The organism is Nonomuraea sp. NPDC026600, from assembly GCF_040638335.1.
Classification (GTDB): domain Bacteria; phylum Actinomycetota; class Actinomycetes; order Streptosporangiales; family Streptosporangiaceae; genus Nonomuraea.
The window spans coordinates 542,171-718,452 of sequence record NZ_JBEZYD010000002.1; the positions used below are offsets into that span (position 1 = coordinate 542,171).

The window sequence follows — 176,282 nt, forward strand, 5'->3', positions numbered from 1 at the left end:
TGGCGGAGAACTGCCAGGCGACCGCTGCGGCGGAAGCGACCTCGACGATGGAGTCGAGACCGAAGCCGATAAGGGCGGCTGAGGAGGCGATGGTGCCGGCGGTGATGGCCACCGCCGCTTCGATCACGTTGTAGGTGATGGTGGCGGCCACCAGCAGCCGGATCCGGCGCTGCAGTAAGGTCCGCCGGTCCGGGGCGGACAGGTTCAGCGTGGTCACGACACCGCCTCCCCTTCGACATGCCGGCCGGTCAGCCGGCCGAGGTCGTGGTCGAGCTCGGCCGTCAGATCACTGGGAGCGCCTGCGCCCGGATGCCACCCCGAGGTGGAAGCGGTCAGATGTGCGGTCAGGGGTGGGCGGCGTAGAGGAGTTCCTGGTCGATGAGGACGGCGGCCAGCAGGCCGTCGGCTGCGGCGATGACGGCCTGGGACCCGGACAGCGGCATGGCCGGGCGGCGGGCCATGTCGCCGGCGGCCAGCACGCCGGGCACGCTGGTCTGGCCGAGGTCGTCGACCGCGACCGCGCCGTCCTCGAGCATCCGGCAGCCCAGCTGCGCGGGCAGGTCGCTGCGCTGTCGGGTTTCCGGGTGCACGAACAGCGCGCGCCGGGCCAGGGTGGCGCCGCCGGCGAAGACGATGCGCTCCAGCGAGGCTCCCGGTCCTTCCAGTCGCTCGATCGGCTCGGGCCGCACGGCAATGCCCCGTTCGGCCAGCAGTGCCTGCTGCTCGGCCGAGGGTGGCGCGCCGCCGCCGGTGCACAGCACTACGTCGTCGCTGAAGCGGCGCAGGTGCACGGCCAGATGTACCCCCCACCCACTGGTCTCCAGGACGGCGAGTGGCTGGTCGCGGTGTTCGAAGCCGTGGCAGTAGGGGCAGTGCAGTACGCCGCGGCCCCAGCGTTCGGCCAGTCCGTCGATCGGTGGGAGCTCGTCGTGCACGCCGGTGGCCAGCAGTAGCCGCCGTGCCCTGTGCGTCGAGCCGTCGGCCAGTGTCACGGTGAAGTCGTCGCGCTCTCCCTTGGCCTGGACCGCCTGTCCTTCTACGACGCGTACAGAGGGGTAGGCACTGAGCTGGTCGAGCCCGATCTGCCGTAGTTCGCTGGGCGTGATGCCGTCGCGGGACAGGAAGTTGTGCACCGCGTCGCTGGTGGCGTTGCGGCCCGGCCCGGCGTCCAGCAGCACCACCCGGCGCCGTGCTCGTCCGAGGGTGAGCGCGGCGTTGAGCCCGGCGGGTCCGGCACCGGCGATGAGGACGTTGTCCACGAGGATTCTCCTACTACGAGGCAGTAGTACGACTGCATCTTAGTAGATCGGTGCGGATTGCTACTATCGGCCGGTAGGAGATGGCTGGGGAAGGGAAGTCCCGCGGATGGGCGATGAGTTGGAGCGAGCGGTGGCGCTGCTCGGCCCGTTGGAGGGGCGCATCATGCACGCGGTGTGGAGCGGCCGGGTGGGTGAGGTGTTCGTGGTACGCCAGGTGCAGGCGCTGATGCCCGAGCTGGCCTACACCACGGTGATGACCACGCTGCGGCGGCTGGCCGACAAGGGCCTGCTGGCCGCCCAGGCTGAAGCGGGGCGCAAGGCGCACATCTACCGCGCCGCGCTGAGACCCGAGGACCACCTGAGCCGGGCCAGCGCCCGCGAGGCCGCCGACGTCGTGGAGCGTTACGGCGAGGCCGCGCTGGCCGCCTTCGCCGCCCAGCTCGCGCAGCTGACCCCCGAGCAGCGTGCCCGGCTCCGCGAGCTATCTTCATGATCGCCCGTTTGGTGCGGCGGCGCCGCTGGATCGCGTTGACCGTTGTCGGCCTGGCCATCGGCGCCCGCGCGGCGATGGCCGCCGGCCTGATCCCGTGCCCGGCCATGTCCCCGGCCCAGTGCGCAGGGGCGGCGGTGGCCACCGTGGCCGCCGCCAGCATGGCCGCGATCGCGCTGCGCGCCCTTTACCTGGCCTGGCGCACCGCCCGCGCGGTGGCCGCGCTGCCCCGCGTGCCGACGTCGGCCTTGGTACGCCAGGCCGCGCGGCGCCTGGGGGCGGGCGAGGTGGTGTGCGTGCGCGGCCGACAGCCCACCGCGTTCTGCGCCGGTCTGCTGCGGCCGCGCATCTACCTCACCCCCACCTTCGACGGCCCCGAGTTGCAGGCCGTCCTCGCCCACGAGCACGCCCACGCCCGGCGGCGTGACCCGCTGCGCCGCGTGCTGGCCCGTGCGGCTGGCGACGTGCTGTTCTACCTTCCCCTCGCGTCCTGGTGGGCCGATCGCCAGTTGGAGCGCTCAGAGGTTGCAGCCGACCGGGCCGCCATCGGGCGCGTCGGCCGCAAGGCCCTCGCCGCGGCCCTGCTGTCGGCCGCTGCTCCGCCCCTCGGCCAGACGCCCGGCCTTGTCTCAGGCCTGGCCCCCGGGATGAGTGCCTTTGCCGCCAGCGCCGACCGGCATGCCGACCTGCGTTCCGTTGGACACCTGAGCACGCAGGCTCGCCTGGCGAACCTGCTGGGCGAGCCCGCACCCAGGCGCCGGCCCTCCCGGGCCCGCCTGCTGGCCTCGCTGACCGGCACGCTGGCAGCGGTCAGCGTGATGATGTGCCTGGGCCACGCCCTGATCATCGCCCTGCTGTGAACGGGCGCCCCGTCCCTGGGGTCTCAGCGACCCGCTGACCGCCCCGCTTCAGGGCCGACCGGCCAGCGAGGTCAGCAGGGTGTGGCCGACATCGGTGAGCCGGTAGATGACCAGCTTGCCCTCCCGCCGGGAGACGGCCAGCTCGGCCGCCCGCAGGGCACGCAGGTGGTGCGAGACCAGGTTCTGGGCCAGGCCGCACACCCAGGCCAGGTCGCACACGCACATCTCGCCGCCGGCCAGCAGCGCCAGCGCGATGCGCAGCCGGGTCTCATCTGCCATCGCCTTGGCCCGCTCGGCCGCAGTGGTGATGTCGACGAGGGCGGCAGCTGTGCCCGGACGGCTTCGGCGTGCGGCAGGTCCAGGCACAACAGCTCACAAACGCTCCTGCTCACGCATCCGGTCACGGTAACAGCCGGGCCGATCATTCCTGCGGCCGGGCGCCGGCCCGGGCCCTGCGGTCGGCACGCTCGGTGCACACATATCAATACTCATTAGATTGTCCGGCGCTGAGCGAGACGGCCGACCACCTTCGGGGAGGAGAGGGCTAGTGGCAAGAACCCAGGACCAGTCACGGCGCAAGAAGACCGACGCGATGCGCGAACAGGACCTACGGGCGCGGCCGCCGCAAGAACCTGGATGTCTCGCTGACCGTGATCGGTGTGTTCGCCGTCGTGCTGGCCGTGGTGTTCGCCGTCAACCGCTTGTCCGCCGATTCCCCGGCCACGGTGGCGGCCGGGGAATCGCAGTACGTACGCGCCGAGAGCCACAAGCTGCAGGTCGCCCCTGACGGCAAGGTCACGCTGGTGGAGTTCCTCGACTTCGAATGAGAGGCCTGCCGGGCCGCCTTCCCCGTGGTGGAGGACCTGCGTAAGCAGTACGCCGGGAAGGTGACCTTCGTCGCCCGCTACTTCCCGTTGCCTGGCCACTTCAACGGCGAGCGCGCCGCCCGCGCCGTTGAGGCCGCCGCTCAGCAGGGTAAGTTCGAGGCGATGTACCAGCGCATGTATGAGACCCAGACCCAGTGGGGCGAGAAGCAGACGCCCGCCGACGCGGCCTTCCGCAGCTTCGCCCAGGACCTCGGCTTGGACATGGCCGCCTGGGACAAGGCCTACAACGACCCTGCCACCCTGGCCCGGATCAACAAGGACGTCGCCGAGACCTTCCAGGAGATACGGCGCGTGCTGCGGCCGGGCGGTGAGGTGCGCTTCTACGAGCATCAGCGCTCGAACAGGTGGCCGCTCGCGTTGTTGAGCGGCCTGATGACTCCCCTCCGGTCGCGCGCCGCCGGTGGCTGCCATCCCGCTCGCGACATCCTGGCGGAGATGGAGCAGGCAGGGTTCGGAGTCGAGAGTTTGGACCGGTTCGCCGTTCGCGGCTTCGAACATGTCGTAGGAGTCGCCCGGCCCCGCTGACGTCTCGTCAAGACGCATCCATACGTTTTCTTGACGCCCTCACCAGGTCAAACAGCCCTTGACCGTCAGTAGGGTGCAATGCGTATTTATGCGGTCTTGACGGAGGGGTGACCGGGATGGTGCTGGCGAAACGGCCGGCCGAGACGGAAGGGACTGTGCGTTCTTGGCTGCTCCAGGGACTGCAGACCGACCGCAAGCAGATCGAGCATGGTCCCCATGTGAAGCATCCGTGGTGGCGGGTGATGTGCCTCACGGGTGTGGACTACTTCTCCACACTGGGCTACCAGCCAGGCATCGCCGCCCTGGCGGCCGGGCTGCTGTCGCCGATGGCGACCCTCCTACTGGTGGCCCTGACGTTGTTCGGCGCGTTGCCGGTCTATCGGCGGGTGGCCGCCGAGAGCCCGCACGGGCAGGGTTCGATCGCGATGCTGGAGAAGCTGGCGCCGCAGTGGTGGGGCAAGTTCTTCGTGCTGGCGCTGCTCGGGTTCGCGGCCACCGACTTCGTGATCACGATGACGCTGTCGGCGGCCGACGCCACCGCGCATATCCTGGAGAACCCGTTCGTGCCCGATTTCCTCCAGGGCCAGCGGGTGATCGTCACGCTGGTGCTGCTGGCGCTGCTCGGCGGGGTGTTCCTGATGGGGTTCAGCGAGGCGATCGGCATCGCCGTCCTGCTCGTCTTCGCCTACCTGGCACTCAACGCGGTCGTGATCGCGACCGCGCTCGTGCATGTCCTGCAGGCGCCGCAAGTGGTCGTGGACTGGGAGCACGCACTGAGCGTGAACTACAGCAGCCCGCTGGCGATGATCGGACTGTCGCTGCTGGTGATGCCCAAGCTGGCGCTGGGCCTGTCCGGGTTCGAGACCGGTGTCGCGGTGATGCCGGTGGTCAAGGGGGACATCCAGCAGCGGATCAAGGGCACCAAACGGATGCTGACCGTCGCCGCTCTCATCATGAGTGTGTTCCTGATCTTCTCCAGCTTCGTGACCACCGTGCTCATCGCGCCCAAGGAGTTCGAGGAGGGCGGCAAGGCCGGCGGGCGGGCGCTGGCCTACCTGGCCCACCAGTTCCTCGGTGACTGGTTCGGCACCGCCTATGACGTCAGCACGATCGCGATCCTGTGGTTCGCCGGGGCCTCGGCGATGGCGGGCCTGATCAACCTGGTGCCGCGCTACCTGCCCCGGTACGGCATGGCGCCCGAGTGGACGGGCGCGGTCCGGCCGCTGGTGCTGGTCTTCTCGCTCATTGGGTTCGCCATCACGATCATCTTCGACGCCGACGTCGACGCCCAGGGCGGCGCGTACGCCACCGGCGTGCTGGTGCTCATGCTGTCGGCGGCCGTGGCGGTGACGCTGTCGGCACACAAGAAGCGCCAGCACAAGGCGGCGGCCGGGTTCGCCGTGATCACGGCGGTGCTGGCCTACACGCTGGTCGACAACGTGATCGAGCGGCCGGACGGCGTGAAGATCGCCTCCTTCTTCATCGCGGCCATCATCGTCACCTCGCTGATCTCCCGCGCCACCCGCTCGACCGAGCTGCGGGTCACCGAGGTGCACCTGGACCCGCTGGCCGAGGAGTTCGTCAACGGAGCGAGCGGCGACATCCACCTGATCGCGAACGAGCCGCACCAGCGCGACCAGAACGAGTACAACGACAAGCTGCGCGAGCAGTGGATCAACCACCGGCTGCGCAGCGCCGAGCCTGTCCTGTTCGTCGAGGTGAAGGTGCCCGACGCCTCGGAGTTCGAGACCGAGCTGCACGTCAAAGGCGAGGAACGCTACGGCCACAAGATCCTCACCATCGACAGCTCGGCCGTGCCCAACTCGCTGGCCGCGCTCCTGCTCCATGTGCGCGATCGCACCGGTAGGGCCCCGCACATCTACTTCCACTGGGCCGAGGGCAACCCGATCGTGGCGATGCTGCGCTATCTCGTCTTCGGCGGCGGCGACGTACCGCCGCTGACCCGCGAGGTCCTCCGCAAGGCCGAGCCGGACCTCGAACGCAGGCCGCACGTCCACGTCGGCTGACGGACGTCCAGCGGCGCGACCTGCCGCGCTTTCCTGGCGGCGGGTCGCGTACTGATCGCGTCAATAATCGCGCCACGGCCGTATGGATGCCGTCAAGAACGGCGAAACGTGGCTATTTCGGGGTTTTGCTTGGTCATGAACCGCTCATCCTGGGCGGTAGGCATGGTGTTCCAAGTTGAGGAGTTGGGGATGGCAGACGTCATCTTCGTCGCTCTGACGATCGCGATCTTCGTGGTCTTCGGGCTCGTCGTGAAGGCGGTGGAGCGCCTGTGAGCGCGATCAACGCCGCAGGTCTGATCGTGGTCGCCGCTCTGGTCATCTTCATGGTCGCGGCGCTGCTGTTCCCGGAGCGTTTCTGATGAGCACGACCGCCGCAGGGATGATCTTCATCGTCTCCCTGATCGTCGCACTGGGCCTGGTGCACAGGCCATTGGGCGACTACATGTACCGGGTCTACACGACCACCAAGCACAACGTCGTCGAACGGGGCATCTACCGGCTGCTCGGCGTGCGTGCCGATGCCGAGCAGAGCTGGAGCGTCTACGCGCGCAGCCTGCTGGCGTTCTCGGTGATCTCCATCCTGGTCGTGTACGGCATGCAGCGCCTTCAGGACAAGCTCCCGCTGAGCCTGGGCATGAAGCCGGTCACCGACCACATCGCCTGGAACACCGCGATCAGCTTCGTCACCAACACCAACTGGCAGGCGTACTCGGGTGAGTCCACGATGGGCCACCTGGTGCAGATGTCGGCCCTGGCCGTGCAGAACTTCGTGTCCGCGGCAGTGGGCATGGCGGTGGCGATCGCGCTGGTGCGCGGCTTCGCCCGCCGCAAGTCGGAGACGATCGGCAACTTCTGGGTGGACCTGGTGCGCGGCTCGCTCCGCATCCTGCTGCCGATCGCCTTCGTCGGCGCGCTGGTGCTGGTGGCCGGCGGGCTGATCCAGAACTTCTCCGGCCTGCACGAGGTCACCACGCTGACCGGCGGCACCCAAGGGATCACCGGCGGCCCGGTCGCCTCGCAGGAGGTCGTCAAGGAACTGGGCACCAACGGCGGCGGCTTCTACAACGCCAACTCCGCCCACCCCTTCGAGAACACCACCACCTGGACCAACTGGCTGGAGATCTTCCTGCTCCTGGTGATCCCGTTCGCGCTGCCGCGTACCTTCGGCAAGCTCGTCGGCCAGGTCAAGCAGGGCTACGCCATTCTCGCCGTGATGGGCATCATCGCGCTGACCAGCGTGCTGCTCACCAACCTGTTCGAGCTGAGTGGCAACGCCACCGTGCCGCAGGCCGTCGGCGCGGCGATGGAGGGCAAGGAGGTCCGCTTCGGCATCTCCGACTCGGCCACCTTCGCCGCCTCCACCACGCTCACGAGCACCGGTGCCGTGAACTCCTTCCACGACTCGTTCACGCCGTTCGGCGGCATGATGACGATGTTCAACATGATGCTCGGCGAGGTCGCGCCCGGCGGCGTCGGCTCCGGCCTGTACGGCATGCTGATCCTGGCCATCATCACCGTGTTCGTGGCCGGGCTCATGGTCGGCCGGACCCCGGAGTATCTGGGCAAGAAGATCGGCGCCCGGGAGATCAAGCTCGCCTCGCTGTACTTCCTGGTCACTCCGGTCCTCGTGCTGATCGGCACGGCGTTCGCGATGGGCTCGGCGGAGCAGCGCGCGAGCATGCTCAACTCGGGGCCGCACGGCTTGTCCGAGGTCCTGTACGCCTTCACCAGCGCCTCCAACAACAACGGCTCGGCGTTCGCCGGCATCACGGTCAACACACCGTGGTATGACGTGGCGCTCGGCCTGTGCATGGTGTTCGGCCGGTTCCTGCCGATCGTGCTGGCACTGGCGCTGGCCGGGTCGCTGGCTCAGCAGGCACCCGTACCCGCGGGTGCCGGCACGCTGCCGACCCACCGGCCGCAGTTCGTCGGCATGGTCGTCGGCGTGACGATCATCCTGGTCGCCCTCACCTTCCTCCCGGCGCTCGCGCTCGGCCCCATCGCAGAAGGACTGTCCTGATATGTCAACCCCAGTGCGCGAAGCGCCGGGCAAGGCTCCCGTGCCGACGCGGAACGGCCGGGTCGGCGGCGGTCTGCTCGACCCCAAGCAGCTCCTGACCTCGCTGCCGGACGCGGTGAAGAAGCTCAACCCGGCCACGCTGTGGCGCAACCCCGTCATGTTCATCGTCGAGATCGGCGCCGCGTTCACCACCGTCCTGGCGGTGCTCGACCCATCATTCTTCGCCTGGGCCATCGTGGTGTGGCTCTGGCTGACCGTGGTCTTCGCGAACCTGGCCGAGGCCGTGGCCGAAGGGCGCGGCAAGGCCCAGGCCGCCACCTTGCGCGCGGCCAAGCGGGACACCACGGCCCGCCGTCTGAAGAGCCGCACCTCCCCGGAATGGGACGTGGTCGGCGCCCCCGAGCTCAAGCAGGGCGACTTCGTGGTCGTCGAGGCGGGGGAGATCATCCCGGGCGACGGCGACGTGGTCGAGGGCATCGCCTCGGTGGACGAGTCGGCCATCACCGGCGAGTCCGCGCCGGTGATCCGTGAGTCGGGCGGGGACCGCTCTGCGGTGACCGGCGGCACGAAGGTGCTGTCGGACCGGATCGTCGTCGAGATCACCCAGAAGCCCGGCGAGAGCTTCATCGACCGGATGATCGCTCTCGTGGAGGGCGCGAACCGGCAGAAGACGCCGAACGAGATCGCGCTGAACATCCTGCTGGCCGCGCTGACGATCATCTTCCTGGTCGCCACCGCCACCATGCAGCCGCTGGCCATCTACTCCAAGTCGATCAACCCGGGTGTGCCCGACTCGCTCGCGCTGAACGCGAACGGGGTCACCGGCGTGGTGCTGGTGTCGCTGCTGGTGTGCCTGATCCCGACCACGATCGGCGCGCTGCTGTCGGCGATCGGCATCGCCGGGATGGACCGGCTCGTCCAGCGCAACGTGCTGGCGATGTCGGGGCGTGCGGTGGAGGCCGCCGGGGATGTGTCCACGCTGCTGCTGGACAAGACCGGCACCATCACGCTGGGCAACCGGCAGGCGTCGGAGTTCATGCCCGTGCCGGGGATCAGCGAGGAGGAGCTGGCCGAGGCGGCGCAGCTGTCCAGCCTGGCCGATGAGACGCCCGAGGGCCGCTCGATCGTGGTGTTCGCCAAGGAACGCTACGGCTTGCGTGAGCGGGAGATCCACGGCGCGGAATGGGTGCAGTTCACCGCTCAGACCAGGATGAGCGGCGTCAACCTGGGCGACCGCCAGGTGCGCAAGGGCGCGGCGACCGCCGTGATGAAGTGGGTGCGCGACCAGGGCGGGCACCCGACTGACGAGGTCGGCCACATCGTGGACGGCATCTCCGGCTCCGGCGGCACGCCGCTGGTGGTGGCCGAGAAGGGCCGGGTGCTGGGGGTCATCCATCTCAAGGACGTGGTCAAACAGGGCATGCGGGAGCGGTTCGACGAGATGCGCCGGATGGGCATCCGGACCGTGATGATCACCGGGGACAATCCGCTGACCGCCAAGGCCATCGCCGATGAGGCCGGGGTGGACGACTTCCTGGCCGAGGCCACGCCCGAGGACAAGCTGACTCTGATCAGGAAGGAGCAGGAGGGCGGCCGGCTGGTCGCGATGACCGGCGACGGCACCAACGACGCCCCGGCGCTCGCCCAGGCCGACGTCGGCGTGGCGATGAACACCGGCACGTCGGCCGCCAAAGAGGCCGGCAACATGGTCGACCTCGACTCCAACCCGACCAAGCTCATCGAGATCGTCGAGATCGGCAAGCAACTGCTCATCACGCGCGGCGCGCTGACGACGTTCTCGATCGCCAACGACATCGCCAAGTATTTCGCGATCATCCCGGCGATGTTCGCGGCGGTCTACCCGGGCCTGGACGCGCTCAACATCATGCGCCTGGCCAGCCCGCAGTCGGCCATCCTGGCCGCGGTCGTCTTCAACGCCCTGGTGATCATCGCACTGATCCCGCTGTCGCTGCGCGGCGTGCGCTACAAGCCCTCCAGCGCCTCCAAGCTGCTGTCCCGCAACCTCTACCTCTACGGCCTGGGCGGCATCGTCGCGCCCTTCATCGGCATCAAGATCATCGACCTGTTCATCCAGTTCCTTCCGGGGATGTCGTAAATGGAACGTCTACCTAGCTGGCTGCGCCAGCATCTCGCCGCGATCAGGGCGGTCGTCGTGCTGACCGTGCTACTCGGTGTGATCTATCCGCTGGTCACCACCGGCGTCGCCCAGGCCTTGTTCAACGGCAAGGCCAACGGCTCGATCGTTCAGGCCGGCGGCAAGGACGTCGGCAGCGCGATCATCGGTCAGAACTTCACCGACAAAGACGGCAACCCGGTCAAGAAGTACTTCCAGTCCCGCCCGTCCGCCGCCGGTGACGGCTATGACCCGACCTCGACCAGCGCCAGCAACCTGGGCCCCGAGGACATCGTGGACACGCTGCCGGTGCCCGGCGCCAAGGACGAGGGCAAGCAGTCACTGCTCACCCAGGTCTGCGCCCGCTCCAAGGCGATCGGCGAGCTGGAGGGCGTCAGCGGCGCCCGCCCGTACTGCACACCGGACGGCGTCGGCGCGGTGCTGAAGGTCTTCCCCGACCATGCCGTCAGCGTCAACCAGGCGTGCCCGGCAACCCCGGTCGTGGCCACCTACCAGGGGCTGAAGGTGGAATGCGGCAAGCCCGGCGAGGACTACGCCGCAGGCCGGACCGTCCCGGTCAGGGGAGACGCGGGAGCCCCCGCCGTACCCGCCGACGCGGTGACGGCCAGCGGCTCCGGGCTCGACCCGCACATCTCGCCCGCCTACGCCGAGCTCCAGGCGCCACGCGTGGCCAAGGAGCGCGGAATCGCGCTCGACAAGGTCGAGCAGCTCATCGAGGCGAACACCACCGGCCGGACGTTCGGCTTCATGGGGGAGCCCGCGGTGAACGTGCTCGAACTCAACCTGGCCCTGGACAAGGCGTGACATGAGGGGGCGGCTGCGGGTCTACCTCGGGGCGGCCCCCGGGGTGGGCAAGACGTACGCGATGCTCTGCGAAGGCCGCAGAGGGCTGGAGCGCGGCCGGGACGTGGTCGTGGGCTTCGTCGAGACCCACGACCGCGCCCGCACCGCCGCCCTGCTGGACGGCATGGAGGTGATCCCGCGCAAGACCATGACGCACAGGGGCGCGACGTTCACCGAGCTGGACACCGAGGCAGTGATCGCCCGCGCGCCCACAGTGGCGTTGATCGACGAACTGGCGCACACCAACGTGCCGGGCTCGCGCAATGTCAAGCGCTGGCAGGACATCGACGACCTCCTGGACGCCGGGATCGATGTGATCTCCACGGTGAACATCCAGCACCTGGAGTCGGTCAACGACGTGGTCCAGGAGATCACCGGCGTGCCGCAGCGCGAGACCGTGCCGGACGAGGTGGTCCGGCGGGCCGACCAGATCGAGCTGGTCGACATGTCGCCCGAGGCGCTGCGCCGCAGGATGGCGCATGGCAACGTCTACGCGCCGGAGAAGGTCGACGCGGCCCTGTCGAACTACTTCCGCGTCGGCAACCTCACCGCGCTACGCGAGCTGGCCCTGCTGTGGGTCGCGGGAAAAGTCGATGACCAGCTCGATCGCTACCGCGCCGAGCATGGCATCGCCAGCACCTGGGAGGCCCGCGAGCGCGTCGTGGTCGCCCTGACCGGCGGCCCTGAAGGCGACACGCTGGTACGCCGGGCGGCCCGCATCGCCGCCCGCACCAAGGGCGCCGACCTGCTCGCTGTGCACGTGACCAGCGCCGACGGTCTGGCCGGAGCCGATCCGGCCAGCCTGGCCCGCCAAAGGTCGCTGGTCGAGGACATGGGCGGCACCTACCACCAGGTCGTCGGCGACGACATTCCGCGCGCGCTGCTGGACTTCGCCCGTGGCGTCAACGCGACCCAGCTCGTGCTCGGCGCTTCCAGAAGAGGCCGGTTCGCCCAGCTCTTCTCCCGAGGCGTCGGGGTGGAGACCACCGCCCGATCGGGCTCCATCGACGTCCACATGATCACCCACGACGAGGCCAAGATGGGGCGTCGGCGGCCGGTCCGCTCACGCGCGGCGCTCACCCGCACGCGCCGGTCCATCGGCTGGGTGATGGCGGTGGCCGGGATGCCCGTGCTGACGGCCGCGCTGTCGCCGTTCAGGGACGTATTGTCGCTGCCCAGCGAGATCCTGTTCTTCCTCTGCCTGACTGTCGGCGTCGCGCTGGTGGGCGGCATGTGGCCGGCCATCACCGCCGCCGTCGGCGGATCGCTGCTGCTCAACTGGTACTTCACGCCGCCCATCGGTGAGTTCACCATCAGCGATCCGGAGAACCTCTTCGCGCTGGTCGTGTTCGTCCTGGTGGCCGCTGCCGTCAGCACCATCGTGGACATCGCCGCCCGGCGCACCCGGCAGGCCGCCCGCGCCAGCGCGGACGCCGAACTGCTGTCCACCCTGGCCGGGCACGTGCTGCGCGGCCAGGCCGCCGTGCCGTCCCTGCTGGAGCGGATGCGCGAGACGTTCGGCCTGACCTCGGTCACCCTGCTCGAACGACGGCCCGAGGCCGCCCGCACCCCCGACGACCAGTCGGATCCGGACGCGTGGCGGATCGCGGCCACCTTCGGCGGCGCCCCGTCCACCTGCCCCGGCCAATCCGACACCGACGTGGTCATCGACGCCGACATGATCCTGGCCGCCCAGGGCGGGCCGCTGGACGCCGCCGACCGTACCGTGCTGGAGGCGTTCGCCGCCGAGGTCGCCGTCGCGCTCCGCCAGGAACGCCTCCAGCAGGAGGCCGAACAGGCCCGCCCGCTGGCCGAGGCCGACAAGATGCGCACCGCCCTGCTCGCCGCCGTCAGCCACGACCTGCGCACGCCGCTGGCCTCGGCCAAGGCCGCGGTGGAGAGCCTGCACAACACCGACGTCGCCTGGTCGGAACAGGACCGCGCCGAGCTGTTCGCCACCGCCGAGGAGTCACTGGACAAGCTGGACCGGTTGGTGGCGAACCTGCTCGACATGAGCCGGCTGCAGGCCGGGGTGCTCGGTGTGACCCCGCAACCGCTGGCCCTGGAGGAGATCGTGCCACGCGCCATCGACGATCTCGGCCCGCTGCGCGACCGGGTCGAGGGCGACATCTCCATCGACCTGCCCGAGATCCTCGCCGACGCGGCCCTGCTGGAGCGGGTGCTGGTCAACCTCATGTCCAACGCGGTCCGCTACAGCCCGCCGGACAAGACGGTACTGATCACCGCGAGCTGGCATGGCGATCACGTGGAGATCCGCGTGATGGACCGCGGCCCGGGCATCCCGCCCGAGGCGCACGACCACGTCTTCCAGCCGTTCCAGCGGCTCGGCGACCGCGACAACCACTCCGGCGTCGGTCTCGGCCTGGCCCTCTCGCGCGGCCTGACCGAGGCGATGGGCGGCACCCTCGTACCCGAGGAGACACCAGGGGGAGGTCTCACCATGACCCTCACACTGCCCATTTCCAGCAGAGCGGTGCCGGCATGACCCGCATCCTCGTGGTCGATGACGAGCCGCAGATCCTGCGCGCGCTGCGCATCAATCTGGCCGCCCGCCACTACGAGGTGGACATCGCCGCCGACGGCGCCGCGGCCCTGCGCGCGGCCGTCGACAGCGCACCGGACCTGGTCATCCTCGATCTTGGGCTGCCCGACCTGGACGGGATCGACGTCATCCACGGCCTGCGCGGCTGGACCACCATCCCGATCATCGTGCTGTCCGGCAGGGCCGGCAACCAGGACAAGATCGAGGCCCTGGACGCCGGCGCGGACGACTACGTGACCAAGCCGTTCGGCATCGACGAACTGCTGGCCAGAGTGCGGGCCGTCACCCGGCGCAGCGCCACCCAGGAAGCCGAGCTGGCCCGCATCCAGCTCGGCGACCACGTGATCGACCTGACCAACAAGACGATCTCCAGCGATGTGCGCCTCACCCCGACCGAGTGGCACATCCTGGAGATGCTGCTCCGTCACCCCGGCAAGCTGATCAGCCAGCGTCACATTCTCACCGAGGTGTGGGGCGCCCGCTTCGTGAAGGAAACCCACTATCTGCGCCAGTACATGGCCCAGATCCGCCGCAAACTCGAACGCGACCCGGCCAGCCCCGCTCACCTGATCACCGAACCCGGCATGGGCTACCGCTTCAAACCATGACCCCAGCCGGTGCGGTAATTGGCTGCCGTACTTTTCGCGTAGTTATTTGTGCTTTTGACGTCAGGGATGCATATAGACAGGCATGCGCGGTCGCTCGCGGGGCCACCATGAGGATGAAATCCCCCGTTCAGGAGCATTCTTCAATGTCTGGTGTGAAAACTTCCCCTCCGGTCAAGGAGCCCGCTGATACCGGTGATCGGCATCGGCTGTCCGTGATCGGTGGTCTGGCCGCCCTGTCGCTGGACGCGATGGCGTCGGTGGCGTACGGGCCCGAGGCGATCGTGCTGGTGCTGGCCCTCGCGGGTGGCGCTGGGCTCGGCTTCACCATCCCGGTCACGTTCACCATCGCGGCCCTGCTCGCGGTGCTGACGCTCTCCTACCGGCAGGTCATCGCCGCCTTCCCGCAAGGCGGCGGCGCCTATGGGGTGGCCAAGACCTACCTGGGCCGCCGGTACGGACTGATCGCCGGCGCCTCACTGATCGTCGACTACGTGCTCAACGTGGCGGTGTCGGTGGCCGCCGGGGTCGCCGCGCTCACCTCCGCCTTTCCCGAGCTGCTGCCGTACACGGTCTGGATCTGCCTGGTCGTGCTGGCGCTGGTGACCGCGATCAACCTCAAGGGCATCGCGCACAGCGCCCGCGCGTTCATCGCGCCGACCGCGATCTATGTCGGCGCCATCTTGCTGGTCATCGTCGCCGGGCTGGTCAGGAGCGAGCCCGCCGTCGACGTCTCGCACCAGGTGGGCAGCCTGCAGACGGTCGGCGTCCTGCTCCTGCTCAAGGCGTTCGCCAACGGCTGCGCCTCGCTGACCGGCGTGGAGGCGATCGCCAACGCCGTCCCGTCGTTCAAGCAGCCCCGGGTACGGCGGGCGCAGCGTGCCGAGGTCGCCTTGGGCGCGCTGCTGGCGGTCATGTTGCTGGGTATCGCCGCGTTGATCGAGAAGTTCGCCATCGCGCCCGCCGACGGGGTGACCGTGCTCGCGCAGGTCACGCAGGCCGCGCTCGGGGACGGGCCGCTGTTCTATCTGGTGCAGTTCTCCACTGTGGTGCTGCTGGCGCTGGCCGCCAACACCTCCTTCGGCGGGCTGCCGGTGCTGGCCCAGTTGCTGGCCGGCGACAACAACCTGCCGCACTTCTTCGCGCTGCGCGCCGACCGGCAGGTCCACCGCTACGGCATCGCCTTCCTGACCGTCACCAGCGCCCTGCTGCTGGTCGTGGCCGGTGGCGCGATGAACGTGCTGGTGCCGCTGTTCGCGATCGGGGTGTTCGTCGGGTTCACGCTGTCGCAGGCGGGCATGGTCCGGCACTGGGTGATCGACCGGCCCGCCGGGTGGCGGTGGCGGGCCCTGCTCAACGGCTTCGGCGCGCTGCTCACCTTCGTCGCCGCCATCGTGGTGACAGTGTCGAAGTTCGCCGAGGGCGGCTGGCTGATCGTGGTGGCGCTGCCGCTCATGGTGGCGGGCATGGAATGGGTCAACCGCTCCTACCAGCGGATCGGCACGCGGCTCGAACTCGGCAAGACCCCCGCCCCGCCCCGGCCGCGTCGCTCGCTCGTGGTGGTGCCCGTACACGCCGTCACCCGGCTGACCCGCGACGCGCTCGCCGCGGCACTGTCGCTGGGCGATCGGGTGGTGGCCGTCAACATCACCCATCCGGAGGACGAACGGCAGGCGCGGGCGTTCGCCGAGGACTGGGACCGCTGGGATCCGGGCGTGGAGCTGGTACAGCTCTTCGACGCCCACCGGCGCCTGGATCAGCCGTTGCTCGACTACCTCGCCCAGGTGCCCGAGCCGCACGTGTTCGTGCTCATCGCCGAGGTCGAGCCCGAGCACGCCTGGCAGCGGATGCTGCAGAACCAGCGCGGCGCCGTGCTGGCCAGAGCGCTGCGCCGCCGTACCGACGCGGTGGTGTGCCGGATGCGCTTCCGCGTCTCCTGACACCCAGCGGAGAGTGACCACCGCGTTTCTGGCCGATCAAGGTCGTGGCAGGGCGTGTACCCGGTCGATGGTCGCGCCGGCGCCAGCGGCCCTACATCGACGCGGTATCGAGCGCGGCACCCACCTGGTCGGCGAGGGTCACCGCGACCAGGCGCGCCTGCAGAGGCGGGATGGTCCCGGGTGTGGGGTCGAGCATGAAGCGGCCGTAGAAGCGGCCATTGCCGAACGTACGCAGCTCGACCTCCTCATCGGGCAGGCCGAGCCGATCGACGTCCCAGTGTTTGCGGCCCCAGACCACGGTGCCGTCCTGCTCAAGACGCGGTGGGTGACCGATCAGGGTCCCGTACTCGAAGCGGCACCCGCGAAGGTGGAGCAGTTTGGTGAGCTGGACCGTCACGTGATCGACCACCGTGTCAGGCGCGTTCGCCGACTGGGCCAGCTCGGCGGTGTCATGGATCTGGGCCAGGTAGCCGGCATCGGTGATGGTGATCACTTCCAGCCGCCGAGCGCGAGCGGCCAGTTGTGAGACCGCCAGCCCCACGACGAGCAGCAGGATCGCGGTCTGGATGTCTGCGGACTTGGTGATGGCGAAGCGTTCGTAAGGCTGGGTGAAGAAGAAGTCGAACCACACCGCGGCCGAGATCGCCGCCAGCGCCCCGGCGAGACGGTTCCCGTTGGCGGCGACCGCGACGACTGTCACGACCAGAACAAGAGCCACACTCGTGTTCGGCAGGCTGGTACGAAACGGCAGGAGGACCATCGCGATGGCCGGCGGGATCACCAGCGCGGCCACAACCGCGATGCGATCCCTGTTCAGATAGCGAGGCATTACCGCCGCACCTCCCGCCCTCACATCACATCTGTCGAGGTCAACGCCCTACTTCTACCCAGCGGCGCCTTTGACGCGCTCGCCGCGCGTAAACAACGCGTCAGTGGCCGTAGCGAACGCGTAGGAATGTCGTAAGTAACGGCGCTCCCGTACGCCAGGTCGTGTTACATGAAATCGTTCCCGCCGGAAAGGATGGTCGATGCGCGGGCATCCTGTGGAAGTACTGATTCCGGCCGGATTCGTATTCGCCGTCGGCGGCTGTGTGATGGCCGCGATGACCGTCTCCCAGACCACGGAACGCGTCGCCCTGGTGGCGGTGGCCGTCGGCCTGTTCGCGATCTGGGCAAGGCACTACCTCGCCGCGTTCGCGACGGGAGCGATGGCCTGGTGCTTCGCGACAGGCTTTCTGGTGCATGCCGAAGGGGAGTTGGCGTTCGGGCCTGGCGACCTCGTCAGGCTGGCGGCGCTGGCTGTCGCAGCGCTCGCGGGCTGCGCGTACGGGCAAGTGCTTCATGTCCGGCGCTCGCGGCGCCGGGTGCGCCGTCTGATGCGGGCGCGGGCAGACGCACGTCGTGCTCCCGTGCTGCGGGAACGGTTGCATGCGCGAGGCATCCGGTGTCAAGCACGTTAGCGGACTGATGACGGTGCACACCGACGATGGCCAGGGTCAGCGGGCGGCGAAGTCCTGTGTCCAGTAGATCTGTCCCTGCGCGTCCTTGGCCGCGCCCACCCCGATGAGGGTGTACGAGCAGTTCATGATGTTCTGCCGGTGGCCGTCGCTGTTCATCCAGCTCCGGAGCACCTCCGCCGCCGACCGCTGGCCCATGGCGATGTTCTCGGCCCAGGCCGAGCCGGTGAAGCCGGCTGCGCGCATGCGGTCGACCATGTCGCGGCCGTCCTGAGAGTCGTGGTCGAAGTAGTCGTTCTTCGCCATGTCGGCTGAGTGCCCGAACGCGGCCTTGCGCAGCCGCGCGTCGTGCTTGAGCGGGTCGCAGCCGCCCTTGGCCCGCTCGGCGTTGGTCAGCCGGACGACCTCGTTCTCCAGCGCCGTGCCGATGGATGTGGTGGACGCCTTGCTCTCAGGAACCGGCGGCGCCTCCGTCTTCCGTGTCGTGGGGGTGGGGGTGACGCACGTCAGCCGTACGGGATTGGACCTGGCTGTGCCGCCCCGGTAGTCGGTGGCGACCGCGTAGTACGCACCCGGCTCGCAGGGCAGTCGCAGGGCGATGCGGCTCTTCCTGGTGGCGCCGCTCTTGACGACCGGATCGGTGCCGGGGACGGCTCGCTTGACCTGGATGCGCAGCAGTGCCGGGTGCACACAGCCACGGCGGGCGGCCGACGTCCGGATCCTGAGCGCGGAGATGTCCGGCCTGACCACGCTCACGCGGCACTCGTCCGATTCAGGGGTCGCTCGGGGAGCCGGCTCCTTGGTCTGTGCCGACGTGGAGGCCGACGCGGTCACCTCGGGCACCGCTCCCGCCGCTCCGCCCGCCGGCCGGTCGGTGGACGGGGTGCAGGCGGCGAGGCTGGCGACGGCGGCGAGTATCCCCAGGGGTCTACGCATGGGTTCCTCCAGTGGGGGAGAGGCTGGTGGTCCCGCATTCTGTCGTCCTGTTACGGACTTGTCACGCAAAACTGGACATTTCACCCTGTGATTAATGTCAACCAAGCGCCCCGAGAGGCGTCCAGGGCGGCCGCGGACACCGACGGCGGACCGCCGTTTCCGGGATCCGGCCGGTCACCTGGATGACGGGTGCGGGGCCGCACCGGGCCGACCGGCCCGGTCGGGTGTGCGGGCCGCTAGGGGGCGGTCGGCTGACTCGTGGCCGGCTTCGGCTTGCTGATCTGTCCTTCGGCGTCGACCACGATCACCTCGACTCCCTCGGCCGAGAACGGGGCCAGCACGTCTTCCGGGGCGTCGGCGTCGGTCACCAGCGTCCAGGGCCGGGGGAGCTGAACCCAGGCGTGGAACGGACGTCGCCCGAGTTTGGCCGCATGCGCCAGCACGTAGGTCTTGTGGGCCCTGCGTGCCATGAGCTCCTTGAGCCGGGTCTGCTGGAGGTCGGCCTCGCAGATCCCGCGGTCGGCGGTGACTCCGTCAGCCCCGAGAAAGACGCGGTCGAACGACATCCGCTCCAGAGAGGTCTCGGTGATGGGGCCGACGAACCCCTGGCTGAGGTGGCGCAGCCGGCCGCCGAGGCACTCCACATGGAGGCCCTCGACGTCGTCGAGCTCTTTCAGCACCGTCAGGCTTGTCGTGGCGATCAGGAGCTGGGTGCTGGAGCGCAGTTCGTGAGCCAGCGCCGCGACGGTCGAGCCGGCGTCGAGCAACACGGACTCCCCGGCTCCGATCTGCTGGGCCGCCCACCGGGCGATCCCGCGTTTGGCCTCGAAGGCGTCACCGACGCGCTGGCGCAAGGAGTCCTCGGGGTGCGCGACGACGGCCATCGCACCGCCATACGTGCGGGCCAGCAGCCCCTGCGCGGTCAGCCGGGCGAGGTCACGCCGGATGGTCGAGGACGTCACGGCGAACGTCGAGGACAGATCCTCGACGCTGGCCAGGCCACTGGTCGTGGCCAGGCGGACGATCTCGGCGCGCCGACGGTCAGATCTGGACAACGCTCCTCCTTCTCGGCTGTCGTTCAACGCCCCGGGGTCAGACAGCGGGGCTGGAAGACATCTGGGCGGCCTGCCGCAGCGCCTCGATCATGCTACCGACCTCGGCGATGCCCTTCCCGGCGATGTCGAAGGCGGTTCCGTGGTCCACGGACGTGCGGATGACGGGCAGGCCCACGGTGATGTTCACCCCGGCCTCGATGCCGAGGATCTTCACCGGGCCGTGGCCCTGGTCGTGGTACATCGCCACGATGAGGTCGTAGTCTCCGCGCCCCGCGACGAAGAACGCCGTGTCGGCGGGCAGCGGCCCCTGCACGTCGATGCCGTCGGCTTTCAGGGCTTCGACGGCGGGAACGATCTTCTCGGCCTCTTCCCCGTACCCGAACAGGCCGTTCTCCCCGGCGTGCGGGTTGATGCCGCACACGCCGATGCGCGGGTTCTCGATCCCGGCACGCCGCAGCGCCTCGTGGCCGCGGCGAACGGTCCGTTCCACCAGGCCGGGTTCGATCTTCGCGATCGCGTCGATCAGCCCGATGTGCGTGGTGACGTGGATGACCCGGATCTTCGGTGAGGACAACATCATGGACACCTCGTCGGTCCCGGTCAGGTGCGCGAGGAGTTCGGTGTGCCCCGGGAAGATGTGGCCGCCCGCGTGCAGGGCCTCCTTGTTCAGCGGTGCCGTGCAGATCGCCTGCACCTCCCCGGCCATCGCCAGCTCGCTGGCGACGCGTACATAGTGGTAGGCGGCCGCCCCCGCCACGGGGGAGATCTTCCCCCAGGGCAGATCCGCCGGCAGCAGCGCCAGGTCGATGACATTGACGCGTCCCGGCTGGAACACGGCATCGGCCACCGTGTCGACCGCCACGATCTCGGTGTCGATCCCGAGGATGCCGGCCGCTTGGCGCAGCCGTACGGCGTCGCCGATGACGACGGGACGGCAGAGCTCGGCGACGTAGGGGTCCTGGAGGGCGCCGACGATGACTTCCGGGCCTACGCCGGCCCCGTCGCCCATGGTGACGGCGATGATCGGGACGGCCGAGGTGCGCGACTGTGCGCCGACGGGGGCGGTGGTGATGCTCACTAGGGGGCCTTTCGCTTGGTTCCGGAGAGGGAGAGGGGTGGGGTCAAGGGTTCCGAGGGAGTGCGGGGCCAGGGCCCTGACGATCTGAACGAGCGAGTCGGCTCCCCCGAAACTGCCCGGGCGGGTGACCACCGAACGACCGTCGGGCGTCCGGGAGTGGACGGCTCCCGGGTGCACCTGCCCGACCGGTGTCAGTTCCCGCACCTGAAGGGCGTCAAGGACGCGCCGGGCGGTCTCGCCGCCGGTCAGCACGAGGTCCACTGTCGTCGCGGACGCGCGCACGGCGTCCGCGACGAACTCGGCCAGCCGCCGCGCGATGTCACGTGAGGCCGCTGGGAGGACGGCGCCGGCGGAGTCGAGGAAGGTCACGACCGCCTGGTCGCCGATCGGGAGGTGGGGGAGGGGGTCCCGTCCGGCGGGTGTGCCGAGGAGCGCCGTCAGGGGCAGGGCCACGGGTACGGCTCCCGCCTCGACCAGCCGGCGTACTTGTTCGGCCGCGACCGGCTCGGCGCTCCCCACCACGACGAGCGGCGCCGGGCGGGCCACCTCGCCGTGCCGCGCGGCATGCGCGGGGACGGGCTCATGCTCCTCGACGTCCACGCCAAGACTCCGCAGGTGACGGCCGAGCGCGTCGGCGAGCCCGCCGGATCCGACCAGCCGCACCGACGGTACGGCGAGCGCGGCACGCAGCACGGCGTCCAGATCGGCATCCGTCTCGGCGTCGCACAGCGCGATGCGCGAGTCTTCGGCGCAGGAGGCGATCGCGTCGGAAAGGCGATCCGATCGCACGGTCGCGAGGTCCAGCACGCGGGCCGGCAGCGGCGCCAGGGCCGCCTCGACCGAGGTCGGAGCGGAGACGCCGTCCACCGCCCAGGCGTTCGCCTGATGGAGGGCGACACCGGCCAGGTGCAGCACGCCGCCGCGTACCACCCGATCCAGGCCGGGCAGGGCGGGGGCGACGACGATGCCGGCCCCAGGCGCCATGAGCGCGGCCACCTCCGCCGCGACGTTGCCGCGCAGCAGAGAGTCGATCTTCTTGAAGACCAGCCGCGGCCGCCCGGCCGAGGCCAGGGCGAGCGCGGAACGCACCGCCGCGGCGGCCTCGGTGGGCGGCCGGTGCCGCGAGTCGGTATCGACCACCAGGATGTCGGCGGGATCGCACTCGCCCCGCACGGCGTGGTGAGCGAGGACAATCATTGTGCGTGTTCCGCGCATCATTATTCGCGCTGCCGACTCGGCCGCGCCCGAGAGGTCGTCGGCCACGATGAGCACACCGTGCGCGGCCGTGCTTCTCCTGGGCGTCAAAGGAATCCCCCGATGTGATCGATCTATGCACCTCAGGCAGGCTCTCACTGCCCCCGCGAACGTCATACATGATCCGCTCCGGAGCGAGGCGGGCACGTCGGCGCAGCCTTCGTCTTGACTGGATGATGTCACAGCTTGCACAAAATGCGCTAGACCTCTTGCGCGAAGCGCGCATGCATGTAATGGTGCAGCAACGTCGTTGTGACGTGGGAAACATCCGGTCCTGGCAGGCGGCCGCTGCTGAGAAGCGCACCGCTGCGGACGGTCCAGAAAGCGAGAAGCACAATGACTCACCTCGGAAGTGGCCCCCAGTACTCCCGCCGAAGTCTTCTCCGCCTCGGTGCTCTCACGGGCGCGGCCATGACGCTGAGTCCCCTCGCCGCCTGCGCGGGACCGGGGCCTGTCACCGGCGCGGGCTCCGGCGCCGGTTCCACCGCCGGTCCGGGCCTCACGCTGGCGCTCAACCGCTCACTCGTGTCGCTGGACAACAAGCTCAACCAGTTCGATGCCGCCCTTACCGTCCAGCGTGGTGTCCGCCAGGCGCTGACCTTCATCGATCCGAAGCTCACCGTGCAGCCCGTCCTGGCCGAGAGGTTCGAGCTGACGGCTCCCACCGAGTGGACGGTCAAGTTGCGGGCCGGCGTCCACTACTCCGATGGCAGCCCCATCAAGGTCGAAGACGTGGCAACGGCCTTGCAGATGTACCAGAAGGTCCCAGGATCGTTCCTGGCCGGCCTGTTCCCCGAATGGCCGACGGTCACCCCCGTCGACGCGAGCACCTTCAAGCTCGTGACCGAGAACCCGGTGCCGACGCTCGACTACCTGATGGCGAACATCCTGATCACCCCCGCCGCGGCCAACAAGCCGGAGGAACTTCAGGGCGGCATAGGCTCGGGTCCCTACATCGTCACCGCCGCGAACCGGGGCACCGGAGAGTACACACTGCAGGTCAACGACAAATACTGGGGCTCCGCGCCCGCGATCAAGACCGTACAGGTCAGGTTCCTCCCGGAGGAGGCCAACCGCGTCGTCGCCCTGCGCAGCGGCGAGGTCGATGTGATCGACGCGATCTCCCCCGATACGATCAGCCAGCTCTCCGGTCTCGGCGACGTGGAGATACAGCAGGTGCCGAGCACGCGCATCACCCAGCTCTTCTACAACTTCCGCAAACCCTCCGGGCACCCGCTCGCCGACGCGCGCGTGCGCGAGGCGCTCAGCTACGCCATCAACGGCCCCGCCCTGATCAAGGACGTCTTCGCCGATTCGGTGACCCAGGCCCGAGGCGTGGTGGCCGACACCCTGACCGGGGCGGTGCAGACGGGCGAGTACGTCTACAACCCGGCGAAGGCCAAGCAGCTGCTCGAGGCCGCCGGAGTGAAGGATCTCAAGCTCAAGATCATCTGGGAGACCGGGGAGTTCGCCAACGACACGAGCGTCATGGAAGCCGTGGTGGAGATGCTCAAGGCGGTCGGCGTGCAGGCCGAACTCCAGCAGTTCCAGCCGGGCGGCGACATCTCCAAGTGGCGGCAGGGCCGGGGCGGCGACTGGGACATCCTCGGCAACGGCTACCCCGGCCCGACCGGGCTGGCACTGACTCCGCTGCAGGGCATGTTCGCCGGCACGGCGGAGAAGGAGGCCACCCGGGACACCTACCACGGTTACGTGTTCCCCAAGATCACCACCATGCTCCAGAAGGCCTCCCGGGAAACCGACAAGACGGCCCGGGACGCTCTCCTCGCCACCGCGCAGAAGGAGATCTGGAACACCTGGCCCTGCATGTGGGCCTTCGTCCCCAAGACCGTCATCGCCCGGCGCAAGCGCGTGCAGAACGTGCTGCTCAGTCCTACCAACTCCTACGACCTGGCATCTGTCCGGCTGAATGGATGAGTCGTGGTCCGCTATGTCACCCAACGTGTCGGGCAGAGCCTCCTGGCGATCTTCCTGACCGTCTCCACGGTCTTCGTGCTCGTACGGCTGGCGCCAGGCGATCCGGCGGCCGCCTACGCCAGCCCCCTGGCCACCACGGCGGAGCTCGAACGCATCCGCGTCCAGTTCGGCCTGGACAAACCGCTGATAGAGCAGTACGGAATCTTCGTTCGTGACCTGTTCAGCGGCAACCTGGGCACGTCCTTCTCCTTCCAGGCCCCCGCCATGGACGTCGTCCTGAGCCGGCTGCCGTACACCGTCATGCTCGCCGTGTCCTCCATCCTGTTCGCCGCGGTCGTGGCCATCCCGCTCGGCGTCTGGATGGCGCGGCACGCCGACACCGCCCGCGAGCTCGGGGCCAACGTGGCCATGATCGCCGGCCAGTCCATGCCGGAGTTCTGGAGCGGCATCATGCTGCTGACCGTCTTCGCGGTGCTCGTCCCTGTGCTCCCGGCCTCCGGTTTCACCAGTTGGGCCGGCCTGGTACTGCCGACCCTGACGGTCGGCATCCTGCAGATCGCGCTGATCTCCCGCTTGGTGAGCCGGGAGATGGGGACCGGCTTCGCGGCTCCCTATCTGACGATCGCCCGCTCCCGCGGCATCTCCGAACGCGGCCTGACCTGGCGCTACGCCATGGGCAACTCGGCCGTCCCGGTGGTGACCGCGCTCGGCACCCGGTTCGCCGCCATGCTCAACGGCGTGGTGGTGGTCGAGGTCGTCTTCGCCTGGCCGGGTGTCGGATCGCTCGTCGTGCGGGCGCTGGAAACCCGGGACTACCCGCTGATCCAGGCGACCGTCCTGGTCACGGCCATCCTGACGGTGGCCGTCCAACTCCTCATCGATCTCGCCTACCCGCTGCTCGACCCGCGGGTACGACTCGGGAAGGCGGTGGCCTCATGACCGCCACCGAGGCCGGCCCCGCCGACGGCTTCAGGGGCCCGGACACCCCGGAGCCCTCCGCGCGGCCCAGCGCGGTGACCGCCAAGGATCTCGCGCGATCTGCGGCGGTCCGCCGCCGCAAGGGCGCGCGGCTGAAGACCTGGGTCGGCTCGGTGTGCGTGGCCCTCGTCGTCCTGCCCGTCGTCCTGGCCAACGTGCTGCCGATCCCCGGGCCGGACGAGCAGAGCCTCGGCCTGCGCCGCCTGCCCCCGCTGACCGGCGGGCACCTGTTCGGAACCGACCAGCTCGGCCGGGACCTTCTCTCCCGGGTCCTGCACGGCGGCCAGGTCTCGCTCACCGTCGGGGTGCTGGCCATCGTCGTGTCCGGCATCATCGGCCTCATCGCCGGTGCCGCGGCCGGATTCTTCGGCGGCTGGGTCGACACCATAGTCTCCCGCCTGCTGGAGGCGCAGCTCTCGCTCCCTCTGCTGTTGATGCTGCTGCTGGTCGTCGCGCTCTTCGGCCCCTCCATTCCGGTCATCACCTTCGTGATCGCGATCGCGCAGTGGCCGGAGGTGGCCCGCCTGACCCGTTCCCTGGTGCTCGTCGAGCGGGAGAAACCCTATGTGGCCGCGGCCCGGGTGCTCGGCCTGCGCCGCGTCGCCATCCTGCTCCGGCACGTACTGCCCAACGTCGTCAAGCAGGCCACGCTCGTGATCCTGCTGCTGCTGGCCCAGGCCGTGCTGCTGGAGAGCGCATTGAGCTACCTGGGCGCCGGTCCGCAGCGCCCGTTCGCCACCTGGGGCCGCATCATCTCCGACGGCCAGGACTACATCACGACGTCGTGGTGGCTGGTCACGCTGCCCGGACTGTTCATCGTGCTGCTCGTCGTCGGTGTCAACCTGCTCGGCGACGGGCTGAGGGACCGCGTCCGCAGACGGAAAGGAAGGTGAGCCGAGCATGACAGCCGAGTTCGACGAGGCCGATCGTCCCCTGCTGGAGGTCGAGGACCTGCAGATCGAGCTGATCACCGAAGCCGGTATCGTCCGCGCCGTCGACGGCGTCAGCTTCCTCATCCGCCAGGGCGAAACCGTGACGATCATCGGCGAGTCGGGATCCGGCAAGTCCACCACGGCCATGGGCATCCTGCGGCTGCTCCCCCCGGAACTGGCGGTCCTCTCCGGCAAGGCCCGCTTCCAGGGAGTCGACGTCATCGCCGACCCGCGCGCGGCGCGCAAGCTACGCGGGCGTACCGTCTCCCTCATCCCGCAGGATCCGATGACGGCGCTCAGCCCCGTCCACACCATCGGGCAGCAGCTCCGTGAGGCCGTGCGGCTGCGTCACCGCGGCCTGTCCAGGTCGGAAACCGTCGCGCGGTCCGTCGGCCTGCTGGCCCGGATGCACATCCCCGATCCGGAGTCCCAGCTCCACAAGTATCCGCATCAGCTGTCAGGAGGCATGCTGCAGCGCGTGCTCATCGCGCTCGCGCTCGCCGGGTCGCCCGTCCTGCTCGTCGCCGACGAACCGACCTCCGCCCTGGACGTCACCGTCCAGGCGGGCATCCTCGACCTGCTGCTCGAAGTACAGGAGAACACCGGCATCGGCATCCTCATGATCACTCACGACATCGGCGTGGCCCGGCTCGTCTCGGACCGCATCCATGTCATGAAGGACGGGCGATTCGTCGAGTCCGGCGAGGCCGAGCAGATCGTCGGCGCACCCGGCGAGCCCTACACGAGGAAGTTGCTGACGGCGGTCCCCCAGCTCGGCCCGTGGGACGAGGACGGCGAGACCCTGGAAGCGCCCGCCGAGGACGGCGAGTCCCCGGAAGAGCCCGCCGACGACGGGTCGCCGGCCGACCCGGTAGCACTGGGAGAATCTCGATGACCGACGCGTTCCTCGAGGTCGACGGCCTCGTCGTGGACTATCCCGTCGCCCACGGCGTGTTCCGCGCGGTCGACGACGTCAGCTTCACCGTACGGCGGGGCGGCACCCTGGCCATCGTGGGGGAGTCAGGCTGCGGCAAGTCCACGATCGCCCGGTCGATCGTCCGGCTGGTCAAGCCCGTCGCGGGCCGCATCGTGGTGGGCGGCACCGACATCGCCCAGCTGACCGAGAAACAGTTGCGCCCGATGCGCAACCGGGTACAGATGATCTTTCAAGACCCGTACGGGTCGCTCGACCCGCACCTGTCGGCGGAGGAGATCGTCGCGGAACCGCTGCGGGTGCGCGGAATGCGCGACAGACGCGCACGGGCCAAGGAGGCGGCCAGGCTCATCGACCAGGTGGGCCTGCCCGCCACGGCCCTGGAGCGCCGCCCGCCGGAGTTCTCCGGCGGCCAGCGCCAGCGCATCGGCATCGCCAGAGCCCTGGCCTCCCAACCCGATCTGCTGGTCTGCGACGAGGCGACGAGCGCTCTGGACGTGTCCGTCCAGGCGCAGGTCCTCGCCCTGCTCATGAAGATCCAGGCCGAGACCGGCCTCACCTATGTCGTGATCTCCCACAACCTCGGTGTGGTCAGGGAGATCAGCGAGGACATCATCGTCATGAAGAAAGGGCGCCTGGTCGAGTCCGGCCCCACCCGGAAGGTGCTGGCCGCGCCGGCCCATCCCTACACCCGCGCCCTCCGCAGGGCCGCACTGGACCCGGCCGCTATACGCGGGCGCAAGCCGCGCGAACTGGTGCGGGCCCCGTCCACTACGCAGTCCCCCGGAACACCCGTTCAGCGAGGAACCGACCGATGACACCTTCCGTACCGGCGATCTCCGTATCGGCGGCAACACCGTCCGGGGCGCGCATCGGGCTGTCCACGCTGGTGCTGGGCACCATGACGTTCGGCGACACGGCCGACGCGAAAGAGGCCGCGCGCATGCTGGACGCGGCACTCGACGCCGGCATCACCGGCGTGGACACCGCGAACGCCTACGCGGGCGGCGCGACCGAGTCCATCCTGGGACCGCTGCTCGCCACCCGGCGCGACCGGATCGTCCTCGCGACCAAGGCCGGTATGCCCCATCCGGACGCCGGCGATCACGCGCCGCTGTCCGCCAAGGGATTGCGGGCGAGCCTCGAAGGCAGCCTGCGCCGCCTACAGGTCGACCACGTCGACCTGTTCTACCTGCACCAGCCCGACCGCCGCACGCCGCCGGCCGAGACGCTCGGCGCCATCGCCGAGTTCGTCGCCGAGGGCAAGATCGGCGCACTCGGCGTCTCCAACTACGCGGCCTGGCAGATCGCCGAGATCAACCACGCCGCCGACGCCGCCGGCGCGCCGCGGCCGGTCGTCGCCCAGCAGCTCTACAACCTCCTGGCCCGCAGGGTGGAGGAGGAGTACCTGGAGTTCGCGCAGAGCACCGGCCTGACGACCATGGTCTACAACCCGCTCGGCGGGGGCCTGCTCACCGGGCGGCACACCTTCGAGCAGGACCCCGCCGCCGGTCGCTTCGGCGACTCCAAGCTCGCCCCCATGTACCGGCAGCGGTACTGGAACCCGGCGCTGTTCGAGGCCGTCACCACGCTCGGTGGGATCGCCGCGCAGGCGGGCATCCCCCTCGTCGAGCTGTCCCTACGGTGGCTGCTCCATCGCGACGGCGTGGGGGCCCTCCTGCTCGGCGGTTCCAAGGTCGAACACCTCCGCGCGAACATCGCGACCGCCGCGGCGGGACCGCTTCCCGAGGACGTCGTGGCAGCCTGTGACCGGGTGGGCGCGGAGCTGCGCGGCCCCATGCCCGCCTACAACCGATGAGAGCCGACCACCGAGGAGAAGGCCAGCCGTGAGCATCACCGACTTCACCGCCAGGATTCGTGCCCGGGAAACCGCACTGGGCTACTGGGCCGTGCTCGATTCGCCGGTGTCCACCGAGCGCATCGCGCGCCTCGGTTACGACTACGTGTGCCTGGACGCTCAGCACGGTCTGCTGGGCTACTCGGGGATGCTGAGCGGCCTGACCGCGATCGACGCGGGCGGCGTGTCCGCGGGCCTGGTGAGGGTCGAGGCGAACGACCCCAGCCCCATCGGCCGGGCCCTCGACGCGGGCGCCGCAGGTGTCATCGTGCCGCTCATCGACACCGCCGACGATGCCGCGGCGGCCGTCTCCGCGACCCGCTATCCGCCGAAAGGGCGCCGCTCGTACGGGCCGATGCGCTCGGCGCTCCGCATCGGGCCGCGCCCCGGGGACAGCGACGCCACCGTGCTGGTCCTCGCCATGATCGAGACGGCACAGGGGCTGGCGAACGTCGAGGCGATCTGCGCCACCCCCGGCCTGGACGGCGTCTACGTCGGCCCGTCCGATCTGTGCCTGGCCCTGGGCGGCGCCTTCCCCGGCGATCCGGCGATCGCCGCCCAGTTCGAGGACGCGCTGGTCACGGTGCGCGAAGCCGCCAGGTCCGCCGGTATCGCCGCCGGCATCCACACCCCCGACGGCGGGACCGCCGCCAAGCGCCTGGCCGAGGGATACACCTTCGCCACCATCGCCTGCGACCTCGTCCACCTCGAACAGGTCGCGAAGTCCCACTTGACCGACGCCCGAGCCCAGTCTCGCCAAGGAGAGCAGTGAGCCAGTCCCAGACGTCCGTTCCCGATCACCTGCCCATGGACGGTCTGATCCGCGTTCGCGACGACGATCCGGACCGCCGCGACGCGTACCTGGTCGCGCCCGCCGTGCAGAACCACGCGGCCAACATCATGTCGCTGCGCAACGGTGATCTCGGCTGTGTGTGGTTCGGTGGCACGCAGGAGGGTGTCTCGGACATCTCCATCTGGTTCTCCCGGCTGGAGAAGGGCGCGGACACCTGGTCCACGCCCACGCGGCTGTCCGACGACCTGACGCGTTCCGAACAGAACCCGGTCCTGTTTCCCACGCCCGCGGGAGAGCTGTGGTTGTTGTACACCGCCCAGCACGCCGGCAACCAGGACACCGCCGAAGTCCGTCGCCGCATCTCGCGAGACGACGGTCACACGTGGGGACCTGTGCAGACCCTCATCCCCGCCACGAGCCGCGGCGGCGTCTTCGTCCGGCAGCCCGTGCTCGTGCTGCCGTCCGGCCGGTGGCTGCTGCCCGTCTTCAACTGCGTCACCACGCCGGGCAAGCGCTGGGTCGGCGACCGTGACACCAGCTCCCTCATGATCTCCGACGACGAGGGACGAACGTGGCACGAACAGCCCGTCCCCGAGAGCACCGGCTGCGTCCACATGAACATCCATGTGCTGACCGACGGCACGTTGCTCGCGCTGTTCCGCAGCCGCTGGGCGGATTCGGTCTACGAGAGCCGGTCGGCGGACGAGGGCGCGACCTGGAGCGCTCCCACCGCCACCGAACTGCCCAACAACAACTCCTCCATCCAGTACGTCACGCTGCGTGACGGCCGGTTGGCGCTGGTGTTCAACGCCAGCAGCGCGGCCGACGCCACCGAGCGCCGAGTGTCCCTGTACGACGAGATCGACGATGACGGCCTCGCCGAGACCCCGGCGGCGAGTCCGGCCGATGAAGAGGCGGCACCTGCCGGGAGCGATGAGCGGACCGCGTTCTGGGGCGCCCCGCGTGCGCCCATGACCCTCGCGCTGTCCGACGACGGCGGGCGCACGTGGCCGATCCGCCGCGATCTGGAGGTGGGCGACGGCTACTGCCTGACCAACAACTCCCGCGACGGTCTCAACCGGGAGTACTCCTACCCGTCCATCCACGAAAGCGACGACGGCGACCTGCACATCGCCTTCACCTACCACCGCCGCGTCATCAAGTACGTCCGGGTACGACCCGAGTGGGCCGCCCCCGCCGAAGGCCTCTGACGTGCCGATGGACACCACGCCGGAGACGGCGGACGAGCCACGCCACGCGGTGGTGACCGGGGCCAGCTCCGGCATCGGCCGGGCCGTCGCCGCACGTCTGCTCCGTGAGGGCTGGAGAGTCACCGGGATGAGCCGCACCCGCCCTCCGGAGCACCACCAGGACACCCCCGCCTACTCGTGGATCCAGGCCGACCTGACCGACCTCGACCAGTTGGCCGGCGTATCGGCCGAGGTGGGCGCCGTCGACGCCATCGTTCACGCCGCGGGCCTGCAACGCTCCGCGCCGCTCGGACGCCTCTCCGCGCCGGACGGCGCCCTCATGTGGCGGGTCCACGTCGAGGCCGCGACCGTCCTGGTGAACGCCCTCGCCGACGCGATCCGCCCCGGCGGCCGCGTCGTGCTGATCGGCAGCCGCACGATGACCGGCGTGGCGGGCAAGAGCCAGTACGCGGCCACCAAGGCCGCGCTCGTGGGCCTGTCCCGTTCCTGGGCCATGGAGCTGGCCCCGCGTGGCATCACCGTCAACGTGGTCGCCCCCGGGCCGACCGACACCCCCATGCTGCGGGATCCCGGACGTGCCGCCACGCCGCCACGGGTGCCGCCGCTGGGCCGGTTCATCCGGCCCGAGGAGGTCGCGGGACTGACGGCCTTCCTCCTCGGCCCTGAAGGGGGCTCGGTCACCGGCCAGCACCTGGTGATGTGCGGCGGCGCGTCCCTATGAGCCGGCGGCCGACAAATTTTCGCAATCAGCGAGAATCATCGTCCATGAGGCGGCGGGCAACCGCGCCGTCAGCCGGTCACCGTCAGCCTGTACGGTCAGCGGCCGCGGAAGGGCCTCCACCCGGTGCGGGTCGTCCCCGGCGGCGATCACCGAGGCCGACACCGGCCTGACCGCCCCCGGGAGCCGGGCAGTGAGGTCGAGGTCCTGGTCGGGCGACCGGTTGACGGCGAACAGCGCCACCTGGGACCCGTCGACGGTGGCCACCGCCGACAGCGCGGGCGCCTCGCCGTACCGTTCGGTCTCCAGGAGCGGCCCGGACGGCTCCACCCGCAGCACGGTGCCGCGCGCGTGCCGGGCCGTCAGCGCGAACGGGTGGAAGATCGTCTGACGCCAGGCCGGGCCGCCGGGCTCGGTCCTGATCGGCGCGATGATGTTGGCGAGCTGCGCCTGGCAGGCGATGCTCACCCGGTCGGCGTGCCGCAGCAGCGTGATCAGGAAGTCCCCCACCACCACGGCGTCGGCGGCGGTGAAGGTGTCCTCGATCAGCTCCGGCGCCTCCTGGAACGGCGAGCGCTCGCGCCCGGTGAACCGGCTCTGGTACCAGACGTTCCACTCGTCGAAGGACAGGTTGATCTTCTTCTTGCGCCGGAGCTTCGCCCCGATGTGGTCGGCCGTGGCCACGATGGCGGAGATGTAGCGGTCCATGTCCACGGCGCTGCAGAGGAAGCCGGGCAGGTCGCCGTTCTCCTCGTAGTAGTTGTGCAGCGACAGGTAGTCGACCGCGTCGTAGGCGTGTTCGAGCACGGTGGCCTCCCACGCGCCGAACGTCGGCATCCCGCTGTTGGAGCTGCCGCACAGCACCAGCTCGATGCCGGGGTCGACGAGCCGCATGGCCCTGGCGGTCTCGTTCGCGAGCCGTCCGTACTCGTGCGCGGTCTTGTGGCCGATCTGCCAGGGTCCGTCCATCTCGTTGCCGAGACACCAGAGCTTGATCCCGTACGGGTTGGTCACTCCGTGTTTGACCCGCAGGTCCGACCACTGCGTGCCCGAGGGGTGGTTGGCGTATTCGAGCAGGTCACAGGCCTCCTGGATACCCCGGGTGCCGAGGTTGACGGCCATCATCGGCTCCACCCCGGCGGCCCGGGTCCAGGTCATGAACTCGTTGAGCCCGAACGCGTTCGTCTCGATCTGCCGCCAGGCCAGGTCCAGCCGGGAGGGCCGGTCGGGGCCGACGCCGTCCTCCCAGCGGTAGCCGGAGACGAAGTTGCCTCCCGGGTAGCGAACCACGCTCACGCCCATCTCGCGGGTCAGCTCCAGCACGTCGGTGCGGAAGCCGTTCTCGTCCGCCGCCGGGTGACCCGGTTCGAAGATGCCGGTGTAGACGCACCGGCCCATGTGCTCGACGAACGAGCCGAACAGGCGCCGGTCGACGGGGGCGATGCGGAAAGAGGGGTCAAGGGTCAGGTGTGCTTGCGGCACAGGTCAGGCTCCTCGGTAGACGCGTACGTAGTCGAAGTCGGCGTTGACGGCCGGCTGGGCCCCTCCGTGGGCGACCAGGCCGATGCGCACGGCCGTGTCCTTGGGGAAGGTCCACACGCCGCCCCAGGTCCAGGTCCTGCCGTCGCGGCTGGAACCGGCGCGGAACTCGTGCTCCCCGTTGGCTGGGTCCACGTGGTGCGCCAGCCGCAGCCAGGTGGTCCTGGCGGGCGGGCCGACGATGTTGCCGCCGTAGGACAGGCGGCCGGCGAAGGTCAGCTCGCGGCCGTACTCGACCTGGCGGGTGTTCCAGATCGCCACCTGGGACAGGCGGGCGAAGTCGTCGTCGGAGGCGTAGGCGATCAGCCCGGCCTGCTGGTAGTTGCGTATGGCGTCCTCGCCCAGGTCGAGCGTGAGCTTGGTCTCCACGACGTAGTCGCCCTTGGGGGCCTCGCGCAGCAGCAGCGACGCCTTGTTGCCGGTCCCGACCAGGTCGGCGCCCTGGACGGGCCAGCGCAGCACGCCCTCCTCGATCTTGGCCGCGGCGTCCTGCCGCACCCAGGTCCAGCGGGAGTCGAGCGGCCCGGTGAACTCGTCGGCGTCCAGCAGCCGGCCCGTACGCGGCGTCGGCGCCGCCTTGGTGACGGCCTTGAACAGCGGGGCGGCGGAGACGTTGTCGAAGTCGGCGCCCCCGTCGGCGACCAGCCCGATCGGGCCGTTCGCGCTGCCCGTGACGGTGACGCTCGCCTGCGGGTCACGCGGCCGGGCCTCGGTCACCTCGGCGGTGATCGTCCGTCCCTTGACGCTGACGGCCAGGTTGTGCCAGGTCGCGGCCCCTCCGGGCAGCGCCACCGTACGGGACGCGCCGCCCGAGGTAAGCGTCAACCCGTCGCGCGAAACGACCGCGGTCGTGCCGCCGAGGCGAATCCCGGCGGACTTGTCCGTCTTGAGGTCGGTCTCGACACGGACGTCCCCGCCGAGCGACCTGCGGCTGATGAGCGTGCCCTGGCCACGGACGTATCCCTCCTGTACGGCCCAGCCGGCCGTGTTCCGCCAGCCCGACAGATCGCCCGCGAACCGATCGTCCACGACCCCGCGGGTCACCGGCGTCTCCCGCGACTGCTCGGAAGGCCCGGCCCCCGCACGCACGGCCGGCCAGCCGTCGATCCAGTCCAGCCGGTCCAGCAGCATGGGCCGCTCGTTGATCCCGTACGGCTCGTCCAGGAACGGGTCGCTTCGATCGATGGCGTGGTAGAGCATCCAGTCCTGACCGGAAAGGTCGGTGAGCTGGGCGTGGTGGCCGGTGCCGATGAAGCGGTTGCCGTTCTGGTCCAGGACAGGGGTGCCACCGGCGCGCGAGGCCAGCAGCGGCACGCCATCGCGGTCGGCGAACGGCCCGCGCGGGCTGGTCGAGCGCCCGGCCAGCACCGAGTAGCCGGTGGTCGGCCCGGCGCAGCAGTTCGCCGAGGAGCCGAGCAGGTAGTAGTAGCCGTCGTGGCGCACCACGTACGCGCCCTCGAACTTGTTGTCGATCGCGACCTGCTGCGGCTGCCCGGTGGCGCGCAGTCCGTCGGCGGACAGCTCGGTCACCCACAGGCCGCCGAAGAACCCGCCGAAGTACAGGTACTTGCGCCCGTCCACGTCGGTGAACTGCGAGGGGTCGATCGTGTTCCAGTACGAGTTGCCCGAGGGACGCGGGGCGACGACCGGGGCGTCGATGTGCGTCCACGGCCCGGCCGGCGTGGGTGCCGTGGCGGCGCCGATCGAGTAGTCCCAGTTGGCGGGTGTGGCGGCGGTGTCGGTGACGGTGAAGTACATGACGTACCGGCCGTCGAGGTAACGGATGTCCGGTGCCCAGAACAGACTGCCCGGCGCCGCGTATGACGGCAGGTTGTCCGGCCCGAACGCGTCGCCCACGTAGGTCCAGTCGACCAGGTCGGCGGAGCGGGCGATCGGCAGCCTGTGCAGGACCTTCTCGCCCTCGCGCAGCGGGTCCGACGTGCCATAGGAGTACCAGTAGCCGTCCTGCCCGCGGATCACCGACGGGTCGGCGAACGTGTCGGAGAAGGAGTTGGTCACCGGATTGGTGAACAGGGAGAGGATCAGCGTGGCGATGACAGCCAAGTACATAGGTCAGCCTTTCAGGCCGCTACGAGAGATGCCTTCGATGACGTACCGCTGGGTCAGACTGAAGAGGATCAGGACGGGGACGCTGGCCAGCACCGCGCCCGCCATGATCACCGGATAGTGGATCGTGTACGCGCCCTGCAGGATCGACAGGCCCGGCGGCAGCGTGAAGTACTCGGGACTGAAGATCACGTAGATCGGCCAGATGAAGTCGTTCCAGTTGGACAGGAAGCTCAGCACGGCCAGCGTGGCCAGCGCGGGCCGCGACAGCGGCAGCGTGATCCGCCAGAAGATGTGCCAGTGGTTGGCGCCCTCCATCAGCGCGGCCTCGTCCAGCTCACCCGGCAGCCCGAGGAAGAACTGCCGCAGGAAGAACACCCCGAACGCGCCCGCCGCCCCCGGCACGATGAGCGCCGTCAGGCTGTCCAGCCAGCCGAGCCGGTCGACGATCAGGAACTGCGGGATGATGAAGACGAACCCCGGCACCAGCAGCGTGCCGACGATCATCCCGAACATCAGCTTCTTGCCGCGGAACTCCAGCCTGGCCAGCGCGTACGCGGCCAGCGACGCCACCACGAGCACCAGCAGCATGTGCCCGGTGGCGGCGATGAGACTGTTGGCGAACCAGCGCAGCACCGGCGTGTCCGTGGTGCCCTGGAAGACCGTCCCGTACGCGGACGTCGTCGGCTCGGCGGGCAGCAGCGTGGGCGGCACCCGGGTGGCCTCGGTCTGCGTCTTGAACGACACGCCCAAGGCCCACACCAGCGGCCCCACGAACAGCACGGTGAGGGCCAGCAGGCCCGTGTAGCGCTTCATGGCCGGGTCCTGAACAGCCGGAAGTTGGCCACGCTGACCAGGATCAGCAGCAGCGTGAGCAGGTAGCTCATGGCCGAGGCGCTGCCCATCTTGTACTCCCTGAGCCCCTGCTGGAGCATGTACATGATCGCGGTCCGCGTCTCCCCGCCCGGCGCCCCCTGAGTCAGCAGGTACGACTGCCCGAACATGTTCGCCGAGGCCAGGATCGTCGTCGTCACCACGAAGAGCGCGACGGGCCGCAGCCCCGGCAGCGTGACGTGGACGAACTGGCCCCACCGCCCCGCGCCGTCCACCTTCGCCGCGTCGTACAGTTCGCGCGGGATGTCCTGCATCCCGGCCAGGTAGATCACCGCGTTGAACCCGAGCGTCCACCAGACCGTCACCCCGACCAGCGCGATCCAGGCCCACGGCGTCGCGGTGGTCCAGGGGATCGGCGTGCCGAGTATCCAGTCGACCAGGCCGAGGTTCGGGTCGAGCAGCAGCCGCCACATCAGGCACACCACCGCCACGCCCAGCACGAACGGCGCGAAGAACAGCCCCCGGAACAGCGTCCTGCCCCGGAAGGGCCGGTTGAGCAGCAACGCCACCCCGAGCGGCAGCACGACCAGGAACGGCACGCTGAACACGGTGAAGAGCCCGGTCGCCCGCATCGACATCCAGAAGTCGCCGTGGACGGGCGACTGGTCGTCGAACAGCGCCGTGTAGTTGTCCAGGCCGACGAACGGCTTGCCCTCGAGCATGTAGTCCCAGTCGTGCAGGCTCACCCAGATCCCGAACAGGGCCGGGGCCAGCACGAACACGGAGAACAGGATCAGGTACGGCGCCAGGAACAGGTACGGCGTCGCCTTGCCCGATCGGGGAACGCGCACCTCCCGCCCCAACGTCTCTTCCGCTGAGATCGCGACCATCAGGCGCCGTACTTCTTCCGGTTGGCCTCAAGGATCTTGTCGGCCTTGGCGGCGGCCTCCGTGAGCGCGTCCTTGGGGCTCTTCCTGAGCAGGATCGCCGCGTTGATCGCCTGGTCGACGACCGCGGTGGCGTCCCCGATGCCCGCCACCGACGGCGGGAAGTAGAGGTTGTCGATCTGGGTGCCGATCGCGGCCTGTTCCTTCAGCGCCGCGAACTCCGCACCGTCGCGGATCGACTTACGGGCCGGCACCTGGCCGCCCTTGGCCCACTCCAGCGAGTGGCCGCTGATCCAGTTGATGAACACCTTGGCCGCGGTCAGCTTGTTCTGGTCGGGCGTACGCTGCTTGAACACCACGAACTGGTGCGAGCCCGCCCACGCCGCCGGCTTCGCCCCGATCTGCGGGAGCGGCGCGACACCCCACTCCAGGTTCTTGATCTCCTTGAGCGTGTTGATGGACCAGATGCCGTTCCAGTTGAACGCGGCCTTGCCGTTCTGCAGGGCGATGAAGTCGAAGTCCTGGCCGACGTTCTTGGGGCTGTAGCCCTTGTTGACGAGGTCGACGAGCCAGGTCAGGGCCTGCACGCCGGGGTCCTCGGCGAAGCGCGAGACGCCGGCGTCGTCGGCGAAGAGCTGGCCGCCGTTCTGGTAGAGCAGCGTCCCGAACTGCATGCTTCCGGTGAACGGGAACGGCGTGGCCCAGTGCCCCTGGATGCCCGCCTTCTTCAGCGCCTCCAGCGCCGTCATGTACTCCTCGCCGGTCTTGGGCGGCTGCTCCGGGTCGAGCCCGGCCTGCTTCATGACCGTCTTGTTGTAGAACAGGCCGAGCGGGTGCACGTCGAGCGGGATCGAGTAGCGCGCGCCCTTGTAGACGCCGGCCTTCCAGACCGGCGGGGAGAAGTCCGCCTCGGTGAGGCTGAGCGCGTTGGCCACGTCGTCGAGGGGCAGGACCACCTGCCGGGCCGCGTTGGTGGCGACGCTGTCGACGTGCATGATGCCGAGGTCAGGGCCTTGACCCGCGGAGACGGCCGCGGGGACCTTCGCGTAGTAGTCCTCCCACTTGTAGACGTTCATCGACACCTTGATGTTCTGGTGCTCGGTGTTGAACTGGTCCACCAGCTTCTTCATGACCGGGCCGTCGCCGCCGGTGAAGCCGTTCCAGAACTTCAGCGAGACCGAGGGACCGGCGTATTCGGTGGGCGCCGCCGTGGTGGCCGGCGCCTGCGCCTGCTTGGGGCCGCCGCCTCCGCCGCAGCCCGTGGCGCCGATGACCAGCGCACCGAGGCCCAGGCCCAGTGCGCGCCGCCTGGAGAGGTTGTCGAGGGACATGCCAGATCACTCCTGCCCGTGGGGGTTACGGACGTTCTACATCGTTGGTTCCAACGTTGTAAATTGCCTGGCGCCAGTTCGTTACAACGTTGTAAACCAGATAGGGTTCCGATGGAGAAGGGGGCATGGTGCGGCCGAGGCTGAAGGACGTCGCCGAGCTGGCCGGGGTGTCGATCAAGACCGTGTCCAACGTGGTCAACGACTATCCCCATGTCAGTGACGAGACACGCGCCCGGGTGGCGGCGGCGATAGCCGAGCTCTCCTACCGGCCGAACCTGTCGGCGCGCAGCCTGCGCGCGGGCCGCTCCGGCGTGGTCGCGCTGGCGGTGCCCGAGCTGGACAACCCCTACTTCGCCGAACTGGCCACGAACGTCATCGAGGCGGCCGACCGGCGAGGCTGGACCGTGCTCATCGACCAGACCCAGGGCGACCGGGCCAAGGAACGCGTGGTGATCTCCGGGATCCGCGACCACCTCATCGACGGGCTGCTGTTCAGCCCGCTCGCGCTCACGGGCAAGGACCTGGCCGGGCGCGACGAGCGTACGCCGATGGTGCTGCTCGGGGAGCGCATCGGGATGGGCCGCTCGCCGTACGATCACGTCGGCATCGACAACGTGGCCGCCGCGCGGGCGGCCACCCTGCACCTGGCCGAGCGCGGCAGGCGCAGGATCGCCGCCATCGGCGTGCAGCGCACGGCCGTCGCCGCGACGGGCCGCCTGCGGCTGAAGGGCCACCAGCAGGCGCTCGCCGAGGCCGGCATCCCCGCCGACCCGTCACTGATCGCGCCGGTCGCACGCTGGGGGCGCGCCGACGGCGCCGAGGCCATGAGCCGCCTGCTCGACTCCGGCGCGCCGGACGCGGTCTTCTGCTTCAACGACACGCTCGCGCTGGGCGCCCTGCGGACGCTGCTCAAGCGGGGGTACGAGGTGCCGGGCGACGTGATGGTGATGGGGTTCGACGACATCCAGGACGGCCGGTTCGCCACACCCGCCCTGTCGACCGTGGCGCCCGACAAGGCGCTGATCGCGCAGTCGGCGGTGGACCTGCTGGCCGAGCGGCTGAGCGGCGGGATGGACAAGGCACACGAGGTGTGCGTGCCGCACCGACTGGTATTTCGGGAGAGTACGGATTTGCCGGGGAAAGGGCATGCCCGAACACTCGACTAGAACAGCCCTCGATATTGTGCGTCGCGCGTTCAGTCGGTTTCGGCGTGCGCGGCGCATTTTGGTGTTCATAGAGAGGCACTCTTCATGACCATGACGGAACGCGAACTGCCCTCGCCCGCTGCCCTCGTCCGCATCTGATGGCGACCGAGACCGCCGCTTCTGCGTCGCGCACCCGAGGGCCGGTGCTCAACTCCACGCTGATCGTGGTGTGCCAGAGCATGCAGGCGCTCGCGTTCGGCGGCATCGCCCTGTTCCTCCCGCTCATCCGCGAGGACATCGGCATCAGCCCGTCGCAGGCCGGGCTGCTGGCCGCGGCCGGGACGTTCACGTACGCGCTCATGCAGATCCCGTCCGGCTACCTGGCCGACCGGTTCGACCCCAAGCGCCTGTTCGTGGTCGGCCTGCTCGGCACCAACCTGCTCTCGCTCACCTTCGCCCTGCTGGACTCCTTCGGCTGGCTTGTCGCCAACCAGGCCGTCTCCGGGATCTTCCGCTCGCTGGTGTTCGCCCCGGGCCTGCTGCTGATCAGCCGGCAGTTCCGGGCGGACCGCAGGGCCACGGCCATGGGCCTGTATGTCGCCGGTGGCTTCTCCTCCAACATTCTGCTCAACGCGCTCGGCCCGGCGCTGGTCGGCCCGCTGGGCTGGCGCTGGCTGCTGATCCTGTTCGCCGCCAGTGGCATCCTGGTCCTGCTGGCCTTCGCCAGGCTGGGCGACTCGGCCCCGCCCAAGGCCGACGCCAGGCCGCCGACCTGGGCGGACGCCCGCGAGCTCCTGGCGCACCGTGCGGTGTGGCTGGCCGGTTTCATCCAGTTCGTCCGCCTCGCGGTGGTCACCGGGATGGCGTTCTGGCTGCCCAGCCTCATCGTCGAGGACAAGGGTTACCCTCTCGGCGTGGCCGGCGCCGTCGTGGCCGTCGGCGCGGCGGTCACGGCCCCGTCCAACTTCCTCGGCGGCTGGCTGTCCGACCGCCTCGGCCGGCCCTTGGCCGTCATCGGCATCTCTCTGACCATGCTGGCCGTCACGATCTTCCTGATCCCCTTCGTGGACGCTCTCCCGGTGCTGATCGCGGTGATCGCCGTGAACTCGGTCTTCCTCCAGCTCTACTTCGGGCCGCTGTTCGCGGTGCCGCTGCAGTACGTCGGCACCGCGAACACGGGTCTGGTCACGGGATTCAGCAACTTCTGCGCCAACCTCGGGGGAGTGGCCTTCGCGTTCGGGCTGGGCGCGTTCAAGGACGCGACCGGCTCCTTCGATGCCGGCCTGTGGGCACTGGCCGGTTTGTGCACCGCCGCCCTGGCGGTCACCTGGCTGATCTCCCGCCTCCCCACGGAAAAGACACCTCGATGAGTCCCGCGTTCAGCCGGCAGAGATGGACACACGCATCATGGCCCGGCCGGAGCTGGTCCAGGTCCCGCCGGTGAACCTCATCTTGATCGAGGCCGGCTCTCATTCCCATACGCCGGATAGGTCCCATACGCCCATAGTGGCCATCGAACGCCCGTGCTATTCGCTAAGCTCTGCAGCGGCAAGGCTGTAGCGCAGAGGTCGTCGCGCCTTACAGCAGGTTGGAGGACGTCGGTTCGAATCCGACCAGCCTTGCCCCAAATCGTGGACGTCATCGGTGGGGGTGTGGGTGTCGGTCGTCGATCCTGACTTGACCGGGACACCGCCGCCCGGATCAGGAACCCTCCCCGACCAGGCTGAGGTCGAGACCTGCCTGCGAGTGATGGCCCAGGCACGCGCGGCGGATCCGGCTGATCCTCAATGGGCGGCCGTGCACGAGGCCGCGGCGCACTTGTACCGGACGGGGAAGAAGACACGAAAGGCGTCGCGGCACGCCGAGCGCAGGCGACGCGACCACGAGGCCACGGCGGCCACGGCGCGCTATCGAGAGCAGGATCCATCCCCCGCGCTCGTCCCGCCGGCAGCCTCGACGAGCCCCCGGGATCAAGCCGGTTCCGCAGAGCCGGATCCGCCGGGTGACCGGTCCGCGCCGACACGGCGCCCGCTGGTGGGCACGCGACGCTGTTACGTCTGCAAGTCCGCCTACCAGCAGGTGCATCCGGAATACCACCTGCTGTGCCCCGATTGCGCCGAGGAGAACATAGCCCGTCGGTACGCCCGCTGCGACCTGCGTGGCCGCCGGGCGATCGTGACCGGGGGACGGGTGAAGATCGGTTTCCAGCTGGCGCTGAAGCTGCTGCGCGACGGCGCGGATGTCCTGGTCACCACCCGCTTCCCGCGGGATGCCGCCCGTCGGCTCGCGGCCGTGCCCGACGCCGAAGCCTGGCTGGACCGGGTACACGTCCACGGTGTCGACCTGCTCGACCTGGCGGCCGTCGCGGGTCTGCTGGAGTCCGTCGAGCGGCGTTTCAGTTGTCTCGACATCCTCGTCAACAATGCGGCCCAGACGATCCGCCGGCCCACCGTGTACCACCGCGAGGTGCGCGCGGCGGAGAGCACGCCGCTGAGAGGCCTGGCCGCGCAGATCGACGTGGAGGACGTATCGGGGACGGCCGCGCCCGCCGCCGCGCGGCTGGAACCCGCGCCGGCGCTCGCGGTTCCTTCGGACTCCGGGTGTACGCCCACTGGGCAGGCCGTCACGCGGCGGGACGCCCTGGAGGCGCTGTTCCCGGCCGGGCAGACGGACGAGACCGGTCAGCCGCTGGACCTGCGCGACCGCAACAGCTGGAGTCTCCGGCTGCACGAGGTGGACCCGGCCGAGTGGCTGGAGGTCCAATTGGTGAACTCCTTCGCGCCGTTCTTGCTGACGTCCCGGCTGCGCGGTCTGCTCGAGGACTCGCCGTGGCCGGACCGCTACGTCGTACAGGTCTCGGCGATGGAGGGCAGCTTTTCCCGGGAGCAGAAGACCGTCCGCCATCCGCACACCAACATGGCCAAGGCGGCCCTGAACATGCTGACCCGCACCGCCGCCGCGGACTACGCGGCCTCGGGCATCTACATGAACAGCGTCGACACTGGCTGGGTCACCGACGAACGCCCCCATCCGGGCAAGACCGCGCAGCGGGAGGCAGGGTTCCGCCCGCCGCTGGATGTCATCGACGGCGCCGCCCGGGTCTACGACCCGATCGTGCGCGGTGTGGCCGGGAATCGGGTGTCCGGCCTGTTCTTGAAGGACTACCGACCGGTGGATTGGTGATGATGGAGCCGACGCCCGTACGCTGCCCCGCGATCGAGCACCTTGACGTGCCGCCGGCCGATCCGGTGGACCTGGGTCCGCTGGTCTCCCGGCTGGCCGCGCCGACCCCGGTGGCGGCCGACGAGACCTTCCCGCTCGGCACCGTACGGCCCGATGGCCGGGTCGACCTGTGCAAGCAGGGCCTCGGCCCGGCTGGTGCGGCGCGGCTGCTCCCGGCCGCGGTGGCCTCGCCGCACGCCGTCCATCTGCTGCTGGGCACCAACGCCATCGGGAACGATGGAGCCCGGACCATCGCCGACGCGCTCGTTCCCGGCCACGGCCTGGAGACTCTCTACCTCGGCTGCAACCGCATCGACGCGGCGGGCGCCGAGGTGCTCGCCGGTCGACTGGCCACGGACACCACCGTGCGCGCCTTGTGGCTCAAGCGGAACCCGGTGGGCGACGACGGAGTCCTCGCTCTCGCCGCGATGCTGCGCCAGAACACGACGATCCGCACGCTCGACCTGGTCAACACCGGGCTCACGCGGGAGGGGCTGCGGGCGCTGCTGGTCGTGCTCACCAAGCGGCCGAACCCGGTCGAGCGGCTGTTTCTGGGCGGGAACGGGCTGGGCTCGGAGTCCGGCGACGTGCTGGCCGCGCTGATCCGGGACGCCGGGGTACGCGAGCTCTACCTTCCGGCGAACCATCTCGGCGACGCCGGTGCGGCCACGCTCGCCGCGGTGGCCGACCCCGCCCGGCCGGTGCGCCTGGGCCTCGGTGGCAACGGCATCGGGCCGGACGGTGCACGCGCGCTGGCCGAGGCACTCAGCGGTATCGAGGCACTCGACCTGGGACGTCCGCCGTCGGAGTGGAGCCTCGGCGCACCCGCGAACATCACCGGAGACGCGGGCGCCGCCGTGCTGGCCGCGGCTCTGCCCGGCAGCCCACTGCGTCGGCTGGAGCTGCGCCGGACCGGGATCACCGGCCGTGGCGCCAAGGCGCTGCTGGCTGCCGTTCCCGATGACACCCGTCTGGAATACGTCGGGTTCGGCCCCGGCGTGCCCCGCCGGGTGAAGCGTGCGCTGGCGCCACGGCTGCGTCCCGCCGCCCGGACCCATCCGGACCTGCACGCGATCGGGAGCCTCTACCGGTGAGCGCGGCGCCCCCACCGGCTGGTCTGCCACCTCGTACGCCGTCCCGTTCGTATCCGCCGCACGAGGCGTCCCGGCTGCGGCGGATCCGGCGGTACGCGGTGCCCCCATGGATGGTCGATCAGGCGACCGAACGACGGCTCGCCGGCGACTGGCGTGGCGCCTGCGCCGCCGCCAACGTCGATGTCACCTTCGACCTGGCCGACATCGCGAACGCGCACGGCGACGCGGTCGCCACGGCGCTCGAGGACGACCTGTACAACTTCGCCCCGGACCTGCTGCGCTGGCACCTGCCCCGCCTGGACCGCGGGCGTACGACGATCGTGCCCGACCAGGTGATGGTCCTGGGGCGGCCGGGTGAGGCCTCAGACGCCCCGTACCTGTACCTCCGGACGCCTCGTTGGATGGTCCACGGTCCGCAGCGGCTGCGCCTGCACGTCGGGCCGGTTCACCAACCGGACACCTATCTGGAGACCGACTGGGCGTACAGCGCGTTCTGGCGCAACGTCGTCCAGGACTGGAGCTCGTCGCGCCACCTGTGGGATGTGCGCCATGCCGACGACCTGCGTGAACGCTGCGGCGGCGACAAGGCTCGGGCTCCGTTCCTCCACAGCGACGGCACACCGCGCAGGGCGGAAGAGCTTCCCACGGCCGACCCTGGCCGCGCCGACCCGGCGTCGCTCACCGAGTGGGTCACGCTGCTGCACGAACGCGGCGAGGTCGAAGCGGCGTTCGCGGCCGTCGGCATCGATCTGGACGCCGCGCCGCTCGAGGTCGATTCCTATTCCGAGGTGAATCGCGTTGATCCGCTCGATGTTCTCGCGCGGATGCCCCTTGCCCTGACCCGGGTGGAGGCGGAGATCCGCCGCCTTGCGGCCTCAGTGGGAACCGACCGTTTCTGGCTTCCCTACCGACAGTACGCGGCGCTCCTCTTCGAGACCGACGGACCGGATGTGGGGCTGCGCGTCCGAGTCGTCCCATTCGAGATGGGCACGGAGCCCGGGGACACGGTGCTTCCCGAAGTGTGCTGGCGCCGCCTTCCCGACCTTGACCTGCTGCGCGACGGCTATCCGCCGGAGCGGCTCCATCCGCTCGTACGCGAGGCCCTGTTCCCGAGCCGCGCCGTGCACGGCGTTCCGGTGGGGCCGTCCGACCCGGAACTCCCGAAGCCGGTCCGGATCCGCTGCCGCGGTGAGTGGCACGAGGTCTCCTTCCGTGACGGCGTCCTTCACATCCCGCACAGCGCGGAGGAGCAGCAGCGGGAGAGCGCCATGCGGGCGTTCGGGGGCGCGATCGCCGGATGCTTCGCCGCACGGCATGCGTGGACGTCCGGAACCGGACGGCTGCCCAAGGCCCTGCGCGACCAACGAGGGGAGCTACTCTCGCGGGTCCAGCATGGCGACCTCCCGGGAGTCCTACGGCTGCTGGACGCCGGCGTGGATCCACGCGTCCGTGGTAGCCGACGGCGCACCCTGCTCCACATGCTGCACCTGCTCGATACCGGCGTCGATCCGAGGGTGCACGGCCGTCGAAGGAGCGAGCCGGCTCACCGGCTGCGACACCTCGACCATGATGGTCTGCTCGGGCGGCTCCTGGCGGCGGGCCTGGACATCGATGCCAGGGATGAGGACCAGCGCACGCCGCTGTTCTCCGCGATCTGCGGAGACGGTTCGGTGGCGCTCGTCCATGCGCTGCTCACCGCAGGGGCGCGGATCGACCTGACCGGCCAGATCCACGGCGAGCCCGTCTCGCTCCACCGCCTGATCGACTGGCTCGAACGCGATGACCTGGACTTCATCACGGATCGGATCGAACGCGAGCATCCGGAACTCGCCGAGGAAGAGTGAACGCCGTCAGCACGCCAGTCCCCGACCCCACGGCCGGTGCACCCACGGCCGAGGCGGCGCCGCGCCGCACGCCGTCGTCGTACCCACCGGACGAGGCGTCGAGCCGACGGCGGATCCTGCGGTACGCCGTTCCCCGCTGGATGATCGAGCGGGCCACCGAGCGACGTCTCGACGGAGACTGGCGCGGCGCCTGCGCCGCCGCGAACGTCGACGTCGCGTTCGACCTGGCCGACATCGCCCGGGAGCATGGCGGCGCCGTCGCGGCCGCTGTCGAGGACGACCTCCTCCATTTCGCACCGGACCTGCTGCGCTGGCATCTGCCGCGCGTCCTGATGGGGCGTACGACGATCCGCAACGGCCAGACGGTGACATTGGGCCGTTACCCGGGTGCGGCCAAGGCCGCGCAGTATCTGCACGTCACCACACCCGCCATGGTGGACGGGCCGCAGCGGCTACTCCTGTGCTTCGGCCGGATCGACCATGCCGTCAGCTCGGGCGATCACCGGCACGTCCTCCATAACTGGACCATGCTGCGGCACCTGTGGGATGTACGGCACACCGGCGCGCTGCTGGAACGCCATGGTGGCGGAGACCGGCCGCCGTTCTTCAACGCGGACGGGACCCGACGCGCCGCCGGGGACCTGCCCACGGCCGACCCCGGTCCCGCCGACCCGCCGGCCCACGCCGAATGGGTGACCCTGCTGCACGAGCAAGGGAAGGTCGAGGCGGCGTTCGCCGCGGCGGGGATCGCGCTGGATCCGTCACCGCTCGAGCCCCGCTGGGGCGCCCCGATCGATCCGTTGCCTGTCCTGGAGAAACTCCCGCTGGCGCTGACCAGGCTCGAGCCGGAGATCCAGCTGCTCATCCGCGAGGGCTTCGGGCGTCGCTTCCAGATTCCGCATTCCTACGGCAGCGCCCTGCTGCTCGAAGGCGGCAAGCGGGCCGGCGAACTGCGGATCCGGATCATCGACCCCAAGGAGATCTCCGGCACCCCGGTGCTGCCCGAGGCGTGCTGGCGGCGCCTGCCGGACCTCGACGCACTCCGGCATGGCGACGCGGATCCGGACCGGCTGCATCCGCTGGTCCGGGACGCGCTCTTCCCGCTGCGTGCGGACCCCGCCGATCCGGTCGGACCGCCGGATCCGCGGCTCCCGTCCCCGGTTCGGGTGCGATGCCGCAGTGAGTGGCACGAGGTGGGCTTCCAGGACGGCGCGCTGCGGGTGCCGCACAGCGCGGACGAGCAGCGGCGAGAGCAGGCGATGCGGGCGTTCGGCGGCGCGGTCGCCGGCTGCTTCGCCGTGGCGCAGGCGGTGTCCTCCGGCGCGGGCCGGCTGCCGAAGGCCTTGCGGGAGCAGCGGCGGGAGCTGTACAGCCGCGCCCAGCACGGTGACACCCCGGGAGTGCTCAGGCTTCTGGACGCCGGGGTCGACCCGCGCTTCCGTGACGGTCGGCGCCGCACGCTCCTGCACGCGCTGATCCACCTGGACCACGAGGTCCTGCTGCCGCGCCTGCTGGCGGCCGGGGTCGACCTCGAGGCCGTGGACCACAACCGGCGCACAGCGCTGCACGTGGCGGTCGGGGACAACGGCTCCGTCGCGCTGGTACGGGCGCTGCTGGCCGCCGGAGCGAACCCCGACGTCGCCGACGACACGGGCCAGTCGCTCTCCCGGCTCATCCGCTTCCGCGAGCGCACCGACCTGGACTTCCTCCTGGCCCTGCTGGACCGGGACCGCCCCGCTGGATGACGTGGAAGGACGAGGAACAGTGAACGTCACCGACGAGGACTTCGCACCGGATCCGCTGGCCGCGGCCGACGAACTGGTCCGCCGGCTCGGCTCCCAGCGAACGGAGCCGGCCGCGAACCCGCAGCTGGAGGCGCTGTCGCTCGCGGTGTCGGCGAACCTCCCCGTGCTGTTGTGGGGCGAGCCGGGGATCGGCAAGTCCGCCGCCCTCCAGCAGCTGGCCGCCGGGCTCCGCGTCCCGCTGGAGACGGTGATCGCGAGCGTGCACGAGCCCTCCGACTTCGCCGGCCTTCCGATCATCGGTGATGATCCGGCCACCACCGGCGTGCCGATGGCCCCACCGGACTGGGCAGTGCGGCTGGCCGCGGCCGGGCGCGGCGTCGTGTTCTTCGACGAGCTGTCCTCCGCTCCGCCAGCCGTCCAGGCAGCGCTGCTGCGGGTCGTCCTCGAACGCCGGGTCGGCAGCCTGCCGCTGCCGGAGCCGGTCCGTGTGGTCGCCGCCGCCAACCCGCCGTCCAGTGCCGCGGACGGCTGGCACCTCAGCCCGCCACTGGCGAACCGGTTCGTCCACCTGCAGTGGACGCACGACCCGCGGACGGTCGCACGAGGCATGGCCGGAACCTGGCCGGCCGTGCCCCTGCCGCTCGTCGACCCGGCCCGGGTGCCCAGCGCGGTCGCCCGCGCCCGCGGGGTGATCTCCGGGTTCCTCACCGCGCGGCCCGGCCTGGTCCACCACCTGCCCGGCGACGCGGAGAGCCGGGGCCATGCCTGGCCGTCGCCGCGTACCTGGGAGATGGCGCTGCGCCTGCTGGCGGTCGGGTACGCCGCCGGCTCCGACCAGAAGGCGGTCGCGGCCGCGGTGATCGGCGCGGTGGGCGACGGCGCGGGTCTGGAGCTGCTGGCCTACCTCGAACAGCTCGACCTGCCCGACCCGGACCGCGTTCTGGCCAATCCGAACGCCTTCGCGCTACCGGAGAGGGGCGACCGGCAACTCGCCTTTCTGACGGCCGTCGTCTCAGCAGTGCAGAGCGATCTCACGCGGCGGCGCTGGGAGGCCGGCTGGACGGTGCTGGCCAAGGCCGTCGACGCCGGTGTACCCGACGTCGCTGCCAGGGCCGCCGCGGATCTCGCGGTGCTGCGCGACACGGACTGGCCGGTGCCGAGCGGCATCGACGCGTTCCTCGAACTGCTCCAGCTGTCCGGCGCGCTGCCGAGCACCTTCTGACCCATGGCCGAATTCGACCAGGTCAAGTTGCTCGCCGCGCGGTACCGTGCCGCGAGCGAGCGGCCGTACCTCGCCTCCGCGCTCTACTCGCTGACGGTCGTGCCGAGCACCGGCGTGCCGACGATGGCCGTCGACCGGCACTGGCGGTGCTACGTGTCACCGGCGTTCGTCGCGGCCACGTCCGTCCCCGAACTCGCGGGCGTATGGATCCATGAGCTGGCTCACGTGCTGCGCGACCACCACGGACGTGCGGACCGGCTGCCGGCCACCGACCAGCGCGACCGGTTGCGCGTGAACGTCGCCCAGGACTGCGAGATCAACGATGACCTGCTCGCCGACGGGCTGGTACTGCCGGAAGGGCGGATGGAACCCGGCACCTTCGGTCTGACGACCGGACGGCTGTTCGAAGAGTATCTCCCGCACCTGCCGCCGTCCGCCGTCTGCTCCGACTGCGGCTCCGGCGCCCACGGCTCACGGGGTGACTGGGAGATCACCGGTGACGGAGGGCCGGGCGGCGTCAACACGGTCGAGGCCGAGGCTCTGCGCCGGCATACCGCCGAGGCGATGCGCGCCCACCGGCGCAACCGCGGCAGCCTCCCGGCCGGCTGGCAACGCTGGGCGGACCAGATCCTGGAACCGACGGTCGATTGGCGCCGCGTGCTCGCGGGCGCCGTACGGGAGGCGGTCGCCTGGGCCACCGGGGCGGTCGACTACACCTACCACCGCCCGTCCCGCCGCACCGCCGCACTGCGCGGCGTCGTGCTGCCGAGCCTGCGGCGCCCACTGCCGGTCGTCGCGATCGTCATCGACACCTCGGGGTCCATGGGCGAGGACGACCTCGCGGAGGCTCTCGCCGAGGTCACCGGCGTACTGCGGGAGGTCGGCGTCGGCGGTAACCGGGTCGCGGTGCTCGCCTGCGATGCCGACGTGCGGACCGCTGCTCGAGTGACGTCCGCGCAGCAGGTGAATCTCGCCGGTGGGGGCGGCACCGACATGCGGGTCGGCATCAGGGCAGCCCTCGCCCTGCCCGAACGGCCTGGCGTCGTGATCGTGCTGACCGATGGCTTCACTCCGTGGCCCGAGGCACCGTCGTCGTCCCGTCTCATCGCCGCGCTCATCGGCGCGGATCCGCCGCCCCCGCCCGCCTGGGTCGAGGCCATCCGCATTCCTCGAACCGCTGACGCGTGACACGCCTGCGGCCTTCTATCGCGGTCAGTGGGTTGCCGCCCAGGGCGTCTGCGCGAGCAGGTGGATCAGGGAGGAGGCGACCCGGGTTCGGTCGTCGTCGTGCAGCCCTTCGGCCAGCTTCTCCAGCCTGCTGACGATCTCCCCGTGCACCTGTACGGCGAGGACCTCGCCCTCCGATGTCAGTTCGACCCGGCACGCGCGCCGGTCGGCGCCGTCGCGGACGCGGCGGACGAGTCCACGGCGCTCCACCCGGTCCACCAGGCCGGTGAGGCTCGACTTCTCCAGGTGCAGGAGCCTGGTGAGGTCGGTCATCCCGGCCGGGGCGTCGGTCAGCACGCACAGCAGTTGCGCCTGTTGCGGGGTGATGTCCCGCTCGCGGCTGACGTCGGCGAAGACGTGCTGCACCAGGTGCGACATCCGCACCAGCGCCGAGGCGAATCCCAGCCCGGGGCCCGTGGGGGCGTTCGTCGTGCTCCTCATGTGACCTCCCGCGGCCGAGTGTAGTTGCTTATGGTTCGTACTCCCAACTATGTTGTTGGTAGTACGAACTGTTCGTATTGCAAACTATCTGTCTTGGAGGCGGAACCATGTCGGCGTCCCCCAGGCGACTCATCGCGGCGCTCGTCACGACGGTCTTCGGCTACTCCCTGATGCAGACGGTCGTGGTCCCCGCGCTCGGCCTGCTCACCCGCGAACTGCGCACCACCCCGGCCTGGTCGGCCTGGATCCTCAGCGCGTTCCTGCTGTCCAGCGCGGTGCTCACCCCACTGCTCGGGCGCCTCGGCGACCTGTACGGCAAGCGCCGCACGATGGTCGGCGTGCTCGCCGCGTACGCCCTCGGCATGGCCGGCGCCGCCCTCGCCCAGGACATCGCCCAGCTCATCGCCGCCCGCGTCGTGCAAGGGGCGGCGCTGGCGGTGGTGCCGTTGTCGATGGCGATCCTGCGCGAGGCGCTGCCCAGAGAACGGCTGCCGTTCGCGATGGGACTGGTCTCCGGCATCGTCGGCGCGGGAGCCGGGGCCGGGCTGGTGGTCGGCGGGCTGCTCGCCGACCGGCTGTCCTGGCGCTACCTGTTCGTCCTCGGCGCGCTGCTGGCGCTGACCAGCCTGGGCATGGTCGCGCGATGGGTGCCCCGTGGTGAGCGCGCCGCCTCCGGCGGGCTTGACGTGCCGGGCTCGCTGCTGTTCGCCCTCAGCCTGGTCGCGGTGCTGCTCGCCCTCACCCAGGGCCCCTCCTGGGGGTGGGTGTCGGCGCCGGTGCTCGGCCTGTTCGCGCTGGGGGTGCTGCTCGCGGCCGCGCTGCTCGCGCTGGAGCGGCGCAGGGGCGACGCGCTCATCGACGTCGGCGAGCTGACCGACCGGCCGATGCTGGCCACGCACCTGGCCGCGCTGGTGTTCGGCGCGGGGTCGTACTTCTTCTACGTGGCGATACCGCTGTTCGCCCAGCAGCAGCCCGGTCCGGACGGCGCCGGTTTCGGCGCCTCGGTCACGGTGGCCGGTCTGCTGATGCTGCCCGGCATGCTGGCCATCATCCCGGCGGGCATGGCGGTCGGCCGGATCGCGCGGGCCTTCGGCTCTCGCTGGCCGCTGGCCATCGGGTTCCTGGCGATGGCCGCCGGATCGGCGCTGATCGCCCTGGCGCACGGCGATCACTGGCATTACCTGGTGTTCTACGGGGTGGTCGGAGCGGGGTCCGGGCTCGTCATGGGAGCGCTGCCCAAACTGATCGCCGACATCGTGCCGCCGGTCAGGACCGGCACCGCGAACGGCCTCAACAACATCGCCCGCACCGTCGGCGGCGTCGTCGGCAGCCAGCTCGCCGCCGCCGTGATCGCCTCCAGCACCGTCGGCCGCGCTGCGGCCGTGCCCGACTCGGCCTTCACCGCCCTGTTCTGGCTGGGCGCGGGCGTGGCGGTCCTCGGCGCGGCGCTCTCACCGTACGCCGTGCGGATCCTGCGAACGGCGGCGGCATGAGCATCTTCAGCGAACGCGAACTGGCCTACCTGCGCGCTGAGCGGCGGCTGGGACGGCTGGCCACCGTCGGCGCCGACGGCATGCCGCACGTCGCCCCGGTCGGCTGGCAGCTCGTCGAGACGGGCGTCGAGGTGGGCATGGTCATCGAGATCGGCGGGCGTAACCTCGTACGCTCCAAGAAGTTCCGGGACGTCGCGCGGACCGGCCGCGCCGCCTTGGTGATCGACGACGTGCTGCCGCCATGGCGGCCTCGCGGCGTGGAGATCCGCGGTCCCGCCGAGGCGGTACACGGCGACCGACCGCTGATCTTGCTGCGCCCGGTGCGGATCGTCAGCTGGGGCCTGCACCGCGGCGACACAATCGAGGACACCTACCGCGCCCGCAACGCCGGACAACCCGTCGACACCTGACTCACGGCCATGAGTTGACGATGACCGCCTAAACGATCTGCCGCAATAAACGGTCCGTACACAAGCGTAACCACCGAGCAACCAACCAGGATCAACAGCAAGGCTGAAGATCAATGAGGATCGAGAAACCCCAGGCCGAACGCGGTGTTGAAGAGTAGGGCGGGTGGGACTTGAACCCACGACCCACGGATTATGAGTCCGATGCTCTGACCGGCTGAGCTACCGCCCCTTGCAAACATGCATCCTTCCACACCTGAGCCACCATGCCAGCATAGATCGTCCTCGTTCACTCAGCGCGTACGTCAACGGTTGTGATCGGCCGGTAGCGTCGGTGGTATGGCGGTCAGGCTGATCTACGAGACGCATTCCCCCACGGTCGACAACGAGACGGGCATCGCCACCGGTTGGTTGCCGGGGGAGTTGTCCCAGGTCGGACGGGAGTTGGCCGTGGAGTTGGGGGTGCGGCGGCGGGACGTGGACGTGGTGTACGCGTCTGATCTGCGGCGGGCGGCGCAGACCGCGGAGGTCGCGTTCGGAGATGAACAGACGATTCGGCTCGACTCCAGGTTGCGGGAGTGCGACTACGGGATCTACAACGGGCGGCCGGTCAGTGAGGTGGCGATGTTGCGGCGGCGGTTCGTCGATGTGCCGTGGCCAGGGGGGCAGAGCTATCGGCAGGTGGTGGCCGAGACCGCGGCGTTCCTTGAGCACGTGATGGATGAGTGGCAGGGGTGTTCGGTGCTGGTGATCTCGCACTCGGCCAATCGGTGGGCGCTGCAGAATCTGCTCGAGGGGGCGGAGTTGTCGGAGTTGGTGGATGCTCCGTTCGCGTGGCAGCCGGGGTGGGAGTACACCCTGGCATAGCCGCTCGGGACCGGGAAACGGGAGAGGGGAGCCGTTGGATGCGCTCCCCGGCCCTGTCCGTGCGCTAGGGAGTGGTGCCGAATCCGGTGTTCCGCACCAGCCAGTCCTGGTAGACGGGGCTTCGCCGAACCACCTCGGCGTGTGTCTGTTTGGCATGTTCCACGACCCAGGTGGCGTCGGGGGCGGCGGGGTGGTGGCCGAGGAGTTGGCGCCAGCGCAGCGGTGCGCCCGCGAGCGGGACCATGGCCAGGCCGGGAGCGGCCTGGTGGGTGGCCTGGCAGAGCACCACGGCCCGGCCGACCTGTGCGAGGTGCGTGCAGGTCGCCACGTCGGTCTCGTAGATCGTTCCAGGGGTGAAGCCGGCGCGGGCGCAGGCCGTGGCGAAGCAGTCGGCGAAGCAGCCGTCGCCGGGGGTGACGGCCCAGCTTTCGGGGGCTAGTTCGGACAGTTCCAGCTCCTTCTCGCCGGCCAGGGGGTGGGTGTCGGCGACCAGCGTGAAGACCGGGTCGTAGCTGATCGTCTCCCACCGCAGCGAGCCGATGGGCGTGCCGCCGTCGCCGCAGGCGCCGGTCAGCACGTAGTCGAGCCGGCCGAGCTCGGCCATGGTGGTGAGCTCGTCGGCCGACCATGAGGTGTACGTGCTCACCGTCCGTTCCGCGGCGAGCCGGTCGACGAGGCCGCCGAGTATCGGCCCGTTGGTGGCGCCGATGCGGAAGCCGGGGGAGGGGGCGTGGGCGAACCGTACGGCCTCATCCTGCAGTTCCTTGGCCGCCGGGAGGAGCACCCGGGCCCGGGCGAGCACCAGCTCGCCGAGCCGGGTGGGCCGGGCGCCGTGCCTGTCGCGCTCGAACAGGGTGCCGCCCAGCACCCTCTCGATACGTTTGAGCTGTGCGGTGAGGGCCGGTTGCGCCAGCCCGAGCAGGGACGCGGCCTTGCTCACACTTCCCGCGTCCGCGACCGCGCGAACGATCCTGAGGTGCCTGAGCTCGAGGTCCATAACGGGAAGGTAAGGCGGTCATCTCCTCCCGACAATGCCCTTATGTCATGAAATATGACAGATATTGTCGGGTGTCTTCTGGGGTAGGGGGTAGGCCATGACGACGATGGGAATCGATCCAGCGCAACTCGAGGACGACGACCTGCTGCGTGAGCTGCGGCAACTGCACGCGACACGTACCGACGCCCTGCTGCACGGCTCGGCCGCCGCGTTCGCGCGCCACACCTCGCGGACCAACGAACTGGAGACCGAGTACCTGCGCCGCTACCCGGAACGCGATGTCGACCCGGGCAGGCTCAGGGACGGGGCGAGGCGGCGCTGATGGCCCGAGATCACGACGTGCAGGCACTGTCCGACGTGGACATCCACGTGTACGAGGCGCTCGCCTCGCAGGCGGTCGAGTCCGGCGGCGCGGAGCTTCCCGCGCTCGTCCGCGCGACCGGCCTGGAAGAGGCCGCGGTACGGCGGAGCCTGGCGATGCTGGTCGAGCAGGGGTACGCGGTGCCGAAAGGAGGGGGTTTCGGCCTGGGCGCCCATACGTTCGGGCTCGATTACTGAAAGTTTCACGACCGGGACAGGGGCGGCGGGCCGACGGGCCGGCCGCCCCCCGCGTCAGACGCGCTTGACGCGGGCCCAGATCACGAAGGCGCCGCCGAAGACCGCCATGGCCAGCCCGGTCCACAGGTCGACCGCAGATTGCGGGCCCGGTTTCCCGGCGTAATGTCGAAGCGTGGATGTCGCAGACCTGACTCCGGCGCAGGCGCGGGAGCGCTTCCGCGCGGGCGAGCGGGTGCCGACCGCGGGTTGGTGCGGCGGGTGGACGCAGGCCAACCTGATCGCCGTGCCCAAGGAACTGGGGTACGAGCTGCTGCTGTTCGCGCATCGGAACGCGCAGGCGTGCCCGGTGCTGGACGTGGGGGAGCCGGGGGCGTGGTCCACCGCGCTGTTCCCCGGCGATCTGCGTACCGATCTGCCCGGCTACCGCCTCTATCGCGACGGGCAGGCCGTCGCCGACCTCGACGACGTGGTCGCCGAGTGGCGTGACGATCTCGTGGCGTTCCTCATCGGCTGCAGCTTCACCTTCGAGCAGGCGCTGCTGCGGGCCGGGGTGCCGATCAGGCACCTGGAAATGGGGACGAACGTGCCGATGTACCGGACGAGCGTGGAGTGCCAGCCGTCCGGCATGCTGTCCGGCCCGCTCGTGGTGTCGATGCGGCCGGTCCCGGAGGCGCTCGTGGACGTCGCGATCGAGGTCACCCGCCGCTATCCGCAGGTGCACGGGGCGCCCGTGCACGTGGGCGACCCGGCCGCGATCGGGATCGCCGACCTCGGCCGCCCCGACTTCGGCGATCCGGTGGAGGTGCGTCCCGGCGAGGTGCCGCTGTTCTGGGCGTGCGGCGTGACAGCGCAGGCGGTGATCATGGCGAGCGGCGTCGACTTCGCGATCGGCCATCTGCCGGGCCACATGGCGATCATCGACGCGCGTGACGACGATTATCGAGTGCCTTAACACGATATTTCCCCGTATGGCCGTTTATTGGGGTACCGGCCGGGGTCGAGGCGGCAGGCCCGCCGCCGTGAGCTGCGCGCCGACGGGCGGCGCGCCACGCCGGTTGTCGATCTCCAGATACGGTACGGCCGGCGGCTCGGACACCCGGATCGCCGCCAGGTAGGCGTCGAACGCCGCCAGCTTGCCCGCGTCCTTCTCGAACCCCCTGGCCACCAGGCGCTCGCGCAGAGTCGGGCCGTCGGAGCGGACCCAGATCAGCCTGATCGGGGGACCGCCCAGCTCATCGGCCCACCTGTCCCACAGCTCCGCCGAGTGCACCTGCGTGGTGAACGGGCCGTCGAGCAGCACCGGGCAGCCGTGCTCACGGATCTGCCTGGCGGTCCTGGTGAGACCCGCGTACTCGTGCACCTTGATGTGCTCGTCGTACCACGGGCCCTCGCGCTCGCCGTGGTGCCGGCCGTACCCCTGGAGGATCTCGGCGGCGAAGCCGCCGTACAGGGTGTCCTTGTCGAGCAGGGCGGGCGGCGGGTCGAGGCGGGCGAGCAGCTCCGCCGCGACGGTGGACTTGCCCGCGCCCGGCGGCCCGCTGATCACCCATAGCGTGCTCATGCGATCAGTCTCGCGTACGCGGATTTGCGTACACGGGTGCCGCTCCTCGGCGGACGACCTCCGGCGGGGGCGCCGACAGACTCGGCTCATGCTGACCGTGCTGTTCAGGGCGTTCCGGGTGCCGGATCTCCGTAAGAAATTGCTGTTCACGCTGGCCGTCATCGGGCTGTTCCGGCTGGGGCAGATCATGCCGTCGCCGGGGGTGGACGTCGTGGCGGTCCAGCAGTGCCTGGGGACGGCGCGCGGCGGGTTGTTCGACATGGTTCAGCTGCTCAGCGGGGGCGCGATGCTGAAGCTGTCGGTCTTCGCGCTGGGCGTCATGCCCTACATCACCGCCAGCATCGTGATGCAGTTGCTGGCCGTCGTCGTGCCGCGCCTCGAAACGCTCAGGAAGGAGGGGCAGTCGGGGCAGGCGAAGATCATCCAGTACACGCGGTACCTGACCGTGGGGCTGGCGGTGCTCAACGCCACCACGGTCGTCGCGCTGGCGCGCGGCGGGCAGCTGCTGCCGGGGTGCGCACGGCCGCTGCTGCGCGACGAGAGCCTGCTGGGCGTCGCGGTGGTCGTGTTCACCATGGTCGCGGGCACCAGCATGGTGATGTGGCTGGGCGAGCTGGTGACCGACCGGGGGATCGGGAACGGGATGTCGATCCTGATGTTCACGCAGGTCGTGGCTTATTTCCCGTCGTACATGTCGACCATCTTCATGCTCAGCCCGTTCGCCTTCGTCGTGATGCTGGTGACCGGGGTGTTCCTGGTGGCGGCCGTGGTGTTCATGGAACAGGCGCAGCGGCGCATCCCCGTGCAGTACGCCAAGCGGGCGGTGGGGCGGCGCATGTACGGCGGGACCAGCACCTACATCCCGCTGAAGGTCAACCAGGCGGGCATCGCGCCGGTCATCTTCGCCACGTCGCTGCTGTACCTGCCGACGCTGGCCGCTCCGCTGCTGGGTGACGAGGTCGGCGGGTGGCTGTCGCGGAACCTCACCGGTGGGACGCACCCGCTCTACATGATCGGATTTTTCCTGCTGATCGTGGGATTCGCGTACTTCTACGTGTCGATCACCTTCAATCCCGTCGAGGTGGCGGACAACATGAAGCGGTACAGCGGGTTCGTGCCCGGGTTACGCCCTGGCAAGCCGACCTCGCGGTACCTGGCGTACGTGCTGTCGCGGCTGACCGCGCCCGGCGCCGTCTACCTGGGGGTGCTGGCGCTGCTGCCGCTGCTGGCCTTCGCGATCCTGCGGGATCCGGGTACGCAGCAGAACTTCCCGTTCGGGGGGACCAGCATCCTGATCATGGTGGGGGTGGGGCTCGACACGGTGAAACAGATCGAGGCGCAGCTCCAGCAACGCAACTACGAGGGCTTCCTCAGATAGTCACGTTGGTACGGCCGGGTCACGTCGGTACCGCCCGTCAGGTTGGTACGGCCGGTCACGTGGGTACGGCCAGCCCCGCTCGCATGGCGAACACCACCAACTGGGCGCGGTCGCGGGCGCGGAGCTTGACCATGGCCCGGCTGACGTGCGTACGGACGGTGTCGGGGCTGATCACCAGCTCCTTGGCGATCTCCTCGTTGGACCTGCCGGTGGCCACCCAGGCGACGAGTTCGCGTTCGCGTGGCGTGAGGGTCTCAAGGCCCTCGACCGGCTCGGTGCCGTGCCGGCCGAACAGGCCGATGACCTTCCTGGTGATCGCGGGCGACAGCAGCGCCTCGCCCGCGGCCACCACCCGGACCGCGCCGGCCAGTTCGTCGGGGGCACTGTCCTTGAGCAGGAACCCGCTCGCGCCGGCCTGCAGCGCGGCGAAGACGTACTCGTCCACCGCGAACGTGGTCACCACCACGATCCTGGTGCCGCTCAGCTCGCGATCACCGGCGATGGCCCGCAAGGTCGCCAGACCGTCCATGCCGGGCATGCGGATGTCGAGCAGCAGCACGTCCGGCCGGGTACGGCGGATGAGCTGGAGCGCCGCCGCGCCGTCGGCCGCCTCACCGACGCACTCCAGCCCCGGCTCCCGCTCCAGCAGCGCCCTGAGCCCCATCCGCACAACTGCCTGATCGTCGGCGACGGCCACCCGGATCACCGGGCCTACGGCCTGTTCGGCTGGCCGGTCGGGTTGGGCGGGGGGCGGAGGAACGGAGTACGGCCCGGTCACGTCAGGTCCGCCGGGGAGTCGGCGATGCTCAGGCGATCCGACGTGTCCCGGTGATCTACGGTGCTCTGGAGTGTGACGCTTTGGGACGCGGCGCTCTGGAGCGCGATGTTCTGGGACGGGGCGCTCTGAAGTGCGGCGCTCTGGAATGCGGCGCTCGGAGACGCGGTGCTCTGGAATGCGGTGCTCTGGAGCGCGATGTTCTCGGGGAACGTGGCGAGAACCTGGAAGCCGCCGCCGTCCCGCGGGCCCGCGGTGAAGTGGCCGCCCGCCGCGATCACCCTGGCCCGCATCCCGGCCAGCCCCCGGCCCTCGGCCGTCCCTGACCAGCCGCGCCCTTCGGCCGCCCCCGGCCGGCCGGCGCCGCGGTCGGCGATCTCCAGAACGAGCCCGGCCGGGTCGCCGGACAGCCGTACGAGCGCTCTGGTCGGGCCGGCATGGCGCAGCACGTTGGTGAGCGATTCGCGCACCACCCCGTACACGGTCGCGCTGAGATGAGCGGGCACAGTGGGATCGGCGGGTTCCACGTCCACCGGCAGCCCCGCGGCCCGGACCCCGTCGATCAGGCCCGGCAGGTCGTGGGCACTGGCGCCGAGGTCGTGGGTGCTGTCGCGCGGGTCGAGGCGGTCGAGCGCGGCGCGTAGCTGGGTGAGCGCCGTCGTGCTGGTCTCCTTGATCGCCAGCAGCGAGGCACGCGCCTGCTCGGGGTTGTCGTCGAGCGTGATGAGCGCGAGCCCGGCCTGCATGGCGATGGCCGCCAGCCCATGCCCGGCGGCGTCGTGCACCTCCCCGACGATCCGCGCCCGCTCAACGGCAAGCACATCCGCCGGTGGTGCGCCTTGCCCGTGGAACGGCCGACGGACGTCCTCGTCGTGGAGCGGTTGGACGGCTGTGGCGTTGTCATGGAGCGGCCAGACAGCGGTGGCGGCGCCGTCGTCGCAGAGCGCCCACCCGAGCTCGTCTTCCCGGGTCCCATCACCCGGTGCGTCGCCGCGGGAGGCGCGGACCGTGCGGGGCGCCGGAGCGACGCTGTGGGCCGGGATGCCCCACGCCATAGCGGGTGTCGCGCTCGCAAGCGTGCCACCCCGTAAAACGTCGGCGGTTGTGGACGTGCCAGCCCGTACGGCGTCGGAGGACACGACCGGCGGCGGCTCGGCCTCCGCGGCGGCGGCGGCCGCGGCCGCGCGGGCCTGGGCCAGGCCGCTGAACGACCACGGGACGGCCAACCAACCGGCCCAGGCCAGCATGATCACGACCGGGACGTCACCCAGCCGGGCCATCCGGGACAGCGCCCTGAACGGCCTACGACGGCCGTCGCCGCTGTGCGTGTGCTCGGTCACCGTCCCCCCACCTGGCCAGGCTGGCTCAGCCCCTAATCCTAGCCAGTTTCAGGCTTTCCGGTTGGCGGGCGGCCCACCCAGACCCCACGAGATGATCTTGTTGGGGGTGATCCGGATCAGTTCGGCGCTGAAGCCGGGGAACGGCGGCTGCTGGTCGGCGAGCGCCTGCGCCGTCCCCCTGATCTCGACCCCGCGTACCACCCACGGGTCGGTGGAGGCCAGTTCGTCCACGACGAAGGCGACCGTGCTGCCCGCCGCGATGTTCCGATACTTCTTGGACTTGCCGAGATTGTGGCCGCCGATCGTGATCGCGCCTGCTTCGGCATCCACGAAGAAGCCGACGGGGCTGTTCTGGACCTGCCCCTCGGGCGAGATCGTGGCCAGCCGGCCGAGCTGCTGGGTGGCGAGGTAGTCGAGTTCTTCCTGGGTGAACGTCATGAGAGAAGGGTGCTACCTCAAGCGCGGTTCAGGTCAAGCGGATCCGCCGGTGAGCCAGCGCAGCGGGTTGTCGCGGGTGACGAGGCCGATCGTGTCCTCGCCGACCCCCGATTCGCGCAGGCGCGGCAGCAGCGTGTGGAAGAGGTGGGCGTAGCCGGGCCCGCCGTAGCGGTTGACCTGCGCGATCCGGCTGACGCCGGTGCTGAGCAGGAGGCGGTCGGCGTGACCGTCCTCGATGAGGTCGAGCGCGATCCTGGCCGACTGGTCCGGGCCGGGGCCGAGTGAGCCCAGGCTGACGTACGCGCCGGCCTCGGCGATCTTGCGGGCGATGGCCGGGTCGGCGCCCGCGTAGCCGACGCTCACCCGGGCGCCGGGCAGGCCCTGGCCGAGGAGGATCTCCAGCATGGCCAGCCCGTTGTGCCCGTACGTGGCGACGGGCAGGCGGGAGGCCAGCGCGGCGCGGGCGGCGGCGATCAGGCCGCGTTCCTCGGCCGGAGTGGGCTCGGTGCCGCAGCAGCCGACCTGGCCGATCACGCCGGGGAACACGCCGATGCCGTCGAGACCGTCGGAGATCTCGGTCATCAGCCGTTTCGTGAGCGTCTCGACGTCCGCGTCAGGGGAACCGGTGAACGGTCCGGCGAACAGGCCGGTCGAGGCGATCACCGGGACCCGGCTGCCGACCGCGATCCGGGCCAGGGCGGCGGCGTCGCGGCCCATCCCCAGGCAGGTGAGATCGACGACCAGGCCGAGCTGGTCGGATTGGCGCAGCTCGAGGAGCTCGGCGGTGACGGTCTGATCCTCGTCGAGCCAGCGGTAAGGGTCGGAGTCGATGCCGACCGCCCAGCGCATGTCGGTGCGCAGGTGCTCACGGGATAGGACAGGACCGTCGATGGCGGTCGCGGGAACGGGACCGGTGACGGTACGAAGCAGGGCCTCGGGCATAGGAGACGTTAACCGATTTTTGCCCGAAAGCGCCGATAAAAGCACGAAATTTTACGTTTGGGATGGTTTGTGGATTGGGTGGGTCGTGGGCTTGATATGAGAGCCTATAGCGGTTTCTGGGGCCGTATCCTTGGGGGCACATCGACCGTGCGGGGGAGTACGTTGCCGATCCAGGACTCCGAGACCGGAGACGCCGACGCGATCAAGGACGAGTCAGCCGATCGTTCCAGCATGCCCGAGCGCCGTTCGGGCATCCACGGCTGGCTGGACGGCATCCGGTCCACCCGCGCCGGCCGGCTGACGCTGAAGATCGTCATTGGCACCATCGGCGCGATCATGGTGGTGGGCGGGCTGATCATGGTGCCGTTCCCCGGTCCGGGCTGGCTGATCGTGTTCGCGGGACTGGCCGTGCTGGCCACCGAGTTTCACTGGGCGCGCCGGGCGCTGGAGTTCGGCAAGCGAGTGCTGCACGACTGGACCGAATGGTACAAGCGGCAGGGCTGGACGATCCGCGTCATCGTGCTCATCGTGACCGTGACCGTCGCGGCCGTGATCGTCTATTTCGGACTCAGGACACTGGGAATCGATCTCATCGAACTGGCTCAGCGCATTATCTAGATCGGGTCGTTATCGCTGCCGGAAATGGCGCCGTCCGCGGCCTATCCTGCGGGCGTGATCGCCCACATCGCCGTCGCCCTGTCGCTCGCCCTGCTCACTCCGATCGCCGAACTCCCGATCGCCGAGCTCCCGGCCGCTGAGCTCCCCACCGCCCAGGCGGACACACTGCCCCTTCCCGGCGTCAGTGTGAAATATCTGGAAAAAGCGGGTGATCCCGTACGGCTCAGCAGCTACGGCCTGGGCACCAAGAGCACCTACCTCAGGGCCAGGACCGGCAACACCTTCGCCCAGCAGCAGACCCTGTCGGAGGCGGCGGTATCGCCCGACGCCGCCACGGTCGCCGGCGTCCCCAAGTCCTACCAGGCAGGTTACGACTCCCTGCTCCTCACCGACCGCGCCAGCGGCAAGGGCAGGCGGGTGCGCACGGTCAAGAAACCGCTGGCCGCCTCGTACATCTCCTGGTCGCGTGACAGCAAGCGGGTGGCGCTCACCGTCGAGCAGAAGGTCGGCGGGAAGTGGCGCGCCGTCGGCTTCACCGTCGTCGACGTGGTGACGGGCACCGCGCGCACGGTCCGTCCCGCCGGGCTCGACGGGGCCGCGGACTTCTGGTGGAGCCCCGGCGGCGACCTCGTCGCCAGGTTCGGCGACGGCCTGCGGACCTACCGGGCCAGTGACGGCGCGACTCTGCGCACGTTCGCGGGCGTCGGGCTGCCGACCGGCCCGGAGGACGCCTATTCGCCGTCGGGCAGCCGCCTGACCACGTGGTGCCCCTCACGCTTCAAGGAACAGCTCTGCCTGGTGAACCCGGCCACCGGCAAGATCGCGAGCCGGGTGGCCGTCAGCCCGGAGATGCTGTTCGGCTGGTGGGACGAGAGCCATGTCATCGCGGTCATGGCCCATCAGGGCGCCTACCGCCTGTCGGTGGTCGACCTGACGGGCAAGGTGACCCGGGTGCTGGCCGGCATCCCGTCCCAGACGTGGAAGGCAAGCCTCTGGCTGACCTTCCACCGGAACGACAAGAACTAGAGGTAGAGGCCGGTGCCGTGGTCGGTCTCCTGGGTGGCGACGGCGTGCAGGTCGCGCTCGCGCATGACGAGGTAGACCTGCGCGTGCAGCTCCACCTCGAACTGGTCCTCCGGGTTGAGCAGCACCTTGTCGCCCACCTTGACCGCGCGCACGTTCGAGCCGACCCCGCAGACCTCGCCCCAGGCCAGCCGGTTGGCCATCTTGACCGTCGCGGGGATGACGATCCCGGAGCCGCTGCGCCGCTCCTCGGTCTCTTGCTCCAGCCGGATCATCACCCGGTCGTTCAGCATCTGTATCTCGAACTTGGGTGCTACCACGCGCACAGTTTACGGTCAGCCAGGCCCCCGCTGCCCGGCAACTGGGCCGTCAGGGCAGCGTGAGCTCGGCGAAGACCGCCCGGTGGTCGGTGCGCTCCAGCCGCTCGACCGAGAACGCGCGCACCCCCATCCCGGCGGAGGCCAGCACATGGTCGATCACCACCCCGGGAGCCCGCCCGTTCTTGGGCCAATAGGTCGCGGTGAAACCCTTCCCGGTGACGTCCGCCGCGTCGCGGTAGCCGGCGGCCAGCAGGTCGCGCATCGGCACGTGGTCGAGCGTGGCGTTGAAGTCGCCGGCGAGCACCCGCGTGACCCCGCCGCCGCGCGGCAGGGCGACCAGCCCCTGCCGCCAGCAGAGCGTCGGCCCGACGTACTGGGGCGCGCACGGGTGCACGGACACCACCTCGATCCTCGTCCCGCCCGGCTCCGTGAGCACCGCACTGGCCTGCCCGAACGCGCCGAACTGGATGGCCGGCCCCGCCGTCAGCGGATGGCGCGAGTAGACGCCGGAGCCGCCCACACCGGGCAGCGCCCGGACCACGGCCTGCGGCAACACCTTGCGCAGCCCCGCCCGGTCCAGGGCCGCCACGGCCTTCGGCGTGAGCTCCTGCAGCGTGAGCACGTCCGGCCGGAGCCTGGTTACCAGGTCCATCAGCCCCGCCGGGTCACCCGAGCCCACCATCAGGTTGGCCGCCAGCACCCGCAGCGTCCGCCCGCCCGCGACCGACTCGCCGCTGGTGCCGGTGTCGGCGAACCAGCGAGGCAGCACGGCCAGCGCCAGCGCCACGGCGGTGACGAGCGCGACCGCCCCCGCGACCCGCCGCCGCAGCGCTCCGGCCAGGACGAGCGCGAGCACCGATCCCACCGCCGCGTACGGCGTGTACGCCACGATCGGCACCCACGGCCACAACGCGTCGTACGGGCTCCACCGAAGCGCCGCCCACACCGCGAGCGGAGCCACCACCAACCACACCAGAACGCTCACCAAAGTTCGCACCCGCACCTCCTCCCCTGTATTGCCACGAAGCACGGCACAGGTTCACGTCGTGAGATGGTGTGCTCCATGCGCGACGCGGAAGCCAGGGTGCTCCAGGCCATAGACGACACCGAGACCGTGAACCTGCTGGCCGAGACCGTCAGAGTGCCCAGCGTGACCGGCACCGACGCCGAATCCGACCTGCAGCACCGCCTCGCCCGCGTGCTCACCGAGGCGGATCTGGACGTGGACGTCTGGAAGCTGGACCTCGACGCCCTCGGCCGCCGCGCGGGCTTCCCCGGCACCGAGGCCCCCAGGACCGAGGGCTACGGCGTGGTGGCCGTGACCGGCGGCGAAGGCATCCCGGCACTGGCACTGCAGGGTCACGTCGACGTGGTGCCCATCGGCGACCCGGCCCAGTGGGCGGGCAACGACCCGTTCGCCGCCAGGATCACCGGCGACACCCTGCACGGCCGCGGCGCCTGCGACATGAAGGCCGGGCTGGTGGCCAACCTCGCCGTCGTCCGCGCGCTCAAGAAGGCCGGGGTACGGCTGGCCAGGCCGCTCGCCGTCCACTGCGTGATCAGTGAGGAGGACGGCGGCCTCGGCGCGTTCGCCACGCTGGCCAGGGGCCACACGGCGGAGGCGGCGGTCATCACCGAGCCGACCGGCGGCGCCGTCATCACGGCCAACGCGGGGGCGCTGACGTTCCGGATGGAGGTGGCGGGCCGGGCCGCGCACGCGGCCACCCGGTACGAGGGGGTCAACGCGGTCGAGGTGTTCTGGCCGGTGTTCGAGGCGATCCGGCGTCTGGAGGCCGAGCGCAACCGTGACGTACCGGCCCTGTTCGGTGGGAACGCGATGCCGTACCCGATCGAGATCGGCACCGTGCGGGCGGGTGACTGGGCGAGCAGCGTGCCCGACCAGCTCGTCGCGGAGGGCCGGGTGGGCGTCAGGCTCGACGAGGATCCGGCGGCGGCGCGGGCCGCGTTCGAGGCGGCGGTGCTGTCGGTCGCGCACCCGTGGCTGCGCGACCACCCGCCCGTGATCACCTGGCCGGGCGGGCAGTTCGCCAGCGGACGGCTGCCCGAGGCGCACCCGCTGCTGGCGGAGGTGGCCGGGGCCATCGCCGACACGACGGGCACGCGGCCGATCGAGAAGGCCGCGCCGTACGGGAGCGACCTGCGGCTCTACGCCGCGGGCGGGATCCCGGCGCTGCACTACGGCCCTGGCGACGTGCGGTACGCGCACGCCCCCAGGGAGCAGGTCGAGCTGCGGGAGCTGCGGGAGGTCACACGAGCGCTGGCAATGCTCGTGGTGCGCCGTTGCGGAACACTTTGAGCAGCGCCCCGGGACTCATCAGCGACGGCGGCGCGTCCATCAGGTTCGCCACCCGGAGGAAGCGCCTGGCCAGGTCGGCGTCGTGTGCCGCCGCCGTATGGAAGCGCTCCAGGTAGGCGTTGACCATCCGGATCTTCGGCGTGAGCTCCCCTTCCACGCCGGGCAGCCGCAGGTCACCGCCGACCACGATGTCCCAGGGCGCGTCGAGCACCTTGGTGATCCGCTTGAAGAACGGCAGCGGACGCAGGTCGACGTCGAGCAGGGCCTTGGCCTCCAGCGCGGCTACTGACATGCCCTGGCCGTAGAACGGGTTGAACGCGCAGACGGCGTCCCCGACGACCAGCAGGCCCTCCGGGAAGCGGGAGAGCCGCTCGTAGCGGTACCTGACGCTGGCCGGGGTGTGGTACGAGCGCGGCTCCCCGATCGGCTCCGCGACGGTGATCAGCCGGTGCAGGTCGGGGGCGGCCAGCGTCTCGGCGAACGCGGCGAACTGCTGGAGCGGTAGCTCCGGCCCGGCGCCGCCGTATCCGGCCATGGTGATGACCCAGCGGTCGTCCTCCAGCGCCAGCGCCACCCCGCCGCGCGGGATCTCGGCCGTGGGCACCAGCACGAGGACCAGATCGCCGTCGAGCTGGTCCGGCCGGCGGCGGAACTCGCGCGTGCCGTACCTCAGGTCGATCGTCACCCGCTCCTCGGCGGGCCGCTCGTAACCGAGCTCGGACAGCCAGAACGGCGTCCGCGAACCCCGCCCCGAGGCGTCGACGACCAGCTCGGCGGGCATCGGGTCGCCGTTCGCCAGCCGCACGCCGGTGACCCGGCCCTGCTGGGCGAGCAGGCTGGTGACGGCACTGCCATCCAGCACGCGCACGCCGGGCAGGGCGGTGACACGGCGGCGGATCTGGCCTTCGAGCAGCGTTCGGCTGAGCGACAGCCCGAGCAGGCCGCTCTCCCCGCGGGCGAGCGGCTGCCCGCCGTGGATCCAGCGTGCCTGGCTCTGCAGGTCGCCCAAGAGCGCGCCCTGCGCGACGAGCTCGGCGGTGAGCCCCGGCAGCAGCTCGTCCATGACCTCACGGCCTCTGGCGAGCAGGCCGTGCGCATGGCGGCTCTGGCCGACGCCCTTGCGATGGACGTCGACGGTGGGTAACGTGTCGCGGTCGATCACCGTGACCCTGGCGTACCTGCGGTGGAGAGCGGCGGCGGACAGCAGGCCCGCCATGCTCGCGCCGATGACGACGGCGTGGTCCATGGTTGGTTCCCCCCTGAGGAAAGATGTGGCTTCCAGAGGGTCACCCGGGCCGGAGGTCCGCTTCCACGTCCTTTGGCACGCTCCAAGAACGATGTTCTACGAGGATTCCACGGGCAGGCCCGCCCCGACCCAGTCCTCGATCCCCTCGACGTACCTGCGCACGTTCGTGTAGCCGAGCGCGGTCAGGCGGCGGGCGACGGCCTTGCTGTTGTTGCAAGCCGGATTCGAGCAGTACGTGATGATCGGCGCGTTCTTGTCGGGCAACAGCGCGGGTGCCCGCTCGGCGACCTCGCTCTCGACCAGCGCGATGGCGCCGGGCAGATGCTGCTGGGCGTAGTAGGCACCACCGAGCGTGTCGAGCACGGTGACCGTGCCGAGTGCCGAGTGGAGCTCTTCACGGGCTATGGTCATTGTGGCCTCCGGTCGAAATGGACTACAGTCCGGTTTGTGGATGGCTCGAAAGCTAACGGACCGCGGTCCGCTTCGTCAAGGCGGCCGCTGGAAATGTTTCACGGGGGCCCGGTCAACGAACGCGCGGACGCGGCGCGCAACAGGGAGAAGATCCTGTCCGCCGCGGCCAGGCTGTTCGCCGAGAAGGGGGTGGAAGCGGTCTCCATGGACGCGATCGCCACCGAGGCAGGGGTGGGGAAGGGCACATTGTTCCGTAGGTTCGGGGACAAGTCCGGGCTGGCGGTGGCGCTGCTCGACGAGCGCGAACGGGAGCTGCAGGAACGCATCCTGTCAGGCCCGCCGCCGCTGGGTCCCGGCGCGCCCGCCCGCGACCGGCTCACCGCCTTCGTCGACGCCTATCTGAACTACCTGTTCGCCCACCTCGACCTGGTACGCATGTCCGAGACGGCCAGTCCGGGCGCCCGCTACCGGATCGGGGCCTATCGCTTCTGGCACCGCCACACGGCCATCCTGCTGGCGGCATCTCGGCCGGGGTCCGACGCCGACGTGCTGTCGCACGCGCTGCTCGCGGCCACCGCCGCGGAGGTGGCGGGTGTGCTCAGGGAGGAGTACGGCGAGGCTCGCGCGCGTGACGCGATCACCGCGCTGGTCGGGGCCCTGGTGGGATGAGCGGGGAGGTCAGGCGGTGGTCGTCACCCGGCGGCGCGCCTCGGGGATGATGAGCGGGGTGCCCGACTGGGGGTCCTCGATGATCTCGCACCGCAGGTCGAAGACCTGGGCCACCAGGTCGGGCGTGACGATCCCGGCCGGCTCGCCCTCGGCCACGATGCCGCCGTCACGCATGACGATGAGGTGGGTGGCGTAACGGCACGCCTGGTTGAGGTCGTGCAGGACCGCCACCATCGTGCGTCCCGCTTCGTGCAGGTCGGCGCAGAGGTCCAGCACCTCGATCTGGTGGGAGATGTCGAGGAACGTCGTCGGCTCGTCGAGCAGCAGGATCGGCGTCTCCTGCGCCAGCGCCATCGCCAGCCACACCCGCTGCCGCTGGCCACCGGACAGCTCGTCCACAATCCGGTCGGCCAGCTCGGACACGTCGGTGGCGCGCATCGCCTCGCTAACCGCGGCCTCGTCCGCGCGCGACCACTGCCGCATCAGCTTCTGGTGCGGGTAGCGGCCACGGGCCACCAGGTCCGTCACGGTGATCCCGTCGGGCACGATCGAGCTCTGCGGCAGCAGCCCGAGCCGCCTGGCCACCTCCTTCGACGGCAGTGAGGTGATCACGCTGCCGTCGAGGTGGACCGCGCCCTTCCTGGGCTTGAGCATTCTGGCCAGGGCGCGCAGGAGGGTGGACTTGCCACAGGCGTTCGGCCCGATGATCACGGTGAACGACTCGTCGGGGATCGTCACGTCCAGCTCGGCCGCCACGACGCGCTGGTCGTAGGCGAGGGTGAGGTCGCTGCCCGACAGCCGGGCGGACCGGGGGAGTGCCATCAGTGGCGGTCCTTTCGCAGGAGCAGGGCGAGGTAGGCGCCGCCGATCGCGGCGGTGAGCACGCCGACGGGCAGTTGGGTGGGGGCGAGCACGCGCTGGGCGGCCAGATCCGCGCCCGTCAGCAGGACGGCGCCCATGAGTGCCGAGGCGCCCATCGTCACCCCGGGCGAGCGGGTCAGCCGCCTGGCCAGTTGCGGAGCCGACAGGGCGACGAAGATGACCGGCCCGGCGGCGGCCGTGGCGACCGCGCACAGCAGCACGCCCACGGCGATGGCCGTGGCCCGCACGACCTCGACCCTGATGCCCATGGCCTTCGCCGCGTCGTCGCCCATCTCGATCATCCGCATCGGCCGCGACACGAACGCGCAGACCGGCAGCAGCACCGCGAGCGCCACCGCCACCGGGATCGCGTGGTCCCAGCCGCGCCCGCTGAGGCTGCCCGTGAGCCACGCCCCCGCGGTCGCGGCGTCGTTGATGTTGGCCCTGGTCAGCAGGTAGGAGTTGGCGGACAGGAGCAGCGCGTTCGCGCCGATCCCGACGAGTACCAGCCGGTACCCCTGCACGCCCCCGCGATGGGCCAGCGCGTAGACGAGCACGGCGGTGCCCACGCAGCCCGCCAGCGCGCCGCCCGCGATCTGCAGCGCCGTGCCGCCCGCGATCACGCCGAGGATGCCGCCGGTCGAGGCGCCGGCGGTGAAGCCGATGAAGTCGGGGCTGCCGAGCGGGTTCCTGGTCAGGCTCTGGAAGATCGCCCCGCTCACCCCGAACGCCGCGCCCACCAGCAGCCCGGTGACCACCCTGGGCGCGCGCAGCTTGCCCACGATCAGCTCGGCGACGGGCGTGCCGTGGCCGAACAGCGCGGTCAGCACATCGGGTATGGGCACGGTGAACTCGCCGGTCGCGATCGCCGCCACGGCCACGGCGAACGCGACCAGAACGAGGACCAGGCCGACGAGGAGGGCCCGCGGCGCCAGCCGTACGGACCAGGGACCGAAGCGTAGGCTCATAGCGCGGCCAGCCTCCTGCGCCTGGCCATCAGGATGAAGATCGGCGCGCCGACCACGGCGCACATGATGCCCACCTGCACCTCGCCGGGCCGGGCGATGAGCCGCCCCGCCACGTCCGCCGCCAGCAGCAGCACCGGCGCGGCCAGCATCGTGTACGGCAGCACCCACCGCTGATCCTGACCCACCACGGCGCGTACGGCGTGCGGCACGGCCAGCCCGACGAACCACAGCGGCCCGGCCGCGGCCGTGGCCGAGCCGCAGAGCAGCGTGACCGACAGAGCCGTGAGAACCCGGGTGCGGGTGACGGCCACGCCCAGCGCCTTGCCGGCGTCGTCGCCCAGCGCGAGCATGTTCAGCGGCCTGGCCAGCAGCAGCCCGACCACCAGCCCGATGACCATGAAGGGCGCGAGCCGCAGCAGCACGTCGGAGGTCTGCCCGGCCAGGGATCCGGTCAGCCAGAACCGCATCCGGTCGAACGTCTGGGAGTCCATCCGCAGGATGGCCGAGGCCACCGCCGTGAAGACCATGCCGACGGCGATGCCGGCCAGTGCCAGCCGTACCGGACCGGCGCCCGAGCGGCCGGAGGAGCCCAGCGCGTAGACGACGACGGAGGCCAGGGCGGCGCCGCCGAACGCGAACCACACGTAGACGGCCGGGTCCGAGAGCCCGAACAGCCCCAGCGCGAGGGTGACGCCCAGCGCGGCGCCCTCGTTGATGCCGAGCAGGCCGGGGTCGGCCAGCGGGTTGCGGGTCAGGCTCTGCATCAGCGCCCCCGCCAGCCCGAGCGCGGCCCCCACGCCGATGCCCAGCAGGGTCCGCGGGACGCGCAGCTCGCGGATCACCGTGTGGTCGCTGGACCCGTTGGGGGCGGTCAGCGCGTCCAGCACCGTGGACAGCGGCACCGACCGCGCCCCCAGCGCCACGCTCGCCATCGCCACCAGCACCAGCACGCCGAACACGACCACCAGCCCACCGGCCAGCGCAGCCGGACGCCCCCGGGGCGCCGCCGCGGGCTCGTCCGCGACCAGTGCCACGTCGCCCTCGTTCGCGCCCGGCTCAGCCGCGGTGACCTGCTCACCCACAGGCAACCCCACCCCCTTTCGTCACAGCCGAATTTACGCGAGGCTAATGTAAAGCCCCAAAAGCAAGGCAAGCCTAACCTTAGGAGATCGACATGTCGGGACCGGTACTGCCTCGCAGAGGTTTCCTCGCGGCCACGGCAGGTTTCGCGGCGGTCCTGACACTGGCGGCCTGCGGTGACGAGGGCACCCCCACCCAGGCGGCCCCGACCGGAGCGGCGGGCGGGTGGACGTTCACCGACGACCGTGACAAGAAGCTCGACCTGCCCAAGCGCCCCGCCCGGGTGGTCGCCCAGGTGGGCTCGGCGGCGGCACTGTGGGACTTCGGCGTGCGTCCGGTCGGCGTCTTCGGCCCGCACAAGCTCAAGGACGGCGCCAGAGACCCCCAGGTGGGCAACGTCGACATCGCCAAGGTCCAGGGACTGGGCAACGTCTGGGACGAGTTCAACGTCGAGCAGTACATCGCGCTCCAGCCCGACCTGCTGGTCAGCAGCATGTACATCAAGGGCACGCTCTGGTACGTACCGGAGAAGTCGAAGGCCACGATCGAGCAGGTCGCCCCGACGGCCGGGATCATGCTCACCGGGCGCAGCGCCATGCAGGTGATCGGCAAGTACGAGGAGCTGGCCAAGTCGCTGGGCGCGGACCTGAAGGGGGTGCCGGAGGCCAAGGCCCGCCTGGAGGCGGCCGGCAAGGAGCTGGCGGCGTTCAAGGACCTCAAGATCCTCATGATGTCGGCGGGCCCCGACTCCATGTGGGTGGTGAACCCGCCCGAGTACCCGGACATCGTGCATCTCACCCAGAACGGCCTGAGCGTGGTCACGCCCTCCAAGGTCGACGAGGGCGGCTTCTTCCAGACGCTGAGCTGGGAGAACGCCGACACCTACGACGCCGACGTCATCCTCTACGACACCCGTACCCAGTCACTCAAGCCCGCGGAGATGATGAAGAAGCCCACCTTCGCCAAGCTGCCAGCGGTCAAGGCCGGGCAGCTCTATCCGTGGAGCGCCGAGGCCCCCTACAGCTATCAGGGCTACGCCGACTTCGTGGAGGGCCTCGTGGCCAACCTGAAGAAGGCTAATAGGCTCCCGTGACCTCGACGATCTCGGCCAGCGGGAACTCCAGGTAGTCGCCGGCCTCCTCGCACCAGGCGTCGAGGGCGCCGCCCTTGAGCTCGCCGTGGCTGATCGTCGCGGTCAGGCCGTCGGTCAGCGTGATGCCGGCCCGCACGCCCCGGTCGACGACGAAGCCCAGCAGTGACTGCTGCGCGGTCGGCAGCCTGGTCGCCATCCGGCCGATGACGGCCCAGGTGCGCCCGCTGCGGTCGTTCGCCGCGCGATCGGAGGCGATCAGGCGGGCGGCGTGCTCGTGCGGGTCGGGAGTCGGCTCGGCGATGTTGTGCGGCATCGCCTCGAACTCCGCCATCGCCGCGAACTCCGACAGCTCGGCCACCTGGCCGCCGGGCAGCAGGATGAGCTTGCCGTTCTGCGGCTCCTCGACGCGGGTGCGGCGGATCGTGATCTCGCCGCCGCCGTCGACGACGGGGACGGGCGAGTAGCCGGCCTCGCGCAGCGCGCCGAGCGTCCGGTCGGCGCCCGCCGAGCTCACCAGCACGGTGGGGGCGAGCAGCCGCAGGCCGAGCCGGGCCAGCCGCCGGTGACCGGCGATCTCGGCGAGCAGAGCCGGGTCGGAGGCCTGCACCACGCAGCCCACCATGGTCACCGTCACCTCGCCGTGCCTGCGGGCCACGTCGTGTATGAGGTATTCGAGCGGCTGCGGGATGGTGCCGACGCCGGACAGCTCCGCCAGCAGCTCGTCGGCGTCGTAGCCGTGGTCCAGCGCGCGGCGCACGCTCTCGGTGGTGAACCGCCACACCGAGGCCGCGCCCCGCGACTCCCGCTCGGCCACCCGGTCGAGCAGCGCGGCCAGCTCGGCGGACGGCGGTCCCGTCACCACCGCGGTCAGGTCGGGCCCGAACAGCGCGCTCCTGCGGACGCTGGCCAGCGCCCTGGTCGACGCCTCCATGAGCATCGGGTCGTGCTCGACCAACGGCACCGCGTCGTCGCTCTCGTCGCCCGCCTTGGCGGCCAGCCCGGCCAGCGCCCGGCCCAGGTCGGTGAGCGAGTCGTTGGCCAGCAGGCCGAGCAGCCGCGCCTCGTCGAGCACCGCGGACGTGCACTCGGCCAGCAGGGCCTGGTCGAGCAGCGGAGAGTGCCAGTGGACGTTGCGGGCCAGGCCGGCGCGATCGGCGAAGGCCGTGCCGGACGGCAGGTGGGACAGGACCGACAGCACCGCCCGGCGCACGCGCGCCACGGCGGCGCCCGACTGGTCGTCGCCCAGCACGGTGCCGTACTTGCCGTCGACCTTGCGCAGCGACGAGCGTTCCATGCGCCACCAGGCCGACAGCAGCACCCGCAGCCTGGCCGAGCCCTCGTCGAGCCGCCAGCGGTCGAACCGCTCGGTGGGGATCATGCCGCCGGACGACTCGTCCCAGGCCAGCAGCCTGGCCACGGCGCAGACCTCCAGCAGCAGCCGGGTCTCGTCCTCGTCGCAGCCGGTCTCCTTGGCCACCCTGCGTACCTCGCGCACGCCCACGCCGCCGGTCTTCAGCAGCGGCAGCGGCGCCTTGGAGGTGTTGTCGAGCAGCGCCGCGCACCGTTCGACCACGTGCGGGGCGGCCAGCGTCATCAGGTGATCGACCTCTTCCGGGTCGATCGGGATGGTGACCACCTCGGGCGGCTCGGGAGTGAACGGCGGGTGGTAGCCGGGCCCGCGCAGACCGAGCGCCACCTCGCGCGGCATCTCGGCGACGTGCCAGCTCGGCCGGTAGAGGAGCCCGTGGTCGGCGGACCACTTCTCCGGCGTGCCGGGGATGACGAACCGGCCGCCGTCGACGTCGCGTACCGGGCCGTCCCAGGCGAAGCCGTTGAGCAGCTTGACCGTGCCCTCGGGGGCGTGGCGCAGCAACGCGTCGAGTCGCGCGCGGTCGCCGAGCACCTCGCTCGCCCGGCTGATCGTGCGGCGCTTGTTGCCGTGGGGTGGGAGCCCCAGGTTGCGGGCGAGCGAGCGCAGCGTGTCGGCGCTGATCGTCCAGGAGTTGAGGTAGTGGTCGAGCGGCTCGCCCAGGCCGAGCGGCGCGGTCCACCACCGGGACACGCCCTCGGCCAGGCGGATCACGCCTTCACCGTCGGGCCAGGCCAGCGCGTGATCATGGAGGAGGTCGAGCCAGGGGGTCATCTCCTCGGCCGGAACGCCGAGGAAGGCCGCCAGCCGCTCGGGAGTGGCGTGCCGGACGACCAGGCACGCCTGAGCCAGCTCAAGGCAGGGAAGAGGCAGGCCGCGCAGGGCCTCCATCACGGCGAATCCGTTGCCGAGCCGTTGGGCCAGAGTGTCGAGCCGCCGCGGCCAGGGCGCCGCGATGGCGTCGGGCCGGGTCGCCAGGATGCGTCCCAGCCTGTCTTCGTCAAGTGTTCGTAGCCAGCCGAGCAGGTGATCATCCATCTGTCAGCACTCTCATGGGGTCGCACGCAGGGACTCACCGTGAGCCATGAGCATCCACGGTAATGCAGATCACCCCCGGTCAGGAGAGGACTGCCCAGACGATCTTCCCGTGGGGCGCGAGTGCGGACCAGCCCCATCGATGGCTGAGCGATTCGACGATGTGGAGTCCGAGGCCGCCGGTGTCAAGAGGGCCAGGGTATCTCAGCGTGGGCACCGATGAGCCTGGATCGGTGAAGGCGCTGGTAACCAGCGGGCCGCGGCGTACCAGGGACATGTGGACCGGGCGCTGGCTACGGCCCTCGGCCAGGTGTAACCCGTGCCGCAGCGCGTTGGTCGCCAACTCGGAGACCACCAGCTCCATGTTCTCGATCAGCTCGCCCAGCCCCCACGCCGTCAGGGTGCCGTTGGTGTAGCTGCGGACGGAATGGATCGAGGACGGCGTGGGCGGGAGCACGAACGTGGCGCTCATGGCCGGCCCTGGAACCAGCAGGTCACGCGCGGCTTCGGGCCACCACCCGACCGGGGGCCACCAGTCGAACGTGGTCCACTGGCCCTGCGTCGCCGTGGTGGATTGCACATTGATCATTCTGGAGCAAACTCTCGTGCAGGTGCAAGAGCGAATGCACGTGCAGACACCCCGTGCAACCGCTACCTTTGCCTCAAAAGGTCAATCGGTGGGAAAGGGGATCTTGTCCGCGGCATATGATCTTTCGGCCGTGGAGTGACAGACTGTGTGCTAAGGAAACGACCAAGGAGCAGCACGTGTCCCTCGATCCGCCCGGTTCAGGTTCGACCGTTCGGCGCATCATGCTTGGCGCCAGTTTGCGGCGGCTGCGTGAAGCCAGCGAGCTCACCCGCGACCAGGCCGGATTCCACATCCGGGCGTCCGAGTCCAAGATCAGCCGTATGGAACTCGGTCGCGTCGGATTCAAGACACGCGATGTGGAGGACTTGCTCACCCTGTACGGCGTCGTCGACGACGCCGAGCGCCGTGCTCTGCTGGAGATGGTCCGCGAAGCCAACACCCCCGGGTGGTGGCACAAGTATTCAGCCGTTCTGCCCGCGTGGTTCACCACGTACGTGGGGTTGGAGGAAGCAGCCAGCGTGATCCGTACCTATGAGGTGCAGTTCGTGCCTGGCCTGTTGCAGACGGCTGCTTACGCGCGCGCGGTATACCGACTCGGCAACCCCGATGAGACCCCTGGGCAGATCGAGCGCCGCGTGCATCTGCGCATGCAGCGACAAGAGCGCTTCACGCAGAAGGACGGCCCGCGACTGTGGGCGGTCATCGACGAAGCGACCCTCAAGAGGACCATCGGTGGGCGGGAGGTCATGTCCGAGCAGCTTCAGCATCTGCTGGAAGTCGCCGCCCTTCCCAACATCACCATTCAGGTGATGCCCTTCAGATACGGCATGCATGCCGCTGAAGGTGGCGCTTTCAGCATCTTGCGATTTCCCGAGTCCGACTTGTCGGACGTTGTCTATGTCGAGCAGCTCTGGGGTGCCCTGTACCTGGACAAGCGTGAGGACATCGATCCATATCTCACGGCTATGGAGCAGTTATGCGTGGAGAGCACCACGCCAGGGGGCACAGTCGAGCTCATCGGCGGTCTTCTCAGAAAGATGTAGATGAAGCAGACCTATAACGGCATGCCCGCGGCCGACCTCAAGCAGGTCGCCTGGCGCAAGAGCCGCTACAGCAACTCACAGGGGAACTGCGTCGAACTCGCGAAGCTCCCCGACGGCGGGGTGGCGGTGCGAAACTCACGCTTCCCCGATGGCCCGGCCCTGATCTACACCCGCGACGAGATCCGGGCCCTCGTGCTCGGAGTGAAGGATGGGGAGTTCGACGGCCTGCTGGTGTAACAGGCTGTTAACCTCCGGCGCGGCTCCTTAACGGGGGCGCGCCGGAGGCGTAACCGCCCTGCCTCCTCCGGCCTTCATGATCGGGACATGCTCGACCAGATGACTCTTTATCCGATCGCCGACGACGTGCTCTTCGCACCCGGCGGCAAGGTCGTGATACGCACCTACGGCGTCGCGCCCGCGGCCTCCGGCGGTTCCGTCTCCTATCGCACCTGGGTCACGGGCGTCCGTGATCAGCCGCGTTACTGGCACTGGGGGCATTTCGAGGATGCCACCTCCGGGCACCGCAGGGTGCTGGAGTGGCTGACGGGGAGGGGGCCGCAGCCTACCCAAGCGGTCGCTTGATCGGCTAGGGTGAGGGCCGAGCAATCGCTTGGTCAAAGGAGCCCTGGATGCGGCGTGGGATCTACCTTCTCGAAGAGGTCGACTTCCGGCCGATGAACTCGCGCCGGCCGATGGAGTACCTGACCTGGCTGACCCGCTACAAGCGCGAGGACGAGGCCCGCCAGGCGCCCACGCTGACCTCCGGCATGTCCATCAGATCCCGCGAGATCGACCTGGCCGGCGCCTTCTACGCGGTGGGCATCACCGGCCACCCGCAGTTCAAGGCGGTCACGCTGTGGGACTGCCACGGCGGCTGGGACGGCGGCTGGCGCCAGATGATGGAGATCTACCGGGGGGTGGACGACCGCCTGTTCCTCTCCGACATCGACGACCTGCGCTTCTCCGCGTTCTCCCGCCCGCTCGGCGCCGTGCCGGGCTGCCCGGACCTGAGCGAGGTGGAGACCGCCGAGTTCTACGTGTTCGAGAGCGCCCGCGTACGACCCGGCGCCGCCCTGGACTACCTGGAGGCGGTCCGCACCGAACGCGCCCCGCTGCTGGCCGAGCACGGCCACCACCTGGTCGGCCTGTACGAGGTCCTGTTCTGCGACACCGAGGCCGTCACGGTCTGGGGCGTGTCGCTCGACGACCACCTGAGCACGCAGCGGGCCCGTGACGCCGCCCTCGGCCTCGACGACGAGGTGCCGCCCGACCCGCGCCTGCTCGACTGGGCCAGGCGGGCCCGCGACTTCCTCGACGGCCCGTGGCGCGAGACCCTCCTGTCACCCTTCCCCGGCAGCCGTCTGGCGCCCGGAGACGCATCGGGTTAGCGTCATGCTGCGGAGGTAGCCATGACGGACTCGTACCTCTCTAACGGGCAGGGCTCCGACGACCACGTCGCCTCGTGCCCGGACTGCAGCGCGGCCATCGCGCTCCTCGACGCCCCGGGCGAGGCGATCGCCCCACCTCGCCGGCTGCGCGAGGCGATGCTGTCCAAGGCACGGCTGCGACGCAGCCCCGCCGAGACCGTGGTCGCGGCCGTGGCCGTTCCCTATGCCCAGCAGGTGGCGCTCATGGACGAACTGCTGGGCGAGCTGAGCGTGGTGCAGTGGGAAGCGCCCCTGTCCAGGCACGGCACCGTCCGCGGCATGGTCGAGCACCTGGCCGCCAACGACGCCAGGGTCGCGGCCTTCATGGGCGTACCGGCCGTCGCCGCCCTGCCGGTCCACCGGCGCTGGCGCGAGCAGGCCGGATCCCTGCTCGAACGCGTCTCCGGCAGCCCCGGCCTGCTGCTCGGCGTCGAAGTGGAGCTGGCGGGGACGGGCGCCCGCCCGGCGCGCGGGCCGCTGCGGCACGCGATGGTCCAGCGGACGTTCGAGACCTGGACGCACGCCGACGACATCAGGAGCGCCACCGCCAGGTCCTCGGCGCCCCCGGCCGACGAGCACGTGCGCATGATCGCCGAGTTCGGGTTGGCCATGCTGCCCAGGGCCGTCAAGGGACCGCGCCGCGACGTGGCCGCCACCGTCGTGCTGACGGGCGCCGGCGGCGGCACGTGGACGGTCCCGCTCTCGCCGACGCCGGACCGCGTCGCCGTGCTGGTGTCGGCGGACGCGGTCCACTTCTGCAAGCTGCTGGCCAACCGGTGGCCGCCCGGCTCCTTCCCGTACGCGGCCGAGGGCGATCCCGCGCTCGCCCGCGAGCTGATGCGGGCCGCGGCCACGCTGGGGTGTGACTGATGGCCGCCGACCTGGACCTGCACGCCCGGCTGGTGGCGGGCGACCTCGACGCGCTCGCCGCCGCCTACGACGAGCACAGCCCCTTCGTGTACGGGGTGGCCGTCAAGATCACGGGGAGCCGGGCGTTCGCCGAGGAGATCACCCAGGACGTGTTCGTCGCGCTGTGGGAACGGCCGCTGTCGTACGAGCCCCGCTCCGGCTCGCTGCGCGGCTGGCTGGTGAGCAAGGCGCTGCACGCGTCGGCCGTACGAGCTGAGGTCGGCTGACCGGCGTGTACGTGCTGAGGTGGGGCGACGCGCTGCGTCGGCGCGTATGTGCTGGGTCAGGTGACCGGGGCGTTCCAGGTCGTCACCACGGGTTCGGCGTGTTCGAAGCCGAGTCGTGAGTATGTGCCGGTGTCGAGCTTGAGCAGGCGGCCGTCGGCGGGCGGCAGGCCCAGCCAGCGGGCCGTCAGCACGCGCAGGAAGTGCCCGTGCGCCACCAGTGCCACCCGTCCCTCGGCCGCCTTCGCCCTGGTGATCACCCGGTCGGCCCGCGCTCCGACGTCGGCCGCGCTCTCCCCGGGGTGCTCGGCGTCGCCGGGGATCACGCCGTCACGCCATAGGTACCAACCCGGATGGGTCTTCCGGATCTCCGGCGTGGTGATGCCCTCGTAGCCGCCGTAGTCCCACTCCCACAGATCCGCGTCCACCTCGTACGCCTCCAGCCCGGCCAGCTCCGCCGTGCGGCGGGCCCGCTGGGCGGGGGACACCAGCACCAGATCGAACGGCACCTCCTTGACCAGTGGCGCCAGCGCCCGCGCCTGGTCTTCGCCGTCGGGCGTCAACGGCACGTCGGTGCGGCCGGTGTGCTTGCCCGCCGTGCTCCACTCTGTCGCGCCGTGCCTGAGCAACACCATCTCATCCATGCCTCCCATCATCCGGCACGGTTGACCTCAACCGTGGTTCAGGTAGCAGGCTCGGAACATGCACGCGATAAGACTCCATTCCTTCGGTCCCGCCGAGAACCTCCGCTACGAGTCCGTCCCCGACCCCTCCCCAGGCCCCGGCGAGGTCCGCATCGCCGCACACGCCATCGGTGTGCACTTCATCGAGACGCTGTTCAGACGGGGCATCCCCATCGGCCCGCACCCCGTGCCCGACCTGCCCACGACGTTCGGTCACGAGGTGGCGGGAGTGGTGGAGTCGGTGGGGGACGGGGTCGATCCCGGCCTGGTGGGCAGCCGCGTGGTGACCGCCGACGTGACGTCGGGCGGCTACGCGTCCCTCGCCGTCGCGCCCGCCGCCGGTGTCGTGGTGCTTCCCGACCAGGTGGAATACGGTGCGGCGGTCGCCATGCACACGACCGGCGCCACCACGCTGGGAGTGCTGGAGGTCGCCCCCGTGACCGCCTCGGACGTGGTGCTGGTCATGGCCGCCGCTGGCGGGATCGGCACACTGCTCGTCCAGCACGCCCGCCGTGTGGGCGCGACGGTCGTCGGAGCCGCGGGCGGCCCCGCGAAGGCGGCCCGGGTCCGATCGCTGGGCGCCGATCTGGCGGTCGACTACGACTCGCCCGGCTGGACCGACGTGGTGCGGGAGTCGGTCGGCGACGTCACGATCGTCTTCGACGGGGTAGGCGGCAAGCTCGGCCGGGCCGCGTTCGAACTCCTCGGCGAGGGCGGGCGGCAGGTCGTGTTCGGGCAGGCGTCGGGGGAGTGGTTCCACCCCGAGGAGGCCGAGCTGAAGGCCCGAGGTGTGACCTCGTACAACGCCATCGGCCACCTGCTCGACCGCGAGGGCGGCGTCACCGACCTGCGCGGCCGGGCCCTGGAGGCGGTGGCGAACGGCGAGCTCACACCCGCGGTCCAGTCCTTCCCGCTGGCGGAGGCCGCCGCCGCCCACGCGGCCCTGGAAAGCAGGAACACCATGGGCAAGGTGATCCTCATCCCGTAGCGAGTTCCTCGACGATCGGGGTGAAGGCGTCGATGTCGCGCTCGTGATGCACCACGAAATACGAAATATCGTGCTCATCCCGCCAGTAGCTGAGCTTGTCGACTATGTCGTGATGGGTTCCGAGGAGTACCTGGGGCGTCTCGTCGAGCTGTGAGGTGTCGGCGGCGCTCCAGGTCTCCTCCGGCTTGCGTACGCCCACCTGGACCACGCTCGTGCCCAGTTCCAGCCGGTCGTAGCGGTCGCCGGCGGCCGCGCGCACCGTCTGGAGCTTGTCCATGAACGCCTGCCGCCCGCCGTCGCTCCCATCGGGACCGGAGCCGTCGGCGCGTACCCGCATCCCCAGGTTCACCACGTCGGCCTCCCGCGCGGCCAGCCGCAGCATCCGCGGCCCGCCCCCGCCGAGCAGCAGTCGCGGATGCGGCCGCTGCACGGGCTTGGGCTGCTGGTCGAGCGCTCGAATCTGGTAGTGCGTCCCGTCGAAGCTGAACGGCCCGTCGCCCCACAGCCCCTTGAGCACGGCCACGGCCTCACTCAGCCGCTCCACCCGCACCCCGGGCGCCTCGAACCGCAGACCGGCCTGCTGGTAGTCGTCCGCCATCCAGCCGGTCCCGAGCCCGACGTCGAGCCGCCCGTCGGACAGCACGTCGAGGGTCGCCGTCTCCTTGGCCAGCACGGCCGGATGCCGGAAGTCGTTCGCGAACACGAGGGTCCCCATCCGCAGGCGCGTCGTGGCACTCGCGGCGGCGGCCAGCGCCGCCACGGGGGCGAACCGCGGCCCGACGAGGTGGTCGGGCACGAGCAGCACATCGAACCCGGCGCCCTCCAGCCGCCTGGCCTTGTCCGCCCACGCCTTGCCCGACTCCGCCAGCCGCACCACCGCCCCAAACCTGAACCGCCGCACGGGTCTCTCCCTCGTTTTCTCATTTGAGCAAGCGCTTGTATGTGCCGCCAGCTTAAAGCCGATCACCCCACACGGCACCACCCGCTCGCTCTCCACCTATGCCGTCCACCTATGCCGTCCGTGTCGGTCATCCGTCCGCGTCGGTCATCCGTGTGCGCCGTCCGTGTGCGCCACGCGTGTCCGCCACGCGTGTCCGTTGTCCGTGTGCGCTGTCCGTGTGCGCCACCCGCGTCTGCCGTCCCCGTCTGCTGCCCGCGTCCGCTGCCGGGGCCCTCGTGCTGGCGCGCGCCTGCCGACCGGTGCCCGTGGCTGCTCGCCGTTCATGCCCGTGCGCCCTGTCGTGCGTGTCTGTCGTTGTGCTCGCCGTGCGTGCCTGCGGTTCGGGCCTTTCTTTCCGTTACGGCACAGCCGCGTTGGCCGCCACCCGCCGTTCGTGGCTGAGGGCCTCCAGGAAAACGGCCGCTGAACCCGCACATGGCCGGGCGCCGTTACGTGCGCATTGTTGACCGTCTCCGGGGTTTCGGTGCCGAACGCTACCTCGTTGAGGGTCGATGCCCCGGTCTTCCGGTCGAGAGGGCTTCGTGGAGTCGTTCCGTCTAAAGCGGATGGAGTGCCACGAAGCGGATATATGACCATAAAACTAGGCGCGAGGGTCTTGTTTGTCAGATGCGGCTTCACGAAGGATCGAAAGATGAAGGTTGTCTAGGTGCTTGTGGTGCGTCGGTCATGGCTGGAGCGCGCCACGGGCGTCTGACGTCCTCAAATGGGGGAGGAATCATGGCCGTTGCCCAGTCTCGAGCGAGCTCGTCCAAAGAGCTCTCGCTCGACCTGCCGCTGTTGAGCATCAAGGTCCGCCCTCCGGATCTGCGGATGCCACACGTCGGGATGCCGCACGTCGGGATGCCGCATCTGGAAATGCCGCGCATCTCCCGGCAGGAGGTTGGCCATGCCGTGGACGTGGCCCGGACGCTCCTTCCCCCGCCCGACCGCATCGCCTACTACGGCGCGCTCGGCGTGCTCGCGGCGTTCGGGGTTCTTGAGTGGCCGGTGGCCGCCGCCATCGGCGCCGGGACGCTGATCGCGAGGCGCGGACGGGAAGGGAGGAGCAGGTCACCCGCCCGCAGAGTGCAGAGATCCCCAGCCGCCGAGCGACCCCGCACCGCGACCGCGGCGACCACAGCGACCACAGCGACCGCCGCGCCAAAGCGCGCCACCGAGACCGCTGCGCCGAAGCGCACAGCCGTGTCGAAGGGCGCCACGGCGACCGCTGCGCCGAAGGGCGCCACGGCGACTGCTGCGCCGAAGCGCGCCACCTCGCCGAAGCGCGCCGCTGTGTCGAAGGGCGCCACCTCGTCGAAGCGTGCCGCCTCCTCGGCCGCCGCGCCGAGGCGCGCCGCCGCGAGCGCCGGTACCTCGGCGAAGGCCTCCTCCCGGCGTAAGTCCGCCTCCACCACGTCACGAGGTGGTCGAAAGAGCACCGCCGGACGTGCGCGGTCGGGCGGGTGAAGTCCGGGTTGCCCCGCGTTCTGAGCAGCCCGCGTGCCTGGACGGTTCCGACAAGGGGGCGACATGTGGCCGTTCTCCGTTGACACCGTCCTGAGCATGCTCCCCGAACCGGTGCGGAGCATGCTCCCGCGCCCACGCCGGACACAGAAGTGCGCAGGCGGAGTCCGCGTGGAACTGCGGCACATCGGCGGCCCCGGCACGGACCGGGTCGCGCGTGCCCTCGAAGACCGGTTGCGCGCGGTCGGCATGGACCGGGCCGAGGTGAACGGCGCGCTCGGCTGCGTGTTCGTGGGCTGCGACGCGGCCACAGCCGATCTGGACAAGCTCGTGGCCATCGTCGACGAATTCGATGTGGACGGCGGCGGTCAAGCCGGTGGCCCACTGGCGCTCGACGGTGTGGAGCAGCAGGCCCGCGCCGCGGTGAGTCTCGGCCTGCACCTCGTCGGCACCGGGCTCGCTCTGGCCGGGCAGGTCGCCCGCCTGCCGAAGCTGTCGCCGGCCGTGCCCGCCGTACTGTCGCTGGCCGAGCACGCCCCGCGGGTCCGCCGGGAGCTGGAGCGGTACATGGGCAGGCCCGCCGCGGACGCGCTGGTCGTGTCGTCGCGTGTCGTCACCCAGACGCTGGCGATGCGGCCCTTGTCGATGCTCGTCGACTCCGTCGCGGCGGCCGGCCGCTACATCGACTCGTGCGCCGGGCGCCGAGCCTGGGAGCTGCGCGAAGAGGAGTTCGCCGACGCCGACGGGGCCTATCGGCATACCCGGGTCGCCGGGCGGCCTCGTCCTGTTCCGCTGCCGCACGGGCCCATCGAGCGTTACGCCGACGCCGCGAGCGCGGTCACGCTGGCGGGGGATGCTGTCGTCACCTTGGTGAGCCGCGATCACCAGCGCGGGCTCTCCACGCTTGTTACGGGGATCCCGAAGGCCGCGCATGTCGGCAGGGACGCTTTCAGCGGCGCCTTCGTGCGTGCCCTGGCCAAACGCGGCGGGATGGTGCTCGACCGCGTCGCGCTGCGCCGCATGGATCGCATCGACACGGTCGTCCTTGACGCGGCCGTGTTGACCACGGGCGCGTGGACGATCGATGGTGTCATCCCGCTCGATGTGGACCAGGACCTGGACGAGTTGCACGCGCGGCTCTACGCGCTGGTCGACCTCGCCGATCCCGCGGCTTCGCGCGAGCGTGACGGATGGGCGGCCGGACCGTACTCGGCGGTGCGCGAACCCTCGGAAGTGCGGAAGTGGCGTCGGCAGGGAGTACGGCCGGTCAGCGTCTCGCGGCAGGGCATCCCGATCGCTCTGGTCGGGCTGGCGCCCGAGCCCCACCCGCTGGCCGAAGCCCTGGCCGCCGCCGCGAAGGGCGCAGGCACCGTGATCCTGGCCGGCGGGGAGGCGGGCCTGGGCCTGCGCCTCGGTGTCGACCAGGTCGTCGATGGCGGCTCCCGGCTGGCCGCCTCGGTGCGGGCGCTGCAGTCCGAAGGACACGTCGTGGCCGTGGTGTCCCGCACGTCTAGGCGTGGCCTGCGTCAGGCAGACCTGGGCATCGGCGTGCTCAGGGGAGCGCGGCGCGTGCCGTGGGACGCCGACGTGATCAGCGATCTCGACGGGGTTCACTTGCTGCTGCGCTGCGTGCCGTACGCGAAGAGCGCGAGCCGGCGCAGCGTACGGCTGGCCGCCGCGGCGGGGGTCGTCGGCGCGGGAATGGCCGTTCTCGGCCCGGCCGGGACAGCGGTCGCACGGGCGCACCTGATACGCGACTGCACCTCGGTGGCCGCCCTGGTCACGGGGGAGTGGGCCGGACGCGAGGTCAGGCGGACGGCGCCGCCGGTGGACGCCGACCGTACGCCATGGCATGCGATGGCGGTGCCTGACGTCCTCGACCTGCTGCGCACGTCACCGCACGGGCTGACCGAGAAGGAGGCCGCGCGCCGCAAGACGAAGCCGGCGCGGCCGGAGTTCACCGGGCCCACGTCCTTGGCCATGGCGTCCGTGGAAGAGCTCGCCAATCCGTTGACGCCGGTCCTGGCCGCGGGCGCGGGCCTGTCGGCCGCGGTCGGTTCGGTTCTGGACGCGGTGCTGATCGCCGGCGTGATGGTGGTCGACGCCGTCATCGGCGGGGCGCAACGGTGCGGCGCCGACAGGGAGCTGCACCGCCTCACCGAGATCACCGCCGTGCGGGTACGCCTGCGCAGGCCCGGCGGCGGCGTCTCCGGTGTCGCCGACGACCTGGTGAAGGGGGACGTGATCGAGTTGCGCGCCGGCGACGCCGTACCGGCCGACGGTCGGCTGATCCAGGCGGTCGGCCTGGAAGTCGACGAGTCCACCCTGACCGGCGAGTCGCAGCTCGTGACCAAGACCGATGCGCCTACCGCCGCCGCCGCTATCGCGGACCGCCGATCGATGGTGTACGAGGGCACCACCATCGCGGCCGGCCACGGCCTTGCCGTGGTCGTGGCGACGGGGGAGGAGACCCAGGCGGGCAGGACCGCCAGACTGGCCCCTGACGGGCCGCTGGTGAGCGGCGTGGAGCTACGGCTCCGCAGACTGAGCCGCAGGATCCTGCCCGCCGCGATCGGGTCGGGCGCGTTCCTGATGGTGTTGAACCTGCTGCGCGGCTCACCTCTGTCCGCGGCACTCGCCCCCGCGGTGAGCCTGGCCGTCGCCGCGGTCCCCGAGGGGCTGCCGTTCATCGCCACCGTGGCCGAGCTCGCCTCGAGCAAACGGCTCTCCAAGCGCAATACGCTGGTCCGCAACCCGTCGACGATCGAGGCCCTGGGCCGGGTCGACGTGCTCTGCTTCGACAAGACGGGGACCCTGACCGAAGGCCGCATCAGCCTGCGCCAGGTCTCGGACGGAGACCACGCCCGGCCGGTCGAGACATTGACGCCGGAGCTGAAGGAGATCGTCGGCGCGGCGCTCCGGGCGGGGCCCCGCTTCGGCGGCGGGCGGGCCATCCCCCATCCCACGGACCGCGCCGTCGTGGAGGGCGCCGCCAAGCTGCACATCGCGCCCAAGGACGGCCTGGGGGAGTGGCACCGGGTCGACGAGCTGCCCTTCGAACCCGCGCGCGGCTACCACGCGGTGCTCGGCCTGTCGGAGTCGGGCCATCTGCTGAGCGTCAAGGGAGCCCCCGAGGTCGTGCTCGACCGCTGCACCCACCTGATCCGCGACGGCCGGCCGGTCCCCATGGGCGCGAAGAGCAGGCACGAACTGGGGAAGGAGGTGGACAGGCGCGCGTTGGAGGGATTCCGCGTACTGGCCGTCGCCGAGCGCCGGGCGTCCAGCCGCGCCGATCTCGACGAGTCCCGCATCGAGCGCCTGTGTTTCCTGGGGTTCCTCTGCCTGGCCGACCCCGTCCGGCCGACGGCGAAGCAGAGCGTCGACGGACTGATGCGAGCCGGCGTGCGGGTCATCATGATCACTGGCGACCATCCGAGCACGGCCGAGGCCATCGCCGCCGAGATCCACGTTCTGAACGGCCAGCGGGTGATGACCGGACCCGAGCTGGAGCGGCTGGACGACGACGCCTTGATCGCGGTGCTGCCGGAGGTGGCGGTGTTCGCGCGCACCACGCCCGAGCACAAGGCCCGCCTCGTCTCCTGCCTGCGGCGCGCGGGCAAGGTGGTGGCCGTCACCGGTGACGGCGCCAATGACGTCCCCGCGATCCGGCTCGCCGACGTCGGCATCGCCCTCGGACCGCAGGCCACCCCCGCCGCCCGGGCCGCCGCCGACATCGTCGTGATCGACGATCGCATCGAGACGATCATCGACGCGATCTCCGAGGGCCGGGCGATGTGGGGCTCCGTCCGCGACTCGCTCGGCATCCTGCTCGGCGGAAACGTCGGAGAGATCGCCTTCACGGTCGGCTCCAGCCTGCTGTCCAGCCGCAGCGCGCTGAACGCCCGCCAACTGCTCCTGGTCAACCTGCTCACCGACATGCTGCCGGCGATGGCCGTGGCTGTTCGCCCACCGGACGCCCAAAGTCCGGAGAAACTGCTCGCCGAGGGGCCGGAGGTCTCGCTCGGCGCCGCCCTGACCCGGGACATCTACGTACGCGCCGTCACCACCGCCGCGGCGGCGACCGCGGCGTGGCTGCTCGGCCGGATGACCGGCACGCCGGGCCGCGCGTCCACCGTTGGGCTCATCGGTCTGGTGGGAGCGCAACTGCTGCAGACGCTGACGGTGGGGGGCCGGGACCGGACGGTGTTCCTCGCGTCGGTGTCGTCGCTGGCCGCCCTCATGGTGATCGTCTCTGTCCCCGGCCTCAGCCAGGTCTTCGGCTGCCGTCCGGTCGGCCCGTTCGGCTGGGCCATCGGGCTGGGCTGCTCCGTCGTGGCGGCGCTGGTCGCGGCGCTGATGGAGCGGGCGAGCGCCGAGTAGTCATCAACGGTTCACCAAACAGACACCATTATTATGGTCAAATTGCAACATTTGGGGTGAATTATCCCACTAACGACGAATTTAGTGATGTGAGGTGCTTGGTGTCGGAATTTCTGGCCTCTGTGCTCGCGAAGGCGGCCATGATGCTCCTGGAAGCGCTGATCACGCGGATCGTTCACGCCCTCGTCACGTCTCTCATCGGCCGCGCCGCCTTCTCCCCGGCCTGAGCCCTGTCCCGGTGGGGCCTAGATGTTGACGTCGCCGCATACGTGCACCTCGACGCCCAAGCGGTGGAAGAACGCCGCCTTCGCGAGGAGCGCCTTGTCGGCCGTGGCGGCGTCAGGGGCGTAGGCGATCTGGACGTGGTTGGCCTTGTGGCGGGCCATGAACTGGTCGCGGGTGATCCCGTGGTGGACGACGTGCGCGATCGGCCACTCCGGGTTGGTCGCCGCCCACCGCCGCTCGGTCTCCTCCTCGGGTAGCTCCACGACGGAAGCGCGGCCGATGTCGAGCTGGAGCCGGGCCTCCGCGATGTAGAGGCGGGACCAGACGATCTCCCCGGGCCTGCTCACCCCCTTGATCGTGCCGCCGCCCGCCGGGAAGTACATCGGGTTCTGCCGCCAGCTCACCGCGCCCGCGTACCCGCCCTCCAGATGGGACGGCGGGACGGAGCCGGAGATCTCGTAGACCCAGACGAAGTCGTCACCGTACCGCTCGCCCCAGCGAACGTCGTGCAGCGTGGTCGCGGGGTCGAGGCCCATGGCGGTCCACACCCGGTTGGTCACCAGCGCGTCCGCGGCCACGCCCTCGTCCGCCTCGTTGAAGTGCGGCAGCGGGGCGTCGTCGTAGAGCACCCGAGTGCCGTCGCGGCTGGTCACCGGCGGGCGGGCGACGTTGTTGAGCAGCCCTTCCGCCAGGTCGGATGCCGGGGTGAGGTCCTTCAGCCCCTGCTGGTACTGGATCCCGACGGCGTCCAGGCCGAAGTCGTCGGCGATCCGCAGCGCGGCGATGTACATCTTGCACTGCTCGTGCAACTGCCGGTCGGTGAGCTCCGTGGCCTCGTCGGTACCGGTGGCGAACCGCATCCCGGCGGCGGCCAGCCAGTCGCGCACGGCCGTCGCCTCGGCGTCCGGCACTTTGAGCATCTCGGCGTACAGGGCGCTCTGGGACAGCCGCTCCTTGTAGATGCCGAGAGGGTTGAGCAGCTCGTCGTCGATGATCGCGTTGTACATGCCCATGCAGCCCTCGTCGAAGACGCCGATGATGGCCTTGTCGCACAGCAGTTCCTCGGCCAGCGCGACGCCGAGCTCGGATTCCGGGCCGGGCGGCAGTGGCGGCAGCGGGCGGACGTGCGAGGAGTCGTGGTCGATGTGACCGTCCTGCACCCAGCTCGCGATGCCGTCCAGGAAGTAGCGGTCGGTGAAGTCGACCGACCAGATCGTCGAGTACGGGCGGCCCATCTTGGTCAGTCCCGCGTTGAGGCCGAGCAGCCCGACCAGGCCGGGCCAGGTCCCGTCGAAGTTGGCGACGGTGAGGATCGGTCCCTCGTGGGTGCGGAGGCCGGCCAGGACGTGGTGGCTGTACTGCCATACGGCCTCGGCGACAATGAGCGGCGCGTCGGCGGGGATGGTCTTGAAGACCTCCAGGCCCATCCGCTGGCTGTCGATGAAGCCGTGCCCCTTGGCGGGATCCACCTCGTGCGCGCGGACCACGGTCCAGCCGAGGTCGCCGAAGGCTGAGGCGACCGCCTTTTCGAGGGTTTCCTGGGCGGGCCAGCCGGCGACGTTGGCCGGCAGGCGCAGGTCGCCGCTGGTGATCAGGTAGGCGGTACGCGGCGCGGCGGAGTGCTCCGCGCGGGCGACAGGCCGGCGGTACGGGCTGGTCATGGCGTCTTCGGCTCCAGATCGGCGAGAGGCAGCCGGGCGAGGACGATTCCCCGGCGCTGCCAGGTGTAGGTGACGAACAGGTGGTCGGAGGTGACGACAGCGGCCGGATAGCTGTACTCGGCGACGCCGCTGGTGACGACCCCGGCGTCACCCGGCTCGAAGCCGGTGCCGGTGATGGGATTCAGGAGTCGCGGGACGGCCGGGTCGATGGAGACGGCGCCGTCGTCCACGATCGGCCCCGCGTGCCAGGTCAGCCCGTCGTCGTCCGACAGTGAGACGACGAGCGGGCAGCGGCTGCCCCACGACTCGGCGGCCGGGTTGTGCACGCAGGCCACCCGTCCCGACGGCAGCGCGACCGCGGTGAGGCCGCTGTTGTTGTTCGGCAGGCCCGTGGGCTCGGCGGGCGTCCAGGTGCGCCCGCCGTCGGAGGAGACCGAGCGGTACGCCCGCCCCTCGGTGCTGCGCATCAGCGCGACAGGGCCGTCCGCTCCCCACCACAGCGCGGGCTGGATGTGCCCGGCGCCGGTCAGGGCGGCGTGCTCGACGGGAATCGGGGACCGCGTCCAGCTCAGCCCGCCGTCATCGGACACGTCGACGAACGGATCCCAGCGGGGCCGCTCACCCCATTCCTCCGTCGAGCCCGGCGCCAGCCAGCGCGGGCCGCCGGGAGCGAGCAGCGGCGGGTTCTTGACCGGCCCGCGGCCGCCGGACCGGTCTCCCGGGACGAGTTCGCGGACCGGCTCCCACGTGGCGCCGCCGTCGTACGACCGAGTGACCAGCGTGACCCACTCGGAGATGCGCGCGCCCGCCTTGCAGAACATCCACAGGGCACCGTCCGGCCCCGCCGCCAGCACCGGGTTCCAGTGCGCGACGGCCCTGCCGGTGTCCAGGGTGCTCATCCGGCCGTCTCGGGCGACCCGGATGCGGTTGTCGGGCGTCCCTTCCCTGGTCCCGGCGAACCACGCGACGACGGGAACGCCGTCCACCACCGCGAGCGTGGACGCATGGCACTGCGTCCAGCGCGGATCGTCAACGGTCACGAACTCCCGGCGGATCCCCGCGTCTCCCCCGCGGATCCGTGCGGCTTCGCGCTGGATACCCGCGGCTTCCCTGTGGGTCCCCGTGGCGTCGTTCGAGCTCGCGTGATCGTGGTCCATGGGGGAGTGGTTCATTCGGCCGCGTGGGACGCCGACGCCGTTTCGGCCAGGCGCGCGATGCGCAGTTGCTCGTCGGGGCCGATCTCGGGGGCGGGCATGCGGAGGGCGCCGGTCCCGCGGCCGAGGTGGCTCAGCGCCAGCTTGATGCCTTCCACGGTGCCGCCCAGTACGGCCAGCACTTCGTCCACCCGCGCCTGGGCGGAGCGTTCCACGCTGGCGTCGCCGTCGGCCACGGCGTCGGCGAGCATCGCGAACGGCTCGGGGAAGGCCGCCGACAGCCCGGAGACGACTCCGGCGCCACCGTGGCGGACGACCTCGGCGAGCTTGGTGTCCGCGCCCGACCACAACCGTGCCTGCGGCGGGAGCGCCGCGCGGTACTCCTCGAACCGCTCGGCCGCCAGGCCGCTCAGCTTGGCGCCGGCCAGCCCGGTCTCGGCGGCGATCATGGCGAACTCGGCGGGCTCGACGACCACGCCCGAGCGCTCGCTGAACAGGTAGCCGTAGACGGCGGCCGGGCCCGCGGCCCCCGTCACCGCGGCGAAGTGCCGGAGGACGGCGCCGGTGTCGGCGGGCAGGTAGTACGGAGTCAGCGTGGCCAGCCTGCGTGCCCCCAGGGCGACGGCGTCGCGGGTCAGCGCCACCGCGTCTCGGGTGGCCGCGGCGCCGACGTGCACCACGACCCGGTCAGGGCCGAACACGGCCAGCGCGGCCTCGGCCAGCGTACGGCGCTCCGCGCGGTCCAGCGCCGGGAACTCGCCGGTGGTGCCGCAGACGAAGACACCGTCGACGTGACGCGCGAGATCGGTGAAGTGCGCCTTGGTGGTGGCGTGGTCGAGCTCGCCCGCCTCGTCGAAGAAGGTGGGAACGGCGGCGAGGACCTCCGCCCGGCGTCGGGTATTTTCTGGCATGGCAAAGCCTCGGTTCGTCGATGGTGACTGGCGGACGGTGAGTCGGGTCAGAAGGCGGGCTGCGGGCGCGGTCGCCCGCTCAGCGTCGCGCGGATCCGGCTGCAGGAGCCATCGAGATGAGCGGTGAGCGCGGCCAGCGCGGCGTCGACGTCGCCCGAGCGGACGATGTCCCTCAGGTAGACGTGGTCGCCGGCGACGGGGACCAGGTCTCGGTCGGTGTTGGTGATCTCCATCACCGTCGCGAACAGCGGCCGGTGCAGCGCCCAGGTGGCGGTGAGCCAGCGGTTGTCGCCGAGCGTGTAGAACCCGCTGTGGAAATCGAGGTCGGCGGCGGCGAACTTGGCCGCGTCGGCGGCCACGGCCGCGGACTGCATCTGGTCGAGCGCCTCGTCGATCGGGGTCCAGTCGGCCGCGTCGAGACGCGCGATGGCCTCCCGGACGGCCAGGCTCTCCAGAGCGCCGCGCAGCGAGTAAAGCTCCAGGAGATCTTTGTCGGACAGCCCGCGCACCGAGACGCCCCGCTTACGCGTCTCGACCAGCCCCTCTATCTCGAGCTGGCGAAGCGCGTCGCGGACCGGCCCGCGGCTCACCCCGAAGCGCTCCGCGATCCTGCCCTCGACCAGATGCGTGCCCACGCTCAGCTCGCCGCGCACGATGAGCGATCGGAGCTGGACGAGCAGCTGATCTCCGAGCGGTGGATTGCGCAACGGATTGGTGATCGTCACCAGCTCTCCTCCCATGGTCTTCGCCAACGGTATCTCTGCTTACTGCAGACGGTCAACGTTAACCGATGACCGGTGACCGTTGACGGTTAACCGTTTCCCAAGACATAGTGTGCGGCAACCGAATCCCTGCGGAAACTTTCAAGGCCGCCGGCAGAAAGGGAGGCGCCATGGTTGCGACCCTTCCGAAGACAGACCTCCGCTACACCTGGAAGGTCACGGCATCCAGCTTCCTCGGCAACACGCTGGAGTATTACGACTTCCTCGTCTACGGGACGGCGGCCGCCGTCGTCTTCCCCAAGGTCTTCTTCCCCGACGCCAGCGGCTTCGTTGGCACGCTCTCCGCCTTCGGCACGTTCGCCGTCGGCTTCCTCGCCCGGCCGCTGGGCGGGCTCTTCTTCGGCAGCCGCGGGGACCGGCATGGCCGCAAGTCCACCCTGATGATCACCCTCACGGTGATGGGTCTCAGCACCATCCTCATCGGGCTGCTGCCGTCCTACGGGACGATCGGGATCTGGGCGCCGATCCTGCTGGTGGTGCTGCGGCTGATTCAGGGATTCGCGGTCGGCGGCGAGTGGGGCGGCTCCATGATCATTGTGCTGGAGTCGGCACCGCCGAACCGCCGAGGTTTCTTCAGCGCCTGGCCCAACACCGGCGGGTTCTCGGCGCAGATCCTCATCACGCTGGTCTTCGCCTACGTCTACACGCTCCCCGATGAGCAACAACTGAGCTGGGGGTGGCGGATCCCGTTCCTGCTGTCGGCCGTCATCCTCGTCGTGACGTTCTGGATGCGGCGCAGCCTGCGGGAGACCCCGGTCTTCACCGAGGCCGTCGCCGCGTCGGCGGCGGGCGACGGGGGCGAGGCGGCCGCGAAGCCGGACCGCCCGGCTCGTGGTCCGATCCGTACGATCTTCGTCGACGACTGGCGCAACCTGCTGCTGATCGTCGGGCTGCGGTTCGCCGAGGCGCTGCCGTACTTCCTACTCACGGTGTTCGCGCTGTCGTACGGCACAGGCACGCTCGGCCTGCAGAAGAGCCAGCTGAGCAACGCGATCCTCATCGCGGCCGTGCTCTCCTTCATCAGCCATGGCGTGTTCGCCGCGATCTCCGACCGGGTCGGGCGGCGGCCGATCTACTTCTTCGGCGCGGTCGTGGTGTTCGTGATGGCGTTCCCGTTCTTCTTCATGCTGCGCAGCGGGTCGATGGTGCTGATCGTGCTCGGGTACGTGCTGGTGCTCAACCTCGGGCACAACGCCATTAACGCCATCCAGCCCGCGTTCTTCGCCGAGCTGTTCCCGGCGGATCGCCGCTACACCGGCGCCGCGGCGGGCCGCGAGATCGCCTCGATCTTCGCCGGCGGGCTGACTCCGTTCGTGGCCACGGCGCTGGCCGGATCCGACGGCACCCGGTGGCCGCTGGTCGCGGCGTACGTCATGGTCGGTGCGGTGATCACGATGGTGGCCGTGTACAAGGCGCCGGAGTCCTTCCGCCGCGACCTCAGCGCCACGGGCACGACGGTCCGCTGACGGCGGATGCTCGGCCGGCCGCGAAAGCGCGGCACGGTCGAGTTCCGCGCGGAGCGGGACAGAGGACGACATCAAACGCGATGATGGGCTCGGACGTTTCCCGGCTTTTCCCCAAGCTGGAGAGGGCGACCTATGCCCAGAGCTCGTCGTACAAAGCGGGACAAGTCCCCCGCGAGCGGCAAGAAGTCCCCCGAGCGGAAGCCGAGCGAGCCGAGCGAGCCTGCCGAGGAAAGCGCGGGCGGGTCGAGACCGGGTCGAGCCGTGCTGGCGTGGGTGGCCGGGATCGTCGGTGCGGTGATCGTCGCGGCGGCCGGCGCCGTGTTCACCGGCTGGTTCGGCTCGCTCGGGCCCGGCGCCTTCGATGAGATCAGCCGGGAGGCGCCCGTCACGGCCGCCTATGTGAAGATCGGCACCGATGACCCCGACCTCGCTCTGCGCGAGCCTGTGACCGCCGCGCAGGACCGGGCGATCCTGCTGGGCAGACCCGACGGGCCGCAGAACGAGGCTTTCCTGGAGCGCTACCGCGCCGCCCAGGTCGGGGAGACGAGGGTCATGGTCGTCCTGAACGGCAACCGCGCCAGCCTGCGGATCGCCGACATCAGACCGCGCATATTGACCCGCGAGCCGGCGTCCGACGGCGCGCTGCTGAGCCCCGCCTCTGCCGGCGAGCAGGGCACCATCGAGGTCGCGGCCGATCTCGACCGGCCGACGCCGCGGTTCACCTCGGTCAAGGATCGCGACACCCCGTACTTCGAGACCAAGCAGATCGATCTGGTCCGCGACGAACGGGTGACGTTCATCATGACGCTCACCGCCTGCAAGGCGTACTACGAGTTCGAACTCGTGGCCACGGTCATCAGCAACGGCCGCGCCGAGCAGGTGGTGATCCGCAGACCGGGCGGGCTCCCGTTCCGGCTGACCGGTCCAGCACGGGCTTACCGCACCGTGTACGACGAGTCCCCGATGGGTGGCTGGAGCGTCCGGAGCAAGCCGGGCAAGTACCGGATCGAGGGGTGCTGACGTGCGGCGATTGGTCGGTCTGCCCCTGCTGGCGCTGGTGACCTGCTTGGCCCTCGTGTCCGACGCCTCGGCCATCATGCGGAAGGCGGTGGGCTGGCAGCCTGTGTGGTCGGCGGCATTCGACAACCGTTCGTTCGGCTTGACCGAGAACGTCTTCGTCTACAGCCACACCCTCGTGCCGTCCGAGCGTGCCCTCGCGGTGGCGGCGCACCTGGGCCGGATCCTCATCCTCGACCCGGTCACGGGGCGCGTCCTGAGCACTGTGCCGGCCGAACCCCGGCTCGGGGACGTGCGTGAGCTGTGGGTCGCCGACGAAGTTCTCGTCGTCCTGCGAGAGCAGCCCGGACGGACGGGAGACGAGTTCGAGGGCGTGCTCACCGGCTACGACCTGGCCGGCCACGGGAGAGCGGCTGTGGGGCTGGAGACTCGCCCGTGAGGCCGTGGTGACCCGGCGCGCCGTGGCGGCGCTGACGGCGTCGGACGTCCAACTGCTCGACGCCAGGACCGGGGCGACCAGAGCGGTCATGCCCATTTCGCAGGGCTGCACCGCGGACGCGGCGGCCGCCGACGAGCTGGTCGCCGTGCTCGAACTCTGCGCGGGCGAGCGCGTCCGCCTCGCCGCCGTGGATCCGGAAACCGGCCGGCCTTACTGGACCCGTGACCTGACGTACCGGCGGCCACAGGAGTGGCCGCCGGCCGAGGGGGCGGACCCGCGGAGAGACCTGGACGTGGCGACCGCCGCGGACGGAACCGTCCTCGTACGCCTCTCCGGCACCTCCTATCTGTACGCATCGGGCGGCAGGCGGCTGCTCGCCGACATCCATGGCGCCAACTGGGGATATTCCACCCGGTCGCCGGTCGTCACGGGGGCCGGCGTCGTGGCCCATACGTCGATCCCGGACGGAGGTGAAGGAGGTTACGTTCAGGGAGTCGATCCGGCCACCGGTGCCATCCGCTGGACCTAGGGGGTAGCGGAGCCGACGTCGTTCATCGCAACCGGGGACCTGTTCGTCACGGAGGGCGGGAACTACCCCGGTCTGGACCCCTGGCCGCTGAACACCTACCTGCTGGCCATCGACGCCGCCACAGGTGAGGCGAGCGAGCTCCCGTTGCCCGCCACCGAGGGCGCCACCCTCCTGGAGGGAGGCGCCGGGGGCCTGGTCTTCGTGCGCACCCCGACGCAGGACGACGACAGCGCTGGTGTCAAGAACGGCACCCGGATCACCGCCTACCGCCTCGTCCGCGCCAACCGGCCCCCGGCGAACCCGCCCGGCGTCGCCCCGGCGGCGGACTGGCCGGACGCCTGCGGCCTGCTCACCGACCGCGACCTGAGCCTGCTGGCCCCTGGCTACCTTGCCAGCCCGCACTCGCGCACGCTGGCAGGCAGCCCTCTGCCCAAACCCGCCGTCTGCGACTGGATCCCGCCGACCGACAAGGGCGACGTCGTCTCCGTGTCCGTCATGTGGACGGCGCCCTCGACATCCGAGGCGCAGCGCCTGGCGGCCGAGGAGACCCGCTACGGGCTCGACTCCGTCATTACGGGCCGAGATGGGCCGGACATCGTGTACTACCGGTTGGGCCATCCCGCCGGTAGCCAGTACGGGGCTCTGGTCAGCGTGGGTCCGGTCGTCACCAAGCTCGTGGCCTCCACACCGGAGACGGTGCGGCGGCTCGCGCCCAGACTGCGAGACAACCTGCGGACTCTCTAATCCGTAGGTTCCGGGTTCGAGCCCCGGGCGCCCTATCTCCTTCACCTGCGGTTTCTTGCGGTCCTGTAGTCACGCCAGCTGATCGTGAGCCACGGTGAGACACATGTGGGTCACATCTTCTCGGTGTCGCGCGTTCCCCACGACGGAGATCTCGGAGAAGCAGCAGTTCAGGAACATGAGGAGATCGACAAGTTGCCGTTCAACCAGATGATTGAGGAGCATCACAGGCGCCCACTCCCAGATGCCGGCCCTCCGACACCTGCCCGGTCTGGCGGACGTGACGGACGACGATGATTGACCCTTCCCGTTATGTCTTGTCCGCTTATGGGTAGATTCGATTGATTTTTAATATCATCGATGGTCTGCGCTGTCTTTGCCGCGCAAGTTATGATGCGCCATCTCTGTATCGTGCGCGTGGCCGGGTGATCGATGGTACGTCCCAAGAACAGACTTCCCAGTCTGCTGCTGGTCGTCGCCACCCTTCTCGGGATCGTGATCGGTCTGCCGGTCAATGTCGTCAGCGATTATCTTCCGGCCGTGGTGGTCGGCTACAAGGGCGCCTGGATAGCGGGTCTCCTCATTCTGACTCTCGTGATCGGATGTCTCACCTGGGCGATCCCGCGACTGCAGGAACGTCGTCCCGTCGGAGCACTGTTCAGCGTGCCCGTGAGGGAACCCTGGATGGACCGGCCCGAACTGGAGACGGCCATCGCGGAATTGACGAGGGGGCAGAAGAGGTTCGCGCCTCTGCGCCGAATCGCGCAGACGATTCGCCAGCATTCTTTCCCGCCCGTGGACAAGCGCGTACACATCGGTTCATGGGGCGAGCTGAAGGCTCCGGGAAGAACGACGAACAACGTCAGCGTCGTGGGAATCTTCGGCCATGGGGGTGCCGGCAAGACCAGTCTGGCCACGGCCGCATGTTATCGTCCCGGTGTTCGGCGCTATTTCAAGGGTGGAATAATCTGGATCACCTTGGGCCGTGACAAAGGCGGTCCGGATCTGGTGGAGCGCATCAATGACGCGGTCGCCCAAATAGGCGAGCAGCGTCCGGTGACCTCTGATCCGGAGCAGGCGAGCCACCGTCTGAAGCGGGCCCTCGCGGATCGCGAGATGACTCTGCTGGTCGTCGACGACGTATGGGACGACCGCGAACTGGAGTTGTTCCTGCCCAATGAGCCGACGTATCGCCTGCTGTTCACCACCCGGCTGCGTGCTCTGGTGCCCCCTTACGCCTGCCCGGTGAACGTCGAGTGCCTGTTCGAGGACACGGCCTCCCGCATCCTCTGCGACGGCCTGCCGGTGCTGCCGGCGGGCGCGGAAGGTGAATTGCTCGATGTCGCGGGTCGCCTGCCGTTGCTGCTGAGCTTGGTGAACCGGCGGCTGCGGGAGGAGGTGGCACGAGGTGGAGACATCAGCCTGGCGGTCGACCAGGCGATCGGGCGGCTGCGCGAGAAAGGCCCGGCCGCCTTCGACATGCGGTCGCGATCCATCCGCAAAAGACTGGTCGCCGACACCATGGAATATAGTCTCGGCATTCTTGACCCCCAGGAGCGAGAGCGATTCCTGGAGCTGTCCATTTTTCCGGAGAACACGGACGTGCCCGTCGAGGTTGTCGAGCTTCTCTGGTTCGGGACAGGCGGACTCGCGTCTCCGGAGACGGTTCAGCTCTGTGAGCGTCTGGAGGAACTGTCGCTGGTGTCGAGGAAGTGGAACTACGGGCGCCAGCTTCTCGCTCTGCACGCGACCGTCCGCGCGTACGCTCGTGTGACGCTGACGGCAGAGGGGGTGGTCTGCTGCAACACCCGTCTGCTGGAAACCCTCCCGGTCGCCTCGGCCGACGCGTCCGGAGAGCATCGATGGTGGTCGTTGCCGGTCGGTGCGGACTACTTCTGGGACAACCTTGTTTATCATTTCAAGGAGGCCGCGCTGGCCGACGAGTTGGAGAAAGTCGTCTGCGACCTGCGATGGCTCAGCGGCAGGATGGCCCGCTCTGGTGTGTCGGCGGCTGAAAAGGACCTATCGGAGCTGCGGACGCCTCTCGCGGACAAGCTCTGCAGTGTCATTCTGCAGAACATTCATCTCTTCGACCCGGCGGATCCCGCCGAGGTCGTGGCCGCGACGCTGCTGACCCGCTTGCATGATATGCCCGAGTTATCGACAGGGATTAGAGAGTATGTGGAGTCGTCGGCGGCATGGCACCTGAGCACGCAATGGCCGTTTCCTGACCAGTCTCCCGATCCATGGCTGGCCGTGCGGGGACATAGGTCAAGCGTGGCCGCCGTCGCCGTCGCCTCCCGGGGATCCTGGTTCGTGTCGGCGGGTTTGGACGGGGTGCTCAGCAGATGGAGTCTGGAGGGGCTTCAGCAGACCACATTGATCGCCCAAAACGCCGGAATGACGTCGGTGGCCATAGCGTCTACGGGAAACTGGATGGTGGCCGGCGACAGCGAGGGCGTCGTGCACGTGGTCGCGGCCGATGGCGGCGATGTCGTGTCCATGCGAGGCCACCAGGAGGCGGTCAATTCGGTCGCCATTTCCCGCGATGGTTCCTGGTTCGCCTCCGCGGGGAACGACGGAAGCGTTCTGCTGTGGGGAGTCGATGGCTCTCGCCAGGGCCGGCTGTACGCCCGCAGGGGCGAGGTGCAGGCTGTGGCCATCCCAGGGATGGGGCCGTGGCTGGCCTCGGCAAATTCGGACGGCGCGGTGCGGCTGTGGGACGCAAGGGGCGGCATCAGCAGGGTGATCTTCGGCCGTTCCCAGCGGCTGCGGGACCTGGCGATCTCGCCAGACGGGCAATGGCTCGCCGCGGTCGGCGACCTGGGCGTCGTCCAGCTCTGGGACTCCGACGGACGCGAACTGGCCGTTCTGCAGGGACACCGGGGCGTGGTGCGTACGGTGGCCATATCACCTGACGGTGAGTGGCTCGTGTCCGGAGGACTGGACGGAACACTCCGTCTCTGGACGGCGGACGCGACGAGCAGCCGTGTCGCCGAGTGCAACTGCGGCGGAGTGTCGGCACTGGCCGTCGAGCCCCATGGTGCCTGGCTCGTGTCGGGAGGCCTGGACGGCAGCCTCCGGATCTGGAAGACCGAAGCTCTCTGGCGAAGGGGATCCGCCGGCCATGGCGTTGACGTCAGGTCGGTCGCTGTCTCGCCCGACGGGACCTGGCTGGCGTCCGCCTGCAGTGACGGTTCCGTCCGTCTCTGGGATTCGAACGGGACTTCGCGGGAGCTGCTGGGGCGACATGGACGCTGGATCAGCCAGGTCGCCATCGCCGCGGACGGCACCTGGTTCGCGTCCGCCGGATGGGACGGCCGGGTCTGCCTTTGGGACCCGGACGGTTGCCAAAGAGGAACGCTGTCGGGACATCGAGGCGGTGCGACCGCCGTCGCGATCGCACCGGACGGGTCATGGCTCGCCGCCGCTGACTGGAGCGGCTCGGTGCGTGTCTGGGATGTGGGCTACCGGGAGGTTCGCCGTGTGCTGACCGGTAGCAGGTTGTGGGTGAGCTCCATCGCGATCGCCCCCGACGGCGCCTGGTGGGTGACGGCCGCAGAGGACGGTGCGCTGCTCCTGTGGGAGGCGGATGGCTCATCACGTGGCGAACTGCGCGGGCACCGGAGCGGCATCCGCTCGGTGGCGATCGCCCCCGACGGCTCATGGCTCGTCTCGGCCGACACGAACGGTGAGATGCGGCTGTGGGACACTAATGGCTCCCTCAGGCACGTGCTGTCAGAAGGTGGTGGCGCCATAGAAAGCGTCGCCATCTCGTTCGACGGCTCGCTGATCGCTGCGGCGTATTCGGATGGCCTGGTCCGTTTGTGGGATCCGCATCGCGCGAGCAGCCTGACCGTGGTGCGGCTCTCTGGCCCGTTGCGTTCGTGCGCCTGGTTTCCTGACGCCCTCACCCTGTGCGTTACCGGTGCGAAGGGCATGTACTGCTTCACTGCCCAGGGACCGCCGGCGACCGGCGAGCCGCAGCCGACGTGAACGCGGCGCGAGGCCAGCAAGCGGATGGTCGGCCGGTTGGCGAGAAAGCCAGGCACGAGACGATCTGGGGCCGCCGGGCGGTGATCGTGTTGGCGTCGACGCCGAGGTTGGCCGATAGGGTGATCCGGTGAGACTGACGCATTTCGGGCACGCCTGTGTGCGCGTCCAGGACGGTGATCGGGTGCTGGTGATCGATCCGGGTACCTTCTCCGACGCGGAGGCGGCGCTGGCCGGAGCCACGGCCGTGCTCGTCTCTCACGAGCACCCCGACCACGTCGACGTCGAGGCACTCAAGGCCGCCCGGGCGGGCAACCCCGCGCTGATCGTGCACACCCATGCGGCGCTGGCCGCCGAGCTCGGCGAGGGAGTGGTCGCGGTCGCCACGGGCGAGACCTTCACCGCCGCCGGCTTCACCGTGAAGGCCGTGGGCGGCGTGCACGCTGAGGTCATCGACGGACTGCCCGGCTGCCCGAACCTCGGGTTCATCGTGGACGGTCTCTACCACCCGGGAGACTCCCTATTCGTCCCCACCGACGAGGTTGACACCCTGCTGGTCCCGGCGGCCGGCCCCTGGGTGAAGATCGGCGAGGCCATCACCTTCGTCCGAGGCGTCCGGCCGGCCCGCGCGTTCCCGATCCACGACATCCAGCTCAGCAAGATCGGTCTGGAATACTTCGACACGTGGCTTGAGGAGGAGACCGACTACGCCCGCATTCCGGTGGGCGATTCAGTCGATCTCTAGACCAAGAAGAATCATTCGCCGGGGTTGATCATGCGGCTTGGTGGCGGGGGCGGTTCAAACTGCCTCCCGCACTCGGGTCTGCAATCTCGCCGATAGAGTCCCGTCATGACCGGGCAAAAAGGGCGATGGCCGAAAGCTAGCCAGGGTGGCGGTATCGAGGATGCGGCTCTGCTCATCGGGTGCAGATGAGGCCCAGGGAGATCGACTTGGGGTCGTTTCGGGGTTGGGGTAGCGGTCCTTACCTGATGCCGTTGCGGGCCGTCCGGTTCAGGTGGATATCAGTGTCCGCATAATCTCTTCTATGCGGGAGTGGGCCGCCCTGGCCGTGCTCAACGGCCGCGCGGCCGACGTCGCGAACCGGCTCGACGCCGAAGCCGCCGACCGACACCTGGACGCCGAGAACCGCCAGAAGATCGCCGAGACCGTCGGCTACCTCAGGAACAAGGACGGCTACCTGGGCTACGACACCGCCCTGTCCGCAGGATGGCCGATCGCCACGGGCATCGTGGAAGGCGCCTGCCACCACCTGATCGGCGACCGCCTGGACATCACCGGAGCCCGATGGTCACTGGCCGGCGCCGAAGCGGTCCTGAGACTCCGCGCCCTGCTCGCCAACGGCGACTTCGACCGTTACTGGACCTTCCACCTCGACCAAGAACACCAGCGCAACCACCGGGCCCGCTACCGACTCGCTGCTTGATCTACGAGGTCAGTCCCAGCAATCTGCACCCGCGCACTGTCCCCAGTCGAGCGCGAGCCGCCCGCAGGTGCGCCCTTCGCCCTTGAACAGCAGGCCCGTAGCCTGCCCGCAGCCGCTCGATGTCCGCAACCCCGGGCCCAGTGGCGCCCGTAGGAGCGCGCGCACCACCGACAGATGCGTCACAAGTGCGCGTTTTACGCGTTCGGGTCCCAGTCTGCGAGCTGCTCCATCGGCTCGGTGTCGCCGCTGGTCTCCAGGCCGTCGAGCGGGACGCGCTCGTAGAAGTAGAGGACCAGTTCGCTCGCTGCGCCTCGCATCGCCATGTCGCCCGGCTCCGCGTCGGCGGCGAGGTCGTCGCAGCGGACGCCGTCGGCGTTGAGGGTCAGGCGCCAGGAGCGGCCCTCGGTCGTGTGCAGGTCGATGGTCGCCGGCTTGAACGGCCAGGGGACGGTCGTCGCCGAGACGGTCGTCAGGAACTCGTCGACGCCCTCGACCGCGACGTTCGTCGGCAGCGGCTGTGCGGCCCCCTGGGTGAGCTGGGCGTCGTAGGTGTGGACGGCGATCTCCTGGATCTGGTGCCGGGCCACGGCTCCGCTGGTCTCCGGGGCCTGCGAGCGGCCCCACCAGGTCCAGCAGCCGCGGTCCGGGCCGGCCTCGCGCATCGCGTCGAGCATGAGCTCGGTCGACTCGGCGAGCCAGGCGTTCAGGGCTTCGCGGTCGCGGGGCGCGGTCGGGGCGCCCTTCGGGTCCGTCCTCGCCGGGGGCTCAGCGCCCGGGCCCGCCGCGACGATGGCGGCCTGGCGGCGGCGGCCGTCGCCGAGGTGCTGCGCCAGTTCGCGCAGCGTCCAGTCCCGGCAGGTCGGGACCTGGACGTCAAGGTCGGGGGCGGACGCGATCGCGGCGCGGAACGCGGCCGAGCGGTCTTCGATCAGCCGCAGGACCTCGGGGAACTCCAAGATGTTTTGCACGTCGGTTGTGTATCACGGCGCTCCGGCCGCCGGGTAGCGAATTTGTCGGACGAACGCGTCGACGGCCGGGCGGAGCGCCGGCGCCGAAGCCGTCCTGAAACTCCGCGCACTGCTCGCCAACGGCGACTTCGACCGCTGCTGGACCTACCATCTGGGCCAAGAGCACCAGCGCAACCACCAGGCCCGCTACCAACTCGCTGCTTGACCTACGAAGTCACTCCCAGCAATCCGCACCCCTGCTCATCTTGGAGTGGTCGCAGAGCAGGGCGTGAATGCGATGCTCAGGGTGGATGCTGAGACCCTGGCCGAGGGTCGTCCGGCTTGGACCTTCGCAGCGAGTGGTGGGCCGCTGGGCTCGGGCATGAGAGCCGACGGTCCCAGCGCTGACGTGTGCTTGTCACTGGCGGTGGCCAGGTTGCGGGAGCTCGGCGTTGACGTGCCGTTCTGATTGATCATGCGGGATCCCTTGGGGTGAGCAGGCCGAGGCTGACGGGGCCGGTCCGGCTTAGGCGGCGGGCTTCTTCTCGCTTGCCGGCTAGGAAGTTGAGGGTGAGGTCGAGTCCTTCGAGTTCGCCTAGCCAGCCTTCGGCTTCGGCACGGGCTCGGCGGGAGAGGAGGTCGGTTTCGATCTCGGCGAGCCGGTCGAGCATCTTGGGGTCGACGTGGAGCATGGGGCAGCGAATGCAGGCCGCGCAGGAGTGGTGTGCGACGAGGCGATACAGGGTGTCGTCGGCTTTGACGGCATCGCGGAGGTAGCTGGCACCGTCGAGGGGGTGAAATCCGGTTTCCACGAGATCGGGGGCGTACCCGAGGTCGTGCAAGCTGACAGCGCCCTGGCTGTACAGGCACGAATACAGCCAAGGGAACGGATACTGGCGAACGTCCACGGACACTACACGCGCAGGTCAGAGCTATGCGCCTTGATCGAAGCGCCTTCTTCTCATCCGCGCGTGAAAGCATTCTCGCCGTCGCGGCAAGAACGGGTGTGACCGTGTACAAGATACGTGGCGGGAGAGATCAGCCGACGGTTCCGGCTGATCTCTTCGACCGCTACTTCGCCGAGATTCACCGCTACATCGCCCGTCGTCTGCCTGTGGACGATGCCGAGGACCTGGCCGTCGAGGTCTTCGTCGCGGCGTTGCGCGGCAGATACGACCCGGCCGTGGGAGAGGTCAGGCCCTGGCTGTACGGCATCGCCACCAACCTGATCGCGCGGCACCGCCGTAGCGAGACCACGCGGTGGAAGGCGCTCAGCCGCGCGGCGGAGCGCGACTGGGACGGCCACGGGGATGCCGGACTGGATCGGGTGCTCGATCGGGTGGACGCCGCGCGCTTCACCGGCCGGCTAGCGGGGGCGCTGGCCGGGCTGAAGCAGCGCGACCGTGACGTGGTGCTGCTGATCGCGTTAGGCGCTCTGAGCCACGCGGAGGTCGCCGCCGCCCTGGACATTCCCTATGGAACCGTCGCGTCCCGGCTTAACCGGGCACGCAAGCATCTACGCGCGGCGCTCGGCGCGCTGAAGGAGGACCTCGATGGATGAGCTCGAACTGCTCGCCCGGGCGCTGCCCGACGCGCCCCCGCTCTCGCCCGAGGCGGTCGCTCGCGCGCGCGCCCGCTTCGTCGCCGACGGCGCGCGCGTCCGCCCCGCCACCGGCCCCTCCCGTTCCCCCTCCCGTTCCCGTTCCCGCCCGCGTGTGTGGGCGTGGGCGCTGAGCGCGGGCGTGGCCACGGCCGCGATGGTCATCGCGGTCACACTGGTGGCCAACCTGGTGTCCGCGCCTGCTCAGGTGCTGGTCCAGCCACCCAACAACGCGCTGCTCGAGCTGGCCGACCGGGTGGAGCGCCTACCCGATCAAAAGGCCGCCTACTGGCGGGAGGTGATCATCACCGGTGAACGGATCTCAGCCGGCGGCTACGACCTGCTCAAGCGGGACCGCCTCGAGCGAACGGCGCCGCTGAACACCGCGCAGAAGTCCCTCCTGCAGACCTCCGCGCCGAGCGCGCTGCCGGCCTCCGCGGCCGACGAACGCGCATGGCGGGCGGCCGGAGCGCCGGCCCGGATCAAGCCGCTCTGTCCCCAGGGCACCCCCGCCGCCGACTGCCGGCCGATCCGCGTCACCGACCAGCTCCAGGTCTGCCAATGGCGCGACGGGAACGACGCTCAGGTAGGGGACAGCTCTCTCGCGACTTTCACCCTCGCCGATCTGGCCGCCATCCCCGCCGACCGCGACGGCCTGCTCGCCAAGCTCCGCGACTACCACCGCATCTGGGAGGGCCGAGGGTTCAAGCAGCCGTTCGCGCAGTTCCTCCCTCAAGCGAGCAGTCTTCTGTCCATGCCGATCCGGCCGCAGCTTCGTGCCGCGATCCTGCGCCTGCTGGCGGAGCTTCCCGACACCAAGGTGTACGGCACGGCGACCGATCCGCTGGGCAGGCAGGCGTTGCAGGTCACGTTCACCCGTGACACCGGGCAGACGCAGTCGGTGGGATCGAAGTCGCTCCCCCTGCACTCGCGCACCTTCCTGGACCTGGCGACCGGCGCCACGCTGGCCGGGGCCAGCTATGTGCCGGGCGACATCCTGACCTACTACAGCGCGCAGGCGCCCGAGACGGGCTGGATCGCGAACCGGCCCACCCCGCCGAAGTCCTGCAAGGCCAAGTAATCAGAGCACTTACCAAGCGCTTGCTCAAGGTGCGAGACTGGGGCCATGGAGATCCCCGTGCGCGCCGCGTCGGACGACGAGGCGGGCTTCTTTCAGGAACACGGATGGGTGCGGCTGCCCGCCCTGGTGCCCCCCGATGCCGTGGCCGAGCTCAGGCAGCGGGCGACCGGCTACCTCGCGGCGCGCGAGAAGCAGCGGCGGACGCTGGTGGACCAGGCGTTCGGGCAGTCGCGTGACATCGCCGAGAGCGACGAGGCGTTCCGCGCGCTGGCGCTGAGCCCGGCCATGGGCGCCAACGCGACCCGGCTCCTGCGCGGCGTGGAGGCCGTGCGCGTGCAGGTCACGAACCTGCTCGTCAAGGAGCCGGGGGAGCACGCGGCGACCGAGTTCCACCAGGACTTCCCCTGGATGCCGATGGACCGCTCGGCGATGCTGACGGTCTGGCTGGCGTTGGTGGACGTGCCGGCGGACATGGGCTCGCTGCGTTTCTTCAATGGTTCGCACCGGTACGGGGTGCTCGGGCGGAGTTTCACCCGGGCGGGAGACGACCAGCTCAGCCAGCATCCGTGGATCAAGGAGCTGGAGCTGTCGCCGCCCCTCGACCTCGCGGCGGGCGACGCGACCGTGCATCACACGCTGACCGTGCACGGAGCGCCCGCCAACCACCGCGACCAGCCGCGCCTGTCGTTCACCGTCACGTACTTCGACGCCGCCTCCCTCTACACCGGCACCCCGTACCAGCAGACGGACGGGCTCGGCCTAGAGGTGAACCGGCCGTTCGACCACCCGAGGTTCCCGTGCGTGTGACCGTGGAAGAGGGCACATGCCCGAGACCGTAAGAGGGCCGGTGGGCGAGCTGGGCGCCACGCTCATGCATGAGCACGTGTTCGGGCTCAGTCCGGAGATTCTCTGGAACTGGCCGGACATCCCGGAAGAGTGGGACCTTGAGCAGCGGGCGAGGGAAGCGGCGGCCAAACTGGACGACCTGCGGGCCGAGGGCATCGACACGATCGTCGACCTGACCGTCATCGGGCTCGGCAGGTATGTCCCGGCCGTCCAGCGGGTGGCCGAGCTGACCAGCGTGAACATCGTCGCCGCCACCGGCCTCTACACCTACGACGCCCTGCCCCCGTACTTCGGCAACCGGGGTCCGGGCTCGCTGTTCGGCGGGCCCGACCGGCTGGCGGAGTTCTTCGTGCGGGACATCGTTCACGGCATCGGCAGGACCGGGGTCAAGGCGGGCATGCTCAAATGCGCCACCGACCATCTCGGCCTGACCAAGGGGACCGAACGGGTGTTCCGGGCGGTCGCCGAGGCGCACCTGGAGACGGGCGTGCCCATCACCACCCACTCCCACAGCGCCTCCAAGGGCGGCCTGGCACAGCAGCGGCTGCTCGGCGAGCTCGGCGTCGACCTCACCAGGGTCGTCATCGGCCACGCGGGCGACTCGACCGACGTCGCCTACCTGGAGGAACTCGCCGCCAACGGCTCCTACCTGGGCATGGACCGGTTCGGCATCGAGACGATCTCGCCGTTCGAGGACCGGGTGTCGATCGTGGCGACGATGTGCGAACGCGGCCACGCCCGACAAATGGTGCTAAGTCACGACTCTTACTGCTTTAACGACCGGTTCGATGCCGACGTCGTACGACAGCGGCACCCGAACTACCACCTCCTGCACATCTCCCGCGACGTCCTGCCCGAGCTGCGCAAGAGGGGCGTCACCGAGGAACAGATCCACCAGATGCTCGTCGACAACCCACGGAGGATCTTCTCGTGAGCATGGGCATGATCGAGGACTTCGACGTCGGCTCGGACTGGCACGTCGCCTCGCCGTACGAGTTCCTCGCCGGGCTGCGCCGGGACCGGCCGGTGTTCCACAGCGAGCACCTCGGCGCCTACGTGCTGACCCGGCACGCAGACGTGCGCGCGGCGTACGGCGACCCGAGGCGGTTCTCCTCGGAGGGTTCGCTGACCATCTCCCGCAGCATCACCCGCGAGACACGCGACAAGCTGGGCGAGCACGGCTCGTTCCTGTCGAGCTTCGTGGCCAACGTCGATCCGCCCGACCACACCAGGCTGCGGCGCTCGGTGTCGAAGGCGTTCACGCCACGGGCGGTCTCGGCCATGGAGCAGCACTTCCGGCAGCTCAACGAGGACCTGCTCGACCGTGTGGCGCCGAGGGGCGAGGCCGACTTCGTCTCCGAGATCGGGCACGAGCCGTCGATCAAGCTGACCGCCCGGTTCATCGGGGTGCCGGAGGCTGACGAGGGGTTCGTGCAGGCGCACGTGAAGGACTGGTTCCAGCTCTTCCTGTCGCCGCAGCCGCCTGAGCGGCAGCTCGAACTCGCCGACAGTTTCCTGGCCTATCTGGATTACGTGGATCGGCTGGTCGCGTCCCGGGCCAAGGAGCCGCGCGACGACTTCACCTCGCTCATGACCTCGCTGATCGGCTCCGAGCTCAGCCACCGCGAGGTGGTGGAGCTGATCTCCACGATCCTGCTCGGCGGCAACGACACCGTGCCGAACCAGCTCGCCAACAGCGTCCTGCGCCTGCTGCGCGAGGACGCCTGGCCGGTCCCGCCGCCGCTGATCCAGAACGCGGTCGAGGAGTGCATGCGCATCGACGGCGCGGCTCTCGGATCGTTCCGGTACGCCACAACGGATATTTCGCTACATGACGTGATAATTCCGGAAAAGTCGTTGGTGCTGCTCTCCATCGACTCCGCCGCCCACGACGAGAGCGTCTTCCCCGACCCGGAGCGGTTCGTCATCGACCGGCCCAACGCCGACGCCCACATGGTGTTCGGCTACGGCATCCACTTCTGCGTGGGCGCCGCGCTCGGCCGGCTGCAACTCCGCACCGCGCTCGACGTGCTCGGCCGCCGCCTGCCCGACCTCAGGCTCGCGGACGAGCCCATCGTCTACCGCAAGTCGATCGTGGGACGGGGACTGACGGCCCTGCGGGTGACGTGGTGAGTGCCGCGCCGGGCCGGTTCGACGGGCAGGTCGCCCTGGTGACGGGCGCGGGTTCGGGCATCGGCGCGGCGTGCGCGTCGCGCCTGGCCGCCGAGGGCGCCTGCGTGGGCGTTCTGGACGTGCACGCGGCCGGCGCCAAGTCGGTCGCCACCGCCATCCGCGCCAGGGGCGGCACGGCCACGGCGCTCACCTGCGACGTGTCGGACGAGAAGCAGGTGGCCGGGGCGGTCGTCGACCTGATCGCCTCGTTCGGCCGCCTGGACGTCGTCCACTCCAACGCGGCCGCGCTCGGCCCCGGCACCTACGGCCGCGACCAGGACCTCGAAGACCTCGACGTGGCCGTCTGGGACCGCACGATGGCGGTGAACCTGCGGGGTGCCCTGCTCATGGTCAAGCACGCGGCCCCCGCGATGTCCGACGGCGGCGCCTTCGTCCTCACCTCGTCGGTCTCGGGCCTGCTGGGCGACGTGGCGCACGTCGCCTACGGCACCTCCAAGGCGGCGCTGACCGGGTTCATCCGCTACGTGGCCACCAAGTACGGCTCGCGCGGCATCCGCTGCAACGCCGTCGCCCCCGCCCTGGTCCTGACCGACGCGGCCGCGCAGGCCCTCGGCCGGGACCGGCTGGCCGACAAGGCGGCCGAGCGCCTGCTGCCCTGGGCCTGCACCCCGGAGGACGTGGCCGACCTCGTCGCCTTCCTCGCCTCGGGCGAGTCGCGGTGCATCACGGGACAGACCATCGTCATCGACTCCGGAACCCTCGCCCATCGCCCCGAGCACGCCCTGCGCCAATGGCGCGACGCCGCTGAATCACTCTAGGGTGCTTGAAGCGGATCAAAAGGGGGCGGAATGGAGCCGGTGTCGGTCGGGTTGATCGGAGCGGGGCCGTGGGCGGAGCGCGCGCACGCGCCGATGCTGGTCAAGAGCCCGTATCTCCGTTTTGCCGGGGTATGGGCGCGCCGTCCGGAGGCCGCCGCCGGGCTGGGGGCGCCGGTGTTCGAGCGGGTCGAGGAGCTGTTCGACGCGTGCGAGGCCGTGGCGTTCTGCGTGCCGCCGGCCGTACAGGCCGAACTGGGGGTGCGCGCGGCGCGGGCCGGGAAGGCGCTGTTGCTGGAGAAGCCGCTCGCCGACTCGCTGGAGAACGCGCGGCGCCTCGCGGACGCCGTGCGCGAGGCCGGAGTGGCCTCGCAACTGGTCCTCACCATGCGCTATACCTCGCAGGTCAGGGCGTTCCTGGCACGCTGCGCCGGCATCGAGGCGTTCGGCGGCCACGCCGCGAACATCTCCAACGTCCTGCTGGGCGGCCACCCCTTCGGCACCCCGTGGCGGCTCGAACGCGGCGCGCTCCTGGACGTCGGGCCGCACGTGATCGACCTGCTCGACGCCGCGCTCGGCCCGGTGACCGGCGTCCGCGCGCACGGGAACTCGCTCGGCTGGACCGGCCTGCTGCTCGACCACGAGGGCGGCGCGGTCAGCGAGGCGTCGCTGTGCATGGCCGCCGCCGGCGACCTGCCGCCGTCGAGCATCGCGGTGTACGGCAGAACGGGCAACGCGGTGCTGCTGCCCGGTGACGACGATCCGTTCGTGACCATCGCCGAGGAGTTCGCGCGGACCGTACGCGAGGGAGGCGGGCACCCGCTGGACGCGGCCCACGGGCTCCGGCTGCAGCGGATCATCGCCGAGGCGGAGACTCAGTTGGGGACCCCTTGACTTAGCGTCCAACTGGAGCATTGATAGCGTCTGTCCGACGCGCAGAGTTGCAGCGAAGTCCGGTGCGAGTCCGGCGCTGTCCCGCAACTGTCATAGCCAGGTCGCCTGCCTCCGCGCTGACGTCATCAACCCTCGTGGAAAAGGGTGATCCGTCGCTCTCAGCGGGTCTCTCGGTTCCGACAGTGTGAAAGGACTTCTCGTGAGGCCCGTACGCACGGCCTTCGCGGGCGCGCTGCTGGGAACGCTCGTTCTGACCGGATGCGGCCAGAACAGCACTACCACCACCCCGTCACCCGCGAGCTCAGCCACCTCCGCCGGCTCGACGAGCTCCACCGCCTACCCCGTGACGGTCGAGGCGGCCAACGGCAAGGTCGCCATCGCCAAGAAGCCGGAGCGGATCGTCTCGCTCTCCGCCAGCCACACCGAGACGCTCTTCGCCATCGGCGCGGGCCCCCAGGTCATCGCGGTGGACGACCAGTCCAACTACCCGGCCGGCGTCCCCAAGACCGACCTGTCCGGCTTCAAGCCGAACGTCGAGGCCATCGTCGCCCAGAAGCCCGACCTGGTCATCGTCTCCAACGACATCGACAAGATCGTCGCCGAGCTGGGCAAGCTGAACGTGCCGGTCCTCCTGGAACCGGCCGCCACCAAGCTCGACGAGGCCTACGACGAGATCACCGACCTCGGCGCCGCCACCGGCAACACCGACAAGGCCGGACAAGTCGTGACAGACATGAAGGCGGCCCTGGACAAGCTCGCGGCGAACGCCCCAAAGGACAAGAAGCTCACCTACTACCACGAACTCGACCAGACCCCCTACGCGGCGACGTCGAGCACGTTCATCGGGCAGATCTACGGCATGTTCGGCCTCACCAACATCGCCGACAAGGCGCCGGACCCGGCGGGCGGCTATCCCAAGCTGTCGGCGGAGTTCGTCGCCCAGGCCGACCCCGACCTGATCTTCCTGGCGGACGTGAAGTGCTGCCAGCAGAGCAAGGACACGCTGGCCAAGCGGCCCGGCTGGAAGGGACTGTCGGCCGTCAAGGGCGACCAGGTGATCCAGCTCGACGACGACATCGCCTCGCGCTGGGGCCCGCGCGTCGTCGACCTGGCCCAGACCATCAGTGACGCGGTCGGCAAGGCGGCCACCCGCTAGTGAGGTCCAGCCCGATGTGGACGGCGGGTGCGCTGGGCGTGCTCGCGGTCTCCATGGTCGCCGGGCTGCTCGGCGGGGCCGCCGACATCTCGCCGTGGCAGGTGGTGCTCCAGGCGGTCGACTGGCTGCCGTACGTGCACGTGGACTCGGGGCTGGCGCCCGTGGAGCAGGGGCTGCTGTTCGAGCTGCGGCTGCCCAGGGTGCTGGTGGCGGCCGTGGTCGGCGGGCTGCTGGCCATCGCGGGGGCCGGTTACCAGGGGGTGTTCCGCAACCCGCTGGCCGACCCCTACCTGCTCGGCGCCGCCGCCGGAGCCGGGCTGACCACCACCGTGGTCATCGTGCTGGTGCCGACCCCCGTGGTCGGCATCCCAGTGGCCGCCTTCGTGGGGGCCGTTGGTGGGGTGTTCCTGGCGTACGTGCTCGGGAACACCGCCGGGCGCGCGGGCGGCACCGCCACGCTGGTGCTCGCCGGGGTGGCCGTCACCTCGTTCCTCACCGCGATCCAGACGTTCATCCAGCAGTTCAAGGTCGAGGAACTGCAGCGCATCTACTCCTGGATCCTGGGCGACGTGGGCGGCGGGTGGGACCAGTTCTGGCTGGTGCTGCCGTACGCCGTCGTCTCTTCGGTGCTGCTGCTCGCGCACGGGCGGATGCTCGACGTGCTGTCGGTGGGGGACGAGGAGGCCAGCAGCCTGGGCGTGCGGGCCGGTCGGGTACGGCTGGCGGTCCTGCTGGCCGCGTCCCTGGCCACTGCGGCGGCCGTGGCGGTGAGCGGTCTCATCGGGTTCGTCGGCATTGTCATCCCGCACGTGGTCCGGCGGCTGGCGGGCGGCTCGTACCGGATCGTGCTGCCGCTGTCGCTGATCGGCGGCGCCGCCTTCCTCGTGCTCGCCGACCTGATCGCGCGCACCGTCATCGCCCCCGCCGAGCTGCCCATCGGGGTGGTCACCATGTTCGTCGGCGCGCCGTTCTTCGTGGCCATCCTGCGCATGACCCGGCAGACCGCCACATGACCGGCACCACTGAGCCGGCAGCGGCCCGGCCTGCTCGGATGATCGAGACCAGCGCTCTCTCGGTGCGGCTCGGCGAGCGGGAGGTGCTCACCGACGTCGATCTCGCGGTACGGCGCGGCGAATGGCTGGCGATCATCGGCCCGAACGGCGCCGGAAAGTCCACCCTGCTCAAGGCCGTCATGGGCGTCGTCGCCCACCGGGGCGACGTCACGGTCGGCGGCCGGGCCGCGAGCACCCTCAGGCCGAGGGACAGGGCCAGGCTGGTCGCCTACGCGCCCCAGACGCCCTCACTGCCGCCCGACATGACCGTGTACGACTACGCCCTGCTCGGCCGCACCCCGTACATCCCCTACCTCGGCAGGGAGAGCCGCCACGACCGGGAGGTCACCGGGTCCGTGCTCGAACGGCTCGACCTCGCCGAGTTCGCCGAGCGCCGGCTGGGGGAGCTGTCCGGCGGCGAACGGCAGCGCGTGGTCCTGGCCAGAGCGCTGGCCCAGCAGGCGCCCGCGCTCCTGCTCGACGAGCCCACGACCGCGCTCGACCTCGGCCACCAGCAGCAGGTGCTGGAGCTGGTCGACCGGCTCAGGCTCGCCGACGAGCTGACCGTGGTGACGACGCTGCACGACCTGACCCTCGCCGGCCAGTACGCCGACAGGCTCCTGCTGCTCGCCGGCGGCCGGGCCGTCGCCGCCGGGCAGCCGGGACAGGTGCTCACGGAGGCGCTGGTCGGCACGCACTTCGACGCCCGGGTGGAGATCTCACTCGGTCCCGGCGGGCGGCCCGTCGTGCACCTGGTCAGGGGGATCTCGTGAAGGGAGTCTGGTGAAGCTGGCGTATCGGGTCGAGGACGGGGTGCGGCTCGGGTCGCTGCTGTGGGAGTTCGGGCCGGGGTGGCGGATGGTCTCCTCGGCGCTGCTGGGCGGGGGGATCGGGGCGCGTACGTGGGTGCTGAACGCGCAGGTCGTGGCGGGCTACTCGCGGATGGACCCGGTCGATCACCTTCGCGAGCTCGGGCCTGACGGCCTCGGGGTGGGGATGATGACGGCGGCCTCGGTGGAGCGGTACGCGCGGGCGGTGGACGGGGAGGTGGAGGTCGTGGCCACGGTCGGGTTACGCGTCCCCACCTGGGCCGCCGCCCCCGAAGGCGCCACCGACCCCGAACTGGCCCCGATGCTCGCCGAGCCGGCCGCCGCCGACCCCGGGCCGACTCCGATGCCCATCGAGACGGCCGCCACCAGGCCGCCCGTGGGGACGATCAACCTGATGGCCGTGATGCCGGTCGCGATGACCGATGCCGCCCTGGTCAACGCCGTGATGACGATGACGGAGGCCAAGTCGCAGGCGCTGATCGAGGCGGGCTTCCCGTGCACCGGCACCGCCTCGGACGCCCTCTGCCTGGCCGTACGCGCTGACGGCCCGGAGGAACTCTTCGGCGGCCCCCGCTCGACCTGGGGCGCCCGCCTGGCCCGCGCCGTCCACTCCGCCGTTCACCAGGGCGCGGCCTCCTGGCACCCCCGCACCTAGCTCGCCGTACCTGGCTCACTGCGCCTACCTCACCGGACACCCTTCACCGCGCGTACCTCAGCGGGCCCGGCTCACCGCGCCTACTTCACCGGACACCCTTCACCGCGTGTACCTCAGCGGGCCCGGCTCACCGCGCCTACCTCCACCTAGCTCACCGGATCTGGGTGGCGCGTCAGGCCGTAGTCCTCCTGGGCGCCTTGTTCGGTGACGCGGCCTGCGGCGAGGTCGGCGAGCACCGCTTCGTGGTCCCGCTCGTACGGGGAGCCCATTCCGCCTCCGCCCGTCGTCTCCACCACGAAAGCCTCACCTGCGGCGAACCGCACATTGTTCACCTTCGACGCGAGCCGCTCGACCGCCCCGTCCAGGTGCCGCTTGAAGAAGCCGCCGAGCCGCCCCGGCAGCCCGCCGTCGCGTCCCGGCGGGGCCAGACGCAATCGGTCGCCCCGCGTCGTGACATGGCAGTCCGCCAGGAACCGGTACACGGTCCGCGACCCCAGCCCGCCGCGATGCCGCCCGGGGCCGCCGGAGTCGGGGATGGTCTCGATCGACTCGACGACCAGCGGGCAGCGGCTCTCCACCGGCTCGGCCTGCGGCACCGAGTTCCGGCCGATGCCGAAGTGCACGCCCGTCGCATCCGGCCCGTCGAGCCCCTGCCGCGCGCCGACACCGCCGAAGTCGTACGAGAGGTGGATCCAGTACGGCGCCCTGACGGCCGCGATGGAGAACGGCTGGAGGATGCCGCTGGGCGCGATCGCCCGCTCCGGGACGGCGTCCGACAGCGCCTGGAAGATGGCCTCCATGGCCGCGTAGATCGGCACGTACCGCCCGCCGCACGGGTAGGGGGAGCGGGCGTTGAGCAGCGACCCCTCCGGCAGCCGCACCTCGATCGCGCGCAGGCAGCCGTCGTTCATGGGAATGGTCGGATCGAGGAAGCAGCGCACCGCGAACACGGCCGCGGCCAGCGACTGCGACGCGGACGCGTTGATCGCCGCCGGCACCTGCGACCCGGTCCCAGCGAAATCCACCACAACCCGCACCTCGGGAACCCGGGGAACCCGCGTCTCGGGAACCCCGGCGATCACCTCGGGGGACTGCGGCTCGACGCCCGCCGAGCCGCCCTGTCCGGCGCCCTCGGAGGGGTCGTGTTCCAGGGTGATGGCAACCCGGATGTAGTGCGATTTTTCGTGATCGATCCCGTCGTCGTCGATCGGGTAGGACGCCTCGAAACGGCCCTCGGGCAGGTCGGCCAGCGCGGTCCGCGTCCTGGCCTCCGTGTAGTCGAGGTAGTCGTCGATCCCCGCCGCCAGCCCTTCGGCGCCGTACTCCGCGACCAGCGCGCCGACCCGGGCGGCCGCCACCGCGGTGCCCGCCACGAGCGCCCGCACGTCGCCCATGACCTTGTCCGGTGTACGGCTGTTGGCCCGGAGAATGGCCTCCACGGCCGGTTCGAGACCGCCGGACGTCGCCAGCCGTACAGGAGGAAGCTGGAGCCCTTCGAGGAAGATGTCGGTGGCCAGCGGCGCCATGCCACCGGCGGACAGCCCGCCCAGGTCCGACACGTGGATCATGGTCGCGGCGAAGTACGCGGGCCGGTCCCCGACGAAGACGGGACGGTAGACGAGCAGGTCGTTGGTGTGCACGCCGCCCCGGTAGGCGTCGTTGAGCACGTACACGTCACCGGGACGCATCGTCTCCAGGGGCACGTCCCGGATGAGCTCGGGCAGGGCGACCTTGAGCGCCATGCTGTTCATGAGCGTGGTGGCCATGGAGTGCGCGATCAGCCGCCCGCGCGCGTCCAGGACGGCGGCGGACGCGTCGGACCCCTCGACGATGAACGTCGAGTACGCCGACCGCACGACGACGATACTCGCCTCCTCGGCGGCGACCACCAGCGCGTTCCGCAGCACCTCGGCGGTCAGCACGTCACTGCTCATGCGGCTCCTCGGTCAGGTGCCCGGCCCGCGTCGGCCGAGTTCGTCAGGTGTACGGCCCGCGCCGGGCCGAGTGCGGCGGTCCACCCGGGCGGCACCACGATCGTGGACTCGGCGTCCTCGATGATCCCGGGGCCGGACAGCACCGCCAGCGTGTCCCGGGTGTGCACCGGCACCTCGGCGTATCCGCCCAGCTCGGCGAAGTACGCGAGCCGCGCCCCGACCGGGCCGGAGGCAGCGGCGGGGACCTGCGTGACCGCCGGGCCGTCGGTGGCGGGCAGGGTGACGCGGACCCGGTAGCTGACGATCTCCACCTCGCCCCGCTGCGAGATCCCGTACACCTGCTCGTACCTCTCGAAGAACCGCGCCTCCAGCTCCGCACGCGCCGAGCTCCACGCCACGGTCAGATCATGCGACTGCCCCTTGAACCGCACGTCCACCGACCGGGAGACCCGCACCCCGGGATCCGACGGCGACACCCCGAGATCATCCGCAGCCGACGCGGCCAGTGCCCCGAACACCTCCGAGGGATCCGCGGCGTCCAGCCGTGACAGCACCCGGTCCGTCGACAGGTCGGCCACCAGCAGCCCGGCCGCCGACGCGACCCCGCAGTGGGCGGGCACCACCACGGTCCCGATCCCGAACCGCTCCGCCACCCGCGCCGCGTGCATCGGCCCCGCCCCGCCGAACGCCACCAGCGCGTACCCACGCGGATCGATCCCCCGCTGCACGGTCACCACGTGCACGGCCGACGCCATCGAGGCGCTGACGATCTCGTGCACGGCATGCGCCGCCGCCGCCCTGGACACCCCGAGCGGCCCCGCCAGCCGGTCCAGCGCCTTGTCGGCGAGCGGCGCGGAGAGCGGGATCGAGGCCGAGGACAGGTAGCCGAGCACCAGGTTCGCGTCCGTCACCGTCGGCTCGGAGCCGCCCAGGCCGTAGCAGGCCGGTCCGGGGTCGGAGCCCGCCGAGTGCGGGCCGACGCGTAGCGCGCCCGCGGCGTCCAGCCAGGCGACGCTGCCGCCGCCCGCGCCCACCTCGGCCAGGTCGATGGCCGGGGTCTTGATCGGTACCCCGGTCCCGGCCCGCCGCCCGCCGAAGCTGCCCTTGCCGCCCACGTGGAACTCGTGCGTGATCTCCGGCCGCCCGTCCCGCACCACGCAGGTCTTGGCGGTGGTCCCGCCCATGTCGAACGAGATGACGTTCGCGAACCCGCTGCCCGCGGCCGCGAGCACCCCGGCCGCCGGGCCGGACTCGATCATGGCGACCGCCCGCCTGGCCGCCAGCTCGGCGGAGATCACGCCACCGCTCGACTCCATGACGTGGACGGGCGCGTGCACGCCCAACGCGGCCAGCCGTTCGCTCAGCTTGGAGAGGTACGAGGCCATGATCGGCCCGATATAGGCGGACATGATGGTCGTCGTGGCCCGCTCGTATTCGCGGATCTCCGGCCACACCTCGGACGAGGTGACCACGTTCTCGACCGATTCACGCAGGATCGCGGCCACCTGCCGCTCATGTGCGGGGTTGGCGTAGGAGTGCAGCAGGCACACCGCCGCCGACGTGATGCCCCGCCGCGCGATCTCGGCCGCCGCCCGCCGTACCGAATCGAGGTCGAGGGGCGTCAGTACGACCCCGCGCGCCGACACCCGTTCCACCACCTCGAAGCAGTCGCCCGCGGCCACCGGCGGGGGCGGCGGGGTGAAGCGCAGGTCGTAGCGGTCCTCCTCGACCCGGGCGTAACGGCCCAGCGGGATGACCGAGCGGAAGCCCTGGGTGGTGACATAGGCCACCCGCACGCCCTTGCGTTCGAGCACGGCGTTGGTGGCCAGCGTGGTGGCGTGCACGACCCGGGTGACCAGTGCGGGGTCCACGCCGGTGAGTACTCGTGTAACACCGTTCGCTATTCCGACGATGGGGTCGTAGGGGGTGCTCAAACACTTGGCTACCGTTACCTCGCCCAAAGGACCGCGCAGGACCACGTCAGTGAAGGTTCCGCCCACGTCGACGCCGATCGCGTAGCCCATTCAGGTACCGTAGACGTCCGAGCAAGCGCTTGTCTACGAGCTCATCTATTGACTTCCGGTGGGTGATTGGGACCCTTATTTCTAATAACTGCGAAATGGGAGCGGAGATGGCGCGTCTCACAGCTCTTGCCGGAGGTGTCGCGGCGACACTCGTGCTGCTCGCACTGCCCGCGGCAGCGCACGAGCACCCCAGCGGGATCACCGACCTGGTGACTCCGGCCGTGGTGCGCGTGGAAGCCTCCTCTCACGTCGAGATCACTCTGCTCGATCACGTGGGCGAGCTGTTGCATGTGGAACGGTCCTACGACATCCCCATAGGCGTGGGGACGGGCATCGTGGTCAATCCCGAGGGTGCCGTCGTCACGCTCACCCGTGTGGTCAAGACCGACAACGACGTGGCGGTGTACGCCGCCAACAAGATCTACGCCGAGCACCACAAGGTGAAGATCCCGCTCGACTACAAGCGGCACAAGCTCAAGGATCCCCTGCTTCAGCATCACCTGAAAGAGTGCTACCCGCCCAAGACCAGCGTGTCGACCTGCATCATCAACGTCACCACCAACGTCACGATATTTCCGAACGTCTCCCCGGCCGACCCCAAGGGCCTCAAGGCCGACATCGTCAAGGTCGGCGCGACGCCCGACAGCCCGGCCGTGCTGATCCCCTCGGGCCGCGTTGTCGGCAGCGTCGGCATGCCCACCGCCCCCCTCGCCGACAAGGTGCCCGACCAGCAGGGCTCGCCCACCAACGTGGCCGGGTTCACCGACCGCCCCGGCGTGAACGTCAAGGAGACGGTGGAGATCGCGCATCTGGGCAAGGGCGGCGGCGGTGGCCAGGACACCGGCCGGCAGTTCTCCGACCCGGAGAAGAAGGTCGACGAGCCCGCGAAGCTCGGCGCTCTGACCGACCGCGGCCTGCGCGGCGCGCCGGTCATCGGGGACAAGGACGGCCACGTCATCGGCATGCTCATCGGTGGTGGCAAGGACGCCAGGATGATCGGCGTCAGGGAGATCGTCGCCGCGCTGGCCAAGGCCGGGGTCGCGCCGCGCCGTGGCGCCATCGACGCCGCGTTCGAGGCGGCACTGACCCGCTACCACACCAAGTACTACACCGAGGCCGCACCGGGCTTCCAGCGCGTGCTGGAGCTCTACCCGGGCAACGTGGTGGCGGCGAACCTGCTGAAGACCTCCCTGCAGAAGCGCGGCGGCCCGGAGGACGCGGGCAGCAAGCAGGCCGTGGCACCGGCGCCCCGGAGCATGCCGCTCTGGCCGTTCATCGTCGCCGCCGCGGTGCTGTTCGTGGCCGCGGCCGCCGGGGCGTTCCTGCTGTGGCGGCGCCGCCGTACTCCTGAGGAGAAACCGGACCAGCCACCGCCACTCGTCGCGGCGGCGGCAGCGGCGGCGGTATCGTCGGCGCCGACCTCACCGCCACTGCCGCTCGACGAGGGCGCGAACCAGACCGTCGTGGTCCGCAGGTCGCAGCCCTTCCAGGTGATCCCGAAGCAACAGCAGGTGCTCACCGAGCAGGACCAGCCGTCCGTCAAATACTGCACCGCGTGCGGAATGCGGCTGGGGGCCGCGCATCGCTTCTGCGGTTACTGCGGCCACCCCATCGAGACGTGATGCCGGTGAATGACAGATCGCTCGTGGGCCAGGAGGTGGCCGGTTATTACATCGAGGACATCGTCGGTAAGGGCGGCATGGCCGTCGTCTACCTGGCGCTCGATCCGAGGCTGAGCCGCCGGGTGGCGTTAAAGATCCTCAACCCGGTGCTCAGCGTCGATGACCGGTTCAGGCAGCGGTTCATCCTGGAGTCCAGAACGGTCGCCAGCATCGAACACCCCAACATCATCCCGATCTATGAGGCGAACGCCGACGCCGACGGCGTGCTCTACATCGCGATGCGCTACGTCGACGGGCTCGACCTGCGCCGCCTCATCTACGACCGGGGAGCGCTGCCGATCGGGCAGGCGAACCAGATCGTCGCCCAGGTGGCCGCCGCGCTCGACGCCGCGCACGCGCACGACCTGATCCACCGTGACGTGAAACCGGCCAACATCCTGCTGGCCGGCGACCACGTCTACCTGACCGACTTCGGCATCACCAAGCACCGTACGTCCATCTCCGGGCTCACCCAGACCGACCAGTTCATCGGGACGCCGCGCTACATGGCGCCCGAGCAGATCAACAAGGAGCACATCGACGGCAGGTGCGACCAGTACGCGCTGGCCTGCGTCGCCTATGAGGCGCTGTCGGGGCGGCTGCCGTTCCCGCGTGACAACGACATCGCGCTGCTCTGGGCGCACCTGGCCGAGCAGCCCACGCCGCTGTCGCAGGTCAGGCCGGAGCTGCCGATCGAGGTCGACGGCGTCATGATGCGGGCGCTGGCCAAGTCGCCCGAACAGCGCTACCCGTCGTGCACCGCGTTCGTCACCGCGCTGCGCGACGCGATCAGCGGCCAGCCCGGCGTGCCCCTTCCCACCCAGCCGACGGCCGGACGCCAGCGCCGGAAAGCCGACCCCGGCGGCCCCGCCCGCCCGAGCCGGCTGCCGCTCGTGGTGGCCACGCTGATCGCGGCCATCGCGGCGCTGACCCTGGTCGTGTTGATCGTCATGACCCAGAAGGGCGACTCCTGGGCCCGCTACCAGAGCACCACCGCCGCCCCGCTCACCTTCGATTACCCGGCCGACTGGACCGTCAAGACACACGGCGACCTGTTCGCGGTGGCCTCGCCGCATGCCTCCGAGTTCGAGGGGATGTTCGTCTCCGGCGCGGCCGCGGACTGGACCGCGGTGAACCAGGTCATCACCGGCGACGCCGACAACGCCGTGGGCGTCTACGTGCAGGTCTCCGACGCGCTCAGCGCCAGCGCGACCGCCGCCCAGATGAAGGCCATGCTCGAAGGGCTGCTGCCCGGCGAGATCGTGGTGGACCAGCCCGTCCCCGACCGGGCGGGCGACAGCGACGCCACGCGGTACGACGGCTCCCTGCGCGACCGCAACAGCGGCAACCGGCTCGGCTTCGTCAGCTACGTCATCGATCGCCGGCCCAAGCCGGTGCTGGTGCTCTACTTCTGCGCCAAGAACCGCTGCGACGACACCACCCAGGGCCGCGTCAGGCAGAGCGTCCACCTCTCCTGACATCTCACCATGCGGACTAGATTGTCGGTTTTTGGCTGGGCTATATGTATATTTTCCGCTAGAAGGCGTATATGGCGGGAGATATTTCATGCAGGCGTTCCCCAGGGTGCTCTTCGACGAGGCCCACAGCGAGTCGTGGACCATCCGGCGTGATGTCGCGGAGGCCATCAACCCCGCGCACCCCGACGACAACAGCTACGCCCGCGCGGCGGAGCTGCTGCGGCGTCTGGGGCACACGGTGACGGCCCGGCTGGCGGGCCCGCTGGACGCGGGAACGCTCCAGGAGCAGGACGTCCTGGTCATCGCGCATCCGTCGGGGGAGCGGTGGGAGCGCACCACGGGGCAGGGGAGTCCCGTGTTCTCGGCCGCCGAGATCGACGCCGTGGAGGCGTTCGTGGCGGGTGGCGGCGGGCTGGTCGTGCTGGCCGAGGAGGAGCAGGACAAGTACGGCAACAACCTGGCCGAGTTGCTGGGCCGCTTCGGGGTGGGCGTCGAGCACACCACCGTGCGGGACCCCGGCCACGCGCACCGCGGGGTGGCCACCTGGGTGCTCGGCGAGCGGGTCACGAGCGACGGGCTGCTGGCCGGGGTCAAGGCCGCCTGCTTCTACCGCTCCGGCGTGCTGACCCTCGCGAATCCGGCCGCTGATGGTCGCGCCGCTGGCGGTCGCGATGCCGGTGGGGTGGACGCCACCGTGCTGTTCGCCAGCTCGGCGAGCGCGGATCCGGCGGGTGCGGCGCTGGCCGTCGCGGTGCGGCACGGGCGGGGCCGGGTGGTCGTGTTCGCCGACTCGGACCTGTTCGGCGACGACTCGATCGAGGACCACGACCACCGCGCGCTGTGGGGGAACGTGATCACCTGGGCGGCCCGCGTGCCGGACGACAGCGCCGCCGTCTCCCGGGACGAGCGCAAGGCGAGCCTGTTCGCCGACCTCAAGGCGACGGTCGAGGAGCTGCGCCCGCTCCAGGTCAAGGACGGCTCGGTGTCCGCCGACAAGCCCCGGGCCAAGGAGCTGGTGACCACGATCGGCGGCGAGCTGGCCGAGATCGCGCCATATTTCCCCCAGGACGCCGCCTACCTGGCAGCGGTCCGCGACGACCTGACCAAGTGGATCGCCCAGGACCTGGGCGTACCGGACTTCCTGGACTCCCTTGATCTGTTCCACCCCGACACCCAGCGGGTGGACGGCCTGGAGCACCTGGTCGTCTTCCCCATGTACACCCAGAACGGCAACCCGGACCGCAACCTGGAGGCCGTCTGGCTCCGCACGATCTGGCCGGACTGGCTGGCCGAGCTGGAGTCGTCCGGCTACGACAACCCGATGTTCGTGCCGATCGCCTTCGAGGACTTCACCTCCGGCTACGACACCCACTCGGCCGTGCTCTTCCCCGAGACCGTCGCCGTACGGCAGGCGCCCGAGCGGTTCACCTGGGGCGGCATCTTCGCCGACCGGGAGGCCGCCAGGTTCCGGCGGGTCGCCACGGCGGCCACCGCGACGCTCAAGCTCGACCTGCCGCCCGACGCGGCCCGGCTGCTGGAGTCGCAGCGGCTGGCCCAGGACACCTTCGTCATGTGGGACCTGATCCACGACCGTACCCACAGCCACGGTGACCTGCCGTTCGACCCGTTCATGATCAAGCAGCGCATGCCGTACTGGCTGTACTCGCTCGAAGAGCTGCGCTGCGACCTGACCGCGTTCGGCGAGGCCGTACGGCTGGAGGAGAAGGGCGTGCCGCACGCGCGCTACGTTCAGCACGCGATCCTGTTCGACCGGCTGTTCCGCTTCCCGATCACCGGTGAGCGGGTGCGTAACTACGACGGGCTCGGCGGGCAGTTGCTCTTCGCGTACCTGCACCGCAACGACGTGGTGCGGTGGACCGACAACCGGCTCACGGTCGACTGGGCGCGCGTGGCGGGCGGCGTGGCCGACCTGCGGGGCGAGGTCGAGAAGCTGTACCGGGACAGCATCGACCGGTCCAAGCTGGCGCACTGGCTGGCGGCGTACGAGCTGGTGAGCGGGTACGTCGAGCCGAACCCCGGATCGACCTGGGCCAAGGGGATCCAGGCGCTGCCGGAGGAGCAGAAGGCCAAGGTGGACGCGGTGCTGCCGGACGAGTTCCCGCTGAGCATGTTCTACGAGGCACTGCGCCGTAAGCTGGGCGAAGTGGTCGAATCGACTAGGGGGATCCGGGCATGATCATTCTGGTTACGGGTGCCGGGGGGCCCACCGGCCAGGCCGTTTCCGGATTTTTCCGGAAAAATGGGCACACGGTGATCGGTGTCGGCAGGGGCGACGTCGACCTCCTCGACCGCGCGGCCGTACAGGCGCTCGCGGACCGGATCGCCGCCGAGCACGGCCACGTCGACGGGGTGGTGCACCTGGTCGGCGGCTGGCGCGGCGCGAACTCGTTCGCCGAGACCGACCTCGACGACTGGGACGCCCTGCACGACCTGCTGATCCGCACGCTCCAGCACGTCTCGCTGGCCTTCGAGCCGCTGCTGCGCAAGAGCCCGAACGGCCGGTTCGTGATCGTCTCCGCCAAGGCGGCCGAGCACCCCACGGCGGGCGGCGCCCCCTACGCGGCGGCCAAGGCGGCCGCGGAGGCGTGGACCCTCGCCCTCGCCGACGCCCTGAAGGACACCGGCAGCGCGGCGGTCATCCTGGTCGTCAAGGCCCTGGTGAACGACGCCATGCGGGCCGCCAAACCGGACGCCCGTTTTGCCGGGTTCACCGACGTCAATACGCTGGCCGAGGCGATCGGCGACCTCTACGACCGGCCCGCCGCCCAGCTCAACGGCACCCGATTGGACCTCGCTCAGTGATCTCCCGGCACGACCCTCAGCTCAAAAGCTTCGCCAGCGACAACTACGCGGGGGTGCACCCGGAGATCCTGAGCGCCATCGCCGACGCCAACGGCGGCCACCAGATCGCCTACGGCGACGACGTCTACACCGAGGCCCTGCGCGAGGTCTTCCAGCGGCACTTCGGCGAGCGGGCGCAGGCGTGGCCGGTGTTCAACGGCACCGCCGCGAACGTCGTCTCGCTCCGCGCCATGACCGCCCACTGGGAGGCGGTCATCTGCCCCGAGACCGCCCACATCCACACCGACGAGGGCGGCGCGCCGGAGGTCGTGGGCGGCATCAAGCTGCTGACCGTACCCACGCCCGACGGCAAGCTCACTCCCGAGCTGATCGACCGCCAGGCCTGGGGCTTCGGCGACGTCCATCGCCCCCAGCCGCGCGTCGTGTCCATCTCCAACACCACCGAACTCGGCACCCTCTACACCCCCGAGCAGATCGCGGCCGTCTGCGCCCACGCGCACGACCGGGGGCTCCTCGTCCACCTCGACGGCTCCCGCCTCACGAACGCCGCCGCCGCCCTCGACGTCCCGATGCGGGCGCTGACCACCGACGCGGGCGTCGACGTCCTCTCCTTCGGCGGCACCAAGATCGGCATGCTGTACGGCGAGGCGGTCGTGGTGCTCAACCCCGAGGCGGCCACCGGCGTCGACTATCTCCGCAAGACGTTCATGCAGCTGTCGTCGAAGATGCGGTTCGTGTCCGCCCAGTTCGAGGCGCTGCTCTCCGGCGACCTGTGGCTGCGCAACGCCCGCCAGGCCAACGCCATGGGGCGGCGGCTGGCGGCGGCGGTCCGCGACATCCCCGGTGTCGAGCTGCCGCGGCCGGTGGAGGCGAACGCGGTGTTCGCGGTGCTGCCGCGTGAGGTGACGGAGCGGCTGCAGAAGCGGTTCCGGTTCTACACCTGGAACGAGGCGACGGGGGAGGTGCGGTGGATGTGCGCCTTCGACACCACGGAAGCGGATGTGGACGCCTTCGCGGCCGCCATCTGGGAGGAGATGCGCTGACGCGCGCCGGGCCTGAGGGGCTCAGCGGTTGAGTGCGAGGCGGGCGGCCTGCCAGCCGCCCATGCCGTGTACCGCGGCCCCGGGCGGCGTGGCCGCCGAGCAGAGGAACACCCCCGGCAGCGGCGTCCGCCAGGGCGCCACCGACCACACCGGCCGCCGGACGAACTGCCCCAGACTGGCCAGCCCGCCCCCGATGTCGCCACCCACCAGGTTGGGATTGCCCGCCTCCAACTCGGCGGGCCCCATCGCGTGCCTGGCCAGCACCCGATCGCGGAACCCGGGCGCGAACCGCTCGATCTGCCCCTCGACGGCGTCCGTCATGTCGACTCGGGACCCGTTCGGCACATGACAGTAGGCCCACAACGTATGCCCGCCCCGGCTGTCATCGGCCGCGTACGGCTGCACGAGCAGCACGTACGGCCGCGGTGAGTGCCGCCCGCGAGCCATCTCGGCCTCGCTGAGCGCGATCTCCTCCAGCGTCCCCCCGAGATGCACCGTGCCGGCCGCCGCCACCGCCGGATCCCGCCAGGGCACCGGCCCGTCGAGCGCCCAGTCCAGCTTGAACACCCCTGGCCCGTACCGATAGCGCTCCAGCCCCCTGCGATACCCCGCCGGCAGCTCCGCCATCGCCAGGAACTGCCGGGGGGTCACATCGAGCACCACCGTCTCCGCGTCCAGCTCCCTCAGCCGGCGTACCCGGTGCCCGCTGACCGCCTCCCCGCCCAACGCCCTGAACCTGGCCACCAGCGCGTCGGCCAGCACCTGCGACCCGCCTTTCACCACCGGCCATCCCACCAGATGAGCCAGGGCGCCCAGGAGCAGGCCGTACCCGCTCGTGATGGGCGAGCGCAGGTCGAGCATCGAATGGGCGGCCATGCCCGCGAGCACCGCCCGCCCCTCGACGGTCCTGAACGCCCGCCGCGCGAGCGTCGTGACAGGCAGCGCCGCCGCCACCCCGAACCTGGCCGCCTGCGCGAACGCCCGCGGCCTCGGCTCCCACGGCCCGAGCGGCTTGAGCATCAGATCGACCAGCGGCAACCCGGCCCGCGCCGCCGCCCCCACCGTCGCCTGCCACACCGCCGCATCCCTGCCCAACCCGGCCGCGGTACGGCGGGCATCGCGGTGCACGAGCACGGCGGGGCGATCGTCGAGCGGATGAGCGACGACCACCTCGGGATGCACGAACTCGACCGCCCCGAGACCGGCCGCCTTGACCTCGGCCGCCCCCAGACCGGCCGCCCCGAGACCGGGGTCCCTGGAGTCGGGCTCCTTGGGCGCAGACTCGCTGATACCCAGCTCCCGGAAGGCGGGTGAGGCCAGCGCCATCGCCATCACGGTCGCACCCATGTCGTGCACCCGCCCAGGCAGCGTCAGCTCCGCCGACCGCAGCCCACCACCGAACTGGTCGGCCGCCTCCAGCAGCACCACCTCGCGCCCCGCCTGAGCCAGCAGAATGGCCGCGACGAGCCCGTTCGGCCCGGACCCCACCACCACCGCGTCGCCACTCATCCCGGCCCCGCCCTCGCTTCGCGCACCCTCGCTTCGCGCGCGCACGCGCTCACCGCAGCCCTGAACCCGTCTCGCGCCCTTGCGCGCTCATGGCAGTCCTGCCCCCGCACGCTCACTCCAGCCCGCCCCCGTCGCGCGCTGTCGCGCGGTCACTTCAGGATCGTCGGGTACGGCTGCGCGCCGCGCTGCTTGAGCATCTCGGTCATGAGCTTGATCTCGCCGGTCTGCCCGTTGACGATCTTCTGGGCCATGCTGACCACCTCGTCCCGCGTGGACAGCTTCAGCAGCCCCTCGGCCATCTGCACACCGCCCTCGTGGTGGCGGATCATCAGCTGCAGATACAGCACTTCGGCGGCCGTGCCCTGCAACTCCTTGAGCTTGGTCAGCTCGTCCGGCGTGGCCATGCCCGGCATCAGCCCGGCCACGGAAACGGTCGCCGTGCCCGATCCGCCGTGGCCGTGCTCGGCCATCCACGCCATCGGCCGCCGGTCGGTGGCCTGATCGAGCTCCCACTGCTGCAACCACCCCATGAACATGCCCCGCTGGTTGGACTGGGTGGTGATGATGTCGTAGGCCAGGTTACGGACGTCCTTGGACTGCGTCTTGTCCCTGATCGTGAACGACATGTCGACGGCCTGCGCGTGATGCGTGGCCATGTCGCGAGCGAACCCGGCCTCCGCCGAGGTGTCGCCGGGCGTGCCGCCCCGGCCCCACACGAGGAAGATCCCCGCTGCGACGAGGACCAGCACGGCGCAAGCGATGAGCAGCGAATTTTTAGCGGGCTTTTCCATGGCTTGTCCAGCGTACCCATCCCGTGGCCGAGGCGGGTCCGCCCACTTAGGTCCCTCTTATTCTCCGCATACTGCCCAAGGGCATAGGGTGACCCGGAGTTGGCACGCCGATGGAGGAACGATGACGAAGGAGAAGGCGCAGGCGCGCCGCGAGCATCTGCAGAAGATGCGAGCGCAGCAGAAGAGCAAGGAGCGCCGCGCCGCGCTGCTGATGTGGGGGGCAGGCGGACTCGTCATCGTGCTGCTCGTCGGAGTGGTCGGTTTCTACATGGTCAAGCAGGCCAAAGAGACGTCACTCGGTGCCGTGGCCAATTACAAGTACGATGCGGGCCAGCACGTCTGGAACGCGGTCACGTACAAGGAGAACCCGCCGGTCGGTGGTCAGCACAACAACTACTGGCAGCAGTGCGCGATCTATGACAAGCCCATCCACAACGAGCACGCCGTCCACTCGATGGAGCACGGCGCCCTGTGGATCACATACCGCCCCGACCTGCCCCAGGCGCAGATCGACGTGCTGAAGAAGACCGCCGCCTCGACGGGCCAGCAGGACTACATGCTGCTCAGCCCGTACCCGAACCTGCCCGCCCCGGTCGTGGCATCATCCTGGGGCCACCAGCTCAAGCTGGACAAGGCCGACGACCCGAAGCTCGCGGCGTTCATCAAGAAATACCAGAACGGCCCGGACACCCCTGAACCCGGCGCGGTCTGCGGCGGCGCCGACGCCATCACCACCACGGCAGACCAGGCCCCCCTCCCACCCGAGCCCAAGGGCACGCAATCCCAGCCCCCGATGGAAACCATCAGCCCCAGCGCCAGCCCCACCAACAAATAACCCCAAGCTCGGGCCTCCCTGACGGTCGGACTGCGCTTCCCAGGGGGGCTCCGCCCCCCTTCGACCCCCCGAAAAGCATGGTCTTCGCTTTCGCTCAGGCTGCCTTCTTGGGGGGCTTCGCCTTTGGGCGGGGGCCTGCCGGCCCCCGCAGCCCCCGGACGCGATCCCTTGTATTCGGCAAGACGGGGTTTCACTATTGCCGCTGGTCGCCCATGTCGTTTCGGGATGGGGAGCGGCCCTGAGGTAACTCAGAGCGGAATTCAGCTTGATTCCCGCCAGCGTGCTACCGGGTGGGCATGGACGGTCGTAGGGCTGGCAGGGAATTCATCACCACTCCCAGAAGTGGCTGCTTGGGGGCCCGCCCGGAGGTCCTCTGACTATGAGGCGAGACCACCTGCCCGGCGTGCTGACGACACGCCGGGTTCGTCTCGTCCGACACCCGCATCCGCATGCTTCGGACGAGACAAGCGGTTGCTGGGCTGTCTGGGGATTGGTTCGCGGCGCAGATCCGACACGTGCACGACCAGAGCCCTGGCAAGCGTGGACTCCAGCGTGTGCAGGTCGTTCTGCGGGACGTCCCGCAGAACCGTCTCACCGCCGAACGGGGAGACGCCTTTCACCCCCCAGACGTGATAGTCGCCCGAGGTGTAGACGTGTGCCTCGCGGCGTAGGTATGGGCATGCGGTGATCGCTTCTGGCAGGCAGTTCCGGCAGATAGGCGGTTTGCTGAGGCGTCCGGAGACGGCGGGCGGCTCGGCGTGGAAGACCCACGCGAGGCGCCCTGTGCCGGGGTCCGACGCCGGGCCCTGGCACACCTGGCAGAGCCTGCCGAGCATGCATTCGCGCTGCCGAAGGGTGTGCATCTCATCGTATTGGACACTTCCACGGCGGAGCGTCTTCTGCCGGGCCCACAGCACACCCATGTTCCAGTCGCTCGCCACGGGGTCGGTGTAAGACAGCCGCCACCCACTCAGCGACCACGTGTCCCGAATGACGGTGAGGTTGACCGCAACGTTCTCCTCGCTGAAAGCGGTGACGTACGGCACGACTGCCTGAGCGGCGATCACCATGAGTCCCCCGTCCGGAGCGGCAATCCCCGCAGGGGCATGACCCGCTTCGGCTTGGTGCCGGGCTGCGGAACAGGGGGCCTACGGGGCTGGAGTGCGGCGGCGGCACCTGCTGGAAAGGGCGTCCGCGCGGGGGATGCGGACTGGTGACCGTCCATGACGTGGACCCTAAGGCCGCTCCAGGGAAGCCCTCAACGATTATTCTCGAATATTCGAATTCTCTGACAGGAGCATCATCCGCGAGAATGGCCAGCATTTATGGGAGGGACTCCATCGCCCTAGTGATGAGTTGGCGCGCCTTGGCTCCGTAACTGGCGTCGGCCGCCAGCCGGTCGAAGACTCGCCCGTAAAGGGCGATTTCTTGAGGCTGAGTTAGCGTGAGCTCCGCGCCGATGGTCTCCACCAGCACCCGTTCCTCATCAAAGATCCAGAAGCCGTGCTTGGGCGACTCGGCGAGCTCCGCGTCGAAGCCCAGGACGCCCACGCGAATGGTGCTCATCGAGCACATCGCCACGAGACGGTCGAGTTGGCCCGCCATGACTTCCGGCGGGCAAAGCCGATACCTGAGCACCGCCTCCGTGAGTACGAAGTGCAGGCGTTTCCCCGGCCGATACAGCACCTCTTGGCGCTGCATGCGTACTCGGACGCCCTCGTCGACGTCGTCGGGCAGGTTGTGGCGTTTCACCGATTGGGCGAGCCGATAGCGCGCATAGTCGGGGGTCTGCAGCAGACCTGGGACCACTGTGGTCTCCAGAGCCCTGATGTAAGTGGCGCTGGCCTCCAACGCGATGCTCGCGCGCTGGCGTTCCGACGTGCCCGCGCCGAGCCGCTGCCGCCACTCGGCATACATCGTCTCCAAGACTTCCAGCCGGGCGAGAAGCGGTCCGGCGGCCGCCTCATCGCCGCAGACGCGCGCCCATACCGCGATGTCGCTTCTGGTCGGCGTCTGTCTGCCCGTCTCGATCTTGCTGACCTTGGATTGCGGCCAGTCGAGAAGCCCCGCGAGAGCCGTGCCCGTGAACCCGGCACCCTGTCGCACCTCTCGGAGCCGTTGGCCGAGAGCCTCACGTGCCTCTTGTAGTCGCGCCACGATGGATAGTTTCTACCGCCCTGCGTACTGCTCGTACGGCTCGGCGTAGTGCCAGGCGGCATCGCGCCACTGGCAGTGGCGCAGGACGATCTCTGGATCGGTCGTGAGTTCGTGCCTGAGGGGCCGGTCGTCGGCGTCGAAGTTGAGCAGGACGAGTCGCGCGGAGTCAAACAGTGCGAAGTCGTGTTCAGGCAATTCGAGATCGGCCGCGCGCTTGCGAGACAGGTACCGGATGTCCTCGCCCGCCGCGGTGCTAAGTGGTGTGCCGGCGAGCAGCCAGCGCGCGTAGTCGCCGTGCGGCTCGGTGAGAACGCGTACTCGCTCGACGCGCTTGCCCTGTCCGGTGGCCGCTTTCATGCGGGTTAGCCATGGCCTGGTCGCGCGTTCCGGGTCGGGCTGCCCGGCGAGGAATCTCCGGAGCGACTCGTGTTCGGAAGGCACGTCGTACCGATCGCGTACTTCGAACTTGAACGCGGTGTGTTGGAAGGTGCTCCACAGCGAGTCGAAGTCGGCCGGGATGAGAAGGGGCACTCAGGAACCTTCGGCGAAGCGGAGGAGCTCTTTGGGGATCTCCACGAAGTTCTCGCCGGGGAGGACGTTGCGCAGCTCGGCGAGGGCTTCGGGGTCGGTCACCGTGTCGCCCTGGACGACGTAGGTGCCGCGGTCGGTCTCGTACAGGGTGGGGCACTGGCCGTCGTCGGACGTGCTGCCGAGGAATCGGAGTTTCATGCTCGGAGCCTGCCTGGGTATTCGAGAATTGATGGCTAACTGCGATGGTGATTGGAGAATAGTCGGCAGTCAAGAGCGCACGAACACTGCCGGGCGCGCCCGGTTCACGGACACGGGATCGACGCCCTCGCGTGCGCGTCTGGACCGACTTGGGACGGGCACTCGACAGACTGCGCGATCATGTGGGCATGGCCCTTGCAACCCCCTCCGAAGGTCGCCTCGCATAGCCGGACCTGATCAAGGTGTGGTTCCAGTTCGTACCTCGGGAAGACTGGCTTCCCTACAACACAGAAGGGCTCTGGGCCACGCGCTTGAGCCGGGATACCGCCCGTGTGGCGAACGTCCCATTCCTGCAGGACGGGGTTGCCGAGGGCGACGTGGTGGGCTTCACCACCGACGACGACGGTCTTCACTGGGCCAGTGGACGGGTGGAAGCGTCGGGCAACTGCACGGTCCGGGTCCTGCCAGTACCCGATGGACCGCTGGGGCGAAGCGCGAAGGCCGTGCACGAGCAGTTGGCACTGTTCGGCTTGGGCGGGGAATCCTTCAGCGCGGAGCTTCCTCTGGTCGCCTTCACCGTGCCGGCTGACGCAGATCTTGGACAGATAAAGGAGCTGCTGACGCGGGGCCAAGCGGATGGCTGGTGGCACTTCGAGGAGTCCTGCATCACCGACGCCTGGCGAAGCGCTTAACGATCACCCGTCTGCCGTTGCCTGCTTTTCGGATGTGTCCACAAGCGCCCATACCGCTGAACTCTCGTTGCCCGTGCGGCGAACGCCCCACTTCGCCGACAGCTCATCTACCAGCCACAACCCCCGCCCACAGAGCTCACCGTCGCCCGGGATTCGCGGAAAGGGCACGGTGGCGGCCCCCTCGTCGAGGACCTCGATACCGATCAGGCCGTCTCCGGTGTCGACGACCCCGATCCGCACCCAGCCCTCACCGGAGCGGGAGTGGACGATGGCATTCGTCACCAGCTCACTCGTCACCAGCAGCGCGTCACCGATATTCCGGCACTTCGCAGCCGTGAGTACCGCAGCCGTGCACCGCCGCGCCACCGAGACCGACGCGCCTACGCCGGGCAGAAAGAAGTGACCCAGGTGCCTGCACATTGCAGTGCCGCTCATTGATGGATCTGCCAGGTCCGCCGCAACTACGCCAGAAGGGACTCCTCCGTAAACGGACCACTCGCTATTGGCCGCTCCGCTCACAGGCTCACCTCGCCGTTCACTCATGGGCTGGGCTTACGACCTCGCCATCCGCGTGGGGATCGCATCAACGTGTAGCTGTATGATGACTCAGCGTATAGATTTGGCGCAAGTGGATCTGCAAATTTGCAGTTCGATTCTTCCTGCGCAACTCGTGGCGTGCGCCTGTGACATGCGGAACACTGAGAGTCACAGCAGAAGGAGGGCCGGACATGGTCGGGGGACGAGGCCCCACTCTCCGCCGCCGCAGGCTGGCATCGGAGCTTCGCATCCTGCGTGAGCGTGCTGGAATCACCGGGGAGCAGGCGGGCGCTGAACTCGGGTGGTCGGTCAGCAAGATCAGCCGGATCGAGACATGCCAGGTCGGTGTCAGGGCACGCGATCTCGCGGCTCTTCTCGATCTGTACGGCGTCTCGGGCAACAGGCGAGACGCGCTCACGGAGCTTGCACGGACCGCCGCCCTGCGTGGGTGGTGGGATACCTACGAGTCGATCCCCACGGAGTACGCCAACTACATCAGTTTGGAGTCCGAGGCCAGGACTATCCGATGCTTCTCGCAAACCCTGATCCACGGCTTGCTGCAGACCGAGGACTATGCTCACGCGGTCATCCGGGCGGCCTTGATCCCGTTTGCGCCCGCCGCTGAGATCGACCGTCGGGTTGAGGTTCGTATGACGCGGCAGAAGATCCTCAAGCAAGATCCTCCGCTGAATGTCTGGATGATCCTCGATCAGGCAGCCCTCTACCGGGTGGTCGGCGATCGAGACATCATGCGGCGACAGTGTGAGTTCTTGATCCAACAGGGTGAGCTACCAAATGTGACGATTCAGATCCTCACGAGCGCTGTCGGGGCACACCCCGGCGCGACCACTCCCTTCTCCATCTTGGCCTTCCCCGAGGTGTACGACCCTGACGTGGTCTACATCGAGACACTGACAAGTAGCCTGTGGATTGAGAACGACAGTGAGGTTCATCGATACAGTCTCGCCTTTGATCAACTTCGCGCAATCGCCGTGAGCCCTGATGAGTCGGCGGAGTTGATCTCTCAGGCGGCCGGCCGTCTACAGATGGAAAGAGGACCCGCGAGACATGCACAGCAACCCGATCGACCCCGCCACCCTCACCTGGCGGAAGAGTCGGCGCAGTGACGGGGGCAATGGGTGTGTGGAGGTCGCAATTGCTGACGCCGCGCCGGCCGACGCCCTCCACAAGGCGAACCGGGGACCTCTGGTGCTCATCCGCGACAGCGAGAACCCCAACGGCCCTGTCCTGGCGTTCACCGACCGTGAGCTCAAGGCATTCTTCGGCGGCGTGAAGGACGGCGAATTCGATGACCTGATCTGACTTGACCTGTGGCGATCACGCTCGTCATCGCCAAAAAGGCTTTTGTGCTCCGCTCGCAAGCGCCCGCTCACGCCGTCGCCTTCGTCTCCCGCCAGGACAATTCGCGGACGATCTCGCCCGCGGTGACTCGGGGAACCCCACCGTAGCAACCCCGTAGATAGCCGCGCTCGAGATTCTCCTCCTTGCGTGGCTTGGCGTCCGTCAGCGGGTACAACTCAGTTTCGCCGGAGCGCTTCTTCGCCGTGATCCATACCTGGTCGCGGTTGAGCGGACGATCGAGCACCGCACTGCCCAGCAGGGTCGCGTCATGTGTCGTGAAGATCACCTGCGCGTTGTGCGGATTCGACGCGGGGTCCTGGAAGGCGCGCACGACCTCGGCGGCGAGTGCGGGATGCAGGCTCGAATCCAATTCGTCTACCAGGAGGACCGACCCCCGGTCCAGCACGGTGAGCATGGGCTCCAGGAAGGCGAACCACGCATGAGTGCCCAGTGACTCCTCGGTGCCGAAATCCAGCGGTGCCTCACCACCGTCCGGGGTGCGGTGCCACAACCTGATCTCGCCGGTCTCAGGGTCGGTATCGAGACGCGTAACCCCAAGGTCGGCCGGTTGCAGCAACCGCACGATTCGTTGCTCGTAGATCTCCGCTCGATCCGGACGCATGAGCAGGGCTCTGGTCGAGTTCGTCGAGGATTTCAGATTCCTGCCCGGTGTGACGAGCCGCAAATCGTTCAGGAACCATCTGTGTATCACGGACAACTGGGGATCGTTGAGGGTTGCACCCACGGATAGGAACAGAGCATTGGGACGGGTCAACTTGACCAGGGAATCTCGCTCTCCCTTGAAGCCCTCTCCTTTGAAGATGAACTCTCCGCCGGCTGAGTCCGGGCGGCCCGCCTCTCGGTCGAACCAGATGTTGCGCCGACCGTGCGGGTAGGCGTGCAGCCATTCCGCTTCCACTCTCTCGTCCGACAACTCGAAGCCGTAGGTGTAGCGAACAGGTTCTCGGCCCAGCGTGAGATCCACTTCGAACAGGCTCGTCTCCTCGCGGGAGGTCCTGCGGCTCATCGAGGCGAGCGTTGCGATGGACGAGCCGATGACCTCAGAGCTATTGACGGAACTCAAGGAAGGGCTGAGACGGCAGGTACGCGAACTGGGCGGCGAGGACTTCGCTGTGCTCAGCCAGGAGAGGAAGCCCGTCGTCTCAGAGCCGGCCGACCAGTACTGGTGCGCTGCCCGCCCTCGAACTGCCCGGCCGCCTTCAACCAACCGCTCCCGCCGCTTCTGCTCGGCGGGTGTGTACCCGCCCCTCTGCCCGAACCGCATGCCTCGCTCGTAGACCCGGTACGGCGAACAGCCGCGACCAATGACTCCACGAATTCAACCTGTGTACAACCAGCCGCAATTCCCGACACGACTCCAGCAATTAAGGTGCTACCGCTTGCGAAGCCTCATCGTGCCGGGTGACGGTCACGGATGATGCGCTTGGCCCCGAGCTGATCGACGCGCGAGTGTTGCGCTTCATCGGACCTGAGGGCGGTTCGGTCTCGCCTTGGACGAATCGGCGCGGAATCCAGCACTTCGCCGGCGAGCTGACAATAACCGCCACTCGCCACGTATTGGCGGGTGGCGGTTATTGTCAAACGGCATGCGATTGACGATGATTACTGCCAGAGTTGCCAGGCGCCCGTTCTGGTCACGCGAAAGTTGCCGCCCCCCTGCGCGACGACCGACTGGGCGTTGGGGAAGTTCGTGGTGCAGTAGTCGGTATACCGCTGAAGATCGTTCGATGAGAGTGACTGGGGGCTGAAGCAGCCGACGATGCGAGTGCCCGCTGCGTTCGGCACCCCGTTGAACAGCGAATTGAAGTCGATGGCCTGGAATCCGCCGGAGCCGTGGTAGCCACGGACATTCTGGTAGTCGGGCCCGACCTGGTTCCAGAGCACGATTACGGAGACACAGTCTCCCATGGCTCCGGTGATGACCTGGTTGTCTCCCGCAGGCAGAGTCTGCGTCGGCGCAGGCGTAGATTGCTGGGTTAGATTCATCGATTTCCCCTCCGCGTCCCCATAGGCATAAGTTGCCCCGTAACTGCCTCTTCCGACTGATTACCGTACCTGCCAATGGGCGATCTGGCTAGAATCAAGCATTCATGATCTTTAAGTGATGATTTTGCGCCAATAAACAAATGGGCACGCATAAAGGTTTACGGCGATGCGCTCGAAAGAATTAAGGGCCGCCGCTCCCGAGTGCATGAAGGGATGCTCCTATCGATGTCAAGCGATCGATTCAAACCGAACGCTGGCAGGACAGGACTGCGGAGATCGTCAACTTGGACGCACTGCTGACTGCCTTGGTCAAGCACGCCCTCCCGGGCCGGAAATGCCGTCCGAGATCGCCGCGGCTACGTGTTCAGCCGGCCAGGGTCCGCAGATCGGTCACGTTGTACGTACTGGCGGCCGGCCCGCTCACGGCGGCGCCGATAGGCGCGTCAGTCGCTCGCGAGCGCGGCGTGGACCGATGAGACCGCGCTCGCACCTTCGCCGACAGCGGTGGCCACTCGTTTCGTCGAGCCTGAGCGGAGGTCGCCGACCGCGAAGACCCGGGGCGCGCTCGTCTGGAACGGCAGGGGCATACCAGACGATCCGGCGGGCAACCGGCTGTCCGTGAGGACGAAGCCGTTGTCGTCCTTGGCCACGCCCACCAGCCAGCTCGACACCGGGTCGGCGCCGATGAAGCAGAACAGCGCGCGGCAGGCCAGTCGGTCTCGGCGTCCACCGGACCTCTCGACGACGATCGACGCGAGAGTGTCGTCGCCGGCCAGTTCGCGGACCATGCTGCTGGTGTGGACGTGGATCCGGGGATGCGCCCGGACGCGGTCGGTCAGGTAGGACGACATCCGAGCCCCGAGATCGGCGCCGCGGATGATCAGATCCACCGTCGCGCCGCGGGCGGCAAGGGAGAGGGCTGCCTGCCCAGCGGAGTTGGCGCCCCCGACGACCGTCACCGGCTGTTCCTCGAACTCTCGGACGTCCAGCTCGGTCGCCGCGTACCGGATGCAGCCCGACTTCTCGAAGGTCGCCCATTGCGGGATGTCGAGGCGCCGGTAGCGAGCCCCGGTGGCGGCGATCACCGCGCGACATTCAATGCGTGAGCCGTCCTCCAGCAGGACGGCTGTCCGTCGGTCATCGGAGAGGTCGAGGCCCGCCACCGCACAGGGCGAGTGGATCCGCACGCCGAACTTGAGCGCCTGGACCATCGCCAGCCGGGTGAGGCTCGCACCGCTGACCCCCTGTGGAAAGCCCAGGTAGTTCTCGATCCGGGCGCTCTTGGCGGCCTGGCCGCCGAGCCCGTCGCGGTCCAGCAACACGGTGACGAGGCCCTCGGACGCCCCGTACACGGCGGCGGCCAGACCCGCCGGGCCGGCGCCCACCACGACGAGATCGACGGGACGTCCGTCGGGCCGGTAGGTGAGGCCGAGCGCCTTGGCGACCGTGCCGGGCGTCGCGTGCCGCAGCACTGAACCGCCGACAACCGCCGCCGGGAGTTCGTCCTCCGTGAGCCCGGCCGATGTCATCAGCGAACGCCCGGCGTGCGAGGTCGCATCGAGCCAGGAATGCGGCAGGAGCAGCTGCGCCACATAGGTACGCAGATCGAGCGTCTCCGCGGCGTCCGGCCGGCCGACGATCTCCAGGGCGTTGCCGGCCACCGAGCGGATGAACTCGCGCCGCTCCCGGAACGCCTCAAGCAGGAGGTCGGCGATGTCGGCCTGCTCGGCGAGGACCCGGCGCAACATCGCCGCACCGATCCGGACGGCTGTCCCGGCGGTCACCACGCGAGCGGTCAGGTAGACGTGCTGACCGGTCAGCAGGCTGAGCTCACCGAGGAAGTCGCCGGGGCCACCTTGGTAGATCCGGCGTTCCGGCTCGATCGCCGTCGCCTCCCGGACGATGTCCACCGTCGCCGTCAGGAGCAGATAGAAGTCGTAGGAGTCGTCGCCGGAGGCGTACAGATCCCGGCCGACCTCGACGTGCTCCACCTCGCCGTACTCGGCGAGCCGGCGGAACTGCTCGTCGTCCAGGACCGGCTCACGCTGTGCCGCGCCGTCGTTCACGTGGAACCTTTCGCCAGAGGCTGATCGCGGGTCAGCGTAGGCCCGGGCACTTGACGATCACTGCACGGCCGGCTCCACGAACAGTTCCCTCGTCATCAAGTGGACCGATCTAGCCTGGCGTCGTCGTGCAGGTCGGGCGTCCAAGAACAGGTCGGAAATGAGATCAAGAAAACGGGGCATGGGGCTGGCGTTCCACACCTGGGCGGTCTACTCGCCGTCCCGGCGGCACCGGTCTTCGCGGGATTGAGCGGTGTCGTTCTTTCTCGAGTTCGTGCGCGATCCCATGACGATCGGCGCGGTCGCGCCGAGCAGCCCGGCACTGGCCAGGGCGGCGACCGCGGTTGTGCCCAGAACCGGCTCTCCGGTCGTCGTGGAGCTCGGTCCGGGTACCGGCTCGTTCACCGAAGCCATCCAGCAGCGCCTCGCCGGACGCGGCCGGCACATAGCCGTCGAGGTCAATCCGCGGTTCGCGGACAAGCTGGGCGCCCTCCACCCGGCGGTCGACGTCGTGCACGCGGACGCGGCCGACCTGGTCACGGTGCTGGCGCAGCGTGGGCTGCGCCAGGCCGATGTCGTGGTCAGTGGCCTTCCGTGGGCGGCATTCACCGAGAATCATCAGCGCGAGGTGTTGTCCGCCGTGGTGGATGCCCTGTCGCCGCACGGCGTGTTCACCACATTCGCCTACGTGCATGCCTGGTGGGCGCCACCGGCCCGGCGACTGCTGCGCTCCATGCGGTCGCGGTTCGACGAGGTGGTCATCAGCCGGACGGTGTGGGCGAATCTCCCGCCCGCGCTGGTCTACTACTGCCGTCGCCCAGCGGAGGTCGACGAGACCGGCGCGGTGCCGTCACGCCACGGCTGAACCCGATCAGTGGCCGGGTCCCGCTTGCGCCAGCCCGGCCAGCAGTTCCTGGGCGCGGTGGGCGAACAGATGGGCCTCGCGTTCGATGGACAGCGCCTGGGCGCGCTCGGCGACGGTCCGGACGTCCGCGACCGGCTCGCCGCGGGCCTGTAGCAGCCGGGCCCGCAGCAGGATCAGCAGGCCCTCGGCGTATCGCTGGCCGTGGGCGTCGAGGAACACGTCGGCCTGGTCGAGGGCCGCCGCGGCCTCGTCCAGCCGCCCGGCCGCCAGCCACATTTCGGCGAGCAGCCCGCACCAGGTGGCCAGACCCGAACGCGGCGGGTCGAGCAGCGCCGCAGCGATGAGATCTTGCGCCTGTGCCGCCGCACCGGCCGGGTCCTCGCCGGTCACGGCGCGTGCCCAGCAGTGGGCCAGCCGCTGGTAGCTGCCGAGGAACACGAAGGAGTGCTCCGGATCCACGGCGATTCCCCGCTCCGCCGCGCGCAGCGCCCAGGCCGGGTCCCCGGCCAGCGCCGCGACCGTGACGGCGAACGCGGCCCAGACCGTGACCGCATAGGAATCGTCGCCCGCGGCCGCCTCGAGCGTGTCGAGCAGCGTCCGGGACGCGTCGGCGTCACCGTGCAGCGCGGTCATCAGCGCGAGCATCACGGGTGAGAGCAACTGCAGATCGTGCCGCAGCGGGTCCTTCTCGCGCTGGGCCAGGTCATCGAGCATGGTCGAGTTGGACTGGCTCAGGTATCTGAACGCCTCGCCGATGTTGCCGACGTCCCACTGGTGGATGCCCCAGGCGTGCAGGCCGTACGCGCGCACGACCGGGTCGGCGGACGCCTCGCCCTGCTCGAGCAGCCGGCGCGCCAGCCGGCCGCCACGGTCGAGCTGGATGCCCTGGGAGTACGCGGCCCAGCGGGAGAAGAGCAGGTCGGCGGCCTCCCGTTCCCACCCGAGGCCGCGCGCCAGGTGCTCGGCCCGCTTCTGCAGGTCGAGCGCCGAGCCGACGTACCCCGACCGCATCCCGTTCACCGCGATGAGCTGCGACAGGGCGGACAGCTCCAGCTCCGCCAACCCCGCTGTCCGCGCCACCTGCGCGGCGGACACCAGCCGCCGCGCGGCAGCCTCCAGCGCCGACTTGCCCGCCGCACAGCGGCCCGCGCGCACCAGCGCGTCCGCGGTCCGGTCCGGATCCGCCAGCGGGCCGGCAGCCCACAGGTGATGGGCAAGGCGCTCGGCGACAGGCTCGTCGTCCGGCGCGGTGCGCTCCAGGGCGTCCGCGACACGCAGGTGCAGCCGAGGCGCACACCGCGGCGGCGTGGTGCTGACGACCGACTCGCGGACCAGGTCGTGCGGGAAGCGGAACGAGAACGGATCGCCGGGTGCGGGCTCGAGCAGGCCGAGGGCCTCCAGCGGCTCGAGACGGTCGAGACAGGTCTGCACGTCAAGGCCGGCGGCGCGGGCGAGCAGAGCGAGGTCGACATCCCGGCCGATGAGAGCGGCGATCTTCAACAGGTCGTCGGCATCGTCGCCGAGGTCGGCCATCCGGCCCCGGACGACGTCCCGCACGGTGGACGGCATCCCGGCCCGCGCCGCAGCCTCCTCGGTGAGCTCACCACCGTCGGCCAGGAACCGGGACAACTCCCGGACGAAGAACGGGTTACCGGCGGTACGGAGATGGATGCCGCGAGCGGCGCCGAGTCCAGGGGCCTGGCCGGTCTCGCGGCGGACGAGCTCCGCCACCTCGGCCGGACCGAGTGGGCCGAGCCGGACCCGGCGATGCCGGGGCAGCCGGCTCGCGGCTGCGAGCATCCGCGCCAGCTCCGAGCCGGGCACGGGCGCGCGATCGCGGAGCGCGCCGATGACCACCGTGCCGCCCGGTAACCGAGCCGCCAGGTGCCCGAACAGGTACAGCGAGGCGATGTCGGCCCATTGGAGGTCATCGACGACGAGCACCACCGGCTGCAGCGCCGAGACCTGGCCGACGAGGGCGACAGCCTGCTCGAACAGGCGGAACTGGGCGCCGCTGTCCGGCAGCACCGGCGTGCCGGGAGCGCCGACGCGCGGCTCCACGAGACGGCCGAGCTCGCCTGCCTGCCACTCCTCCCGCGCCGCGGTCGGCAGCCTCTCAAGGACCGCGCCGACAGCCTGCACCCACGGCCACATCGACGGCGTGCCGTCTCCCTCGAGACAGCGGCCCCACACGACCAGCGTGCCGCGCCGGTCCGCCTCGGCGCTGATCTCTTCCAGCAGGCGGGTCTTGCCCGCCCCCGGCTCGCCCTCGATGAGGATGAGCCCCGTGCCTCCGGTAAGTGCTGACTCCACCGCATGCCGCAGTACCGCGAGCTCCTCGACCCGGCCGACCAGACCGCTGGTGCGCGGCGTCCCGAGGGCAGGGGCCGGCTGCTGCTCGGTGGGCGTTTCCGCGGTGCGGCCGGCGATCGTGGGCTGATCCAGTACCTGCCGGTGCGCGGCCAGCAACGCCGGGCCGGGTTCGATGCCGAGTTCCTCGGCGAGCCGTGCGCGAACCGTCTGGAGAACCGACAGCGCTTCCGCCTGCTGACCGGCGGCGCCCAGGATGGTGACGAGACTGGCTTGCACGGTTTCGTGCAACGGCGCCATCCAAGCGGCCAGGTACAAGGGCTGGAGCACACGCTCAGGCCGGCCCCGCGACACCGCGAGCCGGGCCGCCGCCACGCACGCGTCGAAGAACTCGCCGTCCAGCGCGGCGAAGATCGACATTGCGGCCGGACCGTGGGAGAGCCCGTCCCCTGCTGAGCCGTGCCAGAGCCCCAGCGCCCGCACGTAACAGTCGAGCGCCACGTCGGGGCGCTGCTCCGCGAGAGCGGTCCTGGCCGCCTCGATGAGTTCTCTGAAGGCGAGGACGTCGAGCATGTCGGCGTCAGCCGTGAACAGGTAACTGTTACCTCGGCGCTGCAGGTACGCGCCGTTGGTGCGGGCCGGCAACGCCGGCTCGAGTAACCGCCGGAGCGAGCCCACGTACTTCTGGAGGATGTTGACAACCGAGGCCGGGGCGTCGTCGCCCCAGATCAGGTCGATCAACTCGCTCATGCTGATCAGCTTGCCCGCGCGGGCAAGGAGCAGCGCGAGCAGGTAGGCCTGTTGCCGCGGCCCGGCGTCCAGCTCGACGCCGTCCCGCCACAGCCGTAACGGACCGAGAATCTGCATCCGCAGGTGTCCGCCGGAGGACGACCGTCCTGCGCCACTCGCATTGCCGGAAGACGACCATGTGGCCATGTCTGTTCCTACTCCCGAACTGTTGATCAGATTGCTGATCCCGGTCACCGGCCGGTCGCGATCGGCAGCCGGCTGCCGCCACCCGCTGTCCATGGTGAGCGAGTGCCCGCGTCCGGGGAACTGCTTGAGGTCGGTGATCGCGGAGGAGTCGACGGGAATGGCGACAGGAACAGCCGCGCCCCGATCTCCCGGCTGCTCAGACCGGTGGCAGCCAGCTCTGATCGAGCATCACCATCTGGAGCAGGGTCATCACGCTGGTGACCGCGCCGGACTCCACCTCCCGGTCGACCATGCGCAGCAGGAACGGCCGATGATCGCCCAGCACGCCCAGGTAGCACCGAACCGGTCGAACAGCGCGTCGGTGCGCGCCCAGCGGGCCGGGTCGACGGCGAACTGGCTGATCGCCAGCAGCAGGAGCGACGGCTCAGTTCCGCGGCATGGGTAAGCCAACTGATCGCGATCGCGGCGCCGCCGCGCCTGGTCGCCGAGACAGCCGCCACTTCGAGGGCCGCCGCGACGTCGTCGTCAGGATCGACGGTGGCGGCGGCCAGGTGCACGGCCCGCCGTTCCGGGCTGTCGCGGTGCAGCTCGGCAAGGTCGGCGTGGGCGGCGTGGCGCTCGTTCGGCGTCGCGGCCTGCACGACGGCCGACCGCACGAGGGGATGCCGGAACACCGGCTCCCCGCTGTCCGGATCCGGGGCCAGCAGGCCCCGCCGCGCCCAGGAACTGCCGCGACGACTCGGGTCAGGGACTGACGGCTGATCGGAATGCCGACCGGACCGCCCAGATGTGGATCACCAGCCCGACACCCCAGCCCACGATCGACCACAGGGGCCAGAAGAAATGGTCCGGGGTGAGGAGCCACCACAGGACGACCTGGGCCAGATTGGCAACGACGTACCAGAAAACGTGGGCCCGCAGGCCCCATCTCATCGCGCGTTCGCTTTTATGCATGTTCACTCGCCGCCTTTTCGATGAGGGCCACGGTCGGGCCCGGACGTGAGACGAACACCAGGTGCGAGGCGCCCTCGACCACCTGGACCTTCGCGCCGGAGCGCCGGGCCATGAACTCCTGCGCCGCCGGCGGGATGATCCGGTCGGCGCCGCTGATCAGGTTGTAGCTCGGGATCGTGTGCCAGGCCTGCGGGCCGGCGGCGGGCTCGCCGAGGGCGGCGCCGGTGGCCGGGCGCTGCGCGATCGCGAAGAGCGCGGCTTCCTCGGCGGGCACATCCCCCGCGAAATGGGCGTGGAACACCCGCGGGTCGATGTAGAGGTCGACCTGCCCTCCGGGCAGCGGTACGGGTTTGAGGGACTCGCTCACGGTGCTGCCTGGGAACTTCTCGACCAGCCCCTGTGCGCTCTCGCCCGTCTCCGGCACGAACGCCGCCAGGTAGACCAGCGCCTTCACCTCGGGGTTCCCGGTGGCGGCGGTGGAGATGACGGCGCCGCCGTACGAGTGGCCGACCAGCACGATCGGTCCCTCGATGCTGTCCAGCAGCGCCTTGACCTGCCCCGCGTCGAAGGAGAGCCCTCGAAGCGGGTTCGGCGCGGCGACGACCGGATAGCCGTCGGCGACGAGCCGCTTGACGATCGTGGTGAAGCCGCTGCCGTCCGCGAAGGCTCCGTGCACGAGCACGATCGTCGGTCTCTTGTATGCCATTGCCCCACCTCTCATGACGTGATGTCGGAAAGCTACGGCGGTGCACTGAACGGGAAATGGACGGGAACGAGCGCCGTTCCGCGGCGGGATTCCCCGATCGTTCCGTCCGCGTCAAGTCGGCTCCGCCAATCTGACTCCCGGAGGACGGACAAGCCAAGGGGCGTGGATGGCCGCGTACGAGGAAGCCGACGTCGTCGTGATCGGTTCGGGTATGGGCGGTCTCGCCGCGGCCCGTACGATCGCGCAGTTCGGCGGGAAACGGGTTCTTGTTCTCGAGCAGCACTACACGCTCGGCGGGATGACGCACGAGTTCTCCCGGGCCGGGCAATACCAGTTCGGCACCGGGCTGCACTACATCAGCGCGAACGCCGGCCCGTTCCTCGAGTTCATGACGGACGGGCGGGTGCAGCTCTCGCCGTTGCCGGACGACTACGACGTCCTGCACTTCCCGGGGTTCGATTTCGCCGTCCCCGCCACGAAGGAACGGTTCCGGGCGCGTCTCGCGGAACGGTTCCCGGCCGAGGCCGACGCCATCGACGGCTTCTTCCGAACCACGCGCCGGGCCATGTCCGGGCTCGCGGCGCGCAATGTCTTCGCGTCCTTCCCCGCCGGCGTACGAAGAATGGGTTCACCCATCATCGAGCGGCTCTTCCCGTCGACGTACCAATCGTTGAGGGACCAGCTCTCCCGCAGTTTCCGCGACCCGCGGCTGCAGGCGGTTCTCGCCGCGCGGTGGGGTCTTTACGGCACTCCGCCCGCATCGAGCGCGTTCGGCTATCACGCCGCGGTCCCGCTGACCTTCTTCATGGAAGGGACAGCGCACCCCGTGGGCGGGCCCAAGGAGCTCTGCCGGATCATTCTGGAGATTCTTGAGCGGTACGGCGTGGTGCTGCGCCCCCGGCAACGGGTCAACGAGATCGTTGTCGAGCGGGGCAAGGTGGCCGGTGTCGACGTCGAGGACACCGCCACCGGCCGGCGCTACCAGGTACGAACGAACACCGTCGTCTCGGCGGCCGGGGTACGCAACACGTACGCCCTGATCGGGAGGAGCCGGGAACTGGCGGACCTGCCCGGGGAACCGTCGGCGGTCATGCTGTTCCTCGGGATGGACCGGTCGCCGGCCACATTCGGGATACGCGGCGAGAACCACTGGTTCATGCCGGACCTCGACGACCACGACGGCTTCCATCGCCCACCCGGGGAAGGCACGCTGTACGTCTCGTTCGCCTCGCTCAACAACCCGGCCGCCCGGTTCCACACGGTGGAGGTACTGGAACTCGTCGATCCCAGGGTGGTCGACCAGTGGCGCGGGACGCCCGCGGAAGAGCGACCGGAAAGCTACCGCAAGCTCAAGGACGACCTGACCGGGCGGCTGATCACCCGCCTGGAGGAACAGTGGCCCGGCTTCCGGGAGGCGATCGCGTTCGCCGAGCTCGCGACGCCGCTGTCGTTCGAGACCTATCAGCACAGCGTTCTCGGCTCCTTCTACGGTCTCGCGGCGACTCCCCAGCGGCTGCGGTCACCGCGCGCGGGATGCCGCACGCCCGTCAAGGGTCTCTTCGTGGCCGGGCAGGACGCCTGGGGCTCCGGCGTGGTCGGGGCGCTGGCCGGCGGGCTGATGGCCGCGAACGCGGTGCTCAAGCCGCGGCAGCTCGGAACCATGTGGCGAGCCATCCGCTCCGGCGGGGTGGCCCCGGACCCGGCCGCGCCCTGGCACGGATACCTGCGGGTGGCCGCGATCGAGAAGCTGACCCCAACGGTCCGGCGGATCCGCCTCGAACCCCTGGACACCGGCGCGATGCCGTTCTCCTTCACCGCCGGGCAGTACCTGAAGGTCTACCTGCCCGTCGCCGTCGAGCCGATCGAACGCTCGTACTCGATCTGTAGTGGCCCCGGGGAGAACGGCTTCGTCGAGATCGCGGTCAAGCACGAGCCCGACGGGCTCGGCTCGACCTTCCTGCACAAAGAACTGGCGGTCGGCCAGGCGTTGCGGGTGAGCGGCCCGCACGGCGCGTTCACTTGCGATCCCGCATATGACCTCACGGCCGGAACGCTGTTGCTGATCGCCGGGGGCGTGGGGATCACGCCACTGATGAGTGTGCTGTTCGCGGCCGCCGACGCTGCTCACACCGGGCGGATCGTGTTGCTGGCCAGCTTTCGGACCGAGGACGAGGTCGCCTTCCGGCTGGAGATCGAGGCGCTGCGGGAACGCCTGTCCGGGCTCGAGGTGTCGATCTTTGTGACCGGGCGGAACGGCCGGATCGGCGTCGAGGTGCTCCGCGCGTACGCCGAAGACGCCTACCGAGTCCACCTCTGCGGACCGGCATCGATGATGCAGGACCTGATCGGTCACCTGACGGAACTGCGGGTGCCGCGCGAGGCCATCCACACCGAGGCGTTCGTGTCCGGCCGGAGCAACGAGACCCGCCGGGAGAAGGCGCACGCCATCGCCCTGGCCGCCGCGGCGGCCGACGTCACCGAGTTCACCATCGGCATGGCCGGTGGCGACCCGGAGTTCCCCTGCCGCCCCGGGCAGTCGGTCCTCGACGCCGCCAACGCCGCCGGCGTGCCGCTGCCCCAGTCGTGCGGCGAAGGCGCTTGCGGCACCTGCCGCGTACGGGTCATCTCCGGCGCCTACGAGACCGACACCCGGGGGATGTTCTCCAACGACGAACTGACCGCGGGCTGGCGGCTGGCCTGCCAGACCCTACCCACCGAGGACCTGATGATCGCCCCTTAGAAGCGCCGGCAGGTACGGAACCACCGCACGCGCGATCAGGCAACGTTCGCCCTGCGAGGTCCCTGTGGTAGGTTCGCTGTCGCCATGCAGCAGCTGTGTACTGAAGCCGGCTGCGTACCGAAGGAGGTGAGACCGATCAACGCTGTGACAGATCGGGGCTCCCTCCCTCGCATGGGCTAGGGAGCGCCCGCGGAAGGCATTCCCGAAAGGCTCTGAAACGCCATGCGCTTCACTTCCAGCTCCCAGACGTCGTCGGACGGCGTCACCGAACAGCTGTTCACCATCGGTGAGATTCCCGGTGTGCTGTGGACACCGGAACACGCCACCGGCCCCCGCCCCCTGATCCTGGTAGGGCATGGCGGCGGACAGCACAAGAAGGCCCCCGGAATCCCGGCCCGCGCGGGCCGTCTCGTCGGCGAAGGCGGTTTCGCCGTCGCCGCGATCGACGCGCCCAACCACGGGGACCGGCCGAAAGACGAGGAGTTCGTCAGGTTCGTGACCGAGAACCGGGGCCGGCTCGGCGCCGGTGAGGACACCGCCGCAGTGGTCGCCACCTTGCACGAGCTCATGGCCGGCCAAGCCGTCGCCGATTGGCAGGCGGTCATCACCGCGGTACAGGAACTCGACCACGTGGGTGCCGGCCCGGTCGGCTATTGGGGGATGTCGATGGGCTGCGGGCTCGGCGTGCCGCTGCTCGCCGCCGAACCGCGGGTGCGCGCCGCGGTGCTGGGCCTGCTCGGCGTGGACGGGCTGGCCGAGACCGCTGCCCGGGTCACGGTCCCGGTGCGGTTCCTGCTCCAGTGGGACGACGACCTGGTCCCGCGGGCCAAGGGCCTGGCGCTGTTCGACGCTCTGGGGTCGGCTGAGAAGACGCTGCACGCCAACCCCGGCAAGCACGGGGAGATGCCTGCGTTCGAGATTGACAGCTCGCTGCGGTTCTTCGCCCGGCACCTTGGCTAGGGCCGCTGCCGCGTAGCTCGCGACGCACCGGTCGGGGCTTCGTTCCCGGCCGGCGCGTCCGCGCCGACAACCACGTCACCGACCCGCGCCTGAGGACGCGGCGTCAGGCTCGGCTCAGGACGTCGTCCAATGGCGTCCACTCGAACCCATGCGCCTCGGCCACCGGCTCGCTGGTCAGGCGTCCCTCATGTGTGCTCAGGCCGAGCGCGAGCGTGCGGTCCTCGCGCATGGCCCGCGCCCAGCCCTGGTCGGCGATCACCAGGGCGTACGGCAGCGTGACGTTGGTCAGGGCGAACGTCGAGGTGTACGGCACCGCGCCCGGCATGTTGGCCACGCAGTAGAAGATCGAGTCGTGCACCCGGTACGTCGGCTCCGCGTGGGTGGTGGGGTGGGAGTCCTCGAAGCAGCCGCCCTGGTCGATCGAGATGTCGACCAGTACGGAGCCGGGCTTCATCCGGCGGACCAGTTCGTTGGTCACCAGCTTGGGCGCCTTCGCGCCGGGCACCAGGACCGCGCCGATGACCAGGTCGGCCTCGCGTACGGCCCTGTTGATCTCCAGGGTGTTGGAGGCGACCGTCTGGCAGTGGCCCCGGTAGATGATGTCGGCCTGGCGGAGTTTGTCGATGTTCCGGTCGAGGAGGATGACCTCGGCCTGCATGCCGAGGGCGATGGCCGCCGCGTTCATGCCCGACACGCCGGCGCCGATCACCACGACGTGTGCCGCGCGCACGCCGGAGACGCCGCCCATCAGCACGCCTCTGCCGCCCTGGGAGCGCATCAGGTGGTACGCGCCGACCTGCGGCGCGAGCCGTCCCGCGACCTCCGACATGGGGGCGAGCAGCGGGAGCGCGCCGTTCGGCGTCTGTACGGTCTCGTAGGCGATCCCGGTGACACCCGAGTCGAGCATCGCCCGGGTACAGGCCCGGGAGGCGGCCAGGTGCAGGTAGGTGAACAGGATCTGGCCCTTGCGCATCCGGTGGTATTCCTCGGAGATCGGCTCCTTCACCTTCAGCACCAGGTCGGACCCGGCCCAGACGTCGTCGGCCCGGGCGAGGATGACGGCGCCGGCCGATGCGAAGTCGGCGTCGGGGACCGAGGAGCCGAGGCCCGCCTCGTGCTCGACGTAGACCTGGTGGCCGTGCCGTACCAGCTCGTGGACTCCCGCGGGGGTGAGTGCGACGCGGTGCTCGTTGTCCTTGACCTCGCGGGGAACACCGACCTTCATACCTCCACTTTCTTCCGGACGGCCGGGAGGATCCATCGACAATCTGTAACTCTTTCTCCATTCTTCACCGCTTTTTACGGGAAGATGGGGAATGTTTGGCTGATTACCCCGCTTCGGCCTGTCCTCGATAGGCTCACCGGCAGCCCGAACGTCAGGATGGGGTCGCCAACGATGGAGATGCCGGAAGAGCCGCCGCCCGCGGCGCCCGGAGAGCCCAAGGCCAGCAGATTAACCACCATCGTGTTGATCGTCTCGCTGGTCGTCTTCGTGCTCATCGCCGGGGTGCTGGGCACGGTCGCCGTCCTGATGACCAAGAGTCCCGACGCGCCGTTTCTGGGCGCCATCCCGCCGCAGCGGCTGGCGACGCCGATCCACTTCGCGCCGGTCCGGGAGACCAAGCCGGCGCCGTGCCCGGGTGACACGGCCGTGCTCGACAAGGAGCAGACCACCTGTTACCTGCTGGAGGACGGCGTCACGGTCAACGCCGTGCAGCGGATCGAGGCGGTACGCGAGAAGGACGGCACCTACTCGGTGCGCATCGCGATCGCACCCGCGTTCAAGCAGAAGGTGTCGGACCTCATCGACGAGCTGGTGACCGACCAGCGGCAGGTGGCGGTCGTCCTGGTGCCCAAGACCGTCCTGGCGGCGCCGATCGTCACGCAGCCCATGGACGGTGACAGCCTGAGCATCGCGGGCTTGGACAAGGAGGAGGCCGAGTCGCTGGCCGCCAGCCTGCTCAGCGCCTCACCGACCGCCGGAGCACCGGCCGATGGGGCACCGACCTCCGCCGCGCCAACGAATGGGGCGCCGACCGGTGGAGCGCCGACGGGTGGAGCGCCGACCTCGGACCCGGCCGGCACCGGGGTGCCGAACCCGGGCACCACGAGTACGGGAGCACCGAACACGGGAGCCACCACCACGGGCGCACCCAACGCGGGAGCCCCGACCTCGGCCACCTCCGCCACGGACGACCGCGCCACCTCTCCCGTCCGCGGCACCCAGAAACCCCTGGACCCGCACTACGCCAGCTGCAAGGAGGCCGTCGCCGCCGGCGACGGCCCCTACACAAAGGGCCGCCACCCCGAGTACATCTGGTACCCCGACGTCGACAAGAACGGCGTGGCCTGCAACACCGCCGACATCCGCTAGGTTCTAGCGCTGTCCCGCGAGCCACGCGTCGAAGGTGGTCGGCGCGATGCGGGCACCGTCGCCGGGCAGCAGCACGTTGCCCGCCATCGACGGCCCGAACAACCCCGACCACGTCGGCACGAGTTTCATCTCCAGCCCGCGCGCCTGGTTGGTGCGCCGGGCCATGTCGACGAGGTCCTGCGGCTCGGGCCCCGCGACGTCCACGTAGCGCCCGCTCGGCGCGCCCACCGTGATCTCGGCCAATACGCCGGCCACGTCCGCCGGTGCGATCGGCTGGATGAGCAGTGGCGCGATGGTGGCGACACCGTCCTGCTCGGTCCAGCTCGCCACCATCGCGGCGAAGTCGTGGAACTGCGTGGCCGGGACGATCGTCCACGGCACCGGTCCGGCGGCCACCAGGCGTTCCTGCTCCCGCTTGCCGGCATAGTGCGCGTTGCCCTCGACCTGGTCGATCCCGACGATCGAGAGCAGCACGTGGTGCCGGACGCCGGCCCGCTGCTCGGCGGCGAGCAGGTTGCGTGTGGTGGCGGCGAAGTACGCCACCGTCTCGTCCAGGTCGGCCGCCGGGCCGTTGGTGACGTCGATGACCGCCTCGACCCCGGTGAGGGCGTCGTCGAGCCCGTCACCGGTGACGAGGTCCACGCCGAGCGAGCGGCTGATGGGTATGACATCGTGTCCCTCCCGGTTGAGGGCGGCGACGGTCAGGGAACCGATGTTCCCGGTCGCGCCGGCGACTGCGATCCGCATGGTGATCTCTCCTTCACTCCGATACGCGCCGACCCTATCTCGGACTAAACAGATCCTCAATGTCCGGGATATGCTGGAGCCCGTGAAGCTGCCTGTGAGCACCGAATGGCTGTTGCACTGCGCCACGACGCTGGCGCAGCTCGAGCCTGGGGCAACCGCGTCGGCCGCGCAGCTCGCGGATTACTACGACCTGCCCTCGCCCTATCTCGCCAAGCAGTTGCAGGCGCTCGTCAAGGCTGGGGTGTTGTCGGCTACGACGGGCCCGCGCGGCGGGTTCCGGCTCGGGCGGCCGGCTTCCGAGATCACGCTGCTCCAGATCGTGGAGGCGGTCGACGGCGCGTCCGCACCGTACGAGTGCCGCGAGATCCGCCAGCGGGGGCGGGGTGCGTTGCTGGCAGAGGAGTGCCAGAGCGTCTGCATCCTCGCCGCCAAGATGCGCGAGGCGCACGACGCGTGGCGGCGCAGCCTCGACGGGGTCTCGCTGGCCGACATCCTCACCACGCTGCCCCCGACGGCGCCGGCCCGGACCCGATCACGCCTGGCGAGCACGACGCGCCCCGCTAACTGAACAGCTCCTCCAGCGCGGTGATCCCGAAATAGGCCACGAAGATCAGCGAGACCACCCACAACAGCCACGGGATCTCGTGGAACTTCCCCCGAGCCGCCTTGAGCAGCGTGTAGGTGATCACCCCGGCTCCGACCCCGTTCGTGATCGAGTAGGTGAACGGCATCAGCGCGATCGTCAGGAACGCGGGTACGGCCAGCTCCGGATCGCCCCAGGGCACGTTCCTGCTCTGCGTCATCATCAACGCCCCGACCAGCACCAGCGCGGGCGCCGCCGCGGCCGCGGGCACCATCCCGGCCAGCGGCGTGAACAGCAGGGCCAGACCCAGCAGCGCCCCGGTCACCACGCTGGCCAGCCCGGTCCGCGCCCCCTCGCCCACGCCGGCGGCCGACTCCACGAAGACGGTGTTCGCCGACGCGCTGACCGTCCCGCCGACCATGCCCGCGACGCCGTCCACGGTGAGGATCCGGCCCAGCCGCGGCACCCGCCCCTGCTCGTCCACCAGCCCGGCCTCGTCGCTGACGCCGATGATCGTGCCCATCGCGTCGAAGAACCCGGACAGCACCAGCGTGAACAGCACCACGGCCGCCGTCAGCGCCCCCGCACTCACGAATCCCCCGAACAGCTCGAAGCGCCCCACCAGCCCGAAGTCGGGCGCGGCGATCAGTGACGCCGGCATCCGGGGTACCACCACGCCCCACGACTTGGGGTCGATGGTGGCCAGCGAGTTCACCACGACGGCCAGCACGGCGGTCACCGCGATGCTGATGAGGATGGCCGCCGGGGTCCTGCGCACGTACAGGACGATCATCAGGAGCAGCCCGAAGCAGAACACCGTGACGGGCCAGCCCGACAGGTGCCCGGTCGCGCCGAGCTGCACGGGAGTGCCGGAGCCCGGCGCCACGAAACCCGCGTCGACCAGCCCGATCAGCGCGATGAACAGCCCGATCCCCACGCTGATCGCGTGTTTGAGCGCCAGCGGGATCGCGTTCATGATCAGGGTGCGCAGGCCGGTCACGGCCAGGATGATGATCGCGAGACCTTCGAGGACGACCAGGCCCATCGCCTGGGCCCAGGTCATGAACGGCGCGGCCTGGTAGGCCACCACCGCGTTCAGGCCGAGCCCGGCCGCCAGCCCGAACGGCGCGTTGCCGATGAACGCCATGAGCAGCGTCGAGATGGCCGCCGCCAGCGCGGTCGAGGTGGTGAGCTGAGTGATGGAGAGCCTGGCACCGGTGATGTCACGGGCTCCGGCCAGGATGATCGGGTTGAGCAGGATGATGTAGGCCATCGCCATGAACGTGGTGACCCCGCCGCGCACCTCGCGGCCGACCGTCGTCGATCGGCCGGAGAGCTCGAAGAACTTGTCGAGCACGGCCATCCCCCCTCGCGATCAAGGGGGAGTGCCGGATGCCCTACCCGGCCCGCAACGTGATCACGCTTCAGGCCGCTGGTACGTCATGCTTCGTGCTTGCCGCCGCCCACCAGGGCGACGAACTCCTCCAGGCCGATCCGGCCATCGCCGTCCTTGTCGGCGGCGTCGATGAACGCGCTGATCTCACCGTCGTCGACGCCGTGCCCGCCGAGGGCCGCGTTGACCTGCCTGATCTCGCTGGTCGACAGCCGGCCGTCGCCGTCGGCGTCGAACCGCTCGAACTCCGCCTTGGCAGCGTCACGTGCGCTGGTCATCGGATTCCTCCCCGTAGTCAATCCGCCGGTTACAGGGCGATATCTTCGGGTCTGATGGGAACGCGCGTCAACCGGCGCCCGGTCGCCGCCCGCACCGCCGCCGCGATCGCGGGCGTGGACGAGAGCGTCGGGGGCTCACCCGCGCCACGCAGGCCGTACGGCGCGGCGGGGTCGGGATTTTCGAGGATTTTCAGCGCCATCGGCGGCATGTCGAGGATGGTGGGGATCAGGTAGTCGGTGAACGACGGGTTCAGCAGCCGCCCGTCACGCATCTGGATCTCCTCCATCAGCGCCAGCCCGAGCCCCTGCGCCGAGCCGCCGTGGATCTGGCCCTCCAGCGCCTGCGGGTTCAGGATCCGCCCGACATCCTGTACGGCCGCCAGCTCGACCACCTTGACCAGGCCCAGCTCGACGTCCACGTCCACCACGGCCCGGTGCACGCACAGGGCGAGCTGGGTGTGCGAGTCGCCCTGCCCGGTCTCGGGGTCCATCGGGAACGTGGGCCGATGCCGGTACTCCCGCGTCTCCTCGATCGGCCCGTACTTCTCCAGCGCCTCCCTGGCGGGCAGCCCCTCGAAGCGCGCCCGTACCGCCTCGCAGGCCGCCTTCACCGCTCCGCCGGTGACGTACGACTGCCGGGAGGCCGAGGACGAGCCCGCCGAGCCCACCGTCGTGTCGGCCGTGGCCACGGTCACGTCCTCGACGCCCAGCTCGGTCCTGGCGATCTGGGCCTGGATCGTCACCAGGCCCTGGCCCACCTCGGCCGCCGCGGTGTGCACGGTGACGTGCGGTTCGCCGCCGATCAGCTCGGCCCGGACCCTGGCCGTCGAGTAGTCGTCGAAGCCTTCGGAGAAGCAGATGTTCTTGATGCCGACGCCGTAGCCGACGCCGCGCCGTACGGACTCGCCGTGGGTGGTCTGTGAGACGCCGCCCGGCAACGCGCGCAGATCGGTTCCCCCGGACGGCGGCAGGGGCATCGCGGCGAGCTCGCGGAGCATGCCGGCCAGTGGCGCGGGTGAGTCGATGATCTGGCCGGTGATCAGCGACGAGCCCTGCGACACCGCGTTGCGCACCCGGATCTCGATGGGCGACAGGCCGCACGCCTCGGCCAGGAGATCCATCTGCGACTCGTAGGCGTAGCACGCCTGCACCGCGCCGAACCCGCGCATCGCCCCGCACGGCGGGTTGTTGGTGTAGACGCCGGTGGCGTCGATCCGGACGTTCGGCACCTCGTACGGACCGGCGCCGAGCGAGGCGGCGTTGCCGACCACGGCGGGGGAGGAGGAGCAGTACGCGCCGCCGTCGAGCAGGATGTCGGCCTTGACGTAGACGAGCTTGCCGTCGCGGGTGGCGCCGTGCTCGTAGCGCATCCAGGCGGGGTGGCGGTGCACGTGGCCGTAGAACGACTCCTCCCGGCTGTAGACGATCTTCACGGGGCGGTTCAGCCGGAGCGCCAGCATGCAGGCGTGGGCCTGCATCGACAGGTCCTCACGGGCGCCGAACGCGCCGCCGACGCCCGACAGCGTCAGTCGTACCTTCTCCGGCGGCAGGCCGAGGCAGGGGGCGAGCTGGTCGCGGTCCACGTGCAGCCACTGGGTGGCGATGTACAGGTCCACGCCGCCGTCCTCGGCGGGGACGGCCAGGCCGGACTCGGGACCGAGGAACGCCTGGTCCTGCATGCCGACCTCGTATTCGGCCGTCACCACGACGTCCGCCTCGAAGGTGTCGCCCACCCGCACCGGCTGGTGGCGGACGAAATCCCGGGACTCGCGGGGGTCTGTCACGGCGGGGCGGGGCTCGTACTCGACCACGATCGCCGCGGCGGCCCTGCGCGCGGTCTCCGGATGGTCGGCGCCCACCAGCGCGACCGGTTCGCCCTGGTAGCGGACCTGGTCGATGGCGAGCACGGGCTGGTCCTTCAGCTCCAGGCCGTAGAACTTCTCGCCGGGCACGTCCTCGTGCGTCAGCACCGTGAACACCCCGGGGATCGCCAGCGCGGGCCCGACGTCGATCGACCGGATCCACGCCGAGGCATGCGGGCTGCGTAGCGTCGCGCCCCACACCATGCCGTCGAGCCACAGGTCGGAGGCGTACGCGAACGCGCCGGTCACCTTCAGCGTCGCGTCGGGGCGCCGCGCGCTCTCGCCCACGCCCAGGGACCCGAGCTGCCGCGTCCCGGTCTCCGTTTCGGTCATCCTCCGAGTAGAGCACCAGCGTGCGGGCGGTCCTATGCGTGTGACGTTAAATCGGGGTCAGAGCTTGCCCGATCGACTTGTATATTCCTCCAAGTGCGCATCAGTGACCTGCTGGCCGTCGGCGAGCTGCGCCTCAGGCTCCTGGCCGGCGACCCGGCCACGGAGTTCACCGGCGTGCACATCACCGACCTGCCCGAGCCCGGACGTTACCTGTCGGGCGGGGAGCTGGTGCTGACGGGGATGATGTGGCGCGGCACGCCGGACGACGCCGCCCGCTTCGTCGCCGCGCTGGTCGACGCCGGGGTGGCCGCGCTCGGGGCGGGCCAGGCGTGGCTCGGCCACATCCCCGACGACGTCGTGGCGGCCTGCGCGGCGGCCGGGCTGACGCTCATCGAGGTGCCCACCGAGGTCTCCTTCCGTACGGTCGCCGAGCTCGTCGTGCCCCGCCTGTCCGGCGACGTGCGCGACGCGCTCGGCCGCCACCGCCGGCTGCTCGCCGCCGTCGCCGAGGGCGCCGCGCTGCCGGAGCTGTTCGCGTTGACCGCGGCCGAGCTCGGCGTCACAGGCGCCGTCGTCTCCGCCTCCGGCCAGGTGATCGTGGGTTCCCTCGATGATCCGGCAGGGCCGGCCCGCGCGTACCTGACGGCGTCCCGGCTGCCCTGCGTCGTCGGCGAGCACACGATCTTCGGCGTCGGGCGCGGCCACCGGGCCGCGGGCTGGGTGCTGGTCTGCGACGGCGACCTGCTGGACCGGCCCGATCTCGGCTACGAGCTGGCGGCCTGCGTCGCGCTCGAGCGCAGCCGGATGGAGGAGGGCCGCCGGGTCGAACGGCGGCTGGCCGCGCAGCTCGTCACGGCCGCGCTGGCGGAGGCGGGGCCGGCCGAGCTGGACGCCGGGCTCCGCACCTGCGGGCTCGACGCCGCCGAGCCGTACGCGATCGTGAACGTCACCGTTCTCCCGGCGGGCAGGCCGGGCGGGCCGGATCCGGTGGGCGGGACGGACGCGGCGGCGCTGGGCGGGCAGGTGGTGGAGGAGCTGCTGGGCCGCGAGGTCGTCGCGGCGGTACGGCCGGACGGCGCGGTGGCGCTGGTGCCGTTGCGGGGCTCGACGGTGAGCGGGCTGGCCGGGCGGTTGCGCGCCGGGGTGGAGGTGCTCTCCGCGCTGCCCGGCACGCGGGTCTGCCTCGGATTGAGCGGTGCGCTCACCGGTGCGGCGGCTGTGAAGGGCGGGGCCGAGGAGGCCGGGCACGCCAGGCGGCTGGCGGAGGCGCGGGATGGCGGCGTGGTGACCAGCGACGAGATCTACACCCACGCCCTGCTGCTGGCCACCACCCCCGGCGATGTGCGGCGCTCGTTCGCCGATCGGCTGCTCGCACCACTGCTCGACTACGACGGGCGGCACCAGTCGGAGCTGGTGCGGACGCTCAGCACGTTTCTCGACTGCGCCGGCTCGTGGAACGCGTGCGCCGAGCGGATGCATGTGCACGTCAACACGGTCCGCTATCGGATCAGACGGGTGGAGGACCTGACCGGCCGCGATCTGTCGACGATGACAGATCGCGTGGACTTCTTCCTGGCCCTCCGGGCGGGTTGACGTTCGGTGATGTTCAGCGAACCGTCAGCCCGGCAGAAGCTAGCAGCACTGGATGACGTCGAAGGTGCCAAGGGGAGACGTATTGGCGTTTGCGGCCGTAACATTGGTGGTTGCGACCAGAACAGTCGCAATCATGGCAGCAAGTGCTGACACGATAAGACGCGTGCGCATGTGAGGGCTCCCTCGCCTATGTGTAGAGCGTTGTCATCATCTCAAGGAGCGGCGACTGTGACCACATCTGACCTGGTCGGACTCCGTATTAAGACTGTTCGGCGACAGCGCGGCCTATCGCAGGCCCAACTCGCGCATCCCGAACTTTCGGACAGCTACGTCTCCTTGATCGAGAGTGGCAAGCGTACCCCGACTCCTGCTGTCCTGGAACTGCTGGCACAGAAGCTGGACTGCTCGCTGTCCTACTTGGTCAACGGCGTTACCGCCGAGCAGATGCAGGATATCGAACTCGCACTCGGCTACGCGCGGCTGGCTCTGGAGAACGGTGAGGTCTCCGAGGCCCGCACCCGTTTCGCCGAGCTGATGGCGAACAACAACCTGACAGGTCTCACGTCGCTCCGTCAAGACACCGAATTCGGACTCGCCCTGGCCACCGAGGCCTGCGGCGACCACAGCGGCGCCATCTCCATCCTCGACCGGCTGAGCGAGGAGGACATCTCGCCCGACCGCCGCATCGAGGTGTCCATCGCGCTGTGCCGCCTCTATAAGAGGAGTGACAGGCTGTCCGAGGCCGTCCAGGTCGGGGAAGGCGTCCTGAGCGGCGCGACCCGGCCGGCCTGGTCCGATCTGATCATCGAGCTGGGCGCGACCCTGCTGGGCGCCTACATGGAGCGCGGCGACCTGCTGCGCGCCCGCCAGTTCGCCGCCGAGCTGCTGAACGCGGCCGACCTGCTCGGCACGCCGAGGTCCATCGTCGCCGCGTGCTGGAACGCCGCCATCGTGGCCGAGACCACCGGGCACGGCGAGGAGGCACTGGGCTTCGCTGAGCGGGCTCTGGCCGTCCAGTCGGAATACGGCCAGCCGCGCAACCTCGCCAGGATGCGTCAGGCGTACGCGTCGCTGATGCTCAGGGTGCGGCCGTCGTCCCCCAAGGAGGCCCGCCAGCTCCTCATCAAGGCCGACCAGGAGCTCGCCCAGAGCTCCGCCAGCACGGCCGACCGCGCCAGTTGCCTCGTGGAGCTGGCCCGCGCCGAGATCCTGGACGGCAACTACGAGCAGGCCGTCCGGTACGCGCGATCCGGCACCGAGCTGCTGCCCCAGGGCGCCAAGACCCTGGACACCGAGCTGCGCCTCGTGCTCAGCCGCACCTATGGCGCCCTCGGCAGGTTCGGCGAGGCGGAGCACGAGCTCGACATCGTGCGCCAGTGGATCAGCCCGCTGCCCGACACCGGCAAGGTCGCCGGCGTCTGGTACGCCGCCGCCGAGACCATGGAGCAGCTTGGCGACTCCGACGGCGCCGTGGAGGCCTACCAGCGGGCGCTGGCCTGCGCGGGCCTGTAGCGAGGTCGGGACCGGGCGGCGACGTCGGTAGCCTTGGGGGTGTCATGAAGAGATCCCCGTTCGCGGCTCTTACCGCGCTTCTCGCCGCCCTGGTCCTGCTGGGCACCGCCGGACCGGCTCTGGCCCACGACGCTCTCAAGAGCAGCGATCCGGCCAAGGGCGCCACGGTCGAGTCCATCGACAAGGTCACGCTCGAGTTCACCTCCCCCATACGCATCCCGGTCGTGATCGTGCGCGGCCCCGGCGGCACCGCCTACCAGAGCGGCGATCCCCACGCCGGCGGCAAGGTGGTGACGCAGGAGCTGAAGGGCACGCTGCCCAACGGGAAGTACACGATCGCCTACCGCGTCGTCTCCTCCGACGGTCACCCGATCGAGGGAGAGATCCCGTTCACGGTCAAGGGGGCGCCGTCGCCGTCCCCTAGCGCGGAGTTGCAGGCGCCCGTCACCCAGGCTCCGGCTTCCCCAGCGGCGTCGCAGGTCCCGGCGTCGCAGGTCCCGGCGTCGACCGACCGGGCGGTGGCCGCGGAGTCGGCGACCTCCGGGTCGTTCCCCGTGTGGCTGCTCATCGTGGTCGGCGCGCTCGTCGGCATCGGCATCGGCTTCCTGTTCAGCGCGCGGAAGAAGCCGCCCGCGGACAAGAAGAAGCCATGACCCGGGCCGCGCGTCTCGCGCTCGCGGCGGTGGGGGCGGCGCTCGTCGCCCTGGTGATCGCCATGGTCGCCGGCGGCGCGGCGTTTCCCCGGATCATCCCCGGTCTGCCGGACGCCGGCCCGATCACCCGATGGGGGCTGCCGGTCTCCAAGCTGTGGATGGACGCGGCGGGCGTGGTCACCATCGGCCTGCTGCTGGCCGCGGCCGCGCTGCTGCCCAACGACAAGGGCCTGCTCGGCAAGACCGCGCTCGGCTACGTCAAGGCCGCCTCCTGGAGCGCGCTGTCCTGGGCCGCCGCCGCGTTCGCCGCGATCGTGTTCGGGGCGGCTGACTTCTTCGCCCGCCCGGTCACCGAGGTCTTCGAGTCCAACTACCTGACCGGCTTCGCCACCCAGTACAGCCAGGGCATCTCGCTCACGCTCGTGGTGCTGTTCGGGGTGGCCATCGCGCTGTTCTCGCGGGGTGCCATCACCGCCGGGGCCGCGGCGGGCCTGCTGGTGCTCGCGCTGGCCACGCTGCTGCCCCCGGCGCTCACCGGTCACTCCTCCTCCTCGCCCAACCACGACCTGGCCACGTCGGGGCTGGCGCTGCACCTGCTCACGCTGTCGCTGTGGGTGGGCGGCCTCGCCGTGGTGGCGCTGCACGCCGTACGGAAGCTGCCGCAACTGGAGATCGCCGCGGCCAGGTTCTCCAGGCTCGCCCTGTGGTGCTACATCGGGGTCGGCGCGTCCGGGGTGTTCAGCGTGCTCGCCCGGCTGACCGCCGTCTCCGACCTCTGGACGTCGGCGTACGGCGTGCTGATCGTGGCGAAGATCATCGCGTTCGTCCTGCTCGGCTACGTGGGCTGGTGGCACCGGCAGCGCACCCTGGCCGGCCTGTCCGCCGGCCGCCACGGCGCGTTCGCCCGGCTGGCCGGTGGCGAACTGCTGCTCATGTCCGCCACCATGGGTCTGGCCGTTGTGCTCTCGCGCACCGCGCCGCCGCCCGTCAGCCTGCCCGCCGACCGGGCCTTCGACCTGCTCGGGTTCCCGATGCCGCCGCCGATCACACTCGGCAACCTGGCCTCGCTGTGGTGGCTCGACCTGTTCTTCGCGGTGGTCGCCGCCGTCCTGGCCGGCCTCTACGCGGCCGGGGTCGTCAGGCTGATGCGGCGCGGCGACCACTGGTCGTGGGGCCGCACCGCCGCCTGGTTCAGCGGGGTGGCGCTGCTGGTCGTGGCCACCCAGAGCGGTGTGGCCCGCTACGCCAAGGTCATGTTCGACGTGCACATGATCGAGCACATGACGCTGTCCATGGTCGTGCCCATCCTGCTGGTCCTCGGCGGTCCCGTCACGCTGGCGCTGCGCGCGCTCAAGCCGGCCGCCAAGCGCGGGGACCGGGGGCCGCGCGAGTGGCTGACGACGATCCTGCACAGCGGGTTCGTCAAGGTGGTCGGCCATCCGGGCATCGCGACGGCCATCTTCATCGCCTCGACGTACGCGCTGTACTTCACGCCGCTGTTCGAGTCGGCCATGGAGGAACATCTCGGGCACATCTTCATGACCCTGCACTTCCTGCTCAGCGGCTCGCTGTTCTTCTGGACGATCATCGGCGTCGACCCGGCGCCGCACCGCCTGCCGTACGTGGGCAAGTTGCTGGTGCTCTTCGTCACGATGCCGTTCCACGCGTTCTTCGGGATCGCGCTGATGATGACCGGCGCCGTGATGGCCTCCGGCTGGTACGACCAGCTCGGCCGTACGTGGGGCGGGCCGCTGCTGGAGGATCAGCAGAACGGCGGCGCGATCGCGTGGGGGTTCGGCGAGATCCCGACCCTGATGGTGCTGCTGGCGATAGCCCTGCAGTGGTACCAGGACGACGAGCGGCAAGCACGGCGGGCCGACCGGAAGGCCGATCGCGCCGGCGCGGGTGACCCCGAACTCGACTCCTACAACGACTACCTCGCCAAGCTCAATCGTGGTGACAGCCGCTCATAGCCGTTCGGCCATGGCCTTCTATCCTCACCCGCACGTAACCGAACCGCCGGGTAGCCTTGCTCGCAGGGGAGACGGGCATAACCTCATGAGCTGTGTGCGTAAGCCTGGAGGGGGATTGCGCGCACGCGCATGGGACATCGGCATGGGGGCCGATGAGGCGCCCATGCGCTCAGAGAGGCGATAAGAGTTGTCGAAAGAGACGCGCATGCGCGGGGGGCAAAGCCTGGCGGAGGCGCTGGAGACCTACTTGGCGGAGTGGTCCGAGCGCACGGGCATCGCCGTTGAGACATGGGCGCTGCCCTCGACCGACGTGCCGTCGCGCATCGCGGCGGGCGTCCTGGCCGCCATGCGCGAGGCGCTCAGCAACGTCGAGACCCACAGCGGCGCGAGACTCGTCTCCGTCGCGGTGACCTCGGGCGCGAGCGGCCTGCGGATGACGATCCGGGACCACGGCGAGGGCTTCGCCACGCTCAGGGCGGGCCGCGGCATCGCGCGGATGCGGGCCACGTTCACCGAACTGGGCGGCAGCCTGTCGGTCACCGGCACGCAGGGGGAGGGCACCACCGTCAGCGGCGTGGTGCCTAGGCGAGGGTGAGGATCTCGCTGCCCGTATCGGTCACCACGAGCGTGTGCTCGAACTGAGCCGTGCGCTTGCGGTCCTTGGTCACGGCGGTCCACTTGTCGGGCCAGATGTCGTAGTCGATCGTGCCCAGCGTCAGCATCGGCTCGATCGTGAACGTCATGCCCGGCACCAGCTCGACCTTCAGCGACGGGTCGTCGTAGTGCGGCACCATCAGGCCCGAGTGGAAGCTGGTGCCGATGCCGTGCCCGGTGAAGTCGCGCACCACGCCGTAACCGAAGCGCTTGGCGTACGCCTCGATGACCCGCCCCACCACGTTGAGCTGCCGGCCCGGCGCGACCGCCTTGATCGCCCGCATCATCGCCTCGCGCGTGCGCTCGACCAGCAGCCGCGACTCCTCGTCGACGTCGCCCACCAGGTAGGTGGAGTCGGTGTCGCCGTGGACGCCGCCGATGTACGCGGTGATGTCGACGTTGACGATGTCGCCGTCACGCAGCACGGTGTCGTCGGGGATGCCGTGGCAGATCACCTCGTTGATCGACGTGCACAGCGACTTGGGGTAGCCCTTGTAGCCGAGCGTGCTCGGGTAGGCGCCGTGGTCGACGAGGAACTCGTGGCCGATCCGGTCCAGCTCGTCGGTCGTGACACCGGGCTGAGCGTGCCTGCCGACCTCCTCCAGCGCCTGCGCCGCGATCCGGCCGGCCACCCGCATCCGCTCGATCGTCTCCGGGGTCTTGACGTCGGATTCGCCGGTCTGGGGGCGCTTCTTGCCGACGTACTCCGGCCGCTGGATGTGCGCGGGCACCTTTCGGATGGGCGAAACTCGGCCTGGCTGGAGCAATGTCGTCATGAAACGCAAGTCTACGGGGCAGGAATGATCCTGTGAGCGATGGCCAGTGGTGGTTCTGCCTCAAGCACATGCGTGTCGAGCCCGACCAGGGCTGCCCTAACAAGGACCGCATGGGCCCCTACGAGAGCGAGCAGGAGGCAGCCGGCGCCCTGAAGCGCGCCTCCGACCGCAACAAGGCGTGGGACGAGGCCGACGGGGACGATGACTAGCTAGGCCGACGATCTCCGCAGCTCCTGGCATCGGTGCAGGTGAGGGCCGATGTCAGGTTTTGTGCTGCCCTCTTGGCGCCGTCTGAGACCGATTCCCTGTGACTCCAATTTGTTGCAACGGACAAACGCGCCCAAAATAAATCAGTCCTTTAACGGACAAGCACGCCCAAAAATACGTATGTAGCTCGCATAAGGCTATGGGGCGAAACGCCGACGGCGATTAACCGAAAAAATCTGGACTAGTCATCGGCGGAGAGCGTGGGATATAAAGTCCAAGGCAACGAAAGGGGGCGCGGCTTCGATGTAAAAATTGAAGTGTTTTCGCATCGTCGGCCGGCGGTCCGGAGCTCCAGATGGGGATGGCAATGGACCGCGGTGAAACCACAAAAAGAGGGATGGCTAATTCCATGAAGACGAACACGCGAGTGGCCTCGGTCGCACTCATGCTCGGCCTCTTCGGCTCCGCGCTGGTGGGTGGCGCCTCCATGGCGCAGGCCACCGGCGGCTACTCCTGCTCCAACGGTCTCGCCAACGTCGTCACCTGCAACAACACGGTCGCCGGGATTCCGGTGACGCTCAACATCACGGGCAACCGGGCGCTCAACGGCAACGAGATCGGCATCCTCCAGAACAACCTCAACAACACCACCGTGAACTTCGCGGTCATCAAGGACGCGGTGTTCAACACCTACGCCTCGTTCAACCCGACGGTCAACATCAAGAAGATCAACATCTGCATCGCGTCCCTCTGCAAATGACTCGCGACCGGGCTCGGCTGAGAGCCCGGACGTGATCGGACGCAGAGAATAGTTGGGCTACGGCGGGCCGCGGACCGGGCGGCGGCTCGCCGTAGTCTGCTTTCCGGGTCATTCTTTATTATCGGCTGCTGGCTTTTCTCAATCGGCGTTTACCTGAATTCTGCACGTCAGTTAATCTGGGCCCAGGCCGGGAGGCCCAGGGCCCGTACGGCCATCGCATGATCTTCAGATCGCACCTGAATGATCACTGCGGTGGCCGTCTCTGCGTTGGTGAGCCCTCCACTGCGGGGCGATGTAAAAGTTTCTAGACATGAGGTCAAGGATTTGCTACTTTCGAAGTGTCAAAGATTATGTACATAAGGAGCTGGTCATCATGAAGGCGATCGCCCAGGACGTGTACGGCTCGGCCGATGTCCTCCAGTTACGCGAGGTGGACCGGCCGTCGATCGGGGAGGACCAGGTGCTGGTCCAGGTACGTGCCGCCGGGGTGGACCCGGGCGTGTGGATCTGCATGACCGGCCGGCCGTACGGGGCGCGGGTCGCGTTCGGGCTGACGAAGCCCAAGGTGGCGGTGCGCGGCCGGGCGCTGGCCGGGGTGGTGGTGGCGGTCGGCTCCGGCGTGCGGCGGTTCCAGCCGGGTGACGAGGTGTACGGCACCAGCTCGGGCGGCACGTTCGCCGAATACACCGCCACCGCCGGCGAGCGGCTCGCCCCCAAGCCGCCCAGGCTGTCGTTCGAGCAGGCCGCCGCGGTGCCCATCTCCGGGGTGACCGCGCTGGGCTGCGTCCGCGACGGCGGCCGGGTGCGGGCGGGGCAGAAGGTGATGGTCATCGGCGCGGCCGGCGGCATCGGATCGTTCGCGGTGCAGATCGCCAAGGCGTCCGGCGCGCGGGTGACCGGCGTCTGCGGCACCGGCAAGGCGGACCTGGTGCGCTCGCTCGGCGCCGATGAGGTCATCGACTACACCCGCGAGGAGGTCGACCGCGACGGGCCGAGCTACGACGTGATCATCGACATCGCCGGGTGCCGACCGCTGTCGCTGCTGCGGCGCGCCCTGACCCCGCGCGGGACGCTGGTCCTGGCCGGCGGCGGGCATGACGCCGGCGGACTGCTCGGTGGCTACACCCGCCAGTTGCGCGCGCCCCTGGTCTCGATGTTCACCAGTCAGCACCTGCGCGGCCTGGCCTCCAAAGAACGCGCCCAGGAACTGGAAGAACTGACGCGGCTGATCGAGTCCGGCGCGGTCACCCCGGTGGTCGGCCGCACCTACCCCCTCGCCGACACCGCGGACGCCATCCGCTACCTCGCCGAAGGCCACCCCACCGGGAAGATCGTCATCACCATGGACGCTAAGGAATCACCGCGTACGCCCTGACGGGGAACGTCCCCATGCCCGCCACCATCGGCGGCGCGGCGTGGAAACGGAAGCCCTCATCCGGCAGCGCCGCGAGCCCGGTCAGGTGCTCGACCAGCGGGATGCCCGCCTGGAGCAGCACCGAGTGGGCCGGACGCGGGCCGCGCGAGGGGGTGTCGTCGATGTTCAGCGAGTCGATGCCGACCAGCGCCGCGCCCTGCTCGGCCAGCCAGACCGCCGACTCGGGCGCGAGATAGGGGTGCCGGTGCTGATACTCGTCGGTGCCGAAGTGCCGATCCCACCCGGTCTGGATCAGTACGGCCCGGCCGCGCACGTCCAGCCCCTCATCGAGGACGACCTTCCTGACGCCCTCGGCGCGTACCACCAGTCCCGGCAGGTCGGCGAGCTTGCTCAGCGGGACCTGCGACAGGTCCTGGCCGTCGGCGTAGCGGTGGTGGGGAGTGTCCAGATAGGTGCCGGTGTTGGCGGCCAGCGTGATCATGCCGATGTGGAACTCGGTGCCCGGCTCGTAGACCTCACGTGAGGCCTCCCTGCTGAGGTGCGTGCCGATCACCGGCCCAGGGACGCCCGGGTAGGTCACCATGCCGTCGGTGATGCGGTGGCTGAGTTCGACGATCATTTGGCGATTCCGATCTTGACGAGCTTGTAGAGAGCCGTGGTGCCGATCAGGGCCCAGACCAGGTTCAGGCCGGCCGAGGGCCAGGCGGCGTTGCAGGCGCTGTTGACCATCAGGCCGATCGAGCCGATCAGGTTGACGAGCTGGTAGGGGGCGCCGTCACTGGACATCCGTGACGCGGTGATCATGGCGTACCCGAACAGCAGTAACGCGGCGCCTAGCCAGCCGACCAGGTCAACGAGGAAGCTCATGCGTGCAATTGTCGGGATTTATCGCGTTGAAGCGCAAATAAAGATTGCTAAAGATTGGCGTAAGCTGATCTGTATGGACATCGACCCCCGCCGGCTGCGTGTCCTGCACGAGGTCGCCCGTCGCGGCGGCGTCATGCGCGCGGCCGAAGCCCTGTTCCTGACGCCGTCGGCCGTCTCCCAGCAGCTCGCCCAGCTCGAACGCGAGGTCGGCCTCGCCCTCATCGACCGCTCGCAGCGCCGCGTCTCGCTCACCCCGGCGGGCCGGGTGCTCGCCGGATACGCCGAACGCGTCGAGGACGAACTGGCGGAGGCCCGGCGCGAGCTCACCCGCTTCACCGAACGGCTGGCCGGACCGGTGCGGATCGCCGCCTTCCCGACGGTGATCAAGCACCTGCTGCTGCCCGCCATGCGCGACCTCGCCGCCCGCCACCCCAAGATCCTCCCGGTCATCCACGAGGTGTACGGGCCGCCCGCGCTGCAGGAATTGCGGCTGGGGGCCGTGGACGTGCTGATCACCGAGCAGGACATGAGCCTGCCGGTGCTGGCGCAGCCGTCGCTGGCCACCCGTGCCCTCTACGTGGACGAGTACCGCATCGTGATCCCGCCTGATTGGCCCGAGCCGCGCACGGTCGCCGACCTGGCGGAGCTGCCGTGGGTGGCGAGCGAGCCCGAGCAGGCGTGCGGCCAGGCGCTCGACCGGCTCGCCGGGCTGCATGGGTTCGAGCCGCGCAAGGTGCACGTCATCACCGAGTTCGAGCCCACGCTGGCGCTGGTGGCGGCCGGGTACGGGGTGGCGATCGTGCCGTCGCTCGCCCTGCTGGACGTGCCGGAGGGGGAGGTGCGGGTCAGCGAAGTACGGGACGTGGGGTCGCGGCGGCTGGATGCCGTCACGCGGGTCAGCCGTACGAGATCGGGAGAGCCGGATCCCGTACAGGCGGTCGTGATCGGCGCGATCGAGGACGCCACGGCCGCGCTCGACGCCAACCTCGTCGGCCGCCTCCAGACCACCGCCCGGCCGCTCGACACCTAGCGTGGTCAGTCGGCGACCTGGGGGCCGTTGACCCTCTCCAGCAGGCGGGCCAGGCGCTCGCGCAGCCCCGGACGCTGCGGCAGCTCGCCCGCGGCCATGCTGACCAGGTGCTGGGCGCCGTCGAAGGTGATCGGCCCGAGCCGCGGCACGGCGATCGCGTCGTGCGCCAGCCCCTTCAGCGCCGTGTCGCCCCCCTCCAACGCCAAGATCGTCGCGCCCGTACGGCGGGCGTCGTCGACCCGTTCGAGCAGCGGTTCGGGCGCCTCTCGCTCGGCCACCACGAACAGCGTCTCGCCTCGCCCCGCCTGCTGGATCCGGTCGAGTCCGACCCGCAGGTGGGCCGGGCCGTCGGCGCGCGGCGCCCAGCGGACCAGCGTGGGGGAGAGCTGCGGCAGGTCGGACAGCCGGGCCTCGTCCGAAAGGTGCGCGGTGAGATGCCACGGCTCGTCGGCGGGCGTGCCCACCAGCAGCAGACCGCCGGGCGAGCGGGTGGTCCGCAGCGCCAGGCCGAGCTCGCGGGTGCGCTCCACCCAGCCGGTTTCGGCGAGGAGTTCGCGCAGAAAGGTCACCGAGCCAGCATCCATCCGTCCATGGTGCCCGACGGTCGCGGTCGAGTTCACCGTTTCCCGTTGGCACGGTGATGCGGTCGTGGCCAGTGTTATGTGGCGCGGGAGGCAGTCTGACAGCGGCTCGGGTTCGCCGTTATTTCGGGCCTTGACATGAGGTTACCGACGGGTAACGATCGGCTCGCGGCGCCGCTTTCCCATGAGTGAACCCCACGGAGAGGGGTGGCACATGAGGTTACGTGTCCGCGCCAGCATGTCCATGATCGTCGTACTGATCGCGTCCTTCGTCGCGACCCAGCCGGCCCACGCGGCCGCGGCGGGGGACGTGGTCACCGCCCAGCCCACCACCGTCTACCTGCTGCCGGGCAAGCTGCTCGAAGTCCCGGTGAACGCCTGGCACCTGCTCTACCGCTCGACCTCCGCCACCGGCTCGCTGAACGCCGTGTCCGGCACCCTGCTCGTACCCAAGGCGGGCTACCCGCTGGGCAAGCGCCCGATCATCGGGTACGCGACCGGTACCCACGGCCTCGGCGACCAGTGCGCCCCCTCGGTCAGCATGAGCCAGGGCGGTGAGGCCGAGCTCGCGCTGGTCAGTCTGTTCCTGCTCAAGGGGTTCGCGGTGGCCATCACCGACTACGAGGGCCTCGGCACGCCCGGTGTGCACACGTACATGGCCGGGATCTCGCAGGGCCACGCCGTACTGGACTCGATCAGGGCCGCCACGCGGGTGTCGGGCTCGGGCCTGTCCACCGGCGGACCCGTCGCGGTGATGGGCTACTCGCAGGGCGGCGCGTCGGCCGCGTGGGCCGCCCAGCTCCAGCCGTCGTACGCGTCGGAGCTGAAGCTCAAGGGCGTGGCCGCGGGCGGAGTCCCCGCCGACCTGCGCGCGGTGGCGACCCACCTGGACGGCGATGCCAACTTCGGCCTGGGCGCCGCGGCCGGGATCGGCCTGGACGCCGCCTACCCGGAGCTCAACATTCAAGCCGACCTCAACGACCGCGGGCGCGCCCTGCTCGCGGACGCCGCCGACGACTGCGTGGGCGACCTGGAGAGCAAGCTGGCCGGTCTTCGGTTCTCCGACCTGAGCCCCGTGGACCTGATGAACCAGCCCAAGTGGCTGGCCCGGCTCAATGAGAACCGGCTCGGCGCCATCGCGCCGCGTGTCCCGATGTTCATCTATCACGCTCAGGGCGACGAGATCATTCCCCAGGCGATCTCCGCCACCTTGCGCTCGGAGTACTGCCGGGCGGGGGTCAACCTTCGATGGACGTCTCTTCCGGCTCCCAGTCACGTGACGGGGGCCATTGAGGGTGGGCCGCTGGCCATCGAGTGGCTCGCGCTGCGCATCCTCGGGTTGCCGGCGTTCGGCAACTGCTAGATACCACCGGGCTCGGCGCGTACCCCTCCATCTTGCGCCGAGCCCGGTGCCGCCCGGCCCCGAGGGTCCGGGGCGATGACGATCGTGACCCGATAGTGGTGGGGCGGCTCGTCGACAGGGTGGCCGTCGGCCTCGATCCAGGCATGGGCACCGAACGGGTGGACCCGTACGCCCGCGCACCAGGTGGGCCAGGATCCGCGCAACCGGCACAGCAGGGCGGCGGCGATGGAGCGGGGCAGGCAGCCTTCCCCGGCGCACGACAGGCTGACCGCGATCACCGCGTCCCGTGCCGCTCTGGCCTGCTCGGCGGCGGCGGGCGCGGCGCCGCGGCGGGCGAACGTGAGCACCGCGCGGATACGGGCCGGCGGCAGGCAGGCGATCAGGTGCGCGGCGGCCACGGCGGCCAGCGCCGGCAGGCGGCGGCGCCAGGGCAGGCCGGGCCGGTCGGCGGGCACCATGGACACGCTCATCGCGGCTGCTCCCGGTCGACGGTCTCGACGATCAGGTTCGCGGTGCGCAACTGCGCGACGAGCGCGGCGATGTCCGCCTCGGCGGTGGGCGTCGCGGCCGGATGGGTCCGGACGAGGTCGCGGGCGGCCCCATCCGGGCCGTGTCCCGCCAGCAGGCTGCGCAGGACGAGCGCGGCGGTGGCGTTCAACTGGCGGTAGCGGCCGGTGCGCTCGTCCAGGAGCACGGCGACCTCGTCGATCGGGGTGAGAGTGACGCCGGGGCGAAGGCTCACGCGCACGACTCCTCCTGGGCGGGGTAGGCGAGAAGGGCTCGTAGCCAGTTCTCGGCGGCGATGAAGACGTCGAGTGCCAGCACGCCCGGCCCGCCCTCGGCCGGGGTGCGCACGCAGGCCCGGCGCAGGGCGGTGGCGTCGGCCAGGCCGCGCTCCACCAGCAGCGAACCGTCGAGCAGGGTCAGGAGCTGGTCGCGGTGGCGGCGCAGCCCCTGGTAGATGTCGGCCGAGAATTCGCCCTTGGTGGTGCGGTCCAGGCATTCGGCCGGCATGACCGGGCGCATCGCGGCCCGGGTGAGCGGCTTGTAGGCGCCGGGCACCGCCCGCTGGTCCAGCCGCACGGCCAGGCAGGCGGCGACGACGCGGTCGTCCAGATAGGGGGCGTGCACGGGGGCGCCCACGCGGCCCGTCAGGATCCGCACGCCGTCGACGGAGGCGGCGATGGAACGGACGCTCGACAGGCTCTGGTGCTGGGCGCGCAGGGGGGAGTACGGCTCGGCCGAGCACGTGACGAGCTGACGGCGGACCGCGTCCGTCGCGGCCTCGGTCGTCCAGTCAGGCATGCGCAGCGGTTGCTCCCATCCGAAGTCCGGCCGGAAGCGGGACAGCGGCGCGCTGAGCATCTCCGCCTGATCCGCCAGCCAGGCGGCATAGGGACGCCGGTCGGCCAGCGCGCGGGCGCACGCCCACAGCGGCCACCGGGCCCTGGACCGCTGCTCGCGCAGGTGGGGCCAGAGCGCCGCAGGGTGGCGACGGGCCAGGTCGTGCAGGTAGCAGTCGGGCAGCAGGGTGACCTCGTCACCGCCGTGCCCGGTCAGGCGCACGGCCGCTCCTCGCCCAGCCAGCAGCGCCGAACTCGCCAGCTCGCGGGCCAGTGCGCGCAGCCACCGCGTCGGCTCGTCCAGCCCGGGAACGGCCTCGGCCGCACCGGCGAACCACTTGGGCACGTCACCGGCCCGGGCCACTCCGTGCTCGCCCGGGAGGTACGCCCGCGCCCGGGCCGCCCACTCCGGGTCGTCATGCTCGGGATCATCGATGGCCAGCACGAACGTGATCAGCTTCGCCGACCGCTCCCCGGCCGCCGCGGCGGCGAGGAAGCTGACCGGCGTGGAATCCAGCCCGCCGGACAGGTCGCTGGCCACTACCGCGCCCTCGTCGATCCGGGCGGCCACGGCCTCCTCAAGGGCCGCCCTCACCACGAGAGCGCCCTCCCGCAGCGGTACCTCCGGCTCCGGCGCCCGCCACCAGGCGCGCAGCCGCACCCCGTCCGCGTCGATGTGGGCCGCCTCACCGGGCGGCACCACGGCGACCCCTTCCCACAGCGGCTCGGCCAGCGCCGGCGGAACCATCATCAGCAACCGCACCGCCAGAGCCTGCTCGTCCACCGCCGCCCGCGTCAGCGCGGCCGGCACCGCCGCCCGACCGGACGCGACCACCGCCCCGCCGGCCCGCGCGTAGTACACCCGCCGCATGCCCGAAGCGGTGCCCTGCACCCGGACCTGCCCGCCCACGACGGCGACCAGATGGAAACTGCCGGGCAGCGCCGCGGCCACCGCGTCGGCGTCCGCCAGGCACCCGAGTCGCGCCGCCATCCGCCGGAGTCGGCCGGCGGTGACCGGGCACGTGCCGATCACCGCCAGCCGCGCGTGGCCCGCCTCCGCGTGGACGATCTCGCCGGGCGAGGCGGCCACCAGACACGGACGGCCGGACGCGTAGCTCAGCACCACCGCGCCGTGCAGCGCCTCAGCGAGGGCTTCGCCGGCGGCGCTGTCGGGCAGCACCGCGAACTCCTCGCCGCTCAGCTTGCGCACCGGACCCCTCGTCTCAGTAGTTGTAAACCCGGTCCATTTGCGGCCCGGCGATGCCGCGGGTCAGCTCTCCGAATTCGCCGATGTCCGGGGGTTCGTACGGCTCGTTGTCGACCATGACCGGTGCCCTTCTCCTGGGATGTGCCGGCTGTCCGTCCCCGTACCGGACTCCGTGGGACTCGATGGGCACGGTGGTCTCACCACAGCTTGAAGTAGTAGGCGGAGTCCATGTTGAGCATGCCGTAGCCGCGGGTCAGCTGCCCGAACTCGCCGATCTCGAGCAGTTGCGGGGGCTCGTACGGCTCGTTGCGCTCGTTGTCGTTCACGACAGGTCCCTTCATCCGTGCGGCGGATCGCCGCGTCACCATCAGTGAAGAGCCACGCTCCCGCTGTCCAACAGCGGTTGGGACGCACTCAGACGCACTCGGACAGGCTCGGACAGACTCGGCACCGCACGTGATCACTTCCATGCTTGTGACCTGGGCGGATGAAAGAAACGGCAGTGCCACCCGCCTGTGAGGCGAGTGGCACGTCATGGACCGATGAGGGGTCATGCCACCTGGCAGGCGGCTCCGTTGAGGGTGAAGGAGGTGGGGGCGGTGGTGTTGCCGGTGTGAGTGGCCTGGAAGCCGATGGCGGTGGAGCCGCCCGGCGCGAGGTTGCCGTTCCAGGCGGCGTTGGTGGCGGTGACCTGGCCGCTGGTCGGCGCGTACGACGCGCTCCAGCCGTTGGTGATGGTCTGCCCGCTGGGCAGGCTGAACACCAGCCGCCAGCCGCTGGTCGCCGAGCTGCCGGTGTTGGTGATCGTGATGTTGGTGGTGAATCCGGTGTTCCAGGTGTTCATCACGTACGCCACGCGGCACGAGCCTGACGGCGTGGGCGTGATCGTCGGGGTGACGGTCGGGGTGACGGTCGGGGTGACGCCGCCGTAGATGGTGGCCTCCTTGGCCGTGGCCTTGATGCCGTTGGCGCCGTTGAAGATCCGCTGGCCCCAGGTGGTGAGCTGGTTGGGGTTGAAGCCGGTCGCCATGTCCAGGATCGGGTCGGTGTTGCCGCTCCAGGACCAGCCGAGGTAGCCGAGACCTCGGGATGCCGCCTCGGACAGCAAGGTTTCGTGATCGACCTCGCCGGCGCTGAACCGCCAGCCGAACTCGCCGATGACCAGTGGCCACCCGTTGGTCTGGAACCGGTTGAGGTAGTCGGTGATCGCCGCGGCGCTGTTGAACACGGCGTACATGTGGATCGACAGGACAGTGTTGTGCTGGCTGTCGGCGTTCAGGATGGTCTGGGCGTTGTCTCGCATGACGTACTGCCAGTCCTGGCCCCAGTTCGGCGCGTCGATCATGAGCAGGTGCTCGAAACCGTTGCTGCGCATCTTCTGGATGGCGGCGGTGGTCGCGCTGGTCCACTGGGCGGCGTTGGTGTTGCCGATGGGCTCGTTGCCGATGTTGATGACGACGTAGCTCTCCTGGCCCACCAGCGCGCTCTTCTGGCTGATCCAGTAGTTGACCGCCTCGTCCAGGGTCGCGGCCGCGCCATCCTCTCCGTATCCGGTGGTGTCGTGCACCTCCAAGACACAGATCAGCCGATTCTGCTTGCACAGGGAGATCACGTTGGCGACGTCGGTGGACGGGCCCCACCGCTTGCCACTGCCCAGCACCACGCGGACGGTGTTGGCCCCGAGAGCCTTGATGTTGGCGAATGAACTGGTCTGGTTCGTGTACCAGACATGGGGGTGGTTGACCCCGCGCATGATGAACTTCTGGCCGTTGGCCTCGACGATGTTCGTGCCGCTGACGTGGAGCCCCACCGCCGCGTGCGCGGGCTGGACGGCAGTGAACATGACGGCGCACAACGACACGGCTACGGCGACGAACGCCGCGCCGACCGAGGCAAGCCACGGCATCGATCTCATCTCGAATCTCCTCGCTGACCTTCGCAACGGCCGGCACATCAGGGGCCTCCTGAAACGCACCCAGAATGTACGCAGAGCCGCTGCACCCGTACAGCCGCTGCCACACCGCCCCGCCAAGGCCCATAAAGCCCAGCCCAGCTCCCTAACCGTTATGCGGCCCGCCAAGCTGGTCGAACCTGTCTGAAGCGCGGCGAGAACGACGTCCCCTGCGGTTCGCCGGGACTCACGTGACCATGAAAGTTCCACACCTGGCTGTGCCTCTGGGTCGCCGGGCGCAAGCGGCCCGAGATCGCGCTGGTGACGGTCGGCGCGGGATTCGAAGCACCCCCTTCGAAGATCGAAGACGTCTCCATCGGCCTGGACTACCTCTCCTACCGATCTGGGACCTCAGGCGCCGCCCCGGCCTCGGTCAAGCCTGGTCGAACCTTTGAAATCCCATGTGCGCATGATTATCCAGCACCGGGAATGATTCGAAAGGCATTCCAAGATTATCGCTATCCGCCTGGATTGTTTGCGAACTTCTTCGTGAATGCGCTTCTGTATGTCCTGGTTTCTTTAGTGGGCTCAGGGCTCGAAATGCGAGACTCTGGTCGCAGATAGGAAGAGAAAGCCGGATGATTATTCAGGAAGTCAGGGAGAAGACCATCCCTGAATACCGCGGAGTCGCCGGAGCGGCTGTAGCCGACTCGACGATGCAACTGCTCCAGCCGCCCTTCACGATGGAGGCGGCGCCCATTATGCGCGCGCTCCCGACCCCGACCCCGATCCCGCTCCCACCAATCGTCGGGCCCCGGATTCTCATCTACAAGCAGGATCCCACCATCGCCGAACTGGGCGTCAGGGGGATCTTCATCCCCGGTGTCGTGCTCAACGGACCCACCGACGCCCGGATCACCACCAGCCTGCCCGGCACCACACCCGTGGCCCGCAACATCAACGGCGACTTCATCTTCGTCCCCAACTCGCCGGAATTCGACTGCGCGCACACGTATGCGGTCGTCCGGGAGACGCTGACGATGTACGAACGTCACAACGGTGGCTCTCCTCTTCGGTTCGCGTGGAACACCGGAGGGAACATCGAGCGGATCACTGTCTTCCCGCGCGCCGCGGTCGGAGCCAACGCCTTCTACAGCAGGACGGCCAAGGCGCTGAAGTTTCTCTTCTTCGCCCCAACCGGTTCCACGCAGCAGGTCTTCACCTGCCGCTCGCTGGACATCGTCTCCCACGAGACCGGTCACGCGATCCTCGACGGGCTCAAGCCAGGCTGGCTCGGCGCGGAGAACCCACCGCAGACCGGTGGCCTGCACGAGTCGTTCGGCGACCTGACCGCCATCTTCCTGGCGCTGTCGCAGCCGGACCAGGCCGAGGCCCTCGTCGCGCTCACCAAGGCGAACCTGCACGCCAAATCCTTCCTGTCGTCCCTGGCCGAACAGTTCGGCCAGGCACTCGGCCTGCCGTTCGGCCTGCGCAACGCCGACAACGACCTCAAGCTGAGCGAGGTCAGTAACGAGGTGCACGCGATCTCGCAGGTGTTCACTGGCGGCATCTACGACGTGCTCGCCGACATTTACGCGCACGAACGCACCAAGCAGGGCGCGTTGAAGAGCCCCACCGTGATCCTCATGGAGGTCGCGGACAAGCTGTGCAAGCTGCTGTTCGACGCCATCGTGAAGGCGCCCGCGTCGGCGGCCACCTACACCGATGTCGTCAACCAGATGCTGCAGATCTCGGCCGCCCAGGGGGATCCCAACATCTACCGGACCTTCATCCGCAACCGGTTCGCCTTCCGCGAGGTGGTGACCTCGCCCACGCCGTTCACCGAGATGCTCTCCGGCGAGATGGATCTCATGAACGCCGACTACACCGGCGACGGCAAGACCGCAAAGGACATCACCAAGGTAAAGGTCGCCGATGAAACATCTGCCAGCCTGCGCGCCGTACAGGACCGCTCGATGTGCTGCGGCACCATGCAGTTGCCCGAGTTCCGGGTCATCGACACGGCCAAGCTGACGGCCGAGGGCGACCTGACCAACGACGATATCCTCGCCACAGAGCTGAGCGCGCTCAAGAAGGCATTCAAGTAACGGTCCGGCGAACACCTCGCCGTATTGTGCCCCACGTGCGCCCAGTACGGCATGGGGGTCAAACATGCGTGTGACGATCGAAAGAACCGGCGGCTTCGCCGGCATTGTGGAGCCGGTCGCCGTCTACGATGTCGACGACCTCTCCGAGCAGGAGGCCGCCAAGGTGTACGACTCGCTGGCCGCGATCGAGGCCGCCACGGCTCAAGGTGAGCCCGGCGAGGTGGGCGCCGACCTGATGACCTACCGGATCACCGTCGGTGACGGTCCCGGACGGGTCTACACGGTGCCCGATGAGCCCTCACCAAGGCTGGCGAAACCGCTGGCCGTACTGCTCCGCCAATCCACCTGACCGGGGCTGCTCTTCAAGGCGCCTGACCCGAGAACCACGGGTCAGGCGCCTTCTGACTATTCCAGTCCCGTACGCACCAGCTCCAGCTCTGTGGTTTCGGCTGACCCTGAATGCTCTCTTTGGAGCGTATGTGACGTAGGTCACATGCATGTTCTTCTTTGGGAAAGCGCCTTCCGTGACATGTCGGTTGACCAGTGCGCATAGCACGCGTGCTTGACGGGTCCTGACTGTTGGTGTCAGGTAAGTGATGCTCCCGTCGTTGACCGATCTTGGTTCGTCGATCAGATTCCCAGTGATCGTCTTTATGTCTGTTTTAGGTGCGTGAAGGCCTCGTTGCCCGAGGTCTGCGTCAGCGTGCCCTGAAGGGATGCGGGATGCGGAGTCGACGTCTGCCTGTGTGGTTCGTGGCGCTGAGGAGTCCGTGCCGAAGGTGGAGCGGCGTAAGCCGGTGTGGCCGAAGGCGGGCAGCGCCGAGGTGGAGGTGCCGCCGATCGGCAAGGTGGCCGAGGCCGGGACGTTGCCGGTCAAGGTCGGCCAGGTCAAGGGCGGCGAATTGGATAAGGTCAAGGTGGAGACCTTGGCGCCGGAGGTGGTGCGCGCGCTCGGTGGGGTGGGCATCGCCGCTCGGGTGGTGCGGGCCGATGACGGGGCGGCGCCGGGGAAGGTACGGGCGGAGTTCTCCTACGCCAGCTTCCGGGACGCCTACGGTGGGAACTTCGCCACCCGGCTGCGGCTGGTGCGCGTGCCCTCGTGTGCGATCGAAGTGCCGCGGCCGAAGGCGTGTGTGGTGCGGCCGAGTGTGGTGCCGTCGACGAATGATGTGAAGGCCGGGACGCTGATCGCGGAGGCGGAGGCGGAGGCGGCACCCGCCAACGCCACGCCGGCGGCGGTCAAGCCGACGACGCCGGGCAAGGACCGCAAGGCGGCCGCTCAGCAGGCGATGCAGGAACGGCTTGCGGCGCAGTTGGCGGCCGGGTCGGTTTATCTGCTGTCCGTCGGGATGACCGGGCCGAACGGTAACTGGGCGCCACCGATCTGAAGCCCTCGGGGACGTGGCAGGCGGGTACGTCAGGTGGCGGGTTCGACTATGACGTTCCGTTGCCGGAGCCGCCGTCGGTGGCGGGAAACGGGCCGGATCTGTCGTTGCAGTACGAGGCGTCGTCGGTGGATGGGCAGGGCCAGTGGTCCAACAACCAGTCCAGTGTGGTGGGGGCCGGGTGGGACCTGAGTTCCGGGTTCATCGAGCGGCGTTACCGGCGCTGTTATGTCGACAACTTCTATGACGACAACACCGCGGAGTTGATCTGGACCGCCGAGGAGAAGGGGATCGGCGGGGAGGCGCTGTGCTGGGAGTCGCCGGATCAGACCGACGAAGACACCTCCACGAACGACAATTCGCAGTCGGAGTTGGTGCTGTCGGCGGGTGGCCGTTCGGCGCAGATCGTCAAGGACCGCAATGCGGGTGGGGGCTGGAAGACGGTTCCGGATTTCGGCTGGAAGATCGAGCAGGTCGCCGGGGGAGCCGACAGCCAGCCGTACTGGAAGGTCACCAGCCAGGACGGCACGGTGTGGCGGTTCGGCTACACCAAGGGCGCCCAGTGGCAGGTGCCGTACGTGGGCAACGACTCGGGCGAGCCGTGTTACGACCGCTTCCTGAACAAGGACATTCCGCCGACCTGCACCGGTGTGTGGCGGTGGAACCTGGATCAGGAGCTCGACTCCAACGAGAACGTGATCGACTACTCCTACAACCGGGAGACCAACTACTTCTGCCTGCCCTCATGCGCGCACGAGCTGTACCGGGTGCTGCCCTATGACCGGGGCGGCACGCTGGCCAGGGTGCAGTGGGGCCACAACACCCAGGTGCCGGGGAGTGTGCCGACCGCGCGTACCACCTTCACCACCGCCGATCGCGGCGGCGTCGACGTGCCGACCGACCTGCAGTGCGCGCAGGCCGCGGGCTGCACCAACAGCGCGCTCGCGTTCTACTCCACCCGCAAGCTGACCACCGTGCAGACCGAGTCACTGAATCCCACTTCGGGAAGCTGGGACCCGGTGGACCGGCTGGATCTGACGCAGACCTGGATCTACCAGCGCACCGACTTCGGGCCGGCCGATGACCCGGTGCTGTGGCTGGACAAGGTGCAGCAGACCGGCCAGGCCGCCAGCCCGTCCATCATGCTGCCTTCGCTGGACTTCGACGCGGTGATGCTGGCCGGCAAGATGGACTACGACTCGATGTCGGATTGGACCGACCTGCTGTCGTGGCGGATGGTGCCGCGCATCGCCGCCATCGCCAACGGCATGGGCGGCCGCACCGAGGTCAGCTACGGGCAGGCCGATGCGTGCGGTGGCGGCAAGGGCCGCGACGGGTCCAACTATTTCACCGACAAGGTCGGCGACTGCTACGACGTCGACATGGGCAGCGACCCCGACTCCGGTTATGAGAGCTGGTCGCGCTTCTTCAAGCAGCTCGCGGTCAAGGTCGTCGAACGGGACATGGTCGGCGCTTCGCCCGACATGGTGCATCAGTACGAGTTCATCGGCAGCCCGCTCTGGGTGTGGAACGCCACGTAATTCCCCTGGGGTTCGTTGCAGGTTATTCCCCCAGGTCCTAGCCTTGATCCTTTTCTAGTGGGTGTCGGGTTTGTCTGT

General features: G+C 69.9%; 164 protein-coding genes, 2 tRNA genes, 2 pseudogenes and 1 riboswitch (1 of these 169 cut by a window edge). Of the genes and pseudogenes, 100 read left to right on the top strand and 68 right to left on the bottom strand.

Going from position 1 to position 176,282, the window contains the following annotated elements; genetic code table 11:
- A protein-coding gene (locus tag AB0F17_RS05890) for a cation transporter (protein WP_358016893.1) crosses the window boundary here: on the bottom strand, positions 1 to 217 show its beginning. The gene continues 506 nt to the left of window position 1, outside the view; the window shows 217 of its 723 coding nt (coding positions 1-217); it begins with the start codon at positions 215 to 217; its stop codon lies beyond the left edge, outside the window.
- Positions 218 to 344: 127 nt separating this feature from the next.
- Positions 345 to 1,259: an NAD(P)/FAD-dependent oxidoreductase gene (locus AB0F17_RS05895; RefSeq protein ID WP_358016896.1), complete on the bottom strand. Its 915-nt coding sequence runs from the start codon at positions 1,257 to 1,259 to the stop codon at positions 345 to 347.
- Between the two features lie 106 nt (positions 1,260 to 1,365).
- On the opposite strand from AB0F17_RS05895, the gene AB0F17_RS05900 reads away from it, so the two are divergent.
- Complete coding sequence (locus AB0F17_RS05900) at positions 1,366 to 1,752, top strand: BlaI/MecI/CopY family transcriptional regulator (protein WP_358016899.1); 387 nt, start codon at positions 1,366 to 1,368, stop codon at positions 1,750 to 1,752.
- A complete protein-coding gene (locus AB0F17_RS05905) occupies positions 1,749 to 2,609 on the top strand; it encodes a M56 family metallopeptidase (RefSeq protein WP_358016902.1) in 861 nt (286 codons plus the stop codon). Before AB0F17_RS05900 ends, AB0F17_RS05905 begins: the two co-directional genes overlap by 4 nt.
- A 48-nt stretch (positions 2,610 to 2,657) precedes the next feature.
- On the opposite strand, the gene AB0F17_RS05910 is transcribed toward AB0F17_RS05905, so the two are convergent.
- The gene (locus AB0F17_RS05910; protein WP_358016905.1) at positions 2,658 to 2,975 is read right to left on the bottom strand and encodes a metalloregulator ArsR/SmtB family transcription factor; all 318 of its coding nucleotides are present in this window, start codon (positions 2,973 to 2,975) and stop codon (positions 2,658 to 2,660) included.
- A gap of 284 nt (positions 2,976 to 3,259) precedes the next feature.
- Between AB0F17_RS05910 and AB0F17_RS05915 the strand changes: the two genes are divergently transcribed.
- From AB0F17_RS05915 to AB0F17_RS05960, 10 genes and pseudogenes are all read left to right on the top strand, one after another.
- Positions 3,260 to 3,436, top strand: a complete 177-nt coding sequence (locus AB0F17_RS05915; protein ID WP_358016908.1) for a hypothetical protein — start codon at positions 3,260 to 3,262, stop codon at positions 3,434 to 3,436.
- 15 nt (positions 3,437 to 3,451) lie between these two features.
- Positions 3,452 to 4,021, top strand: a pseudogene (locus tag AB0F17_RS05920) (thioredoxin domain-containing protein); the annotation flags it as partial.
- Positions 4,022 to 4,176: 155 nt separating this feature from the next.
- Positions 4,177 to 6,048: an amino acid transporter gene (locus AB0F17_RS05925; protein ID WP_358016912.1), complete on the top strand. Its 1,872-nt coding sequence runs from the start codon at positions 4,177 to 4,179 to the stop codon at positions 6,046 to 6,048.
- 269 nt (positions 6,049 to 6,317) lie between these two features.
- Positions 6,318 to 6,407, top strand: a complete 90-nt coding sequence (gene kdpF, locus AB0F17_RS05930) for a K(+)-transporting ATPase subunit F (RefSeq protein ID WP_358016915.1) — start codon at positions 6,318 to 6,320, stop codon at positions 6,405 to 6,407.
- Complete coding sequence (gene kdpA, locus AB0F17_RS05935) at positions 6,407 to 8,068, top strand: potassium-transporting ATPase subunit KdpA (RefSeq protein WP_358016918.1); 1,662 nt, start codon at positions 6,407 to 6,409, stop codon at positions 8,066 to 8,068. The genes kdpF and kdpA overlap by 1 nt, the downstream gene beginning before the upstream one ends.
- A 1-nt stretch (position 8,069) precedes the next feature.
- Positions 8,070 to 10,184: a potassium-transporting ATPase subunit KdpB gene (gene kdpB, locus AB0F17_RS05940; RefSeq protein ID WP_358016921.1), complete on the top strand. Its 2,115-nt coding sequence runs from the start codon at positions 8,070 to 8,072 to the stop codon at positions 10,182 to 10,184.
- On the top strand, positions 10,185 to 11,027 hold the full coding sequence (locus tag AB0F17_RS05945; protein WP_358016924.1) for a potassium-transporting ATPase subunit C: 843 nt from the start codon (positions 10,185 to 10,187) through the stop codon (positions 11,025 to 11,027). It abuts the gene before it with no gap.
- Position 11,028: 1 nt separating this feature from the next.
- Positions 11,029 to 13,572, top strand: coding sequence for an ATP-binding protein (locus AB0F17_RS05950; protein ID WP_358016927.1), 2,544 nt, complete (start codon positions 11,029 to 11,031; stop codon positions 13,570 to 13,572).
- Positions 13,569 to 14,237, top strand: a complete 669-nt coding sequence (locus tag AB0F17_RS05955) for a response regulator (protein WP_358016930.1) — start codon at positions 13,569 to 13,571, stop codon at positions 14,235 to 14,237. The genes AB0F17_RS05950 and AB0F17_RS05955 overlap by 4 nt, the downstream gene beginning before the upstream one ends.
- A 152-nt stretch (positions 14,238 to 14,389) precedes the next feature.
- Positions 14,390 to 16,174: an APC family permease gene (locus AB0F17_RS05960; RefSeq protein WP_358016933.1), complete on the top strand. Its 1,785-nt coding sequence runs from the start codon at positions 14,390 to 14,392 to the stop codon at positions 16,172 to 16,174.
- Positions 16,175 to 16,265: 91 nt separating this feature from the next.
- Here AB0F17_RS05960 and AB0F17_RS05965 read toward each other — a convergent pair whose 3' ends face one another.
- Positions 16,266 to 17,003, bottom strand: coding sequence for a DUF4118 domain-containing protein (locus tag AB0F17_RS05965; protein ID WP_358016936.1), 738 nt, complete (start codon positions 17,001 to 17,003; stop codon positions 16,266 to 16,268).
- 199 nt (positions 17,004 to 17,202) lie between these two features.
- On the opposite strand from AB0F17_RS05965, the gene AB0F17_RS05970 reads away from it, so the two are divergent.
- Complete coding sequence (locus AB0F17_RS05970; RefSeq protein WP_358016939.1) at positions 17,203 to 17,634, top strand: hypothetical protein; 432 nt, start codon at positions 17,203 to 17,205, stop codon at positions 17,632 to 17,634.
- Between the two features lie 36 nt (positions 17,635 to 17,670).
- On the opposite strand, the gene AB0F17_RS05975 is transcribed toward AB0F17_RS05970, so the two are convergent.
- The 3 genes from AB0F17_RS05975 to pdxA form a co-directional block, all read right to left on the bottom strand.
- Entirely contained in the window at positions 17,671 to 18,567 is an 897-nt protein-coding gene (locus tag AB0F17_RS05975) for a CAP domain-containing protein (RefSeq protein WP_358016942.1), read from the bottom strand.
- Positions 18,568 to 18,803: 236 nt separating this feature from the next.
- Complete coding sequence (locus AB0F17_RS05980) at positions 18,804 to 19,622, bottom strand: DeoR/GlpR family DNA-binding transcription regulator (RefSeq protein ID WP_358016945.1); 819 nt, start codon at positions 19,620 to 19,622, stop codon at positions 18,804 to 18,806.
- 37 nt (positions 19,623 to 19,659) lie between these two features.
- A complete protein-coding gene (pdxA, locus tag AB0F17_RS05985; RefSeq protein WP_358016948.1) occupies positions 19,660 to 22,071 on the bottom strand; it encodes a 4-hydroxythreonine-4-phosphate dehydrogenase PdxA in 2,412 nt (803 codons plus the stop codon).
- A 294-nt stretch (positions 22,072 to 22,365) separates the two neighbouring features.
- Between pdxA and AB0F17_RS05990 the strand changes: the two genes are divergently transcribed.
- The 9 genes from AB0F17_RS05990 to AB0F17_RS06030 are packed head-to-tail and all read left to right on the top strand — an operon-like array spanning position 22,366 to position 31,319.
- Entirely contained in the window at positions 22,366 to 23,892 is a 1,527-nt protein-coding gene (locus AB0F17_RS05990; RefSeq protein ID WP_358016951.1) for an ABC transporter substrate-binding protein, read from the top strand.
- A gap of 3 nt (positions 23,893 to 23,895) precedes the next feature.
- Positions 23,896 to 24,831, top strand: a complete 936-nt coding sequence (locus AB0F17_RS05995; RefSeq protein WP_358016954.1) for an ABC transporter permease — start codon at positions 23,896 to 23,898, stop codon at positions 24,829 to 24,831.
- Positions 24,828 to 25,763: an ABC transporter permease gene (locus AB0F17_RS06000; RefSeq protein ID WP_358016957.1), complete on the top strand. Its 936-nt coding sequence runs from the start codon at positions 24,828 to 24,830 to the stop codon at positions 25,761 to 25,763. The genes AB0F17_RS05995 and AB0F17_RS06000 overlap by 4 nt, the downstream gene beginning before the upstream one ends.
- A 7-nt stretch (positions 25,764 to 25,770) precedes the next feature.
- Positions 25,771 to 26,697, top strand: a complete 927-nt coding sequence (locus AB0F17_RS06005; RefSeq protein WP_358016960.1) for an ABC transporter ATP-binding protein — start codon at positions 25,771 to 25,773, stop codon at positions 26,695 to 26,697.
- Entirely contained in the window at positions 26,694 to 27,554 is an 861-nt protein-coding gene (locus AB0F17_RS06010) for an ABC transporter ATP-binding protein (protein WP_358016963.1), read from the top strand. The genes AB0F17_RS06005 and AB0F17_RS06010 overlap by 4 nt, the downstream gene beginning before the upstream one ends.
- A complete protein-coding gene (locus AB0F17_RS06015; RefSeq protein WP_358016966.1) occupies positions 27,551 to 28,555 on the top strand; it encodes an aldo/keto reductase in 1,005 nt (334 codons plus the stop codon). Before AB0F17_RS06010 ends, AB0F17_RS06015 begins: the two co-directional genes overlap by 4 nt.
- A 28-nt stretch (positions 28,556 to 28,583) precedes the next feature.
- Positions 28,584 to 29,366 carry an aldolase/citrate lyase family protein gene (locus AB0F17_RS06020; protein WP_358016969.1) on the top strand — a complete coding sequence of 261 codons (783 nt, stop codon included), beginning with the start codon at positions 28,584 to 28,586 and terminating at the stop codon, positions 29,364 to 29,366.
- Positions 29,363 to 30,598 (top strand): exo-alpha-sialidase, encoded by a 1,236-nt coding sequence (locus AB0F17_RS06025; RefSeq protein ID WP_358016972.1) that lies wholly within the window; start codon positions 29,363 to 29,365, stop codon positions 30,596 to 30,598. The genes AB0F17_RS06020 and AB0F17_RS06025 overlap by 4 nt, the downstream gene beginning before the upstream one ends.
- A gap of 7 nt (positions 30,599 to 30,605) precedes the next feature.
- Positions 30,606 to 31,319: an SDR family oxidoreductase gene (locus tag AB0F17_RS06030; RefSeq protein WP_358017376.1), complete on the top strand. Its 714-nt coding sequence runs from the start codon at positions 30,606 to 30,608 to the stop codon at positions 31,317 to 31,319.
- Here AB0F17_RS06030 and AB0F17_RS06035 read toward each other — a convergent pair.
- Genes AB0F17_RS06035 through AB0F17_RS06055 form a run of 5 tightly spaced genes read right to left on the bottom strand, consistent with a single transcriptional unit; the run spans position 31,314 to position 37,974 of the window.
- Complete coding sequence (locus tag AB0F17_RS06035) at positions 31,314 to 32,798, bottom strand: alpha-N-arabinofuranosidase (protein ID WP_358016975.1); 1,485 nt, start codon at positions 32,796 to 32,798, stop codon at positions 31,314 to 31,316. The genes AB0F17_RS06030 and AB0F17_RS06035 overlap by 6 nt on opposite strands.
- Positions 32,799 to 32,801: 3 nt before the next feature.
- Positions 32,802 to 34,925: a family 43 glycosylhydrolase gene (locus AB0F17_RS06040; protein WP_358016978.1), complete on the bottom strand. Its 2,124-nt coding sequence runs from the start codon at positions 34,923 to 34,925 to the stop codon at positions 32,802 to 32,804.
- Between the two features lie 3 nt (positions 34,926 to 34,928).
- Complete coding sequence (locus tag AB0F17_RS06045; protein ID WP_358016981.1) at positions 34,929 to 35,738, bottom strand: carbohydrate ABC transporter permease; 810 nt, start codon at positions 35,736 to 35,738, stop codon at positions 34,929 to 34,931.
- A complete protein-coding gene (locus AB0F17_RS06050; RefSeq protein ID WP_358016984.1) occupies positions 35,735 to 36,646 on the bottom strand; it encodes a sugar ABC transporter permease in 912 nt (303 codons plus the stop codon). The genes AB0F17_RS06045 and AB0F17_RS06050 overlap by 4 nt, the downstream gene beginning before the upstream one ends.
- A complete protein-coding gene (locus AB0F17_RS06055) occupies positions 36,646 to 37,974 on the bottom strand; it encodes an ABC transporter substrate-binding protein (protein WP_358016986.1) in 1,329 nt (442 codons plus the stop codon). Before AB0F17_RS06055 ends, AB0F17_RS06050 begins: the two co-directional genes overlap by 1 nt.
- 125 nt (positions 37,975 to 38,099) lie before the next feature.
- On the opposite strand from AB0F17_RS06055, the gene AB0F17_RS06060 reads away from it, so the two are divergent.
- From AB0F17_RS06060 to AB0F17_RS06100, 9 genes are all read left to right on the top strand, one after another.
- Complete coding sequence (locus AB0F17_RS06060) at positions 38,100 to 39,140, top strand: LacI family DNA-binding transcriptional regulator (RefSeq protein ID WP_358016989.1); 1,041 nt, start codon at positions 38,100 to 38,102, stop codon at positions 39,138 to 39,140.
- A 137-nt stretch (positions 39,141 to 39,277) separates the two neighbouring features.
- The gene (locus AB0F17_RS06065; protein WP_358016992.1) at positions 39,278 to 40,489 is read left to right on the top strand and encodes an MFS transporter; all 1,212 of its coding nucleotides are present in this window, start codon (positions 39,278 to 39,280) and stop codon (positions 40,487 to 40,489) included.
- A gap of 180 nt (positions 40,490 to 40,669) precedes the next feature.
- Positions 40,670 to 40,741, top strand: a tRNA-OTHER gene (locus tag AB0F17_RS06070).
- Between the two features lie 34 nt (positions 40,742 to 40,775).
- Positions 40,776 to 42,302: an SDR family NAD(P)-dependent oxidoreductase gene (locus tag AB0F17_RS06075; protein ID WP_358016995.1), complete on the top strand. Its 1,527-nt coding sequence runs from the start codon at positions 40,776 to 40,778 to the stop codon at positions 42,300 to 42,302.
- Positions 42,302 to 43,435: a gala protein gene (locus tag AB0F17_RS06080; protein ID WP_358016998.1), complete on the top strand. Its 1,134-nt coding sequence runs from the start codon at positions 42,302 to 42,304 to the stop codon at positions 43,433 to 43,435. The genes AB0F17_RS06075 and AB0F17_RS06080 overlap by 1 nt, the downstream gene beginning before the upstream one ends.
- Positions 43,436 to 43,545: 110 nt before the next feature.
- Positions 43,546 to 45,279, top strand: coding sequence for a hypothetical protein (locus AB0F17_RS06085; protein WP_358017000.1), 1,734 nt, complete (start codon positions 43,546 to 43,548; stop codon positions 45,277 to 45,279).
- Entirely contained in the window at positions 45,276 to 47,024 is a 1,749-nt protein-coding gene (locus tag AB0F17_RS06090; RefSeq protein WP_358017002.1) for an ankyrin repeat domain-containing protein, read from the top strand. Before AB0F17_RS06085 ends, AB0F17_RS06090 begins: the two co-directional genes overlap by 4 nt.
- A gap of 19 nt (positions 47,025 to 47,043) precedes the next feature.
- Positions 47,044 to 48,246, top strand: a complete 1,203-nt coding sequence (locus tag AB0F17_RS06095) for an AAA family ATPase (protein ID WP_358017005.1) — start codon at positions 47,044 to 47,046, stop codon at positions 48,244 to 48,246.
- A gap of 3 nt (positions 48,247 to 48,249) precedes the next feature.
- Positions 48,250 to 49,434, top strand: a complete 1,185-nt coding sequence (locus AB0F17_RS06100) for a VWA-like domain-containing protein (protein WP_358017008.1) — start codon at positions 48,250 to 48,252, stop codon at positions 49,432 to 49,434.
- 24 nt (positions 49,435 to 49,458) lie between these two features.
- Here AB0F17_RS06100 and AB0F17_RS06105 read toward each other — a convergent pair whose 3' ends face one another.
- Complete coding sequence (locus tag AB0F17_RS06105) at positions 49,459 to 49,914, bottom strand: MarR family transcriptional regulator (RefSeq protein ID WP_358017011.1); 456 nt, start codon at positions 49,912 to 49,914, stop codon at positions 49,459 to 49,461.
- A 107-nt stretch (positions 49,915 to 50,021) separates the two neighbouring features.
- On the opposite strand from AB0F17_RS06105, the gene AB0F17_RS06110 reads away from it, so the two are divergent.
- Together AB0F17_RS06110 and AB0F17_RS06115 are read left to right on the top strand one after the other, a co-directional pair.
- Positions 50,022 to 51,407 carry an MFS transporter gene (locus AB0F17_RS06110; RefSeq protein ID WP_358017014.1) on the top strand — a complete coding sequence of 462 codons (1,386 nt, stop codon included), beginning with the start codon at positions 50,022 to 50,024 and terminating at the stop codon, positions 51,405 to 51,407.
- Positions 51,404 to 51,817: a PPOX class F420-dependent oxidoreductase gene (locus tag AB0F17_RS06115; protein WP_358017017.1), complete on the top strand. Its 414-nt coding sequence runs from the start codon at positions 51,404 to 51,406 to the stop codon at positions 51,815 to 51,817. Before AB0F17_RS06110 ends, AB0F17_RS06115 begins: the two co-directional genes overlap by 4 nt.
- Before the next feature lie 155 nt (positions 51,818 to 51,972).
- Here the strand turns inward: AB0F17_RS06115 and AB0F17_RS06120 are convergent.
- A tRNA-Ile gene (locus AB0F17_RS06120) sits at positions 51,973 to 52,046 on the bottom strand.
- A gap of 107 nt (positions 52,047 to 52,153) precedes the next feature.
- Between AB0F17_RS06120 and AB0F17_RS06125 the strand changes: the two genes are divergently transcribed.
- Positions 52,154 to 52,681 carry a histidine phosphatase family protein gene (locus tag AB0F17_RS06125; RefSeq protein ID WP_358017020.1) on the top strand — a complete coding sequence of 176 codons (528 nt, stop codon included), beginning with the start codon at positions 52,154 to 52,156 and terminating at the stop codon, positions 52,679 to 52,681.
- Positions 52,682 to 52,745: 64 nt separating this feature from the next.
- Here the strand turns inward: AB0F17_RS06125 and AB0F17_RS06130 are convergent, their stop codons facing one another.
- Positions 52,746 to 53,678 (bottom strand): LysR family transcriptional regulator, encoded by a 933-nt coding sequence (locus AB0F17_RS06130; protein WP_358017023.1) that lies wholly within the window; start codon positions 53,676 to 53,678, stop codon positions 52,746 to 52,748.
- Positions 53,679 to 53,775: 97 nt separating this feature from the next.
- On the opposite strand from AB0F17_RS06130, the gene AB0F17_RS06135 reads away from it, so the two are divergent.
- From AB0F17_RS06135 to AB0F17_RS06145, 3 genes are all read left to right on the top strand, one after another.
- A complete protein-coding gene (locus AB0F17_RS06135; RefSeq protein WP_219533279.1) occupies positions 53,776 to 54,000 on the top strand; it encodes a DUF6158 family protein in 225 nt (74 codons plus the stop codon).
- Positions 54,000 to 54,236, top strand: coding sequence for a hypothetical protein (locus AB0F17_RS06140; RefSeq protein ID WP_358017026.1), 237 nt, complete (start codon positions 54,000 to 54,002; stop codon positions 54,234 to 54,236). The genes AB0F17_RS06135 and AB0F17_RS06140 overlap by 1 nt, the downstream gene beginning before the upstream one ends.
- 172 nt (positions 54,237 to 54,408) lie before the next feature.
- Positions 54,409 to 55,188 carry a putative hydro-lyase gene (locus AB0F17_RS06145; RefSeq protein WP_358017029.1) on the top strand — a complete coding sequence of 260 codons (780 nt, stop codon included), beginning with the start codon at positions 54,409 to 54,411 and terminating at the stop codon, positions 55,186 to 55,188.
- 24 nt (positions 55,189 to 55,212) lie between these two features.
- On the opposite strand, the gene AB0F17_RS06150 is transcribed toward AB0F17_RS06145, so the two are convergent.
- Positions 55,213 to 55,797: an AAA family ATPase gene (locus AB0F17_RS06150; RefSeq protein WP_358017032.1), complete on the bottom strand. Its 585-nt coding sequence runs from the start codon at positions 55,795 to 55,797 to the stop codon at positions 55,213 to 55,215.
- Positions 55,798 to 55,885: 88 nt separating this feature from the next.
- Here AB0F17_RS06150 and secY point away from each other — a divergent pair, with 88 nt between their 5' ends.
- Positions 55,886 to 57,175: a preprotein translocase subunit SecY gene (gene secY / locus AB0F17_RS06155; protein ID WP_358017035.1), complete on the top strand. Its 1,290-nt coding sequence runs from the start codon at positions 55,886 to 55,888 to the stop codon at positions 57,173 to 57,175.
- 55 nt (positions 57,176 to 57,230) lie between these two features.
- Here the strand turns inward: secY and AB0F17_RS06160 are convergent, their stop codons facing one another.
- The 4 genes from AB0F17_RS06160 to AB0F17_RS06175 form a co-directional block, all read right to left on the bottom strand.
- Positions 57,231 to 57,881 (bottom strand): response regulator transcription factor, encoded by a 651-nt coding sequence (locus AB0F17_RS06160; protein WP_214643784.1) that lies wholly within the window; start codon positions 57,879 to 57,881, stop codon positions 57,231 to 57,233.
- Positions 57,882 to 57,949: 68 nt separating this feature from the next.
- A complete protein-coding gene (locus tag AB0F17_RS06165; RefSeq protein WP_358017038.1) occupies positions 57,950 to 59,290 on the bottom strand; it encodes a histidine kinase in 1,341 nt (446 codons plus the stop codon).
- A gap of 48 nt (positions 59,291 to 59,338) precedes the next feature.
- A complete protein-coding gene (locus tag AB0F17_RS06170) occupies positions 59,339 to 59,728 on the bottom strand; it encodes a PPOX class F420-dependent oxidoreductase (protein WP_358017041.1) in 390 nt (129 codons plus the stop codon).
- 33 nt (positions 59,729 to 59,761) lie between these two features.
- A complete protein-coding gene (locus tag AB0F17_RS06175) occupies positions 59,762 to 60,670 on the bottom strand; it encodes an aryldialkylphosphatase (protein ID WP_358017044.1) in 909 nt (302 codons plus the stop codon).
- 162 nt (positions 60,671 to 60,832) lie between these two features.
- On the opposite strand from AB0F17_RS06175, the gene AB0F17_RS06180 reads away from it, so the two are divergent.
- Together AB0F17_RS06180 and AB0F17_RS06185 are read left to right on the top strand one after the other, a co-directional pair.
- Entirely contained in the window at positions 60,833 to 61,288 is a 456-nt protein-coding gene (locus tag AB0F17_RS06180) for a TIGR02611 family protein (protein WP_358017047.1), read from the top strand.
- Positions 61,289 to 61,342: 54 nt separating this feature from the next.
- Positions 61,343 to 62,314: a hypothetical protein gene (locus AB0F17_RS06185; RefSeq protein ID WP_358017050.1), complete on the top strand. Its 972-nt coding sequence runs from the start codon at positions 61,343 to 61,345 to the stop codon at positions 62,312 to 62,314.
- On the opposite strand, the gene AB0F17_RS06190 is transcribed toward AB0F17_RS06185, so the two are convergent.
- Together AB0F17_RS06190 and AB0F17_RS06195 are read right to left on the bottom strand one after the other, a co-directional pair.
- Entirely contained in the window at positions 62,311 to 62,631 is a 321-nt protein-coding gene (locus AB0F17_RS06190) for a co-chaperone GroES (RefSeq protein WP_219533268.1), read from the bottom strand. The genes AB0F17_RS06185 and AB0F17_RS06190 overlap by 4 nt on opposite strands.
- A gap of 49 nt (positions 62,632 to 62,680) precedes the next feature.
- The gene (locus tag AB0F17_RS06195) at positions 62,681 to 63,628 is read right to left on the bottom strand and encodes an endonuclease/exonuclease/phosphatase family protein (protein ID WP_358017053.1); all 948 of its coding nucleotides are present in this window, start codon (positions 63,626 to 63,628) and stop codon (positions 62,681 to 62,683) included.
- Between the two features lie 66 nt (positions 63,629 to 63,694).
- Here AB0F17_RS06195 and AB0F17_RS06200 point away from each other — a divergent pair, with 66 nt between their 5' ends.
- Positions 63,695 to 64,948 carry an ArgE/DapE family deacylase gene (locus AB0F17_RS06200; protein ID WP_358017056.1) on the top strand — a complete coding sequence of 418 codons (1,254 nt, stop codon included), beginning with the start codon at positions 63,695 to 63,697 and terminating at the stop codon, positions 64,946 to 64,948.
- Here the strand turns inward: AB0F17_RS06200 and AB0F17_RS06205 are convergent.
- Both AB0F17_RS06205 and AB0F17_RS06210 read right to left on the bottom strand, forming a co-directional pair.
- On the bottom strand, positions 64,899 to 66,194 hold the full coding sequence (locus AB0F17_RS06205) for an FAD-dependent monooxygenase (protein ID WP_358017059.1): 1,296 nt from the start codon (positions 66,192 to 66,194) through the stop codon (positions 64,899 to 64,901). The two genes, AB0F17_RS06200 and AB0F17_RS06205, sit on opposite strands and share 50 nt — an antisense overlap.
- Positions 66,195 to 66,290: 96 nt before the next feature.
- Positions 66,291 to 66,605: a rhodanese-like domain-containing protein gene (locus AB0F17_RS06210; protein WP_358017062.1), complete on the bottom strand. Its 315-nt coding sequence runs from the start codon at positions 66,603 to 66,605 to the stop codon at positions 66,291 to 66,293.
- A 93-nt stretch (positions 66,606 to 66,698) separates the two neighbouring features.
- Here AB0F17_RS06210 and AB0F17_RS06215 point away from each other — a divergent pair, with 93 nt between their 5' ends.
- Positions 66,699 to 67,274, top strand: coding sequence for a helix-turn-helix domain-containing protein (locus AB0F17_RS06215; protein ID WP_358017065.1), 576 nt, complete (start codon positions 66,699 to 66,701; stop codon positions 67,272 to 67,274).
- A gap of 9 nt (positions 67,275 to 67,283) precedes the next feature.
- Here AB0F17_RS06215 and AB0F17_RS06220 read toward each other — a convergent pair whose 3' ends face one another.
- The 3 genes from AB0F17_RS06220 to AB0F17_RS06230 are packed head-to-tail and all read right to left on the bottom strand — an operon-like array spanning position 67,284 to position 70,185.
- Positions 67,284 to 68,096 (bottom strand): ABC transporter ATP-binding protein, encoded by an 813-nt coding sequence (locus AB0F17_RS06220; protein WP_358017068.1) that lies wholly within the window; start codon positions 68,094 to 68,096, stop codon positions 67,284 to 67,286.
- Positions 68,096 to 69,103: an iron chelate uptake ABC transporter family permease subunit gene (locus AB0F17_RS06225; protein ID WP_358017071.1), complete on the bottom strand. Its 1,008-nt coding sequence runs from the start codon at positions 69,101 to 69,103 to the stop codon at positions 68,096 to 68,098. The genes AB0F17_RS06220 and AB0F17_RS06225 overlap by 1 nt, the downstream gene beginning before the upstream one ends.
- Positions 69,100 to 70,185, bottom strand: coding sequence for an iron chelate uptake ABC transporter family permease subunit (locus tag AB0F17_RS06230; protein ID WP_358017074.1), 1,086 nt, complete (start codon positions 70,183 to 70,185; stop codon positions 69,100 to 69,102). The genes AB0F17_RS06225 and AB0F17_RS06230 overlap by 4 nt, the downstream gene beginning before the upstream one ends.
- Positions 70,186 to 70,277: 92 nt before the next feature.
- Between AB0F17_RS06230 and AB0F17_RS06235 the strand changes: the two genes are divergently transcribed.
- Positions 70,278 to 71,276 carry an ABC transporter substrate-binding protein gene (locus AB0F17_RS06235; RefSeq protein ID WP_358017077.1) on the top strand — a complete coding sequence of 333 codons (999 nt, stop codon included), beginning with the start codon at positions 70,278 to 70,280 and terminating at the stop codon, positions 71,274 to 71,276.
- Here the strand turns inward: AB0F17_RS06235 and AB0F17_RS06240 are convergent.
- Both AB0F17_RS06240 and AB0F17_RS06245 read right to left on the bottom strand, forming a co-directional pair.
- Entirely contained in the window at positions 71,260 to 73,683 is a 2,424-nt protein-coding gene (locus AB0F17_RS06240; RefSeq protein ID WP_358017080.1) for a helicase-associated domain-containing protein, read from the bottom strand. The genes AB0F17_RS06235 and AB0F17_RS06240 overlap by 17 nt on opposite strands.
- A 79-nt stretch (positions 73,684 to 73,762) precedes the next feature.
- The gene (locus tag AB0F17_RS06245; protein ID WP_358017082.1) at positions 73,763 to 74,269 is read right to left on the bottom strand and encodes an ATP-binding protein; all 507 of its coding nucleotides are present in this window, start codon (positions 74,267 to 74,269) and stop codon (positions 73,763 to 73,765) included.
- Between the two features lie 221 nt (positions 74,270 to 74,490).
- Here AB0F17_RS06245 and AB0F17_RS06250 point away from each other — a divergent pair, with 221 nt between their 5' ends.
- The 6 genes from AB0F17_RS06250 to AB0F17_RS06275 all read left to right on the top strand — a co-directional run bounded on the left by AB0F17_RS06250 (position 74,491) and on the right by AB0F17_RS06275 (position 77,875).
- Positions 74,491 to 75,312: a helix-turn-helix transcriptional regulator gene (locus AB0F17_RS06250; protein ID WP_214643811.1), complete on the top strand. Its 822-nt coding sequence runs from the start codon at positions 74,491 to 74,493 to the stop codon at positions 75,310 to 75,312.
- A complete protein-coding gene (locus AB0F17_RS06255; RefSeq protein ID WP_214643800.1) occupies positions 75,313 to 75,549 on the top strand; it encodes a DUF397 domain-containing protein in 237 nt (78 codons plus the stop codon). It begins immediately after the preceding gene.
- A gap of 87 nt (positions 75,550 to 75,636) precedes the next feature.
- Complete coding sequence (locus tag AB0F17_RS06260; RefSeq protein ID WP_358017085.1) at positions 75,637 to 75,894, top strand: hypothetical protein; 258 nt, start codon at positions 75,637 to 75,639, stop codon at positions 75,892 to 75,894.
- Positions 75,895 to 75,941: 47 nt separating this feature from the next.
- On the top strand, positions 75,942 to 76,700 hold the full coding sequence (locus AB0F17_RS06265; protein WP_358017088.1) for a hypothetical protein: 759 nt from the start codon (positions 75,942 to 75,944) through the stop codon (positions 76,698 to 76,700).
- A 21-nt stretch (positions 76,701 to 76,721) separates the two neighbouring features.
- Positions 76,722 to 77,609: a hypothetical protein gene (locus AB0F17_RS06270; RefSeq protein ID WP_358017091.1), complete on the top strand. Its 888-nt coding sequence runs from the start codon at positions 76,722 to 76,724 to the stop codon at positions 77,607 to 77,609.
- Positions 77,609 to 77,875, top strand: coding sequence for a sigma factor (locus AB0F17_RS06275; protein ID WP_358017094.1), 267 nt, complete (start codon positions 77,609 to 77,611; stop codon positions 77,873 to 77,875). The genes AB0F17_RS06270 and AB0F17_RS06275 overlap by 1 nt, the downstream gene beginning before the upstream one ends.
- 56 nt (positions 77,876 to 77,931) lie before the next feature.
- Here AB0F17_RS06275 and AB0F17_RS06280 read toward each other — a convergent pair whose 3' ends face one another.
- The gene (locus AB0F17_RS06280; protein ID WP_358017097.1) at positions 77,932 to 78,516 is read right to left on the bottom strand and encodes a histidine phosphatase family protein; all 585 of its coding nucleotides are present in this window, start codon (positions 78,514 to 78,516) and stop codon (positions 77,932 to 77,934) included.
- Positions 78,517 to 78,574: 58 nt separating this feature from the next.
- Here AB0F17_RS06280 and AB0F17_RS06285 point away from each other — a divergent pair, with 58 nt between their 5' ends.
- Complete coding sequence (locus AB0F17_RS06285; protein WP_358017099.1) at positions 78,575 to 79,543, top strand: zinc-binding dehydrogenase; 969 nt, start codon at positions 78,575 to 78,577, stop codon at positions 79,541 to 79,543.
- On the opposite strand, the gene AB0F17_RS06290 is transcribed toward AB0F17_RS06285, so the two are convergent.
- Complete coding sequence (locus tag AB0F17_RS06290; protein WP_358017102.1) at positions 79,533 to 80,444, bottom strand: TIGR03621 family F420-dependent LLM class oxidoreductase; 912 nt, start codon at positions 80,442 to 80,444, stop codon at positions 79,533 to 79,535. The genes AB0F17_RS06285 and AB0F17_RS06290 overlap by 11 nt on opposite strands.
- A gap of 998 nt (positions 80,445 to 81,442) precedes the next feature.
- On the bottom strand, positions 81,443 to 81,922 hold the full coding sequence (locus AB0F17_RS06295; RefSeq protein WP_358017105.1) for a hypothetical protein: 480 nt from the start codon (positions 81,920 to 81,922) through the stop codon (positions 81,443 to 81,445).
- A gap of 196 nt (positions 81,923 to 82,118) precedes the next feature.
- On the opposite strand from AB0F17_RS06295, the gene AB0F17_RS06300 reads away from it, so the two are divergent.
- Positions 82,119 to 86,327 carry an HAD-IC family P-type ATPase gene (locus AB0F17_RS06300; protein ID WP_358017108.1) on the top strand — a complete coding sequence of 1,403 codons (4,209 nt, stop codon included), beginning with the start codon at positions 82,119 to 82,121 and terminating at the stop codon, positions 86,325 to 86,327.
- Positions 86,328 to 86,428: 101 nt separating this feature from the next.
- The gene (locus AB0F17_RS06305; protein ID WP_358017111.1) at positions 86,429 to 86,554 is read left to right on the top strand and encodes a hypothetical protein; all 126 of its coding nucleotides are present in this window, start codon (positions 86,429 to 86,431) and stop codon (positions 86,552 to 86,554) included.
- Between the two features lie 18 nt (positions 86,555 to 86,572).
- Here the strand turns inward: AB0F17_RS06305 and AB0F17_RS06310 are convergent, their stop codons facing one another.
- The 4 genes from AB0F17_RS06310 to AB0F17_RS06325 are packed head-to-tail and all read right to left on the bottom strand — an operon-like array spanning position 86,573 to position 91,003.
- Positions 86,573 to 88,213 carry a hypothetical protein gene (locus tag AB0F17_RS06310; protein ID WP_358017114.1) on the bottom strand — a complete coding sequence of 547 codons (1,641 nt, stop codon included), beginning with the start codon at positions 88,211 to 88,213 and terminating at the stop codon, positions 86,573 to 86,575.
- The gene (locus AB0F17_RS06315) at positions 88,210 to 89,370 is read right to left on the bottom strand and encodes a sialidase family protein (protein WP_358017117.1); all 1,161 of its coding nucleotides are present in this window, start codon (positions 89,368 to 89,370) and stop codon (positions 88,210 to 88,212) included. The genes AB0F17_RS06310 and AB0F17_RS06315 overlap by 4 nt, the downstream gene beginning before the upstream one ends.
- A gap of 11 nt (positions 89,371 to 89,381) precedes the next feature.
- Positions 89,382 to 90,278 carry a dihydrodipicolinate synthase family protein gene (locus AB0F17_RS06320; protein WP_358017120.1) on the bottom strand — a complete coding sequence of 299 codons (897 nt, stop codon included), beginning with the start codon at positions 90,276 to 90,278 and terminating at the stop codon, positions 89,382 to 89,384.
- A 47-nt stretch (positions 90,279 to 90,325) separates the two neighbouring features.
- The gene (locus AB0F17_RS06325) at positions 90,326 to 91,003 is read right to left on the bottom strand and encodes a GntR family transcriptional regulator (RefSeq protein WP_358017123.1); all 678 of its coding nucleotides are present in this window, start codon (positions 91,001 to 91,003) and stop codon (positions 90,326 to 90,328) included.
- Between the two features lie 167 nt (positions 91,004 to 91,170).
- Here AB0F17_RS06325 and AB0F17_RS06330 point away from each other — a divergent pair, with 167 nt between their 5' ends.
- The 8 genes and pseudogenes from AB0F17_RS06330 to AB0F17_RS06365 form a co-directional block, all read left to right on the top strand.
- Positions 91,171 to 92,526, top strand: coding sequence for an MFS transporter (locus AB0F17_RS06330; protein ID WP_358017126.1), 1,356 nt, complete (start codon positions 91,171 to 91,173; stop codon positions 92,524 to 92,526).
- 132 nt (positions 92,527 to 92,658) lie between these two features.
- Complete coding sequence (locus AB0F17_RS06335) at positions 92,659 to 93,546, top strand: hypothetical protein (protein WP_358017129.1); 888 nt, start codon at positions 92,659 to 92,661, stop codon at positions 93,544 to 93,546.
- Between the two features lies 1 nt (position 93,547).
- A complete protein-coding gene (locus tag AB0F17_RS06340) occupies positions 93,548 to 93,982 on the top strand; it encodes a hypothetical protein (RefSeq protein WP_358017131.1) in 435 nt (144 codons plus the stop codon).
- A 7-nt stretch (positions 93,983 to 93,989) separates the two neighbouring features.
- The gene (locus tag AB0F17_RS06345) at positions 93,990 to 94,511 is read left to right on the top strand and encodes a PQQ-binding-like beta-propeller repeat protein (RefSeq protein ID WP_358017134.1); all 522 of its coding nucleotides are present in this window, start codon (positions 93,990 to 93,992) and stop codon (positions 94,509 to 94,511) included.
- Between the two features lie 144 nt (positions 94,512 to 94,655).
- Positions 94,656 to 95,255 carry a hypothetical protein gene (locus AB0F17_RS06350; protein WP_358017137.1) on the top strand — a complete coding sequence of 200 codons (600 nt, stop codon included), beginning with the start codon at positions 94,656 to 94,658 and terminating at the stop codon, positions 95,253 to 95,255.
- Positions 95,256 to 95,684: 429 nt separating this feature from the next.
- Complete coding sequence (locus AB0F17_RS06355) at positions 95,685 to 99,248, top strand: NB-ARC domain-containing protein (protein ID WP_358017140.1); 3,564 nt, start codon at positions 95,685 to 95,687, stop codon at positions 99,246 to 99,248.
- Positions 99,249 to 99,375: 127 nt separating this feature from the next.
- Entirely contained in the window at positions 99,376 to 99,990 is a 615-nt protein-coding gene (locus AB0F17_RS06360; RefSeq protein ID WP_358017143.1) for an MBL fold metallo-hydrolase, read from the top strand.
- Between the two features lie 454 nt (positions 99,991 to 100,444).
- A pseudogene (locus AB0F17_RS06365) lies at positions 100,445 to 100,690 on the top strand (ISKra4 family transposase); the annotation flags it as partial.
- Positions 100,691 to 100,884: 194 nt separating this feature from the next.
- On the opposite strand, the gene AB0F17_RS06370 reads toward AB0F17_RS06365, so the two are convergent.
- The gene (locus AB0F17_RS06370; protein WP_358017145.1) at positions 100,885 to 101,658 is read right to left on the bottom strand and encodes a maleylpyruvate isomerase N-terminal domain-containing protein; all 774 of its coding nucleotides are present in this window, start codon (positions 101,656 to 101,658) and stop codon (positions 100,885 to 100,887) included.
- 452 nt (positions 101,659 to 102,110) lie between these two features.
- On the bottom strand, positions 102,111 to 102,515 hold the full coding sequence (locus AB0F17_RS06375) for a hypothetical protein (protein WP_358017381.1): 405 nt from the start codon (positions 102,513 to 102,515) through the stop codon (positions 102,111 to 102,113).
- A gap of 134 nt (positions 102,516 to 102,649) precedes the next feature.
- Here AB0F17_RS06375 and AB0F17_RS06380 point away from each other — a divergent pair, with 134 nt between their 5' ends.
- The 11 genes from AB0F17_RS06380 (at position 102,650) to AB0F17_RS06430 (ending at position 112,699) form a co-directional block, all read left to right on the top strand.
- Complete coding sequence (locus AB0F17_RS06380) at positions 102,650 to 103,198, top strand: RNA polymerase sigma factor (RefSeq protein WP_358017147.1); 549 nt, start codon at positions 102,650 to 102,652, stop codon at positions 103,196 to 103,198.
- Positions 103,191 to 104,318 carry a hypothetical protein gene (locus AB0F17_RS06385; RefSeq protein ID WP_358017150.1) on the top strand — a complete coding sequence of 376 codons (1,128 nt, stop codon included), beginning with the start codon at positions 103,191 to 103,193 and terminating at the stop codon, positions 104,316 to 104,318. Before AB0F17_RS06380 ends, AB0F17_RS06385 begins: the two co-directional genes overlap by 8 nt.
- A gap of 45 nt (positions 104,319 to 104,363) precedes the next feature.
- Entirely contained in the window at positions 104,364 to 105,125 is a 762-nt protein-coding gene (locus AB0F17_RS06390) for a phytanoyl-CoA dioxygenase family protein (RefSeq protein WP_358017153.1), read from the top strand.
- Positions 105,126 to 105,141: 16 nt separating this feature from the next.
- Positions 105,142 to 106,098: a phosphotriesterase-related protein gene (locus AB0F17_RS06395; RefSeq protein ID WP_358017156.1), complete on the top strand. Its 957-nt coding sequence runs from the start codon at positions 105,142 to 105,144 to the stop codon at positions 106,096 to 106,098.
- A 2-nt stretch (positions 106,099 to 106,100) separates the two neighbouring features.
- Positions 106,101 to 107,297 (top strand): cytochrome P450, encoded by a 1,197-nt coding sequence (locus AB0F17_RS06400; protein WP_358017384.1) that lies wholly within the window; start codon positions 106,101 to 106,103, stop codon positions 107,295 to 107,297.
- Positions 107,294 to 108,115, top strand: coding sequence for an SDR family oxidoreductase (locus tag AB0F17_RS06405; protein WP_358017159.1), 822 nt, complete (start codon positions 107,294 to 107,296; stop codon positions 108,113 to 108,115). Before AB0F17_RS06400 ends, AB0F17_RS06405 begins: the two co-directional genes overlap by 4 nt.
- Positions 108,116 to 108,145: 30 nt before the next feature.
- Positions 108,146 to 109,006: a Gfo/Idh/MocA family oxidoreductase gene (locus tag AB0F17_RS06410; protein ID WP_358017162.1), complete on the top strand. Its 861-nt coding sequence runs from the start codon at positions 108,146 to 108,148 to the stop codon at positions 109,004 to 109,006.
- A gap of 7 nt (positions 109,007 to 109,013) precedes the next feature.
- Positions 109,014 to 109,134, top strand: a riboswitch (cobalamin riboswitch).
- Positions 109,135 to 109,205: 71 nt separating this feature from the next.
- Positions 109,206 to 110,162 carry an ABC transporter substrate-binding protein gene (locus tag AB0F17_RS06415; protein ID WP_358017165.1) on the top strand — a complete coding sequence of 319 codons (957 nt, stop codon included), beginning with the start codon at positions 109,206 to 109,208 and terminating at the stop codon, positions 110,160 to 110,162.
- 14 nt (positions 110,163 to 110,176) lie between these two features.
- Positions 110,177 to 111,175, top strand: a complete 999-nt coding sequence (locus AB0F17_RS06420; RefSeq protein WP_358017168.1) for an iron ABC transporter permease — start codon at positions 110,177 to 110,179, stop codon at positions 111,173 to 111,175.
- Positions 111,172 to 111,987 carry an ABC transporter ATP-binding protein gene (locus AB0F17_RS06425; RefSeq protein WP_358017171.1) on the top strand — a complete coding sequence of 272 codons (816 nt, stop codon included), beginning with the start codon at positions 111,172 to 111,174 and terminating at the stop codon, positions 111,985 to 111,987. The genes AB0F17_RS06420 and AB0F17_RS06425 overlap by 4 nt, the downstream gene beginning before the upstream one ends.
- 10 nt (positions 111,988 to 111,997) lie before the next feature.
- Positions 111,998 to 112,699, top strand: coding sequence for an adenosylcobinamide amidohydrolase (locus tag AB0F17_RS06430; protein WP_358017174.1), 702 nt, complete (start codon positions 111,998 to 112,000; stop codon positions 112,697 to 112,699).
- A 146-nt stretch (positions 112,700 to 112,845) separates the two neighbouring features.
- On the opposite strand, the gene AB0F17_RS06435 is transcribed toward AB0F17_RS06430, so the two are convergent.
- Positions 112,846 to 114,633: a hydantoinase B/oxoprolinase family protein gene (locus tag AB0F17_RS06435; RefSeq protein ID WP_358017177.1), complete on the bottom strand. Its 1,788-nt coding sequence runs from the start codon at positions 114,631 to 114,633 to the stop codon at positions 112,846 to 112,848.
- Complete coding sequence (locus AB0F17_RS06440; RefSeq protein WP_358017180.1) at positions 114,630 to 116,657, bottom strand: hydantoinase/oxoprolinase family protein; 2,028 nt, start codon at positions 116,655 to 116,657, stop codon at positions 114,630 to 114,632. Before AB0F17_RS06440 ends, AB0F17_RS06435 begins: the two co-directional genes overlap by 4 nt.
- Before the next feature lie 107 nt (positions 116,658 to 116,764).
- Here AB0F17_RS06440 and AB0F17_RS06445 point away from each other — a divergent pair, with 107 nt between their 5' ends.
- The 5 genes from AB0F17_RS06445 to AB0F17_RS06465 all read left to right on the top strand — a co-directional run bounded on the left by AB0F17_RS06445 (position 116,765) and on the right by AB0F17_RS06465 (position 123,662).
- Positions 116,765 to 118,279 (top strand): hypothetical protein, encoded by a 1,515-nt coding sequence (locus tag AB0F17_RS06445; RefSeq protein ID WP_358017183.1) that lies wholly within the window; start codon positions 116,765 to 116,767, stop codon positions 118,277 to 118,279.
- Entirely contained in the window at positions 118,279 to 119,796 is a 1,518-nt protein-coding gene (locus AB0F17_RS06450) for a serine/threonine-protein kinase (protein ID WP_358017186.1), read from the top strand. The genes AB0F17_RS06445 and AB0F17_RS06450 overlap by 1 nt, the downstream gene beginning before the upstream one ends.
- 88 nt (positions 119,797 to 119,884) lie before the next feature.
- Complete coding sequence (locus tag AB0F17_RS06455; RefSeq protein WP_358017189.1) at positions 119,885 to 121,993, top strand: DUF6421 family protein; 2,109 nt, start codon at positions 119,885 to 119,887, stop codon at positions 121,991 to 121,993.
- Positions 121,990 to 122,619, top strand: a complete 630-nt coding sequence (locus AB0F17_RS06460) for an SDR family NAD(P)-dependent oxidoreductase (RefSeq protein WP_358017191.1) — start codon at positions 121,990 to 121,992, stop codon at positions 122,617 to 122,619. Before AB0F17_RS06455 ends, AB0F17_RS06460 begins: the two co-directional genes overlap by 4 nt.
- The gene (locus AB0F17_RS06465) at positions 122,616 to 123,662 is read left to right on the top strand and encodes a low specificity L-threonine aldolase (RefSeq protein ID WP_358017194.1); all 1,047 of its coding nucleotides are present in this window, start codon (positions 122,616 to 122,618) and stop codon (positions 123,660 to 123,662) included. The genes AB0F17_RS06460 and AB0F17_RS06465 overlap by 4 nt, the downstream gene beginning before the upstream one ends.
- Before the next feature lie 21 nt (positions 123,663 to 123,683).
- Here the strand turns inward: AB0F17_RS06465 and AB0F17_RS06470 are convergent, their stop codons facing one another.
- Positions 123,684 to 125,171, bottom strand: a complete 1,488-nt coding sequence (locus AB0F17_RS06470) for an NAD(P)/FAD-dependent oxidoreductase (RefSeq protein ID WP_358017197.1) — start codon at positions 125,169 to 125,171, stop codon at positions 123,684 to 123,686.
- Positions 125,172 to 125,320: 149 nt separating this feature from the next.
- On the bottom strand, positions 125,321 to 125,962 hold the full coding sequence (locus AB0F17_RS06475; protein ID WP_358017200.1) for a DUF305 domain-containing protein: 642 nt from the start codon (positions 125,960 to 125,962) through the stop codon (positions 125,321 to 125,323).
- Positions 125,963 to 126,083: 121 nt separating this feature from the next.
- Here AB0F17_RS06475 and AB0F17_RS06480 point away from each other — a divergent pair, with 121 nt between their 5' ends.
- The gene (locus AB0F17_RS06480; protein WP_358017203.1) at positions 126,084 to 126,797 is read left to right on the top strand and encodes a DUF3105 domain-containing protein; all 714 of its coding nucleotides are present in this window, start codon (positions 126,084 to 126,086) and stop codon (positions 126,795 to 126,797) included.
- A gap of 377 nt (positions 126,798 to 127,174) precedes the next feature.
- On the opposite strand, the gene AB0F17_RS06485 is transcribed toward AB0F17_RS06480, so the two are convergent.
- From AB0F17_RS06485 to AB0F17_RS06500, 4 genes are all read right to left on the bottom strand, one after another.
- Positions 127,175 to 127,867, bottom strand: coding sequence for a hypothetical protein (locus AB0F17_RS06485; RefSeq protein ID WP_358017206.1), 693 nt, complete (start codon positions 127,865 to 127,867; stop codon positions 127,175 to 127,177).
- 253 nt (positions 127,868 to 128,120) lie between these two features.
- The gene (locus AB0F17_RS06490) at positions 128,121 to 128,954 is read right to left on the bottom strand and encodes a helix-turn-helix transcriptional regulator (protein ID WP_358017209.1); all 834 of its coding nucleotides are present in this window, start codon (positions 128,952 to 128,954) and stop codon (positions 128,121 to 128,123) included.
- Between the two features lie 12 nt (positions 128,955 to 128,966).
- Positions 128,967 to 129,485, bottom strand: coding sequence for a DUF6879 family protein (locus tag AB0F17_RS06495; RefSeq protein ID WP_358017212.1), 519 nt, complete (start codon positions 129,483 to 129,485; stop codon positions 128,967 to 128,969).
- Positions 129,486 to 129,683 (bottom strand): hypothetical protein, encoded by a 198-nt coding sequence (locus AB0F17_RS06500; protein ID WP_358017215.1) that lies wholly within the window; start codon positions 129,681 to 129,683, stop codon positions 129,486 to 129,488.
- Positions 129,684 to 129,925: 242 nt separating this feature from the next.
- Here AB0F17_RS06500 and AB0F17_RS06505 point away from each other — a divergent pair, with 242 nt between their 5' ends.
- Positions 129,926 to 130,375, top strand: a complete 450-nt coding sequence (locus AB0F17_RS06505) for a DUF4265 domain-containing protein (protein ID WP_358017218.1) — start codon at positions 129,926 to 129,928, stop codon at positions 130,373 to 130,375.
- 3 nt (positions 130,376 to 130,378) lie between these two features.
- Here AB0F17_RS06505 and AB0F17_RS06510 read toward each other — a convergent pair whose 3' ends face one another.
- On the bottom strand, positions 130,379 to 130,810 hold the full coding sequence (locus AB0F17_RS06510; protein ID WP_358017221.1) for an ATP-binding protein: 432 nt from the start codon (positions 130,808 to 130,810) through the stop codon (positions 130,379 to 130,381).
- Between the two features lie 293 nt (positions 130,811 to 131,103).
- Between AB0F17_RS06510 and AB0F17_RS06515 the strand changes: the two genes are divergently transcribed.
- A complete protein-coding gene (locus tag AB0F17_RS06515) occupies positions 131,104 to 132,039 on the top strand; it encodes a helix-turn-helix transcriptional regulator (RefSeq protein WP_358017224.1) in 936 nt (311 codons plus the stop codon).
- Positions 132,040 to 132,055: 16 nt separating this feature from the next.
- Positions 132,056 to 132,235 (top strand): DUF397 domain-containing protein, encoded by a 180-nt coding sequence (locus AB0F17_RS06520; protein WP_358017227.1) that lies wholly within the window; start codon positions 132,056 to 132,058, stop codon positions 132,233 to 132,235.
- A 67-nt stretch (positions 132,236 to 132,302) separates the two neighbouring features.
- Here AB0F17_RS06520 and AB0F17_RS06525 read toward each other — a convergent pair whose 3' ends face one another.
- From AB0F17_RS06525 to AB0F17_RS06535, 3 genes are all read right to left on the bottom strand, one after another.
- On the bottom strand, positions 132,303 to 133,559 hold the full coding sequence (locus tag AB0F17_RS06525; protein WP_358017230.1) for an AAA family ATPase: 1,257 nt from the start codon (positions 133,557 to 133,559) through the stop codon (positions 132,303 to 132,305).
- A 338-nt stretch (positions 133,560 to 133,897) separates the two neighbouring features.
- Positions 133,898 to 134,281, bottom strand: coding sequence for a hypothetical protein (locus tag AB0F17_RS06530; RefSeq protein ID WP_358017233.1), 384 nt, complete (start codon positions 134,279 to 134,281; stop codon positions 133,898 to 133,900).
- Between the two features lie 443 nt (positions 134,282 to 134,724).
- Complete coding sequence (locus tag AB0F17_RS06535) at positions 134,725 to 136,347, bottom strand: FAD-dependent oxidoreductase (protein ID WP_358017236.1); 1,623 nt, start codon at positions 136,345 to 136,347, stop codon at positions 134,725 to 134,727.
- 250 nt (positions 136,348 to 136,597) lie between these two features.
- Here AB0F17_RS06535 and AB0F17_RS06540 point away from each other — a divergent pair, with 250 nt between their 5' ends.
- Positions 136,598 to 137,209 (top strand): methyltransferase domain-containing protein, encoded by a 612-nt coding sequence (locus AB0F17_RS06540; protein WP_358017239.1) that lies wholly within the window; start codon positions 136,598 to 136,600, stop codon positions 137,207 to 137,209.
- Positions 137,210 to 137,215: 6 nt separating this feature from the next.
- On the opposite strand, the gene AB0F17_RS06545 is transcribed toward AB0F17_RS06540, so the two are convergent.
- Both AB0F17_RS06545 and AB0F17_RS06550 read right to left on the bottom strand, forming a co-directional pair.
- The gene (locus AB0F17_RS06545) at positions 137,216 to 140,386 is read right to left on the bottom strand and encodes a BTAD domain-containing putative transcriptional regulator (protein ID WP_358017242.1); all 3,171 of its coding nucleotides are present in this window, start codon (positions 140,384 to 140,386) and stop codon (positions 137,216 to 137,218) included.
- Positions 140,387 to 140,651: 265 nt separating this feature from the next.
- The gene (locus AB0F17_RS06550; RefSeq protein WP_358017245.1) at positions 140,652 to 140,780 is read right to left on the bottom strand and encodes a hypothetical protein; all 129 of its coding nucleotides are present in this window, start codon (positions 140,778 to 140,780) and stop codon (positions 140,652 to 140,654) included.
- Positions 140,781 to 140,892: 112 nt separating this feature from the next.
- Between AB0F17_RS06550 and AB0F17_RS06555 the strand changes: the two genes are divergently transcribed.
- Positions 140,893 to 141,210, top strand: coding sequence for a hypothetical protein (locus AB0F17_RS06555; protein WP_358017248.1), 318 nt, complete (start codon positions 140,893 to 140,895; stop codon positions 141,208 to 141,210).
- On the opposite strand, the gene AB0F17_RS06560 is transcribed toward AB0F17_RS06555, so the two are convergent.
- Together AB0F17_RS06560 and AB0F17_RS06565 are read right to left on the bottom strand one after the other, a co-directional pair.
- The gene (locus tag AB0F17_RS06560) at positions 141,200 to 141,409 is read right to left on the bottom strand and encodes a 2TM domain-containing protein (protein WP_358017251.1); all 210 of its coding nucleotides are present in this window, start codon (positions 141,407 to 141,409) and stop codon (positions 141,200 to 141,202) included. The genes AB0F17_RS06555 and AB0F17_RS06560 overlap by 11 nt on opposite strands.
- Positions 141,402 to 142,115 (bottom strand): alpha/beta hydrolase, encoded by a 714-nt coding sequence (locus AB0F17_RS06565; protein ID WP_358017254.1) that lies wholly within the window; start codon positions 142,113 to 142,115, stop codon positions 141,402 to 141,404. The genes AB0F17_RS06560 and AB0F17_RS06565 overlap by 8 nt, the downstream gene beginning before the upstream one ends.
- Before the next feature lie 166 nt (positions 142,116 to 142,281).
- On the opposite strand from AB0F17_RS06565, the gene AB0F17_RS06570 reads away from it, so the two are divergent.
- Positions 142,282 to 144,855, top strand: coding sequence for an FAD-dependent oxidoreductase (locus tag AB0F17_RS06570; protein WP_358017257.1), 2,574 nt, complete (start codon positions 142,282 to 142,284; stop codon positions 144,853 to 144,855).
- A gap of 222 nt (positions 144,856 to 145,077) precedes the next feature.
- A complete protein-coding gene (locus tag AB0F17_RS06575; protein WP_358017260.1) occupies positions 145,078 to 145,815 on the top strand; it encodes an alpha/beta hydrolase in 738 nt (245 codons plus the stop codon).
- Positions 145,816 to 145,918: 103 nt separating this feature from the next.
- Here the strand turns inward: AB0F17_RS06575 and ald are convergent, their stop codons facing one another.
- A complete protein-coding gene (gene ald / locus AB0F17_RS06580; protein WP_358017263.1) occupies positions 145,919 to 147,040 on the bottom strand; it encodes an alanine dehydrogenase in 1,122 nt (373 codons plus the stop codon).
- 171 nt (positions 147,041 to 147,211) lie between these two features.
- Here ald and AB0F17_RS06585 point away from each other — a divergent pair, with 171 nt between their 5' ends.
- Positions 147,212 to 148,189: an excalibur calcium-binding domain-containing protein gene (locus tag AB0F17_RS06585; protein WP_358017266.1), complete on the top strand. Its 978-nt coding sequence runs from the start codon at positions 147,212 to 147,214 to the stop codon at positions 148,187 to 148,189.
- A 3-nt stretch (positions 148,190 to 148,192) separates the two neighbouring features.
- Here AB0F17_RS06585 and AB0F17_RS06590 read toward each other — a convergent pair whose 3' ends face one another.
- Positions 148,193 to 148,936 carry an NAD(P)H-binding protein gene (locus tag AB0F17_RS06590; protein WP_358017269.1) on the bottom strand — a complete coding sequence of 248 codons (744 nt, stop codon included), beginning with the start codon at positions 148,934 to 148,936 and terminating at the stop codon, positions 148,193 to 148,195.
- Between the two features lie 82 nt (positions 148,937 to 149,018).
- On the opposite strand from AB0F17_RS06590, the gene AB0F17_RS06595 reads away from it, so the two are divergent.
- Positions 149,019 to 149,504, top strand: a complete 486-nt coding sequence (locus AB0F17_RS06595; RefSeq protein ID WP_358017272.1) for an Rrf2 family transcriptional regulator — start codon at positions 149,019 to 149,021, stop codon at positions 149,502 to 149,504.
- Here the strand turns inward: AB0F17_RS06595 and AB0F17_RS06600 are convergent.
- The 3 genes from AB0F17_RS06600 to AB0F17_RS06610 all read right to left on the bottom strand — a co-directional run bounded on the left by AB0F17_RS06600 (position 149,497) and on the right by AB0F17_RS06610 (position 153,385).
- Positions 149,497 to 150,882 carry an NCS2 family permease gene (locus AB0F17_RS06600; protein ID WP_358017275.1) on the bottom strand — a complete coding sequence of 462 codons (1,386 nt, stop codon included), beginning with the start codon at positions 150,880 to 150,882 and terminating at the stop codon, positions 149,497 to 149,499. The two genes, AB0F17_RS06595 and AB0F17_RS06600, sit on opposite strands and share 8 nt — an antisense overlap.
- Before the next feature lie 77 nt (positions 150,883 to 150,959).
- Positions 150,960 to 151,190, bottom strand: a complete 231-nt coding sequence (locus AB0F17_RS06605) for an EF-hand domain-containing protein (RefSeq protein WP_358017278.1) — start codon at positions 151,188 to 151,190, stop codon at positions 150,960 to 150,962.
- A 29-nt stretch (positions 151,191 to 151,219) separates the two neighbouring features.
- On the bottom strand, positions 151,220 to 153,385 hold the full coding sequence (locus AB0F17_RS06610; RefSeq protein WP_358017281.1) for a molybdopterin cofactor-binding domain-containing protein: 2,166 nt from the start codon (positions 153,383 to 153,385) through the stop codon (positions 151,220 to 151,222).
- A gap of 93 nt (positions 153,386 to 153,478) precedes the next feature.
- Here AB0F17_RS06610 and AB0F17_RS06615 point away from each other — a divergent pair, with 93 nt between their 5' ends.
- The 5 genes from AB0F17_RS06615 to AB0F17_RS06635 all read left to right on the top strand — a co-directional run bounded on the left by AB0F17_RS06615 (position 153,479) and on the right by AB0F17_RS06635 (position 159,711).
- The gene (locus tag AB0F17_RS06615) at positions 153,479 to 154,978 is read left to right on the top strand and encodes a helix-turn-helix domain-containing protein (RefSeq protein ID WP_358017284.1); all 1,500 of its coding nucleotides are present in this window, start codon (positions 153,479 to 153,481) and stop codon (positions 154,976 to 154,978) included.
- 228 nt (positions 154,979 to 155,206) lie between these two features.
- Positions 155,207 to 156,490 (top strand): helix-turn-helix transcriptional regulator, encoded by a 1,284-nt coding sequence (locus AB0F17_RS06620; RefSeq protein ID WP_358017287.1) that lies wholly within the window; start codon positions 155,207 to 155,209, stop codon positions 156,488 to 156,490.
- Positions 156,491 to 156,534: 44 nt separating this feature from the next.
- Entirely contained in the window at positions 156,535 to 157,143 is a 609-nt protein-coding gene (locus AB0F17_RS06625) for a copper resistance protein CopC (protein WP_358017290.1), read from the top strand.
- Positions 157,140 to 159,116, top strand: coding sequence for a bifunctional copper resistance protein CopD/cytochrome c oxidase assembly protein (locus tag AB0F17_RS06630; RefSeq protein ID WP_358017293.1), 1,977 nt, complete (start codon positions 157,140 to 157,142; stop codon positions 159,114 to 159,116). Before AB0F17_RS06625 ends, AB0F17_RS06630 begins: the two co-directional genes overlap by 4 nt.
- Positions 159,117 to 159,321: 205 nt before the next feature.
- Positions 159,322 to 159,711, top strand: a complete 390-nt coding sequence (locus AB0F17_RS06635) for a hypothetical protein (RefSeq protein ID WP_219533199.1) — start codon at positions 159,322 to 159,324, stop codon at positions 159,709 to 159,711.
- Here the strand turns inward: AB0F17_RS06635 and map are convergent.
- Entirely contained in the window at positions 159,698 to 160,546 is an 849-nt protein-coding gene (gene map / locus AB0F17_RS06640) for a type I methionyl aminopeptidase (protein WP_358017296.1), read from the bottom strand. The two genes, AB0F17_RS06635 and map, sit on opposite strands and share 14 nt — an antisense overlap.
- 32 nt (positions 160,547 to 160,578) lie before the next feature.
- Here map and AB0F17_RS06645 point away from each other — a divergent pair, with 32 nt between their 5' ends.
- The 3 genes from AB0F17_RS06645 (at position 160,579) to AB0F17_RS06655 (ending at position 162,888) form a co-directional block, all read left to right on the top strand.
- Entirely contained in the window at positions 160,579 to 160,755 is a 177-nt protein-coding gene (locus AB0F17_RS06645; RefSeq protein ID WP_214637972.1) for a hypothetical protein, read from the top strand.
- A gap of 407 nt (positions 160,756 to 161,162) precedes the next feature.
- A complete protein-coding gene (locus AB0F17_RS06650) occupies positions 161,163 to 161,513 on the top strand; it encodes a hypothetical protein (RefSeq protein WP_358017299.1) in 351 nt (116 codons plus the stop codon).
- Between the two features lie 373 nt (positions 161,514 to 161,886).
- A complete protein-coding gene (locus AB0F17_RS06655) occupies positions 161,887 to 162,888 on the top strand; it encodes an NAD(P)-dependent alcohol dehydrogenase (protein WP_358017302.1) in 1,002 nt (333 codons plus the stop codon).
- Here the strand turns inward: AB0F17_RS06655 and AB0F17_RS06660 are convergent.
- Together AB0F17_RS06660 and AB0F17_RS06665 are read right to left on the bottom strand one after the other, a co-directional pair.
- On the bottom strand, positions 162,863 to 163,507 hold the full coding sequence (locus AB0F17_RS06660; protein WP_358017305.1) for a cyclase family protein: 645 nt from the start codon (positions 163,505 to 163,507) through the stop codon (positions 162,863 to 162,865). The genes AB0F17_RS06655 and AB0F17_RS06660 overlap by 26 nt on opposite strands.
- Positions 163,504 to 163,755, bottom strand: coding sequence for a hypothetical protein (locus tag AB0F17_RS06665; protein ID WP_358017308.1), 252 nt, complete (start codon positions 163,753 to 163,755; stop codon positions 163,504 to 163,506). Before AB0F17_RS06665 ends, AB0F17_RS06660 begins: the two co-directional genes overlap by 4 nt.
- A 73-nt stretch (positions 163,756 to 163,828) precedes the next feature.
- On the opposite strand from AB0F17_RS06665, the gene AB0F17_RS06670 reads away from it, so the two are divergent.
- On the top strand, positions 163,829 to 164,785 hold the full coding sequence (locus AB0F17_RS06670; RefSeq protein ID WP_358017311.1) for a LysR family transcriptional regulator: 957 nt from the start codon (positions 163,829 to 163,831) through the stop codon (positions 164,783 to 164,785).
- A 5-nt stretch (positions 164,786 to 164,790) separates the two neighbouring features.
- On the opposite strand, the gene AB0F17_RS06675 is transcribed toward AB0F17_RS06670, so the two are convergent.
- Entirely contained in the window at positions 164,791 to 165,369 is a 579-nt protein-coding gene (locus AB0F17_RS06675) for a hypothetical protein (protein ID WP_358017315.1), read from the bottom strand.
- Positions 165,370 to 165,580: 211 nt separating this feature from the next.
- On the opposite strand from AB0F17_RS06675, the gene AB0F17_RS06680 reads away from it, so the two are divergent.
- Positions 165,581 to 166,729, top strand: a complete 1,149-nt coding sequence (locus AB0F17_RS06680) for a lipase family protein (RefSeq protein ID WP_358017318.1) — start codon at positions 165,581 to 165,583, stop codon at positions 166,727 to 166,729.
- Here AB0F17_RS06680 and AB0F17_RS06685 read toward each other — a convergent pair.
- The 5 genes from AB0F17_RS06685 to AB0F17_RS06705 all read right to left on the bottom strand — a co-directional run bounded on the left by AB0F17_RS06685 (position 166,726) and on the right by AB0F17_RS06705 (position 171,194).
- A complete protein-coding gene (locus tag AB0F17_RS06685; protein ID WP_358017321.1) occupies positions 166,726 to 167,199 on the bottom strand; it encodes a lasso peptide biosynthesis B2 protein in 474 nt (157 codons plus the stop codon). The two genes, AB0F17_RS06680 and AB0F17_RS06685, sit on opposite strands and share 4 nt — an antisense overlap.
- Complete coding sequence (locus AB0F17_RS06690; RefSeq protein WP_358017324.1) at positions 167,196 to 167,471, bottom strand: lasso peptide biosynthesis PqqD family chaperone; 276 nt, start codon at positions 167,469 to 167,471, stop codon at positions 167,196 to 167,198. Before AB0F17_RS06690 ends, AB0F17_RS06685 begins: the two co-directional genes overlap by 4 nt.
- On the bottom strand, positions 167,468 to 169,282 hold the full coding sequence (locus AB0F17_RS06695) for an asparagine synthase-related protein (protein ID WP_358017327.1): 1,815 nt from the start codon (positions 169,280 to 169,282) through the stop codon (positions 167,468 to 167,470). Before AB0F17_RS06695 ends, AB0F17_RS06690 begins: the two co-directional genes overlap by 4 nt.
- 194 nt (positions 169,283 to 169,476) lie before the next feature.
- Entirely contained in the window at positions 169,477 to 169,605 is a 129-nt protein-coding gene (locus AB0F17_RS06700) for a lasso RiPP family leader peptide-containing protein (protein WP_358017330.1), read from the bottom strand.
- 224 nt (positions 169,606 to 169,829) lie between these two features.
- A complete protein-coding gene (locus tag AB0F17_RS06705; protein WP_358017333.1) occupies positions 169,830 to 171,194 on the bottom strand; it encodes a cellulase family glycosylhydrolase in 1,365 nt (454 codons plus the stop codon).
- 614 nt (positions 171,195 to 171,808) lie between these two features.
- Here AB0F17_RS06705 and AB0F17_RS06710 point away from each other — a divergent pair.
- The 4 genes from AB0F17_RS06710 to AB0F17_RS06725 all read left to right on the top strand — a co-directional run bounded on the left by AB0F17_RS06710 (position 171,809) and on the right by AB0F17_RS06725 (position 176,204).
- Positions 171,809 to 173,278, top strand: a complete 1,470-nt coding sequence (locus tag AB0F17_RS06710; protein WP_358017336.1) for a hypothetical protein — start codon at positions 171,809 to 171,811, stop codon at positions 173,276 to 173,278.
- A gap of 64 nt (positions 173,279 to 173,342) precedes the next feature.
- On the top strand, positions 173,343 to 173,627 hold the full coding sequence (locus AB0F17_RS06715) for a protealysin inhibitor emfourin (protein ID WP_358017339.1): 285 nt from the start codon (positions 173,343 to 173,345) through the stop codon (positions 173,625 to 173,627).
- Positions 173,628 to 174,048: 421 nt separating this feature from the next.
- Positions 174,049 to 174,666: a hypothetical protein gene (locus tag AB0F17_RS06720; protein ID WP_358017342.1), complete on the top strand. Its 618-nt coding sequence runs from the start codon at positions 174,049 to 174,051 to the stop codon at positions 174,664 to 174,666.
- Positions 174,663 to 176,204, top strand: a complete 1,542-nt coding sequence (locus AB0F17_RS06725) for a SpvB/TcaC N-terminal domain-containing protein (protein ID WP_358017386.1) — start codon at positions 174,663 to 174,665, stop codon at positions 176,202 to 176,204. Before AB0F17_RS06720 ends, AB0F17_RS06725 begins: the two co-directional genes overlap by 4 nt.
- Positions 176,205 to 176,282 lie beyond the last annotated feature (78 nt).

What these genes read in the sequence shown, in the direction of transcription:
- AB0F17_RS06685 (WP_358017321.1), bottom strand. Translation starts at nt 167,199, where the DNA reads ATGAGCGTGTCCATGGTGCCCGCCGACCGGCCCGGCCTGCCCTGGCGC.
- AB0F17_RS06040 (WP_358016978.1), bottom strand. Translation starts at nt 34,925, where the DNA reads ATGTACTTGGCTGTCATCGCCACGCTGATCCTCTCCCTGTTCACCAAT.
- AB0F17_RS06265 (WP_358017088.1), top strand. Translation starts at nt 75,942, where the DNA reads ATGCGGCGTGGGATCTACCTTCTCGAAGAGGTCGACTTCCGGCCGATG.
- AB0F17_RS06605 (WP_358017278.1), bottom strand. Translation starts at nt 151,190, where the DNA reads ATGACCAGCGCACGTGACGCTGCCAAGGCGGAGTTCGAGCGGTTCGAC.
- AB0F17_RS06270 (WP_358017091.1), top strand. Translation starts at nt 76,722, where the DNA reads ATGACGGACTCGTACCTCTCTAACGGGCAGGGCTCCGACGACCACGTC.
- AB0F17_RS06010 (WP_358016963.1), top strand. Translation starts at nt 26,694, where the DNA reads ATGACCGACGCGTTCCTCGAGGTCGACGGCCTCGTCGTGGACTATCCC.
- AB0F17_RS06635 (WP_219533199.1), top strand. Translation starts at nt 159,322, where the DNA reads ATGCGCGGGGGGCAAAGCCTGGCGGAGGCGCTGGAGACCTACTTGGCG.
- AB0F17_RS06530 (WP_358017233.1), bottom strand. Translation starts at nt 134,281, where the DNA reads ATGAATCTAACCCAGCAATCTACGCCTGCGCCGACGCAGACTCTGCCT.
- AB0F17_RS06675 (WP_358017315.1), bottom strand. Translation starts at nt 165,369, where the DNA reads ATGGATGCTGGCTCGGTGACCTTTCTGCGCGAACTCCTCGCCGAAACC.
- AB0F17_RS06470 (WP_358017197.1), bottom strand. Translation starts at nt 125,171, where the DNA reads ATGAGTGGCGACGCGGTGGTGGTGGGGTCCGGGCCGAACGGGCTCGTC.
- AB0F17_RS06275 (WP_358017094.1), top strand. Translation starts at nt 77,609, where the DNA reads ATGGCCGCCGACCTGGACCTGCACGCCCGGCTGGTGGCGGGCGACCTC.
- AB0F17_RS06475 (WP_358017200.1), bottom strand. Translation starts at nt 125,962, where the DNA reads ATGGAAAAGCCCGCTAAAAATTCGCTGCTCATCGCTTGCGCCGTGCTG.
- AB0F17_RS06565 (WP_358017254.1), bottom strand. Translation starts at nt 142,115, where the DNA reads ATGGCATACAAGAGACCGACGATCGTGCTCGTGCACGGAGCCTTCGCG.
- AB0F17_RS06570 (WP_358017257.1), top strand. Translation starts at nt 142,282, where the DNA reads ATGGCCGCGTACGAGGAAGCCGACGTCGTCGTGATCGGTTCGGGTATG.
- AB0F17_RS06480 (WP_358017203.1), top strand. Translation starts at nt 126,084, where the DNA reads ATGACGAAGGAGAAGGCGCAGGCGCGCCGCGAGCATCTGCAGAAGATG.
- AB0F17_RS06125 (WP_358017020.1), top strand. Translation starts at nt 52,154, where the DNA reads ATGGCGGTCAGGCTGATCTACGAGACGCATTCCCCCACGGTCGACAAC.
- AB0F17_RS05945 (WP_358016924.1), top strand. Translation starts at nt 10,185, where the DNA reads ATGGAACGTCTACCTAGCTGGCTGCGCCAGCATCTCGCCGCGATCAGG.
- AB0F17_RS06455 (WP_358017189.1), top strand. Translation starts at nt 119,885, where the DNA reads ATGCAGGCGTTCCCCAGGGTGCTCTTCGACGAGGCCCACAGCGAGTCG.
- AB0F17_RS06355 (WP_358017140.1), top strand. Translation starts at nt 95,685, where the DNA reads ATGGTACGTCCCAAGAACAGACTTCCCAGTCTGCTGCTGGTCGTCGCC.
- secY (WP_358017035.1), top strand. Translation starts at nt 55,886, where the DNA reads ATGCTGACCGTGCTGTTCAGGGCGTTCCGGGTGCCGGATCTCCGTAAG.
- AB0F17_RS06670 (WP_358017311.1), top strand. Translation starts at nt 163,829, where the DNA reads ATGGACATCGACCCCCGCCGGCTGCGTGTCCTGCACGAGGTCGCCCGT.
- AB0F17_RS06235 (WP_358017077.1), top strand. Translation starts at nt 70,278, where the DNA reads ATGTCGGGACCGGTACTGCCTCGCAGAGGTTTCCTCGCGGCCACGGCA.
- AB0F17_RS06110 (WP_358017014.1), top strand. Translation starts at nt 50,022, where the DNA reads ATGTCGGCGTCCCCCAGGCGACTCATCGCGGCGCTCGTCACGACGGTC.
- AB0F17_RS06410 (WP_358017162.1), top strand. Translation starts at nt 108,146, where the DNA reads ATGGAGCCGGTGTCGGTCGGGTTGATCGGAGCGGGGCCGTGGGCGGAG.
- AB0F17_RS06510 (WP_358017221.1), bottom strand. Translation starts at nt 130,810, where the DNA reads ATGAGCGGCACTGCAATGTGCAGGCACCTGGGTCACTTCTTTCTGCCC.
- AB0F17_RS06280 (WP_358017097.1), bottom strand. Translation starts at nt 78,516, where the DNA reads ATGGATGAGATGGTGTTGCTCAGGCACGGCGCGACAGAGTGGAGCACG.
- AB0F17_RS06450 (WP_358017186.1), top strand. Translation starts at nt 118,279, where the DNA reads ATGCCGGTGAATGACAGATCGCTCGTGGGCCAGGAGGTGGCCGGTTAT.
- AB0F17_RS05965 (WP_358016936.1), bottom strand. Translation starts at nt 17,003, where the DNA reads ATGCCTCGCTATCTGAACAGGGATCGCATCGCGGTTGTGGCCGCGCTG.
- AB0F17_RS06590 (WP_358017269.1), bottom strand. Translation starts at nt 148,936, where the DNA reads ATGCGGATCGCAGTCGCCGGCGCGACCGGGAACATCGGTTCCCTGACC.
- AB0F17_RS06545 (WP_358017242.1), bottom strand. Translation starts at nt 140,386, where the DNA reads ATGCAGATTCTCGGTCCGTTACGGCTGTGGCGGGACGGCGTCGAGCTG.
- AB0F17_RS06485 (WP_358017206.1), bottom strand. Translation starts at nt 127,867, where the DNA reads ATGGTGATCGCCGCTCAGGCAGTCGTGCCGTACGTCACCGCTTTCAGC.
- AB0F17_RS06660 (WP_358017305.1), bottom strand. Translation starts at nt 163,507, where the DNA reads ATGATCGTCGAACTCAGCCACCGCATCACCGACGGCATGGTGACCTAC.
- AB0F17_RS06080 (WP_358016998.1), top strand. Translation starts at nt 42,302, where the DNA reads ATGATGGAGCCGACGCCCGTACGCTGCCCCGCGATCGAGCACCTTGAC.
- AB0F17_RS06005 (WP_358016960.1), top strand. Translation starts at nt 25,771, where the DNA reads ATGACAGCCGAGTTCGACGAGGCCGATCGTCCCCTGCTGGAGGTCGAG.
- AB0F17_RS06260 (WP_358017085.1), top strand. Translation starts at nt 75,637, where the DNA reads ATGCTCGACCAGATGACTCTTTATCCGATCGCCGACGACGTGCTCTTC.
- AB0F17_RS06420 (WP_358017168.1), top strand. Translation starts at nt 110,177, where the DNA reads ATGTGGACGGCGGGTGCGCTGGGCGTGCTCGCGGTCTCCATGGTCGCC.
- AB0F17_RS06030 (WP_358017376.1), top strand. Translation starts at nt 30,606, where the DNA reads ATGGACACCACGCCGGAGACGGCGGACGAGCCACGCCACGCGGTGGTG.
- AB0F17_RS06715 (WP_358017339.1), top strand. Translation starts at nt 173,343, where the DNA reads ATGCGTGTGACGATCGAAAGAACCGGCGGCTTCGCCGGCATTGTGGAG.
- AB0F17_RS06200 (WP_358017056.1), top strand. Translation starts at nt 63,695, where the DNA reads ATGCGCGACGCGGAAGCCAGGGTGCTCCAGGCCATAGACGACACCGAG.
- AB0F17_RS06315 (WP_358017117.1), bottom strand. Translation starts at nt 89,370, where the DNA reads ATGGACCACGATCACGCGAGCTCGAACGACGCCACGGGGACCCACAGG.
- AB0F17_RS06435 (WP_358017177.1), bottom strand. Translation starts at nt 114,633, where the DNA reads ATGAGCAGTGACGTGCTGACCGCCGAGGTGCTGCGGAACGCGCTGGTG.
- AB0F17_RS06630 (WP_358017293.1), top strand. Translation starts at nt 157,140, where the DNA reads ATGACCCGGGCCGCGCGTCTCGCGCTCGCGGCGGTGGGGGCGGCGCTC.
- AB0F17_RS05950 (WP_358016927.1), top strand. Translation starts at nt 11,029, where the DNA reads ATGAGGGGGCGGCTGCGGGTCTACCTCGGGGCGGCCCCCGGGGTGGGC.
- AB0F17_RS06215 (WP_358017065.1), top strand. Translation starts at nt 66,699, where the DNA reads ATGTTTCACGGGGGCCCGGTCAACGAACGCGCGGACGCGGCGCGCAAC.
- AB0F17_RS06440 (WP_358017180.1), bottom strand. Translation starts at nt 116,657, where the DNA reads ATGGGCTACGCGATCGGCGTCGACGTGGGCGGAACCTTCACTGACGTG.
- AB0F17_RS06385 (WP_358017150.1), top strand. Translation starts at nt 103,191, where the DNA reads ATGGATGAGCTCGAACTGCTCGCCCGGGCGCTGCCCGACGCGCCCCCG.
- AB0F17_RS06245 (WP_358017082.1), bottom strand. Translation starts at nt 74,269, where the DNA reads ATGATCAATGTGCAATCCACCACGGCGACGCAGGGCCAGTGGACCACG.
- AB0F17_RS06150 (WP_358017032.1), bottom strand. Translation starts at nt 55,797, where the DNA reads ATGAGCACGCTATGGGTGATCAGCGGGCCGCCGGGCGCGGGCAAGTCC.
- AB0F17_RS06460 (WP_358017191.1), top strand. Translation starts at nt 121,990, where the DNA reads ATGATCATTCTGGTTACGGGTGCCGGGGGGCCCACCGGCCAGGCCGTT.
- AB0F17_RS06210 (WP_358017062.1), bottom strand. Translation starts at nt 66,605, where the DNA reads ATGACCATAGCCCGTGAAGAGCTCCACTCGGCACTCGGCACGGTCACC.
- AB0F17_RS06500 (WP_358017215.1), bottom strand. Translation starts at nt 129,683, where the DNA reads ATGAAACTCCGATTCCTCGGCAGCACGTCCGACGACGGCCAGTGCCCC.
- AB0F17_RS06655 (WP_358017302.1), top strand. Translation starts at nt 161,887, where the DNA reads ATGAAGGCGATCGCCCAGGACGTGTACGGCTCGGCCGATGTCCTCCAG.
- ald (WP_358017263.1), bottom strand. Translation starts at nt 147,040, where the DNA reads ATGAAGGTCGGTGTTCCCCGCGAGGTCAAGGACAACGAGCACCGCGTC.
- AB0F17_RS06390 (WP_358017153.1), top strand. Translation starts at nt 104,364, where the DNA reads ATGGAGATCCCCGTGCGCGCCGCGTCGGACGACGAGGCGGGCTTCTTT.
- AB0F17_RS06170 (WP_358017041.1), bottom strand. Translation starts at nt 59,728, where the DNA reads ATGACGTTCACCCAGGAAGAACTCGACTACCTCGCCACCCAGCAGCTC.
- AB0F17_RS06425 (WP_358017171.1), top strand. Translation starts at nt 111,172, where the DNA reads ATGACCGGCACCACTGAGCCGGCAGCGGCCCGGCCTGCTCGGATGATC.
- AB0F17_RS05905 (WP_358016902.1), top strand. Translation starts at nt 1,749, where the DNA reads ATGATCGCCCGTTTGGTGCGGCGGCGCCGCTGGATCGCGTTGACCGTT.
- AB0F17_RS06100 (WP_358017008.1), top strand. Translation starts at nt 48,250, where the DNA reads ATGGCCGAATTCGACCAGGTCAAGTTGCTCGCCGCGCGGTACCGTGCC.
- AB0F17_RS06065 (WP_358016992.1), top strand. Translation starts at nt 39,278, where the DNA reads ATGGCGACCGAGACCGCCGCTTCTGCGTCGCGCACCCGAGGGCCGGTG.
- pdxA (WP_358016948.1), bottom strand. Translation starts at nt 22,071, where the DNA reads ATGACGTTCGCGGGGGCAGTGAGAGCCTGCCTGAGGTGCATAGATCGA.
- AB0F17_RS06400 (WP_358017384.1), top strand. Translation starts at nt 106,101, where the DNA reads ATGGGCATGATCGAGGACTTCGACGTCGGCTCGGACTGGCACGTCGCC.
- AB0F17_RS06255 (WP_214643800.1), top strand. Translation starts at nt 75,313, where the DNA reads ATGAAGCAGACCTATAACGGCATGCCCGCGGCCGACCTCAAGCAGGTC.
- AB0F17_RS05955 (WP_358016930.1), top strand. Translation starts at nt 13,569, where the DNA reads ATGACCCGCATCCTCGTGGTCGATGACGAGCCGCAGATCCTGCGCGCG.
- AB0F17_RS06285 (WP_358017099.1), top strand. Translation starts at nt 78,575, where the DNA reads ATGCACGCGATAAGACTCCATTCCTTCGGTCCCGCCGAGAACCTCCGC.
- AB0F17_RS06665 (WP_358017308.1), bottom strand. Translation starts at nt 163,755, where the DNA reads ATGAGCTTCCTCGTTGACCTGGTCGGCTGGCTAGGCGCCGCGTTACTG.
- AB0F17_RS06610 (WP_358017281.1), bottom strand. Translation starts at nt 153,385, where the DNA reads ATGACCGAAACGGAGACCGGGACGCGGCAGCTCGGGTCCCTGGGCGTG.
- AB0F17_RS05900 (WP_358016899.1), top strand. Translation starts at nt 1,366, where the DNA reads ATGGGCGATGAGTTGGAGCGAGCGGTGGCGCTGCTCGGCCCGTTGGAG.
- AB0F17_RS05990 (WP_358016951.1), top strand. Translation starts at nt 22,366, where the DNA reads ATGACGCTGAGTCCCCTCGCCGCCTGCGCGGGACCGGGGCCTGTCACC.
- AB0F17_RS06055 (WP_358016986.1), bottom strand. Translation starts at nt 37,974, where the DNA reads ATGTCCCTCGACAACCTCTCCAGGCGGCGCGCACTGGGCCTGGGCCTC.
- AB0F17_RS06600 (WP_358017275.1), bottom strand. Translation starts at nt 150,882, where the DNA reads ATGGCCGTGCTCGACAAGTTCTTCGAGCTCTCCGGCCGATCGACGACG.
- AB0F17_RS06050 (WP_358016984.1), bottom strand. Translation starts at nt 36,646, where the DNA reads ATGGTCGCGATCTCAGCGGAAGAGACGTTGGGGCGGGAGGTGCGCGTT.
- AB0F17_RS06395 (WP_358017156.1), top strand. Translation starts at nt 105,142, where the DNA reads ATGCCCGAGACCGTAAGAGGGCCGGTGGGCGAGCTGGGCGCCACGCTC.
- AB0F17_RS06710 (WP_358017336.1), top strand. Translation starts at nt 171,809, where the DNA reads ATGATTATTCAGGAAGTCAGGGAGAAGACCATCCCTGAATACCGCGGA.
- AB0F17_RS06000 (WP_358016957.1), top strand. Translation starts at nt 24,828, where the DNA reads ATGACCGCCACCGAGGCCGGCCCCGCCGACGGCTTCAGGGGCCCGGAC.
- AB0F17_RS06135 (WP_219533279.1), top strand. Translation starts at nt 53,776, where the DNA reads ATGACGACGATGGGAATCGATCCAGCGCAACTCGAGGACGACGACCTG.
- AB0F17_RS06515 (WP_358017224.1), top strand. Translation starts at nt 131,104, where the DNA reads ATGGTCGGGGGACGAGGCCCCACTCTCCGCCGCCGCAGGCTGGCATCG.
- AB0F17_RS06115 (WP_358017017.1), top strand. Translation starts at nt 51,404, where the DNA reads ATGAGCATCTTCAGCGAACGCGAACTGGCCTACCTGCGCGCTGAGCGG.
- AB0F17_RS06085 (WP_358017000.1), top strand. Translation starts at nt 43,546, where the DNA reads ATGGTCGATCAGGCGACCGAACGACGGCTCGCCGGCGACTGGCGTGGC.
- AB0F17_RS06705 (WP_358017333.1), bottom strand. Translation starts at nt 171,194, where the DNA reads ATGAGATCGATGCCGTGGCTTGCCTCGGTCGGCGCGGCGTTCGTCGCC.
- AB0F17_RS06205 (WP_358017059.1), bottom strand. Translation starts at nt 66,194, where the DNA reads ATGGACCACGCCGTCGTCATCGGCGCGAGCATGGCGGGCCTGCTGTCC.
- AB0F17_RS06625 (WP_358017290.1), top strand. Translation starts at nt 156,535, where the DNA reads ATGAAGAGATCCCCGTTCGCGGCTCTTACCGCGCTTCTCGCCGCCCTG.
- AB0F17_RS06105 (WP_358017011.1), bottom strand. Translation starts at nt 49,914, where the DNA reads ATGAGGAGCACGACGAACGCCCCCACGGGCCCCGGGCTGGGATTCGCC.
- kdpB (WP_358016921.1), top strand. Translation starts at nt 8,070, where the DNA reads ATGTCAACCCCAGTGCGCGAAGCGCCGGGCAAGGCTCCCGTGCCGACG.
- AB0F17_RS06335 (WP_358017129.1), top strand. Translation starts at nt 92,659, where the DNA reads ATGCCCAGAGCTCGTCGTACAAAGCGGGACAAGTCCCCCGCGAGCGGC.
- AB0F17_RS06555 (WP_358017248.1), top strand. Translation starts at nt 140,893, where the DNA reads ATGGGTAAGCCAACTGATCGCGATCGCGGCGCCGCCGCGCCTGGTCGC.
- kdpA (WP_358016918.1), top strand. Translation starts at nt 6,407, where the DNA reads ATGAGCACGACCGCCGCAGGGATGATCTTCATCGTCTCCCTGATCGTC.
- AB0F17_RS06575 (WP_358017260.1), top strand. Translation starts at nt 145,078, where the DNA reads ATGCGCTTCACTTCCAGCTCCCAGACGTCGTCGGACGGCGTCACCGAA.
- AB0F17_RS06045 (WP_358016981.1), bottom strand. Translation starts at nt 35,738, where the DNA reads ATGAAGCGCTACACGGGCCTGCTGGCCCTCACCGTGCTGTTCGTGGGG.
- AB0F17_RS06445 (WP_358017183.1), top strand. Translation starts at nt 116,765, where the DNA reads ATGGCGCGTCTCACAGCTCTTGCCGGAGGTGTCGCGGCGACACTCGTG.
- AB0F17_RS06015 (WP_358016966.1), top strand. Translation starts at nt 27,551, where the DNA reads ATGACACCTTCCGTACCGGCGATCTCCGTATCGGCGGCAACACCGTCC.
- AB0F17_RS06330 (WP_358017126.1), top strand. Translation starts at nt 91,171, where the DNA reads ATGGTTGCGACCCTTCCGAAGACAGACCTCCGCTACACCTGGAAGGTC.
- AB0F17_RS06560 (WP_358017251.1), bottom strand. Translation starts at nt 141,409, where the DNA reads ATGCATAAAAGCGAACGCGCGATGAGATGGGGCCTGCGGGCCCACGTT.
- AB0F17_RS06175 (WP_358017044.1), bottom strand. Translation starts at nt 60,670, where the DNA reads ATGCCCGAGGCCCTGCTTCGTACCGTCACCGGTCCCGTTCCCGCGACC.
- AB0F17_RS06220 (WP_358017068.1), bottom strand. Translation starts at nt 68,096, where the DNA reads ATGGCACTCCCCCGGTCCGCCCGGCTGTCGGGCAGCGACCTCACCCTC.
- AB0F17_RS06240 (WP_358017080.1), bottom strand. Translation starts at nt 73,683, where the DNA reads ATGGATGATCACCTGCTCGGCTGGCTACGAACACTTGACGAAGACAGG.
- AB0F17_RS06320 (WP_358017120.1), bottom strand. Translation starts at nt 90,278, where the DNA reads ATGCCAGAAAATACCCGACGCCGGGCGGAGGTCCTCGCCGCCGTTCCC.
- AB0F17_RS05975 (WP_358016942.1), bottom strand. Translation starts at nt 18,567, where the DNA reads ATGCGTAGACCCCTGGGGATACTCGCCGCCGTCGCCAGCCTCGCCGCC.
- AB0F17_RS06680 (WP_358017318.1), top strand. Translation starts at nt 165,581, where the DNA reads ATGAGGTTACGTGTCCGCGCCAGCATGTCCATGATCGTCGTACTGATC.
- AB0F17_RS06130 (WP_358017023.1), bottom strand. Translation starts at nt 53,678, where the DNA reads ATGGACCTCGAGCTCAGGCACCTCAGGATCGTTCGCGCGGTCGCGGAC.
- AB0F17_RS06060 (WP_358016989.1), top strand. Translation starts at nt 38,100, where the DNA reads ATGGTGCGGCCGAGGCTGAAGGACGTCGCCGAGCTGGCCGGGGTGTCG.
- AB0F17_RS06525 (WP_358017230.1), bottom strand. Translation starts at nt 133,559, where the DNA reads ATGCGGTTCGGGCAGAGGGGCGGGTACACACCCGCCGAGCAGAAGCGG.
- AB0F17_RS06650 (WP_358017299.1), top strand. Translation starts at nt 161,163, where the DNA reads ATGAAGACGAACACGCGAGTGGCCTCGGTCGCACTCATGCTCGGCCTC.
- AB0F17_RS06310 (WP_358017114.1), bottom strand. Translation starts at nt 88,213, where the DNA reads ATGACCAGCCCGTACCGCCGGCCTGTCGCCCGCGCGGAGCACTCCGCC.
- AB0F17_RS06585 (WP_358017266.1), top strand. Translation starts at nt 147,212, where the DNA reads ATGGAGATGCCGGAAGAGCCGCCGCCCGCGGCGCCCGGAGAGCCCAAG.
- AB0F17_RS06250 (WP_214643811.1), top strand. Translation starts at nt 74,491, where the DNA reads ATGCTTGGCGCCAGTTTGCGGCGGCTGCGTGAAGCCAGCGAGCTCACC.
- map (WP_358017296.1), bottom strand. Translation starts at nt 160,546, where the DNA reads ATGACGACATTGCTCCAGCCAGGCCGAGTTTCGCCCATCCGAAAGGTG.
- AB0F17_RS06225 (WP_358017071.1), bottom strand. Translation starts at nt 69,103, where the DNA reads ATGAGCCTACGCTTCGGTCCCTGGTCCGTACGGCTGGCGCCGCGGGCC.
- AB0F17_RS05970 (WP_358016939.1), top strand. Translation starts at nt 17,203, where the DNA reads ATGCGCGGGCATCCTGTGGAAGTACTGATTCCGGCCGGATTCGTATTC.
- AB0F17_RS06140 (WP_358017026.1), top strand. Translation starts at nt 54,000, where the DNA reads ATGGCCCGAGATCACGACGTGCAGGCACTGTCCGACGTGGACATCCAC.